Source organism: Paenibacillus sp. FSL M7-1455, assembly GCF_038004655.1.
Lineage (GTDB): Bacteria > Bacillota > Bacilli > Paenibacillales > Paenibacillaceae > Paenibacillus_AQ > Paenibacillus_AQ cookii.
Genome location: NZ_JBBORO010000001.1, coordinates 1,102,375 through 1,333,060 on the forward strand (window position 1 = coordinate 1,102,375; position 230,686 = coordinate 1,333,060).

231 protein-coding genes, 2 tRNA genes and 7 pseudogenes (2 of these 240 running past the window's edge) are annotated in these 230,686 nt (G+C 51.3%); 201 read left to right on the forward strand and 39 right to left on the reverse strand.

Going from position 1 to position 230,686, the window contains the following annotated elements; translation table 11 throughout:
* The 18 genes and pseudogenes from NYE48_RS05070 to NYE48_RS05155 form a co-directional block, all read left to right on the forward strand.
* The gene (locus tag NYE48_RS05070) for an IS3 family transposase (protein ID WP_340997247.1) occupies positions 1-56 on the forward strand (it extends 1,095 nt beyond the left edge of the window). Within the gene, positions 1-56 belong to an annotated coding region that runs on past the window's edge; the region does not span the whole gene.
* A gap of 365 nt (positions 57-421) precedes the next feature.
* The gene (locus NYE48_RS05075) at positions 422-817 is read left to right on the forward strand and encodes a hypothetical protein (protein ID WP_212953175.1); all 396 of its coding nucleotides are present in this window, start codon (positions 422-424) and stop codon (positions 815-817) included.
* Between the two features lie 232 nt (positions 818-1,049).
* A complete protein-coding gene (locus tag NYE48_RS05080; RefSeq protein WP_340997250.1) occupies positions 1,050-1,919 on the forward strand; it encodes a hypothetical protein in 870 nt (289 codons plus the stop codon).
* 184 nt (positions 1,920-2,103) lie between these two features.
* On the forward strand, positions 2,104-2,511 hold the full coding sequence (locus NYE48_RS05085; protein WP_340997252.1) for a hypothetical protein: 408 nt from the start codon (positions 2,104-2,106) through the stop codon (positions 2,509-2,511).
* 47 nt (positions 2,512-2,558) lie between these two features.
* Complete coding sequence (locus NYE48_RS05090) at positions 2,559-2,792, forward strand: hypothetical protein (RefSeq protein WP_340997254.1); 234 nt, start codon at positions 2,559-2,561, stop codon at positions 2,790-2,792.
* Positions 2,793-2,867: 75 nt separating this feature from the next.
* A pseudogene (locus NYE48_RS05095) lies at positions 2,868-3,431 on the forward strand (GNAT family N-acetyltransferase).
* 393 nt (positions 3,432-3,824) lie between these two features.
* Positions 3,825-4,459, forward strand: a pseudogene (locus NYE48_RS05100) (IS1595 family transposase); the annotation flags it as partial.
* A gap of 154 nt (positions 4,460-4,613) precedes the next feature.
* On the forward strand, positions 4,614-5,159 hold the full coding sequence (locus NYE48_RS05105; protein WP_340997256.1) for a GNAT family N-acetyltransferase: 546 nt from the start codon (positions 4,614-4,616) through the stop codon (positions 5,157-5,159).
* Positions 5,160-5,501: 342 nt separating this feature from the next.
* Entirely contained in the window at positions 5,502-7,136 is a 1,635-nt protein-coding gene (locus NYE48_RS05110) for an IS5-like element ISPaen2 family transposase (protein WP_009225464.1), read from the forward strand.
* A gap of 325 nt (positions 7,137-7,461) precedes the next feature.
* Complete coding sequence (locus NYE48_RS05115; protein WP_340997258.1) at positions 7,462-7,929, forward strand: hypothetical protein; 468 nt, start codon at positions 7,462-7,464, stop codon at positions 7,927-7,929.
* Between the two features lie 151 nt (positions 7,930-8,080).
* Entirely contained in the window at positions 8,081-8,365 is a 285-nt protein-coding gene (locus NYE48_RS05120) for a DUF3841 domain-containing protein (protein ID WP_340997260.1), read from the forward strand.
* Positions 8,366-8,472: 107 nt separating this feature from the next.
* Complete coding sequence (locus NYE48_RS05125; protein ID WP_016311143.1) at positions 8,473-9,666, forward strand: transposase; 1,194 nt, start codon at positions 8,473-8,475, stop codon at positions 9,664-9,666.
* Positions 9,667-9,755: 89 nt separating this feature from the next.
* Positions 9,756-10,103: pseudogene (locus tag NYE48_RS05130) on the forward strand (DUF3841 domain-containing protein); the annotation flags it as partial.
* A 231-nt stretch (positions 10,104-10,334) separates the two neighbouring features.
* The gene (locus NYE48_RS05135) at positions 10,335-10,781 is read left to right on the forward strand and encodes an oxidoreductase (RefSeq protein WP_340997261.1); all 447 of its coding nucleotides are present in this window, start codon (positions 10,335-10,337) and stop codon (positions 10,779-10,781) included.
* A 226-nt stretch (positions 10,782-11,007) separates the two neighbouring features.
* Positions 11,008-11,517 (forward strand): hypothetical protein, encoded by a 510-nt coding sequence (locus tag NYE48_RS05140; RefSeq protein WP_340997262.1) that lies wholly within the window; start codon positions 11,008-11,010, stop codon positions 11,515-11,517.
* Positions 11,518-11,778: 261 nt separating this feature from the next.
* Positions 11,779-12,180, forward strand: a complete 402-nt coding sequence (locus tag NYE48_RS05145) for a hypothetical protein (RefSeq protein ID WP_340997263.1) — start codon at positions 11,779-11,781, stop codon at positions 12,178-12,180.
* A 66-nt stretch (positions 12,181-12,246) separates the two neighbouring features.
* Complete coding sequence (locus NYE48_RS05150; protein ID WP_340997265.1) at positions 12,247-12,477, forward strand: hypothetical protein; 231 nt, start codon at positions 12,247-12,249, stop codon at positions 12,475-12,477.
* A 195-nt stretch (positions 12,478-12,672) separates the two neighbouring features.
* The gene (locus tag NYE48_RS05155) at positions 12,673-13,326 is read left to right on the forward strand and encodes a lysozyme inhibitor LprI family protein (RefSeq protein WP_340997267.1); all 654 of its coding nucleotides are present in this window, start codon (positions 12,673-12,675) and stop codon (positions 13,324-13,326) included.
* A gap of 404 nt (positions 13,327-13,730) precedes the next feature.
* Here the strand turns inward: NYE48_RS05155 and NYE48_RS05160 are convergent, their stop codons facing one another.
* On the reverse strand, positions 13,731-13,820 hold the full coding sequence (locus NYE48_RS05160) for a putative holin-like toxin (RefSeq protein ID WP_445323942.1): 90 nt from the start codon (positions 13,818-13,820) through the stop codon (positions 13,731-13,733).
* A 488-nt stretch (positions 13,821-14,308) separates the two neighbouring features.
* Between NYE48_RS05160 and NYE48_RS05165 the strand changes: the two genes are divergently transcribed.
* The 23 genes from NYE48_RS05165 (at position 14,309) to NYE48_RS05265 (ending at position 36,066) form a co-directional block, all read left to right on the forward strand.
* Positions 14,309-15,838 carry a PucR family transcriptional regulator gene (locus NYE48_RS05165; RefSeq protein ID WP_445323943.1) on the forward strand — a complete coding sequence of 510 codons (1,530 nt, stop codon included), beginning with the start codon at positions 14,309-14,311 and terminating at the stop codon, positions 15,836-15,838.
* A gap of 96 nt (positions 15,839-15,934) precedes the next feature.
* Positions 15,935-17,233 (forward strand): cytosine permease, encoded by a 1,299-nt coding sequence (locus tag NYE48_RS05170; protein ID WP_340997270.1) that lies wholly within the window; start codon positions 15,935-15,937, stop codon positions 17,231-17,233.
* A complete protein-coding gene (locus tag NYE48_RS05175; protein WP_340997272.1) occupies positions 17,234-18,337 on the forward strand; it encodes a DUF917 domain-containing protein in 1,104 nt (367 codons plus the stop codon).
* The gene (locus tag NYE48_RS05180; RefSeq protein WP_212953231.1) at positions 18,330-19,880 is read left to right on the forward strand and encodes a hydantoinase/oxoprolinase family protein; all 1,551 of its coding nucleotides are present in this window, start codon (positions 18,330-18,332) and stop codon (positions 19,878-19,880) included. Before NYE48_RS05175 ends, NYE48_RS05180 begins: the two co-directional genes overlap by 8 nt.
* Before the next feature lie 240 nt (positions 19,881-20,120).
* The gene (locus NYE48_RS05185) at positions 20,121-20,540 is read left to right on the forward strand and encodes a DUF6557 family protein (RefSeq protein WP_036715480.1); all 420 of its coding nucleotides are present in this window, start codon (positions 20,121-20,123) and stop codon (positions 20,538-20,540) included.
* A gap of 75 nt (positions 20,541-20,615) precedes the next feature.
* A complete protein-coding gene (locus tag NYE48_RS05190; protein ID WP_036715479.1) occupies positions 20,616-21,065 on the forward strand; it encodes a DUF1569 domain-containing protein in 450 nt (149 codons plus the stop codon).
* A 56-nt stretch (positions 21,066-21,121) separates the two neighbouring features.
* Entirely contained in the window at positions 21,122-21,733 is a 612-nt protein-coding gene (locus NYE48_RS28170; RefSeq protein ID WP_036715478.1) for a rhomboid family intramembrane serine protease, read from the forward strand.
* A 200-nt stretch (positions 21,734-21,933) separates the two neighbouring features.
* Entirely contained in the window at positions 21,934-22,518 is a 585-nt protein-coding gene (locus NYE48_RS05195; protein WP_036715477.1) for a sigma-70 family RNA polymerase sigma factor, read from the forward strand.
* Positions 22,508-23,251, forward strand: a complete 744-nt coding sequence (locus NYE48_RS05200) for a DUF3600 domain-containing protein (protein ID WP_212953219.1) — start codon at positions 22,508-22,510, stop codon at positions 23,249-23,251. Before NYE48_RS05195 ends, NYE48_RS05200 begins: the two co-directional genes overlap by 11 nt.
* A 721-nt stretch (positions 23,252-23,972) precedes the next feature.
* Positions 23,973-24,920: a copper amine oxidase N-terminal domain-containing protein gene (locus NYE48_RS05205; protein WP_212953222.1), complete on the forward strand. Its 948-nt coding sequence runs from the start codon at positions 23,973-23,975 to the stop codon at positions 24,918-24,920.
* A 598-nt stretch (positions 24,921-25,518) separates the two neighbouring features.
* Positions 25,519-26,415: a phosphotransferase enzyme family protein gene (locus NYE48_RS05210; RefSeq protein ID WP_340997279.1), complete on the forward strand. Its 897-nt coding sequence runs from the start codon at positions 25,519-25,521 to the stop codon at positions 26,413-26,415.
* Positions 26,416-26,527: 112 nt separating this feature from the next.
* Positions 26,528-27,721, forward strand: a complete 1,194-nt coding sequence (locus NYE48_RS05215; RefSeq protein WP_016311143.1) for a transposase — start codon at positions 26,528-26,530, stop codon at positions 27,719-27,721.
* A 251-nt stretch (positions 27,722-27,972) separates the two neighbouring features.
* The gene (locus NYE48_RS05220; protein ID WP_340997281.1) at positions 27,973-28,878 is read left to right on the forward strand and encodes a DUF5050 domain-containing protein; all 906 of its coding nucleotides are present in this window, start codon (positions 27,973-27,975) and stop codon (positions 28,876-28,878) included.
* 424 nt (positions 28,879-29,302) lie between these two features.
* A complete protein-coding gene (locus tag NYE48_RS05225; protein WP_212949319.1) occupies positions 29,303-30,097 on the forward strand; it encodes a phosphotransferase in 795 nt (264 codons plus the stop codon).
* A gap of 2 nt (positions 30,098-30,099) precedes the next feature.
* On the forward strand, positions 30,100-30,288 hold the full coding sequence (locus NYE48_RS05230) for a hypothetical protein (RefSeq protein WP_212949317.1): 189 nt from the start codon (positions 30,100-30,102) through the stop codon (positions 30,286-30,288).
* A gap of 52 nt (positions 30,289-30,340) precedes the next feature.
* The gene (locus NYE48_RS05235) at positions 30,341-31,828 is read left to right on the forward strand and encodes a hypothetical protein (protein WP_340997283.1); all 1,488 of its coding nucleotides are present in this window, start codon (positions 30,341-30,343) and stop codon (positions 31,826-31,828) included.
* A gap of 106 nt (positions 31,829-31,934) precedes the next feature.
* Positions 31,935-32,075, forward strand: coding sequence for a VOC family protein (locus NYE48_RS28175; protein ID WP_445324058.1), 141 nt, complete (start codon positions 31,935-31,937; stop codon positions 32,073-32,075).
* Complete coding sequence (locus NYE48_RS05240; RefSeq protein WP_212949312.1) at positions 32,075-32,347, forward strand: VOC family protein; 273 nt, start codon at positions 32,075-32,077, stop codon at positions 32,345-32,347. Before NYE48_RS28175 ends, NYE48_RS05240 begins: the two co-directional genes overlap by 1 nt.
* Before the next feature lie 41 nt (positions 32,348-32,388).
* Entirely contained in the window at positions 32,389-32,934 is a 546-nt protein-coding gene (locus tag NYE48_RS05245) for a GNAT family N-acetyltransferase (RefSeq protein ID WP_340997288.1), read from the forward strand.
* A gap of 81 nt (positions 32,935-33,015) precedes the next feature.
* The gene (locus NYE48_RS05250; RefSeq protein ID WP_212949309.1) at positions 33,016-33,531 is read left to right on the forward strand and encodes a DNA topology modulation protein; all 516 of its coding nucleotides are present in this window, start codon (positions 33,016-33,018) and stop codon (positions 33,529-33,531) included.
* Between the two features lie 104 nt (positions 33,532-33,635).
* Positions 33,636-34,016, forward strand: coding sequence for a hypothetical protein (locus NYE48_RS05255; protein WP_340997290.1), 381 nt, complete (start codon positions 33,636-33,638; stop codon positions 34,014-34,016).
* Between the two features lie 112 nt (positions 34,017-34,128).
* Positions 34,129-34,668, forward strand: coding sequence for a GNAT family N-acetyltransferase (locus tag NYE48_RS05260; protein ID WP_340997292.1), 540 nt, complete (start codon positions 34,129-34,131; stop codon positions 34,666-34,668).
* Between the two features lie 219 nt (positions 34,669-34,887).
* Entirely contained in the window at positions 34,888-36,066 is a 1,179-nt protein-coding gene (locus NYE48_RS05265; RefSeq protein ID WP_340997294.1) for an alanyl-tRNA editing protein, read from the forward strand.
* A 134-nt stretch (positions 36,067-36,200) separates the two neighbouring features.
* On the opposite strand, the gene NYE48_RS05270 is transcribed toward NYE48_RS05265, so the two are convergent.
* Both NYE48_RS05270 and NYE48_RS05275 read right to left on the reverse strand, forming a co-directional pair.
* Complete coding sequence (locus NYE48_RS05270) at positions 36,201-37,265, reverse strand: hypothetical protein (protein ID WP_340997296.1); 1,065 nt, start codon at positions 37,263-37,265, stop codon at positions 36,201-36,203.
* Positions 37,255-37,827, reverse strand: coding sequence for a sigma-70 family RNA polymerase sigma factor (locus tag NYE48_RS05275; protein WP_340997298.1), 573 nt, complete (start codon positions 37,825-37,827; stop codon positions 37,255-37,257). Before NYE48_RS05275 ends, NYE48_RS05270 begins: the two co-directional genes overlap by 11 nt.
* Positions 37,828-38,015: 188 nt before the next feature.
* Between NYE48_RS05275 and NYE48_RS05280 the strand changes: the two genes are divergently transcribed.
* The 11 genes from NYE48_RS05280 (at position 38,016) to NYE48_RS05330 (ending at position 45,577) form a co-directional block, all read left to right on the forward strand.
* Complete coding sequence (locus NYE48_RS05280; RefSeq protein ID WP_212949297.1) at positions 38,016-38,489, forward strand: DUF4830 domain-containing protein; 474 nt, start codon at positions 38,016-38,018, stop codon at positions 38,487-38,489.
* 215 nt (positions 38,490-38,704) lie between these two features.
* Positions 38,705-39,211 (forward strand): shikimate kinase, encoded by a 507-nt coding sequence (locus NYE48_RS05285; RefSeq protein WP_340997304.1) that lies wholly within the window; start codon positions 38,705-38,707, stop codon positions 39,209-39,211.
* Between the two features lie 22 nt (positions 39,212-39,233).
* Positions 39,234-39,503 carry a hypothetical protein gene (locus NYE48_RS05290; RefSeq protein WP_340997306.1) on the forward strand — a complete coding sequence of 90 codons (270 nt, stop codon included), beginning with the start codon at positions 39,234-39,236 and terminating at the stop codon, positions 39,501-39,503.
* A 35-nt stretch (positions 39,504-39,538) separates the two neighbouring features.
* Positions 39,539-39,757 (forward strand): hypothetical protein, encoded by a 219-nt coding sequence (locus tag NYE48_RS05295; protein ID WP_212949295.1) that lies wholly within the window; start codon positions 39,539-39,541, stop codon positions 39,755-39,757.
* A 180-nt stretch (positions 39,758-39,937) separates the two neighbouring features.
* Positions 39,938-41,239, forward strand: a complete 1,302-nt coding sequence (locus NYE48_RS05300) for an IS1380 family transposase (RefSeq protein ID WP_120463466.1) — start codon at positions 39,938-39,940, stop codon at positions 41,237-41,239.
* 421 nt (positions 41,240-41,660) lie between these two features.
* Complete coding sequence (locus tag NYE48_RS05305; protein ID WP_340997310.1) at positions 41,661-42,518, forward strand: MBL fold metallo-hydrolase; 858 nt, start codon at positions 41,661-41,663, stop codon at positions 42,516-42,518.
* A gap of 842 nt (positions 42,519-43,360) precedes the next feature.
* Positions 43,361-44,146 carry a hypothetical protein gene (locus tag NYE48_RS05310; RefSeq protein ID WP_340997311.1) on the forward strand — a complete coding sequence of 262 codons (786 nt, stop codon included), beginning with the start codon at positions 43,361-43,363 and terminating at the stop codon, positions 44,144-44,146.
* Positions 44,147-44,214: 68 nt separating this feature from the next.
* Positions 44,215-44,427, forward strand: coding sequence for a hypothetical protein (locus tag NYE48_RS05315; protein WP_340997313.1), 213 nt, complete (start codon positions 44,215-44,217; stop codon positions 44,425-44,427).
* Positions 44,424-44,705: a hypothetical protein gene (locus NYE48_RS05320; protein WP_340997315.1), complete on the forward strand. Its 282-nt coding sequence runs from the start codon at positions 44,424-44,426 to the stop codon at positions 44,703-44,705. The genes NYE48_RS05315 and NYE48_RS05320 overlap by 4 nt, the downstream gene beginning before the upstream one ends.
* 43 nt (positions 44,706-44,748) lie before the next feature.
* A complete protein-coding gene (locus NYE48_RS05325) occupies positions 44,749-44,925 on the forward strand; it encodes a hypothetical protein (protein ID WP_340997317.1) in 177 nt (58 codons plus the stop codon).
* A gap of 40 nt (positions 44,926-44,965) precedes the next feature.
* Positions 44,966-45,577, forward strand: a complete 612-nt coding sequence (locus NYE48_RS05330) for a hypothetical protein (protein WP_212949279.1) — start codon at positions 44,966-44,968, stop codon at positions 45,575-45,577.
* Positions 45,578-45,640: 63 nt separating this feature from the next.
* On the opposite strand, the gene NYE48_RS05335 is transcribed toward NYE48_RS05330, so the two are convergent.
* Positions 45,641-46,531, reverse strand: a complete 891-nt coding sequence (locus NYE48_RS05335) for a LysR family transcriptional regulator (protein ID WP_340997320.1) — start codon at positions 46,529-46,531, stop codon at positions 45,641-45,643.
* Between the two features lie 137 nt (positions 46,532-46,668).
* On the opposite strand from NYE48_RS05335, the gene NYE48_RS05340 reads away from it, so the two are divergent.
* The 4 genes from NYE48_RS05340 (at position 46,669) to NYE48_RS05355 (ending at position 50,904) form a co-directional block, all read left to right on the forward strand.
* Positions 46,669-47,415, forward strand: coding sequence for an acetoacetate decarboxylase (locus tag NYE48_RS05340; RefSeq protein ID WP_445324059.1), 747 nt, complete (start codon positions 46,669-46,671; stop codon positions 47,413-47,415).
* Positions 47,416-47,431: 16 nt separating this feature from the next.
* Positions 47,432-48,463, forward strand: coding sequence for a ketopantoate reductase family protein (locus NYE48_RS05345; protein WP_340997324.1), 1,032 nt, complete (start codon positions 47,432-47,434; stop codon positions 48,461-48,463).
* A gap of 190 nt (positions 48,464-48,653) precedes the next feature.
* Positions 48,654-49,127 carry an IS200/IS605 family transposase gene (gene tnpA / locus NYE48_RS05350; protein ID WP_340997326.1) on the forward strand — a complete coding sequence of 158 codons (474 nt, stop codon included), beginning with the start codon at positions 48,654-48,656 and terminating at the stop codon, positions 49,125-49,127.
* 235 nt (positions 49,128-49,362) lie between these two features.
* On the forward strand, positions 49,363-50,904 hold the full coding sequence (locus NYE48_RS05355; protein ID WP_340997327.1) for an MFS transporter: 1,542 nt from the start codon (positions 49,363-49,365) through the stop codon (positions 50,902-50,904).
* A 70-nt stretch (positions 50,905-50,974) separates the two neighbouring features.
* Here NYE48_RS05355 and NYE48_RS05360 read toward each other — a convergent pair whose 3' ends face one another.
* A complete protein-coding gene (locus tag NYE48_RS05360; RefSeq protein WP_212949272.1) occupies positions 50,975-51,775 on the reverse strand; it encodes a TetR/AcrR family transcriptional regulator in 801 nt (266 codons plus the stop codon).
* Positions 51,776-52,056: 281 nt separating this feature from the next.
* Here NYE48_RS05360 and NYE48_RS05365 point away from each other — a divergent pair, with 281 nt between their 5' ends.
* The 3 genes from NYE48_RS05365 (at position 52,057) to NYE48_RS05375 (ending at position 53,465) form a co-directional block, all read left to right on the forward strand.
* The gene (locus NYE48_RS05365) at positions 52,057-52,587 is read left to right on the forward strand and encodes a class I SAM-dependent methyltransferase (protein ID WP_340997329.1); all 531 of its coding nucleotides are present in this window, start codon (positions 52,057-52,059) and stop codon (positions 52,585-52,587) included.
* 31 nt (positions 52,588-52,618) lie between these two features.
* Positions 52,619-53,020, forward strand: coding sequence for a hypothetical protein (locus NYE48_RS05370; protein ID WP_212949269.1), 402 nt, complete (start codon positions 52,619-52,621; stop codon positions 53,018-53,020).
* A 70-nt stretch (positions 53,021-53,090) separates the two neighbouring features.
* Positions 53,091-53,465, forward strand: a complete 375-nt coding sequence (locus NYE48_RS05375; protein WP_340997331.1) for a hypothetical protein — start codon at positions 53,091-53,093, stop codon at positions 53,463-53,465.
* 93 nt (positions 53,466-53,558) lie between these two features.
* Here NYE48_RS05375 and NYE48_RS05380 read toward each other — a convergent pair whose 3' ends face one another.
* Positions 53,559-54,056, reverse strand: coding sequence for a GrpB family protein (locus NYE48_RS05380; RefSeq protein ID WP_212949265.1), 498 nt, complete (start codon positions 54,054-54,056; stop codon positions 53,559-53,561).
* 214 nt (positions 54,057-54,270) lie between these two features.
* Between NYE48_RS05380 and NYE48_RS05385 the strand changes: the two genes are divergently transcribed.
* The 18 genes and pseudogenes from NYE48_RS05385 to NYE48_RS05465 all read left to right on the forward strand — a co-directional run bounded on the left by NYE48_RS05385 (position 54,271) and on the right by NYE48_RS05465 (position 63,384).
* A complete protein-coding gene (locus NYE48_RS05385; RefSeq protein ID WP_340997335.1) occupies positions 54,271-54,819 on the forward strand; it encodes a short-chain dehydrogenase in 549 nt (182 codons plus the stop codon).
* Between the two features lie 46 nt (positions 54,820-54,865).
* Positions 54,866-55,195 carry a low molecular weight protein tyrosine phosphatase family protein gene (locus tag NYE48_RS05390; protein WP_341000606.1) on the forward strand — a complete coding sequence of 110 codons (330 nt, stop codon included), beginning with the start codon at positions 54,866-54,868 and terminating at the stop codon, positions 55,193-55,195.
* Positions 55,196-55,383: 188 nt separating this feature from the next.
* Positions 55,384-55,866 (forward strand): GNAT family N-acetyltransferase, encoded by a 483-nt coding sequence (locus NYE48_RS05395; protein WP_340997336.1) that lies wholly within the window; start codon positions 55,384-55,386, stop codon positions 55,864-55,866.
* A 137-nt stretch (positions 55,867-56,003) separates the two neighbouring features.
* A complete protein-coding gene (locus NYE48_RS05400; protein WP_340997338.1) occupies positions 56,004-56,993 on the forward strand; it encodes a serine hydrolase domain-containing protein in 990 nt (329 codons plus the stop codon).
* Positions 56,994-57,046: 53 nt separating this feature from the next.
* On the forward strand, positions 57,047-57,295 hold the full coding sequence (locus tag NYE48_RS05405) for a hypothetical protein (RefSeq protein WP_212949255.1): 249 nt from the start codon (positions 57,047-57,049) through the stop codon (positions 57,293-57,295).
* Positions 57,296-57,413: 118 nt separating this feature from the next.
* Positions 57,414-57,551 carry a hypothetical protein gene (locus tag NYE48_RS05410; RefSeq protein WP_340997341.1) on the forward strand — a complete coding sequence of 46 codons (138 nt, stop codon included), beginning with the start codon at positions 57,414-57,416 and terminating at the stop codon, positions 57,549-57,551.
* A gap of 401 nt (positions 57,552-57,952) precedes the next feature.
* Positions 57,953-58,519, forward strand: coding sequence for a GNAT family N-acetyltransferase (locus NYE48_RS05415; RefSeq protein WP_340997342.1), 567 nt, complete (start codon positions 57,953-57,955; stop codon positions 58,517-58,519).
* 42 nt (positions 58,520-58,561) lie between these two features.
* Entirely contained in the window at positions 58,562-59,188 is a 627-nt protein-coding gene (locus NYE48_RS05420; protein ID WP_340997343.1) for an alpha/beta hydrolase, read from the forward strand.
* A gap of 34 nt (positions 59,189-59,222) precedes the next feature.
* Complete coding sequence (locus NYE48_RS05425) at positions 59,223-59,360, forward strand: hypothetical protein (protein WP_340997345.1); 138 nt, start codon at positions 59,223-59,225, stop codon at positions 59,358-59,360.
* Between the two features lie 61 nt (positions 59,361-59,421).
* Positions 59,422-59,886: a hypothetical protein gene (locus tag NYE48_RS05430; RefSeq protein WP_340997347.1), complete on the forward strand. Its 465-nt coding sequence runs from the start codon at positions 59,422-59,424 to the stop codon at positions 59,884-59,886.
* A gap of 25 nt (positions 59,887-59,911) precedes the next feature.
* Positions 59,912-60,559 (forward strand): DUF3885 domain-containing protein, encoded by a 648-nt coding sequence (locus NYE48_RS05435; protein WP_340997348.1) that lies wholly within the window; start codon positions 59,912-59,914, stop codon positions 60,557-60,559.
* Between the two features lie 146 nt (positions 60,560-60,705).
* Entirely contained in the window at positions 60,706-60,915 is a 210-nt protein-coding gene (locus NYE48_RS05440; RefSeq protein WP_036714127.1) for a hypothetical protein, read from the forward strand.
* A gap of 2 nt (positions 60,916-60,917) precedes the next feature.
* Entirely contained in the window at positions 60,918-61,190 is a 273-nt protein-coding gene (locus NYE48_RS05445) for a hypothetical protein (RefSeq protein ID WP_036714129.1), read from the forward strand.
* Positions 61,191-61,309: 119 nt separating this feature from the next.
* Positions 61,310-61,888 carry a YdcF family protein gene (locus NYE48_RS05450; protein ID WP_036714131.1) on the forward strand — a complete coding sequence of 193 codons (579 nt, stop codon included), beginning with the start codon at positions 61,310-61,312 and terminating at the stop codon, positions 61,886-61,888.
* Between the two features lie 21 nt (positions 61,889-61,909).
* The gene (locus tag NYE48_RS05455; RefSeq protein ID WP_052147301.1) at positions 61,910-62,350 is read left to right on the forward strand and encodes a hypothetical protein; all 441 of its coding nucleotides are present in this window, start codon (positions 61,910-61,912) and stop codon (positions 62,348-62,350) included.
* Between the two features lie 140 nt (positions 62,351-62,490).
* Positions 62,491-62,781: pseudogene (locus NYE48_RS28180) on the forward strand (CPBP family glutamic-type intramembrane protease); the annotation flags it as partial.
* 25 nt (positions 62,782-62,806) lie between these two features.
* A complete protein-coding gene (locus NYE48_RS05460; RefSeq protein WP_340997352.1) occupies positions 62,807-62,980 on the forward strand; it encodes a hypothetical protein in 174 nt (57 codons plus the stop codon).
* Positions 62,981-63,015: 35 nt separating this feature from the next.
* On the forward strand, positions 63,016-63,384 hold the full coding sequence (locus NYE48_RS05465; RefSeq protein ID WP_340997353.1) for a hypothetical protein: 369 nt from the start codon (positions 63,016-63,018) through the stop codon (positions 63,382-63,384).
* A gap of 259 nt (positions 63,385-63,643) precedes the next feature.
* Here NYE48_RS05465 and NYE48_RS05470 read toward each other — a convergent pair whose 3' ends face one another.
* Genes NYE48_RS05470 through NYE48_RS05480 form a run of 3 tightly spaced genes read right to left on the reverse strand, consistent with a single transcriptional unit; the run spans position 63,644 to position 66,483 of the window.
* Positions 63,644-64,372, reverse strand: coding sequence for a hypothetical protein (locus NYE48_RS05470; protein WP_340997355.1), 729 nt, complete (start codon positions 64,370-64,372; stop codon positions 63,644-63,646).
* Positions 64,373-64,399: 27 nt separating this feature from the next.
* On the reverse strand, positions 64,400-65,161 hold the full coding sequence (locus NYE48_RS05475; RefSeq protein ID WP_340997357.1) for a hypothetical protein: 762 nt from the start codon (positions 65,159-65,161) through the stop codon (positions 64,400-64,402).
* Between the two features lie 17 nt (positions 65,162-65,178).
* Positions 65,179-66,483, reverse strand: a complete 1,305-nt coding sequence (locus tag NYE48_RS05480) for an SPFH domain-containing protein (RefSeq protein ID WP_340997359.1) — start codon at positions 66,481-66,483, stop codon at positions 65,179-65,181.
* Positions 66,484-66,650: 167 nt separating this feature from the next.
* Between NYE48_RS05480 and NYE48_RS05485 the strand changes: the two genes are divergently transcribed.
* Both NYE48_RS05485 and NYE48_RS28185 read left to right on the forward strand, forming a co-directional pair.
* Complete coding sequence (locus tag NYE48_RS05485) at positions 66,651-67,199, forward strand: GrpB family protein (protein WP_036714140.1); 549 nt, start codon at positions 66,651-66,653, stop codon at positions 67,197-67,199.
* Between the two features lie 49 nt (positions 67,200-67,248).
* Positions 67,249-67,470, forward strand: a pseudogene (locus tag NYE48_RS28185) (aminoglycoside 6-adenylyltransferase); the annotation flags it as partial.
* Positions 67,471-67,533: 63 nt separating this feature from the next.
* Here NYE48_RS28185 and NYE48_RS05495 read toward each other — a convergent pair.
* Positions 67,534-67,749 carry an excalibur calcium-binding domain-containing protein gene (locus NYE48_RS05495; protein ID WP_246536814.1) on the reverse strand — a complete coding sequence of 72 codons (216 nt, stop codon included), beginning with the start codon at positions 67,747-67,749 and terminating at the stop codon, positions 67,534-67,536.
* 145 nt (positions 67,750-67,894) lie between these two features.
* On the opposite strand from NYE48_RS05495, the gene NYE48_RS05500 reads away from it, so the two are divergent.
* The 6 genes from NYE48_RS05500 (at position 67,895) to NYE48_RS05525 (ending at position 73,805) form a co-directional block, all read left to right on the forward strand.
* A complete protein-coding gene (locus NYE48_RS05500; protein WP_340997363.1) occupies positions 67,895-68,539 on the forward strand; it encodes a zinc dependent phospholipase C family protein in 645 nt (214 codons plus the stop codon).
* 6 nt (positions 68,540-68,545) lie between these two features.
* On the forward strand, positions 68,546-69,052 hold the full coding sequence (locus NYE48_RS05505) for a GNAT family N-acetyltransferase (RefSeq protein ID WP_340997365.1): 507 nt from the start codon (positions 68,546-68,548) through the stop codon (positions 69,050-69,052).
* A gap of 4 nt (positions 69,053-69,056) precedes the next feature.
* A complete protein-coding gene (locus NYE48_RS05510) occupies positions 69,057-69,794 on the forward strand; it encodes a DUF4184 family protein (RefSeq protein WP_212949225.1) in 738 nt (245 codons plus the stop codon).
* Positions 69,795-70,279: 485 nt separating this feature from the next.
* Positions 70,280-71,212, forward strand: a complete 933-nt coding sequence (locus NYE48_RS05515) for an ABC transporter permease (RefSeq protein ID WP_052147303.1) — start codon at positions 70,280-70,282, stop codon at positions 71,210-71,212.
* Between the two features lie 16 nt (positions 71,213-71,228).
* Positions 71,229-72,137, forward strand: a complete 909-nt coding sequence (locus NYE48_RS05520) for a carbohydrate ABC transporter permease (RefSeq protein ID WP_036714159.1) — start codon at positions 71,229-71,231, stop codon at positions 72,135-72,137.
* A gap of 57 nt (positions 72,138-72,194) precedes the next feature.
* Positions 72,195-73,805: an ABC transporter substrate-binding protein gene (locus NYE48_RS05525; protein ID WP_340997369.1), complete on the forward strand. Its 1,611-nt coding sequence runs from the start codon at positions 72,195-72,197 to the stop codon at positions 73,803-73,805.
* Positions 73,806-73,874: 69 nt separating this feature from the next.
* Here NYE48_RS05525 and NYE48_RS05530 read toward each other — a convergent pair whose 3' ends face one another.
* The gene (locus NYE48_RS05530; RefSeq protein ID WP_340997372.1) at positions 73,875-76,172 is read right to left on the reverse strand and encodes a helix-turn-helix domain-containing protein; all 2,298 of its coding nucleotides are present in this window, start codon (positions 76,170-76,172) and stop codon (positions 73,875-73,877) included.
* Positions 76,173-76,452: 280 nt separating this feature from the next.
* Here NYE48_RS05530 and NYE48_RS05535 point away from each other — a divergent pair, with 280 nt between their 5' ends.
* From NYE48_RS05535 to NYE48_RS28190, 20 genes are all read left to right on the forward strand, one after another.
* Positions 76,453-77,841: an alpha-L-fucosidase gene (locus NYE48_RS05535; RefSeq protein ID WP_212949219.1), complete on the forward strand. Its 1,389-nt coding sequence runs from the start codon at positions 76,453-76,455 to the stop codon at positions 77,839-77,841.
* Between the two features lie 93 nt (positions 77,842-77,934).
* Positions 77,935-79,221, forward strand: a complete 1,287-nt coding sequence (locus NYE48_RS05540; RefSeq protein WP_340997373.1) for an alpha-L-fucosidase — start codon at positions 77,935-77,937, stop codon at positions 79,219-79,221.
* A gap of 106 nt (positions 79,222-79,327) precedes the next feature.
* The gene (locus NYE48_RS05545; RefSeq protein WP_340997375.1) at positions 79,328-80,647 is read left to right on the forward strand and encodes a glycoside hydrolase family 125 protein; all 1,320 of its coding nucleotides are present in this window, start codon (positions 79,328-79,330) and stop codon (positions 80,645-80,647) included.
* Positions 80,644-83,775 carry a beta-galactosidase gene (locus NYE48_RS05550; protein ID WP_340997377.1) on the forward strand — a complete coding sequence of 1,044 codons (3,132 nt, stop codon included), beginning with the start codon at positions 80,644-80,646 and terminating at the stop codon, positions 83,773-83,775. The genes NYE48_RS05545 and NYE48_RS05550 overlap by 4 nt, the downstream gene beginning before the upstream one ends.
* 19 nt (positions 83,776-83,794) lie before the next feature.
* Entirely contained in the window at positions 83,795-84,826 is a 1,032-nt protein-coding gene (locus NYE48_RS05555) for a carbohydrate-binding family 9-like protein (protein ID WP_340997378.1), read from the forward strand.
* Positions 84,823-87,435: a transglutaminase domain-containing protein gene (locus NYE48_RS05560; RefSeq protein WP_340997379.1), complete on the forward strand. Its 2,613-nt coding sequence runs from the start codon at positions 84,823-84,825 to the stop codon at positions 87,433-87,435. The genes NYE48_RS05555 and NYE48_RS05560 overlap by 4 nt, the downstream gene beginning before the upstream one ends.
* A gap of 23 nt (positions 87,436-87,458) precedes the next feature.
* Positions 87,459-88,493 carry a glycoside hydrolase family 18 protein gene (locus tag NYE48_RS05565; protein ID WP_340997380.1) on the forward strand — a complete coding sequence of 345 codons (1,035 nt, stop codon included), beginning with the start codon at positions 87,459-87,461 and terminating at the stop codon, positions 88,491-88,493.
* Between the two features lie 255 nt (positions 88,494-88,748).
* Positions 88,749-88,907: a hypothetical protein gene (locus NYE48_RS05570; protein WP_156124707.1), complete on the forward strand. Its 159-nt coding sequence runs from the start codon at positions 88,749-88,751 to the stop codon at positions 88,905-88,907.
* Between the two features lie 50 nt (positions 88,908-88,957).
* Positions 88,958-89,482 carry a GNAT family N-acetyltransferase gene (locus NYE48_RS05575; RefSeq protein ID WP_036714171.1) on the forward strand — a complete coding sequence of 175 codons (525 nt, stop codon included), beginning with the start codon at positions 88,958-88,960 and terminating at the stop codon, positions 89,480-89,482.
* A gap of 343 nt (positions 89,483-89,825) precedes the next feature.
* Positions 89,826-90,329, forward strand: a complete 504-nt coding sequence (locus tag NYE48_RS05580; protein WP_340997382.1) for a GNAT family N-acetyltransferase — start codon at positions 89,826-89,828, stop codon at positions 90,327-90,329.
* Positions 90,330-90,528: 199 nt separating this feature from the next.
* Positions 90,529-91,125 carry an AAA family ATPase gene (locus tag NYE48_RS05585; RefSeq protein WP_340997384.1) on the forward strand — a complete coding sequence of 199 codons (597 nt, stop codon included), beginning with the start codon at positions 90,529-90,531 and terminating at the stop codon, positions 91,123-91,125.
* Between the two features lie 20 nt (positions 91,126-91,145).
* Positions 91,146-92,393, forward strand: coding sequence for an aminopeptidase (locus NYE48_RS05590; RefSeq protein WP_340997385.1), 1,248 nt, complete (start codon positions 91,146-91,148; stop codon positions 92,391-92,393).
* Between the two features lie 64 nt (positions 92,394-92,457).
* Entirely contained in the window at positions 92,458-93,204 is a 747-nt protein-coding gene (locus NYE48_RS05595) for a GNAT family N-acetyltransferase (protein ID WP_340997388.1), read from the forward strand.
* A gap of 15 nt (positions 93,205-93,219) precedes the next feature.
* On the forward strand, positions 93,220-93,780 hold the full coding sequence (locus tag NYE48_RS05600) for an AAA family ATPase (protein ID WP_036714183.1): 561 nt from the start codon (positions 93,220-93,222) through the stop codon (positions 93,778-93,780).
* Positions 93,781-93,892: 112 nt separating this feature from the next.
* Positions 93,893-94,075, forward strand: a complete 183-nt coding sequence (locus NYE48_RS05605; RefSeq protein ID WP_340997390.1) for a hypothetical protein — start codon at positions 93,893-93,895, stop codon at positions 94,073-94,075.
* Positions 94,076-94,091: 16 nt separating this feature from the next.
* Positions 94,092-94,904 carry a class I SAM-dependent methyltransferase gene (locus tag NYE48_RS05610; RefSeq protein ID WP_036714188.1) on the forward strand — a complete coding sequence of 271 codons (813 nt, stop codon included), beginning with the start codon at positions 94,092-94,094 and terminating at the stop codon, positions 94,902-94,904.
* Between the two features lie 122 nt (positions 94,905-95,026).
* Complete coding sequence (locus tag NYE48_RS05615; protein ID WP_036714191.1) at positions 95,027-95,608, forward strand: DJ-1/PfpI family protein; 582 nt, start codon at positions 95,027-95,029, stop codon at positions 95,606-95,608.
* A 168-nt stretch (positions 95,609-95,776) separates the two neighbouring features.
* Positions 95,777-97,324: a methyl-accepting chemotaxis protein gene (locus NYE48_RS05620; protein ID WP_340997393.1), complete on the forward strand. Its 1,548-nt coding sequence runs from the start codon at positions 95,777-95,779 to the stop codon at positions 97,322-97,324.
* 162 nt (positions 97,325-97,486) lie between these two features.
* On the forward strand, positions 97,487-98,149 hold the full coding sequence (locus tag NYE48_RS05625) for an HAD family hydrolase (RefSeq protein WP_340997395.1): 663 nt from the start codon (positions 97,487-97,489) through the stop codon (positions 98,147-98,149).
* Between the two features lie 257 nt (positions 98,150-98,406).
* Entirely contained in the window at positions 98,407-98,577 is a 171-nt protein-coding gene (locus NYE48_RS28190; RefSeq protein WP_373316220.1) for a DUF4083 family protein, read from the forward strand.
* A gap of 81 nt (positions 98,578-98,658) precedes the next feature.
* Here the strand turns inward: NYE48_RS28190 and NYE48_RS05630 are convergent, their stop codons facing one another.
* Positions 98,659-99,072: a hypothetical protein gene (locus NYE48_RS05630; protein WP_340997396.1), complete on the reverse strand. Its 414-nt coding sequence runs from the start codon at positions 99,070-99,072 to the stop codon at positions 98,659-98,661.
* A gap of 155 nt (positions 99,073-99,227) precedes the next feature.
* The gene (locus NYE48_RS05635; RefSeq protein ID WP_340997398.1) at positions 99,228-99,551 is read right to left on the reverse strand and encodes a hypothetical protein; all 324 of its coding nucleotides are present in this window, start codon (positions 99,549-99,551) and stop codon (positions 99,228-99,230) included.
* A gap of 58 nt (positions 99,552-99,609) precedes the next feature.
* Here NYE48_RS05635 and NYE48_RS05640 point away from each other — a divergent pair, with 58 nt between their 5' ends.
* The 15 genes from NYE48_RS05640 to NYE48_RS05710 all read left to right on the forward strand — a co-directional run bounded on the left by NYE48_RS05640 (position 99,610) and on the right by NYE48_RS05710 (position 107,722).
* The gene (locus NYE48_RS05640; protein ID WP_212949192.1) at positions 99,610-99,906 is read left to right on the forward strand and encodes a hypothetical protein; all 297 of its coding nucleotides are present in this window, start codon (positions 99,610-99,612) and stop codon (positions 99,904-99,906) included.
* A 14-nt stretch (positions 99,907-99,920) separates the two neighbouring features.
* Positions 99,921-100,430, forward strand: a complete 510-nt coding sequence (locus tag NYE48_RS05645; protein ID WP_212949329.1) for a hypothetical protein — start codon at positions 99,921-99,923, stop codon at positions 100,428-100,430.
* Positions 100,427-100,729, forward strand: a complete 303-nt coding sequence (locus tag NYE48_RS05650; protein WP_036708358.1) for a hypothetical protein — start codon at positions 100,427-100,429, stop codon at positions 100,727-100,729. The genes NYE48_RS05645 and NYE48_RS05650 overlap by 4 nt, the downstream gene beginning before the upstream one ends.
* Positions 100,730-100,741: 12 nt before the next feature.
* On the forward strand, positions 100,742-101,212 hold the full coding sequence (locus tag NYE48_RS05655) for a GNAT family N-acetyltransferase (protein WP_081992205.1): 471 nt from the start codon (positions 100,742-100,744) through the stop codon (positions 101,210-101,212).
* 46 nt (positions 101,213-101,258) lie between these two features.
* Positions 101,259-101,597: an HIT family protein gene (locus NYE48_RS05660; protein WP_212949190.1), complete on the forward strand. Its 339-nt coding sequence runs from the start codon at positions 101,259-101,261 to the stop codon at positions 101,595-101,597.
* A 21-nt stretch (positions 101,598-101,618) separates the two neighbouring features.
* Positions 101,619-102,092 (forward strand): NUDIX hydrolase, encoded by a 474-nt coding sequence (locus NYE48_RS05665; protein ID WP_340997405.1) that lies wholly within the window; start codon positions 101,619-101,621, stop codon positions 102,090-102,092.
* A gap of 36 nt (positions 102,093-102,128) precedes the next feature.
* Positions 102,129-102,548 carry a GNAT family N-acetyltransferase gene (locus NYE48_RS05670; protein WP_340997407.1) on the forward strand — a complete coding sequence of 140 codons (420 nt, stop codon included), beginning with the start codon at positions 102,129-102,131 and terminating at the stop codon, positions 102,546-102,548.
* Between the two features lie 69 nt (positions 102,549-102,617).
* Positions 102,618-103,274: an HD domain-containing protein gene (locus NYE48_RS05675; protein WP_212949186.1), complete on the forward strand. Its 657-nt coding sequence runs from the start codon at positions 102,618-102,620 to the stop codon at positions 103,272-103,274.
* A 120-nt stretch (positions 103,275-103,394) separates the two neighbouring features.
* Entirely contained in the window at positions 103,395-103,829 is a 435-nt protein-coding gene (locus tag NYE48_RS05680) for a VOC family protein (RefSeq protein ID WP_036708370.1), read from the forward strand.
* Between the two features lie 49 nt (positions 103,830-103,878).
* Complete coding sequence (locus NYE48_RS05685) at positions 103,879-104,013, forward strand: hypothetical protein (RefSeq protein ID WP_331480177.1); 135 nt, start codon at positions 103,879-103,881, stop codon at positions 104,011-104,013.
* Between the two features lie 20 nt (positions 104,014-104,033).
* Positions 104,034-104,921: a TIGR01777 family oxidoreductase gene (locus NYE48_RS05690; RefSeq protein WP_340997416.1), complete on the forward strand. Its 888-nt coding sequence runs from the start codon at positions 104,034-104,036 to the stop codon at positions 104,919-104,921.
* Between the two features lie 99 nt (positions 104,922-105,020).
* Entirely contained in the window at positions 105,021-105,773 is a 753-nt protein-coding gene (locus tag NYE48_RS05695) for an enhanced serine sensitivity protein SseB C-terminal domain-containing protein (protein ID WP_036708379.1), read from the forward strand.
* A gap of 105 nt (positions 105,774-105,878) precedes the next feature.
* Positions 105,879-106,073 carry a DUF4177 domain-containing protein gene (locus NYE48_RS05700; RefSeq protein ID WP_036708384.1) on the forward strand — a complete coding sequence of 65 codons (195 nt, stop codon included), beginning with the start codon at positions 105,879-105,881 and terminating at the stop codon, positions 106,071-106,073.
* Positions 106,074-106,270: 197 nt separating this feature from the next.
* On the forward strand, positions 106,271-106,984 hold the full coding sequence (locus tag NYE48_RS05705) for a YjjG family noncanonical pyrimidine nucleotidase (protein ID WP_036708389.1): 714 nt from the start codon (positions 106,271-106,273) through the stop codon (positions 106,982-106,984).
* Between the two features lie 213 nt (positions 106,985-107,197).
* Entirely contained in the window at positions 107,198-107,722 is a 525-nt protein-coding gene (locus NYE48_RS05710) for a hypothetical protein (RefSeq protein WP_212949180.1), read from the forward strand.
* Between the two features lie 78 nt (positions 107,723-107,800).
* On the opposite strand, the pseudogene NYE48_RS05715 reads toward NYE48_RS05710, so the two are convergent.
* The 3 genes and pseudogenes from NYE48_RS05715 to NYE48_RS05725 form a co-directional block, all read right to left on the reverse strand.
* Positions 107,801-107,902 (reverse strand): annotated as a pseudogene (locus NYE48_RS05715) (short-chain dehydrogenase); the annotation flags it as partial.
* A gap of 95 nt (positions 107,903-107,997) precedes the next feature.
* Positions 107,998-108,921: a cysteine synthase A gene (gene cysK, locus NYE48_RS05720; protein ID WP_212949179.1), complete on the reverse strand. Its 924-nt coding sequence runs from the start codon at positions 108,919-108,921 to the stop codon at positions 107,998-108,000.
* A 225-nt stretch (positions 108,922-109,146) separates the two neighbouring features.
* The gene (locus NYE48_RS05725; RefSeq protein WP_340997422.1) at positions 109,147-109,875 is read right to left on the reverse strand and encodes a YwaF family protein; all 729 of its coding nucleotides are present in this window, start codon (positions 109,873-109,875) and stop codon (positions 109,147-109,149) included.
* A gap of 216 nt (positions 109,876-110,091) precedes the next feature.
* Here NYE48_RS05725 and araA point away from each other — a divergent pair, with 216 nt between their 5' ends.
* The 5 genes from araA to NYE48_RS05750 all read left to right on the forward strand — a co-directional run bounded on the left by araA (position 110,092) and on the right by NYE48_RS05750 (position 116,684).
* On the forward strand, positions 110,092-111,579 hold the full coding sequence (araA, locus tag NYE48_RS05730) for an L-arabinose isomerase (protein ID WP_212949176.1): 1,488 nt from the start codon (positions 110,092-110,094) through the stop codon (positions 111,577-111,579).
* A 131-nt stretch (positions 111,580-111,710) separates the two neighbouring features.
* On the forward strand, positions 111,711-112,799 hold the full coding sequence (locus tag NYE48_RS05735; RefSeq protein WP_212949174.1) for a GntR family transcriptional regulator: 1,089 nt from the start codon (positions 111,711-111,713) through the stop codon (positions 112,797-112,799).
* 87 nt (positions 112,800-112,886) lie between these two features.
* A complete protein-coding gene (gene araD / locus NYE48_RS05740; protein WP_212949172.1) occupies positions 112,887-113,582 on the forward strand; it encodes an L-ribulose-5-phosphate 4-epimerase in 696 nt (231 codons plus the stop codon).
* Between the two features lie 181 nt (positions 113,583-113,763).
* Positions 113,764-115,434: a ribulokinase gene (locus tag NYE48_RS05745; protein ID WP_340997425.1), complete on the forward strand. Its 1,671-nt coding sequence runs from the start codon at positions 113,764-113,766 to the stop codon at positions 115,432-115,434.
* Between the two features lie 125 nt (positions 115,435-115,559).
* Entirely contained in the window at positions 115,560-116,684 is a 1,125-nt protein-coding gene (locus tag NYE48_RS05750) for a sn-glycerol-1-phosphate dehydrogenase (RefSeq protein ID WP_340997427.1), read from the forward strand.
* Between the two features lie 108 nt (positions 116,685-116,792).
* Here NYE48_RS05750 and NYE48_RS05755 read toward each other — a convergent pair whose 3' ends face one another.
* On the reverse strand, positions 116,793-117,710 hold the full coding sequence (locus NYE48_RS05755; RefSeq protein ID WP_036708405.1) for an ArsR/SmtB family transcription factor: 918 nt from the start codon (positions 117,708-117,710) through the stop codon (positions 116,793-116,795).
* Between the two features lie 565 nt (positions 117,711-118,275).
* On the opposite strand from NYE48_RS05755, the gene NYE48_RS05760 reads away from it, so the two are divergent.
* The 3 genes from NYE48_RS05760 to NYE48_RS05770 all read left to right on the forward strand — a co-directional run bounded on the left by NYE48_RS05760 (position 118,276) and on the right by NYE48_RS05770 (position 121,414).
* Positions 118,276-119,610, forward strand: coding sequence for an ABC transporter substrate-binding protein (locus NYE48_RS05760; protein ID WP_340997429.1), 1,335 nt, complete (start codon positions 118,276-118,278; stop codon positions 119,608-119,610).
* Positions 119,611-119,683: 73 nt separating this feature from the next.
* A complete protein-coding gene (locus tag NYE48_RS05765; RefSeq protein ID WP_036708409.1) occupies positions 119,684-120,577 on the forward strand; it encodes a carbohydrate ABC transporter permease in 894 nt (297 codons plus the stop codon).
* Positions 120,578-120,580: 3 nt separating this feature from the next.
* Positions 120,581-121,414, forward strand: a complete 834-nt coding sequence (locus NYE48_RS05770; RefSeq protein WP_212949166.1) for a carbohydrate ABC transporter permease — start codon at positions 120,581-120,583, stop codon at positions 121,412-121,414.
* Positions 121,415-121,520: 106 nt separating this feature from the next.
* Here NYE48_RS05770 and NYE48_RS05775 read toward each other — a convergent pair whose 3' ends face one another.
* On the reverse strand, positions 121,521-122,438 hold the full coding sequence (locus NYE48_RS05775) for an ArsR/SmtB family transcription factor (RefSeq protein ID WP_340997432.1): 918 nt from the start codon (positions 122,436-122,438) through the stop codon (positions 121,521-121,523).
* Between the two features lie 358 nt (positions 122,439-122,796).
* Between NYE48_RS05775 and arfA the strand changes: the two genes are divergently transcribed.
* From arfA to odhB, 11 genes are all read left to right on the forward strand, one after another.
* Positions 122,797-124,311, forward strand: a complete 1,515-nt coding sequence (gene arfA, locus NYE48_RS05780; protein ID WP_036708414.1) for an arabinosylfuranosidase ArfA — start codon at positions 122,797-122,799, stop codon at positions 124,309-124,311.
* Between the two features lie 421 nt (positions 124,312-124,732).
* A complete protein-coding gene (locus NYE48_RS05785; RefSeq protein ID WP_052146892.1) occupies positions 124,733-125,947 on the forward strand; it encodes an extracellular solute-binding protein in 1,215 nt (404 codons plus the stop codon).
* A gap of 86 nt (positions 125,948-126,033) precedes the next feature.
* Positions 126,034-126,909, forward strand: coding sequence for a carbohydrate ABC transporter permease (locus NYE48_RS05790; RefSeq protein ID WP_340997435.1), 876 nt, complete (start codon positions 126,034-126,036; stop codon positions 126,907-126,909).
* A gap of 51 nt (positions 126,910-126,960) precedes the next feature.
* On the forward strand, positions 126,961-127,806 hold the full coding sequence (locus tag NYE48_RS05795) for a carbohydrate ABC transporter permease (protein WP_212949161.1): 846 nt from the start codon (positions 126,961-126,963) through the stop codon (positions 127,804-127,806).
* Between the two features lie 31 nt (positions 127,807-127,837).
* Complete coding sequence (locus NYE48_RS05800) at positions 127,838-129,322, forward strand: alpha-N-arabinofuranosidase (protein ID WP_340997438.1); 1,485 nt, start codon at positions 127,838-127,840, stop codon at positions 129,320-129,322.
* Between the two features lie 60 nt (positions 129,323-129,382).
* Positions 129,383-129,643 carry a DUF6171 family protein gene (locus NYE48_RS05805; protein WP_212949157.1) on the forward strand — a complete coding sequence of 87 codons (261 nt, stop codon included), beginning with the start codon at positions 129,383-129,385 and terminating at the stop codon, positions 129,641-129,643.
* 78 nt (positions 129,644-129,721) lie between these two features.
* Positions 129,722-130,705 carry a glycoside hydrolase family 43 protein gene (locus NYE48_RS05810; protein ID WP_340997441.1) on the forward strand — a complete coding sequence of 328 codons (984 nt, stop codon included), beginning with the start codon at positions 129,722-129,724 and terminating at the stop codon, positions 130,703-130,705.
* 241 nt (positions 130,706-130,946) lie between these two features.
* Positions 130,947-131,489: an AAA family ATPase gene (locus NYE48_RS05815; RefSeq protein WP_036708424.1), complete on the forward strand. Its 543-nt coding sequence runs from the start codon at positions 130,947-130,949 to the stop codon at positions 131,487-131,489.
* 80 nt (positions 131,490-131,569) lie between these two features.
* Complete coding sequence (locus tag NYE48_RS05820; RefSeq protein ID WP_445323944.1) at positions 131,570-132,457, forward strand: DUF72 domain-containing protein; 888 nt, start codon at positions 131,570-131,572, stop codon at positions 132,455-132,457.
* A gap of 349 nt (positions 132,458-132,806) precedes the next feature.
* Positions 132,807-135,683, forward strand: coding sequence for a 2-oxoglutarate dehydrogenase E1 component (locus tag NYE48_RS05825; RefSeq protein ID WP_340997446.1), 2,877 nt, complete (start codon positions 132,807-132,809; stop codon positions 135,681-135,683).
* Between the two features lie 6 nt (positions 135,684-135,689).
* Positions 135,690-136,937 carry a 2-oxoglutarate dehydrogenase complex dihydrolipoyllysine-residue succinyltransferase gene (gene odhB / locus NYE48_RS05830; protein ID WP_340997447.1) on the forward strand — a complete coding sequence of 416 codons (1,248 nt, stop codon included), beginning with the start codon at positions 135,690-135,692 and terminating at the stop codon, positions 136,935-136,937.
* Positions 136,938-137,080: 143 nt separating this feature from the next.
* Here the strand turns inward: odhB and NYE48_RS05835 are convergent, their stop codons facing one another.
* A complete protein-coding gene (locus NYE48_RS05835) occupies positions 137,081-138,130 on the reverse strand; it encodes an LCP family protein (protein ID WP_036708428.1) in 1,050 nt (349 codons plus the stop codon).
* A 236-nt stretch (positions 138,131-138,366) separates the two neighbouring features.
* Complete coding sequence (locus NYE48_RS05840) at positions 138,367-138,522, reverse strand: hypothetical protein (RefSeq protein ID WP_197069936.1); 156 nt, start codon at positions 138,520-138,522, stop codon at positions 138,367-138,369.
* Positions 138,523-138,651: 129 nt separating this feature from the next.
* Here NYE48_RS05840 and NYE48_RS05845 point away from each other — a divergent pair, with 129 nt between their 5' ends.
* The 5 genes from NYE48_RS05845 to NYE48_RS05865 all read left to right on the forward strand — a co-directional run bounded on the left by NYE48_RS05845 (position 138,652) and on the right by NYE48_RS05865 (position 144,172).
* Positions 138,652-139,272, forward strand: coding sequence for an NUDIX hydrolase (locus NYE48_RS05845; RefSeq protein ID WP_212949146.1), 621 nt, complete (start codon positions 138,652-138,654; stop codon positions 139,270-139,272).
* Between the two features lie 167 nt (positions 139,273-139,439).
* Positions 139,440-139,736, forward strand: a complete 297-nt coding sequence (locus NYE48_RS05850; RefSeq protein ID WP_340997450.1) for a DUF6509 family protein — start codon at positions 139,440-139,442, stop codon at positions 139,734-139,736.
* On the forward strand, positions 139,733-140,269 hold the full coding sequence (locus NYE48_RS05855; RefSeq protein ID WP_212949144.1) for a hypothetical protein: 537 nt from the start codon (positions 139,733-139,735) through the stop codon (positions 140,267-140,269). Before NYE48_RS05850 ends, NYE48_RS05855 begins: the two co-directional genes overlap by 4 nt.
* Positions 140,270-140,509: 240 nt before the next feature.
* On the forward strand, positions 140,510-142,372 hold the full coding sequence (gene recQ / locus NYE48_RS05860; RefSeq protein ID WP_212949142.1) for a DNA helicase RecQ: 1,863 nt from the start codon (positions 140,510-140,512) through the stop codon (positions 142,370-142,372).
* An 18-nt stretch (positions 142,373-142,390) separates the two neighbouring features.
* Positions 142,391-144,172 (forward strand): B12-binding domain-containing radical SAM protein, encoded by a 1,782-nt coding sequence (locus tag NYE48_RS05865; RefSeq protein WP_212949140.1) that lies wholly within the window; start codon positions 142,391-142,393, stop codon positions 144,170-144,172.
* A 76-nt stretch (positions 144,173-144,248) separates the two neighbouring features.
* Here NYE48_RS05865 and NYE48_RS05870 read toward each other — a convergent pair whose 3' ends face one another.
* From NYE48_RS05870 to NYE48_RS05885, 4 genes are all read right to left on the reverse strand, one after another.
* Entirely contained in the window at positions 144,249-145,208 is a 960-nt protein-coding gene (locus tag NYE48_RS05870; RefSeq protein ID WP_340997454.1) for an alpha/beta hydrolase, read from the reverse strand.
* An 89-nt stretch (positions 145,209-145,297) separates the two neighbouring features.
* Complete coding sequence (locus NYE48_RS05875) at positions 145,298-146,269, reverse strand: type I phosphomannose isomerase catalytic subunit (RefSeq protein ID WP_212949136.1); 972 nt, start codon at positions 146,267-146,269, stop codon at positions 145,298-145,300.
* A gap of 127 nt (positions 146,270-146,396) precedes the next feature.
* The gene (locus NYE48_RS05880; RefSeq protein WP_212949134.1) at positions 146,397-146,981 is read right to left on the reverse strand and encodes a class I SAM-dependent methyltransferase; all 585 of its coding nucleotides are present in this window, start codon (positions 146,979-146,981) and stop codon (positions 146,397-146,399) included.
* Positions 146,982-147,935, reverse strand: coding sequence for a TIGR01212 family radical SAM protein (locus tag NYE48_RS05885; RefSeq protein ID WP_340997458.1), 954 nt, complete (start codon positions 147,933-147,935; stop codon positions 146,982-146,984).
* Between the two features lie 266 nt (positions 147,936-148,201).
* On the opposite strand from NYE48_RS05885, the gene NYE48_RS05890 reads away from it, so the two are divergent.
* Together NYE48_RS05890 and trmB are read left to right on the forward strand one after the other, a co-directional pair.
* Positions 148,202-148,390, forward strand: coding sequence for a hypothetical protein (locus tag NYE48_RS05890; protein WP_036708437.1), 189 nt, complete (start codon positions 148,202-148,204; stop codon positions 148,388-148,390).
* Positions 148,391-148,597: 207 nt separating this feature from the next.
* Positions 148,598-149,347: a tRNA (guanosine(46)-N7)-methyltransferase TrmB gene (gene trmB / locus NYE48_RS05895; RefSeq protein WP_036708440.1), complete on the forward strand. Its 750-nt coding sequence runs from the start codon at positions 148,598-148,600 to the stop codon at positions 149,345-149,347.
* A gap of 137 nt (positions 149,348-149,484) precedes the next feature.
* Here trmB and NYE48_RS05900 read toward each other — a convergent pair whose 3' ends face one another.
* The 3 genes from NYE48_RS05900 to NYE48_RS05910 form a co-directional block, all read right to left on the reverse strand.
* Complete coding sequence (locus NYE48_RS05900) at positions 149,485-150,618, reverse strand: UDP-N-acetylglucosamine--LPS N-acetylglucosamine transferase (RefSeq protein ID WP_036708443.1); 1,134 nt, start codon at positions 150,616-150,618, stop codon at positions 149,485-149,487.
* Between the two features lie 51 nt (positions 150,619-150,669).
* Complete coding sequence (locus tag NYE48_RS05905) at positions 150,670-151,197, reverse strand: phosphatase PAP2 family protein (protein WP_036708445.1); 528 nt, start codon at positions 151,195-151,197, stop codon at positions 150,670-150,672.
* Positions 151,198-151,395: 198 nt separating this feature from the next.
* Positions 151,396-151,899: a LytTR family DNA-binding domain-containing protein gene (locus NYE48_RS05910; protein WP_340997463.1), complete on the reverse strand. Its 504-nt coding sequence runs from the start codon at positions 151,897-151,899 to the stop codon at positions 151,396-151,398.
* An 853-nt stretch (positions 151,900-152,752) separates the two neighbouring features.
* Between NYE48_RS05910 and NYE48_RS05915 the strand changes: the two genes are divergently transcribed.
* The 15 genes from NYE48_RS05915 (at position 152,753) to NYE48_RS05985 (ending at position 165,485) form a co-directional block, all read left to right on the forward strand.
* Positions 152,753-153,235, forward strand: coding sequence for a hypothetical protein (locus tag NYE48_RS05915; protein WP_340997464.1), 483 nt, complete (start codon positions 152,753-152,755; stop codon positions 153,233-153,235).
* Entirely contained in the window at positions 153,219-155,012 is a 1,794-nt protein-coding gene (locus tag NYE48_RS05920) for an ATP-binding cassette domain-containing protein (protein ID WP_340997466.1), read from the forward strand. Before NYE48_RS05915 ends, NYE48_RS05920 begins: the two co-directional genes overlap by 17 nt.
* The gene (locus NYE48_RS05925) at positions 155,009-155,395 is read left to right on the forward strand and encodes a hypothetical protein (RefSeq protein ID WP_212949124.1); all 387 of its coding nucleotides are present in this window, start codon (positions 155,009-155,011) and stop codon (positions 155,393-155,395) included. Before NYE48_RS05920 ends, NYE48_RS05925 begins: the two co-directional genes overlap by 4 nt.
* Positions 155,392-155,910: a MauE/DoxX family redox-associated membrane protein gene (locus NYE48_RS05930; RefSeq protein ID WP_212949123.1), complete on the forward strand. Its 519-nt coding sequence runs from the start codon at positions 155,392-155,394 to the stop codon at positions 155,908-155,910. Before NYE48_RS05925 ends, NYE48_RS05930 begins: the two co-directional genes overlap by 4 nt.
* Positions 155,903-156,319 (forward strand): hypothetical protein, encoded by a 417-nt coding sequence (locus tag NYE48_RS05935; protein WP_036708462.1) that lies wholly within the window; start codon positions 155,903-155,905, stop codon positions 156,317-156,319. The genes NYE48_RS05930 and NYE48_RS05935 overlap by 8 nt, the downstream gene beginning before the upstream one ends.
* A 12-nt stretch (positions 156,320-156,331) precedes the next feature.
* Positions 156,332-156,748 (forward strand): hypothetical protein, encoded by a 417-nt coding sequence (locus NYE48_RS05940; protein ID WP_036708465.1) that lies wholly within the window; start codon positions 156,332-156,334, stop codon positions 156,746-156,748.
* A 471-nt stretch (positions 156,749-157,219) separates the two neighbouring features.
* Positions 157,220-158,458, forward strand: coding sequence for a glycosyltransferase family 2 protein (locus NYE48_RS05945; protein ID WP_036708467.1), 1,239 nt, complete (start codon positions 157,220-157,222; stop codon positions 158,456-158,458).
* A gap of 267 nt (positions 158,459-158,725) precedes the next feature.
* Complete coding sequence (gene infC / locus NYE48_RS05950) at positions 158,726-159,223, forward strand: translation initiation factor IF-3 (RefSeq protein ID WP_036708471.1); 498 nt, start codon at positions 158,726-158,728, stop codon at positions 159,221-159,223.
* Positions 159,224-159,241: 18 nt separating this feature from the next.
* On the forward strand, positions 159,242-159,442 hold the full coding sequence (rpmI, locus tag NYE48_RS05955) for a 50S ribosomal protein L35 (RefSeq protein WP_036708474.1): 201 nt from the start codon (positions 159,242-159,244) through the stop codon (positions 159,440-159,442).
* Between the two features lie 30 nt (positions 159,443-159,472).
* Positions 159,473-159,832 carry a 50S ribosomal protein L20 gene (gene rplT, locus NYE48_RS05960; RefSeq protein ID WP_036708477.1) on the forward strand — a complete coding sequence of 120 codons (360 nt, stop codon included), beginning with the start codon at positions 159,473-159,475 and terminating at the stop codon, positions 159,830-159,832.
* A 421-nt stretch (positions 159,833-160,253) separates the two neighbouring features.
* Entirely contained in the window at positions 160,254-161,288 is a 1,035-nt protein-coding gene (locus NYE48_RS05965; protein ID WP_340997475.1) for a BMP family lipoprotein, read from the forward strand.
* A 116-nt stretch (positions 161,289-161,404) separates the two neighbouring features.
* Positions 161,405-162,940, forward strand: a complete 1,536-nt coding sequence (locus NYE48_RS05970) for an ABC transporter ATP-binding protein (RefSeq protein ID WP_036708484.1) — start codon at positions 161,405-161,407, stop codon at positions 162,938-162,940.
* Positions 162,940-164,019 (forward strand): ABC transporter permease, encoded by a 1,080-nt coding sequence (locus NYE48_RS05975; protein WP_036708616.1) that lies wholly within the window; start codon positions 162,940-162,942, stop codon positions 164,017-164,019. The genes NYE48_RS05970 and NYE48_RS05975 overlap by 1 nt, the downstream gene beginning before the upstream one ends.
* Positions 164,020-164,982: an ABC transporter permease gene (locus tag NYE48_RS05980; protein ID WP_212949119.1), complete on the forward strand. Its 963-nt coding sequence runs from the start codon at positions 164,020-164,022 to the stop codon at positions 164,980-164,982.
* 173 nt (positions 164,983-165,155) lie between these two features.
* Positions 165,156-165,485, forward strand: coding sequence for a hypothetical protein (locus NYE48_RS05985; RefSeq protein WP_212949117.1), 330 nt, complete (start codon positions 165,156-165,158; stop codon positions 165,483-165,485).
* 87 nt (positions 165,486-165,572) lie between these two features.
* Here NYE48_RS05985 and NYE48_RS05990 read toward each other — a convergent pair whose 3' ends face one another.
* Positions 165,573-166,019: a GNAT family N-acetyltransferase gene (locus NYE48_RS05990; protein WP_306433227.1), complete on the reverse strand. Its 447-nt coding sequence runs from the start codon at positions 166,017-166,019 to the stop codon at positions 165,573-165,575.
* Positions 166,020-166,811: 792 nt separating this feature from the next.
* On the opposite strand from NYE48_RS05990, the gene ilvB reads away from it, so the two are divergent.
* From ilvB to ilvC, 3 genes are all read left to right on the forward strand, one after another.
* The gene (gene ilvB / locus NYE48_RS05995) at positions 166,812-168,557 is read left to right on the forward strand and encodes a biosynthetic-type acetolactate synthase large subunit (RefSeq protein WP_036708491.1); all 1,746 of its coding nucleotides are present in this window, start codon (positions 166,812-166,814) and stop codon (positions 168,555-168,557) included.
* 2 nt (positions 168,558-168,559) lie between these two features.
* Complete coding sequence (gene ilvN / locus NYE48_RS06000) at positions 168,560-169,045, forward strand: acetolactate synthase small subunit (RefSeq protein ID WP_036708494.1); 486 nt, start codon at positions 168,560-168,562, stop codon at positions 169,043-169,045.
* A 145-nt stretch (positions 169,046-169,190) separates the two neighbouring features.
* Positions 169,191-170,183 carry a ketol-acid reductoisomerase gene (gene ilvC, locus NYE48_RS06005; RefSeq protein WP_340997483.1) on the forward strand — a complete coding sequence of 331 codons (993 nt, stop codon included), beginning with the start codon at positions 169,191-169,193 and terminating at the stop codon, positions 170,181-170,183.
* A gap of 168 nt (positions 170,184-170,351) precedes the next feature.
* On the opposite strand, the gene NYE48_RS06010 is transcribed toward ilvC, so the two are convergent.
* From NYE48_RS06010 to NYE48_RS06020, 3 genes are all read right to left on the reverse strand, one after another.
* Positions 170,352-171,206: an IS3 family transposase gene (locus NYE48_RS06010; protein WP_081872853.1), complete on the reverse strand. Its 855-nt coding sequence runs from the start codon at positions 171,204-171,206 to the stop codon at positions 170,352-170,354.
* A gap of 20 nt (positions 171,207-171,226) precedes the next feature.
* Positions 171,227-171,916, reverse strand: a complete 690-nt coding sequence (locus NYE48_RS06015) for a helix-turn-helix domain-containing protein (protein ID WP_340997487.1) — start codon at positions 171,914-171,916, stop codon at positions 171,227-171,229.
* Positions 171,917-172,044: 128 nt separating this feature from the next.
* Positions 172,045-173,025, reverse strand: a complete 981-nt coding sequence (locus NYE48_RS06020; RefSeq protein WP_340997489.1) for an aldo/keto reductase — start codon at positions 173,023-173,025, stop codon at positions 172,045-172,047.
* A 245-nt stretch (positions 173,026-173,270) separates the two neighbouring features.
* Here NYE48_RS06020 and leuB point away from each other — a divergent pair, with 245 nt between their 5' ends.
* The 4 genes from leuB to NYE48_RS06040 all read left to right on the forward strand — a co-directional run bounded on the left by leuB (position 173,271) and on the right by NYE48_RS06040 (position 177,454).
* On the forward strand, positions 173,271-174,350 hold the full coding sequence (leuB, locus tag NYE48_RS06025) for a 3-isopropylmalate dehydrogenase (protein ID WP_160042407.1): 1,080 nt from the start codon (positions 173,271-173,273) through the stop codon (positions 174,348-174,350).
* 369 nt (positions 174,351-174,719) lie between these two features.
* Positions 174,720-175,265 (forward strand): peroxiredoxin, encoded by a 546-nt coding sequence (locus NYE48_RS06030; RefSeq protein WP_036708501.1) that lies wholly within the window; start codon positions 174,720-174,722, stop codon positions 175,263-175,265.
* 281 nt (positions 175,266-175,546) lie between these two features.
* Positions 175,547-175,954 (forward strand): hypothetical protein, encoded by a 408-nt coding sequence (locus tag NYE48_RS06035; RefSeq protein WP_036708505.1) that lies wholly within the window; start codon positions 175,547-175,549, stop codon positions 175,952-175,954.
* Positions 175,955-176,341: 387 nt separating this feature from the next.
* The gene (locus NYE48_RS06040) at positions 176,342-177,454 is read left to right on the forward strand and encodes an ATP-binding protein (protein ID WP_036708508.1); all 1,113 of its coding nucleotides are present in this window, start codon (positions 176,342-176,344) and stop codon (positions 177,452-177,454) included.
* A gap of 164 nt (positions 177,455-177,618) precedes the next feature.
* On the opposite strand, the gene NYE48_RS06045 is transcribed toward NYE48_RS06040, so the two are convergent.
* Together NYE48_RS06045 and nfi are read right to left on the reverse strand one after the other, a co-directional pair.
* Entirely contained in the window at positions 177,619-178,467 is an 849-nt protein-coding gene (locus NYE48_RS06045) for an MBL fold metallo-hydrolase (RefSeq protein WP_340997493.1), read from the reverse strand.
* Positions 178,468-178,548: 81 nt separating this feature from the next.
* Entirely contained in the window at positions 178,549-179,223 is a 675-nt protein-coding gene (gene nfi, locus NYE48_RS06050) for a deoxyribonuclease V (RefSeq protein WP_212949111.1), read from the reverse strand.
* A gap of 221 nt (positions 179,224-179,444) precedes the next feature.
* On the opposite strand from nfi, the gene NYE48_RS06055 reads away from it, so the two are divergent.
* Complete coding sequence (locus NYE48_RS06055; protein WP_340997495.1) at positions 179,445-180,992, forward strand: leucyl aminopeptidase; 1,548 nt, start codon at positions 179,445-179,447, stop codon at positions 180,990-180,992.
* Between the two features lie 220 nt (positions 180,993-181,212).
* On the forward strand, positions 181,213-182,172 hold the full coding sequence (locus tag NYE48_RS06060; protein WP_036708511.1) for an aldolase catalytic domain-containing protein: 960 nt from the start codon (positions 181,213-181,215) through the stop codon (positions 182,170-182,172).
* An 85-nt stretch (positions 182,173-182,257) separates the two neighbouring features.
* On the opposite strand, the gene NYE48_RS06065 is transcribed toward NYE48_RS06060, so the two are convergent.
* Positions 182,258-182,509, reverse strand: coding sequence for a hypothetical protein (locus NYE48_RS06065; RefSeq protein WP_036708513.1), 252 nt, complete (start codon positions 182,507-182,509; stop codon positions 182,258-182,260).
* An 11-nt stretch (positions 182,510-182,520) separates the two neighbouring features.
* Complete coding sequence (locus NYE48_RS06070) at positions 182,521-182,844, reverse strand: YbjQ family protein (protein ID WP_340997496.1); 324 nt, start codon at positions 182,842-182,844, stop codon at positions 182,521-182,523.
* A 235-nt stretch (positions 182,845-183,079) separates the two neighbouring features.
* Here NYE48_RS06070 and NYE48_RS06075 point away from each other — a divergent pair, with 235 nt between their 5' ends.
* The 3 genes from NYE48_RS06075 (at position 183,080) to NYE48_RS06085 (ending at position 185,410) form a co-directional block, all read left to right on the forward strand.
* Positions 183,080-185,152 (forward strand): putative bifunctional diguanylate cyclase/phosphodiesterase, encoded by a 2,073-nt coding sequence (locus NYE48_RS06075; protein ID WP_246536801.1) that lies wholly within the window; start codon positions 183,080-183,082, stop codon positions 185,150-185,152.
* Between the two features lie 99 nt (positions 185,153-185,251).
* Positions 185,252-185,325, forward strand: a tRNA-Pro gene (locus tag NYE48_RS06080).
* Between the two features lie 11 nt (positions 185,326-185,336).
* Positions 185,337-185,410, forward strand: a tRNA-Gly gene (locus NYE48_RS06085).
* Positions 185,411-185,718: 308 nt separating this feature from the next.
* On the opposite strand, the gene NYE48_RS06090 is transcribed toward NYE48_RS06085, so the two are convergent.
* Positions 185,719-186,879 (reverse strand): ROK family transcriptional regulator, encoded by a 1,161-nt coding sequence (locus NYE48_RS06090; protein WP_340997498.1) that lies wholly within the window; start codon positions 186,877-186,879, stop codon positions 185,719-185,721.
* 304 nt (positions 186,880-187,183) lie between these two features.
* On the opposite strand from NYE48_RS06090, the gene xylA reads away from it, so the two are divergent.
* The 15 genes and pseudogenes from xylA to NYE48_RS06165 all read left to right on the forward strand — a co-directional run bounded on the left by xylA (position 187,184) and on the right by NYE48_RS06165 (position 213,432).
* Positions 187,184-188,500 (forward strand): xylose isomerase, encoded by a 1,317-nt coding sequence (xylA, locus tag NYE48_RS06095; protein WP_339321950.1) that lies wholly within the window; start codon positions 187,184-187,186, stop codon positions 188,498-188,500.
* Between the two features lie 110 nt (positions 188,501-188,610).
* The gene (xylB, locus tag NYE48_RS06100; protein WP_340997500.1) at positions 188,611-190,107 is read left to right on the forward strand and encodes a xylulokinase; all 1,497 of its coding nucleotides are present in this window, start codon (positions 188,611-188,613) and stop codon (positions 190,105-190,107) included.
* 77 nt (positions 190,108-190,184) lie between these two features.
* Positions 190,185-191,978, forward strand: a complete 1,794-nt coding sequence (locus tag NYE48_RS06105) for a sensor histidine kinase (protein WP_340997502.1) — start codon at positions 190,185-190,187, stop codon at positions 191,976-191,978.
* Positions 191,971-193,524 (forward strand): response regulator transcription factor, encoded by a 1,554-nt coding sequence (locus tag NYE48_RS06110; RefSeq protein ID WP_340997504.1) that lies wholly within the window; start codon positions 191,971-191,973, stop codon positions 193,522-193,524. Before NYE48_RS06105 ends, NYE48_RS06110 begins: the two co-directional genes overlap by 8 nt.
* A gap of 151 nt (positions 193,525-193,675) precedes the next feature.
* Complete coding sequence (locus tag NYE48_RS06115; RefSeq protein WP_445323945.1) at positions 193,676-194,659, forward strand: ABC transporter permease; 984 nt, start codon at positions 193,676-193,678, stop codon at positions 194,657-194,659.
* Between the two features lie 72 nt (positions 194,660-194,731).
* Positions 194,732-195,640: a carbohydrate ABC transporter permease gene (locus tag NYE48_RS06120; RefSeq protein ID WP_212949099.1), complete on the forward strand. Its 909-nt coding sequence runs from the start codon at positions 194,732-194,734 to the stop codon at positions 195,638-195,640.
* Between the two features lie 109 nt (positions 195,641-195,749).
* Positions 195,750-197,471 carry an ABC transporter substrate-binding protein gene (locus tag NYE48_RS06125; RefSeq protein ID WP_340997506.1) on the forward strand — a complete coding sequence of 574 codons (1,722 nt, stop codon included), beginning with the start codon at positions 195,750-195,752 and terminating at the stop codon, positions 197,469-197,471.
* A gap of 102 nt (positions 197,472-197,573) precedes the next feature.
* The gene (gene yicI / locus NYE48_RS06130; RefSeq protein WP_340997508.1) at positions 197,574-199,898 is read left to right on the forward strand and encodes an alpha-xylosidase; all 2,325 of its coding nucleotides are present in this window, start codon (positions 197,574-197,576) and stop codon (positions 199,896-199,898) included.
* Between the two features lie 169 nt (positions 199,899-200,067).
* Entirely contained in the window at positions 200,068-200,271 is a 204-nt protein-coding gene (locus NYE48_RS06135) for a hypothetical protein (protein ID WP_340997509.1), read from the forward strand.
* A 1-nt stretch (position 200,272) separates the two neighbouring features.
* Positions 200,273-201,619, forward strand: a pseudogene (locus tag NYE48_RS06140) (GH1 family beta-glucosidase).
* A gap of 30 nt (positions 201,620-201,649) precedes the next feature.
* Positions 201,650-203,680 (forward strand): beta-galactosidase, encoded by a 2,031-nt coding sequence (locus NYE48_RS06145; RefSeq protein ID WP_340997510.1) that lies wholly within the window; start codon positions 201,650-201,652, stop codon positions 203,678-203,680.
* A gap of 713 nt (positions 203,681-204,393) precedes the next feature.
* The gene (gene abc-f / locus NYE48_RS06150; protein WP_340997512.1) at positions 204,394-206,235 is read left to right on the forward strand and encodes a ribosomal protection-like ABC-F family protein; all 1,842 of its coding nucleotides are present in this window, start codon (positions 204,394-204,396) and stop codon (positions 206,233-206,235) included.
* A gap of 519 nt (positions 206,236-206,754) precedes the next feature.
* On the forward strand, positions 206,755-207,789 hold the full coding sequence (gene pheS / locus NYE48_RS06155) for a phenylalanine--tRNA ligase subunit alpha (RefSeq protein WP_212949085.1): 1,035 nt from the start codon (positions 206,755-206,757) through the stop codon (positions 207,787-207,789).
* Positions 207,790-207,838: 49 nt separating this feature from the next.
* Positions 207,839-210,286 (forward strand): phenylalanine--tRNA ligase subunit beta, encoded by a 2,448-nt coding sequence (gene pheT, locus NYE48_RS06160; RefSeq protein WP_036708539.1) that lies wholly within the window; start codon positions 207,839-207,841, stop codon positions 210,284-210,286.
* 113 nt (positions 210,287-210,399) lie between these two features.
* Positions 210,400-213,432 carry a hypothetical protein gene (locus NYE48_RS06165; protein ID WP_340997513.1) on the forward strand — a complete coding sequence of 1,011 codons (3,033 nt, stop codon included), beginning with the start codon at positions 210,400-210,402 and terminating at the stop codon, positions 213,430-213,432.
* Between the two features lie 193 nt (positions 213,433-213,625).
* On the opposite strand, the gene NYE48_RS06170 is transcribed toward NYE48_RS06165, so the two are convergent.
* Complete coding sequence (locus NYE48_RS06170) at positions 213,626-214,015, reverse strand: cupredoxin domain-containing protein (RefSeq protein WP_036708543.1); 390 nt, start codon at positions 214,013-214,015, stop codon at positions 213,626-213,628.
* 272 nt (positions 214,016-214,287) lie between these two features.
* On the opposite strand from NYE48_RS06170, the gene NYE48_RS06175 reads away from it, so the two are divergent.
* Positions 214,288-215,430 carry a GGDEF domain-containing protein gene (locus NYE48_RS06175; RefSeq protein ID WP_340997514.1) on the forward strand — a complete coding sequence of 381 codons (1,143 nt, stop codon included), beginning with the start codon at positions 214,288-214,290 and terminating at the stop codon, positions 215,428-215,430.
* Positions 215,431-215,493: 63 nt separating this feature from the next.
* Here NYE48_RS06175 and NYE48_RS06180 read toward each other — a convergent pair whose 3' ends face one another.
* On the reverse strand, positions 215,494-215,847 hold the full coding sequence (locus NYE48_RS06180; protein WP_081992225.1) for a phage holin family protein: 354 nt from the start codon (positions 215,845-215,847) through the stop codon (positions 215,494-215,496).
* Between the two features lie 299 nt (positions 215,848-216,146).
* Between NYE48_RS06180 and NYE48_RS06185 the strand changes: the two genes are divergently transcribed.
* The 10 genes from NYE48_RS06185 to NYE48_RS06230 all read left to right on the forward strand — a co-directional run bounded on the left by NYE48_RS06185 (position 216,147) and on the right by NYE48_RS06230 (position 228,909).
* Positions 216,147-218,513, forward strand: a complete 2,367-nt coding sequence (locus NYE48_RS06185; protein ID WP_340997515.1) for an endonuclease MutS2 — start codon at positions 216,147-216,149, stop codon at positions 218,511-218,513.
* Positions 218,514-218,566: 53 nt separating this feature from the next.
* On the forward strand, positions 218,567-218,986 hold the full coding sequence (locus NYE48_RS06190) for a DUF350 domain-containing protein (RefSeq protein WP_340997517.1): 420 nt from the start codon (positions 218,567-218,569) through the stop codon (positions 218,984-218,986).
* Between the two features lie 104 nt (positions 218,987-219,090).
* Positions 219,091-219,645 (forward strand): hypothetical protein, encoded by a 555-nt coding sequence (locus tag NYE48_RS06195; RefSeq protein WP_340997519.1) that lies wholly within the window; start codon positions 219,091-219,093, stop codon positions 219,643-219,645.
* A gap of 115 nt (positions 219,646-219,760) precedes the next feature.
* Positions 219,761-220,981, forward strand: coding sequence for an MFS transporter (locus tag NYE48_RS06200; protein ID WP_036708557.1), 1,221 nt, complete (start codon positions 219,761-219,763; stop codon positions 220,979-220,981).
* Between the two features lie 292 nt (positions 220,982-221,273).
* A complete protein-coding gene (locus tag NYE48_RS06205; protein WP_340997520.1) occupies positions 221,274-222,041 on the forward strand; it encodes an ABC transporter ATP-binding protein in 768 nt (255 codons plus the stop codon).
* Positions 222,028-223,959: an ABC transporter permease gene (locus NYE48_RS06210; RefSeq protein ID WP_340997522.1), complete on the forward strand. Its 1,932-nt coding sequence runs from the start codon at positions 222,028-222,030 to the stop codon at positions 223,957-223,959. The genes NYE48_RS06205 and NYE48_RS06210 overlap by 14 nt, the downstream gene beginning before the upstream one ends.
* Positions 223,960-223,972: 13 nt before the next feature.
* The gene (locus NYE48_RS06215) at positions 223,973-224,341 is read left to right on the forward strand and encodes a YxeA family protein (RefSeq protein WP_340997524.1); all 369 of its coding nucleotides are present in this window, start codon (positions 223,973-223,975) and stop codon (positions 224,339-224,341) included.
* 65 nt (positions 224,342-224,406) lie between these two features.
* Positions 224,407-226,611, forward strand: coding sequence for a M1 family metallopeptidase (locus NYE48_RS06220; protein ID WP_340997526.1), 2,205 nt, complete (start codon positions 224,407-224,409; stop codon positions 226,609-226,611).
* Positions 226,612-226,729: 118 nt separating this feature from the next.
* Entirely contained in the window at positions 226,730-227,470 is a 741-nt protein-coding gene (locus NYE48_RS06225; protein ID WP_340997527.1) for a response regulator transcription factor, read from the forward strand.
* Complete coding sequence (locus NYE48_RS06230) at positions 227,467-228,909, forward strand: sensor histidine kinase (RefSeq protein ID WP_212949066.1); 1,443 nt, start codon at positions 227,467-227,469, stop codon at positions 228,907-228,909. Before NYE48_RS06225 ends, NYE48_RS06230 begins: the two co-directional genes overlap by 4 nt.
* A gap of 20 nt (positions 228,910-228,929) precedes the next feature.
* Here NYE48_RS06230 and NYE48_RS06235 read toward each other — a convergent pair whose 3' ends face one another.
* On the reverse strand, positions 228,930-230,171 hold the full coding sequence (locus NYE48_RS06235) for an NAD(P)/FAD-dependent oxidoreductase (RefSeq protein WP_340997530.1): 1,242 nt from the start codon (positions 230,169-230,171) through the stop codon (positions 228,930-228,932).
* Positions 230,172-230,322: 151 nt separating this feature from the next.
* On the opposite strand from NYE48_RS06235, the gene NYE48_RS06240 reads away from it, so the two are divergent.
* Entirely contained in the window at positions 230,323-230,559 is a 237-nt protein-coding gene (locus NYE48_RS06240; RefSeq protein WP_212949062.1) for a hypothetical protein, read from the forward strand.
* Between the two features lie 22 nt (positions 230,560-230,581).
* Positions 230,582-230,686, forward strand: partial view of a spore coat protein gene (locus NYE48_RS06245; protein ID WP_036708583.1) — the start only. Its footprint extends 288 nt past the window's final position; 105 of the gene's 393 nt are visible here — the first part of the coding sequence; its start codon is at positions 230,582-230,584; its stop codon lies off the right edge, out of view.

A 230,686-nucleotide genomic window follows, 5' to 3' on the forward strand; every position in this document is an offset into this window, starting at 1 on the left:
CTATCGGGTATCTTACACCTTTTCAATACGAACAAATGTACGGTCAAATTGCGTAATTTTCTCGATTCTGGCTGTCCAATCTATTGACAGAGGTCCAAGCACTTACAGCTATCGTTGCTGGATTTATTGGAGGATATATAAAAGACATTTTTTTTAAGTAAATTCAATGATGAAAAGTCCTTCGTATAACATTGTATCTACGCTTCGTCGCTTTCGCTCCTTGGTCTGCCCGAGGGATTTCGGAGAAGCGGATTCAGGCAGACAACCCTGCAAGGTTAAGTGGCGGAGCCACCCAGTCGCTACGCTCCTTTAAGCCTTTCGGGTTCGTAGATACAGAAACGTTATCAGAAATACCCGCTCAGATGAATCGAACCAGAAAAGGGGCGTAGAAAAGATTAAGAACCCAACTGAAATTATTCAATTGATAAGCCAAGCTTGTGATAGATCTGATATACATAAAATTCAAGATCTTATAAATTCATTAGATATTTCAGAACAACTAGACATCCATGGCTTTTTAAGAAAGATTGACCTAGAGTTTATAACAACAAACATTGATTCTTTGGAGATTAATGATGGTGTTAAGGAACATATAGTATATACAATTCTAAGCCGCACGAACTGGTCAGATGATTTACTTGGAGAGATTATTAAGATATATCAATCTTACGGTTTTATTGCTATGGAAAGCCTAGTTATTACAGCAATAAAACAGGACATAATAACATCTCCCCAATTGAGTTTAATTCTGTTAATCTTTTCAGGTTCTAAGGCAATAAAAAAAGAACTATCAAAGAAGAACTTATTCAAAGAATAGTGAGGGCATTTCAGGAGGGCAGGTACTTCTGATAACACCGCATTCACGCTTCGGGCCGCTGTCGCGTCCCTTGGTCCGCCCGGGGGACTTCGGAGAAGATAAATCAGGCGGACAACCCTGCACCGGCTAAGTCTAACGACCCGCGCTTACGCGCTTAAGCCAGTGAGGGTTCGTAAATACAAGAACGTTAGATGAAATATCAGCAAGATCAATAAATAGTGGAGGGATAACCATGGAAGTTTGTGCCCTTTGTGGTAAACAAGCACAACTAGAGCTAAGTCATATTATTCCAAAGTTTGTCTTTGACTATATTAAGAAGACATCCGCTACTGGTCGTTTCAGAATGCCCTTGGATAATCCCAATATTCCAAAACAAGATGGAGAGAAGAAAAAATTACTTTGTGGAGATTGCGAAGATAAATTTTCCGAACAAGAACGATTATTTGCTACAAATCTTTTCCACCAATTTCAAAGAGATGATACTCAAGAGTTTGAATATGATAAGTGGCTAAGTTATTTTATTACTTCAGTCAATTGGAGAAACCTTCATGAAGATATAGAGTGGTTTCAAAGAGATAAAACCATTTCAGATGAAAAGCTGAAGATACTGATAACTTCTGAGCAGGTAATGAAAGAATATTTATTAGGAACTAGAGATAATTTAGGAGAAATTGAAAATCATATTTTCTTTTTTGACAGAATTAAAGAAACTGATCATAAAGAAATAATTCAGAATGGACCGCATGTTTTCTTTAGAAGAAGTGTATTTGGTTACACTTATATTACTCATGATCCATTTGGAATATATGTGTACTCAAACTTAGCGGGAATTCTTATATGTACAATTATCAAAGCAACTGATGCTGATAATTGGGTCAATACGAAAGTAGATATTAATCATGGAGAAATTCAAATGCCTCAGAATATCACTAGTCCATTAATGAATGAAATATTTGAATATATGCTAGAATGTAGGCAATCTAAGATGTCAGATGGTCAAAAAGAAAAGCTAATAGAAAAGATTAATAGTAATCCTGAGAAATTATTGAATAGTAAATTCATTGAGTTCTGGAAATACGATAAAGATCTTGAGGGTAAATAATGAGGGCTGATACTACATCTAACAAAATGTTCACGCTGCGGGCCATTCGGCCCTTGGTCCGGTTGGAAGTAAGATGTGGATTCGGGGATGCCATTGGCATTAGCAGGGGAGCGGATTCAGCCGGACACATCCAACTCCCTAACCGCATCTCGGCCGCCCTTCGGGCTTAAGGGAGTTGGACGTCGTGAACACGGGAACGTTAGACGAAATTACGGAAAGCATATTAAAATCGTTTGAAGGTGAGTTCGTGAGTACGAGTTTTGATGTATATCCGACAATAGATACATTGCCGTCATTTTCAGATCTATTGACAAGGACTAATAATTTATTAGAAACGAAACTAAAAGCTTTAGGACTTAACAGAACATTTATCTTACAGTTTTCTCTCGAGAATAAAGAAGGATTGCAATTGGATATGACAAAGAATATTGATTTAACTGAGGATAATTATTTATGGGTTTCATCTCCTGATGTTGACGGTGGCTTTTGTGTATATCAATACAATAATAGTCAAATTTACAGAGATATTTGGGAAGACGAACTAAATAGAGAGCAATCTAAAAGACTTGAGTCTTTAATAAGAGTAGCTTAGAGAAGAAGTACCACTGGGGAGTAGTTAGATATGCTGGAACAGATCCTTTGTATAATCTAGCTTATGGAATATTAGCTTCAGCTTTGGCGGAAATAACACAAGGAATAATATTCTCAGATGATAATGCATGGGAATATAGTAAATTTCCATGTTTACCAAATGAGTTTAATACATTTTATTTTAATCCGGAAATGACAACAGACAATCAACATAAAGAGTGGGCAATCAAGAATATTGAATGGATATTTAAAGAATATGATAGTGATTCAAGAAGCCCGTAACATCGTCTAACATTATATTCACGCGGCGGGCCGACTGGCGTCGTCCCTTGGTCCGCCCGGGGCATTTGCTATAGAATGAATCCAATACTAATAGATTTTCCAAACCAATTTACAACTGAAAGGTTATTGATTAGAGCACCTCTACCTGGTGATGGCAAGGTAGTGTATGAGAGTATATTATCCTCGATCAATGAGCTCAAGGAGTGGTTTTCGCTTTTTGCACAGAACGAACATTCTGAACAGTCAATCGAAGAAATTCTACGAGAAGAACATGTAAAGTTTATTAAGAGAGAATATCTTAGACTTTTGATATTTGATAAAGAAACTGAACAATTCATTGGTTTATCTGGATTGTATAAGCCAGATTGGGAGATACGTAAATTTGAAATCGGATACTGGATTGATACACGTATGAGCGGAAAAGGGTATATGACTGACGCAGTTCAAGGAATCACCAATTTTGCCTTTACAGAGTTGAAGGCTAGAAGAGTAGAAATTCGTTGTGATACTTTAAATTATAAGAGTAAGGCGATTCCAGAATGATTAGGCTTTCAATTAGAAGGAACCTTAAGATGTAATGATTTATCAGCAGATAAGAGTCAGATAAGAGATACACATATATATGCTCTAGTTAAATAATTAGTGCTAGTGGCTCGAGAAGGCGTTGACATCATATAACAACATATTCAAGCTTCGGGGCATTTGCCCCTCGGTCCGGCCGGAGTGAGAAGAGGATTCGGGGAGGCAATTGACAGTAGCAGGGAAGCGAATTCAGCTGGACACATCCGACTTTGTCGGAAGTCGTGAATACAACAACGTTATCCGAAAGAACTAGGAATTTAATAAATATAGTCTGTTTTCGCATAGATTGTTTATTTACCGATACTAATAGGACCTTGCTATAATTGCGATCTAGGAGGCGGTAAAAATGTGAGAAAGTATATTACAAGGTTTCTCGGAATTATCTTAAATTAGAACAATTTAAGTTATATAATGCGATTAAGTTTCTATTGTTTCGGACAGATCAAGGAGATGTCAACTGCTTTCTACTGGCGGCATAAATTCCTTAATGCTCTTAGGTCATTTGGCCACAGTACATTAAAAGGAATTGAGAGTGATGAAATTTACTTTTTAGAAAGTCAAAAAAGGCAAATAAGATATCTCCCACCGGGAAGCCCGTAAACGAAGTGGTGCAGCTACTAAAAGGGGCATTTCTAATGAACAAATATGTGTGCTTGTAGCCCAGGACAGAAATGGACAAGTAATTTCAGAAGTGGCCGGCACAGGAAGAATTAAAAGTACTGAGATAGACCGTGTAATGGGTCAATTTATAGATCATAACGCTTTGTTATGTTCCGATAACGCAACTAATTATAAAAAGTTTGCAGCAGAAAAAGGGATAAAGCATGAAATTGTAAATATTCGAAAGGGGATTTATGTAAAGGAGTCAATTTACCATATCCAACATGTCAACGCCAATCACGCTCAACTCAAGAAATTTATGCAAAGTTTTCATAGTATGGCAACCAAGTACTTGGATAACTATTGGTTCAAATATATTAATCAAACAAAAAACTATTGCCAAATCTGAACGGGTAAAACAGCTGTTTTTAGGTTCTTGCCGGAATTCAAAACATTCTACAGTGTTGATGTTAAGACCAGCGTAAAAAGTCTGTTTTTGATGTTTTCTTTGGTGTGCAAAAATTTGATTTAATCCGGCAACCTATTTAAGAGCTTATGTTAAAATTAGAATAATGAATAGGGCAGGTATTATTTAGGCTTGTGCTAGTAAAATTCTTTTTCAGTATGGAAGGTGTCAAAATGAATATTGCAGAGGAAATCATAATTTCTCCATTAAAGGATGAATTAATTGAGGACATTAATAAAACAAATGATTATTTTAAAGTGTTTGGTAAGATTGTACCCAGTTTTCAATCAGGAAAATGGTCTTTTGAAGAGAATCTATTTGATGAAACTAAAGAAATTCGTTTCCCAGATGATAAACTTGATTGGAGCCGATATATAAACCGTGAAGATAAAGCTCTATTTTTAGCTTATAAGAATAATAATTGCATTGGGCAAATTAGAATAATCAAGGATTGGAATCGCTTCTGTTATATTGAAAATATCGCTACAAAAAAAGAATTTAGAGGATATGGAATCGGGAAGTTGCTCTTAACTAAAGCGGAAGAGTGGGCAAAACAAAGAAAACTTATCGGAATGTCTCTAGAGGCTCAAGATGATAATCTTGGAGCGTGCAGGTTTTATGTGAAACAAGGATTTATACTAGGTGGAGTTGACACATTGAAACAGTCATATAATCCAAAAATAGAAACCACTTTGTATTGGTATAAGTTATTCAAGTAAGGGGCGCTTTAGTTGAAGAAGCAAATCCTTAATTAACAAAAACTCGTAATTTTTCTAATGCGAGTTTTCTTTTTTTATAGCCTTATGGTATAGCAACAATATTTACGAAAACAGCCTAAATATAAGAAGATTCAGAATGCTGAAAAGGCGGATATGTGGAATATTTTTAAGAGGCATTCCGGAGAAGCGGATGGAAAGCGGACTCTAAGTAGGGCTTGCTGAACACTTAAAAAAACAACAAAAACCGCATAACAACAAGGATTCTAAGGCCCATTTGTCGAAATCATATGCAAAGGAAATGTTTGAAAACCACCTAAAACCTTTGCAGATGGAGTGACGAAGATGTTTAAGCCGACCGCGCACCTCGATAATCAATTGATCCTGCCCGGCGATTTCTTTCTGCCCTTTGGCGGAAAGCTGGACGAGGACAATCGCTGGGTCCAGTTGGCGCGGTTGGTGCCGTGGGCGGAGGCTGAGAAAACATACGGTCAATTTTTCAAAGACACCTTTCGCGGCCAGCAAACGATCAGTCTTCGGATGGGGCTCGGTGCGCTCATCATTCAGGAGCGAATGCAACTGACCGACAGAGAAACGTTGGAGTCGATCAGCGAAAATCCTTACATGCAATACTTCATTGGTCTGCCTGGATTCGTCATGAAGCCACCGTTCCATCACTCCATGATGACGCATTTCCGCAAGCGTCTGACGGACGTGCTGGCAGAGTTGAATGAGATCGTCGCCACCGAAGGTGCGAAGGAAACGAAAGATGATGATGACAGCAACGACGCGACCGGCGGCGGTAAAGGCCAAGGGAAGCGCTCGAAGAAGCGCGCCTCTGATGAAGAAGTCGAGCAGCAAACCATGTTTGCACAATCGCAAGTCGCATCGTCAGAAGCAGCGTCTCCCGTGGAGTCGATGGCTACAGAGTCAGAGGTTCCTGAAACGAATAAACTTGTTTGCGAAGCGCATCCGAAATCGACCGCAGAATGGGAAGCCCCTGAGCAGCCGAATCAAGGGACCGTGCTGGTGGATGCCACCTGTGCGCCGGCGGATGTGGCGTATCCGACCGATCTGAATCTGTTGAATGAAGCGCGGGAGAAGCTCGAAGCGATCATCGATACGCTGCATGAGCCGGTCATCGGACAAATGGCGAAACCGCGCACGTACCGGGAAAAAGCGCGCAAACAGTTTCTGGCCGTTTCCAAGCAACGCAGACCGGGGCCGAAAGTGATTCGCAAAGCGATCAGGAGGCAACTCGGTTACGTTGGACGGAACCTCTCCATCATCGCCGAGCAAGCCAAGTCGCAACCGCTCACGCTACTTGGCCGCAAAGCCTATCGCGACCTGCTGGTGATTCACGAACTGTACCGTCAGCAGCTTCACATGTACAACGAGCGTTCCCACCAGATGGAAGACCGGGTCGTCAGCATTCATCAGCCGCATGTCAGGCCGATCGTGCGCGGGAAAGCCAAGGCGCGCGTCGAGTTCGGAGCCAAGATCGCGGTAAGCATGACGAAGGGCTACGCGTTCCTTGATCGGCTATCTTGGGATAACTTCAACGAGAGCACGACGCTCATGGACGTGATCGAGAAGTATCGCAGCCGCATGGGATTCTATCCGGCTGTCGTCCAAGCGGATCAGATCTACCGCACACGCGAAAACCGGAGATTCTGCAAACAGCATGGGATTCGGCTCAGCGGACCGGCACTGGGACGCAAGCCGAAAAACGGCCCGACAAGCGAAGATAGGCAAGTGGCCAAACAGGATACCGGAGAACGAAACGCAATCGAAGGCAAGTTCGGAGAAGGCAAGCGCAAGTACGGGCTTGGCTGTATTCGAGCACGCCTCGCAAAGACAAGTGAATCCGTGATTACGCTGCAACTTCTGGTGATGAACCTGGAGCGCAGGCTCCGCGTTCTTTTTTGCCTCATTTTTACGCTGCTATCTCGCAGTCGCCTAGCCATGAGTTTCGGTTAAAGAATCGTTCAGCAAGCCCTAAGTAGGTACTTCGGAGAAGTGAATTGAAAGCGATTGAGGTTGACTTTTCAGAGGTGAATTAAGTGAGGTTTGTAAGCAATTCGCAGAAGTCAGTTCCATCGGATAACACCATATTCACGCTGCGGGAGCTGAGGCTCCCTTGGTCCGGACCGTGGAACTTCACAGAGGCAAAATCAGCCGGACAACCGCTGCGAGCCTAAGTCTAGCGACCCGTTCGCTGCGCTCACTTAAGGCTCTCGGGTTTCGTGAATACAAGAACGTTAGCTGAAATTACCGATTTGATAATAAAAAGCGAGGAAGCCCAATGGATTCTCTCTATAAGAATTATACCGACCCTAGTAAAGATATTTATTTAAAACTCGATGATCAGACTAACGCTTTCTGGGAATGGTCAAAGAACCAAAAACAGATATTAGAATGGGAAACAGACTACAATGACTGGAATTTGATATATGCTCTAACTCAAGAGATTTTCGATACTACTAGGTATGACGATTGGGAAGTTAGAACAATAAATAATTTATTATATATTATTGCCCGTGATAATGAATGTGAGACCATTATCGAACAGTTAATAGGACAACCACAAAGTTTCATATCATTATCCATAGAAGCATTGAGATATCCTGATAGTGAAGCGAGATGTCAATTTGCTCATTACTTATCCAAAATTGCAAACCAATATATAGAGGGCATTCAAGGATTCAATGTCCCAAATGTTATCAGATTATGCAATTTGGATTCAAATGAATTATTTAGGTATCTCAAATGACTTCGCCTAACATTATATCCACACATCGGAGCCTGGCGGCTCCTCGGTCCGCGAGAAGCGATTGGCAGATAAGTTAAGTCAGCGGACCCATCCGCACCGACTAAGCGCATCGCGCCCGGCTCCTGACGGAGCCTTAAGTCGGTGGGACGTCGTGAATACAAGAACGTTATACGATATTAATGCAAAGAAAGGTAAAAGCATGAAACTTTGGACTATCCAGCACAAAGGTGCATGGAACAACGCAAAAGAGAAGGGTTATTTAGAAGGAAATCAAGACTATATAACTGAGGGATTTTTAGATAGTTATAAATGGATGATGAAACAGATGTCTAAACGTCTCGCGAATTATCAAGGTAACAATCCGATTTGGCTTTGGCTTAATAGACCAGATTTAAGACAATGTGGTCATTTGAATGAGCGTTTTGCAGTAATCTGAGGCCTTGAGCCGTAAGGATTTTCGGACATAAAAAAGGGACTTCACCCCAACTTGGAGAAGTTTTCAAGTGACCAAACCCAAAAACCTCAAGGATGGAGGAAGTCACTTTGTATATTCTCCAAGAATGTCTGTTTTCCTTCGAAGAACTTTTAAAAATTCAACCCAAGGAGAGATTGCCGATCTTCTTCAGCTCTCTCGATCTGAGACCGTATGCCAAGGAACTGAGAAGCCGTTCACCCCGAGGCGCTGAGGGATACTGCAGACAAGGTATTCTACGAGCACTCTTGGCTGCGCCGCTTGAAGGAATAAGTACCTTTTCAGGGTTGCATAAGCGTTTGGATACGGATCTCCGGTTTCGTTATCAGTGTGGTCTTCCGCTGGATCGAGAAGCTCCTTCCATATCCACATTAAGCCGAGTTTTCTCAGAACTGACGAGAAAGGACTTGGCAAAACGGCTTTTTGAGGATTTGGTCACACGCTGTCAGCAGGAAGGTATCATAGAAGGCAGTAACGTCGCCATAGACAGCGCCGCTCTCCGCGCTTACGAGAAAAAGCAGCCCAAACGCAAAAGCGAGCAAACGGGTAATGCGAACTGGGGCGCAAAAATTGATTCCTTCGGCAATAAAATCACATGGTTTGGTTACAAAATTCATCTGGCGGTCGATACGAAAAGTGAATTGCCGATCGCCTTGGAAGTAACGCCGGCGCATGTCAATGATGGAGAAATGGCGCCGGGCCTGATCGAGAAAACAGCGTCCAGGACGAGCACACGATTTTTCATACTCGATGCGGGCTACGACCAAATGAAAGTTTATGAGGCCGCCCGCAACGTCAAGGCACAAGCCATCATTCCCCTTAATCTTCGGGGGGAGAAGGAACCGCCTGCTGGCATGACCTCGAACGGAACACCGTGCTGTTCCATGGGTTATGCGATGACATACTGGGGAGTTGACGGCGATATGCATAAATTTCGCTGCCCGCATGCCACGGGTAAAGTCGACTGTCCGCTTGGCATGGCTGCCTGCTCGTCTTCAAACTATGGAATGGTCGTCAAAGTAAATGCGAAGGATGATCTCCGGCGATACAGCATCCCTCATCGGGATACAAAGCGTTGGAAGGAACTTTACAATGAACGAACCAGCGTAGAACGCTGCAACTCCCGATTGAAAACCTATTTGACGGCAGACGCCGCACATGTCCGGGGCATTCAGAAAGTCACAACTCACCAGTATTTGAATGCCATTGTTCTGCTTGCATCTGCGCTCGCCGTTTCTCATCATTCAAAACGGGCTGCCGCTTAAAAAACGAGCTGTTCTAAAATTCTGCAAGTCTGCCCTTTTCTTCATCCATATAATACCATTTTCGAAAATTACCCCTTAACGACAGTGAATATGCTATCGCTTCTTCTCTGAAACGGAATTATGCAAAACACTCGAATAAGAAAGAACGTGGAGTTTTATTAGAAGCGGAACTAAATATAGATGAGGTATTGATTTCTGATTTTATGGCATGGCATATCGTGCTAAACAATGGATTTCTTGCTTTGACAGAAGTGGAAGACAAATTGTTCGAAGCCGGCAAACTATCCATGACTAAAGAGGAAAGTTGGACAAGAGTATTTGATTATAAAGAACTTAGGAAATATGAGTACTGGGAAGGTATAGAAGATCTTCAGGCAGTAACAGGAAGAATTGAAATATCTAGAATCAAATCAATAAAAGAATTTACGGCGAGATAAAAGATTTCCACAGCAGACTCGAAGAAGGCATTAACATCGCATAACATCTCTACGCTTCGTAGCCTGGGGGCTGCTCGGTCCGCCAGTGGAATTTCGGAGAAGCGGATTCAAGCGGACATCCCTGCAAACCTAACCGCGCAGCGGCCGGCTCTTACGGAGCCTTAAGGTTCTCGGGTTCGTGAACACACAAACGTTATGTGAAAATCCCTGCTGCTCAAGAAAGGAGCAAAAATGAATAATATAAATTTCCTACAAACAAAACCTTCGAGTCGATATGATGAATATGATCCAGACCAGTACGGAAACAAAAACACTAAATTTGCAGATATTATTATAGATGGTAAATCGCTTTATCAAATGCTGCGGAAATATGATCTAGTTCCTTCTCTTGGATGGGGAAGCGATGATTATCAAAAACTGATAATTGATTATTTTTTATTGAGGCAAGAACATAATTATCTATATTACAGATATCCGATTTTAGTCTGTCCTTGGTGCGGGGATGAAGAGTGCGGATTTATTTCTGTGTATATCGAACGAGAAGGCGATGTTATCACTTGGAGAGACTTCAAGCTTGAACCGGACAATAAACCCATAGATATAGGCCCTTTTTATTTCAAGTGGGATGATTATGAAAGAGCGATTAGTGGAACATTTGGGACAGCTGGGATTCAATAAATTTATGGGAATTTTGAAGAGGTCAGGGACATCACCTGGAATAATATTCACGCATCGGAGTCTGGCGGCCCCTTGTCCGCGTGATGTAATTGCAGAGAAGTGAATTCTGAATTCAGCCGGGCACATCCGCCTCGACTAACCTAATCGCGGCTGCCCCTAGCGGGGCTTAAGTCGGTGGGACGTCGTGATACGGGAACGTTATCAGAAACCGGAGAAGAGCTGATAAATGAAAACCATAATTATTTTTATAATGTCGATCTTATTCTTAAGCAGTTGCGCTGCTAGCGAATCGAATCGTAATGATGAAAAATCCACAATAAATGATTTTACTGATGATTCACTTAAATCGGTAGAAGTTAACTTGTTTCGTTCAGATAGTACAAAAGCACAACCAGAACTAATCAATGTATATTTTGAAAGATCAGATATAGTTTATTTTTTAGATTGGTTCAAAGGAGCAGACAATAGAAAGACCAGTATCCCTTCAAGGATCAATTCAATCTTTATATATAGCTTTCATTATGCAAAGTCTGAAGAGATTGAAACTCAGAAACGACTGGCGTACGTAACTGATATAAACAATAGTGTTTACATTCACGAATTGACTGACGAAATGTTTCGATCATTAAGTGACTTTGAAACATTTAAAGAAGGTGATCAAGAATTAATTGTGAATATCATAGGGAATGAAAACTGGTATACAGTAAAACAAATAGATTTGAATATATCACCTTGAAGGTGTTTCAAGAAGTCCCTGGCATCTGATAACACAATATTCACGCTTCGGCCGACTGGGTCGTCCCTTGGTCCGGCCAAGGGCATTTCGAGGAAGTGGAATCATGCGGACAACCCTGCGAACCTAACCGCGTCGCGGCCGCCCCGTTGGGACTTAAGGTTTTCGGGTTCGTGAATACGGGAACGTTAGGTGAAATACCTGGAATTGAAAATTAAAGGCGTCTATTATAGATGAATAGTACTTCTTATTATGGGGTGTAAAATGAAAATTTCATATTTCAGAGAATTGAATAGTAATGAAGCATATTCATCGACAAGATCACAAATCAATAGAATATTTAAAGATATTGAAGATTTGGATATTAATTTTGGTTTAAAAAGAAAATTTGAATTTGATAGTAGAGCAACTAAAAAGCCTAAAATAAGTGGAATTATAATTTGTTCTGTATCCTTTAATAGGGAGAGAAAAGGTTTGCTGTTTTATTATCCAATTTTAAAAGAAGATTTAAAGAGGCTGGAAAAACATAACGATATTAATATTGAAATAAAACAATGGATTCAAATGCAACAAGGGAAACCAGATACAGCCCTATTAGGAGTCGAACAATTAATTTGTGAATTAACCAATGATAGCATCAAATACCATTTTTTAAAGTTCTTGTAGGTCGTATTTCAAGGATGTCAGGTACATCACCTAACCCCCAAAACCTATTCGAAAGGATTTAAAACGATGACATATAAGGAATTTCAAGAATTGAAAGAGAGAGTGAACTGGGGAGAAGAATTCTTGATTTATCATAATCAGTTGGGTTACTGGATCAGTCAAAATCAGAAAGGAGTTTATTTTACAAGAAATCATGATAGTTTCACTCAAGAATTTATTAATTCAGAAGAACTATTTGAAAAGGCTATGATAGAAAATCGGTATTTGAAAGACATATATAACGAAATAGAATGGTAAGTATAACATCGTATTACGCTGCGGGCTTTGCCCTTGGTTTCGCATGCAGTATTTAGAAGAGAAGCAGAATCAGCAGACGACCCTGCGAGGCTCAGTCCGCTGGACCCGGCGCATCGGCGCCTTAAGCCTCTCGGGTTCGTAGATATACGCGCCATTACCGGTAATTATTAAAGATAGTATTTAAGGAGATCATTTATGAAAGGTAAGATACTCTTACTATTTTTTATTACGATCGTGTTGTCATCTTGTCAAAATATTAGTCCATCGACTACCTTGAACAGCGAAAGTAAACCAATAATGAATGCTGAACTGCCTCCTGATGAAGTGAGTACAGGTCATGGAACAGAATCGAAAGAAATAACTGAAGGCCGATCAGATCTTTCAAACAATGAAGTGTTATCCATGAGCATTGGGAACTATGATTTGAAAGGAGAATTTTATGATGAAATGCTTCGAAATCCTATAGATCATGATTATGAAGTCGAATTAAATGAATTAATAAATTCCAAAGAGATTAATACAACATTGGGATGGGGGGCGTTGGAAGGCAAATATACAGAGATTTGGGATAAAGAGTTGAACCAAATATATAAAAAGCTTCTTTCTAAGTTGGATCGAGAACCAAGAGAAGCACTCATTGAATCGCAGAAAGAATGGTTACAGTATCACTTAAAGGAAACAAAATTTGTAGAGGAGACATTTATTTATAATGGATACCTTGGATCACGAGGATCTGTAAGTCTAGCCACGGATATAAAGGAGAGAATAAGGGAAAGAACAATGCAATTATTTGAATATCGATATTTGCTAGATCGTGAAGTTGAGTTTATATACCAAAGTAAAAAATAGAGTTGGCATCTTGATCAAGGATTTTAAGCGATGCCTCGAAGACAGTAACAGCGTATAACAATGCATTCACGCTGCGGGGCTGTTCGCCCTTGGTTATCAGATGTATAACCATGGAAGAACGCTCAGACAACAAATGACCCAGCCTAAGGTAAGAGCTATCAAAGGCTGGGTTGTTTCGTGAATACAAGAACGTTTAGTGAAATTACTGCGATCAAAAAATAACAGACCAAATATAAATAAATTTAACAAAGAAAATCTATAAAACCGTTATAAAATGAGTTATACTGAGGTAAGAATAAGTAAGGAGCCGTGCGCGAACACGACTCCTGAGCACAATAACTGCATAAAGAGCAGTCGGCCGCTAAGTGGTGGTCGAAATAGACCGTTACCTTAGGGAGGGCGGTCTATTTCTTTTTCACGTAGGTAAGAAGCGCCAAAATGAACATGCCAAACATGAGCATTAAGGTGAGTGCATCTTTAACCTCCATGGGCATCACCTCCCTTCCGGGAGACTAGCCGACCGTCCTTCAAGCCGCATATTGTACCAGAAAATTATAACATATAAGACATGATGAAATACCATTAAAATACTATAAATAGCTAGAATACATGGGAAACAATATATAAAACTGTAGAAGAACACTCAATCAACAAAAACGACCCAGCCTAAGATAAGACTATCTAAGACTGGGTTTTGTCGTGAATCCGGGTTCATAATAACCAATCCATAACAGGGAAGAACATTATGGAACTACTTGGTTGCTTATCATAACGAGGGTTATACTAATATTAATAAAGCCTATCTTAGGCTGCTGCGTTATACAGGGCATCATCGTTTGGTTTTAACAGACCATTTCTACGAGAATGTCCTTCTCCAGCTTGAAGAATAGGAACAGCAGCTTGAATCGAACAAAAAAGTGGTGGTTAAATTGGGGTAACCGTTAAAGATTTGCTGCAGCTGCCTTCATTTAGAGGGGCTCAGGTGGTCACTGGAGCAAGCAGGCTTCATCAGACCGTTTCCTCTTTATCTGTTTTAGAGGTGGCGGATGTCAATTTCTTTTCGCAAATCATTCAGACCGTTCAGGAAGAGTGGTATGCCGAAGAGCTGGTCATCAGCTCTTTTTATTCCATTAAGGACAGCGTGGAGCAGCAGTGCAAAACGGTTCAATATTTGCATGACCTGGGCGAAGTGGGATTGATTTTGTACTATGTCGGCATTGTGATGCCGGATATCGCCGATGAAGTGGTCGAGTTGGCCGAATCCCTGAATTTTATTATCATCTGCATGCCGAGAAACGACTACACTCTTCGATATAATGAAGTCATTTATGAAGTCATGGAGGCGATCGTCAGCAATCAGAATGTGAATGAGCATTTCGTGAATGAATCGCTGGAAAAGGTCTCGCTGTTGCCGGAACATTTGCGGAGCGTGGAAATTACCCTTAAACTGCTGTCGGACCGGATGAAAGCGAACATCGTGCTGACCAACAGCAACCTGGATATCATCAATCGGGTCATGTGGCCGCGGAATTCATCGCTCGATGTGGCGAGTCTCATCCGGTCCATGGCGCCTTCCATCTTGAACGGCGGAATGGGAGAAGGAGAGGTGAATTCGTCCTGCTTTGTTGAATACAAACGTGTTCATCAAAAAAACGGGGAGATCCTTTACCTGTTTCTCATTAAAGAGAATGCGAAGCTGCCTCCGAAAACGATGGATCAAATCGGCGAGGTCGTGCAGGTGGCCATCAATTTGTGGGGAGACAAGCATAACGAGGTCAGCGAATACGCGTTGGTCAAAGCGATCGTAAACGACGAAAGCGAAAAAATGCGCAGATTGGCCCATCTGCTTCATATCGACGTATCCGCCATCCAAATGATGTGGCTCGTTTACATTCAGGATTTGTCGGAGGAAAGAAGGATAAGGGAGGACTTAAAAGCGCATCTTTCGCAATATTATAAAACCGCGGTCATTCAAACGATCGATCACTGCGTTGTCGTTTTGCTGGGGAACTGTTCCTATAAATACAATGAATTTGAAATCGCAGCGGAATATATTGAAAACACGAGTCTCATCGCTGAAATATCAAGCATCGTGTATTCCCCGAGAATGCGGAACACGCAGGACGTAAGGCGGATGTATCAACTCGTCCAGGGCGTAGAAAAAGAGGTTCACCGCATCTATCATCACCGCAAACTATATACCGCGGCGGAAGTCCGTTCCATGAAACGGGCCATAGACCTCAGCAAGCAGGGGGAAGAGGTTACGGAGGAATGCTTGTCCGTTATGGAGCCGATCATGGACGACCCGGACGCTTTGAAAACGCTGATGACTTTTCTTCTGGATGCGAAGGGGAATATGGATGAATGCAGCAAGCTGTTGTTCGTCCACAAAAATACGGTGAAATACCGCATTAAAAAAATTTGCGAGCTCATCGGATATGATGTGACCATCAATTCGGAATCGTACGATGTTTATACCGCCTGCATGGTCTACCGTCTCATCCATAACTAAAAGTTCCGAGGTTTTGTCGAATCAGACAAAAATCTCGGGATTTTTTTTATTTTCTGAAAAAGACGCTGCCCTGCTTCATCTTTTACAATGAGAAAAATGATTCGAACGAACCATCGTGAGGAGGGGGCACATGAATCCGCTAAAGAATATCAATCCTGGTTCAGTCTGGGGATCATCTGGGCCGGCGCGGTCATCAGCATCCCGAGTTTGTTGGTAGGGAATGCGCTTGTTGCAGGAATGGGGTTATCAAGGGCATTGCTCGTCACATTGGCAGGCTACGCCATTATTGTGCTGCTCATGATTTTGCAGGGGATTCAAAGCACGGATTTAGGAAGGCCGACCGTTCAGGTCGCAGGTCAAGTGTTTGGCAAAAAAGGATCTCGGACGATTCTGTCGATCATCCTCGCCATTGCGTGTCTCGGGTGGTTCGGCATCCAGGCGAATGTGTGCGGCGCAGCCCTGGCCAACTTGCTGGCCGAGATCGGCGTGCACCTTCCGGTGCCGCTGGCATCTCTCATCTGCGGTCTGGTGATGGTAGTTTCAGCCATGTACGGCATTAAAGTGCTGCGGGTGATCAGTTATATTGCCGTTCCTTTATTGATCGGGATCAGCGTATTTGGCCTGATCGAAGCTTTTACCGGAGACTCCTTGCAGATCATCAAGAATTATAAACCTGCGGCCGTGATGAGCTTTACGGACGGACTCGCGGTAACCCTGGGTTCATTTGCGCTGGGCGCGGTCATCGCGGGAGATTATTCGCAATTTTCGAAAAAACGGTCCGACGTGCTGAAAGCCGCTCTTTTCGGAATTATTCCGGCGGGTTTGCTGATGATCGGTGCAGGAGCCGTCCTGACGATCGCTTACCGGGCTAGCGATATTACAGCCACATTTTTGAGCATCACGACGCCGTTTATTGGCGGTGTGATTTTGATCCTGGCTACCTGGAAGACGAACCTTGTGAATGTTATTTCAGGCGGTTTTGCCTTAATCAACGTGTTCAACGTGTCGAAGGAGAAAGAAAAGTGGGCCGTCGGCATTGCGGGAACCATCGGGACCGTATTGGCTGTCGTCGGCATCCTCAACTATTTTACTCCGATCATGTCCATCCTGTCGGCTATGATTCCGCCGGTGGCAGGCGTGATGATCGCTTCGTACTGGGTGCTTGGCAAAGGGGATAAGAACCGCTGGCAGGAGGTTGAAGGCGTGAATGCTTTGGGCGTCGTCTCCTGGCTTTTGGGCGCGGTCATTGCTTGTGCTCCCGTCGTGTTGTCCTTTTTCCCGAGCTTGCCACAGGTACCGAATCAGCCGCTGGCCGGGATTGTGATTTCTTTTGTCGTGTATTATGTCGGTTATCGTTTATCGGCTCAGAAGACTGTCATATTGGAGGAAACGTAAATGAGATATTTAGATCAAGCAGCAGTGGAACATATCGCCGTCGGCGCGGCATTTCTGGGAACCGGCGGAGGGGGAGACCCTTATATCGGCAAATTGATGGCTCTTTCGGCCATTGATAAATATGGACCTGTAAAACTATACTCGGTCGACGAGATTCAGGATGAGGACTTTTTCATTCCCGCCGCGATGATGGGGGCGCCTTCCGTACTGGTGGAGAAGTTCCCAAAAGGGGACGAGTTTGTGAAGGTATTCCAAAAATTAGCGAATTACTTAGGAAGGGAAAAGATCGCCGGCACGTTTCCGATGGAAGCGGGGGGCGTCAACTCCATGATTCCCATCGTCGTTGCGGCGCAACTGGGATTGCCATTGATCGACTGCGACGGTATGGGACGGGCGTTCCCGGAGCTGCAAATGGTGACGTTTAACCTGGACGGCATTCCGGCGACGCCGATGGCGATTACGGATGAAAAAGGGAACATCGGCATCTTTGAGACCATCGATAATCGATGGACGGAGCGGCTGGCAAGGGTGGCTACGGTGGAAATGGGAGCCAGCGCTCTAGTCAGCTTGTATCCTGCAACGGGTGCTCAAATCAAGCAAAGCGGCGTTCATCATATCGTGACCCTGTCCGAACAGATCGGCGCCATCATTACATCGAAAAACCGGGATGCCAAGGATAAGCTGCAAGAACTGCTGAAACTCGTGTCCGGCTATGAACTTTTCCAAGGTAAAATCGTGGATGTCATCCGGGAAACCAAGGGCGGATTTAATCTCGGCCGCATGCATCTCGAAGGGATCGAGGCGTTTAAAGCCGGGGAGATGAAGGTTCATTTTCAAAATGAAAACCTGGTTGCCGAGCGGAATGGTCAAGTGGCAGCGATGACTCCGGATTTGATCTGTCTGGTCGATTATGAAACCTTGTTGCCTGTAACCACGGAAAGCCTGAAATACGGGAAACGCGTACGGGTGATCGGGCTGCCCGCCCATGAAAAATGGAGAACGGAAAAAGGAATCGAGACGGCAGGTCCAAGATACTTCGGATATGATTACGATTATGTTCCAATCGAGGAACTGGTAAAAAAGGCGGTGGCTGAAAATGTATAGAATCGGGATCGATGTGGGCGGCACCAACACGGATGCCATCATTTTGGATGAGAACCATCAGTTGATCCATGCGGTGAAATCACCGACAAGCTTGGATATTAAAACGGGCATCGAAACCTCTCTCCGGAGGTTGCTGCAGGAAGCGGACATCGATAAAACCCAAATAACGCATGCCATGTTAGGTACGACGCAGTGCACGAATGCGATTGTGGAGCGTAAAAAGCTGGCCCAAGTCGGCGTCATTCGCCTGGGTTACCCGGCAACGGCTTCCGTGGCCCCGTATACGTCCTGGCCTGAGGATATGGTGGAGAAGCTGTCGGGTAAATACGCTCTCGTCCACGGCGGATATGAATACGACGGCCAAGTGCTTGGTGAAGTCGATGAGACCGAAATTACGGCTCTTCTGGAAGAGTGGCGCGGTCGTATTGAATCCATTGCGGTTATCGGCGTATTTTCATCCCTTAAAAATGACCAGGAGTTCCAAGTTCGCGATCTCATCCATCAAATGTACGGACCGGAATTTCCGGTTTCCTGTTCTTCATTGATCGGTTCGGTCGGTTTGATCGAACGGGAAAATGCGACCATCCTCAATGCGGCATTGTGCAAGGTGATTAAAACGACGACCGAGGGTTTTGTTCAGGCGTTGGAAGAAGAGGGCATCTCGGACGCAGCCGTGTTTTTATGCCAAAATGACGGTACCCTGATGTCGATCGATTACGCTAAGCAATTTCCGATCCTCACCATTGCCTGCGGGCCAACGAACAGTATTCGCGGGGCTTCCTACTTAGCCAAGATCAAGGATACGATGGTTCTCGACGTAGGCGGGACGACGTCGGACATCGGGGTTTTGCAGGACGGCTTCCCGAGAGAATCCTCGGTTGCGGTCGAGGTTGGCGATATCCGCACGAATTTCCGCATGCCGGATATTATCTCCGTCGGGCTGGGCGGCGGAAGCATTGTGCGCTCGGAGAACGGCAAAATTACGGTTGGCCCTGACAGCGTAGGGTACAAGATTGGACAAGAAGCGCTGGTTTTTGGCGGGAATACGCTGACTACGACAGACATTGCCGTTCGGCTCGGGCTTGCGGATGTCGGGGATAAGAGCCTGGTAGCGCATTTGGATGAAGACTTCGCCAAAAATGTGCAAGCTGAAATTGCAACCATCATTGAACAGGCCATTGATAAAATGAAGACATCCTCGGGAGACGTTGAGCTTGTTTTGGTAGGGGGCGGCAGTGTCGTTATACCGGACACGATTCGCGGGGTATCCCGTATGATTAAGCCTGAGAACGGGGGCGTAGCCAACGCCATTGGCGCGTGTATTGCTCAAATCAGCGGACAATATGAACAAATTTACATCTATTCTACAGAGCCACGTGAGGATTCACTTAGAGATGCGCAAGAAAAAGCCGTAAAGCAGGCGGTGCTGGCCGGCGCTGATCCGGCTACGGTGGAACTCGTGGAAGTGGAAGAAACCCCGCTGGCTTATCATCCGGGAAATGCGACGAGACTGAGAGTGAAAGTCGTAGGAAACATGAAGTAGAAGAGAAGCTTCACATGAGTTTAGACAACTTGTGTGAGGCTTTTTTTATTTTCGAGGGCGGTCTATTTCTTTTTCATGTAGGTGAGCAGCATGTATCGTCTATGCTGCGGGACTATCGTTCCATGCTTGTCAGATGTATAATCTAGGAAGACATGGAAGGGAGCATGCGACCCAGCCTGTCGAGAAGCATATATTTTAAGCGGCTCCAAACGGAGCCTTAAATAACAGGAGTTCAATTATATGATTACCTTTAAAGAGATTTTAAACAAAGTCGTTTTCGAAGAGGTTTGGGACGAGTTGATTGAATACTATCCGAATATGAACCGCAAGAACAGCACAAAGAGAAAATATCTAACCGTATTTGAATCCTTACTTTCAAAAGATCCGGCAAAAAATGTAGAGGAGATGATCATACATATAGACGAGGTTAATTCTGATGCTTCTCTTCACGAAGATGATGTGGAGTATCGGGTACATGGAAAAAATAATTCATCCGAGTGGGATGGATATTGGGACATCTCCGCAAACCATTGGGAGGAGTGGCTAGGCTTTTATATAGATCATAAAGTACTTGAGCGCTTTTCAAGCGAACAAATAGCGGCGCTTTGTTTGTATGAAATGACCTGGTTTGGTTTTTCTGAAGAACTTAATCATGAGTAAAGTTGATCAACTTGAGGATCTTGATGGAATAGGAATTCAGTGCATAAAACCCTTTTTCAGGGAGGAGCCGTTCCAATGAATAGCATTTTTGAACAATGCCACACCAATGAAATGATTGCCCGTATCCAACGATTACGCCCGGATTCACAACCGCGTTGGGGGAACATGAATGTCGCGCAAATGTTGGCTCATTGCTCATCTTTTCAAGAGATCGCGATGGGGAACTCTTCTTCCTCCAGAAGTTGGCTCGGGGTGGTCATAGGAAAGTTTGTGAAACCCATCTTTTACAACGACAAGCCGCTTCCACGGAACATGTCCACGATTCCGGATATCATGATTGTAGATGAAAGGGATTTTGACGCGGAAAAAGAAACATTAATACAAAAAATAATTACGTTTCAAAATAATGGACCCGAGAACTGCACGACCCGACCCCATCCTTTTTTCGGCAAATTCTCTCCTGAAGAATGGGGCAAGGGCATTTATAAACATTTAGACCATCATTTAAAACAGTTTGGCGTTTAGTTAATGAAACGTGATGACGCTGTGGCCCGAAACTGAGGTCGAAGAGGAATAATGAGATGAATATTGAATATGGGAATACGCTTAAGGAGTTTAGGACGCTATATCCTGTAACGTTTTATATCATTGCAATTAACACCTGCTTATTTTTCATTACGGTCATTTTCAATGGGATTTATGGGGTCGGCTATGTCCAATCCGTGTTTGGAATTACCTCTGGAAGGTATGAGCCTTGGAGGTTTGTCACCTATGCTTTTTTACATAATGGAACTCAACACTATCTAAGTAACAATTTGTTTCTATATATCATGTCTCCTCTCATTGAATACATATTGGGGCGAAGCAAGTTTATGATTTTCATATTGATGAATATCGTGCTAACCCCCATGGGTGACTTTTTATTGTTGTCAACGAACAGTCTGGTCGGCTCCTCGGGAATTTGTTTTGGGATCATGGCTGTATATTATTGCCTCATGATTTCTAAACGGGTTGTTCTCAGAAAACAAACGGTTATGATGTTAGTTGTTTGGTCGGTCCTTGGTTGGGGCAGTACGTTTCTTATGGAACGTATAAGTATTAGCGGTCATATAACCGGTTTTATATGGGGGCTTTTATTTTCACTTATGGTCTTTCGCAAGAACGACAAAAGGCATAAATCCCATACGGGCTAGAGAGTTGGCTTCGTCATTTATAGGAGCTATCCACATTCCAAATTTCATTCAAGACACCCCAAAAAAAGTCCTTCGATGGTTAAAAACGGAGGGCTTTTGCCATTTCTTTGACCATTCCGCAGATTTATTTTGAAAATAATTCGAACGATATCATTCGATTTTACCAATACATACTGTAAGGCCTAAGGGGGAGGTGGCAGATGAATCATTCTACTGATTATGCAAAGCTCGTTGCACTTACATTAGAGGGAAGCCGTGATGCATTTGGCGAGTTGTATGAAGCAACCATCAAGGACGTTTACAAAACCGTTTGTTTTCTTGTTAAAGAGCGGTCTGACGCAGAGGATGTGATTCAGGAGATCTACATTCAAGCATATCGGTCTCTGGGCAAGTATGATGCAAACAGGCCGTTTCGGCCTTGGTTCATGGGCATCGTGATGCGTCAAATTCAAGCCCATCGTAGAAAAAGTTGGACACATGTACGAATCATCAAAAGAGTGGAACAGATTGAACAACTGGTGGCCTATGATTTCTCCAATGAAGTGGTGAACAAGGTATCGAACCGTTCGCTGCTCGCGTGCGTAGATCGGCTTCCTTTTAAGCTGAAAATCGTAATTACCCTGCATTATTTAAACGATTACACGCAAGAAGAGATTGCAGCCATACTCGAGATCCCTCTCGGTACGGTAAAATCAAGGATCCATGCTGCTCTGCAAAAGATACGCAACAAACAGAATATGAACATTCCGGCGATGGGAAGGGTGGAGAAACTAAATGAGTCTTGATGAAAGATTAAAAACGGCTTTTACGGAAGAAACCAAAGATTGGAACGCACCTGCTAATCTTAAGGGGAAAATACTGCACCAAGTCGTAACGCATCAAACTGGACGGCGAATGAAAAAATGGATTGCTGCGGGCATTTTGGCCGCGGCCTTGGTAATCCCGACTGGTGCATATGCCGGGTACAATTACATTGCGGATTCCATCTACGGTTCGCAGGAGAATATCGCCAAATATGGGGTAAGTCCAAAACAGTACGAAGAGCTCGAGGCAAAGCTGCAGAGCGCCAAACAAAACCTCAGTGAAGAGGAATTTACCAAATGGCTGTCTTTACTTCAAGAGTTGGAAACAATGAATTTGAACATTGCCGATGCCCACGGGGACATTCATCCAGACCGCTTGAGCGCAGAGGAGCTTAAACGCTACAAAAGCTTAACATCAGAGCTGGAGCCTGTCTTTAATAAATTGAACGAAATTCAATCAACCCCGAAAAGGGAGGTTAAAATGGTAGATAACGCCGCTTTTTGGGGAGGAATCGTAGACCAAGCAAGGCTGACATTCAGTAAAGAGGAATTCAACGAGTTCCAGACATTGATCAATGAATTGAAGGCGTATGACGACAAGACGCTTGATCCGGATGGAATCTCAGAGGAAGATGAATCGAAAATCGATCAGTTGACAGAGCAGCTGGAGCCGTATTTTAAAAAGCTGGGAATTACGTTTAAACCAAGATCTTGATCTCCTGGTTGATCGAAGTTCCTTTGGCTTCAGTTCCATAGATCCATTTTTAAACTGTTTCGGGCAAAACAACATTTGCCCGATTTTTTTAACCAATCCATTTGAACGGAACTGAAACGATGAGGGGACTTGCTCTTGAATGGGTGAAATGGAGGTTATTGAGTCGGCTTACAAGAGTCGGTTAAGAAATGGGATGGAGCAGATAAACCTTGACGAAAAACGCAGCGGGTCTGTCCCTTAAGAACGCTATAGGAGAAGTTGGACCGGTTACACTAAGTTGGACGAAAAAATAAGGGCTTGTAGAATAAACCTATCATGATAAGGAGTGCACCTCTACAATGTCCAAACATCAACTTGCGTGTTTACAACCGAGTTCAAAAAGCAAATGGTATAGCGAAGATCGGGCGTGAGCTGGGTAGTCACGCACCTACCATTACTCGAGAACTGAAAGAATGGCCGTGATAAAATCTTAGAAATCAAACTACCTGTTAGCGAGTATGCTGAGGATAAGTTGTTTTCCCACATTAATAAAGTCTTATGTGAAGCCAAACTAATCGCTGAAACATTACAGAACGGGTGCAAAACAACGCAAAAGGTGCAGAAGACTGTATATCAATAATCTTTGAGGAGGTGTTGCCAATAAACTATAGTATTTTAGGTAAAATTTAGGTATAATGCACTAGCTGGCCTTAGGGCCAAAATATCAAAAAGGAGACTACATATGAAAAGCAAAATTATCATCATCGCTTCTCTACTCTTAACTCTCATCGCTGAATCTGCAGGCGCGGCTCCAAGAATGAACGTTACCGTTGACGGAAACGCGGTTATATTTGACCAGGATCCAATTGTTCAAAGTGGAGTTACTTTGGTTCAATTTAAACCGGTATTTAATGATCTTGGTATCGGAATCGGTTGGAATCAAAAGAAACAACAGGTGACTGGTACAAAAGATGGAACAAGTATAATTCTTAATGTCGGAAGTAAGACTGCATATGTTAATGGAACTCCTGTCGAGCTTCAAGTTGCGCCAAAAATCATTAAGGGCAGCGTATTTGTGCCTTTGCGTTTTGTAAGTGAAGCAACTGGAGCCTACGTTAATCTTTCGGGCAATGTTATTCAAATTATGAGTAAGGACTCATTTTCGCAGTCATCCATAACACCATCCCGTCCCATTACTCCAACTAACCCTTCTATCCAGCCAAAAACAAGCACTATTAATGAGCTTGATAAATATTTGAATGACAATTTCTCGGTATATTATTTCCATGGCCTTGAACTAGATTTGTCTTTCACAAGCAACATTGGCAAAGATGGCCAATACTCTCTTCTCATTGATATGAATGACTCTGATGATGTATTAGAGCTGTTGGATATGTTGTCCGATGACTACTCTCTTATTTCAGAACTCACAGGCAAGTTTGCGCCCGTTGTTCACAGCAAATATGGCGAGAACAATATTAACTTGCATGTCCGTTCTGTTATGTACAGCAGCGTATACCCATCCAAGCTTCCATCAGGCGCGTTCGTCATCCCTTCTGATTATGAAGGATATAAGGTGATCAGCTTCATGTTCGCTGCAAGATATGATTACAAGACCAAGGAGTATTACAGCTTCATTGTCAACGCCAACGACGGCAAGCTGACTATGCTTGATGGTGGAAGATTGTAATCTGAAATAAAAAATAACAGTTATTAGTATTTAAAGAACAAGGATTTGAACGTCTTGGGTTTCAGGTACCTGAGGGAGCCGTTGAGGAAAATGAAGATTGCTCAGTGCTATTCGAAGAGATATTAATGAAGAGGCGGGTATTGGCGAATACACTTACTAAACAGAGAAGCTCAGTATAACGTTAAGCGTTATTACAATCAAATTAATGTTACATATTCAGAACAATTCACTTATGTAGTCCAATATAATGATGAAGATAACGGATGGATTTATGATTACTATTGGATATTGATCTTGATGAGAATACGACACTTTTGGGTTCTTAGGTATTCATTTAGATATTGTTTGAGCTACTGGGGCTTTCTGAGGTTTGCGGTTATGTGGCATGAGGTTGCCACATAACCGGTCATGGAAAAATCGGTAAAACGTATTTCACGCTGCAGGACTACCATCCTTTGGGTTGTCAGTTGTATAATCAAGGAGACATAGCAGGCAACAATCGGCCCAGCCTAAGATAAGAGCTATCTAAGGCTGGGTCGATTCGTAGATACAGAGCGTTAGCTGTAGTCATATCCGATCACAATTGGGGGGGAGATCCATGAAGGTTGATGAATCTGTACTCAATCAAATTCTTGATGTATTGGACTATCAAGGAACCGATGTTCATTTACTCGGCGGATATTTTAATAACGTTTACGAAATCTCTTCCGAAGTACCGATCATTGTTAAGATTTTTAGTAGAGGGATTCATAGGGAGGAGGAAATTCTGTCTGAGATCGAATGGACGCAATTCCTTCATGAAAATGGAGTTCATGTAACGGTTCCTATAATCCTAAGTGGCAGTTCCTATATCCATAATTTGACGGATGATCTATTTTTCGTAGCTTACGAGAAGGTGAAGGGGGCCCATATTGATATTAACGGTAAAGACTGGAACGAAAAATTATTCAAGCAATGGGGTCATGGGATGGGGACAATGCATTCCTTATCCAAGCTATACAAAGGTAAGTACAGACGGCCAGAATGGAACGAGCATAAGATTTATCGGATGAGAATGGATTCATTTAAGGATAAGATTAAAGAGAAGTGGGAGCAATGCCTTGCAGATATTCAATCAATAAGCAAGTCTAAAGAATCTTATGGAATCATACACGGCGACCTAAATCATCATAATTTCATATATGATAAGGGCGATATCACCTATATTGATTTTGGGGATAGTGAATTTCATTGGTTTGCATACGATATCGCAATTGCTGTATATCATGCTTCGCAAACGATTAAAGATAGAGCCGGGCGGGATCGGTTTGCGTCTATATTTTTCAATTCATTTATTGAAGGCTATGTAATGGGGAATTCAGTGAATGACATATTGGAGCACGTAGATTTTTTTGTTAACTTCAGGCATCTGTATTCATTTGTTTATCATCATCAATTTTTGCAAAAAGATCAGTTGAATAAACAACAGCTTAAGTATTTGAGCGTTTTGCAGTAATCTGAGGCCTTGAGCCGTAAGGATTTTCGGACATAAAAAAGGGACTTCACCCCAACTTGGAGAAGTTTTCAAGTGACCAAACCCAAAAACCTCAAGGATGGAGGAAGTCACTTTGTATATTCTCCAAGAATGTCTGTTTTCCTTCGAAGAACTTTTAAAAATTCAACCCAAGGAGAGATTGCCGATCTTCTTCAGCTCTCTCGATCTGAGACCGTATGCCAAGGAACTGAGAAGCCGTTCACCCCGAGGCGCTGAGGGATACTGCAGACAAGGTATTCTACGAGCACTCTTGGCTGCGCCGCTTGAAGGAATAAGTACCTTTTCAGGGTTGCATAAGCGTTTGGATACGGATCTCCGGTTTCGTTATCAGTGTGGTCTTCCGCTGGATCGAGAAGCTCCTTCCATATCCACATTAAGCCGAGTTTTCTCAGAACTGACGAGAAAGGACTTGGCAAAACGGCTTTTTGAGGATTTGGTCACACGCTGTCAGCAGGAAGGTATCATAGAAGGCAGTAACGTCGCCATAGACAGCGCCGCTCTCCGCGCTTACGAGAAAAAGCAGCCCAAACGCAAAAGCGAGCAAACGGGTAATGCGAACTGGGGCGCAAAAATTGATTCCTTCGGCAATAAAATCACATGGTTTGGTTACAAAATTCATCTGGCGGTCGATACGAAAAGTGAATTGCCGATCGCCTTGGAAGTAACGCCGGCGCATGTCAATGATGGAGAAATGGCGCCGGGCCTGATCGAGAAAACAGCGTCCAGGACGAGCACACGATTTTTCATACTCGATGCGGGCTACGACCAAATGAAAGTTTATGAGGCCGCCCGCAACGTCAAGGCACAAGCCATCATTCCCCTTAATCTTCGGGGGGAGAAGGAACCGCCTGCTGGCATGACCTCGAACGGAACACCGTGCTGTTCCATGGGTTATGCGATGACATACTGGGGAGTTGACGGCGATATGCATAAATTTCGCTGCCCGCATGCCACGGGTAAAGTCGACTGTCCGCTTGGCATGGCTGCCTGCTCGTCTTCAAACTATGGAATGGTCGTCAAAGTAAATGCGAAGGATGATCTCCGGCGATACAGCATCCCTCATCGGGATACAAAGCGTTGGAAGGAACTTTACAATGAACGAACCAGCGTAGAACGCTGCAACTCCCGATTGAAAACCTATTTGACGGCAGACGCCGCACATGTCCGGGGCATTCAGAAAGTCACAACTCACCAGTATTTGAATGCCATTGTTCTGCTTGCATCTGCGCTCGCCGTTTCTCATCATTCAAAACGGGCTGCCGCTTAAAAAACGAGCTGTTCTAAAATTCTGCAAGTCTGCCCTTTTATTCATCCATATAATACCATTTTCGAAAATTACCCCTTAACGACAGTGAATATGCTATCGCTTCTTCTCTGAAACGGAATTATGCAAAACACTCGTATTTAGAAGAAATGGAGCAATCATTAATAAACCGCAAAACTTATTTGGGGATTTCGTTAGTATAGCAGGACTGTGCTTAAGTCATATCCAATTCTCAAAAAAGAAAGGAGAAAAAAATGAGGAAAACCATATGGATCATCGCCCTCTTGCTATTCGTGAACATGAACGTTACTTTCGCTGACTCCAATCAAAACGCATCCTTTGCGGGGAATAGTACGGGGAATTTGAATAATGATGGAATGTATGCGAGTAAGGGGGAATGGATCTACTATCGAAGTTTTTCTTCGGCAGGAGGGTTATATAAGGTAAAAAAAGACGGAACTGAAAAAACAAAATTAATGGACGGGTTTCCCGGCTATATCAATATTGCGGGAGATTACTTATATTACTCTGACGGCTGGAAGTTGACGAAAGCAAAAATCGATGGGACAGAAAAACAAGTATTAGCCAATTCTGCGTTTCATGTCCATGTCACAGATCAATATATTTTTTATACCAACATAGGGCCTCAGGATGGTTTCATCTACAGAATGAATTTAGACGGGACCGGCAAAATACAATTGAATAATGACCATGCAAGTCAAATTGTGGTTAGCGGTAAATCGCTGTATTATACGTCATATTACAATAAGTTAATTAAGATCGATATCCATGGGAATTCAAAAATAAAACTTTTAGAAGGGAGATTCATTAACGAATTAAATATCGAAGGGGATTGGCTGTACTTCAATTACAATCAGAAGTTATACAAAATGAAAACAGACGGCTCGAAGCTAACGATGTTGTCTAACGATAATGCGCGATATATAAATGTTTCGGATGGCTGGATTTATTACAGTGATCATTCGAAGAAAAAGAATCTGGTCCGAATCAAAACAGATGGGACGGAAAGACAAGAATTAAATCAAATAAAATCATTTTATATCCATCTCATTGATCACTATGTTTTTTTTCATGATTTATCCAAGATGGTGAAGGTTGATATCAACGATATAGTGAAAGAGGGACGAAAAATCAACTGAATGGCTTGGGTTGCAAAAGCCGAAATTGGAGATCAAATATAAAAATTCGAAATTCGGAGGAATTAGATGAGGATAAAATTGTTGGGACATGCATATTGAACGATTTTATTAAAGCCTCCATGGTTAACTTATCCTATAATTTGTCAAAAAAAGTGCGTCTGCAAAACTTTTATCAAAGTTGGGCTTCGTACAGGAAGGTTTACTTCGGACTATATATTTGGCGAGATCATCACAGATACGTTGATATTTTCAATTCTCAAGAAAGATTTTATGGAGAAAGATTGAAATTGAACCAATGATAAAAGTTATTGGGAGGAAGCTCTCCCGATCTTTTTGCTTCAATCACAAGAGAAGTTAGAACCTTCGAAAATCGAATATTTGGACGTCAGGAACCGCGAATAGACGATTCAAAGGAGGCAAAATATTGAAGGACCACGAGGAAATCCTGGCCGGAGGAAATATGAATAAAGTCGTTAAAGTTGGGGAGACGGTACGGCGTGAATCCAAACCAAACCCGTTTGTAAATGATCTTCTTAGGTATCTTGAGAACGTAGGTTGCCCATACGTCCCAAAATATTTAGGAGTTGACGAGAAGGGGAGAGAGGTCTTTTCTTACATTCAAGGCGTGGTTCCCGGGAACAACTACCCTGAAAATGAAAGTTATATGTGGTCGGATTTGGCGCTGGCTGAATTGGCGAAGATCTTAAGACGGTTCCATGATTCGTCTGTGAGATTTTCCACTTCAGAAAAATCTTTACATGATTTTCCGGAGGCATCCCGGCACGAAGTCGTCTGTCATAACGACGCTGCTTTATATAACGTTGTGTTCAAGGACGAGCTCCCCGTTGGAATGATTGACTTTGATATGGCGGGATTTGGGCCTCGTATTTGGGATATTGCTTATACTCTGTACACCTCAGTTCCTTTAGCCGGATTCGCGCCAGGCGGGGAAGACTTTTCGGTTGTTGAATATAACAAAACGGATCATGCATCCATGCGGAAAAAACGAATAAAGTTGTTTTTTGATTCCTATGGCATGAATGTACCTACGGATCTAAAATGGTGGGTCATTTCTCGTATCCAATTTATGTGCACCACACTATCTGATCGTGCCGCAGCCGGGGACCCTGCTTTTATCAAGCTGGTTCAAGAAGGTCATCTGGATCATTATAAAAAGGAATTAATCTTCCTTGATAAACATTTCGATGATTGGAGTTAATGGTGCATGACCGATTTGTAAAAGCTGAGGTCATAGTCACGAAGGTAAACAAGGTTAGCCCGGAGGAGAAGGAGAAACTTGATCGTCTAGCCGAGGAGAGGATCGAAAAAGCACGCGAAGAAGCCATCTCGAAGATCCGCGAGCGGTATAACCAAATCAAACTCCGGGATGAAGCCGGCGGCGAAGAATGAACAAACGAACATTACGCAAAAAAAAGATATGAAAACAAGGAGAACATAGAATTTGAACAAAGAAGAGGAAATGTTAGACGCTATTTTTCAAAATGCCATTAGGTTCTTAAATATATCCATCGATGAAATCATACATTCGGATTTTAGTGAAATGAATAGTGTTGTTAAGACATCCGTATTCATACAGATGACAGTGGAACTTTCATTAAAGTATGCAATTGCATACAATATGGGGAACATATCAATAAAGAAAATTCTGACCGAAAAATATAAAAATCATACTGTAGACGAGATCTATGAAGAATACCTGAAAAATGCACTAAAAGTGGACTCCTTTGAAAGGCTTAAAAATCACATTAAAAATATCCCCCTATTTAAATTCAATAAAAATGAAGAAATAGAAAAGATGGAGCAATTCCAAAAAATAAGAAACAGACTTCTGCACTTTTCTTATCATTTTACCTCCCATGAAATTTCGAATGCGAAAGAAAACTTTATTTATATCGTTTTTAAAATTGTTTTTCCCCTTTTGTATGAAGGATACTCAGTAGAATCCTTGGATTATTTGGCTCCGAGTGATTTTATTAAAGTCTATGTGGGTACGAAGAAGTTTGAAAAAATCCGTTCTATGGATGAATACAAAAAAGTGATGCTGAATATAGCCGATACGTTGAAACATAAAGGCGAGATCACGATTGGGAGATGCATCTACTGCAATGAAACGTCATGGATCAAAGAGATTGGAAAGTGTATTTTATGCGAATACGACGACCGAGATGATGTGTTATTAAGATGTCCGGCTTGCAGAGAGAATAAATCAGTCATCTACGAAAGTATAAATATGGAATATAACAACAACGCTACGACTGGGATTTGTATAAGCTGTAATAGGAAAATGTCTGTCATAAAGTGCAAAAAATGCGGAAGATATAATGTGTATGAAGACGATATTGCTTTCTTGTGTGCAATTGAAGGATTAGACGAGTCGGTGTGCGATATGGATTGTGATCCTATTTCCAAAAAGAATAAGCTTCCGTCCCCATATGCGTTCGTCATACCGGCCATTGTGATTTCTGACTGTATTCATAACAACGAGATTTCAGTACTGAATAAAAACAAAAATATTCCAAAAATTTTAGGTAAAAAGTCTGAGCATAGTTACATTCTGAATAATGACGTGGATGATGCCGTATTGGAGGGGATTTCATATTTAGTCAACCAAGAGTATGTTTCGCTGAATATCAAAAAAGAAGAGATTTTAGAAAGAGTTCATCGGTTGATTGAGGAAGAATATACTAATGGTTCATTCAGTGAAATGACAGGTCTTTATGAGCGATTATTTTTTTCTGTACATAGTGAAGAGACAGGAAAAAAATTTTACGAGGTACTTGACCATCTGGTTCAACGGCAGTTTAAAGAACTTACGCAAGAAGAGTATGAGATCTTATATGAATGCAGAGATAATTTGGATATCGACACGAAGATATTTTTTGGTATGTATAAGCATCATGAGTTAGTTAGACCAAGCGAAATCAAGTAAATATTCTTTAAGCTGCGTGGTGGCCTCCCTTTGGGGCTTAAACTATTAGGAGGTAAAGAAGTTGAGCCAAAAAACGAAGCATGCGGATGTATGCGGTTACTGCTGTTTGAGGTTTCCAGTCGCAGATTTGAAAAAGTCGGTGGATTTTTACTGCAATGTACTCGGCTATGAATTGAGTTCGGCGGAGTATTCGTTTGGAGAGGCCCATGTTTCATTAAAAACGGAAATGGTCCAAGTATATTTTTGATGGAAACCAAGCCGGAAGAAATCACGCATTTGAAGTTCGCATTTCCTCGTTCATTCTGGGTCACGAACAGCGCAAGGCAGGTGACTATGGTTGAAATGTTAACGAATGATTTGCTTGCGTTGCATGAACGAATCAAACGGGCAGGCGCCCATATTGATAAAGAACCTGTATTTACTAATGAATACGGATATTTCACCTTTTATGATCCGGACGGGCATTATTTTCGGATGGTGGAAGAAAAGTTTCCTTCAAAAAGCGATGAAACATTTTGATGCGGACAAGGCGCAAAACAAATATATATCGGACAGGAGAGGTGACTTTGAAGATCGAAAAAGTATTTGAATATGATATAAGCACTGAGTTGGAAGCATCTATACAAACATTATTAATCGACAGTTTTCCAGATATCTATCCCAAGGATCGGATTTATTTCAAGCAATTGCCGCACTTTAGATTTCTGGCTTGGAATCAGGAAAACCAACTCATAGGACACGTAGGATTAGAATATAGAGTCATGAATCTAAACGGAAAGCCCGTAAGAATACTGGGAGTCATTGATTTTTGCGTTTCGCAAAACAGCCGTTCACAGGGCGTAGGTTCTAAGCTGCTTTTAGAAGTTGATCGATTTTCTGAGGGCCGAAATATCGATTTTATATTGTTATTTACAGATAAGACGAACTTCTATTGGAGAAATGGATATAAGCCGGTAAAGAATAAATGTACATGGATGAAAATTAACTATGAAACACAGACCTCCAACGGTATAGGCCATGAAGAGGTCGATCAGTTAATGATTAAGGAAGTAGGAAAGACCGCTTGGAGCGAAGGAGATCTGGATTTTTTAGGCTATTTTTATTGAGCTGACATCCATGCTCAGTCGGCGACATCGTCGTTTTAAACCATTAGAATATCAGTAAAGAACGAAAGAAGGTGACCATTGGTGAATCGAATCATCGTTATAGGCTCGGCAGGCTCAGGAAAATCGACTTTATCTCAAAAACTCAGTAAAATCCTATCGCTGCCGGTGATTCATTTAGACCGGTATTATTGGAAACCCCATTGGACCCCGACCTCAAATGAAGAATGGGATGACTTTATTAAAGCTGCCGTAAGCCAAGATCGGTGGATCATGGACGGAAATTATACAAGAACGCTAGGGATGAGATTGAATGAAGCGGATGCGGTGATATTTTTGGACATGCCCACACTCTTATGCATTTATCGGATCATCAAAAGAAGAATCATATACCATGGAAAAACGCGACCCGATCTCAATGAGGAATGCCCCGAAAAACTGGATTGGGCGTTTTTTATTTGGGTCTGGAATTATCGGAAGAGAAGCAGGCCGCGGGTGATAAAAGAGCTTGAGCAAGCCAAAGATCGCAAACAAGTTGTCATCTTAAGGTCCAGGAAAGAGGTGCGGCATTTTTTGGATCGAATAAAGAGAAACAAGTAGAAGATGTGCTGGCTGGAACGATGATTCAGATTACGGGTCCATTAAACGCAAAAGAATTTGAAGAAACGAAGCCCGAATTCTAAACTTTAGGAGGTGTTATCGTCATGAAATCGCCGGGAGGTTCCATCTATCCTTATTACTATAAAGGCGGAGCAATCCATTGTTTGAAGTACGGAAGCAAATATAACAACGAAGAACAACTTTTTGACTTGATGAAAAAGGAAGAAGAATTTATTTTTAAAACAAACAACAGGCTTAAAATATGGGTGGATATGTATCATACAGCCGTTACGAGTCGAGTGCGACAAGAACTCATAAACCATATGTACAATCTAAAAGACCATATCGATAAAATTTCGTTTGTCGGATTATCGAGTCTCAATGCATGGAGACTAAGAAGGGGAATGAAGAAACTGGGGATGAATCCAAGGCTATCTTTTTTTTCAGACCCAGAAGATGCCAAAACATGGCTGATCCATGAATGATTTCGAACTGCATTTTTACACCCGGAAAATACTGCATTCATCCAATGCCCCAAGTCCTTTTATATACTTGAATTGTTTATGCGCAAATCCAAGGGACTAGGTGGTCGATGTGATGTTGAAAAAACGCGATTTGCACGAATGCCGTGCTCTGTACAACCTCATGACGGATCCTGCGGTGTTTACTTATGTTCGGTACTCATGCCCGTCTTATGAAGAATATTTGTTCATAACCAAGCAGCTGATCGTTGAAGAAGAGCAGGGAACATGCATCTCCAGGACGATTCTGAACGAGATGGGGCAGCCCATCGGCACCATTGATTTATATCAGATTGCGCATCAAACAGGCTTCCTGGCCACATGGATCGGAGCCCCTTATTTCGGAAAAGGGTATAACGCGCGGGCGAAGGAAGCTTTTTTGGCTGAACTGTTTCTCGAACACCCCATCGAAACGGTTTATTTGAAGATCCGCAAGCAAAACATCCGATCGAGAAAAGCGGTAGAAAAGCTGCCGTACGTCAAATTCGGAAACAACATCTATGAGCAGGTATATCAATCGGTCAATCAACCGCAGCATTGCTTCGATTTGTATTATGTGGAGCGGGAAAGCTTTTTAGAAAGCAGTGAAGGCTTGCAGCATGAGATGGCTACGTAAACCATTCAAGCCAAACGTGCAATAAAATCTTTCGCGGCGCGCTTAAGATACGAGCTAAGGCTGGAGCGCATCGTCGTCAACTTCCTAAAAATACCGTGCTGTTCGGATCGCTGGCAGGCGGTCTTTTTTCATTTTCGGGAAATTTGGCGTTGCGGGGCGTTTTTGTAGTAAGCTGAAACTAAAATAAAATTTAACTGGGGACAAGTGAGGACATTACAGATGACGAAGAAGTTATATTACGAATCGGCTTATATCCGGGAATGGGAAACACGGGTCACGCGCAAAATGGAGCGGGAAGACGGAGCCTATGTGGCCTTGGAGGAAACGGCTTTTTATCCGCACGGCGGAGGGCAGCCTTGTGACCTGGGGTGGATCGATGCCATACCGGTGCTGGATGTCGTCCAGGAGGAAGGGGAAATTTTGCACAAGGTCGAGCGTTTCCCTGAAAAAGAAGCGGTCAACTGCCGTTTGGACTGGGACAGAAGGTTCGACCATATGCAGCATCACAGCGGCCAGCATTTGCTGTCGGCCATGTGTCTGGAGGTATGCCAAGCGGAAACGCTCAGTTTCCACTTGGGCCAGGATTACGCCACCATTGATGTCGCCCGCGCCGATTTGCCGCAGCACGAGCTGATGATGCTGGAACTCGAAGTGAATGATCAGATATACCTGAACCGGAAGGTCACGAGTTATTTTGTGAGCCGGGAACGGGCAGCCGAATTGCCGCTGGTCAAGCAGCCGAAGGTTACCGAGGATATCCGGATCGTCGAAATCGAAGGGATCGAATACAACGCCTGCGGCGGAACCCATGTCTCCGCAACCGGCGAGATCGGAATGATCAAACTGCTGCGGGCGGAGAAGCAAAAGGGGCATACGCGCCTATATTTTAAATGCGGTTATCGTGCGCTGAGAGAATTTAATGCCGGCATGGACATTTTGGGCAGTCTGTCGGCCCGATTCAATACCGGCAAGGAAGACATTTTGGACCGGATTGCCAAATGGGATCAGGAGCAGAAGCAGCTCCAGGCGGAGCTAAACGCGGTAAAGGCCGAAAATGACGCATACCTGGCGGAAAAGCTGCTGGCAAACCGTCAGGGCAGCCTCATCCAGCATGTATTTGCGGACAAGCCGTTGAAGGATATGCAAAACCTGGCAGCCAAACTCGCCGAACAAGCCGATGTGATCTTGCTTTTTTCCTCCAACTCGGAGCATAAGGTGCTTCTTGTCCGGGGAGAAGGGGACGGACTTGCCTGCGGCGCGTTTTTTAAGCAGCATTTGGCCGATTATCGCGGTAAAGGCGGAGGCAGCGACAAAATGGCGCAGGCCGGTTTTGCCAATGCGGAGGACGCCATGGCGTTCTACCATTTTGCGGCGCAGTCCTTAAGCGGCCGTGTTTAAGGAGAGGGTATGTCCCTTTACGTAAAATAAAACGAAGGCGCCATTTCTGGCGCCTCTTTTCGTTTCCCGTCCAAGCTCAGGATCTCCCGGCACGGACTGCTTCTATAATATCTAAAGGACGTTTATCTTCTTTTTTACCATGGCATTTCCGTTTTGTGCTCAATCACTTGCAATATTTTAGGTTCAAGCACTTTTTTGATTTGTTCCTTTGAAAGATCGTTTTTAGGTTCTCCGTTTTGTTCGGGTTGAAGTTGCTTTTCAGCCTGCGTATTTGCCATGACATCGAGGACTTGCTGTTTGGAAATATGTTTAGCTGCCGCAATCTCGACGACGGATTGGCCTTTGGCCAGCTCTTGTTTTAATTGGGCCGGGCTCATTTTCAGCAAAGCAAGCAGGTTTCCGTCGTTCAAAAATGCATCGGCCGTATAATCAGGCTTGCCGTTTGCAGAGAAGAATCCTTCTACCGATGGAGCAGGACCTCCTCCGATCAACGATACGCTGATCGTATTCCCCTGGACGAATGCTTGGTAGAACGGTGTTGCGGATCCCTTTTCGGTGTAGTTCAACATGAACGTTTTTTGATTCGGATTCCCCATCTGCTCCATGCTGAACTCGTACTGCTCCACGTTGCCGTATATTTTGTCAATGAGATGATCTACCTTCGCCTTGATTTCCTGACCGGTTAAAGAAATGACCGGCTTCGCCTGAGGCTCCCAATTTTCTTGGTTCACATGTTCAATCTCGCCCGTAACCCCGTTGATATCCAGCCTGATTTTTTTGCCTGCGGCTCCTTTGTCCTTCAGTACGATGCTGGTCTGGATCGCTTTTGTTTTTGCCGCATTCGGGTCGCCGCCAAGCTGGCTTGCCCCGACAATTTCGAACGATCTGGTTTCGGGAAACGCGCCGTACAACTTCTCGAGCGCCGCTTTGCCTGCTTCATCGACCTTGACTTGTTCAGCGGTGATAGGCGTTCTGGTCACCATTTCAATCAGAGTAGGGGCGGCAAATGCTGCTGTAGGAATCATAATCACGGCGGCAACCATTCCGGCAATCAGACGTTTTTTCATCGGTTTTTCGCTCCTTTTTCGTTGCAAATATTGGGAATAGGATTGTTCGATTCGTTTGGAAAGCGCCGGCGGACACTCCCGGGTCTCTGCCTCTTTATGCAGGTATTCACGGATTTGGCGTTCAATAGGCATTGTTTTTTTTCATCCTTTCCAGGGGGAGATTCCCTAAGTATTTTCGAAGCGCCTGCAGACTGGCATGATATCGGGACTTGACCGTACCTGGCGGAATACCGAGCAGCGTCGCGATTTCCTCAAGCGTATAGTCGTGATAAAAGCGGAGGATAATCACTTCTCGCTGTTTGTCGGTCAGTTTTTGGATGGCCTGCGCTATCTCATGGTCAGCATCTTCCGAGACGGTGGGGCGGTCCCAATGATGCTCTTCCCGAGAGAAGGCACAGATGCGTTCAAAAATACGGAATCTCCTCCAACGCTTGACCCGAAATCTCTGCACTTGGCGGATGACCAGGCCGTGCAGCCAAAACTTGAAAGGACGGTTCGTATCGTAGTTGGCAAGGGAGCTCCACATTTGCATATAGATCTCGTTCATGACATCTTCCCGATCCTGCGGATGGTCCACCAGAAAAGAGACGGTCCGGTAGACATCCCGATAGGTGGCTTCATACAGCGTTTGAAACGCCTGCTGATCGCCTTCTATCATTTTTGCGAGTAATTGGTACATATGTTCACTTTGCATTCAGAGGGCCCTCCTGGGTAAGCAGCTTACACCCTATATTGTCTCTCTCCCGAAAAAAAGTTCGGTTCTTGATTATTTTTTTTGGAGGCCATGTAAACCTACCGTTCTTTTGTTATTAAATGTATAATTATGGAATGACCTCGGCCGAAAAGGCTTAAAAACAAATGGGGGTGCTCCATGTGCGGTCCATGATCATGACGTTGCTTGTCCTGTTGGTACTGGCTGGATGCAAAGAACATACAAAAGAATCTGTTGAGATTTACAATCCGCTGCATACGGAATATTTGCAACAATATGGATGGCATATTGGGCAATATTATTCGGAAACAAGGTTTAAGGCAAACACCTTACAGGATTATCAAGAGCATGTCGATAAGATCCGAACCGAAGGACATGTTGATTTGTCTCCGTACCTGAATAAGGATGTTATCGAAACCGGGTACGTGCTGAAGGAAAAAACGGATCACTACAACCATATTGTAGTTTACATCTTAGAATCAGGGGGAGCCATTATAGGAAGCTATCTGGAATTTAATCATGAAGTCGTGCAACCGAACGGAGAAATTCAAGTGAACGCCGGCCAAACCACGCCAATGTTCCCTTCAAACCAACAAGATGAGCAATATGGCATTGGACGGTTCGTAAACGCAAATAACGATTAGGTTGGTTGCGGGGCATAGAGGGCTTTTAGAGGATTATGTTTTGTGCCGCTTCATGCAGCACATTTGGACGAGTGGGATTCAAAACTAGAGAAATATTTGTTGGGCCTGGCGCCGGATGGAGATTTCTAATCGCGGGTGATGATGAAAATGTTTGGTTTGAAGAAAAGAACTATTAAGGATCATGACGACTTTACTGAATAAATTGGAGGTGTATCATGAACATCGTCCTTATAGGTATGTCCGGAGCCGGCAAAAGCACATTAGGCGTATTGCTCGCCAAAGCTTTAGGAATGGATTTCGTGGATACGGATATTGTTATACAACAACATGAGAGCAGAGTGTTACAGGATATCATCGAGCGTGATGGCGTCGAAAAATTTCTGGAGATTGAAGAAACCATCTTGTCTAAATTACGCCTGAACAATTGCGTTATATCTACGGGCGGAAGTGTCATCTATTCAGAAAAGGTGATGAATATCCTTAAACAGGATGGGGAGATCGTTTATTTGCACGTCCCGTTCGAAGAAATTCAAAGGAGGCTCAAAAACACAACTACCAGAGGCATTGTCATCAGGAACGGGAGTAGTCTTAAGGACGTCTACGAGGAAAGAGTCCCGTTATACAGGACGCACAGTGATATCATGATCGATTGCTCCAATAAAGATATTGAACAGTGTGTCAGGGAGATAATCGTGAGCCTACAAGAACATCATCGCCATTAAAAATCGATTGGAGAACCAATAAATGTATTTTATCATCGGCATCATCATAAGCGTTTTAGTATATTTTGTTCTGACTTTAACCATGGGCGGCATTGGCGGATTGGTTTTCTTGCTGCTTTTAACGGGCATGATCGGCTATCTGTATGGCGAGATTGAAAGATTAAAAGAAAGACTGCAAAAGATCGAAAAGCTGAATGGCATAGACGAAACCAAGGAATTCCACGCAAGCAATGAGGAGATCGAAAAGGAATTGGAGCAATACATGGATTCGGAAGAGAACAAAAGAGAATAGATCATGATCTTTGAAGCGAAAGGGAGGGGAGGCTTATGAAAAGAGGAATCATTTCTGTATTCATATCCTTAGTCATCATTGCCTTGGCTTCATACAGATTATGGTCCTTGGATCAGCCTAAAGTTGGGCCTGTGGGAGACGGGGAAATTCCCCGGTTTGCTTATACATCCATGTATATAGGGCTGGCTGCGGGCATCTTTTGCCTGGTTCTCGCGATTATAAGAATTATTTTTGAATATAAGAACAAACCGTAAGATCTAAGCTACAAAACAATTTAAACCAAACAATACATTTCCATCGTGAGTATGTTGTTATAAAGTGTAAACCTGAATTTCGAAAGTAACATCGTCTGAAAAACAAGAAAAGGGCTCCAATTCTTTGGTAGAATGGTGTTTGTCCAGAACATCACCTACAAAGAAAGGAGCACCTTTTAGATGAAGTCTACCACACCCGTCAGCAAAATCAAGACCGAATTTACCTTGCAAAACGCCTCAAATGTTGGAGGAAGCAAAATCTTTCTGGAATATCTCGAAAAAATCAAGCTCGGTAAGGCTTTGCAGAATTTAAATTGTACCAAGCAAGGCAATTCCCTGTTCCCTGTTTTCCGCATCCTGCTCTATCTCATTGTCGGCTGGATACTCGGATGCGAACGCCTCTTTCATTTCCGCAGGCTGCAACATGACGCGCTCATCCGGCGGTTTCTCGGCGGGCGCTGTCCGCATCACACCCTGCTGTATAAGGAACTGGATCGACTCAGCAAGACCCGCCCAACCTTAACGCTGGATTTGCGAAAGCTGAATCAGCAGATTATTGCACCCTGTCTGCCTTCTGAACTCATCGTGGACCTAGACTCCACGGTAGAAACGGTATACGGTCACCAAGAGGGGGCGGCAGTCGGCACGAATCCCCACAAACCCGGACGTAAAAGTTACCATCCGCTGATGGCGTTTGAGGGCCAGTCGCGCCTGTGCCTGAATGCAGTACTGCGTGCTGGGAATACGCACGCTTCCACCGATGCAGCCGCCTTCCTCCGTCAGATCTTTGAGTTGCTTGGTGACCGTCCGGTAAAGTACGCCCGGTTTGACAAGGGATTTGGCGGCGAAGACTTCTACAGCCTATGGGAAGCCAAGCGAATCGGGTATGTCGGGAAATTGAAATGGACGCAGCGACTTCAGGCCGAAGTAGGGCGATGCCGCTACTGGAAGCGGTTTGTCGATGAGGATTGGGTCATCGAGGGGATCACCCTGATCTACCAAGCCACCTCATGGAAGAAACCGCGCCGCGTTGTGGTGATTCGTAAAGCGCAGGTGTTTGACGGCGATCAAGCTCGGCTTCTCCTCGATACGGACTGGCATTACGAAGCGATCGTCACCAATCTCGAGTGGGAGCCGATCGACCTTTGGCGCTTTTACAACCAGCGTTGCTGCATGGAGAACTATATCAAAGAAGCCAAACGCGGCTTTTCCATCGATCGAATCGCTACCGGTGACTTTACCGCTAATGAAATCGACCTGCTCATCAAGCTGCTCGCCTACAATCTCTACGAGAGATTCAAGCGAGACTGTTGCGAACCGGTCCATCAAGGGTATACGATTGCCCGGTTCCGTCTAGAGTTTTTCCACTGTGCAGCTACGATGATTCAGCATAGCCGACAAGTCGTTCTGAAACTGGCTAAAGATTTCGCGAACCGCTGCGCCTGGCAACGTATCGCCGCCAAAGTCGCTGCCTTAGAATGACGTTTACCACAAATTAACATGGAAACCGTTTAGCCCTGTCTTATGGGGAGGGGGAAAGACTACCCTCTTTTCAGAATCGTCGCGTAATCCACTGGGTATTTCCCTGTTTATTACAGTTGTTGCCTACTAATCCTGCTACAAACTGGCCACCATTATGGGCTTTCGAAATTCAGGGTAAATATTATTCGGGGTCGGGGATGGTACATATGTATAAAGCCGTAATTTTTGATTTGGATAATACGCTATGAATATAAATCCGTAAGGGGCTCGGCAAGCCCATGGCTTCATCCATCACAATGTTAAATACGCAGGAGGCGATTCCATTGGTAACCAAATAAACTGTGAGAAAATCTGGAGTGCATCCGAAACGCATGCGGATTTTCTCTTTCCCCTTCAAATAAAAATATAGAGGAGATCTGACATGCTAAATCAAATAGGCGATTCCATCCATTACTTGCCGAACCAAAACGATAAAGAAAGACCAACGCTAGGGTTGGTTTGCGGAGACCAATACAGCTTGGTTATAGACAGCGGCAATTCAGTTCAGCACGCAAGGGACTTTTTGAATGAAATTGAGAAGTTGAAAGTCCCTCCGGTTAAATATTTGGCGATCACGCATGCGCATTGGGACCATATTCTAGGGATGAACGAATTTGAAGCAGCTGCCATCATTGTGAATGCCCGAACGAATGAAATCATTCAGGATTGGCGCAGCCTTTCGTTTGACGATCGTTCTCTCCAGGAATATGCAGATGCCAAGAAGATGACTTCACATTGTGTGGAGACCATTATAAGCGAAATACCGGAGCGAGACACATTCCAGTTAACTTCGCCGGATATCATTTTTGAGGGATCGCTGCGTCTGGACTTGGGGAATAAAGTTTGCGTTCTTGAAACCATTCGAAGCACCCATACGGATGATTCAACGATCGTTTATATTCCGGATGAAAAAGTCCTTTTTCTGGGGGATAGTGCATATGGCACCACGGAAAATTCTTTGTATCATTTTAAGCAATCTTTGTTATTGCCGATGATCGAGGATATCCGCAAATATGACGCTACTCACTTCCTGCTGGGGCATGAATCCATTTGTGACGCGGCCGAGATGGACCTGTATTGGAAAGAGCTCATTTCCGCGAGCAAAGCGGTAACATCCGCATCATTAGAGGGAGCCATCGCAGCTTTTGAGGCGGATCACGACCGGAAACCCAATGAAAATGAACTCTTTTTCCTCAAAGCGTTTGTGAACGACCAAATATTAAAATCGCAATCAGAATGAACATCCTTCGGCTGCGTGAGGTATAATCATAGCATAACAACTCAAAACAACATTAGTGAGGTTGCATTTGAAAAAAGAGCCAAGGGCGACGTTCGCTCCTGGCTCTTTGTGGGCAGTTGTCTAATACTAACAATGTATCCATATCACTGCGAAATTGTGCATGGGAATGCGGTTTTCGAATCGAAATCCACTGCATGAGGCTGCAGCCTGACGGTGGGTTTCGCTTAGATTTCGTTAACTACCCGTGTTTTTCAGGTCATCCAGTTGGTTCCGAAACGGACGCCAACCGTTCCAGACATCTTTTGTCCCGAGGAGATGGTGATGAAGAACGTGCTCGTAGACCATGGGGCTCCTTGGGTGTAATGACTGTGTGGTATTTTATCGGATGGGACGGTGTAAAACATCTTTTGCGGACCTGTCTGGCTACCTTGGTTAGCCGTAACTCGTAATTGGGTTAGGTCCAGTGTTCTTAATGGTCACTATTACATAACCCCATCCTTTGAAATAAAAGTGTTTTGTGGAACAATATATAAAACACTCGAGAATGGGATAAGTTACTTCATTTTATTTAAATTATGGAACCGGCCAGGTGCTGGTTCTTTTGATTTAAAGGCGATTTCCCTTGAGGTGGTTATTTTAACGTGAAATGGTGAAGCTGATCTTTTCTGATGGATTTAGAAGGGATACATGAAGGAGCATATCGAATCGAAACGAAAGAAGTTACAAACGCATACGGTGGAAATTGGCGCGAAGTGGAACGTAGGCATGCCAAGTTAAGAGTAACCTAAGGCCGTGATGTGTTGTTTTATAGTACATAGAAACTATCACTAGGAGGGCAACCTGTGACCGCTGCAAAACTGATTTTATTCGAGGGGATTCCCGGATCGGGGAAAACCACCACTTCACAGCTGCTGCACACCTATTTTGAAGAAAAGGGGACGGCATCCGCCGTTTTTGTGGAAGGCAGCGAGCATCCGGTTGATCTTCCATTTTACGCTTATCTGACTATGAACGAATTTAAGGAACTGCTTTCGAAGTATCCGCAGCAAGCCGACTGGTTAGAGCATCATTCCGTTATAGAAGATGAATATGCACTCACGCCGTACCAATCGCCTGAACCGGAGCCCCGGGATGATACGCTGCTAAAGGATTTGCGCGCCAAAGAATTTTGTTATTCTGACTGTCCCGTTGTTCCGTTTGATACATTTAAGCAGGTATTTTGCAGACGATTTGAAAAATTTGCAGCGGCAGCGATGAAACAAGAGCGCGTCACGATTTTCGAGAGCGTCTTATTTCAGCACCAAATTCATGACATCCACAGGTTGTATCCCGAAGCCAGCGGACGTGAAATCATTGATTACCTGGCCATATTAGCCGAGATCCTCAGGCCGTTAAACCCGGTGTTATTTTATATGTCTCAACGCAGCGTGCAAGAGTCTCTGGAACATACGGCCCATATCCGATCCAAACCGAAGTGGGCGGCCGAAGAAACCATTGCCTATTATATTCGCCGAAAAAAGCTGGAGCTGGACGCTATCAAGGCACTTCCGATTCATTCGATGATTATTGACAATACGGATCGGGATTGGGACAAGATGATGGCAACGATTTTACATGCGCTTTCTTGAAAAATAAGACCCGAATCCGCAAACCTTCGGGAGAAACAACCATTCAACCATTAGGGAGGGCCATCCACTTGAACGAACAAAGTGAGCAAAACAAAAAAGCGTGGGAATATCGAGCCTATGAGTTTTGGCATAAAAGAGACGGTTCGCCAACGGAGAAAGCCATTCAAATCTTAGAAAATCCGCTGGCCAGCTTGAAAAAGCACCAACATCATTTCGAAAACGTTGCAGGCAACAAGATCGCCAATCTTTGCGGTTCGAACGGGAGGAAGGAGGAAAAATGATTCTCAGCGATTTCCATCCGTTCAGAAGATGTTTGCCGGGCCAAGGAGAAATTGAATATTTTGATCCGGAATTAAAAAGCGGGGACGTAGCTTACAAGGGATTCTTTGATGAGCAGGAACAGGCGGATTTTCCCGATGTCTCCGTCCGGTTATATACGTTAAGTGATATTATCAATGCCGTTCTTGAAGCAGGTTTTACCTTGAAGAGGTTTGATGAACATCGCGGATGGAACAATGAAAATATCCCTTGGGAGTTTACGGTTCTGGCAGATAAATAAGGTCATGGGCACCATGATGTATCCTAAAAAAGGAGGTCATACCTTGGATTTTACCCAATTTATTTTGCTGCTGGTTTTGTCTTTGTTCTTCGGCGTATTCGTCGTGAAGCTGGGGATCGACAACTCTCAAACCCATAAGCTTACGAAGGAAGTGTTGGAGGAATTGAGGGAAATTAAGGAGCTTTTACGCGAACATCCTCCACATCCTCCGCATCACTAAGCTGGCGAATCGATAAAATAGAAATTAAGGAGATGAATTAATGGGCTGGGGTGAAGTAAGAGAATTTCGATATGAATATAATGAAGAGGTCAAAGCAATCGATGAGCAGATTATTAAATTGATTTCGACTCGCCGGTCGATGACGACAGGCAAAAGATTTTCTCCGCCAAACGAGCAGTTAACGGAATGGGCCAAAGCATTCGAAATGGATGAATTAGAAATCCGGTTGATTCTCCATCATTTGCAGCCGCAGATGGCTCCTCATGTTCCGAATGAGTTCGGCCCCCTGTTGAATGTGGTATCAATCATGAAGAAAACCGTCGTCGATTCATGCGAGTACATCCTTACGCATGCCATGCAGCATGAACAAGTAAGCATCGTGCATGTGGAAATCAATCTTTTGGATGAGGGAAAAAGCGGCGGGGTTCATTTAAAGCCAAATCTCATGCTCGAAGTTTTCAGCGATCGGCCGTTTGCTGTAGGAAGACACGGAAGCTATGGAGGAGGTTCACATTCGAAACTGCAATTTGTTGTTTCTCCGCCGCTCCCTGAAACCCTTGAACAGATTGAATTTTCTTTGGTACCAAGCGCCGTGTTTATGGAACATCCGATCGAAGAGATCATTTTGGATAAACAGGTTGATTTTGAATAAAATTGTTAGACAGTGCAAGCCGGCAGCCGCCGGCTTTTATTTTTTACACGGATATCATTCGCATCAATACACCTTATACATTCCATGGTTTTCTTTGAAATAGGAAATGATAAAATCCCGGAATCCTGTCACGGTCGGAGACAACAAACGATCTTTGACCCACGACAACCTGACGGTATAGGCAGGGTCGATGTCCGTGATTTTGACGTAATGCAAGCCGAGTGTTCTGCATGCCGAGATGGGAAGCAGCGCCACGCCTTGGTCCAGTTTTATGATTTCCGCCAATAGATGAGAATCCACCTCGAAATTGTTGCTGGGGGTAAACCCAGCCCTTTCGCAAAGGCTTGTCGTAAAACCGCGATACTCCTCGTTGTTGGCCAAGGATATAAACGGTTCGGCGGCAACTTCGCTTAATGAAATTTCGGATTTTCCCGCCAGCTTGTGGCTTGAAGGCAAGACCAACACGATGTCCTCATCCACCAGCACGCAGCTTTCGATTTCTTCATCCGCGGTCGGCGGACCGCCTGCGATGCCTAAATCGATCTCCCTCTTTTTTAAGCGGGTCATGATTTCGGTTCTTTCCCCGACTTCCTGGTGTATTTTCGTATCCGGATGCCGGGTAATGTATTCGCTGATCAATCCCGAGAGAAATCTCGGATTGGAGATCGATATCCTGATGGTCCGGTCCTGTTCATAACCCTGCGCCTGTATTTCCGTTTTTGCATTTTCAAGCTCGGTAAAAATTTTGTTCACATGTTTTAAAAGGATTTTTCCGGAGGGACTTAGCTCGATGTTCCTTCCTTTTCGGAGGAATAGACTCGTGCCTAACTCGTCTTCCAGCCGCTTGATGGTCAGGCTTAAAGAAGGCTGGGCAATATTCAGTTGTTCCGCGGCCTTGGAAATATGCTCGGTATAGGCGACGGTCTGAAAATATTTTAATTGGAGCAGCTCCATCGATCTTTTTGCACCTCATATATTTATTTTGATAAATGTATTTATATTTTATTATGTATTAGATTAAATGTAAAACCGCGATGTAAAATAGGGGTAGATCGAAGAGCAGGACAGCATAAATGCAAAAAGGAAGGTGCATTCAGGTGAAAAAGGATGAAGTGGTGAAGCAGTTTACGACTCCGCTTGATGCAGGGGCGTTTCCTTTAGGGCCTTATCGTTTTTATCATCGCGAGTATTTGAACATTGTATATAAAACGGATCTGGAAAAATTAAAAAAAATCGTTCCGGAGCCTTTGGAGGTGACGGAGCCGCTCGTCAAGTTCGAAATCATGAAGATGCCGGACGTAACGGGGCTCGGCTCGTATACGGAGTGCGGACAGGTCATACCGGTAAGCTTTGAAGGGGAGGAAGGCGACTATCTTCATGCCATGTATGTGGACAGCTTTCCGGCCATTGCATCCGGCAGGGAAATCGCGGCCTATCCTAAAAAGCTGGGCAAGCCGAGTCTGTACGTCGATTCCGACACCTTGGTTGGGCTTCTGGATTACGGCACTTTGAGGGTCGCTACGGCTACCATGGGGTATAAGCATTTTCCGCTGGACCATGCGGAGGCGCTTCACGAAATCGTAAAACCGAACTATATGCTGAAAAAAATGCCGGGCTACGACGGTTACCCCAGAATCTGCGAATTGGTCCGGAGCCAAATCACGGATATTCAAATCCTTGGTGCTTGGTCAGGCCCTGCTAGGCTGGAGCTATTCGCCCATGCGCTTGCGCCGATGGCCGATTTGCCTGTGCTGGAAGTCGTATCGGCTTCCCATATCGTCACCGAGCTGTCGTTGGCTTCTCCAACGGTTGTGTACGACTATTTGGCCGAAAAGTAAAAAGGGGGATTTTCAAATGCGAATTGCAGTTTTAGGAGCGGGTTCATTGGGAACCATTGCCGGAGCCTACATGGCTGCGGGTGGACAAGACGTGGAGCTGATCGATGTCTACCAAGCCCATGTGGACGCGTTAAACCAATCCGGCGCAAAAATTACCGGCACGACGGATTTTCAAGCCAAGGTGAAAGCCATCACTCCTGATGACATGTCCGGAACCTATGATTTGGTGTTGCTGTTAACCAAGCAGCTTTATAACGATTCCGTTCTGCAGAATTTGCTGCCGTTTTTAGGCGATGATAGCGTCGTGCTTTCCCTGCAAAACGGCATTCCTGAAGAAAAGGTGGCTTCCATTGTCGGCCGGGAACGGGTCATCGCCGGGTCGGTCGAATTTGGCGCTACGTTCATGGAACCGGGAATTTCAAGCCTTACGACAGAGTACAGTCATTTTAAAAACTATGCTTTTCAAATCGGGGAATTAAACGGCGAACGGACGGAAAGAATACAGCGGATCAAAACGATTTTGGATCTTGTGGGGGGCACGCACATTTCCGACAACCTGGTGGGGACCAAATGGTCCAAACTGCTGATCAACAACGCGTTTAGCGGGTTATCGGCTGCGCTGAATACGGAGTTCGGCGGGGTGTTGGATCATGAGGTCAGCGTTGTCAGCGCCGCGCATATCGCGGATGAGACGATCAAAGTCGGCCATGCGAACGGCGTCACCTTTGCCCCAATGAACGGATTTGATCTGGCGTCTTTGGAAATCCAAAGCGAAGAGGACCTTCCGGCACGCGTGCAGACGCTTCGGGGGTTCATGAAATCGTCGAGACGGCTCAAAGCAAGCATGCTGCAGGACCTGGAGAAAAAACGCAAGACGGAAATCGATGATATCAATGGGGTCGTACCGCGGCTTGCAAAGGGGAAAGGCATTTTGACGCCTTATAATGACCTGGTCGTTCAACTGGTGAAACAAGCCGAAGCAACCCAAAGCGTACCGGATTTCGACACGAACCTGCGGTTTTTCGAACAACTAAACCATCAAAAATAATGTTATAGTGCAAGAGGCGCGGCCCACAAGGCAGCGCCTTTTTTTGTTTTAGGCTTTAGCCAGTTGAGCTCGCGAAGCGTGCGAAACAAAAAACCACCCGCTATGCGGGTGGAGGGAACGAGGGTTTGACCAACAAGACCATCCCGATAAAATTGAGATGTTCAGGCTCAATTGAAAGGAATGGTCTTAGATGGCAAACAAGAACTATAGTTTAGCTCACACAAAGTGGATGTGCAAATACCACATTGTATTCACCCCGAAGTATAGACGGAAAGAGATCTATAATCAAGTGAGGAAAGATTTAATCGAAATTTTCAAACGATTATGTAAATACAAGGGAGTAGAGATCATAGAAGGTCACATGATGCCAGATCACGTACACATGCTGGTAGTGATACCACCGAAAATTTCAGTACCAGCCTTCATGGGATATCTGAAGGGGAAAAGTGCGCTAATGATCTTTGAGAAGCATGCGCAATTAAAGTATAAATATGGGAATCGAAAATTTTGGGCGGAAGGATACTACGTCAGTACAGTAGGCTTAAACGAGGCAACCGTCGCAAAATATATTCGTGAACAAGAAGCACATGACCAGGCAGTGGACAAACTGAGTGTGAAGGAGTATGAGGACCCTTTTAGCATAAATAGTAGCAAGAAAAAGTAAACCAGTTTAACTGGTAAGTGAAAGAGACAAATTACACTGAGCCTGAACAATTTATTGTCAGGCTAGCGTCTTTAGGCGCAGTTTGGCAACAGGGGGTTATACCCCAAGTGCAAACCACCCGTTGGACGGGTGGTTATGATTATATGCGCACAATTTGTGTTGACCATATACTGTTTATGTAATATACTGTTTTCAAAAGTTACTGTTTATATCATAAACAATAAGGAGAGGATTTATGATGAGCACTGCAACCCCCGCAGCGGCCGGCCGCAAGGAATGGATCGCGCTATGCATCCTGTGTCTCCCGCTGATGGTCGTATCGATGGACGTTTCCATCCTGTTTTTTGCCGCACCCGCCATTGCCGATGATTTACTGCCGACCGCCACCGAGCAATTGTGGATTTTCGACGTTTACGGCTTCATTCTCGCCGGCCTGCTCCTCACGATGGGGGCCGTCGGCGACCGGATCGGACGCCGGCGGCTGCTGATGATCGGTTCGGTCGGCTTCGCGCTTAGTTCGTTGTTTGCAGCGTATGCCCAGACGGCCGAAACCTTGATTCTCGCCCGGGCCATTCTGGGCATCGCCGGTTCGACCCTCATGCCGTCGACGCTGGCTCTTGTTCGCACGATGTTTCAAGATCCGGCGCAGCGGATGAAGGCGATGGCAATTTGGAGCGCCGTCATGGCCGGCGGCGTCACCATCGGGCCGATTATCGGCGGCCTGCTCCTGGACTCTTTCTCCTGGGGTTCCGTGTTCCTCATCAATATCCCCGCGATGGCGCTGCTGCTCATCATTGCGCCGTTCCTGCTGCCGGAGTCCCGCAGCACGGCACAAAGCCGGGTCGATATTTTCAGCTCGATTCTCGCTTTGGCGGCGATCCTGCCCGTAACCTACGGCGTGAAGACGCTTGCAGAAGAGGGCTGGGCGATCCTTCCCGCAGCTTTGCTCGCAGCAGGCTTGCTTGTCGGAGTCCTGTTCGTGCGGCGTCAATGGAACATCCCCAACCCGCTGCTGGATATCCGCGCGCTGATGGAGCGGCGGACCGGGGGTTCGATTCTCGTGAACTTTATCGCTGCATTCACCCTTATGGCCAGCTCATTGATCTGTACCCAGTTTCTTCAGTCGGTTCTTGGCTATTCCCCGTTCGTCGCGTCCCTCTGGAGCGTGGCGCCTTCGATCGTGGTCGCCGCGGCGGCGCCGATTGCCGGGAAATTGTCGCAAACCTGCGCGAGGCCGCGGGTGATGGCCGGGGGCTTCGTCCTGTCGGCGGTCGGCTTCGGCGTTTTGTCCCAGATCCGCCTGGAAGGCTTCCCGCCGCTGGTCGTCTTGCTCATTGGAGCCGGTCTGGTTGCGGCCGGAATCGTCTCCGTCATGACCCTCGTTACCGATTATGTCGTGGGCGTGGCCCCGGCTGACCGCGCCGGAGCCGTCGGCGGCCTCATCGAAACGTCCAATGAGCTCGGAGGGGCGTTCGGCATCGCAATTCTCGGCTGCGTCCTCGCCGCTGTCTACCGCCATGCGGTCACTCCGTTCCTGCCCACGGAGCTTGCGCCGGAGGCTGCCCGGGCAGCCGGGCAGACCATCGCCGGAGCATCGGCCGCCGCCCGGCTTTTGCCGACGGAAGCCGCGGCCCAAATGATGAAGGCTTCCCGGGAAGCCTTCATCACCGCCATGCATGCGACCTGCATCGTTTCCGCGGTTATCCTGCTGCTCGCCACTGCAGTCACGGTCATCCTGCTCCGTGACAAGAAAAAGGCCGTCAGCACCGCCGCGTAAACTCGGCATTTTAATGAAAAAGGCTGCTTCCAAGAATGGATTCCTGGAAGCAGCCTTTTTAGCTGCAGCTTTATGGGGCTGTGCCGCCGCCCATTTTCCGGTTCAAATACTGTTCGATCCCGTCCAGCATCCGTTCCAGTCCAAATTCCAAATCGTCGCCCACGGTGTTTTCGGCCTCTTTCTCACCCGAATAAACCCCCGACATGACGATCGGATACAAGTCCGGATATTGTTCCGGCTTGACCAGCGTCCGCAGCGCCGCCGAATAATTGATGCCGCTGAACGCTTCCTCGCTCGAACCGGCCTGAACCGCCCGATCGATGTCGCGCCGGAGCATCCCGCAATTACGGGCATAGCCGCTCAGCAGAAGAACGATCGACATTTTCTCGAAATCGTCCAGGGGCATATCCCGCAGCGGCCGGAGCGCCCAATCGACGATCCGTAGATTGTTAGGCGTGATCGGAATGCCGAGAATCGGAATATCCCCATACCATGGATGTTTCCGAAAAATAGCGACCGTTCCCAGCACATACTCGCGCATGCTCTCCCGCCATTCATGCGGGGGGCGCTCCGGAGGCAGCGGAATATCGCATGCCGCATCCTGCATGAGGATGAGCAGGTCGTCTTTGCTCGGGATGTAGCGGTAAAGAGACATCGCCGTGAAGCCGAGCGCGGACGCGATCCGGTTCATCGAGACGGCGGCGAGGCCGTCCTGGTCCGCGATCTCTATCGCCTTCGACACGATCAGGTCGATGCTCATTTCCCGCTTGGGCCCCCGCTGCGGCGGCTTGACCAATCCCCAGCCGAGCGCCGCGCCGGCGGGAAGCATCTTTGCCGCTTCTTCTTCCGGTGTCATATCGTCATTGCTCATCAGAATGTACCCCCTCATTCGACCGTAGCCGTCTTCCCCTAAAAGTGTTTATAATATAAACAGTATATCACAGTTGCGCAGCTTTTTTTCGTTTTTCAGGAGGAAATCACGGTGATGAAAGCCAATGGTTATCGTAGCCAGGCTTTGTTTAATAAGAAGCCGCTGATGAAGACGGGATAACGTTTTTAAAAGCAGCGATTACGCTCATGCCCCGGTAAGCTTCTAATACATTCGGCATGCCGGGAATATCATTCAGAGAGTAAGGGAGGGAATCACCCGCAATGACTTACAAAGGATCGCAATTTTACGACGACGAGCAACTTCTGAACAAATACCTTGAACGCAGGCGATGGAACGAAAACGCAAACGATACGATCGAAAAACCTGTTTTCATGGACTTAATAGGCGATGTCACAGAAAAAAACGTCTTGGATCTGGGGTGCGGCACCGCTGCATTCGGCAAAGAGCTTTTAGGGTTGGGGGCCCGTTCTTATACGGGAATCGAAGGTTCGGAGAAAATGGTCGAGCTCGCGCAGGAGACGCTGCCGAAGGCCAACGGGAAAGTCATTCATACCGCGATTGAGGCATGGGAATTTCCTGCATCTGCTTATGATTTGGTCGTAGGAAAGGTGATCAAATACCACCGCACCATCGAGGATTATTTTGGCGGACTGCAAAAAGCGGGGTTTGTCATCGAAAGTTTGAAGGAATCCAAACCGCGGGAAGAGAACTTTCACAATCCGGAGACGTATCATCGAAGAATGAAAATTCCGTTGTTTCTATTGATCAAAGCAAGAAAGGTTTGGGGATGATCGGTTTGCATAAAGCTTGGGAGGCGAGTTCATGGGTGAAGCATACCAATTAAACTGCGGGCGCTGCTCCTATAAGCAAGAGGTATTTTTAGGCATCGGATTTAGATACTGCAGTTTGAGCATGATTCAGGAATGGTACGAGGAAGAAGAGGGCAAAAAACGAATCGCAGAGTTTATTCAACATGAAGAGGAATCGACCTATGATTGCTTTGACGGTTTGTATGTATGCCAGTCATGCGGTTACCTTTTAAACGCAATCTATTTGCATATGGAGTCGGCCGCCGATACTTACACCAATCGGTATGCCTGCCCGCGCTGCTCGGCGCCCATGCCGCCGAAACCTATGGAATATATCCCTGAGGATGCCGCGCTGAATTGCCCGGATTGCAGAAAGGAAAAGTTAACCGTCCAGGCCTTTATGGATTGGGACTAAGAGAGCTAGGAGTGTGGAGCCAGATTCGAAGTAATGGCGCAAGGACCTTGGAAAATGGAGGCGAGGTATCGTGAAACGCATTATGCTTTCCCTTTTTATATTCGCTTTGGTTACTGCCTGCAGTCCAAATTCATCGCAGCAGCAAGCTCTTTCGATCATTGATCGACATTTGGATGCAATCATTTCCAATGGCAAGATTCAAGCCTCAAGCAACCCTGCGGACTATATCAACGCAAACCTGGAAGGATACAGCGAGGTGCTAAACACCGGTAATGAAGGATTGGATTATTTGATGAATGAATTAAAAGAAAGCCCAGACAACGGCCTGAGAGAATGGATCATCGCCAAAGCATGCGAGGACATGTTAAAGGATCAAGCTCCGGATGCCCCGTGGGCTTCCGGGAAGGAATGGCTTCGCGTCTATGAGGAAAGCAGGGAGAAATAAACCAGCAGAGAGGGGATTTATGATCCAAATCAAAGCCAAAACCGTTAGTCTTAACGGCAGATTTCGGCGAAATTACATTGGCACGAGAAGCTCTTATAACATGGTAAATTCAGGTGTTTCCATTAGCCATTCGAAGAAATCATTTTTGGCCTGACGATAAAGCTCCATGTCTTTGCCTTCGTATTTTTTCTTTAACTCATCGTATTTCTGTCTGTAACGATCATGGCTTAACAGCACATCTCTGAATTTCCAAAAAAAATCGAACTCGGAATGAACGACGGTTAATTGAATTCCTAAAGGCGGAATCGTCGTATCATCTTTAAATGCTCTAAACGATTCGGTTTGTATACTTCCCTCGTTAGGCGCATACAACTTTGACAATGCTTCAACTGCATTTTCAAATTCGGCGGGCTCAATGCGAACCTGAATGTCTAAGTCCCCTTTCGTTAAACTGTTGGGAATTGCCGTACTTCCTACGTGTTGTACATCTGCATTGGGTAACACAGCCTTTATGATTGATTTTTGCTCCATAAACAAATGGTCGGCTTCTGTTTTAAAAGTATTGTGATCCAAAAAAGTTACAATCTCCATGTTCATGCCTCGTCTTAAAAAATGATGTGGTTCACTTGTTTTTTAATCATTATAATATCATTAACATAGAGTGACTATCTTTACGAAAGTGATACACCGATTTTGATTCCGAGCAGGACATGGACGTATCTGAAAAAAATTTTAAGTGGCCGTTCATGCATACGAACGAATCGATGTGCGGGCCGTATTTTCACCGTAAAAAGGAGGAACTAGAGTGAGACATGCATTAGTCGTAGGCGGTTCGGGAATGCTTGCTGGAGCTTCCTTATGGCTGGCCGATCAAGGGTATACGGTATCTGTCATTGGCCGAAGCCGTTCCAAGATGGAGAAGCTGACCGAGGCCAGTCCAAACATCATTCCCCTTCTGATGGATTATAATGACGAGGAATCGTTAACCGGCGGGATCCGCAGCTCTATCGCTGCCCATGGCGCCTATAACATTGTCGTTGCCTGGATTCGTGGAAATTACCCGAAAATCATCCACGCCATCAGTAACGAAATCAAATCGGCTTCGGACCGGGAGTGGAGCTTGTATCACGTTACAGGCAGCCGTTCGAATCTCGATGAAATCGCGAAAGAAATCGGCGACATTCCGAAACGTACCGTTCATCAGGTCAAACTTGGTTTCGTCATTGAAGATGAGGCATCCCGCTGGCTTACGCACGAAGAAATATCAAACGGGGTCATCAACTGCATCAAAAGCGGCGCCAAAAGAACGGTTATAGGCACTTTGACGCCTTGGGAAAAGAGACCCGAAAGCTAATGATTAAAATAAAGGGCTTGCCCCTTGATGGGAACAGGTGACACACATTAAACTACTATTTATTTGCAGTCGCAACAAATGGCGGAGTTTAACCGCCGAGAAGATTTTCCATGGTTTTAACGGATATGAAGTTCGTTCAGCCGGAACGGAAGAAGGAGCAAGAATCAAGGTAACCGCGGGTCATATGGGATGGGCCGATATCATTTTTGCCATGGAGAAAAAGCATGTTCGAAGGCTAAGGGAGAGATTTTCAAGCGAATGCTCGGGCAAGCGGTTGATTTGCCTAAACATTCCGGATGATTTTGAGTTTATGGACGAAGAGTTGATCGAGATATTAAAAGAGAGGGTCTCCGGGTATATGGAAGTTCCCGAGTAGCCTTGCATTTTTTTAAAACCAAACGAAAGCGAAACAAACATGGATGCATCATGTATTTCTTGGCCCGCGGAATCCGCGGCTTTTTTATTAGGATACAAACTTCTATGAAATAAAGGTAAAATCAGGATATCCATGGAATTCATCTGACAAGGGAGGAAATGCCTCCATGGAAAGGAGAATCGCGAGCCATGTTTACTTCACGCAGAGCCCGGAGAGAAGATTTTAAAATCATCGCCTCTTTTCCTCAAAGCCAAGACGAACAGTTTTATATGTTTCCGCGGGGAACGTTTCCGCTTGATCCGGTGCATTTGGAAGAGGTCGCGAAGGAAAGGTTGCATCCGACCGTAATTTTGAGCGGGGAAGAGATTGCAGGCTATTGCAATTTGTATGATGTGGAGGCGGACAGCCGCTGCTGGCTTGGGAACGTGATCATCAACCCGGATTACCGGGGACGGGGAGCCGGGAAGTTTTTGCTGGATACGATGCTTACGACCGTCAGGGACGAACTGCATTTGCCTGAACTGCACCTGATTTGCCACAACCCGAATACGGCGGCGCTCAAATTCTACCATAAAAACGGCTTTATCCCTTATGGCCTCAAAGAAATGGTCGACTACAAGGAACAGCCGATTATCGGTATTTTGATGAAAAAATATTGCGAGCCATGCTGAAAGATAGGAATCGAAGCAAACCAAACGAAACTCATCGAGGAAATAGGAGTCATGACGGAGCTGCAAGTTTAGGATTCCAAAGAAGGGCGGCACGCAAAAAGGGAACCGCTCCTTACTATTCGAAAGAGGTGATTGCTTTGTTCGAACGCATCGAGGAAATCATCGAACATTACGGGCGGGAACATCTGTTATCCGGCAACGTGTTCATTTCCAAAGAAGGCAAGGAAATATTCAGCCAATCCTATGGTCAAGCCAGCATGCAGCTAAACGTCCCGAACGGGATCGACACCAAATTCCATATTGCTTCCGTCACGAAAATGTTTATTGCTGCCTCAGCGCTTAAACTGTACGAGCAAGGGCGGATCGATTTGGATCAGCATCCGGGAACCTACGTTGAGAAGTTTAAGGGCCTTCATCCGGACATCACGATCCATCACTTGCTGAGTCATTCCTCCGGGCTGAAGGACATTTACGCGGTGCCCGACTTGCGTTTGGAAATGAGCCGATGGAAGGCGGAGAACCGGGATTTTATCGATTATTTGCTCCAACTGGAGCAACAGTTCAGGCCGGGTGAGCGATGGGCGTACAGCAGCACGGGATTTATTATGCTCGGATATATTTTAGAGGCGTTGACGGGAATGAGATATGAGGAAGTTTTGGACGCATGGTTCTTTTCGCCGCTGCAGATGCGATCGACCGGTCTGGACCATCCGCGACACATCAATCCCGGGCGTGCATACGGACATACTTTGGAAAACGGGACCCTCAGGAATGCGGACAATGATAAGCTAAGCGATGTCGATGCGCCGGGAGAGCTTTTTTCGACCGTTCGCGATTTGGACCGATGGTGCGAGGCGTTGTTCAGCGGGGAGCTGCTCAAACAAGAGACGATGGAGCGGATGTTTACGCCGTATTATGCGACCTCGTTCGATCCGGATTTGGGTTATGGGTACGGATGGTTTCTGAGACCAGATGTACGTTTGATCGGGGGCGGCACGCCGGGATTCCGCTCGGAAATTTGGCATGATCCCGTTCATGGCTTGCGGGTCATTATGCTGTGGAATTACGAAAAAGTCGATTCGCATCAATTATTCCATCGGATCAGGCCCGTGTTATTGGAATGTTAGTCGGATCGCAAAAATCATGAAATCAAGAACCGTTGTTTTACAAGGAGACATCCATGGAACACAAATTTACATCCATCCGCAAAAAAACGAGAGGCATGCGCAGAAGGGCAAGAAAACTCCCCGATTGGGGAGCTTATCATGAAAATCTGGATGTCGACGGTTTGTTCAAACACCAAAAAGAATACGTGAAATTATGGATCAGCCCCTTTTATAACCTGCATCAAATCAGCGAAAACGAGGTCGGCAAAAAAAATCCCCCTTATAAATTCAGAAAGCAGGTTCTGGAGCAGCGCTTATTATGAGCAGCTTTTTAGGCCGAATCCGGAGCCGAAGTCGTTTCCTTACCAGATCAAGCATCCTTCTTTTGACCTTTTTACATGGGAAAGACGCGTTAATGGATATCATGTCTGGGAAAGCGATTTGGAAACGAAGGAGGAGATCGAGGAGGCGCGGAAAAAAGCGGTTGAAACCAACGAATACATGATCGGCGGCAAGATGGAACGATCGTATTTTATCAGCACGGGGGATCTGTGGGTCGGGTCGACAAAGGAGCGGTAGGAAGGATCAGGCATGCGTCTATGGGAAAATACCGATACGTATACGGTTTTTGTGGCCGCAAAGGTAAGGGCTACACCGCCGTACCGGACGGCTTTGAAACGACGGGCAGAGTGATCATGAATTTTGAGACGGCACGGCAAATGGTGAGGCGATCAGAAGGGGACGGCCACAAAATGCTGCGGGATGTCCGACAATATAAGTGAAATTGCTAGGCAGGCTGCAGAAGTGGACGATTCTTGGGCGATTAAAGCGGGGGTGTTTATGAACATTTTGCCGGTATACGATCCGGGTCGCTTTTTCGAAGAGTTATCCCAAATGCCTATGCGAGTTTCCCAGGAAGCCATTCGATCCGTCATGAGGGAATTTTATGGGATTGAATGCTTGGTACGAGGAGCTGGGGATTGAATATCGGAGCAAGGAGCTTCCTTTTTAAATACAATCATATCCCCCTAAGGAGGAAACGCATGAAAGTTGAACTTCGCCCGGTACCTTATGTGCAGAAAGGCCTTTTATCGAATTTGTATCAATTTTATCATTATGAGTTCAGCCCATTTACCGAAGAAGACATGAATGAAGTTGGCAGATTTGCTGCCAATATCGATTATTTTTGGGAAGGCGATCATAGGTGGAATCCGTTTTTTATTATGCTGTCGGGAAAAATCGCCGGGTTTGCGGTCGTTTTATTCGAAAATCTGGATACGGATCCGGATCCGACGCACGTCATTTATGATTTTATGGTGTTGCCGAAATACAGAAGGACCGGGGTTGGGTCTGCCGCCGCCAAAAAAGCGTTGGCATTGTTTAAGGCCGACTGGGCCGTGGCTCAAATGGAAAAGAATACGCCTGCCATTTCCTTTTGGCGAAAGGTCATCGGCGAATTTACGGGTGATGCTTTCAAAGAAACGTATAGGGAAGATATAAAGAAATTCATACAGCGCTTTAGCACAAAATCACAGACGTCGGCTTAAGGAGGCTCGAGTCTGCAAATACCAATCGAAAGGATGAACGGCATGAAAATCCAGGAGTTAACGTTCCCTACTTCATGGAATGCCCAGGCGAGGTTTAAAAAATTCGAAAATGAGTCATCCACCACGCTCGTCGTCGAATTTCCGGGTGCCCAATACGGCACCGAACTGCCGCTTTTTCATTACCCGAGAAAACTGGCTTTTCAATACGGATTCGATGTTTTATCGCTTGAATACGGCTACCAAAGCGCGCGCCTGAAGCCCGAATTCAGCGATGAGCTGATCGGGAGCATCGTTTCGGATTTGGCAGAAGCTTTTCAAACGATCGATCTCTCGCCATACCGACAGATTATCTTTTTGAGCAAAAGTTTGGGGACGGTTGTCGCCGGCCTGCTGGCCGAGAAACTGGGGATGGATGTAAAACATGTGTTCCTGACCCCGATCAGCCGGACCATTCCTTATACTAGCGAAAACAATAGTTTGGTTGTAACAGGAAGCGAGGATCCGGTATTTACCGAAAAAGAACGAAGTCAAATCGCTAGCGCCAGATTGCTGGTCATCGACGGGGCGAATCACGGATTAGAGACGTTGGATCCTATGAAAACATTAAAGATGCTTGAACAAGTTTTGAGGGAAATCGATACATTTTTTGTGGAGCTTCGTCTAAAATAATGCGGCCGATTCAGCCTTAAAGGAGGATAAACTTTTGACCCAACTCATGCATATTCGCGGAACTAGGATTTATATGGAGCAACTTGGGCAGGAGCATGAGGAAGCATTGCTCTATTTGCACGGAGGCCCAGGCGATAAGGTCATCTACGAAGCTCCCTACGATTTGGAGTAGTCGACTCATTTCACACGGGACAGGATGGACAATCGACCGGAAGGGGAGCGACGGAGAAAACATGAAGCTTTTGCCTGAGTATGCGAAAATATTGATCGTCGGCGTCGTTTTTCAAAACCAATGGAGCTGGTACGTTACCGAAAGGGAGTATTGGTTCCTGAATGTCGAAATGGAGGACCGGTTTGGCATTGAAGTGTTGGATGAAACGACGGCAGAGTGTTTTTTTGAAAGAATACACGACTATAAAGTAGCTACAAGCGACCTGACCCGCACGCTAATCGAGCTGGAAGATGCGTTTGGGAGTTATGACGACGTGCTCGAGTTTATGCCTACGATTTACGTGAATTTCGATGACAAAGTGCTGTATTCCCTTTTTCCGGAGCCCATGTCCTTTGAACATTACGTACCCGACGGATGGACGGGGGAATATCGGGATTTTTATGCGCTTGTGCCTGAGGGCGAGCGATATTGGGTGATTCAAGGGGAAAGTTTTTTTGAGCGGATGTGGAATAAATTCAGGGCTTAGAAGAATCGGAGATGGACCATCATAGATGAACATGACAGATTATTTAAACATAAACTTTCCAGGGTTATCGCTTGAACCGCCATTGTTCTATAGTTGGGAATCGGCCCTACGATTCGAATTGGGAGACCCGGGGTTATTTGACATCGATGGAGAGCATTATTTGGAACGGGTGTATTTTCGGGCGATCGAGCTGTTCAAGGAACTCCATCACCCCAATGACGATGTGATTCTCGTAACCGATGCATATTTTGCGAACGTTGCAAAAGGTAGGGGCCATAAACTGAATCTCTATCAACGATTTATTAAAAACAAAAAGATATTGCGGCACATTCAAATCGAAGTGATCCCGGACGAATCGGATGAATCGGATACAAGTATCGGTCCTCCATTTTATATCCATCGATATTGGCTTCCATGCAAAGCAAGAGAGATCAAATACGCACCGCTCATCCAAGCGATCTGTAACCAGGACATGGCCCTGAAGCCAAAGATAAAGCATAGAGTGTTTTTCGTTAATATAACTCAAGGAAGCATCTTTCATATCTATGATGATCGAGGATGTGACGTTATTTCCATGACCCCGGATGTATTGAGGGAGGTTTACGATAAGTATTATGGCTGGATCTTGAAATACGATAAAGAAAAAATGGATCGGGTTTTTCGTGCGGATTAGGCAGGCTCGGGTTCATATTTTTTCTTGTGCCATTATTACGAAGCTGAAAACGGGCCGTTTAGGCGACTTGATAAGAAGGAGAAGGCAAGAGCCCGCTGCCGGAGCTCTCGGAAAATTGATGAATGACAACCGAAAGAAGGGTTTGCATGAAAATCGATTTGATTTCCGATGAGGCATATGCCGTATCCGGAATTCGCGTGGAACATATAGCCGGCCGGAAGTTTTGCGTCTTCGACGTTGAAGCGACGGGACCGGACGAGAAAGAGGACTGCATCACTCAAATCGGTGCGGTGCTGCTTGATCCCTTATCGAAGACTGGCCCCTGCTCTACCATGAATGCCGAAGAAATGGGCTGAACATGCTTTCCAATCCGATTTTGGACACGAAAGCGTTATTTTCATATCTGTTTCCCGAAATAGATGAAATCATATCAACCGATTTTCTGCTTTCATTTTTCAGCATCGATGCCTCCGACCTGAAGCGCCACACAGCACTTGACGACAGCTTCCTCATCAAAAGAATTTTCGACGAACTTTTAAAAGAGCTGGAACAAAGGAATATTGACGACATCATCATCGACCAGCCGATCACGATCAAACGGGTAAAACTTCCAAAGCTTGCTTCGCCGTAAGCATAAATGGATAGATTCCTGTGATGGACCCTTTGGACGCCCCTTACATATGCTATATTGGAAGGCAGTCACAGCTAGATTGATAGAATATCCGAAGGAAACGGCAGGAGGTGATGGATATGAAATATCCTTTTGATTGTCTGACGGATCTGGTTTTTGCCGAAGAAGAAAAACAAATCCTTCCGGCGGATGTCATCCTTGTTCCCGGGGGAAGCCACACGGAACCGATGAGCATGGCTGCGAGATTGTTCCGTGCCGGGATGGCGCCTTATATTTTGCCGTCGGGCGGATACAACCGAAAGCTTGGGACAACCGAGTGGGAACATTTTAAGGAAATCGGCATGTCGCTGGGCGTTCCCGAGTCCCGAATTTTGAAAGAAGATCAGGCCAGACATACATTCGATAACGCCAGAAATTCCTGGAAAGTTCTGCAGGAGCAGCATATAGAAGTGAAACGTGCCATTCTTGTGTGCAAGTCTTATTTTTCGAGAAGAGCGCTTATGACCTATCAGACGGTTTTTCCGCCGAGCGTTGCCTTTCAAGTTCTTCAGGATGATCGCCGGATCAGCCGGCAAAACTGGTTTTTGGACGAGGAAGGCATTCGATGGGTTCTGACGGAAGCCCAGAAAATATCGACTTATTTTGCCGAGCATATCCCGAACTGGGTGAAACAAAGCCAAAATGACGCCAAGGATTAAAGAGTTCATAAAGGAGAACGTATGATTCAAATATTGGAGGAGCCGATCGGCGTAACCTATGCTTCGCTAATCTCGCTCGCGTTTGACGTTTGCGATGAATTTATTTTAGTCAAAAGGGATCAGATTGGGCTGCACCCGAACGCGGAAGCGCTGCTCGACCGGCTTCAGCCTTACGTCAAAGAAATGAAACGGCAGGATGAATGGCCGGGAACGAGGTTGTTGGGTCATTATGCCGACGTTTATTATTTTGGTTGTACCGAAGAGTTAAAAGCATTGCTGCTGCATATTTCAAATCGATTGTATCAATGGATGCAGCCTGAAATGCCGGAAGACTTGTGTTTCTTGAAAAACGGAAAAGCGTGGTTGATCAATTCGGCTCATGAACGCATGAGTATGATCGATACGACAGATCGAAGCGAAATTTTAAAAATTCGAGAGATCGAGGGAATCATGATTTATTAGGGGGCGGGCGCCCAAACCTCTCTGTATCGGGAATCGGCTCCATAAACCTCCTTTTTGATCCGAATCGTCATGCAAGCCCGTGAGCTTAACAAGGGTTCTGCCCCCTTATTCTTTCCAACGGATTCGTTCTGCTCCCAAAGATGGCTTTGTTCCGCACGCATCGATCCAGTTACGACGTGCGCGGGTTTCTCACGTCACAGCTTGTAAAACTTCAACTTAGCGACTGGCAGGTGTATCTGATTGTCGGTTGCGCGTGGGGAGCATGGCGTATTCCGTATTACCTGGTGTTTTTGCCGAATGCGGACATGGAGCCTGTCCTGCCTGTGGGCCGGGTGATGTTTGCGATCGTTTCGTTTGTAACGATGGTTTGCTGGTCCGTTATGTTTATCGAGCTTTACCGGGTAACCCAATCAATTTGGCCTTGCGTCATTTTACATATGACCAGCGGATTCGCTCGTGAATCGGCTGATCATTTCAGGATTTATCCATATTGCCGCCGGGAAGAAAATCGTTATTTCCCCGATCAGCGGGATCGTCGCGACATTGCTGTATTTGGTAGTCGGATGCGGAATCCGGGCCTACCGGAAGTTCAAGGAGACGATAATCCATCGGCCAACGTTCAAATACTAAGGTGAAGGGTTTGGTCAAGAAACCGAGGTGATCAGGTGAAAAAAGTAGGGATGGTTGCGACGATTGCAATAGCTGCATTCATTGGATTTGGCGCTGGGAGGTTGTACACGGACTATATCAAAGTGAATGCGGCGGTAAAAGAATCGTTGGAACGGCGAACGGTCGAACACTTGAAGCAAAAAGGATATACTCCGGACCAGTACACGATGACAACGATAAAAGCTGTAAAATTCGACGGAATGAACGACTACTCCGTTGATGTTCAATTTAAGGATGAAGCGTCGCGACATTACTACTACAGTGAGGATCCTGAAGGGAATATTCAGCAATACGGTTTTAACGGAACAAAACATATTGAGAACGAAAGCCGTGCCAAAGGGGAAAAGGACAACGTCGATGATTGAGGTTTTGGATAAGAGTGGAGCATGACGCTCAAAAAGAAACTCAGGATTATGCCAAAGCGATTTTGGAGCTTAGCAAACCGCTGTATTCCGTTTCGGTCGAAGAAATGTTAGGAAGAGCGGAAAAAGCAGAGATATAAAGCCAGAGGTGAAAAGAAATAACAAATCGCCGTATGTAGAGAAATATTTAGCCTGCCTTGCTCGACGCCAAACGTTAGCAGGGCAGGCCGATTTGTATCCATAGGGGCTCAGGGTCCAACCGTTACGCGCAGATGATGACGTTGCCGCAATATTCGCATTCCTTCTGCTCGTGTGGAGCGACAACGACCCTGGCGCCGCAGCCCGGGCATTCCAACGCTCGCGGGCCTTGCATATCAGGATTTTCATGGTTACCTATGCCGGGTTGCGGATGAACTTCTTCGCTAGCCTCGGCTTGCTGCTCAAACGGATAACTTCCAGGCATAAATTTAAGCATGCCATTTTCGATGACACCCAGCGGCAGCATCCGATGATTGATCATAAAATTGAGGTCCCTTTCCGCAGGGATCGGGGATTGTCTGGTTTCCAACGCTATTTGCCGAACGCTGGTGATCCCCCTTTCCATGACCAACCAGTGGTATTGCGAAAGCAGCCGATTGAAATTTCGATCCGAGGGACCGATCAATGAGAAAAATATGAAAGCAGGCAGCAGGAGGAACGCCCCATAGACGACTGCATTGGCAATCGATTCCGCGGCTTCCGCAGGCCCGAATTCATCATATGTGATAAGAAAGATAAACATCGTAACAAGATAGGTGAGAGTAAACGCCCAACCTAACAACCTGTGATTTCTTCCTTTGCAACTGCGGTGAAAGTGAGTAGAAAACACACGAATAAGAGCGATGACCAAGCCGAGGGGAAATATCACGTAGCCGGCAGGAAAGATCAGCACCGTAGTGCAAAGAATGACCCGGTCAAAAGCCGTTAGTTGGGATTTATATTTAAAGTCCATTGCTGCAGCATACCTCCCGAATATCTTCTATACCGAATTGGACTTGAATGGGGAAGCAAGATTGTTCCGCTCAAGAATAAGTTCGCGTATTTTCCGGACGAGCAAGACCGTTTCGGCCGTTAACGCTTCTTTTTTGGAACCGTCGACTGCCTGAATCAGTTGAATCTGGTCCTCCAGAAGCGAAAGATGCTGTTCGAACACGCCGGTCAGACCGGCCCGGGCGGCAATAACCCCCGGATCGCCATAAGCGATGGTTTCTTCGAATCGGGCAAGTTCCTCCATTAAATCGCTTTGGCCCGGCGTGTCCGGCATGCCCCGTACGCGGGCGCGCATGGATGTCAATCGTTTGAGCAAATCGTTTCTGATATTCCGTTGATCGCGCTGCTTTTGATCCTGAGCCCCGGCAAATTTGCCGCTAAATCTCAGAAGGGCAGCAATGACTGCATACCCGGCCAAAAGAATAAGATGAACCGTAAAATACGCGGCGGCTGAGACGTCGAACACATAACCGAGCAGCAGGACGCATGCCAACACGGCGATCAAATAGGCTCCGTCAAGAAATCCTAAAGCGATGCGAAAAGGAGCAGGCGCCGCTTCATGTCCTTGGCCTCTGCCGCCGGACCGCAGCCAACCGATAAGCAGGGCGGCCTCGGCACAGGCGACGGCGACCCCCGAAATCCAGGCATGCGCCCGAATCCATCCGCCGCTTAGTCCAAACAACAATAGGGTAATCAAAGGCAGCAGGAAGATCAGGGATCTGATCCAGCCTCTGCGAACGATTCCGGTCATCAATGTGATCCCCCGCTTTATGTTAATTTAGCGCCGCACTCCATGCAGAATTTCTGTCCGGGCAATATTTCGTGATTGCAGCTGCCGCATTTCAGGGCGCAACTCGCGCCGCAGCTCGGGCAGAACTTCGCTTTGGCATCCACCCATTCGCCGCACTCCCTGCAGACCTTCGGAAGCGATGTTCCGCATTTCGGGCAGGAGGACATGCCTATGGCGAAATCATACCCGCAAGAAGGGCAAGGATTGTAGGGATCTCCGCAATTCTCGCAAAACTTGGCGTTGGGGAGAAGCGGATTCCCGCAATCGCTGCAGGTTCGCTGCTGCTGCCGGTTCGCCGCAGGGGCCGTCAAAGCCTGGCCGCAATCGGAACAAAACCGGGCCGTTTCCGAATTGAGGCTTCCGCAGTTTAAGCAGCTTCTCTGTTTGGTGCTTGCGACGGCAGCAGCTTGCATGGTCAGATTTCCGGCCATTTGATGGGCGGCTTCGTACATCGGTGCGGCCATGCCGAATCCTAACCCAAGTCCCGAACCGATGACGGCGGCGCTGCTGCCGGGGTTTTTGGCGGCATCTTCCATCGTGTCGAAAGAACGTTCTTCCTGGTATGTATACCCGATGATGTCCATTTCGGCTTTTTTGGCCAAGGCCGCTTTGATCCGCTGGGCGGCGGGATCGTCCGTCGGCGTGTTGATCGAATCGACATAGAAGTTCAGCAAAGAAATCCCCATTTCCTCGAATGCCGGCGCGATGGCCTCCTCGATATGTTTGGAAATTTCAGCGGCATACGCGTTGATTTCGACCACGCTGATCTTTTTATGGACGATATAGGAGGATATGATTTCGTTAATGTTTGACATGAGCACGCCGCGATAATATTTAATGAGCGTATCCTGATCAAAGGTTGGAAGCGTTCCTACAAGTTTTAGCAGAAACTTGCGGGCATCGACGATTTGAATGCCGAATTGGCCGTAAGCCCTTACAGATACGATAATATTGAACTTTGGGTCCTGCAGCTCGAGAGGAGAGCTGGTGCCCCATTTGACGTCCAACGAACTGAGCTTGTTAACGAACCATACCTCGGCCGTAAAAGGGGACTCCCCTCCAAATGGCAGGTTTACGAAGTTGGACAAAATTGGTATATTAGCGGTACTTAGCGTATAACGTCCCGCAGAAAAGGAATCCAGCGCTTGACCTTCTTTGAACAAAATCGCTTCCTGCGTTTCATGAACGATCAGTTGGGACCATGTGCTTAATTCCTGGTTGGGATGGCGCCATGCATAAACATCTGGCGGACCTTCAAATTTGACGACATCAATGATTGCCATTCGTTGCACTCCTTTAACACCATTCGTTTCATTCATATGGAAAAAGGTACTTATCTACTATTGTATACGATTTAAGGCCTATGCGGATGCGAATATTTGGAAAAATTCGAAAGATTCCGCGGGAAGGGAAGTTTCTAAGGACAACACCAAAAACCAAGGAGAATATGATGACGGACCATACCTTTTACCTCGCCCCATACGACCCGGACTGGAAAAGAGAGTTCGCGGAGCTTGGAGCACGCATCAAACATGCGTTGGGAGATACGGCCCTGCGGGTCGACCATATCGGTTCGACCTCCGTGGCGGGGCTTGCAGCGAAGCCGATCATCGACATTCAGGTTTCGGTGGCCTCCCTAGAACCGGTTGAGCTGTACAAACCGCAAATGGAAGCCATCGGCTTCATCCAACGGGCGGACAACGAGGAGTTGACCAAACGGTATTTCAGGGAGTCGCCCGGCGGAAAAAGGGTGCATATCCATATCCGGGAGAAGGGGAGCTTCGGCGAACAGTTTGCGTTATTGTTCAGGGACTATTTGAGAGAACACCCGGATGAAGGCCAAATATACGCCGCCGAAAAACAAAGACTCATGCTTTTGTATCCGAACGAGCGGCAAAAGTACGTGGAGGAAAAAGAACCGGTCATCTGGGAGATCATGCGCAGGGCAAGCCGGTGGAGCCAGCGGGTCGGATGGAAGCCGGGGCCTGCGGATTATTGAGCTGGAGGATAAGATGAGAGGTTATTATGGTGGATTGGGACCGGCATGATTGCCGGGTTTCTGGCAGGCAAGACGGGGAAATATTTCAAGCGAATATCTCCCCGGGCCTTACTGGGATATGTATAAAGCAACTTTTTCGGACGGCAGCTATGAAAACATGCGGGACGCCGTTTTTGCGGCGTGCCGGTTGTTCCGGAAGTTAGCCTGCGAAGTGGCACAAGAGCTCTCCTATACATACCCGCTGCAGGACGATGCCAACATGCCCCAATACCTTAAGCATGTCCGGCTGCTGCCTGCCGATGCGAAAGCGATTTTGCAGCGGCAAGCGCCGGGTTTATTTTTCGCAGGCGATCCGGTCTTTGTCGCGATCCAGCTTTTTGTTGGCATCGTACAGGGCTTTGGATACAAACGGCGCGTATTTCGTTTTTCCGCCTTTGTTTTTGACTCCCGGAGCTTGGGCGACGCCGCCCTTGTAAACGCGGTTGAGCTCGGAGCAGTTTCTGAATTTTTTCGCCTGGGACGCGGCGCTGGCATCCGATGCGGAAAACATCACGCCTCCGAGCAGAACGATGCTCATACTCCATAGGAAAGTTTTTCGGAACATATGCATTCTCCTTTACAATGATGATGCCATTATCGTAAACGATGATTATTTTTTAGACAATACCAACGGAATCCCGAAGGAGGTTTACGCCATGCCGTGGCCGATGGTCCATTTTGCGGTTGCCCAAAAACTGTCTTTGCCCCATCCCATGCCCGCTTTTTTGCTCGGCAGCATCTCGCCGGACGCCATCCATGCCAGAGAACATGTTACCCGAAGCGAAAAGGGTGCCACCCACCTCGTTCAGGAGGGACGTTTTCCAAGCATCGCTACACTGCAGGCAGCCTGCAATTCCTATCTGGAACAAGACCGGAATTCGGAATGGCTGGCCTTCGTGTTAGGCTATTTTGCGCACATTTATACGGATATCCGGTGGACGGAGACGGTTTATGCGGATTTTGAGCGAGCATACGACGGAGACCCGGGCGGGATCAGGGAGACGTATAACAGGGAAGTCAGCCAATTGGAATTCCATTTGTTAAGACAGGAGCCGTGGGCTCAGGATGGGCTCGAACAATTGCGGCGGGCGAGGGCGTTTGCGGTCGAACCGTTCCTCACGCAAGACGAAGTCGGGCGGTACAGGGACATGAAGCTGGCCTGGCTGGAAGATGAACGTCACGAGCCGGGAGTTCAAAATAAGTATTTCCATGCGCAAAACGTGAGCGATTTTACCGAAAATACGGCACGCGAATTAACCGAGTTATTCCAAGCGTGGAAGATCCCCCAGAGAGGAGTTTAACGAATCATGCACATTCAAAACCTACGACGGGAACAAGCGGAGCAATTCTGGAAGCTGCGGCTTGAGGCGCTAAAAACGCAGCCCGAGGCTTTTGGTTCCTCCTACGAGGAACAGGTCCATACCCCAATGAATGAAGTCGAATCAAGGATTAACGATGAACCGGACAATTATATACTGGGCGCGTTTACGGAGGAAGGCGAACTCATCGGGATGGCCGGGTTCCGGAGGGAGCCGGGACGAAAGATGAGGCATAAAGGCATGGTATGGGGAGTGTACGTCACTTCGGCGCATCGCGGGAAAGGGATCGCCAAAGCCCTTATGCAGGAAATTCTGCGCCGGGGACAAGCCATCGAAGGTTTGCGGCAGATCCAGCTGGCGGTGGTTACGGCCAATACGGCTGCAGCCTCATTGTATAAGGGACTGGGGTTCGTAAGTTACGGTTTGGAAAAAGAAGCTTTGATGGTAGACGGACGCCTGTATGACGAAGAGTTTATGGCGTATTTTTTAGGATAGCGATATGCCGTTCACCTTCGCGCATCCATTATACATTGCTCCTGCCAAGTGGATCCGCCCCGGTTACATGAGCCTGGCAGGGCTTGTCCTTGGCAGCATGGCCCCGGATTTCGAGTATTTTTTGGCGATGGAGCCTTACCAGTGGATCGGGCATACACACGCAGGATTGCTGCAAGCCTTCGTGCTGTGCACCCTCCTTTTGTTTTTGCTTCAGGTCGTCCTGAAGCCGCTGGCCCTGCATTTGCCTTCTGTTTTCGATTTGGATCTGCGGGTCTCCGCGCTGATTCGACCCTTCGATTTCCGCCGCATGCGAAGCTGGGTCGTGTTTATCGTCTCGGTTGCGATCGGATTTTACAGCCATATTTTGATCGATGGGTTGACGCACGCCTCCGGCTTTTTTGTGATGAGGTATCCCGCTTTGCGCAGCGTCGTTGTTGCCGATTTGCCTGTTTATAAGCTGCTGCAGCATGCCTTGTCCATTTTCGGTTTGACGCTGGAATTGGCGATCCTGCTCTACGTATTGGCCAACGTCCCATATTCGGCCGTAAGCGCGGCCAGGGTCGCGGGAAAACGAAAGCGGAGGTATTGGATCACGGTGGCGATCATGATGATCGTTGTCGTTTGTGCCAAGCTTCTATTTACTTCCAGTTCGAACCTATTGGGAATTCTCGTCGTGTCGCCGATATCCGGATGTTTTGCAGGGCTCGTTGCGGCGGGAGCGTTGTTTGGAAAAGCGCGTTAGACCTGATGGGAAGATGACATTTTAAGCATCAAGACCATTCGGTTGTGCCGTTTATAGTTTGCCATATATCCATGTGTAGGCCCGGGGGAGAGAGTCCCTTGGGTCTGTTTTCGTATGTCCATTTTTTCGCAAACGCTATCATGCGAACTGAAAATTCTGCGGGAGAAATGCCAAAGGCATATGAAAAGGTTGTCATTTGGTGTCGATTGGTCATATTTGATGTCGTTCTGAAAGCCTTTTCCGGCAAGCAAAAACGACATATTGTCAGCATGTCAGCCGCGATTGTCAGCGTCCAAAAACCTTGATGCGGCGCGGGTTTCCGGCGCACCTAAAATGACATATTTACGACGTTTGCCAGGTTGTCTATCGTTAAACATGTAAGCGCTAGCAACCCTGCATAACTTCGAGAGAAAACAAACAGAAAGAAATCATATGAAAGGGGTGATCCTATGCAGGATACAAAAGCTGCTGTTCCGGGCAATGCAATGTTGAAACCGGGAAAGGCCGGCACCGGCAAGGGCGTCTGGAAGAGAATCGTTACGAACTGGGAATTGTACATCTTTATTGCGCCAGCGTTTCTGTACTTTCTCATTTTCTCTTACGGACCGATGTATGGCATTCAGATCGCGTTCAAAAACTTTATTCCGACAAAAGGGATTAGCGGAAGCCCGTGGGTCGGCTTCGACCACTTCGAGCGCTTCTTCCATTCCTATTACTTTTGGGATTTGTTATGGAACACGCTGAGCATCAGCTTGTACGAACTCGCCATCGGATTTCCGATTCCGATCATTCTGGCACTGGCGTTTAATGAGGTTAGAAACGGATTCTTCAAGAAGCTGGCCCAGACCGTGACGTATGCGCCTCACTTTATTTCCGTCGTCGTGATGGCCGGGATGATCATTTCCTTCCTGTCCCCGTCGACCGGGATCGTGACGCACATCATTGAAGGTCTTGGATTCCAGGCGCCGGACTTTTTGACGGATCCGAGATGGTTTAAAACGATGTATGTATTGTCTGGCGTGTGGCAAAGCGCAGGCTGGGGCACCATCATTTACTTGGCAGCGCTTTCCGGGGTGGATCCGGGACTTCACGAAGCGGCGATCATCGACGGGGCCTCGCGGTTCCAGCGCATTCGCCACATTAACATCCCGACGCTGATCCCTACGATGACCATCCTGCTCATCCTGAACATGGGTAGCTTGCTGGGAGTAGGCTTTGAAAAGATTCTCCTGCTGCAAAACCCGCTGAACATGGGATCTTCGGACGTCATTTCGACGTTCGTGTACCGCTCCGGGCTCGTGGATGCCCAGTACAGTTTCTCGACAGCGATCGGCTTGTTTAACTCCGTGATCAACTGCGTGATGCTGATCGTCGTGAACCAGATTGTGCGCCGGACGAGCGAGAATAGTTTGTGGTAGAAAAGGAGGGGCACGGATGTTAACAGGCGTAAAAGAAACCAAACGCGACAAGATCTTTGTAATTTGCAACTACATTTACGTGCTTCTGGCTTTCCTGATCGTATTTTATCCGCTCATCTATATGATCAGCGCATCGATCAGCAATCCGAAGTTCGTAGGCTCCGGGGAAATGTGGCTGTGGCCGAAAGGCATTACCTTCGACGGCTACAAGCGCGTGTTCGAAAATTCAAGCATTTGGATCGGCTACGGCAATACGATTTTGTACACGGTCGTGGGAACCGCGATCAACCTGATCGTAACGCTGCCTGCAGCGTATGCGCTGAGCCGCAAGGACTTCGTCGGACGCAACTTTTTTATGGGGATGTTCATGGTGACCATGTTCTTTGGCGGCGGTCTGGTACCGACTTACCTGCTCGTCAAGCAGCTTGGCATGATCAACTCGATGTGGGCGATCGTGATTCCGTCCGCCGCATCGATCTGGAACATTATCGTCTCCCGCACGTTTTTCCAAAGCTCGATTCCGAAGGAGCTGCAGGAAGCGGCCCAAATCGACGGTTGTACCAATATGCGGCTGTTCGTCAAAATCATTCTGCCGCTGTCGATGCCGATTATCGCGGTCATGGCCTTGTTTTACGGGGTCGGCAACTGGAACAGCTACTTCTCGGCGCTCATTTATTTGAATGATTCCGCCAAGTATCCGCTGCAGCTCGTCTTGCGCCAAATTCTCGTCTTGCAGGAGATGGCGGCCCAGGGCGGAGGGGCGATCGACGCTTCGACAGCCGCTGCGATGAACAGCAAAGCGGAAATCGCGGCGCTGGTCAAATACGCGGTCATCATCGTCGCAACGCTTCCAGTTATTGTGATTTATCCTTTCTTACAGCGTTATTTCGTGCAAGGTGTTATGATTGGTTCCGTAAAGGGCTGATCTTGCTAAATGGGGATTTTGCAAAATCCTGAACTACTACAAAGGGGAGTTATACAGATGAAAAACATTCGGAAGGCTTCATCCATTTTACTTTGCCTTACCCTTTCCGCGTCCTTGCTTGCAGCATGCGGCTCGTCGAAAGGCAGCGAAGGAGCTTCTTCTTCGGCGCAAACCGAAGCTGCAGGCGTGAAAAAAGACGGTTTTCCGATCGTGGACAAGCAGCTGACGCTGACCATGATGTCGCAGGACGCCGGCGTGGCGGACTGGAACCAAATGCCCGTGCTTAAAGAAATGGAAAAACTGACGAACATTAAATTCAACTACCAGCTTTCGCCGATCGACAGCTTCGCCACCAAGAAAAACCTGGTGTTCGCGAGCGGCGACTTGCCGGACGTATTCTACGGCGCGGACCTTAAACCTGCCGAGCAGGTCACTTACGGAACGCAAGGCGTGCTGATTCCTCTAGAGAAATACATCGACGGAGGTTACGCGCCGAACATCAAAAAAATCTTCGACAAGCATCCGGATATCCGCAAATCGTTTACGACGCCGGACGGACATATTTATGCGCTGCCGAACGTCGACCTGTCCGCCGTATGGTACCGGAGCCCGATGTGGTATAACGGCAAATTCCTGAAAGCGCTCAACGTAAAGGAACTGCCTAAAACGACGGAAGAATTGTACGCGTATTTGAAACGCGTGAAGGAAGAAGATCCGAACGGCAACGGCAAGAAGGACGAAATTCCGCTGACTTCCGTGAAGCTGGACGATTTGCGCATGTATTTCCTCGGCTTCTGGGGCATCTACGACGAAGTGATTTACGCGGATAAAGACGGCAAAGTGCATTACACGCCGCAAGAGGAAGGCTACAAAGGTTACCTGACGTTCATGAACCGTTTGTGGAAGGAAGACCTTCTCGACCACGAAACGTTCTCGCAAACGCCTGAACAGAAAAAGGCGAAGGGGCAAAACAACCAGCTTGGCGTATTTAACGACTACTTCCCTTACTTTACGCTCGGCGGCGACCCAAGCAGCGACAACCCGCTTATGACGCCGGTGAAGAGCGAAATCCCGGATTCTCCGGTATACGGCAAACACCCGGGCATCTCGGCCAACGGCACGTTCGCAATTACGAGCAAAAACCCTGCTCCGGAAGCGACGATGCGCTGGATCGACTACCAATACGGCTATGACGGCGCAACGTTGTTCGCCCAAGGCCCTGAAAACCTGCTGTGGAAATACAAAAACAAAGAAACGCATGAAAAAGAATGGCTTCCGGTTCCGGGAGGAAAAGATCGCGAGGAATTCCGCGGCACGATGACGCCGAACTACGGCATCCTGACGCCGGGCATGAACTCCGCCGAACTGACCAAAGGTCTGAAGAGCGACTTCGACAAGTGGATCGACAAGGAAAATGCAGAGAAGCTTGTACCGATCAGCAAAACGCCGTTCCCTAACGTGTACTTGACGAATGAAGAGCAAAGCGAAGCAACGGCACTGCTCTCCGACCTCAATACGTACGTTCAGCAAATGGAAGCGAAGTTCGTGACCGGACAAGAGCCGCTTTCCAATTGGGACAAATACGTGGCTCAGCTGAAAAAGATGGGCGCAGACCGTATCGTAGAGCTTTACCAAGGCGCGTACGACCGCTGGAATTCAGGGAAATAATCGATTAGCAGCACAAAAAAATGAAGCCAACATGTCCCGGTCTTGACGACCGGATGTTGGCTTTCATCATTATTCGCCGTCCAAATCGGACTCGGATGCGGCTTGGCCGTCCGGCGAAAACATTTTGCGGTATTGGCCCGGCGTATAACCGGTTTCCTTTTTGAACTTGCGGATAAAATTCGGCGTGTCCAGATAACCGACCCGAAGGATGATGTCCTTCAGCGGATCGCTTGTCGTTTTCAGCTGATGCATGACCTCTTCCATTCTTTTTTGCCAGATATACTGGATGAAGTTCAGCCCCATCTTTTCCTTGAACGAGCGGCTGACATGGGATGGAGAGATGCTGAACTCGAAAGCGACGGTCTCCAGGCTGAGCGTATTGTCCGCGTAATGCTCGTCGATGTAAGCAACGATCTGATCGATGATCGACTGTTCTTCCTGCTGCGTATTCTGCTCGACCTGCGCGCATATTTGCGCGCACAGCTTCAGCAGGCTGCGTTCCAGCTCGTCCAGGGAGTTGCCGTAAATCATGTTCGGCGCGACTTCCTGAAGCATGCCGTGATGGCCGAGCTCCGACGCGGTTTTCAAAACGCTGTTCAGCAGGTCGAAGCAAACGCAGCGGATCAGCAGCGCGGAATGTTCGGACGTATGCAGGTTCTGGATGGCCGAATGAACGATCTGGGCTGCCACATCGTAGCTTCCCTGCTTCAAACTTTGCGAAAGCTTGAGCAGCGTGTTGTTCGGGATCCAAAATTCCTGGTCATGCGTTTGGGACAGCTTTTCGAAATAGGTGACCGAGCCGTAATCGTTGGATACGCGGAGCTCAAACGCCGAGCATGCCTCGATAAACGATTGGTTCAGCTGATCCGGGCTCGGGTAGCACGTACCGACGCCGATCATCGGAATCGTATCGAAGGTTTCGAGCATGTTGCTGCGCACCGCTTCGACGATTTGCCGGATATGGGAAAATTCGTCCTGTCCGCCGAGATTGAAGCTGATGATCAGGCCAAACTGGTTCAGCTGGGACAGCTCCACGCCGTATCCATGGGCATTCAGCTCCGGAATTTCGATCTGGGCGAGCAGCTCGATCATGTCCTGGCGCTCCTGCTTTTCGGTTTCGCTCATGTTCTCTTCGTCCCAGCCGATGACCATCACGAAATGATGGGTGCGGTCGAACCGGAGATCGAATGCTTCCTGAAGTTCGGGCGTCAGGCTCTGGGCGCTGCCGTACTTGAGCAGCATGGACAGAAAATGGTTGCGGGCGAAAGGCTCCTGCAAATCGACGCGCGAGCTGTATTCCTGCAGCGCCGTCCGGATTCGGTCCAGCTCGTTGCCCGAGGCGGAAGCATCATCCGGGCGCTTGGCGCCGGCTTTGGAAGCGGCGAACTCGACAAGCATGGATATCGGCTGGTATTGCATGCGGGCCAGCACGACGGCGATGGCCGCGCCGACCAGCACCACGATGATAAACAGCATGATGATAAAGCTGCGAACATGCAAAACGCTGCTGAAAAATTGGGCGCTCGGCATGATCGTCACGTAGCTCCAGCCGTTGTTTTCCGACTTGACGGAGACGATCGAATGAGCTTGTCCGTTGATGTTCCGGTCCTGGATGCCGGGCGACAAATCATCGAAAAGCGCTTGCGCGTCTTTTTCGGTCAAGGCTTCCCCCTGGCGGTTGTCGACCATGATATGTCCCTCGTTATCGAGGATGTACGTTTGGCCTTGGTAGCTTCCGAGAATCGAGTCGATCAGGCTGCTGAGCTCGGACTCCTTGATCAAATACATGACCGTCCCGTGAGGGGAGGAGCTTCCCGGCGTGATCGGAATCAAATAGGCAAGCACCGTTTCCTGAACGCCGGAAGGGTTCGTGACGATGTCCGCCGGTCGCATGATCGGATACGTAGCTTCGTTCAAATCCCTGTAAAGCGTATCTTTGCTCCAGTTTTTGAAGCGAATGTTTTTCGCGAAGACGTCAAAATTGTTGAGGCCTTTGCTGGAGTAAATTTTATCGTCTTGATGGAAATACAGGTACATTTCGCCGATGATCGAGCTGGTGGCCTTATACTGGTCCAGCGCTTGAATCGACTCCCAGCTGGAGACCGGATCATGGACCTGGTAACGTGCCAGCCGTTTGTCGTAGGAGATGCGGGTCGCGATTTCGCTGAGCTCCTTCATCCTTCCGTCGATGATGACCTTCGCTTGCGTCAATTGGGCAAGGCGGGACTGTTCGATTTCGGAACGGAGATTCGTGACGGCGTTTTCATAAATGAAAATCGTCATGCAGACGAGAGGAATCAGCAGGATAAACAAATAGGACCAAATATATTTCAAAAACAGCCTGGATTTAAAGTAGTTTCGTTTCAACAATTCTGCCTCCTGTGTCAGCTGATAATCTTCAGGTACCTATCCATGATACCAACAAATCGGCGGTTTGGACATAGAGGGGCGGAAAGTTTCGAAATGCGTCCTCGGAAGAAAAAGCGGGCAAATCAAGATTTTCGGGTTGGCGAATGAAGGAATCGGCGCCGCTTCGAAGAAGTTATCTCTCAAAGATAGCGTTTTCATAATCCGGCGGCAAGGCCGGAAACCGCGTGACACCCGTTTTTGCAAGGAAACCAAACCAATCGTGATATGGAGGATGACCATGAGTGAAAAGGAGCATTTGATCGAGGAAGAAGAATCCGTCGTCGTGCAAGGGGTGCACAACTACAGCAGCGAGGAGCAGTGGGTCAAACCCGAAGATCCGCTTCTTCTGGAGCGGCTCGAATGGTTCAAGGACCAGAAGCTCGGGCTGATGATGCACTGGGGGCCGTATTCCCAGCTGGGCCTGGTCGAGTCCTGGGCGCTCAGCGACGTGGACGAAGAATGGTCGCGCAACGAGATCGACTGGGATATCGATGCCGAGGAGCTGAAGCGGCAGTATTTCGATCTGAACAAAACGTTTAACCCGCTTCGTTTTCAGCCGGACCTTTGGGCGGACCTTGCGGCGGACAACGGTTTTAAATATTTGAACTTTACGACCAAGCACCATGACGGATTTTGCATGTGGGATACCCGTACCACCGATTACCGCATTACCGGTCCGGATTGCCCTTTCCATACGCATAAATACGCCGACATCACGAAGCAGCTTTTTAATGCGTTCCGGGCGAGAGGCCTCGGCATTTCCGCCTATTTCTCCAAAGCCGATTGGCATTCGCCGTATTATTGGGCGCCGGGCATGCGGCCGGGAACGACGACGTCGCGCGGTCCGACCTATGATCCGAAGGAATATCCATGGCTGTGGGAGCAATTCGTGCAATTCACCCACGAGCAGATCATGGAGCTGATGACGAACTACGGCCGGATCGACGTGCTGTGGCTGGATGCCGGATGGGTCAACGATTACCGCGATCAGAACATTCGCCTCGGCGAAGTGGTCGAAAAGGCTCGCAAAATCCAGCCGTGGCTTCTGTCGGCGGACCGCACGGTCGGCGGGCCTTACGAAAACCTGATCACGCCGGAGCAAACGCTGCCCGAGCGCGCGCTTCACGTGCCATGGGAGAGCTGCATCACGATGGGATCGGCGTTCTCGTTCCGTTACGAGGATAACTATAAATCGGTTCGCCAGCTGATTCATCTGCTCGTCGAAATCGTGGCCAAAGGCGGCAACCTGGCGCTGAACGTCGGGCCGCAGCCGGACGGAAGAATTTCGAAGACGGCGATTTCCCGGATCCAGGGCATGGGAGCTTGGCTGAAGGTCCATGGCGAAGGCATCTACGGAACGAGAGTGTGCGAGCCGTATTCGGTAGGCAACGTGCAGTTTACGCAAAAAGACGGGAAAATCTATGCGTTCTACCTGTACAAGGACGAAAACGAAACCGTTCCGGAAGAGATTCATTTGCCGCTGCAGAAAGAGTTCAGCCGCATCGACCTGATCGGCGGGCCGGAAGGGCTCGAGTACCGCAAGACGGACACCGGCATCGCCGTGCGCCTTCCGGCGAAAGAGCGCGAAGCCAAAGCGCCGATCGCGCATGCGTTCCGGATCCAATAAGACAGAAATATCGCAAGTTTGACATAACCGTATGATGTATTGGGCTTAGCATGAATAGAGCCGACCATTTGATCTGAAAGGTGCTGAACATATATGCAACAATGGTTTGAAGACGCGAAGCTGGGCATTTTTATTCACTACGGGATTTATGCGGTGGACGGCGTCGCCGAATCCTGGTCTTTTTACAACGGGAGAATATCTTACGAGCAATACATGAAGCAGTTGGACGGCTTCACCGCCTCCAAATTCGACGCGGACAAATGGGCGGACCTGATCGAAAAATCCGGCGCCAAGTACGCGGTGCTGACGACCAAACACCATGACGGCGTAGCGTTGTTCGACACGCAGTACAGCGATCTGAGCGTCATGAAGAAAACCCCTGCCAAGCGGGATATCATCAAGGAGTATGCCGAAGCGGTTACGAAAAGGGGAATCCGGCTCGGCATGTACTACTCGCTTATCGACTGGTCGCATCCGGATTATCCGAGCGTCTACGAAGGCGGCAAAGTGCCGGACGATTTGAGCACGGTCAACCGGTTTTCGAGCCCGCCGGACGGGGTGCAGGACGAAGAAAGATGGCAGAAGTTTTTGCAGTTCAACAACGACCAGCTGAAAGAAGTTTTGACGAATTACGGCAAGGTCGACCTGCTGTGGTTCGACGGGGACTGGGAACGGAGCGCCGAACAGTGGAATTTGCCGGAGTTCAAACATTACCTGAAATCCTTCAACCCGGACCTGATCATCAATTCGAGGCTTCAAGGGCACGGAGACTACAAAACGCCGGAGCAGGGCTTGCCGATCACGAGACCTGAAGGGCCGTGGGAATTCTGCACGACGATCAACTCGTCGTGGGGGTACGTGCCGACGGACAACCATTATAAATCGCTGAACCAGATCATCCGCATGTTCTGCGACTGCATTTCGATGGGCGGCAACATGCTGCTTGACATCGGGCCGCGCGAAGACGGAACGATCGACGAACGCCAGGAAGAGATCCTGCTCGGACTGGGCGACTGGATTCGCACGCATGCCGAGGCAGTGTACGGCACGCAGGAAGGCATCATGACGCGTTATTACCTTGGCGGCAGCACGCTGTCCAAAGACAAAAAGACGTTGTATCTCTTCGTCTACGACGATCCGAAAGAAAGCATATGCCTGAAGGGGTTGTGCAACCCGATCAAAAAGATCACCGTGCTGCACTCCGGAAAAGAGCTGACGCACGAAATCCACGGCGGCGTGCCTTGGTTCAACATTCCGGGAACGACCTGGATTCCTTTGACGGCCGAAGACACGCATGAGCACGTAACCGTGCTGAAGCTGGAATTCGACGAGGAAGTGGAAATGTACGGCGGTTCCGGAGCAGTCGTTACGCATAACTAGGGAGCCTGGCTTGGGGCCGGCAGCCGGATGAAAGGCTTTCGAAAAGGTCCGGGTGCCGCTCCCCTGCATTTTTGATCACATCATCCATTATTTAAAGGAGATTCCAATGGAGCAATTCAGACTACCGAAAATCCAAATGACCAGCTTCGAGCTTCCGAAGGCCGTCCAGGACGTCCTGAGCGAAGCGGAGGAAAAGCTGGCGCATCGCCCGAAGCTGCTGAAGCTGTTCAAAAACTGCTTTCCGAACACGCTGGAGACGACGACCAAGCTGATGGACGACGGCACGACCTTCGTCATTACGGGAGATATTCCGGCCATGTGGCTGCGCGATTCGGTGGAGCAGGTCATGCATTACGTGCCGCTGGCGAAAGACGACGAGGATCTGCAGCGCATGTTGTCCGGCTTGATCAAGCGCCATATCCGGTATATTCTGATTGACCCTTACGCGAACGCGTTTAACGAGTCGGCGAACGATTGGCACTGGAACACGGCCGATCAGACCGAAATGTCCCCATGGGTGTGGGAACGCAAGTTTGAGATCGATTCGCTTTGCTTCTCCATGCGCCTTGCTTATGCTTACTGGAAGGAAACCGGGCTCACCGATATTTTCGACGCCGGCTTCAAATCGGCGATGCGCGTGATTTATGACTTGTTTAAGACGGAGCAGCGCCATGTCGAGCAATCTCCGTACCGCTTCATGAGAAATAACGGCATCCGCCAGGATACGCTGGCCAACGACGGGCTCGGCATGCCGGTCAATTATACGGGCATGGTTTGGTCCGGCTTCCGTTCCAGCGACGACGCCTGCGATTTCCATTACAACATTCCGGGCAATATGTTTGCCGTCGTCGCCCTTCGCCATATGCAGGAGTTTGCGGAATGGGTGTTCCGCGACACGGATTTTCTGAAGGAGCTGAAAAAGCTCGAGCAGGACATCGACCATGGCATTCAATTGTACGGCATTTACAGACACCCGGAATTCGGGCCGATCTATGCGTACGAAACGGACGGATACGGCAATTACTGCCTGATGGACGACGCGGGCACGCCTGGCCTTCTTTCCATTCCGTATCTCGGATACGTGTCGGCGGACGATCCGGTGTATCAAAACACGAGACGTTTCGCGCTGTCGAAGGCAAATCCGTTCTATTTTGAAGGCAAAGCGGCCAAGGGCATCGGCAGCCCGCACACGCCGGACGGGTTCGTATGGCATATGGCCCTGTCGATGCAGGGCATAACGGCTACGACGAAAGAAGAGAAGCTGGCGATGATCGAGATGCTGGAGGCGACCGATGCGGACACGGGCTACATGCACGAAGGTTTCCATGCGGACGATCCGGCGAACTTCACGAGAAAGTGGTTTGCATGGTCCAACAGCCTGTTCTCTAAACTCGTGCATCAAGCGATGAAAGAAGGGATTCTATGAGCCGGAACGTCATCGTATTTTACGACTCGGCATTTCCGGGCAGCCCCGGGCTTGACGATCAGGCCGTCAAAGCCTTGCGGCAGATCGGCACGGTCGTCGGCGCGGCGGATCTGGCCGGAGCTCTCGGCTCCAGCCGGGACGGCTGCTTCGTCAATCTGCACGCGCCGTATTTTCCAAAAGCGGCCTGGCCGGAGATTCACGCCTTCCTGCGGCGCGGCGGGGGGCTTATCAGCATTGGCGGAGCGCCTTTCAAAGTCCCGGTTCGCTGCGAAGAAGGAGGCTGGACGCCTGAAGCCGAACAAACCGCATACCATCGCGAGCTGTTTATCCACGAAACGCTGCCCGTGAACGCAGGGCCCGTGCAGTCTTTTGCTGCGTCCGGTCAGATTCCGCTGTTGGCCGGCCGGGAGTCGCTTTTCGAGATTCGGGATACGTGGAATCTGGTGCCGCATACGACCCGAAACAGCGATTTTCCGCATGAAATGGGTTCGGCCGGAACGATGAGCACGCAGGTCTACCCGCTTCTGAAAGGGATCAGCGGCGAAGGACGGGAAGTGGCGGCTCCCGTCGTCTTATGGGAACATTCCCGCGGCGACTTTGCGGGTTCCAGATGGCTATTCGTCAACCTGCCTCCGTCCGCTTCGTTCTGGGACCAAGGCGGGATCAAGGCGTTAGCCGAATGGAGCGCCTTCTGCGCGAAACCGGTGACGGAGCTTGCGATCAAAACCAACTATGCCGCTTACGAGCCGGGCGAACATCCGGTGCTGACGCTGCAGATGCAGCGGATCGCGAAATCGAATGAGGCGGAGATTTCGGATCAGCGCTGGACGTTCGAAATCACCGTGGAGCAGGACGAAGGCGACCAGTTTTGGGTGCAGCGTTTCGGCGCCGAAGTGACGAAATCGCTGGATTTCGTCCGCATTCCGGTGCCGCTGGACATCCAAAGCGGGCTTTACCGCGTCGTATGCCGGGCGACCTCCGAAGACGGGGAGACGCGCATGCTCCGTCACGGCTTCTGGGGGAACGACCCGGAGCTCCTTGCGAAGGGAAGCCCGGTCAGCTGCGGCCGCGACTATTTCGTGAAGGACGGACGGCCGCTGCCGATCGTCGGCATGACTTACATGGCCTCCGACGTGGCCCGCAAATTTCTGTTCCTGCCGAACGCGGATGTTTGGGACCGGGATATGGCGCAGATGGCCCAGGCCGGGATCAACTGGATCCGGACGGGGCTCTGGACCGCTTACCGCAACGTGATGCAGGCGGACGGGCATGCTTCGGAAGAAGTGCTTCGCGCGATCGACGCGTTTATTCTCACCGCCAAAAAGCATGATCTGCAGTTGACGTTCACTTTCTTCTCTTTTACGCCGGAAACTTGGGAAGGCACGAACCCTTATCTCGACCCGCAAAGCGTGGAAGCGCAAAAGCGGTTCATCCGTTCCATCGTGCATCGCCACCGGGCGACGAGCAACGTCGATTGGGATTTGATCAACGAACCTTCGATGTTCGATCCGAAACGGATCTTCGCTTCGGGACCGAGATCCTGCGGCGACCGGTTCGAGCGGGCGGCTTTCTCGGCCTGGCTCGAGGAACGCCACGGGCGGATCGAGCTTCTGCAGGAGCGCTGGAACATGACGCCGGAGCAGCTGCCGAGCTTTCAGGCGGCGGCGATTCCCGGGCCGCAGGAGATCAACTTCGACGTGCAGGACATGATCCTGGAGAAAAAAGGCACGCGGTGGCTCGACTACTGCTTGTTCTCCATGGACATGCACAATCGGTGGGCAAAGCAGTTATACGAAGAGATCAAAAATTTGAGTCCGGATCAGCTCGTCACGGTCGGGCAGGATGAAGCGTTAGGCGCGCAGCGTCCTTCGCCGTTTTTCTACCAGGAGGCGGTCGACTATACGACGGTCCATTCGTGGTGGCTCAACGACGACCTGGTCTGGGACGGCGTATTCGCGAAAACGGCGGACAAGCCGAACGTCATTCAGGAAACCGGCATCATGTACGTCGAAACGCCGGAAGGACGGGCCAAACGAACCGAGGAGGAGCTGCGCAGCATCCTGGAGCGCAAATACGCTTATGCCTTCGCGACCGGAGGAGCCGGGGCGATCCATTGGATCTGGAATACGAATTTTTACATGGACAATGCCAACGAGTCGCATATCGGCGCGCTCCGGGCGGACGGGACGGAAAAGCCGGAAACCGACGTCTCGTACGGGTTCGGCAAGTTTATGGGTGAAATCCGGGATCTGTTCCAGGAACGCGAACTGGAGGAAGTGGCCGTTATTTTTCCTTACTCGAACGATTTCTCCAACCGCAAGCTGGCGTACGAGGCGACGACGCGCCTGACGCGCGTGTTCTCCTACCAACTGAACATGCCGATTCGCGGCGTATCGGAATATGATCTCGAGCCGCTGGAGAAGGATCCGGCGAAGCTGATCGTGCTGCCTAGCGCCCATAATTTCGACGATGCCGCTTGGGATCGCCTGCTCGGCATCGTCGAGCGCACGGGAGCCACCTTGCTTGTGACGGGGCCGATCAGCATCGACGCCTACTGGCGTAAAACGGAGCGGCTGACCGATGTGCTTGGGGAAGGACGGCTTTGCAATGTCCGCCGCGAAGAGCTGCTGAACGTGGACGGGCATGAAATTCCGTTATCTTACGGCAAACGCCGGATTGCGGAAGTAAGCAAGGAGGCCCGGAGCGGCGGAACCGTTGAAGCGGCCGATGCCCCGGCCGCGGGCGACGCGGTCCGGAATATCCGGTTAGGCAACGGGCGGTTGATCTGGTGCCCGCTGCCGATCGAATTAAACGACAGAACGGATTCGATGGCGGCGCTGTACCGGTACGCCCTTGACGAAGCAGGCTGCCAAAGCGGCCTTGAATGGATCCGGGGCGATGTGCCCGGCGTATACGGCCGCAAGCTGAAATTCAGGGACGGATATTTATACGTTTTCGTATCGGAATATGCCTGGGATACGAACATTGAAGTGAAGGATGCCGACACGGGCGTGGCCTACGCATTCGGACTGGAACGGGAACGATCCGTCCTGTTCGCGGCGGACGGCGAAGGGCGGATCATTTCGGTGTATCGCCCGCACGAGGTTGAAATCCACATCAAATCATGAACTGCCGGAGGGAAGCGACATGAACTTAAGCGGAGTGCCTGAACCGAAGATCGAATACGCTCCGAAGCATTATATTTGCCGCCGGGCGGCCGGGCCGCTCGAACTGGACGGAAGGCTCGACAAGCCGTTTTGGGAAACCGCGGCCTGGACGGAGGAATTCGTCGACATCGAAGGCGACCTGCGTCCGAAGCCGGCGAAAGCGACCCGAGTCAAAATGCTCTGGGACGACGAATATTTTTATTTCGGGGCGGAGCTGATCGAGGATCAGATTTGGGCGACGCTCACGGAACGCGAATCGGTCATTTTTTATGACAACGATTTTGAAATTTTCATCGATCCCGACGGGGATACGCACCAATATTACGAGTTCGAGATCAACGCGCTGAATACGGTATGGGATCTGATGCTCGTGCAGCCTTACCGCGACGGCGGACCTCCGGTGAACGGCTGGGATATCAGGGGTTTGAAAACGGCCGTGCATATCGACGGGGAACTGAACAATCCCGAAGCGGACAACCGGAAGTGGAGCGTCGAAGTAGCGATTCCGTGGAACATCTTGAAGGAATGCGCGCCCGCAGGCCGTGCGCCGGTCAAAGGCGAATTTTGGCGCGTCAATTTCTCCCGCGTCGAGTGGCAGGCCGAGGTTCGGAACGGAAAATACGAAAAGGTGATCAACCCCGGGACGGGCAAGCCTTATCCGGAAGACAACTGGGTATGGTCGCCGATGGGCATCATCAACATGCATTACCCGGAGCTTTGGGGATATGTGGTGTTTGCCGATGCCGACGGGCCGGATACGTTCGAGCTGCCGCGGGATGAACGCATCAAGTGGGAGCTGCGCAAGCTGTATTACCGCCAGCGCAATCATTTCGAGGCACGCGGCGAATTCGCGAAAGAGATGGAGCATCTGAAGGGCGATGATGTCTGGAGCATCGAACCGGTCATCGAGACGACGCGGAGCCTGTTCCAGATCACGGCCCCTTCGGCGGACGGAACGGCGGTATATTGCATCCGGCAGGACGGAAAGTTGTGGAAGGAGGAACGGAAATGACGATGCAGACCTCTGCTTTTTCGCTGGATCAGGCGGCGATCGAGCTGATTGAACGCAAGTTCGGCGAGAAACGCCGGATGGCCAAGGCAAGGGAACAGGAATTGTTTGGCATTTTTCAGGAAGAACTGACGGAAGAAGAGACTTGGGCGCTTAAGTACTTGTACGCGTATATGCCGGTCAACGACATGGCCGACTACGACGGTGCGCTGTTTTTGAACCATGTGCGTACGACGCTTGCGATCCGCAAGGAAATGCCCTGGGGGGAGCGCGTGCCGGATCATCTGTTCCTGCATTTTGTCCTGCCGTACCGGGTCAATACCGAAAATATCGAGGATTCCCGCGGCATCCTGCACGAAGCTTTGGCGGAACGCACGAAATCCTTGTCCATGGCGGATGCCATCCTGGAAACGAACTACTGGTGCCATGAAAAGGCGACTTACATCGGCAGCGATCTCCGGACGATTTCGCCGCTGACGATGATCCGCAACGCCCGCGGCCGCTGCGGCGAGGAATCGACGATGGCGGTTGCCGCGCTGCGCAGCATCGGCATCCCGGCCCGTCAAGTATACACGCCGCGCTGGGCGCATTGCGACGACAACCATGCTTGGGTCGAGGCTTGGGCCGACGGAAAATGGTATTATTTCGGCGCCTGCGAACCGGAAGCCCGCCTGAACCAGGGCTGGTTCAGTCCGCCGGCCCGGCGCGCGATGCTGATCAACACGCGGATTTACGCGGATTATCCGGGTCCGGAAGACATCACGCTTGCCGATGAATGGTTTACGGAAATCAACCTGCTGGAAAACTATGCGCCGACGCGGACGATCACGGTCGCCGTCAAGGATCGCCAGGGGAAGGCGGTCAGCGGGGCACAGGTGCACTTCGAGCTGTACAATATGGCCGAGTTTTATCCGATCGCCACGATTCCGACGAATGAACTTGGAGAGGCTTCGTTCAAGACGGGCTACGGCGATCTGCTCATTCGCGCCGTCCGGGACGGCGTGTGGGGCGAACGCAAAGTGACCGTGGCCGAAAGCGACCGGATCGAACTGGTTTTGGATCAGGCGGAGCAGCCTTCCGGAACGTTGGATCTCGACATGGTTCCGCCGCCGGAGCGCGAAGGAGACGAAGCGGAAGCTTTATCCGAAGAGAGCATCCAAAGGCATAACCGCCGTCTGGAAGAAGGCACGAAGATCCGGACCAATTACGAAGCCACGTTCCTGACCGAAGCGGATGCGACGGAACTCGCCGCGGAATTCGGGCTGCCGGCAGACCGGGTGTGGGACGTGCTGCGCAAGGCTCGCGGCAACGACCGCGAAATCGCCGCTTTTCTCCGCGAGCGTTCGGGGGAATACGGCGAATGGCCGCTGCGGCTGCTGGAAAGCTTGAACGAAAAGGATCTGGTGGACACCTTCCGCCCTTCGCTTGACGATCATCTGATCGGCGGGCTGGCGCAGCGCGGGGAACTGGACGAAACGACGTTCGTATCGTACGTGCTTTGTCCGCGCGTGTTGTACGAAATGATCGTGCCGTATAAGCGCTTTTTCCAAGAGACGTTTGCGGCCGATGCCGCGGCGATCCAAGCCGATCCTTCGGTGCTTGTCCGCAAGCTGGAAGACGGATACGCTGTGCGGGAAGACCTTCAAAACCTGAAGGGCAAAGGCAATCCGGTCGGCACGTTCAAGCTGATGCACGGGGATGACGTATCGCTCGACATTTTGTTCGTCGCCGCATGCCGGAGCCTGGGCATCCCGGCCCGCCTGCATCCAAGCGAGCTGAAGCCGCAATATCTCGAAGGCGGCACATGGAAAGACGCCATGTTTGCCGCGCATGCGCCGCAGGAAGAGGAAACGAAGGCATGGGGGTCGCTGCGCCTGCTGCGCGATCCGGAGGCTGCGCCGGAAACGGCCGAAGCTTCGTATTACGAAAATTTCACGTTTGCCCGTCTGGAGAACGGCAGGTACAAGACGCTGGTCTATCCGTACGGCAAAAAAGACGTATACGACGAGCCGTTCGAGGTGGAGCCGGGCTTTTACCGGCTGACTTCGGGCGTACGCCTGAAGGACGGCACGGTGCAAGCGCGTTTCGCCTATTTCAAGGTCACGGCAGGGGAAACGACCGACGTTGTCCTGACGTACCGCCAAGCGAAACATGACGTTCCGGTGCTCGGAAAGATCGACCGCACCAGCGCGTTGACAACGCTGGAGGGAACCGATGCAACGCTTGGCGAGCTGATCGGCGGCTCCGGGGCCATCGTCGCCTGGATCGAGCCGGAGCGCGAGCCGACGAAACATCTGTTCCGCGAAATCGGCGAACTGGCGGAGCCGTATGCGAAGCTTGGCGCACCGATCGTGCTAATTATCGGCAATGCCGAGTGGACCGCTTCGTTTGATCCGGCGGCTTACCCGAACCTGCCGTCCGGCACCGTGTTCGTCCGGGGTGCCTCTTACGCGGCGCTGCCGGATTTCATTGCCCAGTCCCCCGCCCGGGATGCAGGCTACCCGCATCTGTTCGTGCTGGATGCACAGGATCAAATTCGCTATACGGCATCGGGTTATAAAATCGGAACCGGCAAGGAAGCGCTGCAGGTTTTGTCCGTCGTATGGCAGTAAACTACGAATCGGAGTGAAATCGAATGACCGAGAAAAAATATATCGTCGCGGGTTACGCCGTCGACGCCAAGCTTCCTGACATGACGCGGGAAGACCTCATGAAATTGACCCATCTCAACGTGGCTTTCGGCCATGTCGTGGACGGCCGGATTTCGACGGCCCATCTGAAAAACGCGGCCGTGTTGCGGAAGATCAAGGACGAGCATCCGGAGCTGAACATCGTTTTGTCCGTCGGCGGCTGGAGCGCCGGAGGTTTCTCCGAAGCGGCTTCGACCGAAGCGGGAAGACAAAGCATGGCGGAGTCGGCGGTTCAAGCCATCGTGGACCATCCGTTCGACGGCATCGACCTGGATTGGGAATATCCGTGTTACGGGGAAGCCGAAATCGCGTCCAGCCCGGACGACAAAAGGAATTTCACGCTGCTGCTCCAGACGATCCGCGAGGCGCTGGACCGCAAAGGCGCGGAAGACGGGCGCCATTACCTGCTGACCATCGCGGCGGGCGCGGACCAGTATTACGTGGACGGCACCGAAATGGACGTGGTGCAGAAATATCTCGATTTCGTCCAGTTGATGACCTATGATATGCGCGGCGGATTCCAGGTGCTGACCGGCCACCATACGAACCTGTACACGCCGACGGGAGATTTGTTCCGCATCAGCACGGACGCCTCCGTGAAGATGTTTATGCGCGCAGGCGTGCCGAAGGAAAAAATCGTCATCGGGGCCGCTTTTTACTCCCGCGTCTGGCATCAAGTGCCGGACCGCAACAACGGGCTGCACCAAATGGCCGGCACGACCGGCGGGTACGGACCGGATTTCGGGACGCTCACGAGAGAATATATCAACAAAAACGGCTACACCCGTTATTGGGACGAAGAGGCGCGCGCGCCGTACCTGTTCAACGGTTCGAGCCTCATTTCCTATGACGACGAGGAGTCGATCGGGCATAAATGCGGCTATGTCAAAGACAACGGCCTGGCAGGCATCATGTTCTGGGAATACGGCTGCGACGACACCCATCAATTGCTTGACGCGATGCATCGCGGACTGAAGTAACTGATGTTTTGAGACCTGCTGTCATTTGATCCATATCATCAAGTTAAAAAGGCTGAAGGCTTGCGGCATCGTCGGGTGCGCGGCCCTCGGCCTTTTTTATCATGGCAGTGCTTCTGAAAGAGGTTGGCCGATCCTCCATCTCCAGTTCACCGGGCCATATCTTTCATGATGCAATTTTAAAGGGATTTTTGGCGGCATATGGAAGTGATTAAGGCGGTTCACGGCATATACATGATGGCGAAGGAGGGAAACGGCATGCAAAAAGCATTTATCCTCTACTTTTGGACGGAAAAACGGAATAACCTCGACGAGCTGAACCGGCTGCTGTCCGAAGGGTGGAAGGTACACAGCCAAAAGCCGATGGGCACGGGCCAGACTACCGGAGCGTATTCGCTTGTCATTTTGGAAAAATAAACGGCCAACCATGGGACTGCCCACATGCAAAGCCGAGATGAGGTGATCGAATGAGTGACGTTATTACCATAAAGCCGTTAACCGATCCGTCGGAGGCGGCGATGCTGAATCAGGAATTCACCCGCTACGGCTGGTACCGGCAGGGGGATTATTTCGAGCGCTGCCTGCAGGAGAACCGGGAAGGGAAGCGGGTCACGCTGATGGCTTTTTGCGGAGAGGAATTGGCCGGATGCTGCCATCTCATTTATCAGTCCAAATATCCGTATTTTCAGGAACGGCGCATTCCGGAGATCAACGACCTGAACGTATTCCCGGAATTCCGGCGCAAAGGCATCGCCAGCCGTATGTTTGACGAGTTCGAGCGCATCGCGGCAAGGGAGCATTCCCGAATCGGCCTCGGCGTCGGCTTGTACGAGGATTACGGAAACGCACAGCGGATGTATACGAAACGCGGGTACGTATTGGACGGACAGGGTTTGACCTATAAAAACGTAAAGGTGAAGCCGGGCGAAAGCGTCATGGTCGATGACGACCTGGTTTTATATTTGATCAAAGAGCTTGATGGAGCGCCATAAAGAAAACGTGAGGATCATGCGGCAGGGGATCTTTGGAGAAGCCATCGAATAAATGGCCAACGCGAAAAAGCGACGGCACACCGCCCGGCAAAACGTTCGAACCCTAACGTAACAGGGAACGGGCGTTTTTTTGTTCGCCAGCCTTTATATTTTATATGTGCAAGGGCCGTTTAGGGCAGCCATGCGGCTATCAAAGAATCGCGGGACGGCTGTCGCTCAGGTTTTCACTTTATGAGGAAGGCGTTTTCTGCTTCGTTTACGGCTATTTTTATCCCAAGGCATTTGTTATGATCGTGTCAGCCTCAAAAAAAGGAAAAACAAGACAAAAAAAGGAGGGGCGGCGATGAATTACACGATCAGACCTATTGCGGAGCGGGATGTCCCTTTCATGTGGGATATGCTGTATGAATCGCTTTATGTCCCGGAAGGCGGAAAACCGTTCGGAAGGGAGATTCTGCAGGACCCGGCGATCGCCAAATATGCGGAGCATTGGGGGCGTCCGGGCGACATCGGATGGATCGCCGTCACGGATGACGGACAGCCGATGGGGACGATCACGGCGCGTTTGTTTGACGAAAGCAACCGAGGGTATGGGTATGTCGGTCCGGACGTGCCGGAGCTCGGCATGGCGATTTCGCCGTCTTATCGGGGGCAGGGCATCGGGACGGCGCTCATGAAGGCGCTTTTCGATGAACTCAAGAAGAGAGGGATTTCCCGGGTATCGTTAAGCGTTGACCCCAATAACGAGGCCGCGGTTAAGCTGTACCGGCGTTTCGGTTTTGAAGACGCTGGCGTCGTGGGCACATCAGTCACCATGGTGGCGGATGTGGAGAGTGCGGTTTATTAAATGGGTGCAGCCAAGGGAGCGAATCACATGAAAATATATCGTTTCGGCAGCGAAAAGGGCAAAGCCATCGGGCGCACGGCAGCCGGAATCTTACCATAACGCGCATGGGACGCAAACGGAGCAGGGGCTGACCGCGATCGTCATGGAAGGGCAACCGATGAAGTTATATTTGGAATAGCGAGGGATGAGGTGAACAAGATTGATCATTTGGGTAAACGGCGCGTTCGGCGCGGGAAAGACGCAAACGGCGCATGAGCTTCACCGGCGGATTCCGAATTCGTATATCTATGATCCGGAGAACGCGGGTTATTTTATACGCAAAAACGTCCCCGCATCCATGGCCAAAAGCGATTTCCAGGACCACAAGGCGTGGCGCGACACGAACTATGGCATGATCAAGTACATCCACGAGGAATACGACGGAACGCTGATCATTCCGATGACGATCGTGAATCCGGAATATTTTGACGACATTGTCGGCAGATTGAGGCGGGACGGGATCGCCGTTCATCATTTTGCGCTTTGCGCCGCCAGGGAGACGCTGCTGAAAAGGCTGCGGAGCCGCGGAGAAAACGGCCGTTCCTGGGCCGCCCGGCAGATCGACCGCTGCATCGAAGGGCTTTCCCTTCCCGCATTCGAACGGCAGCTGCAGACGGACGACATGACGATTTCCGAAGTGGCGGAGACCATTGCGGCAGCGGTCAACATTCCGTTGATGCCCGATCCGCGCGGCAGCTTGCGCAAGAAATACGACAGGATCATGACGCAAATCAAGCATATCCGCATTTTGAATTAAACCAAGGAAGAGGGATGGATTTGAAAACATTCGAACAAAAACTTGAGGACTACGCCAGGCTGCTGATTCAGGTAGGCGTGAACCTGCGGGCCGGGCAGGTCCTGTACATCGAATCGCCGATCGAAACGATCGAATTCACGTGCCTCGTCGTTAAGCAAGCCTACCGGGCAGGAGCCAGGTATGTCCAGGTTGCATGGCAGGACGAGGTATCAACGCGGCTGCGTTTTGATGAAGCGGAGGAGGCCACCTTCGACTATTATCCGACATGGGTCGCTTCTTCGATGGAACAGCTTGCCGAATCCGGCGGTGCCGTTCTTCTGCTGGATGGAGAGGATCCGAATCTGTACGACGGGGTGGATCCGGCAAAGCTTTCCGCTTCCCGCAGAGCTGCCGCCGCAGCCCGGCAAACCTATCTGGGGTATGTGCGGAGCAACTATTTGAACTGGTGCATCGTCAATGTGCCGACCCGGGCCTGGGCAGATGCGGCGTATCCGGAATTGCCGGGCGAAAGCCGGGTGCCGGCATTATGGGAAGCGATCTTTTCCATGAGCCGCATTGGAGCGGTCGATCCGGTCGAAGCCTGGCGGGAGCATATCGAGGCCCTTAAACGGAGGGCGGATCTCCTGAACGCCAAACGTTACCGCAAACTTCATTACCAAGCCCCCGGGACGGACCTGACGGTGGAACTTCATCCGGACCATATTTGGGCAGGCGGCGGACAGCTCACGCAAGCGGGTTTTCCGTTTGTGGCGAACATGCCGACGGAAGAGGTGTACACCATGCCGCTGCGGACCGGAACAAACGGCGTGGTGGCCGGCACCAAACCGTTTTTGCTGAACGGACAGATCGTGGATCGCTTCAGCTTGACCTTCAAGGAAGGCCGGGTCACGGATTTCGCCGCCGAAGTCGGCCATGAAACGCTGAAACGTTTCCTGGAATCGGATGAAGGGGCCCGGTATCTCGGCGAAGTGGCGCTGGTTCCTTACGATTCCCCGATCTCGAATACCGGCAGGCTGTTCTACAACATCGGCATCGACGAAAATGCCTCTTGCCATTTTGCCTTAGGCAACGCGTATCCGACCAATATGACCAACGGTACGGGTTACTCGAAAGAAGAACTGCTCCTCAGCGGCGCAAACGTCAGCCCGTTTCACGAGGATTTTATGATCGGGTCGCCTGAACTCCGGATCGACGCCGAACTGGAGGACGGGACGATGGAGGCGCTGTTCCGGAACGGAAACTGGGCGGCGGACGTTGACCCAAAATAATGCTTGAGCAGGTTTGCCATCCTGTTGTATGATGCTACCAATTCCTTTGAAAGGGGTGGCCCCATTGCAACTGCAGATCGAAGAATACTCGCTTAATGCCTGGCCCGCGCTGCAAACGCTGGTCTATGGCGGATGGCTGCTCCGCTTTGCCGACGGGTATACGAAACGGTCCAATTCCGTGAACGCGCTGTACAACCGGGACGAAGAACGCCTTGAACGGAAAATCGCCAAATGCGAGGAGTTGTACGCCAAGGCGGGGCTGCCGACCGTGTTTAAAGTCACGTCGTTTGGTCCTCCTTCATTGGACCGGGCGCTTGAATCCAGAGGATATACGCTTGTCGATCCGTCCTGCAACATGTTTTTGGAGGATCTGGACGGATCGGCAAAACCTCTTCTCACGGACGCCGAAGTGTTCGCAGCGCCGACTTCCGCATGGCTGGAGACCTTGGCAAGACTGAATCCCAAGCTGTCGGAGCATGATCTTGCCGTCACCGCGAAAATGCTGTCCGGTACGGTGCTGCAAACCGGATGTTTTACGCTGTATGAAGGGGCCGTTCCCGTGGCCTGCGGCATTGGCGTCATCGAGGACCACATGGTCGGTTTGTTTGATATCGTCACGTCCGAGCAGCACCGGAACCGGGGATACGGCGAGCAGCTGATCCGGAACATTCTGAGATGGGCAAAAGAAAACGGGGCGACCCAAAGTTATCTTCAGGTTCTTCAGCATAATCCGCCCGCCCACAGGCTGTACGAAAAGCTCGGTTACCGCCAAATCTATTCCTATTGGTACCGGGTAAAAAGATTGAAGTAAAAGGGGTGCGAACGCATGAAGTTGGTCATTATATTCGGGCCGCAGGCCGTCGGAAAAATGACGGTGGGGCAGGAGCTCGCCAAAATCACGGATTTAAAGCTGTTCCACAACCATATGACGATTGACCTCGTTTCCAACTTTTTCAGCTACGGATCGGCTCCCGGGAAACGGCTGGTCGGGCTGTTCCGCCAGGAGATTTTCGAGGAAGTGGCCAAAAGCGATTTGGCCGGGCTGATTTTTACGTTTGTATGGGCATTTGATGCGCCGAGCGATTGGGATTACATCAAGCACATCAGCGGTATTTTCGAAGAGCAGGGCGGTACGGTCTATTACGTCGAGCTGGAAGCGGATGTAAACGAGCGGCTTGCCCGGAACAAAAGCCCTCACCGATTGGCCCACAAACCGACCAAACGCGATCTGGAATTCTCCGAGCGGGACCTGCTGGAAACGATGGAGAATTATCGGCTGAACTCCCTGGAAGGGGAAATCACGCACCCCCATTATCTGCGGATCAACAATACCCGTCTCGGTCCGGAAACCGTCGCTCGGATGATCAAGGAGAAATTCGGTTGGTAACGGGAGCGGAAGGAAGAAGTCATCGCGATGCCGCTCTACATTCAGGCCGACTCTTCCATCGCCAGGGTTGTGGCAAGGGTTAAATAAACTTTTTCCAGGGGAGTGGCTGGAGATGAAAAAACGTTTTTTCTACGATGAGCGCAAGGCCGAAACCCATGTGGGGGGATATTTGAAATTGTGGGCGTACCGGCTGCTCGTGAAGATCAAACCGGATCGGCCGCAATACCGGCGCAAGCTGGAGGACATCCAAAAACGGATTCAAGAATCGAGGCATTTGCGGGTGAACGGGACGTAGAAAAGGAGGCAGCCGCATGAATAACGTGATCGCATATTACGATCGTTTCGACGAATGGGGACGGCTCGACCGCGAGCCGATCGAATTTATCATCAACCTTCATCATATCCAAAGCATGTTGCCGCCGCAGGGACATATTTTGGATAACGGGGCCGGGCCGGGAAAATATGCGGTCGAGCTGGCGAAGCTCGGGTACCGGATGACGCTGACGGATTTGACGCCGAGTTCGGTGGACGCCGCCAAAAGGAAAGCCGCGGAATTCGGGGTCCTGGATCAGTTTGAAGGTTTTTATGCCGCCGACGCCAGGGATTTAAGCATGCTGCCGGATGAACATGTCGACGCCGCGCTGATGCTTGGGCCGCTGTATCATCTGCAGACGGAAGAGGGCAGAGTTAGCGCCGTGAAGGAGCTGCATCGGGTAACGAAGCCGGGCGGACTCGTGTTTGTCGCAGTGATGTCCAAAACAAGGTTTTTCATGAATTCGCTCATGCAGCCCGAGCATTGGAAACCGAACCATACGGTTGAAGGCATCCGCCGGTTTTTGCAAACCGGTACGTTCGATCACGCGGACGAAGGACGGTTTACCGGGGCCTATTATTTTGACATCGCCGAGATCAATCCGTTTATGGAGTCCCAAGGGTTTGAATCCGTAAAATTGATCGGCTCGAGCAGCGTTGCGAGTGCCATGACGCCGGAACAGTGGGACTACTGGCGCCGGCAGGGAGATGAGGCCTATCGCCAAGTTTTGGACATCGTCATCCAGGAATCCGAAAATCCCTATTTGCTGGGTACTGCTTCGCATCTGCTTTATATCGGCAGGAAGGTTTGAATGGAGCGCATCATTTGAAAGGGAGCCTGAAAGGCTCTTTTTTTGCAAGGCACGGCATAGGCGTAACGATGATAACCATTGGATCTGAAGGCACGGGAATATATGGAGAGAGGGTTGGTTCGATGAAGATGGCCTTGGTTTTGTTCAACGGAGTGACATTCCTTGATTTTGTCGGATTTTATGACGTTATTTATCGTTTGAACCTTTTTGACAAGACGAAAGGAACGACTTGGGACATTTGCGGTGTCACCGGGGTGGTAACGGATGAGCTTGGCATGCAGGTAAAGGTCAATGTCATTCAGCCCGATTTATCCGAATATGATCTTGTTTTTATTCCGGGAGGAATGGGAACACGAAAACTTAAGGATGATGCCGGATTCATCGAATGGATCAAGACAGCGGAACCGGTGAAGTACAAAGTATCGGTATGCACAGGCTCGTTGTTGTGGGGAGCGGCGGGATGTTTGAAGGACAGGAAAGCAACGACCCATCCGAATGTATATGACTTGTTGGAGCCCTATTGTTCAGAGGTGGTCCCGTCGCGGATTGTAAAGGATGGCAACGTCATCACGGCCGGGGGAGTAGCAACATCCATCGATCTAGGACTGTTTATCACGGAATTGTTTGCGGGAAAAGAAGCGGCCGATGTTGTGAAGAAACAGATTGATTATCCATATACGGCCGTCGGGATCGTGGAAGTGTAGCGGCTATTAATGATTGGGAGCAATTAAATAAAGAAGAAACGTTAATGACCTGAGATGTTTCCGTTTCTGAATATTTTCTGAATCTCGGGGGGTTTTTCTGGAAGGAAAGGAAATGAACGGTGTCGAATACTTCCCAGCATAAAATAACATTAGGGGAGCTTTCAAACTATGATCACGCAAAAAAACCGTTTTATGCTCCAGTTGTCGGCAGCCGTTATTCTGTTATCCGTGTTCCCGCATTTGCTGAACGGCCATTGGGACGTATTTACAGGTATGAATGCCGCAACCATGGAAGGAATGGGCATGGGAGTGATGAATTACACGGCCCGCTTCCGGGTCATTTTGAACCTGCTGCTCGTCATCCCGTTTGCGCTATGGGCAACGGGTTTGATCGTATTCAGGCGCAAGGCCGATCAACGCTGGATTCCCGTCCTGAACACCTTAGCCCTTACCTTCGCGAGTATTTCCATCATCGCCGGCGGCGGCGGGCATGTCGAATTGCATTTCTCCATCTTTATGGTGATCGCCATCCTGGCCTATTATGAAAACATTTCCCTGGTCGTTCTTATGACGGTGATTTTTGCGCTGCAGCATGCGGCAGGCTACCTGGTCATTCCGGAAATCGTGTTCGGCACTTCTTCATACAGCTTTGGCATGGTATGCGTTCATGCCCTATTTCTGGTCCTTACGGCAGGCGCAACCATGCTGCAAATCAACTCGTCAGCCCGAATCCGGCGGGCATTGGAATCGGAAAAACAACATGAAAGAAAACGGGCCGTCCAAGATGTGATCAAGCGCCTTTCGTCCGCCTCGAGCCAAATTGTCGGATCTGCGGGGCAATTGTCCACCGCTGCTGCCGAAACTGCCCATTCCAATCATCGGATGGTTCAATCCATGCAGGACATTGTGGATGGAACCCAGTCCCAGGTCATCGGTTCCGCCGAGAGTACCCGGGCCATGCAGGAGATCGCTGCCGGGATCACGCGCATTGCTTCGTTTTCAACCGAGGTGTCCCGCTCAGCACAACAATCGGCCGCGCTCGCGGAGGAGGGGAATGAATCGGCCCGCCGCGTAAGCGAGCAAATGGAGCGGATTCAGCTGGCGGTCAACCGTTCCGATCACAGGGTACAAACGTTAAATGACCGCGCCTTGGAAATCGGCAAACTGCTTGAGACGATCCGGGCAATATCCAGCCAGACCGATTTGCTTGCGCTCAATGCCGCTATCGAAGCATCCCGGGCCGGCGAGCATGGGCGGGGTTTTGCCGTCGTCGCTTCGGAGGTTCGGAAGCTGTCCGATCAATCCGGCAAGATGGCCGGGGAGATTTCCCGCCTGGTGGAGACGGTTCGGCAAGATTCCCTGGACGCCTTGCTGTCCATGGACGAGGTGCATGAAAGTGTTCGGAGCGGTATGGATATCACCTTGAGTGCCGGAAGGTCGTTTGAGAAGCTGCAGGTGTTGTCCAAGCAGGTAGCCGACCATATCCAGGACATCTCCGCAACCGTTCAGCAAATTTCCTCCGGCTCCGGGCAGGTGTCGGCATCCATCGGGGATTTATCCTCCATTGCCAGCCGGAATGAGGACATTTCGCGCAAAGTTTCCGCCGAATTCAGATCGCATGCCTCTTTCCTGGAAGAGATGCAAGGAACCGCCCGGCTGCTGCACGAGTCGTCCCGCGAGCTCGAAGCCATTATGGATCAGATGCAGAGGGAATAGGCCCTGAGGGGCTATAAAGGTACATAAGCACATAAGATGGCTCACCTGAAAAAGGGGCCATCTTATTTTTAACTTGAGAAGGCCACAAAGCCTTTTCCAGGTTTTCACGACTCGGACCACCCGCCACAGTTCCACGTTTGCAAGAGAGGAGGAAACTGCAAGTTGAACGGGATCAAAGGCATTATTTTTGACATGGATAATACGTTATTGAAATCCAAAATAGATTTTGCGGCCATGAAACTCGAGACCTTTCGATTTTTGGTTTCCAGGGGATTGCTCTCCCGGCAGCTTGATATATCAAAGCACACTACTTCCACCCTAATTGAAGAAGCTACGAAAACCGGCGGCATGACGGAGGAACTGGTCGCCGAAATGTGGGAGATCCCCAGAAGATTTGAAATGGAAGGCATGAAGGGGGCCGAATTGGAGGACGGCGTTGCTGAAATTCTGGAAGAGCTGAAGGGGAAATACCGTATGGCCGTTGTGACGAATAACTCGAACATTGCCGCGGAGGCCGCTTTAAGGGATCATGATATATTGGATTTTTTTGATGTTGTCGTCGGTAGAGAAACCATGTCCTCCCTAAAACCATCGCCTGCCGGGTTTCATTACATTTTGGATCGGTGCAGCGATATTTCAGCCGGGGAATGGATTTCGGTAGGCGACTCTTGGATCGATGGAAAAGCCTCGATGACCGCGGGGATTCGATTCATATCCTATCAAGGAGACATCGCTAAGATGAACAGAATGGGCGTACATCCGTACGCATCGATTGTGGATATAAGAGAATTGCGGGATGTTGTAGGATCTCGGGAGCAGATCTGATATATAAAAAAATATTGTAACTAAACTAAAACCAAATGGTTATATTAAATGACAGTTTGATCGATGGTTAGGGGGAGAGCGTTTTTTATATTCATATGATATTGAAAATGGTCTGATTTCATCGGGATACTCGACATAAATGAAAGCATGACAAATCGTATATCAAGAAGTACTTATATAATACCAGTCAGCATGTATGCAGCTAGGGCGAAATAACTGTAGTCGTTGAGGGGGCGGATATTTTGAATTTTTCTTGGATGGCGGCGTTATATCAAATTGTATTTATATTGATCGTAATCCTGTTTTTTGCGGGATTATATAAATTCGTAAATAGACTCATCCAGCATACGAAAAACACGGAAGAAAGCTTGAGAAGATTGGAAGAGAAAATAGATCGGTTGAACCATGAAATGAATAAGACCGAGTGAATTTTTCGGATGAATCCGTTGGAGCAAAAAGGACGTTCTAGGCGAACGTCCTTTTGGAGCATCTATTGGACCGATAAGATATTATGGACTCAAATCGATGTTCAGCGTCCGGTCAATTCGAACGGCATCCGTTTCCCGCATCATGCGGATTTCGTAAGTCTCCTGTTGCGGGGCCATAATGGACAGATCATAGGCATCCGTTCCTTCGGCCGGAACGAGCAGATCTTTTCTTTGATCCGCCTTTTCTCCATAATACGTGTCCCTAAGCTCCCCTTCCGGCTGGAACGTAGGTATACGAAAACGTACGCTCATGCGATCTTTCTCCGGTTGCCGCACGCGAAGCTTCAGAAAACCATCTTCATATCGCGCCTGGGCAATGGCCATTTCCTTGCCTTTAAAGCGGATCGGCTTCGGCATGTTTTCGTTCAGACTAAGGGTAAACGAATCGCTTCTTGTCCAGTCCGATACTTTGATATCGCCGATATGCAGCGTCAAGCTTTTTACCGTCTCGTCAAAAAAAGGAGAGGAATTAAACGCGAGCTCGATTACGCCGGGTTGAAATTTCTCGTTCGCAGGCTGATACTTCGTCCGGTAAGTCTTGAGGGGATATGTCTTTCCATGATCGTCCGTAAGCTGAACAGCGTCCCCGGTCAAATCAAGATCGAGCCCGTAATCGGCGCTCTGGTCCAGCCGAAGCTCGGTATGGCGTATTCCTGCGCCTCGCGGCCCGAAGCATCATGGCTGGCAAACAGCTTGAAATGAAGGGTGAAGGGATTCCCTGCCAGAAAATCGCGAACCTCTTCCGCATTCAGCTCGATGATATCGGAAATGACCAAAATCGGATCCCCCGTCTCTTGATCGGCAATCACTTCCTTGCTGCCGCTTCCTTCGATCTCCTTTTGCTCAATTTCAACTCTTCTTTGAAAGTGCTTCTCTCTATTTTCCTTGAAATCGTATACAATAACAACCAACATAGATTAAAATTGGAATCATATATGCTTTCCAAAATTTATCCGCTTGGGAGGTAACGTGATGCAATGGATCTCAAAGGCGTTATGCAGATTCGGCTGTGCGTCCATGGCCAGCGTCCTGTGCCTGGTCCCCTACCTCGGATATCTTCTTTTGCGGATGGAGGTCGCCAGTGCCGTTCTTTTTTTCGTTTTCGGGCTGTACATGGCTTTTAAAGGGATGATCTCATTAACGGCGGTATCTTTCATTCTGGATGAATGGCTGTTAAACCATTCGGTCTTCATCGGAGCGGGACTGATGACTTCATTGATTTACGTTTTGATGCTGCAAAAGCTCTTGCCAATCGGCTATAACGCCTGAAGGGGGTGTCACCGATGAAAATCCGGATTATTGGTTCTTGCGGCAGCGGAAAATCCTACATCGCACGCGAATGTTCGCGAAGGCTGAACATCCCTCACTATGAAACGGACAATTTCGTATGGGAACGCGGCGAGGTGCAGCGCAGATTTCCGGCGGAAACGAGGGATGCCTTGTTAAGGCGGGCGGCCTGCAGCGAGGCTTGGGTTATTGAAGGCGTGCATCATAAATGGGGAAAAGAGAGCTTCGAGCATGCCGATGTTATTTTTATTATTACGCCCAACCGCTGGGTCCGGGATTTTAGGGTCATCCGCCGCTTTTTGCGCACCAGGCTTGGACTCGAGCGGGCGAATTACAAGCAGTCTTTGAAAAATGTGTTCGAGATGGCTTGGGTATGGAACCGGAAATTTGACAGGGTACATATGAAGGAGATTATGGAAATGACCGAACCGTTTAAGGCCAAACGGATGGTCGTACGTAGCAATAAAGAGATTTTAAAATACATACAGGCGCGTGAAGGCCAGTGAAAAAAAGAACGCTGATTTATTGCATTTTGGCCGCTATCCTGGGGGTTGCCTTGTTAATCAATGACTTCATCGAAACGCATCAATCCTATTTTGGAACCCATCAGATGTCACAGGGCTGGGGAACCCGTTACAAGGTCACGCTTCTGTTTAATATCCAAGGTTTGCAAAAGGAAAAAGACGTACGCGTTTTAGCGATCACCGGAGATCGCGTTGAGACGTTCGAAGCTTCGGGTGACGGGGAAGATCGACATTTTGAGGCTCCGGGCGCAGGGAAATATGAAATAAATACATTCAATTGAAAGGAGAAACTGATGATACTGATACCATCTACGCCAAAGCTGTTTAGCGAGGAAGTCATCATTTTGAATTCGGATCCTTTTTTTAACCGGGTGTCGAAGGAGAAGGACGTGTTCACGGAAGAAGAGATCCGGGAAGAGATTCAAGAAGGCCGAAACATGGGGGCAGAACGGTTTGTCATTCAAGACGGAGACCGGTACGTCGGCGTGCTCGAGCTGTTGATGAACAATCCCAAAGACGGTTATCCGTGGCTTGGGCTGCTGCAAATACGAAAGAGCTTTCAGGGGCAGGGGTACGGCCGCCGGGCGATGGACTTATTTTATGACATCATGAAGGAAAGAGGCGTCAAAACGTTCCGCCTGGGGGTGATCGCCGAAAATGAACCGGGACACCGGTTTTGGAAGGGTCAGGGGATGGCGCCCGTAAAATCCGTGATCAATCAAGACGGGAAAGAAATTATCGTGTATCAAAAGGATATCGTTTAGCACGGTTGAATCATGATCCGGCAGGATGCAGGAACAGGAGGGGCATATGAGCCAAGATTTTTATTGTGATGAGGTTTTGAACGGAAAAACGTCTGTCCGCAAAGTGATGGAAACGGAGCGAGTTTTGGCGTACCATCACACAAGACCGTCCTATGAACATCATGTCGTCGTCATTCCGAAAATTCACGTCGGTTCGCTCGTCTCCGATGAAGAAAGCAACGACGATCGGCTGCTGCTGGAGCTCATGGCCGTCGTCAAAAAGGTGGCTTCGGACATGACCTTAAGCACGGGCGCCGCCAGAGTGATCACCAACCTCGGAGCCTACCAGGACTCCAAGCATTTTCACTGGCATGTGGTGAGCGGCGAAAGGACCGTTTCCAAATAACGCGAAGAGAGGACGATCGGCATGGAGCATAATCCGCCCAAACACACGGTTTCGGTTTCCGCCTTGTTGATGAACGAACACGACGAGGTGCTGCTCGTCAGGACGCACTGGCGGAACGACACATGGGAGATGCCTGGAGGAAACGTGGATGAAGGGGAGCCATTGGACCAGGCCGTGTGCAGGGAATTTCTGAAGGAGACGGGGGTCGTGATTCGGCCGGTCGGAATTACGGGCGTTTATTTCAACGCGACGAAGCACGTCCTTTCGGTTGTTTTCAAAGCCGAATATGTGAGCGGGGAGATCCGCATCCAGCCGGAAGAAATTCAGGAAGCCGGATACGTTCGAATCACCGAATCCAACATCGATGAATATATTACCCGCCCGCAGCAAAAATCCCGCACGCTCGACGCGATGAGGGCCAAGGGTATGATTCCGTATGAGACATGGGAGGTCGCCCCGTCATACCGCTTGGTAACAAGAATTGAAAATGGATAACGAAACAAAAGCGATGTTTTGAAGGAGGGTTGGTTTGTGCAGACTGTCACACGTTTCGGTGAACCCGAAGATTTTGCGAAGGCACGGGAGATGGATCCGCATTTTGATCCCGAGTTTCTGAGGTGGAAGCTGGGCCGCCGCGAAGTCGTTTTGGCCGAAAACGGCGGAGAATTGCTCGGCTATATGCGCTTGGAATACATATGGTCCACGGTTCCTTACATCGGTCTTATCCTCGTGAAAGAAGGCCGCCGCGCGCAGGGGATCGGCAAAAAACTGTTGGCTTTTGCATCAGAGGATTTAAAAAAACGCGGTCACCGCTACCTGTACAGCTCGTCGCAGGTGAACGAAGCGGAGCCGCAAAGCTGGCACAGGCATGTCGGCTTCGAGGAAGCGGGAATCGTTTCGGGTATCAACGAGGGCGGGATCGGCGAGGTTTTTTTCAAAAAAACGCTGTAGCATGGAATGTGCGGAGATGCCGCAACAGGCAAAAAACAATGCCGCAATCGCAGAAGGAGAGAGGCAAACATGAAAGTGGCAGATCATTCTTGGCTTATCCAACAGGCGGAGCGATTCGTAAAACAAGTGCATGCCGGGGAGGCCAGCGGCCATGATTGGTGGCATATCGATCGGGTACGGAATACGGCGCTCGACATCGCCGCCAAGGAAAACGCCGACCGGACCGTGTGCGAGCTGGCGGCGCTTCTGCATGACGTGGCCGACGAAAAATTGAATGCAAGCAAGGAAGCGGGGTTGGAAAAAGTGAGGGCATGGCTGACGGAACAAGCCGCTGACGAAGATTTGACCGGCAAGGTGATGGACATCATCGCGAACATGTCTTATAACGGCGGCAAAAATCCGCCGATGACCACCCTGGAAGGGCAGGTCGTGCAGGATGCGGACCGTCTGGATGCGATCGGGGCGATTGGCATTGCCAGAACGTTTGCGTATTCGGGGGCCAAAGGCCGCATCATCCATGACCCGGAGCTGAGCCTGGATGACCTTGCCCAGGAGGATTACCGGTCCGCCGGCAAGACCGCTATCTACCATTTTTACGAAAAGCTGCTGAAGCTTAAAAGTTTGATGAATACGCCGTACGCCAGGGAGCTGGCCGAACAGCGGCATGCGTTTATGGAGCAGTATTTGCAGCAGTTTTACCGCGAGTGGGGAAGCCGAAATCCATAGGGAAACGGTCGCCCGGGTCGTCGCCATCGTGGCGTCGTCATGCTCGAAAAATGGCGCTGAAGCTGAACGAAACGTGAGCATCGCAAAACGACAAAATATAATCTTCAGGGAGGTTTTTTCATGACGTTTTCTTTCCTGCGGATCGGTTACGTGTACGTGCCGACGACCCGCCTCGACGATTCGATTGCGTGGTATACACAGCATCTGGACTTCAAGCTGATGGAAAAATTCGAAGACCGCGGCTCTGACTTGGCCGTGCTGCATCATCCGCACGTGAACTCGATTGCCCTGCTGCTGATCGAAACCCGGGACAAGCAGCCGCTGGAAATCCGAAGAAACGGCAAGCCTTTTCCGATCATGGCCCTGAATTGCGAAAACATCGAGCATACCTACGACAAGTTGAAAAACGCGGGCGTTCAGGTGGAAGAGCTCCGTACGCTCGGCCAAGGCGAAGCCAAATATTTTTATTTCCGGGACCCGGAAGGCCATTTGCTGGAAGCCGCCTGGTCCAAATGGGACCCGCAGGATGAGATCAAGGAGCATTTTAAGGCGTAGTCCGTTTTTTTTGAAAAATAACGTCTGTCGACGTTGACCGGAGGTTGCGATGAAAAAGCTAACCTATGCCGGACCGGCAGGCAGGCCGGGAGAGGCATGGTTAAGCATTCTCGTCATTGCGCTGCTAGCCGCAGCCGGCATTTTTTTCTACCATCGCCATAGGACGCGCCATCGTCCTACTTGACGGAAAAGGAGAGAGCAGCGGTGAAACAAAAAATCGTGATCGCCGGCGGAACCGGTTTTATCGGGACGTACCTCGAACAAGAATTCAAACGGCGCGGATGGGAGGTGTGCATCATCTCCAGACGGGCTGGCCATATCTCCTGGCAGGACCGGGAAGGAATCCGCGAGGCGCTGGAGTCTGCGGACCTGCTCGTCAATTTGGCGGGCAAATCGGTCAACTGCCGTTATCATGACAAAAACAAAGCCGGAATTTTGAACTCCCGCACCGAAACGACGACGATTCTCGGGGAGGCCGTTTTGGCCTGCGAGCAGCCGCCGGAGCTATGGATCAATTCGAGCACCGCCACCATTTACCGGCATGCCGAAGACCGTCCGATGACCGAGGAAGCAGGCGAGATCGGCTCCGGATTTTCGGTGGATGTCGCCACGGCATGGGAGAGGTCTTTTTTCTCTTTTAAGCTTCCCCGTACCCGTCAGGCGGCCTTGCGGATCGCGATCGTGTTGGGGCGCGGCGGCGGGGTGATGGTTCCCTACCGCAATCTCGTCCGTTTCGGCCTCGGCGGCATTCAGGGGCCCGGCCATCAACGTTTCAGCTGGATTCATCTTCACGATGTTTTGGGCGTCATTTTGTTCTTGAAGGAGCATCCGGAGCTTAGCGGCGTTTTTAACGTTTCCGCCCCGAATCCGGTCACGAACAAAGAGCTGATGCGGGAGCTGCGCCGGGCGATGAACATGCCTTTCGGGCTGCCCGCCCCGGCCTGGATGCTCGAAATCGGGGCAAGGATCATTCAAACCGAAACCGAATTGGTTTTAAAAAGCCGCTGGGTCGTCCCGGAGCGATTAATGCGGGCGGGGTACGACTTCAAGTACAAAACGTTGGGAGAAGCTCTCCAAGAAATCATTCCCTAAACGCCATTCGAAGGAATTAGGGCTTTAGTTCACAGCCAAAGAAAGGTACACTACTTATATTGGTCCTTATCCGATACTTTCCTGAAGGGAGCATCAACCATGTCTTTTGAGGCAACGAACACGCTGGAGGAGAAGTTGATCAAAGCGGTCAACGAGCCTTCCGCCAGACCTGATTTTTATTACGAACTCCGGAATTCCGAAATTTACGCGATCCAAGGCGGGACAAACCCTGTTCAGGAAACAACCGAGCTGACAGCAGGGCAATCCGTCCAGCTGTTAAGCGTTGAAATGAACGGGAAACGATACATCCCGATATTTTCTTCATTGACCCGCATGCAGGCCTTCATTCAAGAGCCCGTGCAATATTTGGCCATTAATGCGGTGCATTTTTTTAATTTGACGAAGGGAGCCGACCTTCTGCTTAATCCGGGCTCCGAGTTCGGCAAAGAGTTTACCGCGCAGGAAATCGAAGCGATCCTGAACGGCTCCGTATTTAACGCCCAAGAAGCTTACGTCGTGGAAAAAAACACCCAAACGATGATCGGTCCTCCTGCGGAACCGCCGACGGAGCTGTTGAACGAGTTGAGCAAAGTTTTTGAAGGATTAAAAAACGTCATCTGCGCCTACAACGCCCAGGTGTTTAACCCGCGTACGGACCGCGCGCCGCGGACGCTTATTGCGGTCAGCTACATCGGCAAAGGCGATCAAATCATTGCCGAGGCCGGGAAAGTCGCCGAATCGGTTCAAGTGCAGTATCCTCCGGTGCAGTTTATCGAGCTGAACGGCAGCTCCGGGCTTGAAAGTTATTTTGAAAGCAAATGCAAACCGTTTTATTTGAAGGAAACGTTCTAAGCTGTCAACGGATTGCTGGATTCCCGGTACCGCCGCTGCTCCGTCCATGGGCGACGCGGTCATCGGGGTTGAATATAATCAATATTCGAAGGGATGCGTTAGACGATGGAAAAATGGGAGTACAAAACGGTCAAGTACCAAACCGGCGGCTTTTTGGGAGGAAAGGTGGACGAAGAGGAATTCGAACAACTGCTGAACGAATGCGGCATGGAAGGCTGGGAGCTGACCTCCTGCTTCGACACCAGCGCGGGCCAAGGACATTCCAGGGATGTCATCGCCGTGTTCAAAAGAAAGGTGTAACGCTCGTCCAATAACCAGAAGCACATGGCTTGTCTTTCGGAGATCCGTCCGGCGGGCCGCGTGCTTTTTTTGGTTGACGGAAACCTGCGTGCCCGGAAGAAGTCCCGGCGAAGGTGGATAAAATGCGTTTTTTCCCTTAAACTAGTTAGGATAAAGGCTGCAAGAAGCCGATTTTACATAGAAGGAAGGCCTGCAATTTGTCTTACGAATGGATTTTATTCGATCTGGATGAAACGTTGTTTGATTTTAAAATGTCCGAGGCGCGCGCCTTGGCTTACGTCATTTCGAGCCTGAATCTCGATCCGGAGGATGCCGGCATCATCGATTGCTATAACCGGATCAACAAAGGGCTGTGGAAGGAACTTGAGCAGGGATTCATCAATTCGACCGATTTGAAGGTGGAGCGTTTCCGCCGGTTTTGCCAGGAGCAAAAGCTGGAGGAGGATGCGCAAATCGTCAGCGACCGCTACATCCAATCCCTTTCGGAGCATTCGTACGTGTTTGAGGGGGCGCTTGAGCTGCTGCAATATTTGAAGGACAACGGCTACCGCATCGCCGCCGTCACCAACGGCATCAAGCAGGTGCAGTTCGGGCGGCTTAACCGTTCGGCGCTTAAAGACTTTTTCGAAGCGGTGATCGTTTCCGAGGATACGGGCTTCCAAAAACCGCAGCCGGGGATCTTCGAGCATGCTTTTACCCAAATCGGCAGCAACGAAAAAGAAAAAATGCTGATGGTCGGCGATTCCTTAACCTCCGATATCCAAGGCGGAAACAACATCGGCATCGATACGTGCTGGTATAATCCGGACCGCCTGCCGAACCCGACCGGCATCGTTCCGACGTATGAAATCCACAAGCTGGACGAACTCAAGTCGGTTTTGCAGCGCGGCAAAGCCAAAGCCAGAACCTGATGAAAGCGCACTCGATCATGACAACAATTTGACGTGGTTGTAACCTTATTGTGACGATTTGGCGCGGGGGATGTTTTATAGTGAAACTATAAGAAGACCACGCCCGAACGGAGCTATTCCGGAGTTTTTACGCAAAATTCCGTTTGAAAATAACTCGGCAGGGTAATGGATAATATGGAAATCAATACATGTCCATTAAAGGAGATATTTTCAATGAAAAAAATCACGCTGTTTGCTACCCTCATGATCGCGGTTCTGCTAAGCATGACGACATCGGCCAGTGCAGTCGGAACGGACAAGGAATATACGCCGGTTCCTCCGAGCGAGGACACAGTGACAGCTTTGATTTCTTCGATAAAACAGGAGAACGGGCATATCGTCGTCCAGGCCGATCCGATCGAATGGTATGAAGGCGCCGCGGCCGACCAGAAGTTCATGGAACGGGAAAAAGAAGCGGCCGAAGAATTGGGCGGCGCGCCTGACGGTTATTACATCGTCAACGACGATCCGACGCTGAAGACGTATGACATTGCGCCGGATGCCCAGGTGCTGATGCAGTTGTACGATCACGACGGAACGTACGAAGGGATGGACATCCAGTGGAATGAACCGGTATCGCTGGATAAATATTTGGCCATCATGAACAACGACAAGCTGATCGACATGAAAAGCTTCCCGTACCACCTGACGATCCGGGACGGCAAAGTGGTTAAAATCGTTCAGCAATATATTCCATAAAAAGAAAGAATCCAGCACTTTGACGTGCTGGATTTTTTATATGCGGCGTTAAAAAGCGCGATCCATGCAGGCCGGCGCTTAGAGATGCGATCCGCCGCTGGCGTCGATGAGCTGGCCGGTGATCCAGCGGCTGTCTTCCGATGCAAGGAAAGCGGCGATGCCGGCGATGTCGCCCGGCTGGCTGGTTGGCAAGGGGAATGCCAAAATTTTGCTCTCTCATTCGGAAGGGGGCCCTGGTCCTCCAGTTCTGCCTTTTCTTGCGATCACAGGTGAGCCTAAAAAATCCCCATGCTGAGGTAACGCTCCCCGGTATCCGGGGCGATGCACAGCACCCGTTTGCCCGGACCAAGCCGCTTAGCCGCTTGCAGGGCGGTCCAGACGGCGGCGCCGGAGGACGGTCCGACCAGTATTCCTTCTTCCTTGGCGAGCCGGCGGGCCGTTCCGATCGCATCCTCGTCGCTCACCTGGAAGATTTCGTCGTATACGTCCGTATTCAGGATGGGCGGAATGAAGCCGGGGCTCGTCCCTACCAGCTTATGCGGGCCCGGCTGTCCGCCGGACAGCACGGGCGAGCCTTGGGGCTCGGCGACGTACACATGGATTCCCGGGATGCTCTCCCTTAATGCCTCGCCGGTGCCGGTAATCGTTCCGCCGGTCCCTGCCGTCGCCACAAAGGCATCCAGGCGCCCCTCCATCTGCTCGAGGATTTCCAGCGCCGTCGTCCGGCGGTGAATGTCGGGGTTGGCTTTGTTTTCGAATTGCTGGGGGATGAAGCTGTCCGGGATTTCCCGGCTCAGCTCAACCGCTTTGCGGATCGCGCCCGGCATGCGTTCGGCGGCCGGAGTCAACACGACCTCCGCGCCGTAAGCCTTCAAAATGTTGATCCGCTCCTTCGTCATGTTGTCGGGCATGACCAGAATGGCGCGATATCCTTTGGCGGCGGCGTTCATCGCCAGTCCGATGCCCGTATTGCCGCTCGTCGGCTCGATGATCGTGGAGCCGGGCTTCAGCAGCCCGTCTTTTTCGGCTTGGGCGATCAAGTTGAAGGCCGCCCGGTCTTTGACGCTTCGGCTCGGATTGAAATACTCGAGTTTGACGTACACTTCGGCTTCCTGGGCGCCCGCGAGACGGTGCAGGCGGACGGCCGGGGTTTGGCCGATAAGTTCGGTTATGTTTTGTACCACTTTAGGTCGTGTCATGGCGGCAAAGCTCCTTTTCGCGTTTTTTGCACGTTGCGGACAAGCTTTTCAGACCATTATAATTCCCGGCGGGCGATTCCACAATGAAGGCGGGAGGCGTTGCGCCGCAGGGTTCAGGCATTGATCGACCGCTTTTTTGCGTACAGCATATATGTATTCCCTCGCATCGACGCAAAAGCGGCCGAAAAGGCGGCAACACCAAGCCCTGCGTTAAGGTTGGATATTTTACATGGCCGATTGGCCGCGGGATTTTCCCATTTTGGCCCTCTTTTCCGGGAGAACAAAGCAGGCCAGATGCATCAGAACGAAAATAAGCAGGGCGATGCCTTCTTCAACCAGCAGATAGAAAGGATGGGGACCGAGATAATCGAGCAGGGACGGCGTGGAAGGCTTATGCATCAAAAACATGTAGTTGGCGCCGAGAAGGTAATCCAGCGTCCCGACGACCACGGCGGCGGCGTTCAGGAAAATCATCGCCAGCCCCACCGATCTCCAGGTCGGCCTGTAGTTTTCGATCCAGGTCATGTACAGCGAAGCCAAAATGATCAGCATATGGGCGACAAAAAACTGGAAAAAGCGGATATGCGGATATCCGAAGGCCAGATTGGGCGTGACCAGCGCCTGCAGCGCGCCCCCGATCCCGGCAAAAAAGAGGATGCCGTACAGCACCCGGCTGCGGGTCAGCAGCATGACGACGGATAGAAGCAAAGTGATGCTGCATAACTCCAGAGGCAGCGTATACGCTGCGCTCCAGGCGCCCTCGGCGATATTCCATGCATCAAGGACGGCTTGGGATACGGCCAGCAGCGCGGCTAAGGCATAACGGAGAAAACGTTTGAGCTTTGGCCGCGTGCGCAAGGGAAACCGGAAGGCGTAAAGCAGAATAGAGAGAACGACAAGCGTAAGAAGCATAAGCAGATGGGAAGCTGAAAACGGGACAAACGGTTCGCTCATGGCCTTGCCTCCTGGAAACGGTTGTTATTCCCATGATAACGGTCAGCGCTCCGACCGCAAAGCTAAAAAATGTTTTGCTTGCTTTTTTGGGGCGGCAGGCATATGATAAAGCTATAGATACATGTACGTACAAGTATGAATAATTCGCGAAATTTGATCATATTGGTATGTACAAGTGAATGAACCCATAAGCATCAATTTAGGAGGGCTAACAAAATGAATTTGAAACCGCACTCATTTTGGTTTGTGACAGGCAGCCAGCATTTATACGGACCCGAAACATTGGAAGAAGTAGCTTCGCACTCGCAAATTATCGCAAAAGAACTGGATCAGGACGCTTCGTTTACGTATCCGGTCGTCTTTAAGCCGATCGTGACCACGCCGGATGAAATCTACAACTTGATCATCCAAGCGAACAGCGATGAAAGCTGCGCGGGAATCATTACGTGGATGCATACCTTCTCCCCGGCCAAAATGTGGATCGCCGGCCTTTCGCAGCTGCAGAAGCCGCTGCTTCATCTGCATACGCAATTTAACCGCGATATTCCGTGGGAAACGATGGACATGGACTTCATGAACCTGAACCAGTCCGCCCACGGCGACAGAGAATACGGCCATATCGGAGCCCGTCTCGGCATCGCCCGCAAAATCGTCGTCGGACATTGGGAAGATCCTGAAGTACGGGATTCCATCGCCGGCTGGATGCGCACCGCAGCCGCATTTGCCGAAAGCCGCCGCCTGAAAGTGGCCCGTTTCGGAGACAACATGCGCGAAGTGGCCGTAACCGAAGGCGACAAGGTCGAAGCGCAGATCAAATTCGGCTGGTCGGTCAACGGCTACGGCGTAGGCGACCTGGTGCAGGTCCTGAACGAAGTCAGCGACAGCGAAGTGAAAGCGCTCCTGAACGAATATGCGGAGCAGTATACGATTACCCAGGCCGGACTCAGCGACGGACCGGTTCGGGATGCGATCGCGTACCAGGCGCGCATTGAAATCGCGATGAAACGTTTCCTCGAGGAGGGCGGCTTCGGCGCCTTCACGACGACGTTCGAAGACCTTCACGGATTGAAGCAGCTTCCGGGCCTTGCCGTGCAGCGTTTGATGGAAGCCGGATACGGCTTCGGCGGCGAAGGCGACTGGAAAACCGCCGCGCTGACGCGCGTTTTGAAAGTGCTCGCGAACAATAAGGACACGTCGTTCATGGAGGATTACACCTACCATTTCGAACCGGGCAACCATATGATCCTCGGCGCCCACATGCTGGAGGTATGCCCGACCATCGCGGCTACGCGTCCGTCCCTGGAAGTGCATCCGCTCGGCATCGGCGGCAAGGAAGATCCTGCCCGTCTCGTATTCGACGGCCGCGACGGCCAAGCGGTCAATGCGTCCCTTGTGGACCTCGGCCACCGTTTCCGCCTGCTCGTGAATGTCGTGGACGGCGTGAAAGTCGAGAAGGCGATGCCGAAATTGCCGGTTGCCCGCGTGCTCTGGAAGCCGCAGCCTTCCCTGCGCGAATCCGCCGAGGCGTGGATTTTGGCGGGAGGTGCGCATCATACCGTGCTCTCGTACGCGATTACGGCGGAGAACCTGACGGACTTTGCGGAAATGGCCGGCATCGAAGCCGTCGTCATCGACAAAAACACGTCGGTTCAGCGCTTCAAGAACGAGCTACTGTGGAGCGAAGCGGCATATCGCTTAAGATAAAAAGGGCAGTTTGTCTCTATTCGCCCAGCCTATGATACAATAACTATATATGGAAGAGCCTGCCCGGCTGCACCGAACCTGGCGCCGGGCACGGCAGGCTCTATACTCGAATTGTTTCGCTGAGGTGAATGATGAATAATAGACGGATTCCCAAGTATATTCAATTAAAGAAAGAGCTGTTGTCCTGGTTCGAATCGGGCAAGTTGCAGCGTGGACAGCAGGTCCCTTCGGAGAACGAGATCGCGGAGCAGTTCGGCATGAGCCGCCAGACGGTCCGCCAAACCTTCGGCGAGCTGGAGAAAGAAGGGTGGCTGGAGCGGATTCAAGGCAAAGGCACTTTTGCCCGCCATCCGCAGCGCCGCGAAGCCGAACAGGCGAAAACGATCGGCATTATTACGACGTATATATCGGATTACATCTTTCCGCATATCGTCCGGGGTGCCGAAGCGGAGCTCCGCAGCCAAGGGTACCGGCTGCTGTTGTCCAGCACGGACAACACCAAGGAAAAGGAAATGGAAAGCCTGCAGCTGATGACCAGCCAGCCGCTCAGCGGATTGATCATCGAACCGACGAAAAGCGCCGAAGGCAATCCGAACCTGGCCTATTTCCTGGAGCTTCAGGAAAAGGGAATCCCTTACCTGATGATCAACGAAAAATACCGGGAGCTGGAATGCGCCTGCTTGAAGGTGGACGACGAGGCCGGGGGCTACAAGGCGGTCCAGTATTTGCTCGAGATGGGGCATACCCAGATCGCCGGTTTCTTCAAGCGGGACGACCTGCAGGGCGTAAACCGCCTGAAGGGTTTTTTGGCGGCGCATAAAGCCGCTGGAATGAGCGCTTCCCCGAAAAGGGTCGTCACCTACACGACAGAGGAGAAAAACAGCCTGCCATACCGCCAGGCTTTGCAAATGCTTGGGGAAGGGGAAAACCGTCCGACGGCATTCGTGTGTTATAACGACGAGCTGGCGGTGCTGCTGATGGAGGCGGTTGCCGAAAGCGGGCTGCAGGTGCCGGAAGACGTGTCCATCATCGGCTTCGACGATTCCAGCTTGGCCACCGCTTCGGGAACGAAGCTGACGACGCTGACGCATCCGAAGACGGAGATGGGGCAGGCGGCGGCGAGCCAGCTGATCGCTATGATCGAACAAGGAAAAACGGCACGGGATACGATTTACGAACCCGAACTCATCGTGCGGGATTCCGTAGCGAAAAGAAATTGACGCGAAGAGGGACGGGTCTGCTTAAGTGCGGGCTCTCCCCGCCTTCGCTTGTACGTACAACCATCGATAAGAAAGGATGTGTCCGACATGCTGGAAGCATTAAAACAACAGGTGCTGGAAGCGAATTTGGCTTTGCCGAAACACGGCCTTGTCACTTTTACATGGGGGAACGTAAGCGGAATCGACCGGGAAAAAGGACTGTTCGTCATTAAGCCGAGCGGCGTTCCTTACGAGGATTTGAAAGCGGAAGACCTCGTGGTCGTCGATCTGGAGGGACGGGTCGTCGAAGGCGACTTGCGGCCTTCATCCGATACGCCGACGCACATGGTGTTATACCGTTCATTCCCTGAGATCGGCGGGGTTGTACATACCCATTCGCCGTGGGGAACCAGCTGGGCCCAGGCGGGACGGCCGCTGCCGGCGTCGGGAACGACCCATGCCGATTATTTTTACGGCGAAATTCCCGTGACGCGCCCGATGACGAAGGTGGAGATCGAAGGCGCTTACGAGCTGGAAACCGGGAACGTCATCGTAGAGCGGTTTCAGGAGCTTGGCTTGGATCCGATGCAGGTGCCCGGCATCCTGGTGCATGCGCATGCGCCGTTCGTATGGGGAAAAGATGCCCTGAATGCGGTCCATAATGCGGTGGTGCTGGAGGAAGTCGCCAAAATCACGGCGCGGCAGCTCCAGTTGAATCCGGACAGCAAGCCGATGGACCAAACGCTGCTCGACCGGCATTTTCTGCGCAAACATGGAGCCAATGCTTATTACGGCCAAAAATAATCGAAAAGCAAGCAACGTTTACTGCCATCATTTTATGATTTTGCAATAGGCATTCCAGCCGCTTCCGTGTAAGATATTGTCAAGTTGATCGGTTTCGAGCTAGGTAGCGCTGGATGGGAAGGTTATTTTCGGATATAGAAATTTCTCATGATAACTCGTTATCGAGCTGGAGGGGACTCAAATGAGCAAAAAGTATACGATCGGGGTGGACTACGGAACCCAATCCGGCCGTGCCGTATTGGTCGACCTGTCCAATGGGCGCGAAGTCGCGGACCATGTCACGCCTTACCCGCATCACGTCATCGACGAAAGGCTGCCGGGGTCGGGGAAAAAGCTGGAGCATGACTGGGCGCTGCAGCATCCCGCCGATTACATCGAAGTGCTGCGCCGTTCGGTGCCGGCCGTCGTCCGCGAATCCGGCGTCGATCCGGCGGACATCATCGGGATCGGCATCGATTTTACGGCCTGCACCATGCTGCCGGTCGATGAAAAGGGCGAGCCGCTGTGCCTGAAGCCGGAACTTCAGGACGATCCGCACAGCTGGGTGAAGCTGTGGAAGCACCATGCGGCCCAGCCGGAAGCGGATGCGATCAACCGGATCGCCGCCGAGCGCGGCGAAGCGTTCCTGGCGCGTTACGGCGGCAAAATTTCTTCGGAATGGATGATCGCCAAAGTATGGCAAATTTTGAACGAAGCTCCGAAGATTTATGATCAGACGGATCAGTTCCTGGAAGCGACGGATTGGGTCATCTCGCAAATGACCGGCAGAATCGTGCGCAACAGCTGCACCGCGGGTTACAAAGCGATTTGGCATAAACAGGACGGATATCCAAGCAAGGAATTTTTCAAAGCGCTGGATCCGCGTCTGGAGAACTTGACCGAAACGAAGCTCCGCGGCGAAGTGATTCCGCTCGGAACCAACGTCGGCGGATTGACGGAAGACATGGCGGCCATGATGGGGCTGAAGCCGGGCATCGCCGTTGCGGCCGGCAACGTGGACGCCCATGCGGCCGTGCCTGCCGTTGGCGTCGTGACGCCGGGCAAGCTGGTCATGGCGATGGGAACCTCGATCTGCCATATGCTGCTCGGCACGGAAGAAAAGCAGGTCGAAGGCATGTGCGGCGTCGTGGAAGACGGCATCATTCCGGGATTGTACGGGTATGAAGCCGGCCAATCGGCCGTCGGCGACATTTTTGAATGGTACGTGGAAGAAGCGCTGCCGGCTTACGTGAAGGAAGCGGCGGACAAAGAGGGCATCGGCGTTCATGCTTGGCTTGAAAGGGAAGCCGCGCAGTATAAGCCGGGCCAAACCGGACTCCTTGCGCTGGATTGGTGGAACGGCAACCGCTCGGTGCTCGTCGATACGGATTTGACGGGCATGATTCTCGGCATGACGCTGCTGACCAAGCCGCAGGAAATTTACCGCACGCTGCTTGAAGCGACGGCTTTCGGCACGCGCAAAATCGTCGATGCCTTCCATTCGAGCGGCGTCAACGTGGATGTGCTGTATGCATGCGGCGGTCTGCCGCAGAAAAACAAGCTGCTGATGCAGATTTACGCGGACGTGACGAACCGGGAAATTTTCGTTGCGGATTCCAAACAGACGCCGGCGCTCGGAGCGGCGATCTTCGCGGCGGTTGCGGCCGGCAAAGAAGGTGGAGGTTACGACACGGTCATCGCCGCAGCCGAAAAAATGGCGAGGGTCAAAGAAGAAACCTTCAAGCCGATTCCGGAAAACGTTGAAGTGTACGAGCGCCTCTATCAGGAATACAACCTTCTCCATGATTACTTTGGCCGCGGCGCGAACGACGTGATGAAGCGGCTCAAGAACATCAAAAAGTCGGTCGAGTAGCCGGGAGGAACCCCGCAAGGAAAACTTGCAAAAGACCGTCTGCCTTCCACGCCATGGGGGCAGACGGTTTTCCTCAAACCGGCGGTCGTTTCGTTTTGAGCAGATTTAACAAGGAGGGGATCAGCATGAACATTCCGGGAGAATACGGTCTGGATCGGATGGTGCTCGAGAAGGGGGCCTTACAGCAAGCGGCCTTCTATCTTAAGGACAAAGGATGCCGGGACGTCATATTGGCGGCCGACGCGAACACTTACGAAGCCGCAGGCAGGAAGCTGGAGGAGGAGCTTGGGGCAGCCGGGGTTACCGTGCGGTTGTGCCTCATCGAACCCGGAGCTTCCGGCGACGTCGTGGCCGACGAAACTTCGCTTTTGCAGCTGCTGATCGAGGTGAACCCGGAAACGACGGATGCCGTGATTGCCGTCGGTTCGGGGATGATCCACGATATCGTTCGTTATGTTTGTTACAAAACCGGCAAACTGTTCGTTTCGGTGCCGACGGCTCCGTCGGTGGACGGCTTTACGTCGAAGGGGGCTCCCTTGATCGTCCGCGGCGTCAAAAAGACGTTTCCGGCCATCGGGCCCGTGGCGATCTTCGCGGATGTGGACGTTCTGACGAAGGCGCCTCAGCAGCTTGTTGCCGCGGGTTTCGGAGACATGCTCGGCAAGTACACTTCGTTGTTCGATTGGAAGTTCTCGCATCTTGCCGCGCAGGAGCCATACGACGAGGAAGTCGCCGACATGACGGAAAAAGCGCTTCGCGCCTGCGTGGAGCACGTCGACGAGATCGGGAAGCGGACCGAGGAAGGCATCCGGATCTTGATGACTTCCCTGATCGAATCGGGAATTGCGATGCTGAAGTTCGGGCAATCCCATCCGGCCTCCGGCGCGGAACATCATCTGTCCCATTTCTGGGAGATGGAATATTTGCGCCGCGGCAGCCGCGCGCTGTTGCATGGCGCGAAGGTCGGCGTCGCCTGCGCGGAAATTTCGCGCCTATACCACGATGCAGCCTTCCGCGGCGTCTATCCGGGACAGGAGCCGGAGATGCTGAAAAAGCACGGATCCCAGGTGCGGGAATGGCTGGACGAGGTGCCCGGGGAAGCCGATATCCGCTCGCTGCTGCAGCGTGCAGGCGGCCCTTCAAGCTTGCAGGAGCTTGGCATAGACGGCGGCCTGTTTGCGGATAGCGTGCGCGAAGCCCATCGCCTGCGCGACCGCCATACGCTGCTGCGGGCGCTCAATGAAGCATAGTCCCGTCCGCCCGTTGACAGGGCGCATATCCAAAAGCAAAAGGGACCCGGAACAGGTGCATGTTCGAGGTCCCTTATGGATAGGCGCGATCGCCCGAAACGGCGCGGTTTAATCCGGCTTTACGTCATACAGCACGCGGGCCAGCAGGTCCTGGCTGTAGTTGCCGAAATTTTTGCCGAAAATGGTCAAGCCGCGTTTGTTTTCGGCCTGTTCCGTGACGGCGATCCGGAAGGTCAGCTCGCTTTTGTAGTCGAGGTTGATTTGGTTCAGCGTCACGTCCGAAATCCGGCAGCCGTCGATAAAGCTGCCGTCCTGGTTGATGCGGATCAGCTTCAGCATGCCGTATTGGTTCAGATGCGGCGGCCACCAGTCGGGATTGAAGGTGCCGCGGGCATCGCCGAAATCGCCGGGACTGGTCCAACAGCCGATCTCGATGCCGTTGACGTAAAAATAAATGTCAGAAGGATAGTTGTCGCAAAACCCCGGGGCTTCGGAACCGAGCTCCATCGAAAACTGGATTTCCCGGAAGGTTTGGTTCGGCTTCAGGTAGTTCGGAATGCGGTACTCCAGGAAACCCTCGGCCAGCCAAATGATTTCCGCGTCGATCCGCTGCGGGTCGGCAAAATACCGGGGATCGTCGAAATCTCCGACGATGCTGTCTTTGGTTGCGAGTCCGCATGTCGGGGCCGCCTGATAGTTGCTGTAATGCCCGACCTGGATTTCGACCTCGTACAGATTATCCACGTCTTTGCTGCGCAAATCGACCATCAGCTTGTCCTTGTTCAGATAGCAGATTTTCTGGATGCCGTGTTTGCCGACGCTTGTATTGATTTCGATCAGTCCGCTTTCCTCCAGCTTTTTGACGTGCATCGTAATAGCCCCGTTGCTTAAGTTTAACTTCCCCGCCAGATCATTCAGGTTCAGGGCCTGGTTTTTGGCCAGCAGCTCGAGGATCTGGATCCTGATTTCCGAGCTTAACGCTTTGAAAATATCAATGCCGCTCATTAAATCCTTGATATAAATCATTTCATCGAACCCTTCTTCAGTAGGTAATGGATTAATCTCTAATTCTTTTATTTTAAATAATTATAAACTAATATAACGACTAAAGATAGTGCGCCGTTTATTTTTTTAATAAATCACAATCTTTCTAGGAAAAATGATAGATTTTAAGACGTTTCGTTTCATAAAAAGATAAAGTTATAAAGGTGAAGTAAAAAGTGTAACAGGAATATGTAACGTTTTTGTTAATTGGGTCGACATTTTGTTTTAATAAACAATAAAAAGTTTTACAGTTATTTATTTACAACCGAAATTCGATATGATATTTTATACATGTAAGCGAATTCATTATGTTATACATAAAATGATTCACTATAAAGTAAAATAAAGGATTGCGAAACGCCGATCTGCCAGCGCCTTAAAACAGGGTTCATTTGCAAGCGGTTCATGATGAAATGAAATGATGAAGTCAAACCTCGTTCCGAATGAGGCTGAAAGCGCGGGACCTTGCACCTGCTTGGGCCTGATTCCGGAATGTTATAAGTTTGAACAAGGCTTAAAGCCTATCAATCATTCAGGAGGGTCAAGTATGAAGAGAACATGGCTGATTACGCTTCTGGTGCTTACGATGACGACGATTTTATGGGGCTGCGGCGGCGGCAAGCCGTCGGCTTCGGGAGGGAAAACCTCCGTGCTGGATGGCGGCGCCGGTCAAAGCGCGACGGAATTTTCCTATTGGACGTTCGTGGAGCTTCATGGACAGCATTTCGAAAAAATGCTTGAAAAATGGAACAAGGAAAACCCGGAACGCCAGATCAAGCTGAACGTGACGGTCATGCCTTACGACGACATGCACAACAAGCTGTCCATCGCGGTGCAAACCGGCGTCGGGGCTCCCGATATCGCGGATATCGAGCTGGGCAAATTCCCGGACTTCCTGAAAGGCACCCCGCAGCTGGAGCCGCTGAACGACGTGATCGACCCTTACCGGGACACGGTCGTGAAGTCGAGAATCGACCTGTACAGCAAAGACGGCAAAAATTACGGCGTTCCGACCCACGTCGGCGCATCGGTTGCATTTTACAATACGGAAATTTTGAAGGAAGCCGGAGTCGACTACACGAAGATCGTCACCTGGGAAGATTTCAAACAGGCGGGCATCAAGGTGCATGAGAAGACGGGAAAATATATGGGAACGGCGGACACCAGCGCGCTCTGGCAGGTTTCCCAGCTGCTCGCCCAGCAGGGAACCGACCTGACGGACGACCAAGGCAATCCGGTGGTGAATTCGGAGGCGATGGTGAAAGCGCTGAAGCTGCTGAAAGATTTGCAGGACAACGACGTCATTGCGACCATTGCCGGCGGCCAGCCGGACACCGAGGAAGCTTACGGGGAATTCAATTCCGGGAATTACGCAACGGCCTTCATGCCGCTTTGGCAAATGTCGCGATACACGAACTACATGACCGATCTGGCTGGGAAAATCGCGATCGCGCCGATTCCGGTCATGGAAAAAGGAATGCCTCGTTCCGTCGGCGGCGGAGGCACGGGCACGGTCGTTACGAAAACGGCGAAGGACGTGAAGCTGGCCAAAGATTTTCTCGCATTCGCCAAATTGAGCCTGGACGCGAACAAGGAAATTTGGAACACGCTCGGGTTTGACCCGGTCAACATGGACGTTTGGAACATGAAAGACGTCACGCACAATCCGGAGAACAAGTTCGTCAAATATTTCGTCAACAACCCGTTTGACGTGCTGAACGAAATCAAGGACGAAATCCGGCTGATCAAATCGACGCCGGCAAGCCCGACGATCAATAACGTGCTTTGCACGGTGACGCTGAACGAAATCTTCGAGGACGGCAAGGACATCAAGCAGGCGCTTGACGATGCCCAGGCGCAAATCGAACAGGAATTGAAATAAAGCCGTCGTGATGGCAAATCAGGAAAGCTGCCCGGGGACCTGGGCAGCTTTCCTCCAAAAGGGGTCGGAGGCTATGGTAAAAAGATTTTTGTATTCGCAGAAAGTCGCTCCGTATGTCTTTGTTCTGCCGTTCGTTTTGGTTTTTCTCGTATTTTGGATTTACCCGCTTGCGAGTTCGGTAGGCATGAGCTTTCAGAAGGTGACGCTTGGGCAGGAGGCGCAGTGGATCGGTTTCGACAATTATGCGAAGCTGATGGGCGACAAGACGTTTTTTAAAGCGGTAACCAACAGCGCGGTCTACATGGTGCTGACGCTTGTCATTCTCATTCCTTTCCCGATGCTTTTTGCGGTGCTGATCAACAGCAGGCTGATGTGGGGGAGGGAATTTTTCAAATCGTCCTTTTTCTTCCCGGCGCTGACCTCGGTGGTCGTGGCCGGCACGATTTTCCGCCTGATGTTCGGCGAAATGGAAGGCTCCCTGATCAACAGCATCCTCGGCTGGTTCGGCCTGGACCCGGTCAAGTTTCTGAAAGGGCAGGCGACGGGGTATATCGCGTTGGTCGCGCTGGCCACGTGGCGATGGACCGGGGTTAATATCCTCTATTTTTTGTCGGGGCTGAAAAGCATTCCGGACGATTATTATGAGGCGGCTTCGATCGACGGCGCTTCCAGCTGGCAGAAATTCACCAGAATCACGATGCCCTTGCTGAAGCCGACGACGATCTACGTCGTTACGATCAGCATCTACGCGGGACTCGCCATGTTTATCGAAAGCATGATGCTGTGGAACGGCAACAATTCGCCCAAAAACATCGGCCTTACCATCGTCGGATACCTGTACCGCCAGGGCATCGAGAAAAACAACCTTGGTTATGCGGCGGCCGTCGGGGTCGTGCTGCTGGCCATCACCATGATCATCAACCTCGCCCAGCTGGCATTCTCCGGCATGTTCAAGAAGGAGGAGTAGTCCATGAAAAAAGAGCTGGCAGCCAAAATCGCCATTTTCGCGCTGTTTGCGGTCATCTGTCTCCTGATCCTCATTCCGTTTTACGCGGTGACGATCGCTTCCTTTAAACCCGGGGAGGACCTGATCCGGTACGGCCTGAACCTGCGGTTCGACGTATCCGCGATGAGCCTGGACAATTTCGCCTACCTGTTCACCGGCGATCATGCTTATTTCAAGTGGTTTTTCAATTCGCTCCTGCTGACCGTCGTCCAGGTGGCCCTGACGCTGATCGTCAGCGCGACGGTGGCTTACGGGTTCGCGGCGTACGATTTTAAAGGGAAAAACATGTTGTTCGTCTGCGTGCTGCTCATCATGATGGTGCCGTTTGAAATTTTGCTGCTTCCGCTGTACAGGCTGATTTACGACATGGGACTGATGAATTCCTATTCGGCCATCGTTTTGCCGGGCGTTGCGAGCGCGGCCACGATTTTCTTTTTCAGGCAGTACCTCAGCGGCGTTCCCAAGGAAATCATCGCGGCGGGACGGGTCGACGGCGCCACCGAATACGGCATTTACGCCCGCCTGATATTGCCCGTGATGAAGCCGTCCTTTGCGGCGATGGCCATTTTGAACGGAATGAACAGCTGGAACAATTTCCTGTGGCCGTTCATGGTTCTGAGCGATGACAACAAATATACGCTGCCGATCGGATTGAAAACGCTGCTGACGCCTTACGGCAACAACTACGACCTGCTGATCGTCGGCTCGTTTTTTTCGATCATTCCGATCTTTATCCTGTTTGTCGCTTTCCAAAAGTATTTCATCGACGGCATGACGGCCGGGGCGGTAAAGGGGTGATGCATCCGCTGCGGGAACGGCCGCACGCCATTCAAGCCCAAAAGGGGACACGGAGCAAAAATATTGCCCGGTCCCCTTTAGCGTTGTCTTCCGCGAATGCTTGAGCTTAATCCTGTTTTACGTCATACAGCACGCGGGCCAGCAAGTCCTGGCTGTAGTTGCCGAAATGTTTGCCGTAGATGGTCAGGCCCCGCTTGTTTTCGGCATGCTCCGTGACGGCGATCCGGAAGGTCAGCTCGCTTTTGTAGTCGAGGTTGATCTGATCCAGCGTCACGTCCGAAATCCGGCAGCCGTCGATATAACTGCCTTCATGGTTGATGCGGATCAGCTTCAGCATGCCGTATTGGTTCAAATGGGGCGGCCACCAGTCCGGGTTGAACGTGCCCCTTGCATTGCCGAAGTCGCCGGGACTGGTCCAGAAACCGATTTCAACGCCGTTCACGTAAAAATAAATGTCCGACGGGTAGTTGTCGCAAAAACCCGGGGCTTCGGAGCCGAGTTCCATCGAAAACTGAATTTCGCGGAAGGTCTGGTTCGGCTTTAGGTAGTTGGGAATGCGGTATTCGAGAAAGCCTTCGGTCAGCCAGATGATCTCCGCGTCGATCCGCTGCGGATCCGCAAAATACCGGGGATCGTCGAAGTCGCCGATAATGCTGTCTTTGGTGGCGAGGCCGCAGGTCGGCTCCGCCCGGTAGTTGCTGTAGTGCCCGACCTGGATCTCGACTTCGTACAGATTGTCGAAATCCTTGCTGCGCAGGTCGACCATCAGTTTGTCTTTATTAAGGTAACAAATTTTTTGGATGCCGTGTTTGCCTACGCTGGTGTTGAATTCGATGAGCCCGCTTTCTTCCAGCTTTTTGACGTGCATGGTGATGGCCCCGTTGCTCAAATTGAGCTTGCCGGCCAAATCATTGAGGTTAAGCGCCTGGTTTTGGGCGAGCAATTGCAGAATCTGAATTCTGATTTCCGAGCTTAATGCTTTGAAAATATCAATGCCGCTCATTAAATCCTTGATATAAATCATATCATCGAACCCTTCTTCCGGTAGATAAGGAAAAAATAAATGATTCATTTCACATCATTATAAACGAACGGAACGGCTAATGATAGTCCGGCGGCCGAACGGCAGATGCGGGTTCCTAACGTTTGTTTTTCCCATTTGTTTTATATAAATATAAAAAATAAGCAAAAACCGGGTGGGATTTCCCTATGAAATCTACGTAATCAGCGCCATATCGACAATTAATTTTAGTAAAACATAAAATGTTTTAGATTTTTATGTTTACATTTTGCTGATCATATGTTATTTTATATCTGTAAGCGGATTCAATCAAGTTTTCTAAATTAATTCATATATCGTTAAAACGGAAGGTGGTCGAAAGATGTCATCGACAGCACAAAAAGCCCGCATCGTCATAGATAAAGCTTTTAAAATCGCGGAAGTGGATAAACGGATATACGGCTCGTTCATCGAACATTTGGGACGCGCGGTATACGGCGGAATCTATGAGCCTTCGCATGAGACGGCCGACGCCTTCGGCTTCCGCGGCGACGTCAAAGAGCTCGTTCGGGAGCTGGGCGTTCCGATCATCCGGTACCCCGGAGGCAACTTCGTATCGGGATACAATTGGGAGGACGGCGTAGGGCCGGTCGAGTCCCGGCCGAAGCGTTTGGAACTCGCATGGAGAACGGTCGAACCGAATGAAGTGGGGACCAACGAATTCATGCGCTGGGCGAAGGAAGTCGGCTCGGAAGTGATGATGGCCGTCAACCTGGGAACCCGGGGCGTGGACGCGGCCCGCAACCTGTTGGAGTATTGCAACCATCCTTCCGGCAGCTATTACAGCGATCTGCGCCGCAGCCACGGCTTCGAACAGCCGCACAAGGTAAAAACGTGGTGCCTCGGCAACGAAATGGACGGCCCTTGGCAGATCGGGCAGAAGACGCCGGTCGAATACGGGCGGCTGGCCTATGAAACGGCCAAAGCGATGCGCCTCGTCGACCCGGACATCGAACTCGTGTCCTGCGGAAGTTCGAGCACCGCAATGCCGACCTTCCCCGAATGGGAAGCGGTCACGCTGGACCATACGTATGACGTCGTCGATTTCGTATCGCTGCACCAATATTACGGCAACCGGGATAACGACACCGCCAACTTCCTTGCCCGAACGATGGATCTGGAGCACTTCATCCACACCGTCATTTCGACATGCGACTACATAAAAGCGAAGAAGCGCAGCAAAAAGACGATGTATCTCAGCTTCGACGAATGGAACGTTTGGTATCATTCCAACCAGGCGGATACGAAAATCGAGCCTTGGTCGGTCGGACCTCCGCAGCTGGAAGATATCTATAACTTCGAAGACGCGCTTTTGGTCGGAGGTTTCCTGATCTCCTTCCTGCGACATGCCGACCGCGTGAAAATGGCTTGCTTGGCCCAACTGGTCAACGTCATCGCGCCGATCATGACCGAAAACGGCGGCCGTTCCTGGAAGCAGACGATCTTTTACCCGTACCTTCATGCTTCAATGTATGGACGCGGCACCTCGCTGCTGCCGATCATCGATTCGCCGAAATACGACGCGCAGGACTACACGGACGTGCCGTACCTGGAAAGCGCGGTCGTACACAACGAAGAAGACGAAGAGCTGACCGTTTTTGCGCTGAACCGCCATCTGCAGGAAGCGCTCGACGTTGAAATCGACGTCAGAGGTTTCGAGGGGTACCGGGTCGCGGAACATATCGTTCTGGAGCATGACGACGTGAAAGCCGTCAATACGGCCGACGCCGAAAACGTCAAACCTCATTCGCGCGGCAACGCGGAATGCAAGGACGGATTCGTGAACGCCCGTCTTGGCAAGGCTTCCTGGAACGTGATCCGTTTGAAAAAGGCATAATTCAAAGAGATATTTTGGATGGATCCGGGCGGCCTGGGGCCGAGGCGTTTATATGAAGTTTGGAGATTACCTCATATTTTCATAGATTGCAGGTGTGGATCTGCCGTTTCCTTTTTGTCCGTCGGCCAAAGAAACGAACGGGCCGAAAGGAACGGCGGATCTCCAGGATTTTGCCTTGGGGGGTGGGACGAACCGGGCGCCGGCAAGGGACCAGGAACATGAAATTCATGGGTTCGATGCACATCAACATGTACGTACAAGTTGAAGGCGGGTCTTATAAAAAAACGCAATGCTTTACAAGTTTTCGAAATGCAGTGAAAGCAAGCTAAACAAAAAAAGAAAAAATCTCGAAGGAAACGAGAGAATCCATCTTTAGGGGGCGGAAGTTTTGAAGAAAAAAGGCTTTGTGGCTACATTGTTGATGGTATTCGCGGCAAGCATGCTGCTGTCGGCATGCGGCGGGGGCAACGACAGCAAGACGATTACGTTCTGGACGCCGCTGACGGGCGACGACGGGGCTTATATGGATGAAATCGTGAAGCAATATAATGCGACAAATCCTGAAATCAAAGTGAAGCACGTCATCACATCCGATATGTACACGAAAATTTCGACCGTGCTCAACTCCGGCAAAGGCATTCCGGATCTGGCGATCATCCACGCGGACCGTGTTCCGGGTTATGCGAAGCAGGGCGTGCTTGAGCCGATCGAAAGCGCCATTAAGGGGCAGCCTGAGATTAAAAAGGACAACTATTTGCCGCAAGCATGGTCCACGGGCAACATTGACGGCACGCAGTATACGGTACCGCTCGATATTCACAGCAACGTGATGTACTACAACAAGGATTTGCTTAAAAAATACAATGCCGAGTCCATCCTCGACGACAACGTCGTCACGATCGACGAAATGCTTTCCCTGAAAGGGAAGCTGGCTCCGGACGAATACGTCGTCAACGACGCGCTGCTCGGTTGGGTCATTTTGGCGCAGGTTCAAGACCTGGGCGGAGATATCCAAGAAAACGGCAAACCTGCCGTCAATACGCCGGTGATGAAGCAAGCGTTCGAAAACGTGAAAAAGATTGCCGACGCCGGCCTGATGACGCCGTTCGGCGAAGACGGCTACCTGATGTTCCAATCCGGCAAAGTGCTCTTCTCGACGGACGGAACCTGGAGCTCTACGGCCCATGCCAAAGTCGAAGGCTTGAACTTCGGCGTGACGAACGTCTACTCGCCGACGGCCGACAAGTTTACGAACCGCGCATCCTCCCACTTGTTCGCGATGTTCAAAAACGACAAGCGTACGGATGAAAAAGAAGCAGGAATCGGCGCCTTCCTGGAGTTCGTTCGCGAACACTCCCTGGAATGGGCGAAAGCAGGACAAATCGTAGCAAGTAAGCAAGTCAATGAAAGCCCTGAATACAAGCAATTCATGCAGTCCTTCTTCACTTCGAATGATCAGGAAACGAAATCGCTCTACATCTACACTTACGAATATTACCCATACGTAGCCGAAGCGGTTGACACGTATTGCGCCGATATCGTTCGCGGCAACGTGGATCTGGATGAAACGCTTCAGAAAATGCAGAAATTCGTAGAGGATAAGATTGCGGAAAGCAGCAAACAAAGCACCAAGTAAGCCTTAGCAAAATAGAAAGATAGAAACAATGTGCCGGACAAGTCTGCCTGGTGCATTGTTTCTCCAAAAGGAGAAATTACAAGGCTATGAAAAAGAAATCATTTGCACCGTTTTTCTTTGTCGGCCCTCATCTGATTTTATTTCTGATTTTCATCCTGATCCCGACGATTTACGGGATTTATGCTTCGTTTACGCAGTGGAATCTCATGAACGATCCGGTTTGGATCGGCCTTGAAAACTATAAAACGATTTTGTTCGACACGAGTTCGACGTTTCACACCCAATTTTTCAACGGTTTGAAAAACACGTTGATTTTTGTCGTCATCAGCGTCCCGCTCCTGATCGTCATTCCGCTTTTGGTCGCGGTCGCTTTGGAGCATAAGCAGGTGAAGCTGAAGGGCGTCATTCAATCGATTATTTACATTCCGGGTCTGATTTCGATATCCGCGGCCGCCTTGATTTGGCTGCTGATTTTCAATAAACAGCTGGGGATTACCGGCAACGTGCTGAATTCGACGGTTTCCTGGGCGGCAAACCAGCCTTACGCCTGGATCATCATTTTCGTCATTACGGTATGGGGCGGCGTCGGCGGCAACATGATCATTTACCGGGCTTCCATCGCCGGTGTTTCCAAAGAATTGTACGAAGCGGCAGAGATGGATGGAGCCGGATCGATACGGAGATTTTTCAGCATTACCTTGCCTTCCATCAATTTCCCGTTAATCTACACCTTTGTCATGACGACGGCGGGCGCCTTCAACGTGTTCGGACAACCGCTCATGATGACCAAAGGCGGACCTCAGCAAAGCACGCACGTGCTCATGATGTATATCCGCCAGCTTGCTTTCGGCAACGGGGAATCGATTGCCGGAATGGCCTCCGCCATGGCCGTTTTGCTCGGCGTGGTCATTTTGGTCATCTCAGCGCTGCAATATTACGTCATGAACCGGAACACGAAGTAGGTCGTTTAAGCAGATGCTGGATTTAGGAAACGAGAGGTAGGGTTAATCAAAATGTCGAAAAAAGTGAGCATCTCCAAGTATATCGCGTACCTATTCTTAATCGTTCTTTGTGTCATTTGGGTGGTCCCGGTATTGTTCGGGATATCGACATCTTTCCGTTCGCAAACCGAAGTGGTATCTTCGGGTTTCCGTCTTTTCCCGAAAGAATGGACGTTCGAAAACTACGTAGCCATTTTGGACAACACGTCCACGGCGCCGATCGTGCGCTGGCTGTTCAACTCCGTGTTTATCGCGGTGTCGCATACGCTACTTGTCGTCGTCATCATTTCCCTGACGGGTTACGGGTATGCCCGCATGAAATTTAAAGGCAGGGACACGCTGTTTTTCACGCTGCTGGGCATCTCGTTTTTCCCCGGCGTCGTCAACATCATCCCTTCTTATAAAATCATCGATGCCTTCGGCTGGGTAAACACGTCGCTTGCGATGATTATTCCCGGCCTGGCTGGAATGGGGAACATCTTCCTTGTCAGGCAGTTCCTGAAGGGAATCCCGGGCGAACTGGACGAATCCGCGCGCGTCGACGGCGCAGGCGATTTCAGGATTTATTTCTCCATCATTCTGCCGCTCATCAAGCCGGTGCTGATCGTTTGCGGCCTGTTTTCCTTCGTCGGATCGTGGAACGACTTCCTGTGGCCGGTCATCGTTTATACGGATGTCGACAAAATGCCGATTACAGCCGGTTTGCTGCTGCTTCAAGATATCTACGGCAACTACCGCATGATCGGGCAATTGATGGGTTCGGCGATGCTGGCCATCATTCCGACGCTGTTGCTGTTTGCGTTTGCCCAAAAGTACTTCATTCAATCGATCAATTTGAATTCGGGCATCAAAGGATAAAAATACAACATCTCATTGGAGGATTCAGAATATGCATAACGTTATCGTGAGCACGGACATTGCAAAAGGAAAAATCAGCAGACATATTTACGGCCATTTTGCCGAGCATCTCGGCCGATGCATCTACGAAGGCATTTGGGTCGGAGAGGATTCCCCGATTCCGAACACGAAAGGGATCCGCAATGACGTGCTGGAAGCGCTGAAACGCATCAAGGTGCCGGTTCTGCGCTGGCCGGGGGGCTGCTTTGCCGACGAATACCACTGGAAGGACGGCGTCGGCCCGAGAGAAAACCGCAAGCGCATGGTAAACACGCACTGGGGCGGCGTGGTCGAAAACAACCATTTCGGCACGCATGAATTCATGCTGCTGTGCGACCTGCTGGAATGCGAACCGTACATTTGCGGCAACGTCGGCAGCGGGACCGTTCAGGAGATGTCCGAGTGGGTCGAATACATGACGTCGGGCGGCGAATCCCCGATGGCCAACTGGCGCAAGGAAAACGGAAGAGAAGAGCCTTGGAAGCTGAAATATTTCGGCGTCGGCAACGAAAACTGGGGCTGCGGCGGCAACATGCGTCCGGAATATTACGCCGATCTGTACCGCCGTTACCAGACGTACGTCCGCAATTACGGCGACAACAAAATTTACAAAATCGCCGGCGGCGCCAACGTGGACGATTACAACTGGACCGAAGTGCTCATGAAAAACGCGGGCTGGCTCATGGACGGCTTGAGCTTGCATTATTACACGATTCCGGGCGACTTCTGGCTCGGCAAAGGATCGGCGCTTGATTTCGAAGAAGGCGAATGGTTCATCACGATGAAAAAGGCCCTTCACATCGACGAACTCATTACGAAGCACAGCACGATCATGGACAAATACGATCCGGAGAAACGCGTGGGCATGATCATCGACGAATGGGGCACCTGGTTCGACGTTGAGCCTGGAACGAATCCGGGATTCCTGTATCAGCAAAACACGATCCGCGACGCGTTGGTGGCGGGCGTGCATTTCAACATTTTCCACAAACACGCCGACCGCGTGCATATGACGAATATTGCCCAGACGGTAAACGTGCTTCAGTCGATGATTTTGACCGAAGGCGAAAAAATGATCCTGACCCCGACGTATCATGTGTTCGATATGTTCAAGGTGCATCAGGACGCCGAGCTGCTGGCCGTGGACGGTTCGATCGGCACGTATGAAATGGGCGGGGAAACCTTGCCGCAGGTGACCGTGTCGGCTTCCAAGGATGCCGAGGGCAAAGTCCATGTCAGCCTGGTCAACATCGACCATCAAAACGAAGCCGTCATCAGCCTGGAGCTCCGCGGGCTTCAATCCGGAAATCCGCAGGTGTCGGGTACGATCCTGACGGCGGACCGCTTGAACGCGCACAACACGTTCGAGCAGCCGAACGTCGTTGCGCCGGCAGCATTCAACGGCGCCGCCGTGGAAGGCGGCAAGCTGAACGTGAAGCTTCCGGCGATGTCGGTGGTCACGCTGGCTATTCAATAATTATTGTTAGCGCCATAACCCTCAATGCCGACAGGCGGGGAAAAAGGAGGCTGAGCCGTCATGGAGCGTCAGGAAGGCTGCAAGGGATGCAGCGCGAGCGTCCAGGTTTCGCCGGAAAAGCTGGAGCGGCTCGTCGAGATTGCGACGCGCGGCAGAGAAACGGCTTCCGAGGAGGTGTACCGGCAGCGGATCGCCCAGTGCGAACGCTGCCCGGGGCTTCAATATGGCACGACATGCCAATATTGCGGGTGCCTCGTTGCCGTAAAAGCCCGGCTGCTGGATTCCTCTTGTCCGTACCCTTTTGCTCCGAAATGGAGCTAGAGGGGGTAAAGCAAGCGGAGAAAAAGGACCGGTCCCCGGTCCGGAAAATCGGTAATACGTTATAAAGGAGAACCTGATATGGAGAGAAACCGAACATACAACAACCCGATCGTTTTGCAGCGTGCCGATCCTTGGGTGTATAAGCATAGCGACGATTACTACTATTTTACGGCCTCCGTCCCGGAGTACGACCGCATCGAAGTCCGCAGATCCAAAACGCTGCAGGGGCTGGCGGAAGCCGAGCCGGTCGTGGCTTGGCGCAAATACGAAACCGGCCCGCTCAGCGCGAACATCTGGGCGCCGGAGATTCATTATATCGACGGAAAATGGTACATCTATTTTGCCGCCGCCCGGACCACCGAAACGAAGGAGGGGCTGTTCGACCACCGGATGTACGTTTTGGAGAACGGGTCGGAGAACCCGCTTGAAGGCGAGTGGGTCGAAAAAGGGCAAGTCCGTACCCAGTGGGAATCCTTCGCGCTGGATGCCACCACGTTCGAACACCGCGGGGTGCGCTATTACGTCTGGGCCCAAAAGGATCCGGAAATCGAAGGCAATTCGAATCTGTACATTTCGGAAATGAGCAACCCATGGACGCTGAAGGGCAAGCAGGTCATGATCTCGACGCCGGAGTATCCGTGGGAAGTGATCGGCTTTAAGGTGAACGAGGGAGCCGCCGTGCTGAAACGCAACGGACGCATCTACATCAGCTACTCTGCCAGCGCCACCGACCATAACTACTGCATGGGGCTTCTGTACGCCGACGAATCGGTGGATCTGCTGGATCCGGCCTCCTGGGTGAAGTCTCCGGAGCCCGTGTTCCAAACGTCGGAAGCGACCGGGCAATACGGGCCGGGGCACAACAGCTTCACCGTCTCCGAGGACGGGGAGGACGTCATCGTCTACCACGCCCGCAATTACAAAGAAATTACGGGAGATCCGCTGTACGATCCGAACCGGCATACGAGAGCCCAGGTATTTACCTGGAACGAGGACGGGACGCCGAATTTCGGCATTCCGGTGCCGGACGGCGCCGAACGCGAAAACGAGGTCAAAGCTTAATAGCAACGAAGTTGCTAGGGGTCCGCTGCAATGGCAGCGGGCTCTTTTTGTTCATATCGGAAAGCATGGACGACAGAGCCGCTGCAACCTGATAATCGGAAGAAAACTACCTTAATAAAGCCCCGAATTGCGGGGTAATTTTTCGTTAGCTTTCGAATAAACGCTCCTAAACCCGGCGGGCCTTTTGTATACTAGCAGTAGAAAGACTAAATTACGTTTTTTCAAGAGAGGAGCCGAAGCGATGGAAACCAGCCGGAAGGCCATCATTTTGATCACGGGGATCATGGCCAGCGGAAAATCGACCGTCGCCCAGCTGTTGGCCGAACGATTGGACAGATCGGTGCACCTGCGCGGGGACGTGTTCCGAAAAATGATCGTAAACGATCGCAGGGAGGTGCGGCCGGATGCCGGCCAAACGGAGCTTGAGCAGCTTTCGCTGCGCTACCGGCTGACCGCGCAGGCCGCCGATGCCTATTTTGCCGCGGGATTCAACGTGGTCGTGCAGGACGTGGTGATCGGCAGGATGCTTCAGGATTTTGTCTCTTATGTACATAGCCGCCCTTTTTACGTCGTCGTGTTAAACCCCGATCCTTCCGTCGTGGCGCAAAGGGAAGCCGGACGGGCCAAAAAAGGCTACGGGGACTGGACGGTGGAGGGGCTGCATGAAGTGCTGCTCGGCGAAACCCCGCGGATCGGCATGTGGCTTGATTCTTCGTCGATGACGGCCGAACAGACGGCCGATGAAATCTTGAAATCCGTGTGGGAGCAAGGAGTTATTTCGTAGACAAAAGCGGAAAGCCCGTTTTTTGGGTATAACGTTATTGGAAGGAAATAGTTGGTCATACTAAGTCATGATGGAGTCGATTGCCATTGAAACATGCAGACATAAGCGACAAACAGGTCCAAATCGGCCTTGCGGGCTGGGGAGACCATGACGGCATTTACCCGCCCGGGACGAAAACGGGAGACAAGCTCAAGGAATACGGCCGCCGTTTTCCGATCGTGGAGCTCGACAGCTCTTTTTACGCGATTCCAACGCCGGAAAGAATGCAAAAATGGAGCGAACAGACGCCGGATTCCTTTGGATTTATCGTCAAAGCCTATCAGGGGATGACGGGACATACCCGCGGCAAAATCCCGTTCCCGGACGCCAGATCGATGTTTGAGGCGTTCCGGGAATCCGCGGAAGCGCTTCAAGCCGAGGGCAAGCTGAGGGCCGTGCTGTTCCAGTATCCGCCCTGGTTCGATTGCGACCGCAAAAACGTGGAAGTGCTGCGCAGAACCCGGCAGTGGATGGACGGGCTGCCGCTTGCGCTGGAGTTCCGCCATCAGAGCTGGTTTGCCGGGGAGATGCGGGAGAAGACGCTCGCCTTTATGCGCGAGGAAGGATGGATTCATTCAGTATGCGACGAACCTCAGGCGGGGGAGGGCTCCATCCCGCCGGTCCTTGCGCCGACGCGGGAGGACTTCACGCTCGTCCGCCTGCACGGGAGGAACGCCGAAGGATGGCAATCCGGCGGCCAGCCGAACTGGAGAGAGGTTCGATACTTGTACCGCTATGACGAGCGGGAACTTTCGGAATGGAAAGCGAATATTATGGCGCTGCTCGAATCGACGCGAACGTGCTGGATCGTGTTCAACAACAACTCCGGCGGAGACGCGGCGGACAACGCGATGCAGCTGATGCGTTTATTCGGCTTGGACGTGCCCGCGCTGCCGCCGGATCAGCTTTCGCTTTTTGACGAGGCGTAGAGAACCGATCGTCCCGTACCCGGGCCCGTCAACGGCGCCCATTTTTCCATGGGCGTCATGCATCGATGCCGGATTTGCATGGGTGCTGTCAATGTTGCCATATCGTTTGACGGGCAAACGGGCGTTTTTGTCCCGATTGATCTGTTTTTTAGATCATAACTATATTAAATGGTTATTTCAGGTATGGAGAGGATTTGTTTATAATAGAAATTGAGCCGCTTACATTTTGCTGAAACGGCTTACAAGAATTATTTTTTCAGATTTCCGTCCAACGTATAGATTGAATGATTCAAACGATTCTCATTCTATATGACTATTAAAAAATCAAGGCGGAGGTATTACTTTAGCGATGATAACCAATAAGAGCGACACACAAACGCAGGGTGCCTGGGAATCTTACTACGGCCCCAATCTGGGTTATGTTCAGGAGCAGTACGAACGTTACGTCAACGATCCCGAATCGGTAGACGAAACGTACCGCAAAGTGTTTGAAACATGGGGCGCGCCTCCGATGGCATCGGCACAGACGGCGCCTGTAAGCGCAGTATCTGCCAGCGCGCCGTTTGACCCGAGCATGCTGAAAAAGGGCGTGGATGCCGGCAAGCTGGTGTGGAACATCCGGGCATACGGCCACTTGGCGGCCGACATCGATCCGCTCGGCATCATTCCGAAGCCGGATACGCGCGTGCTTGAACCTGAACAATACGGTCTCAGCCAGGCCGATCTCGCGGCTTTTCCCGCATCCCTGATCTGGGACGGGGCGCCGGAGAACGTCAAAACGGGCTGGGAAGCGATCCAGAAACTGCGTCAAACATATACGGGAACGATTGCGTTCGAGTTCAGCCACGTGCATGAAACCGAAGAACGCATATGGCTGAACCGCCACGTCGAAAGCGGCATCTTCCCGGCGCCGCTGAGCGAAACGGAGAAAGTGAACCTGCTGGAACGACTGATCGAAGTCGAGCAATTCGAAGAATTTTTGCACCGCACTTTCGTCGGGCAGAAACGTTTCTCGATCGAAGGGAACGACGTGCTGGTTCCGATGCTCGACGAGCTGGTGAAGAGCATGGCCGACGACGGAGCGGAGCATATCCTGATGGGGATGGCCCACCGCGGCCGCTTGAACGTGTTGGCGCACGTGCTCGGCAAGCCTTACGAAAAGATATTTTCCGAATTTCATCACTCGCCGAACAAAAAACTGTTCCCTTCCGAAGGTTCGATGGGCATTAACTTCGGATGGACCGGCGACGTCAAGTACCATCTGGGAGCCAAACGCGTCCTGAAGGACGGCAGCGTCGTGCAAACCCGCATCACGCTTGCGAACAACCCGAGCCACCTGGAGTTCGTCAATCCGGTCGTCGAAGGTTTCGCGCGCGCGGCTCAAGAAGACCGTTCGAAGCCGGGTTACCCGCAGCAGGACGTCAACAAGGCGGCAACGGTGCTCATTCACGGGGATTCGGCTTTCCCTGGCGAAGGCATCGTGGCGGAAACGCTCAACTTCAACAAGCTTCCGGGCTTCCAGAACGGCGGCACCATCCATATCATTGCGAACAACAACATCGGATTTACGACCGAAAGCCGTGATTCGCGCTCGACCCATTATGCCAGCGACCTGGCCAAAGGGTACGAAATTCCGATCGTCCACGTCAACGCGGATGATCCGGAAGCATGCATCGCAGCGATCCGCCTGGCATGCGAATACCGCAACAAATTCAAGAAGGATTTCCTGATCGACCTGGTGGGCTACCGCCGTTACGGCCACAACGAAACGGACGATCCGGATACGACGCAGCCGCTCATTTACGATAAAGTGAAAAGCCATCCGCGCGTCGCCTCCATCTATGCGGGCTTGCTCGAGAAACAGGGCCTGATCAGCAAGGAGCAAAACAGCCGCTTGATCCAGGGCGTGCAGAACCGCATGAAGGAAGCGTACGACAAAATCAAGGACCAGGAGCAGGAGCCGGCGACTTCGCATCAGCAGACGCCTGCGGAGGATCGCATCAAAGCGATCAAAACCGGGGTGCCGCTGAAAAAGCTGCGCGAGATAAACTCCGACCTGCTGAAGCGGCCTGAAGGCTTCAACGTATATCCGAAGCTGCAGCGCATTTTGGAACGCCGCGAAACGGCGCTGAACGACGGGGAAAAGGTGGACTGGAGCCTGGCCGAAACGCTGGCGTTCGCCAGCATCATCGCCGACGGCAAACCGATCCGCATTACGGGACAGGACGCCGAACGCGCAACGTTTGCGCACCGGAATCTCGTGCTTCACGACGTGAAAAACGGATCGACCTACTGCCCGCTGCATGAGCTGCCGCAGGCGAAAGCATCCTTTGCGATTCATAACAGCCCGCTGTCCGAAGCCTCCGTGCTCGGATTCGAATACGGCTATAACGTATATTCCCCGGAAACGCTGGTGATCTGGGAAGCGCAATTCGGCGATTTCGCCAACTGCGCGCAGGTCATTACGGACCAGTTCATTTCGGCCGGACGTTCGAAGTGGGGGCAAAAATCGAGCCTGGTAATGCTTCTGCCTCACGGCTACGAAGGACAGGGGCCTGAGCACTCCAGCGCCCGCCTGGAACGTTTCCTTCAGCTTGGCGGAGAAGAGAATTTTACCGTCGTCAATCTGACGAGCGCGGCTCAATATTTCCACCTGCTCCGCCGTCAGGCGGCCTTGACCGAAAGCGAAGACGCGCGTCCGCTGATCGTGATGTCGCCGAAGAGCCTCATCCGCAACAACCGCGTCGCATCCAGCGGCAAGGAGCTGAGCGAAGGGCATTTCAAACGCGTGCTTGAGCAGGAGGGACTGGGCCAACATCCGGAACGCGTCGAGCGCCTCATTCTTTGCAGCGGCAAAATCGCCGTCGAACTCGAGGAAGCGCTCAGCAAGGAAGAGGGACCGCATGATTGGCTGCATATCGTGCGCGTGGAGCAGCTGTATCCGTTCCCTGAACAAGAAATCCGCGATATTTTCGCAAGATATACGAATGCCAAAGAAATTTTGTGGGTACAGGAAGAACCGGAAAACATGGGAGCATGGCGTTACATCGAACCTCATCTCCGCAAGCTGGCGCCTCAAGGCACGCCTGTGAACTACAACGGCCGTCCTGAACGTTCGAGCACGGCCAGCGGCTTCCAGCAGGTACACAGCTTTGAGCAGCAGCAGATCGTATCTACAGCTTTGAACCAAAAATCTATCAAGCATAACATCGCATTGGGGAGGTAGCAGGCCGTGAGCGAAATTACAGTACCGGCAATGGGTGAATCGATTACCGAGGGAACAATTTACAAGTGGCATGTTCAGGAAGGGGACGCCGTCAACCAGGGGGATGTGCTCCTTGAGCTGGAAACCGACAAGGTCAACCTGGAAATCAGCGCGGAGGAGTCCGGCGTCGTCGAAAAGATTTTGAGAAAAGACGGCGAAACCGTCCAAATCGGCGAAGTGATCGGAAGATTGGCGGCAGGCGGCGAAGCTGCCGCCGCAGCTTCCGCCGCGCCGGCCAAGGAAGAGCCGAAAGCGGAAGAAAAAGCCGCTCCGGCGGCGCCAAGCGTACCGGCCGAGCCTGCGAAGGAAGGGGAAACGTACCTTGCGGCTTCTCCGGCGGCGCGCAAACTGGCCCGTGAGCAAGGCATCGATCTGGAACAGGTGAACCGCGATCCGAAAGGGCGCATCTACCAGGAGAACGTGAGAAACCACGCGGAAGCTCCGGCTCCTCGTCCGGCAGCCGCAGCGCCTGCAGCGCAAACGGCAGCGCCGGCCGTAACCGGCCAGCCCGGAAAACCTGCCGAACGTCAGCGCATGTCCCGCCGCCGGGCAACGATCGCCAAACGTCTGGTGGAAGCACAGCACACGGCCGCTATGCTGACTACCTTCAACGAAGTCGATATGACCGCGATTATGGACATCCGCAAACGCCGCAAAGATGCGTTTAAGGATAAACACGACATCGGACTCGGATTTATGTCCTTCTTCACGAAGGCGGTCGTCGGCGCGCTGAAGCAGTTCCCGCTTCTCAATGCCGAAATCGACGGCGAAGACATCATCGTGAAGAAATACTACGATATCGGCATCGCCGTCGCGGCGAAGGAAGGTCTCGTCGTACCGGTCGTCCGTGATGCGGACCGTCTCAGCTTCGCCGATATCGAGAAGGAAATCGCTTCGCTCGCTTCCAAAGCGCGCAGCAACACGCTGGCATTGTCCGAACTTCAGGGCGGAACGTTCACGATTACGAACGGCGGCACATTCGGCTCGCTGATGTCCACGCCAATCCTGAACGCGCCGCAGGTAGGCATCCTCGGCATGCACAAAATCCAACTCCGTCCGGTTGCGATCGACGCGGAACGTTCGGAAAACCGTCCGATGATGTACATCGCGCTTTCTTACGACCATCGCATCGTTGACGGCAGCGACGCTGTCCGCTTCCTGGTAACGGTGAAAGAACTGTTGGAGGATCCGGAATCCCTGCTGCTCGAAGGTTAATGATATTCATCACGATTACTAGGAACTTAAAGCCGCCCGAAGGTTGCGACCGGGGCGGCTTTTTTGCGCCTATACCCTAAACCAAAAGCCCGCCGTTCTTCCGGAGACCGGAAGGACAGGCGGGCTTTTGCTGACGTATGATGTTATGAGTTCCCGCTCGCTTTGGCTTTGTCATCATCCGAAGCAGGCTCGATCAGTTGATCGGCGGGCGTATTCGGATCATGCCAATTGGCGATCAGCTTGCGAATATATTCGATGTCTTTTTCGTCCGGATCGTAATACCAAAGGGAGTCGCGCATGGCTCCTTTGCCTTTAAGCATGTAATTGCTGATGGCCGGCATGCTGCCCCCTTCATAGAAGGTTTTGGCCAGATCGATCATAAAGGTGGAGGTCATGTTCGTTTTGAAATTGCTTCCCGCGACTTTCATCAAATCCGGCAGTTTCGTAATATTTTTGATTTCAAGCGCTCTTGCCAGAATCGCGTCGATCAGCACGCGGTGCCTCATCGTCCGGTTAAAGTCGGAGTCTTCGCGGTAGCGGGCGTAGCTGAGCGCGTCCTTGCCGTCGTAAATCGGTTTGTTCGGCTCGATCCGGAGCTTTTCGTGGTATTTCTGTTTGTTTTCGATCACTTTGGTGATCGGGAGACGCACGCCCCCAAGCTTGTCGACGACGTCTTTCAGGCCTTGAAAATTAATGGTGGCGTAAAAATCGACGTTGCTTCCCAGCAGGTTTTCCACCGTGTCGACGCTGCGTTTGATCCCGCCGCGGGCATACGCCGCGTTGATTTTGCTTTTTTTGTTTTCCTCGGCGATTTCGGTGTAGGTGTCCCGCGGGATGGAGATGAGCAGGACTTTGCCGTCCTTCGGACGCACGACGGAAAAGATGATCGTATCGGAACGTCCCGGTTCGTTTTTTCGTTCATCGGTGCCAAGGAGCAAAATCGAAAACGGGTTTTGAACCTTTTCCGGTTTTACCTCTTCGTCGATTTTTTCATAGGATTGGTCAAGCGTCTCGGCAACGGTATCTTTCATCAGCGTATCAAAAGCGAGCAGCGCGACTTGTTTCCGGAAGATATATCCGGCTCCTGCCGCGAGCAGCAGGCAGATCAGCGTAACGAGCAGCCACGTTTTTCCTTTTCGCTTTTTTTTCCTTTTCCTGGGGCGGGTAAGCCGCGTCGGCTCTTGATTTTCCATCGGTCACTCCTGTTTCGATTTACAAAATTTTCTTCCGCTTTCCATCATTTTATAGTATTCTCTTAACCAAAATCAACCGAGGGTTCGCGATCGTTCGTCACCAGCGGCGTTTTTTCGTTTTTTGGCAGCAAAAAAGACGGCCGTTGAAGGAGCCGCCGATCGGAAAGCGAATGTTATTTTCAACAAAAAAATAATATCCGCTAGAATTGGAATTGAGTTATAGCGATGCTGCTATTCTATGAATTTAGGGCAAAATGTTTGTGTTGAAGACGCTCCAGCTTGCGGATGATCTCTTTTTGCCATCTGGCGTCGTCCAGCTGTTTGGCAAGATTCAGCAAATCCAAATAATCGTCAATACGCAGCTCGGCGCATTGGGCCGATGGGTTTACCATGCTCGTCGACTCCTTACCATTGGTGTTGATTGCGATTCTTACATCATTGTATCACACTTCATTCGGGTAGTGATAATTTTTCTCAATGAAAAATATAAATTTTTTAATGCGAAGGAGCGTGTGCGCAGTATGGAGAAACCACTCAAATGGCTTGATTGGGCCAAGCAAATTCAGGGCATTGCCCAGACGGGACTCGCCTACGCCAAGGACGTATACGACAGGGAACGGTACGAGCAGCTGCGGGCGCTCAGCCTGGAGATCATGGCGGAATATACGGAAGTGGAAACCGGCAAGCTGGCCGAATTGTTTGCGGGCGAACACGGCTATGCCACCCCGAAGGTGGATATCCGGGGCGTCGTCATTCGAAATGGCGAAATTTTGCTGGTTCGCGAAAAGGAAGACGGGGAGTGGTCGCTGCCGGGCGGATGGGCCGACCTGCTGCTGTCCCCGACCGAAATTGCGGTCAAAGAGGTGCGTGAAGAATCGGGTTACGAGGTGAAGGCGCTGCGTCTGCTGGCCGTGATGGACAACCAGAAACATAATCCGCCCGCTCCCTATCATGTCTATAAAATGTTTATTCAATGCGAGATTACGGGGGGCCGGGCGCAGGAAGGCGTGGAGACGAGCGGCGTAAGGTTTTTTGGCAGGGAGGAGCTTCCCGAGCTATCGCGCAGCCGCAATACGGAAGCGCAGATCCGCCTGATGTTTGAACTGCTGGAACATCCGGAACGCATCCCGGTGATCGATTAGAAGGGAAAGCAGCGCCTTCACCGTCAAGGGGGTCCTGACTTCCCTAAGCGGTACGAAAACGCGGCTGCGGGAAAAGGTGTATGTTCCATGAGCATGTCTGTTAGAATAAGAAGGAACGCAACAAACGGCGGCAACGAGCTGAATTTAAGCTGAGAAAGGATGACATCATGCTGACGATTACCGAATATGAGGTGGAGCATATTAATGACCCGTTCCGCATTTTGGCGGGCAAACGTTACGAATACAAGCTGGATCTCGAGGTTCCGGAGGACGACGAGCTTTACTCCGAAAACGGGCTGTACGTCCGGGCCATCTATAACGAGCTGGAAGAGGGCGGAAATCTCGTCAAATACGATTTGTACGAAAAATCGACGGACCGTTATCTCGACTTCGATCTGGAAGAGGACGAGGTTCGGATGATCGAGGCGTTTTGCCGCGAGCATCTGGGGGATGCGGAAGCATGAGACGTACGCCCGTGACGGTCCCTTACGGCTATGAACCTCCCGCAGAGCAAAACAAGGGGACGCTGATTTTTTACGATGCCTTTGAGGACATCACCGTCCAAGGACTGCTTAAAGCGGAGAAAACGGCGGAAGAACGTGCGTTTTCGCGGTTGGTGCTGTATCCGCTGCATGAAGAAACGGCCAAACGCATGCTGAAGGCTGCCGTCAGTGCTTATTACAAACGCGAGCGGCAGCTGGAGAGCTGGAAGGAAGAACATCGTTCCTCCGCCGTGATCGAGGGATTTGAAGCCAAGCGGAAAAAATATACCCCGATGGACACGGCTTTGCGCCATTTGACGGAGAAATACCCGGCTCCGCATTTTTTGTACCTGACGCCGGACATGGCAAACCTGTTTGCGTCCTACGCTTCTTTTAAAGACTGGATCGTCCGGCTGCGGCTCATTTTGTCGGAGCGCCCGGAGCGGGTACACCCGCTGCTTGAAGAATACCAGAACCGCTGGGACGTATCGGGAGAACCCAGGGCAGGGGAATAAGCTATTCATGCAATGTAAACACAGCCGGCATTCGTGCCGGTTTTTTAAATGCAAAGGATGTTTATTGCACCGGGCTCCGAAAAAATACGAGAACGGGCTGAAATCGAGGCCCTGATACCGGGCTATCTTACTTTTTTTGTTGGGGCCGTGCCTCCTTCGGATGGTTGCTCATTCCCGGAAAGCCCGGTAAACTTAATAGTAACGGTTTTGAACTAGATTTCGTTAGGAGTTTTTAAATATATGAGTGTGGAAACGATGACGATGGAGAGGGCGCAGCAGCTGCTGCAAACCTATTACGGGTACCCGGATTTCCGGGAGGGCCAGAAAAAGATCGTCCTCAGTCTGCTGGAAGGAAACGATACGCTGGGCATCATGCCGACGGGCGGGGGCAAATCGATCTGTTACCAGATTCCGGCGCTGATGCTGCCGGGTCTGACGCTGGTCGTTTCGCCGCTGATTTCGCTGATGAAGGACCAGGTGGATGCGTTAACGGCGATGGGCATTCCGGCTGCGTACATCAACAGCACGCTGAGCGGCAAGGAAGTCAACGAGCGGATCCGCGCCGCCAAACGCGGCGATTTGAAGCTGCTGTACGTGGCGCCGGAGCGGCTGGAGGTCGAATGGTTCCGCGACGAGATGAACCAGCTTTCCATCTCCTGCGTCGCGGTGGACGAGGCGCATTGCGTGTCCCAGTGGGGGCATGATTTCCGGACGAGCTACCTGGCGGTGGCGCCGTTCGTCGAAAGCCTTCGCGACCGGCCGATCGTCGCCGCCTTTACGGCCACGGCCACGCCGGAGGTCACGGACGATATGGTTCGGCTGCTCCGTTTGGAAAAGCCCGAAGTGTTCGTCACGGGGCTGAGCCGCGACAATTTGGCGATGTCGGTGCTGCGCGGGGAAAACAAGCGCGATTTTGTCATGAAATATGCCGAGGTTCATTCGCATCAGCCGGGAATCATCTATGCCGCCACCCGCAAAGACGTGGACGATTTGTACGAACGTTTGCGCAGCAACGGGCTGGCCGCGGGGAGATACCATGCCGGCATGAGCGACGAGGAGCGGGCGGCAAGTCAGGAGGCTTTCCTGTACGATGATATCCGGGTCATGGTGGCGACCAACGCATTCGGGATGGGGATCGACAAATCGAACGTACGGTACGTCATCCATTACAACATGCCGAAAAACATGGAGGCTTACATCCAGGAAGCGGGCCGCGCGGGCCGCGACGGCGAACCGAGCCAGTGCATTTTGCTGTTCGGCGCCCAGGACATCATCACGCAAAAGTTTCTGATCGAGCAAAATCCGCAGGACCCGGAGCGTAAAGCCAACGATTACCGCAAACTGCAGCAGATGGTCGATTACTGCTATACGACACGCTGCCTTCGGAGCGCCATGCTCGATTATTTCGGGGAAAAGCATGAGGACAAGCCCTGCGGGATCTGCAGTTCCTGCACGGACGAACGCGAGCTGGTCGACATGACGATCGATGCGCAAAAAATATTTTCCTGCATCCACCGCATGCGCGAACGGTTTGGCGTATCCATGGTGGCGGCCGTTTTGAAGGGCTCCCGCAACAAGAAGGTGCTTCAATACCGGTTCGATGAGCTGTCGACCTATGGCGCGATGTCGGACCGGACGGAAAAGGAAATTTCGGAGATCATTAACGTCATGGCCTCGGAAGGGTACTTATCCCTCTCGGAGGGACAATATCCGGTCTTGAAGCTTCAGCCGCTGGCTGCGGAGGTGCTGAAAGGGCAGCGGAAGGTGATGCAGCGCCTGCCGGCCAAGGCGGCTTCCGGAGACGGTACGGGCGGGCGCTCCGGCAGTTCGCGGAGAGACTATTCGCCGTCGGCCGTCAACGAGACGGTGTTCGAACAGCTGCGCCTGATCCGGCGCGAGCTTGCGGAGCGGGAGCGCGTGCCTTCCTATATCATCTTCAACGATGCGACGCTTCGCGAGATGAGCGTGGTATGCCCGCAGACCGAACAAGCCATGCTGAAAGTAAAAGGCGTGGGCGAAGTGAAATACCGCAAATACGGCAAGCCGTTCCTGGATTTTTTCCGGGAGATGGGCGACGACCGTTACGACGGCGATTATGAATAATAGAAGGAATGTGAACCCATGAAAGTCATTTTATCGACCTTAAACGCCAAGTTCATCCACACCTCGCTGGCGATCCGCCTCCTGAAGGCCTACAGCGAGCATGCGTTTGACATTGAGCTGGCGGAATATACGATCAAGGATCCGGTGATGAACATCGTCTCCGACTTGTTCCAGCGGCGCCCCGACGTGATCGGTTTTTCCTGTTACATCTGGAACATCGAAGAGACGCTCCGGGTGATCGACATCGTCAAAAAGGTCATGCCCGCAGTCAAAATCGTCCTCGGCGGTCCTGAAGTGTCTTATGACACGGGGTTTTGGATGGAGCGCGCGAAAGGCGTCGATTTTATCGTCATGGGCGAAGGCGAGGAGACGTTCCATCATCTGCTGCAGGTGATCGAAGGCGACCGGAAATACCATTTTGTGTACGGCATCGCCTACCGGAAAGGGGAAGAGGTGATCATCAATCCGCCCCGCCCGAAAAGCGATTTGAATTCGCTGCCGTCCCCGCACCGTTTTCAGGAGGACATTCCGAACCTCGGCAAACGGATCGTTTATTTCGAAACAAGCCGGGGCTGCCCGTTCCAATGCCAGTTTTGCCTGTCAAGCATCGAAAACGGGGTGCGTTATTACGACATTGAGCGGGTCAAAGCGGATATTACGTATTTGATCGACAAGGGCGCCAAAGTGATCAAGTTTTTGGACCGGACCTTCAACATCAACCACAGCTATGCGATGGAAATGTTCAAGTTCCTGATCGAAAATAACCGCGGCTGCATTTTCCAGTTCGAAATTACGGCCGACATCATGCGTCCCGAGGTGCTGCAATTTTTGGCGGACAACGCGCCGCCCGGCATCTTCCGCTTCGAGATCGGGGTGCAGTCCACCAACGACCCGACCAACGTGCTGGTCAAACGCCGGCAAAACTTCGAGAAGCTGTCCCGGACCGTCAATATCATCAAAAACAGCGGCCGGATCGCGCAGCATCTCGATTTGATCGCAGGCCTGCCGGAGGAAGATTACGACACGTTCCGAAAAACGTTCAACGACGTGTTTGCGCTCAGGCCGGAAGAGCTGCAGCTCGGCTTTCTGAAAATGCTGCGCGGGACCGGCCTCCGGCGCGACGCCGAAAAATACGAATATACTTACATGGATCAGGCGCCTTACGAAATTCTCGGCAGCCATAAGCTTCCGTTCGAAGACATCGTGCGGCTGAAAAGGCTCGAGGACGTGCTCGAGAAATATTGGAACGCGCACCGGATGGATCATACGCTGAACTATTTAATGAAGCATGAATTCGACTCGCCGTTCGATTTCTTTCAGGAATTCGGCGATTATTGGGAAGGGCAGGGATGGCAAAAAATCGGCCACCAGCTGGAGGATCTGTTCACGCGCCTGTCCGCTTTTCTCGCGCATCGGGGCATCCGGCGGATGGACGTGGCGCTGGGCCTGATGAAGCTGGATTATTTCCTGAACCACAAATACAAGCCGCGCAAAATTTGGTGGAGCGAGCCGATCGATAAACAGGAGTGGAGCACATTGATGCGGCGGGTGCTGGATCATCCCGAAAACGTATCCGGCAGCTTCGCGGGGCTTGGAATCGGCGAAAGGGAGCTGCAAAAGCATGCCGTTCTGGAGGTGCTTCCTTTCAGGCTGGAAGACGTGCTGGCGGGAGGTACGGGCGAAACGCCGGAAGGAACGCCGCTGCGGCAGCTTCTGATGGTGCTGTACCAGCAGGATGACAGCGAGCAGCCGGTCTATTACACGATGGAGCTGGAACCGGCCGGCTCGGCGCAAAGCTGATTCCTTAACGAAAAAAAACGCTCTCGGCCATAAAGTCGAACTTTATGGAACCGAGAGCGTTTTTGCGTGGAAAGGGTTATGCTTCCTCTCCGGAACTCGTTTGCAAAGAAGACGGGGTATGGCGGTCGAGCCAGTCGATGACGTCCGCCGTAACCTCGTCCCGGTTGACTTCGTTCAGCATTTCATGCCGTCCTTCCGGATAGAGCCGGCATTCCACGTCGGCCAGACCCAGGTTGCGGTAAACCGCTTCGAGGCGGCGGACCCCCCGGCCGTTCAGGCCGACCGGATCTCTTTCCCCGCTGAACAGGTAGACGGGCTTATGCTTCGGAATGCCTTGATACCCTTCCGGTTGCTGGATTTCCTGGAGCAAGCCGAAAAAATCCCGGAAAAATCTTGTCGTGCAAATCGCCCCGCAGTAAGGGTCTTCGATGTAACGGTCGACTTCGGCCGGGTCGCGCGACAACCAATCGAACCGGGTGCGGTTAGGGGCAAAGGCCTTATTGAATCCGCCGAACACGATGGCGTTCATCATCAGGCTGCGATGCGAATCGCCCTGCAGCGCCCGCTGCAGGGAGGCCAGCGTTTTGCCTGCGCGAAGCATGCCGCGCGGACCGTTGGTGCCGGATAAAATGAAACCGTCGTACCCGTCCGATCGCGTCATGATGACCTTTTGCACGAGAAAGGATCCCATGCTGTGCCCCATCAGGAACAAGGGGGCGCGGGGATGCTGAGCTCGCGCCAGCCGGCCCAGCTGGACGATATCCTGAACCATGAGCTGAAATCCGTTTTCTCCGACGTCTCCCAGCCGCTCGAGCGAACCGGCGGTCAAGCCGTGTCCGCGCTGGTCATGGGCGTATACCGCATATCCTTTGCCGGTCAGCGCCGAAGCGAAGCGGCCGTAACGTTCGGCGGTTTCGCACATGCCGTGGGCGATCTGGACGATGCCGGCGATTTCGGCCTCCGGATCGGGAAGCCACTGATAGACATGAAGCTTCGTTCCATGAGGATCTGTCATCGCAAAGGTCTGCTCAAGCATGCGCCATCCCTCCTCGTTATCCATTAGGAACCCTCAGGCCGGCCGCAGGATCGGCTGCCGAGGTTCGAAAATATATAAAAGCGAATAGATTATTCCGGCAAATAAGAACGAAGCACGGTTGCGTTGCCTTCCAAAGTGTATGCGCCGAGGTTGGCCGGAAGAAGGAAACATTGGCCCGCCTTGATGTCCAGGGAACCGCCGTTCCAGCCCAGCTTCCCGCTGCCGTCGCATACGACCAGGATCGTAAAGCTTTCCGGCGTCGTGTTCAAATTCCAGGAGCCGTCCACGATGCCTTTTTCCACGATAAAATAAGGCGATTTGGCGATTTGCAGCCATTCTCCGGCACCCAGGCCGCCCGTTTTCATCGTCGTTGCGCCGGAGCCTTCGAACGCGGTAACGTTCAGGGAATCCTCGATATGAAGCTCGCGCGGTTTGCCGTCCAGGCCCGGACGGTCATAATCGTAAATGCGGTAGGTCGTATCGGAGTTTTGCTGAATCTCCGCCACGACGACGCCCGCGCAAAGGGCGTGAACCGTACCCGCAGGGATGTAGAACGTGTCGCCGGCTTCGACGGATACTTCGCGCAGCGTATCCATGACGGTTCCGTTTTCCAGCGCCGCTTTCATGCTTTCGCGGGTGACGCCTTCCTTCAGGCCGTAAATGATTTTGGCCCCGGGTTTGGCGTCGAGGACGTACCACATTTCCGTTTTGCCGAGCTCGCCTTTCGGCAGGCCTTCATAGTCGTCCGTCGGGTGAACCTGCACGGACAGGTTGTCGTTGCAGTCGAGGAGCTTGATCAGGAGCGGAAAGCGCCCGTTTTTCTCGGAAAAGCCTTTGCTGCCGAACCATTCCTTGCCGAGCTCTTCGCGGATTTGATCGAGTCCTTTTCCGGCCAGTTCGCCGTTGACGACGGTCGTGGTGCCGTTCGGATGATCGGCGATCATCCAGCCTTCGCCGATATGCCCTTCCGGAGGGGTGAGGCCGAAACGTTCAAGGGCGCGGCCGCCCCATACGCGTTCTTTGAATTCGGGTTGGAACAATAATGGATAAGGTTGTGTCATAGCTGCATCTTCCTTTCAAGTCATTAATCTGAACATGATTCGTTGAATCAAACCGCTTGCATTCGGATTCGTCAGATCCGAGATCTATATGTTTCAGGCGCACATGCTTGGATGTGCCACCCGCGGTTTACCGCTTTTTTTCGATCGCGACGACGTACGGCGCGTCGTTTCGCTGAAGCTGCCTGTACATCACCGTCTGGCACGTATCCTGGGGCAGGCTTGAGGCCCAGGCCGTCACCGCTTCCGCTTCGGCAGCCCCGCCGGCATGGCCGGGATACAGCACGGCCGTAATGATCCCTTTGGGGCGGAGCAGCGAAAGCGAGGCTTCCAGCGCTTCAAGCGTGCTTTCCGTTTTCGTTATGATATGTTTGTCGGCATCCGTCGCAGGCAGATAGCCCAGATTAAACATGACGGCGCCGACGCGGCCCCGGCACTCCGGGGGGATGTATGCCGTCATCCGCGCGTGGCTTGCAAGAAACAGGGAAACGGAAGCCATGCCGCCGGCAGGCTCCCGGGACAGCCGTTCCTCGGCAAGGCGAAGCGCCTGCTCTTGAATATCGAAGCCGTACACCCGGCCTTTAGGCCCTGCGGCCTTGGCGAGGAACGCCGTGTCGGCTCCCGTGCCGACCGTGGCGTCGACGGCGATGTCGCCGGGCGCCAGGCGTCCTTCGATTTGCTTATGCGCGAAGCTGAGTACGGATAAAAAACCCATTTACGCGTTCCTCCAATATTTCCCTTGCCATGTATCCCGCGCTTTCAGTTCGGCGTCGATGCCGTTGAGCACTTTCCATTTATTGAGGCTCCACATCGGTCCGATCAGCAGCTTGCGCGGCGCGTCGCCCGTCAGGCGATGGACGATCATGTCCGGCGGCAGCATCTCGAGCGTGTCGACGACAAGCTTGATGTATTCGTCCTCCTCCAGAAAGCGGAGCAAGCCGGCTTCATGCTGGCGTACCATCGGCGTGCCTTTCATGAGATGGAGCAGGTGGATCTTGATCCCCTGCACGCCCATTTTGGATACTTCGTATCCGGTTTCGAGCATCATTTCATGCGTTTCCTGCGGAAGTCCGTAAATGATGTGGGCACAGACCCGGATGCCATGCTTGCGGAGCTTGGCGACGGCATCCACGAAACATTTCGTATCATGGGCGCGGTTGATCAGCTCGGAAGTGGAATCGTGGACCGTTTGCAGCCCCATTTCGACCCAGAGGTAGGTCCGCCGGTTCAGCTCGGCCAAATATTCGACGACATCGTCCGGCAAGCAATCGGGCCTAGTCGCGATCGACAAGCCGACGACGCCGGGCTGCCGCAGGATCGTTTCGTAATATTCCCTCAGCACCTCTAACGGCGCATAGGTATTCGTGTAAGCCTGAAAATATCCGATGTACTTCGCGTTCGGCCATTTCAGGTGCTGTTTGTCCCGGATTTCATTGAATTGGGTGACGAGGTCGTCACGGCGTTTGCCGGCGAAGTCTCCCGATCCGCGCGCGCTGCAGAACGTGCAGCCGCCCCTGGCGATCGTGCCGTCGCGGTTCGGGCAGGTGAAGCCGGCATCGAGCATGACCTTGAACACCTTTTCGTCGAACTCGCGGCGCATTTCGTAATTCCAGGTATGGAACCTTTTATCTTCCCATAGAAGCGGAGGGCTTGCTGCTTTCGAATGCATGTAAAGTTGCTCCTTTTTGGCGTATCAGCAAAGGTTAAACCGTTATGGCTTACTGCTTGCTCTATTGTAGCAAAAAAAATCGGGGAAGGGTATGAGAGGGCGAAACCGAGTCATTTTTATCGGCGGCCGGGCATATGATTTATTGAAAAAACTTACATGAAATGTTATATTAAAAGTGAGAGTCGGAGCGCTCCTGTTTTCGCAAAACCGGCACCGATTCATAAAAGAAACGAATCTCGGCAACCATAATCCGTGAGGTGATCATGATGAGTTATTTAACCGCAGAAGCTTCAGGAAAAGGTAAAATTGCTGTGGAATTGACTCCGGAGGAGGCGCTTGCGTTGACGGGCGTCAAATTTAACGGAAATCCGGAGGTGAAAGCGGAGGCGCATCGAAAAATTCGCAAAGCCTTCGAAAAGACATTTGATTTTCAGTATCAAGATAGGTTAGACTAACAACAAAGAATTCGTTGGACCCCAATTCCAAATAGATTTGGAAAAGGAATTCTGCGCCCCTTGGCATCGCTGCCGGGTGGCCGGAATTCTTTTTCTTTTTTTCCGGGGATGCTCTTTACATTTGAGTGTATCTTCGGCACAATATTGCAAGTAAGCTGTCCGCGAATACCTGCGCGGATATTAAAGCGATGAAAGTGGAGGTATGAAATGCGTTTACGCGGCAGAAAAGGAATCCGGGAGAATTTGGAGGCCCAGGCCGGCTTCGTTATTCTTGATCCCCGGTCCCATAAAGGAAAATGGCATACGTTATTCGGCAACGACCGTCCCATTTACGTGGAGCTCGGCATGGGCAAAGGCCAGTTTATCAGCCAGATGAGCTTCCGTTATCCGGACATTAATTTTATAGGCATCGATATGTATGACGAACTGATCCGCCGGGCGAGCGAAAAGGCCCGTTTGGCCTGGTCCGAGCGGAATGTCGAAACGCCCCCGAATTTGCGGCTCGCGCTTGCGAACGTGGAATTTTTGGAGGACGTGTTCGAAGAAGGGGAAATCGAGCGGATTTTTTTGAATTTCAGCGATCCTTGGCCTAAAGCGAGACATGCCCGCCGCCGTTTGACACATCCCCGTTTTTTGGAGAAATATCGCCGCTTGCTGAACGAAAACGGAGAAATTCATCTCAAGACCGACTCGCAGACGCTGTTCGAGTTTTCGTTGAACGCTTTTGCCGATTTCGGCCTGCAAATGACGAACATTTCGCTAAACCTTCACCGCGAAGGTCCCAACGAACAGCATGTCATGACCGAATACGAAACGAAATTCCACGGGCAAGGCGTGAACATCCACCGCTGCGAGGCCATCGTCGGGGAAAAAGCGCTGCAGCGTTACCAGGAACACCGGCTCGACAATTACCGCCTGCAGGACAAGCCTCAAGCGAACAAAAGCGGGCAGGAATAACGAGGGAACCTAGAGCTGCGATGCAGCCCGGTCTTTTATAACAAAAAACAATCCCTGCGAACGTGCGCCGGCCGGTTTGGCCGCGGGGCCCGTTTGCGGGGATTTTTTGTAAGCGCAAAAAAACGGCGCCTTCCTTCTCAGGAGGACACCGTTTTCGAATCCAGCATTTCGATGATGCTATGCGCGCTTTCCATCGGGCGGTACCGGGCAATGCTCTGCAGCTGCTCTTCCCGCCGCCGCCGGATGCCGTCCAAATCGCCGACGAGCTTGTCCATCCATTTTACGATGACGTCCAGCGACGAAATCGGCTCGCCCAGCCCTTGCGCGGTGAAATAATGGCAGTTTTCTTCCTCCTGCCCGGGAAGGGGATGGTGGAACAGCATCGGGATGCCTTTCGCCAAACCTTCCGTGCAGGTCATCCCGCCCGGTTTCGTGACGAGGAGGTCCGACACTTCCATCAGCTTGTCCACTTCGAGCGTAAACCCGATCAAATGGATGTTGGGATGATTGTATTTGGGGTCCTGCTCCAGCTTTTTCAGCTCTTTTTCGTTATTGCCGAGACAGAACAGAATCTGGACCTTGTCCTTCCAGCGGGTCAAAAAATCGTTGATGACCTCGTCGTTCATGATGCCCCAGCCCCCGCCCATCACCATGACCGTAGGCATGTCCTTCAGCCCGAAGCGTTCGCGGATTTCTTCCTTCCCGGGATGCTCCCAGAAGCTGGGATGGACGGGGATGCCGGTGACCTTGATTCTGGAAGGGGGAACCCCTTGGTGGATCATTTTGGCCCGCACCTCCTGGGTGGAAACCAAATAACGGTCGACCTGCGGGGTGATCCATGTGCCGTGCGCGTCATAGTCCGTGATGACGGTACACAGCAATATTTGCTCTCCGAGCCGCTTCAGGCGCGAGATGACGGCGCTCGGGATGGGATGCGTGCAGACGACGATATCCGGCCGCAGCTGGTGGACGACGTTTTTCGTATGCGTGTAAAAAATGCGGTGCAGCGCAAGCGTCGTAAAACGGTTCAATGATTTGTTGTATTGATGGCGGTACATCATGCCGACCAGCTTGGGCTGCGAAAGCACGGTTTTTTTATATGCGGTGATGATCAAAGGCGCAACCTTCGGGTTCAAAAAACTTCCAAGTTCAAGGACTCTCGTCTGAACGTTCGGTGAGAGTTTGCGTAGACTGCTTGAGAGTGCGTACGCAGCTCGAGTATGTCCAGCACCGAAGCCTTCAGATAATAACAATACCCTTTTTTTGCTCACTCTCAATTCACCTGTTCCTGCTTGTTTTGGTCTAATTACACCTTATCCGCTTTAGGGCCATAATGCAACCGTTCCCGCGGCAACGGCCGTCCCGATGGTCGCGCCTGCGAGGCAATCGGAGGGATAGTGCAGGCCTAAATACATGCGGGATACGGCGACGGACAAAGCGACCGGTACCAGGACCCAAGCCAAAACGGGGCATGCGGCCACAAAAGGCGTAACCAGCGAGAAAACGGCGGTCGTATGGCCCGACGGAAATGAGTGGTCCGTCAGCGGATTGCGAAACGTGTTCGTCCCCGGCAGCGTCAAATACGGCCGTTGCCTGGGCCATGTTTTTTTCGACACGGCTACGGGAATATGGCTTAATGCGAGCGCCACGCCGGCCTGCAGTCCGTATGTGCTCCACGGTTTGGGCGCCAAAAGCCACATGGACAGGGAAAACAAGATCGTAAACCAAGCGCCGCCAATATGGGTAATATAATAAAGCCAGCGATTTACCATGCTCCGGTGCAAGCTGCTGTTCACCTTTGTAAATAACTGTTGGTCCAAACGTTTTAATTTCTGAATAAGACGGATCATGGGATACCTCCGGGCGTAGTTTAGCCATAGCGGGCGCTGGTTTGATATTTTTTTCATGAATTTATCATATTTTGAATCCGTCGGCTTTTCAAGAACGATCGCGAAAAGGGGTCATTTTCGGAACAATTAGTCCTGAAAATGACCCCTGAAACGTATACGGGGAGTATGCGGTTGGATCCGAGGGGAGGCCCCGCCCGTTTAACGAAAAGTTTGGATTGCCGAAGACTTAAGGAGGTTTTTGGCAACGGTAAAGTGCGGGAAGAAGCCTTTCGACAGCGGAATTGTCAGCTCGCCATCCAGGGTGATGTCGTAATGGTTCCATTCGTTCGGGGAAATCGCTTGGATATATTTAATGTTGACCAGGAAGCTTTTATGGCACTGAAAGAGACATGGCGTCGATTGGCTGGCGATGTCTTTTAAATTGGACGTGCTGTCGATCTTCTCGTTGTCGGACAAGGTCACCTGAATAACGTTTTTGCCCGTTTTCTCCAAGCATTTGATGAGATTTTCGACCAGGATCAGCTTTTTGTTGTCATGCTTGAGCGTAATGTAGTTCAGACGGTCTTCGTTTTCGGCAATTGCGGCCAATTTGCTTTCCAGAAGGCGGCTGGACGCCAACTTGATCGATGACAACAACGTATTATAGCCGGAAAAATGAAGCCGAAGCGGCTTTTCGTTGGCATAAGAAATCATTTTTTTCATGAATTCCCCGCAATCCTCATCGCCGCACAGGCACAGAATTTCGATGTTGTTTTCCTGTTCGCACAGTTTCGCTAACAAAATCCGCAGATGGCATAGCGTGGACTTGGATAATTCCCATATGAAGATAAAACCGTCGTTTTTACGGGCGAATCCAGAAACTCCTTGGGATTCTTCAGGTTGTATACCCTATTGTTTTTGAGGTGAGCTGACAATTTGATTTTCAATGAATAGTTCGATGAATAGACGGCTACATCCGGAAAATAGGGCAGCAAATGATTAACCTCCTAATCGTAGTCGTGATCGCAAGGGAACAAAAAGAATATGTTTACCTAAATTACCTATATATGGAATCTGTTGATTATTATACTAATTAATGATGAATAAATCAAAAATAGGAATATAAAAGGAAAATGCGACATTGAACTACATGAATTGAGGAGTTTCGTCAGACGATGTACCACATATCCTCAGATATTAGTGTTTTACCCAAAAACTGTTAACTAGAGTCGGAAAATTATATATCATGAATCATGTAGCTACGTTCCTATTGCCTGGCCGGCAAAAAACAAAGGAGGTTTCATAATATGGTATGTAAATACAGTTGCCCAAGCGGAATGTCCGGCGGCACCCCGGTGCCTGGTGACGACAGCGGCTGCGTATCCAGCACGGATTGCGTCAGAACACGTTATATTTACCAGTACTATACCCCTTGCTACCAAAACGGTTCGATCCAGGTTTGGAAATACTGCAACTCCGAATGGGGAAATTGTTGCTAGTCATGCAGGCCATATCGACAGGTGCCCAAGGTTTTGGGCGCCTGTTTGATCCATGCTCCGGAAAGGGTGACGCGAACATGCAGGAACAAGAATATATGAAATTCCTTAAGAAGCGGACGATGGCGCCGATTCCGATCGGGGAGAACATGCCGACCCCGTTTGCGTTTGACCGAGCCGGGCACGAAGCCGCGATCGATTTCGGGCCGACCGGAACGGTGATCTTTTTTATGAGCAAAACTTGCGAAAAATGCGATTTTTCGCTGTTAAGCCAATATTCCGAAACCTTTCGTTTTAAAACGTACTTATTTGTGGATGCCGACGACGATTTTGCAAGTGAGATTGAAAGAATGTATCCCGGGTTTGAAGTTTTCAAATCGGATCTGACCGTGTTGTTCAAGGAAATCAGAGTCGAAGCGGTTCCGCTGGTATATGCCGTGAATAAGGTTGGCCAAATCGTCGGAGGCGGGCTGTTCAATACTTACGAGAGTCTGACGCGCAAGATTTCGCCGCTGATCGAGGTGTTCGGTTCCGGGAGCATTTTGAATGAAAACATTTCGTGAAGGGCTCGGATTGTTCGCTTTATCTTTTAAGGAAGTGTGGATCGCGGACAAAACCTATTTCTTCTTCAGCCTCTTGATGCTGACCGCGATTCCTTTCCAGATGAATGCTTCGATTTATCTCGGCTCCGCGCTGATCAACGACCTCTCTTCCCCGAACTTCGAGTTCGGCGGGGTTCTCCGGCTGATCGTTCTTATCGTCGGCATGGAACTGGCGGTAACGGTACTGGGTCAGCTTCAGCAAAAGTTCAACTTGGCGTTTACGGAAAAGTTCACGCTTCGGCAAAAAACGAGATTGCTGGATTATTATTATTCGATCGATCTCGTGGAAAAGGAAAATCCGTCGTTTCACGGCAAGGCGCAATTCAATGAATTCGCGTTGTCCAAAATCGAAAGCAATTACCAATCGTTCCTGTCCTTGGCTTCGCTGCTGGTCAGCATCTCTCTTTCTCTTTATTTGCTGCGCAATCTAAGTCCGGCTGCGATGATCTGTCTATTGGCGGTGTGCGTCGCTAGGGGCATGTTGGAGCTGAAGACGATCCGAAACCGAGTCGAAGTCACGAACGTCCTTCAAACTTCGCACCGTACGTACGGTTATCTGTACCAGTTGTTGAGCAATTTTGCGGCGCATAAGGAAATGATGGTAAACCAGGCATACCCGTTCTTTAAAAAGCTTTGGCTTGAAAGGAAACGGGAGGCCTTTGAACTGCAATACGGATTGGAAAAAAAGACAATCGTTTTCGTTACGATAAGCAAGATCCTGTCGGGTTTGTTCAAACTCGGGCTTGCCGTCCTGATCATCTATTACATTTATAATAGAAAATTGACGATCGGCGATTACATGGCCATCACCATGGCCGCGCCGCTGATCGAATCCAATATATTGAACCTGTTTAATCTTGGCGGAAAATTTTACGAGAACACCAGTTATCTCCGGCTGGCCGGGGACATGCTGTCTGCCGGAGGCGGAGACGCCGGTTCCCGGGGCAGCGTCATCGGCGAGATCCAGTCGATCGCGGTCCGGAATCTCTCTTTTCGATATCCGAACCGAACCGAAAATGCCTTAAACGGCATTCGCCTGTCGATCCGCAAAGGCGAAATAATCGCCATCGTAGGCGACAACGCATCCGGCAAAACCACCCTTGTCAAGCTAATATTGGGGTTATATCCGCCGGAGCCCGGCAGCGTATTTTACAATCAAACGGATTTGAACGACATCCATCTGCCATCGGTATGGAACCAGGTCAGCGCGGTGTTTCAGGATTTCTCGAAGTATGAACTCGACATTCGCCACAATATCGCGTTATCCGATCTGAAGGAGATCCATAACGACCAAAGGCTGTACGAACTCGCCGATGCGTTCGGGATCGCGAATATCATGCTTCCGGAGCGGGGCCTCGAAACGCAGCTTGGCTACTTGACGGAGGATTCCATCAATCTCTCGGGAGGCCAGTGGCAAAGAATCGCGCTGGCAAGAGCGCTGTTCAAACAAGCTTCGCTCGTCGTCTTGGACGAGCCTACTTCAGCCATCGATCCCAATAGCGAGCTGGAGCTGCTTAACCGTTTGCTGGACGCGTCCGGCGAAAAGACGCTAATCGTCATTACGCATCGCATCGGCATTGCGGCCAACGTGGACAAGATCGTCGTGATGCAAAACGGCGAAATCAAGGAAGTCGGAAGCCATTCGGATCTCGTCCATGCCCAAGGCTATTATTTCGATATGTGGATGAAACAAAAAGAGCTGTACAACAAGCAGGAAAAGGAGGTCGCTTACCCATGACCGATTTTGCTTCGGTCGTCGACTTTGAAGGCAATGAGATCCGCTTCAACGACGGCCGCCCCCAATTGTTTCTGTTCGTGTCTTTATTCTGCAACCATTGCGTCGAGTTTTTGCCGCAAATCAGCGTTCTCCGCAGCAAAATCCCTGAAATGGGACTCGTGCTGTTCTGCAACGGGGATGAAGAGGAGCATCGGGACCTGAAGGCCTATTTTCATTGGGACTTTCCGATCGTCTATTTGGAGCCGGAAGATGCGACGCTGACGTATGACGTTGAATCTTTCCCCTACATGATTTTGGTCAAAAACCGCCAAAAAGTGCTGGGAGCCTCTTTGACGGAGTGGGAGAAATACGAGGACCGGCTCGTTTCGGAGTGTTTGGTATGATCCTGTCTTCGATCGGCCAGTGCCTTTTGGTATTCGTATTTTGCATATCCGCCATTTCCAAAAGCCTGGATGTCGGCGAATTCAAGATCAGCATCCGGCAATTCGGCATCCTAACCAACGACCGGGCGATCGCCGCGGCCGCTTACTTGTTTATTTTGGGCGAGTTTGCGGCATCCGTATTGATCGTGTTTGCTTTCGGCCGGGTCATTACGCTTGTCCTGACCATGGCGCTCATGACGACGTTTGTCGCCGCGCTGCTCAAAGTATCGTTCGAAAAAAAGACGGTGCACTGCAACTGTTTCGGACAGAGCCGCAAACCGACGAACAAGCTTTACGCCATCGGGCGCAATGTCGTCATCATCGCGCTCATCCTGTTTTGCTGGACGTTTCAGGCGAGCCCGCGCTTTTCTCTATCGGAAAACGTCATGATGTATGCCGTTTTGGCGAATGGCTCGCTGTTCGCGGTCCTGATCAAGCAGTATTGGTACAAAAGGGGGAAGGGGATTCATGCTTGAAACGCTCCCATATGCGCTGAGCCTTGTCTCCTTGGGGCTGGCCGTTCTTTTGATAGGGTACGTCAGGCGGGCCGCCGCCCTTGAAAAGCTGCTGAAAACCGGGGAGATGCTTTACAGGAACCAGGTGCCGGCAGCGGATTTGGAAACGGCATTCGACATTATTTTTATCGACGCCGAATCCGAACCCGAATTTTTGCGCAACCGGGCCGCTTACGATTCCGGCAGAACGGCCGTCGTGTGCTATCATGCCCCCGAATACCGCATGAATCTGTTTCGAAAAAAATTACCGGGCCATATGATCGTTTGCGGGGATGCAGGCAAAGAACTGGCGCAGGCGCTGGACGTCAAAAAGTATCCTAGCCTGCTCAGGCTGAATTATTCCAAGGCATCGGTCAAAAAAATCATGTAAGGAGTGCGTTTCGTGAAACTTTCCTGTTTTATCGTCGATTATTGCGAAATGGTGCAGTCGGAACAAGGCATGAAGCTTAACCATTCTGCACCCGTCCCGTCCGTTCTCGTTGAAACCCTTCCTTACGTTTCGAATCTGCGGGTCGTCGTGCATCTTCAGGATTTGACCGTTAACGAACCGCTTGAAATCGAGCTGCAGCTGTACGACGATCAAGGGCAACTCGTCGCCTTTACGGAGAAGAACCGGATCGTGGCCGGCAAGACGGAATTAAAGACCCATTGCACGCTTCAAACGGTCCACTGCAAAGAGGGAGAATTTTCAATCGTTTTGTTTAATCATGGACAACCTGTCTATAAATATACATATGCATTGGAATGCGAAGACAAAAATTTGCATTTTTCGAAACTTCCGTCACTGCATCGATCGTGAGCGTTGTGGGACCATGAAGGGGAGCTCGGGTTTTGAAATCTCACCGCCCCTTATTCAAGGGTCCCTTTTGTTTGCGTTTTTTCCGCTGTCATGCGCTCGTTTTCGAATTTTTGACTTCGTCTGAAGAAGCGATTAAAATGATTCAAGTACCCAAAAGTGGGTTAAAGAGGTAGTGGGTGCCTTTTTTTAATCATAAACTTTTGTTAAAAGTTCAAAAATAAGCAAAAACTAAGATAATTCATGATAAAGGGAGGTAAGTTGGGCAAATACATCTTGATTGACAATGTTTTTTGGCTTAAGCTCTTAAATGGCAATTTGACAATGAGCTGTCATATGGCCGACAATCAGTATACGTTTTTTGTTTTCGGATTTTGAAAATAACGGATGCCAGTACAAAAATAAAAATGGCCGTTTAAAGCATCGAGAATAAAAAAGGGGTACAACTCAACAAGGATATGGGGGGTCAAGAGAGTGTTTGAAAAGATTATGATCGTTCTCCAAGTGTTTTTCGGGCTTGTGGGACTGTATCAGCTGGTCCTTTCCTTTTTCGGATGGTATCGCAAAAAAGAATCCAAATCGCATTCTCCGCAAAAAACTTTCGCTGTCATCGTCGCAGCGCACAATGAAGAAGAAGTGATCGGCGCATTGTTAGAAAATTTACAGAAGATGCGCTATCCAAGAGAAATGTACGATATTTTCGTGATTTGCGATAACTGTACCGACAATACGGTAGCAATCACCAACAGCTTCGAGGGCGTAACCGCCTGCGTCAGAAATAACCCGGACAAACGGGGCAAGGGCTATGCTCTCGAGTGGATGCTCGACAAGCTGTGGAAAATGCCGAAGTCGTATGACGCGGTCGTCGTTTTTGATGCCGACAATCTCGTCGACGTCGATTTCCTGCAATACATGAACGATGACTTGTGCAACGGCAAGCAGGTCATTCAAGGATACTTGGATACGAAAAACCCTAACGATTCCTGGATCAGTGCGTCGAACGCGATCAACTACTGGTTCTGTAACCGTTTGTGGCAGCTTCCGAGATACAATCTTGGCCTCTCCAACTTCCTTGGCGGCACCGGGATGTGCTTCGAAAGCAAGCTTCTGAAGGAAATGGGCTGGGGCGCGACCAGCCTGGTCGAGGACTTGGAATTTACGGTACGCTGCATTCAGCGCAACGTCTATCCGAAAATCAATTTCGACGCACGGGTGTACGACGAAAAGCCGTTGACGTTCAAAGCGTCGGCCAGACAGCGCCTGCGCTGGATGCAAGGCCACTTCGAGGTTACGCGGAAGTATATGTTCCCGCTGCTCAAACAGGGCATCAAGGAGCGCAGCTTGACGAAAATCGATGCGGCTCTGTACGTGTTCAACTCATACAACTTCCTGATCGGGTTCCTGCTGACGATCATTTATTACATCAATTACATGCTTCCGACGGATCTGAACCTGATCTCGATTTACGGATACCTGCCTCTTTGGGTGTCGATTCCGTTCTCGATCTACGGGATCATGCAATGTCCGCTGGCCATGTATCTGGAAAAGGTGCCGTGGAAAACGTACCTCAGACTCGTGTTTTATCCGATTTTCCTGATCTCCTGGTGGCCGATCACGTTCTGGGCGTTCTTCACGCAAAACAACAAACAGTGGAGCCATACGAAGCATACTCGCGTGGTTCGTCTGGAAGAAGTGCAAAGCAAGCAGGGATAAGGATGATTTATTGTTGACAAAGGCTTGTCCTCTGTGGTACATTACTCAAGTACGTTAAAACAAAATGGATTTGCAAGCAGAGGCACCAGCTTCTCACCTGGCCGACGAAGGTTGGCGGGTCATGATCCGATGATTTATGAATGCAAAATTTCATGAAGAATTGATCATAGGGATGCTGGTCGTAGACACCGGTATCCCTTTTATTTTTGCTTTTGCAAAAGCATCACCATTCGAATTTGGAGGTGGACGGTTATTAGTAAGGATCATATGATTAATGAGGAAATTCGGGCGAAAGAGGTTCGTCTGGTCGGAGCTGACGGGGAACAGATCGGCATCAAGCCGATTCGGGAAGCTCTCCAGATGGCGGCGGATTTGAATCTGGATCTGGTGAACGTGGCGCCGCAGGCCAAGCCTCCGGTGTGCCGCATCATGGATTACGGCAAGTTCCGTTATGAGCAGCAAAAGAAAGAAAAAGAAGCCCGTAAGAATCAGAAAATCGTGGATATCAAAGAAGTATGGTTCCGAGCTAACATTGAGGAGCATGATTTCCAAACCAAGCTTCGCAATGTCGTCAAGTTTTTGAAAGAAGGCGACAAAGTGAAATGCTCCGTCCGTTTCCGCGGACGCGAGATCACTCACGCCAACATCGGCCAAAAGATTCTGGAACGCGTCAAAACGGAGGTTGCCGAACTTTCCGTCGTCGAACGCCAACCGAAATTGGAAGGCCGCAGTATGATTATGATTCTGGCTCCAAAAGCCCAATAGTCCTGAGGAGGAAGTACTATGCCTAAAATGAAAACACACAGCAGCTTGAAAGGCCGCTTCAAAGTAACCGGTTCCGGTAAAGTAACTCGTTACAAAGCTTACAAAAACCACTTGCTGTCCCACAAGTCCAAACGCGCTAAACGCGTGCTCGCCGGCAACCCGGTGATGGCTCCTGGAGACGTAAGACGTTTGAAGCAAGGCTTGGCTAACTTGAAATAGTTATAACACAATTTTGGGAGGTTTATTATTATGGCAAGAGTAAAAGGCGGATTCGTTGTTCGTCGTAGACATAAAAAAGTATTGAAACTTGCAAAAGGTTATTTCGGTTCCAAACACCGCATCTTTAAAACAGCTAACGAACAAGTGATGAAGTCTTTGGTATATGCATACCGTGACCGTCGCGCAACCAAGCGCAACATGCGCAGATTGTGGATCGTCCGGATCAATGCGGCTGCGCGCATGAACGGCTTGTCCTACAACAAACTGATGCATGGTTTGAAATTGGCAGGCGTGGACATCAACCGCAAAATGCTGGCTGATCTCGCCGTGAACGACATCAACGCGTTCAACTCGATCGCAACCGTTGCGAAAGAAAAAATCAACGCGTAATTGTTTAACATTAAATGGAAAAACCGCCGTAAGGCGGTTTTTTTATGCTTCGAAACGGGCCGTTATGGGGCATAACTTCTATTTGTGTCAGAAAACATGACGTTGATTTAGAGATCAAATGAATTAAAGCCAAGGAATTACCGCTTATCGCTTATATATAACATGTATTTCGGGATAAATATGACATGTGTTGTTATATTCAAAACTCCTAAAGCGCTTTCTTTTACTTTTATTCAAAAAAAGTTTTGGATTCCGACGCAAATTTGCTGGATTTTGAGGATACGAGATTGTATAATCTGAATGTAAAATGTCCACGTTTGAAACAAGCTCTCTATTTCTAATTGATAGGTGGTAAATTAATTGGTAGAAGGGATCTTGCGCAAATGATAGGACAAAAAAATTTTTAGGGGGACATACAGCAATGAAGAAAATGTTCAAGTTGTCGCTGATCATGCTGCTCGCATTTTCAGTGGTACTCGCTGGCTGCGGCAAAAAGAAAGAAGAGACAGGCGCAACCGGCAGCGAGCCTGCAGGCGACGCGAAGTCGAGCATCAAAGTCGGCCTGGTTACCGACGTGGGCGGCGTAAACGACAAATCGTTTAACGAATCCGCTTGGGAAGCTCTCGATGCTTTGAAAAAAGACAAAGGCATCGAAGCTCAGTACTTGCAAAGTAAATCCAAAGAAGATTACGTGACGAATCTGAATAAATACGTTAAAGGCAAATACGATCTGACTTGGGGCATCGGTTTCGACCTCGGCCAAGACATGAAAACCGTGGCGGACCAAAACCCTGACGCGCATTTGGCAATCATTGACGCTACTGTCGATTCCCCTAACGTTCGTTCCATCACGTTTGCCGAAAACGAAGGCGCATTCCTCGTGGGCGTCGTTGCAGGCAAAATGACGAAAACAGGCAAAGTCGGCTTCGTAGGCGGCTCCGAAATTCCTGTCATCAAACGTTTTGAAGCTGGTTTCAAAGCCGGCGTCAAAGCTGCGAACCCTAGTGTCGAAGTCAAAATCAACTATACGGGCGCTTTCGACAAACCTGACCAAGGTAAAGCAGCGGCAGCAACGATGTACAACGACGGCGTAGACATTATTTTCCACGCATCCGGCGCTACGGGTACCGGCGTGTTCAACGAAGCGATCGCCCGCAACAAAGCCGGCGGCAGCAAAGTTTGGGTCATCGGCGTCGACAAAGACCAATCCCTTGAATTCGGAGATGACGTAACGTTGACTTCGATGGTTAAAGGCGTAACGACGGCTGTCGACAAAGTCACAAGAGAAGTGATCGACGGTCAATTTAAAGGCGGCTCCGAGGTTCTCGGCTTGAAAGAAAACGGCGTAGGTCTTGCGGACACTTCCAGCAAAAACGTTCCTGCAGACGTACTGAAAGCCGTTGACGAGTTCAAAGAGAAAATCATCAGCGGGGAAATCAAAGTCCCTGAAGAATAATACTGCCTGAGCTTATCATCTAACGGATCCAAAGTTGCGAAACGACAAGGCTGGTTGTATAACTGGCCTTTTCTTTGCTTTTTGCCTGAAACCAAATCATGATAAAGGGTGATCTCATGGGTGCAGCGACCCCTGTCGTTGAGTTGAAGCAAATAACCAAACGCTTTCCCGGCATAGTTGCCAACGACTCTATCAGCTTAAAGCTGCATAAGGGAGAAATTCATGCATTGCTCGGCGAAAATGGCGCGGGCAAGTCCACGCTCATGAATATCGTTTTCGGATTGTACCAGCCGGACGAAGGAAGCATCGAAGTAAACGGCAAACCAGTCATTATCGATAGCCCGAACAAAGCGATCGAACTCGGGATCGGGATGGTGCATCAGCACTTTAAGCTCGTCCAGCCGTTTACCGTAACCGAAAATATCGTGCTGGGCATGGAACCGAAAAAAATGGGGATCCAGCTGGACTACAAAACTTCGGTCGCCAAGATCCAGAAGCTGTCGGATCAATACGGGCTGAAGGTAAATCCGCATGCCAAAATCCAAGATATTTCCGTCGGGATGCAGCAGCGCGTCGAAATTTTGAAGACGCTTTACCGCGGTGCGGATATCCTTATTTTTGACGAGCCTACCGCCGTTTTAACCCCGCAAGAGATCAACGATCTGATGGGGATCATGAAACGTCTCGTCGAAGAGGGAAAATCGATTATTCTCATTACGCATAAATTGAAAGAAATCATGCAGATTTCCGATAATGTGACCATTATTCGACGCGGCAAGGTCATTGATACCGTCAAAACCTCGGAGACGAATCCGAATGAGCTGGCGGAGAAAATGGTCGGACGGAGCGTTTCTTTTAAAGTGGACAAAAAGCCGGCTTCGCCGAAACAAAACGTTCTCGAAGTGCAAAATTTGACGATGAAAAACAAAGAGGGCGTTTCCGTGCTGAACGGCCTGAATTTGAACGTTCGTGCGGGTGAAATCCTCGGGATTGCCGGCGTCGACGGCAACGGACAAAGCGAGCTGATCGAAGCGATCACCGGGCTGTGCCAGGTCGACAGCGGCATCATTATGCTCAACGGCAAGGACATCACGAACAAAAGTCCGCGCTTCATTACGGAAAGCGGCGTGTCCCATATTCCGGAGGACCGCCATAAACACGGGCTTGTCCTTGATTTTTCGATGAGCGAAAACATGGTGTTGGAGACGTATTACAAGCCGCCGTATAACAAAGCCGGCTTTTTGAGCAAAAAGGAAATCGACAAGCAGGCGAAACGGCTGATCGAGGCGTTTGACGTCAGAACGCCGAGCATCGAGACAAAAGCCCGTTCCTTGTCGGGCGGTAACCAGCAAAAAGCGATTATAGCCCGGGAAATAGACAAAAATCCGGACCTGCTGATTGCTGCCCAGCCGACCCGCGGTCTGGACGTGGGCGCGATCGAATTCGTGCAAAAGCAGCTGGTTGCCCAACGCGACCAAGGCAAAGCCGTATTGTTGATCTCTTTCGAGCTGGATGAAATCATGAACGTTTCCGACCGGATTGCCGTCATCTACGAAGGGCAAATCGTGGGCGAGGTATTGCCTGAGGAAACCAACGATCAGGAGCTGGGTCTCATGATGGCGGGCAGCAAGAAATCGGGGGGTAAAGCATGATGAGCAAATTGTTTAAGATTTTTTCCGTGAACAGCCTCCTGGTGCCGCTTGTAGCCGTCGTTATGGGCCTTATCGTCGGGGCGATCATTATGCTGATCGGCGGTTATGATCCGCTGCTCGCATACGGTTCCCTGTTTAAGACCGTTTTTGGCAACGTTTATGATTTCGGGGAAACGATCCGCGAAATCACGCCGTTGATCATGACGGGGCTTGCCGTCGCGTTTGCATTCCGGGCAGGCCTGTTTAATATCGGCGCCGAAGGGCAATACATCGTCGGCATGACGGCTGCCACGGCGGTAGGCATCAAGCTGTCGGGTTTGCCGATCGTCGTGCATGCGCTTGTAGCCATCATTGCAGGCGGCCTTGCCGGCGGCATTTGGGCCGGCATTACCGGCTACTTGAAAGCGAAACGCGGCGTCAACGAGGTTATTATTTCCATCATGCTGAACTGGACGGCGCTGTACTTCAGCAACTACATCGTGCGTAACTTCCTTCTCGAAAAAGGCCAGCAACGATCCGAGGAAATTAAGGATACCGCATCCATTTCCATCGGCTGGTTGTCTACGGCTTTCGACAATGCGCGCATGCATTGGGGCACGATCATCGCCATTTTGGCAGCCGTATTCTTTTTTATCTATATGTGGAAAAGCAAGCAAGGATACGAGCTCCGGGCCGTCGGCCATAACGGGCATGCTGCCCAATATGCGGGCATGAGCGTAAAAAAGAATATCGTCAAAGCGATGTTTATCAGCGGCGTGTTTGCCGGTTTGGGCGGAGCGTTCCAGGTATTGGGCGTATTCCACTATCAAGCGATTTTCACCGGATCCCCGGGAATCGGTTTTGACGGCATTGCCGTCGCATTGATCGGATTAAACCATCCATTCGGCATTTTGTTGTCCGCATCGTTGTTCGGCATATTGACATATGGTTCGGCAGGCATGAGCTTCGGGGCGGAAGTGCCGCCCGAAATCATCCGGATCGTCATCGGTTCGATCATATTCTTTATTGCCGCACAGGGCATCGTGCGCTGGGTTCTTAAGCCCTTCTATCTTAAGCGCAAGAAAGAGAAGGTGTTGTAAATGGATTGGATGACAACAATTGGCCAGCTGATTAATACGACGCTTGTTTTTTCTACCGCGCTCATTTTTGCCGCATTGGGAGGCATCTTCTCTGAACGTTCCGGCGTCATCAACATCGGGATTGAAGGCTTTATGACCTTTGGCGCGTTTGCCGCCGGCGTGGCGTCGTTTTATGCGGAGGATGCCGGCATGGGCGCAGCTTCGCCGTATATCGGCATTTTGGCCGCGCTGGTCATGGGTGGCATCGCTTCTTTGATTCATGCCGTCGCTTCGATCACGTTTAAGGCGGATCAGGTCATCAGCGGCGTCGTCATTAACTTTTTGGCTGCAGGAAGCACGCTGTACATGGTGAAGCTCTTGTTTGAAGGGGCAGGCGAAACGACGCTGCTCAAGGAAGGGCTTGCGAAGGTGCCGATTCCGCTGCTGTCGGATATTCCGATTATCGGGGAAGGGCTGTTCAACAACTATATCACGACCTATTTGGCGATCATTTTGGTGCTGGTCGTATTTTACGTGCTGTACAAAACATCGTTCGGCCTGCGTCTCCGCGCCGTCGGCGAACATCCGAGCGCCGCGGACACCGTTGGCGTCAAAGTGCTGCGGATGCGCTACATCGGCGTGATCGTCAGCGGCGTTTTGGCGGCGCTCGGCGGGGCGACCGTTACGTTGACGACGACCAATACGTTTTCGCATAATACGATTTCCGGCCAAGGTTTTATCGCGATCGCCGCGATGATCTTCGGGAAGTGGAATCCGCTGGGCGCTTTTGGGGCCGCCGTGTTTTTTGGCTTTTCGCAAGCGATCGGGAACTACTTCCAGCTGTTTGCTTGGTCGAAGGAAATTCCTCAGGAATTTATCTACATGCTTCCTTACGTGTTGACGGTTATCGTGCTTGTCGCCGCGGTCGGAAGATCTTCCGCTCCGGCTTCGCTCGGGGAACCGTACGATCCGGGGAAACGGTAAAACGTTATATGCAAGTGAAACCAAAAGGCTGCATTCCAATGGAATGCGGCCTTTTTGCGCCGGAATTTCCGGCGGAATAGGCACCAAACTTGACGGTATACCGGGCTATGGAACAAGCGGAGGGGGGGCAGGCGGAATAGACTGCCATTGAACACATTTGGAGGAGGGATCTTATGCAGCAGACTGTTACCCGTAAACAAGCGCAAAAGCTGATCGGTCAACATATAGTGGCTGTCAAAAAAGACGGCAACTTGGTTACAGGCAAGCTTCTTCGGATATCAGGAAACCGTCTGATTCTCGGGCGGAGCAAAGGTAAAAAAGTGCAAACAAAGGCGATCATTCCGCTTGTATTGTTCGATCTTTTGGCCATCGGTACGGCTCCTTATGCAGGATATTACGGCGGAGGGTATGGATACGGACCTTACGGGGTTCCGGGATACGGATACGGACCTTATCCGGGAGGTTACCCGGCAGGATATCCTGGAGCGTTCGGATTTTTCTAAAAGAGAAATAAGAAAATAGTGCACTAAAAAAAGTGCAAACATGATTTGAACGACCGCAGGGTTCTGTTTGATAGGATCTTAGATCGGTCAAAGCTTCTTTTCAAGTTCATGGCATTGGTTCAGTGTGTGATAACGCACCGTAACATAACCTAGCTTTCGGTAAAAAGATAAGCCGCTGGCGTTACCAGCATCGACCATCACTTTCGACCGGGTGCACCCGCGTGACGCCGCAAATTTTTCGGCATGCACCATCAGCATATTGCCCCATCTTTTGCGCTGCGATTCGGGTGTGACGGCCAGCATATCGATGTAAAGCAGATTGCCGTGCAATATGAAATGGACGAATCCAAGCGGATCATCCTCATAGCGTTGGCAGGCGATTAGGGTAATGCCGCGGCTGAGTCTTTTTGGGATTTCTTTGCGGACGGTTTCGATCTGGGACGGCGACAAATGCGAGATGGGGACAAGCTGGGAATCGATTAACCGCATAATGAACGCATCGTCTTGTTTCGGTCTCCGATAGCGGATCATCATGTCTGACCTCCCTTCAAACTGGGCTTCTTCGAAGATGAATTTATGTCATCATATGAGTGAAGCCGACATCCGGTGTACGCTCCTTCCCGGGGGCGATTTTTCATTTTTTTAGAAATATGGGTATTGACTTTTAAGTTCGTGGGATCATATAATGTGTCTAAACATTTTAACGAACATAAAGCAACGGCAATGAAGAGGACGAAGTTTAAAGGGCTCTTTTGCTCAGAGAGTGTGAGGAATTGCTGCAACCTCCACCAAAATCCCTTTTATACGAGCTCACCTCGGAGCTGTTCTCCTGAAACGCGTTAAAGCCTATTAGGGAGAATCGTAGGGTCCACGTTACGGACTTAAGGTATGGGAACGGCTGGTGATGCTTAAGTTATGGCCCTGATCCCGTTACCTGGTGAGGCTGACATCGCGAGATGTTTGGCAAATATGGGTGGTACCACGGAAGCGCAACCTTTCGTCCCTCACGCAGATGGAATTCTGTGTGGAGGGCGGAAGGTTTTTTTGTTTTTCGGATATCGGAATGAAATGAGCACCCAAGCAATGGCAGCCCGAAGATCCTAAGGCAAACCTCCCGGCACGAATAACCTTTCTTTCGTGAAAGTACGTCGAACAGACGTTTTTCTTAGATGCGAATCAATTTCATAAGGTTCAAAAGGCAGCAATGAAACGATGTGTAGTCCAGTCAACGTTTTGAATCTATAGATCGTCGCCATTGAACTGCCGAGGATGTTTTGAAATTGACTCATGTCACATGTATGTAAATTTTGAGGAGGAGGATGACTGATGAGCGCGCAAATTCCTGAAGTGCGGTCTACAGAACAATTACGTGAGAAATGGATGAAGTCGGAAGTCATTACCGGCTCGGAAATATTGCTTCGCAGCCTTTTGCTTGAAGGCGTCGAGTGTGTTTTCGGATATCCAGGCGGGGCAGTGCTTTACATTTACGATGCGATGTATGGATACGAGGATTTCAAACATGTGCTGACTCGTCATGAGCAGGGAGCGATCCACGCGGCTGACGGTTATGCAAGGGCCAGCGGCAAGGTCGGCGTATGTATCGCAACGTCCGGACCGGGGGCGACGAATCTGGTCACAGGAATTGCCACCGCTTATATGGATTCCGTTCCTCTGGTTGTCATTACCGGCAACGTGGCAACGTCCTTGATCGGAACCGATGCCTTCCAGGAAGCGGACATTACCGGCATCACGATGCCGATCACGAAGCACAGTTACCTGGTCAGGGACGTCAAGGATCTGCCGCGGATTATCCACGAAGCCTTCCACATCGCTTCGACGGGACGCAAAGGTCCGGTCCTGATCGACATTCCGAAGGATGTTTCAGCAGCGCTGACTTTGTTTGAGCCCAGCAGTAACGCGGTAAATCTTCGCGGTTACAACCCGCGGATGGTGCCGAACAAACTTCAGCTGGACAAATTGGTGCAGGCGATTGCCGAAGCGGAGCGTCCGCTGATCCTTGCAGGAGGCGGCGTCATTTACTCCGGAGGCCATGAAGCGCTGTACGAATTCGTCAAACGGACCGAAATTCCGATCACGACGACCCTTCTGGGACTCGGCGCTTTCCCGAGCGGCCATGAGCTTTGGACCGGGATGCCGGGCATGCACGGAACGTACACGTCGAACATGGCGATCCAAAAGTCGGATTTGCTGATCAACATCGGGGCGCGTTTCGATGACCGGGTAACGGGCAACCTGAACGGGTTCGCTCCGAACGCCAAAATCGTGCACATCGACATCGACCCGGCGGAAATCGGGAAAAACGTTCCAACGGACATTCCGATCGTCGGCGACGTCAAAACCGTTCTGGAAATGCTCAATTCGGAAGTAAAACGCGCGGACAAAGCGGACGAATGGAGAGCGTGGATCCGGGAGTCCAAAGCGGAGAAGCCTTTCAGCTATCAGGATTCCGACACGGTGCTGAAACCGCAGTGGGTCATCGAAATGCTGAACGAAACGACAAAAGGCGAAGCGATCGTGACGACCGACGTCGGCCAGCACCAAATGTGGGCGGCCCAATATTACAAATTCAGCCAGCCGCGTTCGATGATCACCTCCGGCGGCCTCGGAACGATGGGCTTCGGATTGCCTTCGGCGATCGGCGCCCAAATGGCCCAGCCGGACCGCCTGGTCATCTCGATCAACGGAGACGGCGGCATGCAGATGTGCTCCCAGGAGCTGGCAATCTGCGCGATCAACAACATTCCGGTCAAAATCGTGATCATCAACAACCAGGTGCTCGGCATGGTTCGCCAGTGGCAGGAATTGATATACGACAACCGCTACAGCCATATCGATCTGGAAGGAAGCCCGGATTTCGTCAAACTGGCTGAAGCATACGGCGTGAAGGGACTCCGGGCGACGAACAAGGAAGAAGCCCGCCAAGCTTGGGCGGAAGCGCTTGAAACGCCGGGACCCGTCGTTGTCGAGTTTGTGGTCAGCAAGGGTGAAAACGTGTATCCGATGGTAACTCAAGGCTCGACCATTGATCAAATGCTGATGGGAGATGCATAAATATGAGTACGAGACATACCATTGCCGTTCTAGTAAATGACCAGCCGGGCGTATTGCAAAGAGTTTCCGGACTTTTCGGCAGACGCGGATTCAATATCGAAAGCATCACGGTGGGGCAATCGGAAGAACCGGGGCTCTCCCGCATGGTCATCGTAACGATTGGCGACGAACATACCTTGGAGCAGATCGAAAAGCAGCTTTACAAGCTGATCGACGTCATCAAAGTGATCAACCTGAGCTCCAATCCGATGGTTGCGAGGGAGCTGGCCCTCATCAAGGTGAACGCCGAACCTTCGGAACGTCCGGAAATCATGGGCGTGGTCGAAACCTTCCGGGCTTCGGTCGTCGATATCGGAAGTCATAACCTGATGGTGCAGGTGGTCGGGGATACCACCAAGATCGACGCGATGATCGAACTTTTGAAGCCTTACGGCATCCGCGAGCTTTCCCGTACAGGCGTCACCGCGATGATTCGCGGAAACGTATAATTATTCAAAATCATCATATTCATAAACGCCCGCCGAAGAGCGGGGGTTTGAAGGGATCGGCGCGTGGCATGAAAGCTAGCGGCAGGATCTCTTGAAACACCCGCTCTTCATAAGGGTTCTTTAAATACAAAGGAGGATTTATACAATGGCAGTTACGACTTATTATGAACAGGATGCAGAACTTAGCGTATTGAAAGGGAAAACGGTTGCCGTCATCGGTTACGGAAGCCAAGGCCATGCCCAAGCGCAAAACCTCCGCGACAGCGGCGTGAAGGTCATTATCGGACTTCGCGAAGGCAAATCCTTCGATAAAGCGAAAAACGACGGTTTTGAAGTCTATTCCGTTGCCGAAGCGACAAGCAAAGCGGACATCGTGCAAATCCTGATGCCGGACGAAACGCAAGCCTCGGTTTATAAAAACGATATCGAACCAAACCTGAAAAAGGGCGCTGCTTTGATGTTCTCCCACGGCTTTAACGTCCACTTCGGACAAATCGTGGCTCCTAAAGACGCTGACGTGCTTCTGGTAGCTCCTAAATCTCCAGGTCACATGGTTCGCCGCACGTACGTTGAAGGATTCGGCGTGCCTGGCCTGATCGCCATCGAACAAGACGCTACCGGACAAGCCAAGCAAATCGGCCTTGCTTATGCCAAAGGCATCGGCTGTACCCGTGCAGGGGTTATCGAAACTTCGTTCCGCGAAGAAACCGAAACCGATCTGTTCGGCGAACAAGCCGTACTTTGCGGCGGCGTAACCGCCCTGATCAAAGCCGGCTTCGAAACGCTGGTGGAAGCGGGTTATGCTCCTGAAATGGCATACTTCGAATGCTTGCATGAGATGAAGTTGATCGTCGACATGATCTATGAAGGCGGCATGGCCAACATGCGCGATTCCATCTCCAACACCGCTGAATACGGCGATTACGTGACCGGACCTCGCATCGTGACCGACGAAACGAAAAAAGCGATGAAAGAAGTGCTTTCGGACATCCAGCAAGGCAAATTCGCGCGCGACTTCATTCTTGAGAACCAATCCAACCGCGCATTCCTGAATGCGACTCGCCGCAACGAAGCGAACCATCCGATCGAAATCGTCGGTTCCCAGCTCCGCGAAATGATGCATTGGATCAAGAAATAATTAAATTTATACCCATATCAGCTTATTCCCGGAAGGGGAAAACGCATCTTACGATTATAAAAAAAGCAGACCGCCAATGAAGTGCTCCCTGTCAAGTGGACAGTGTAAAAAAACAAAAATAGTTTATCTAGATCCCTCAGTTTGTTTAACGGAACTGAGGGATCTTCCTTATGCAACTCGCCTGTATTCGTTGGGTGACAGACCCTCTAAACGTTCTGTATAGCGATGGTTATTGTAATAGCGAATATAATTGCTAACATCTTTCAGGACGTCTTCATAGGTATCATGCTTTGTAAGATAATAACTTTCCGATTTATAAGTACCCCAAAAGCGCTCAATAGGTTGGTTGTCCAAGCATCGGCTCACACGAGACATGCTTTTCATAAATCCATACTTTAGTTGGAGCCGATTATACTCGTGGGACGTGTACTGGAAACCTCTGTCGCTGTGTAGGAGTGGGGTTACACCGGGATTCTTCTCATAAGCCTGCTTCAGCGTATCCACCACGAGTTTAGTGTTGTTGGAATGGCTTAATACCCATGAAACAATGGAGTTATCATATACATCGATAATGGCGCTTAAATAGGCTTTGCGGCCATTTCCATACTTCAGTTCTGTCACATCTGTACACCACTTTGTATTTGGAGACTGGGCCTCAAAGTTACGGTTCATTACATTTTCAACGACATGGGTCTCTGGGGCTTTCATATAGCTTGGTCGTTTCTTACGAATGACTGCTTTGAGGCCAAGCGCACGCATAATTCGGTAATAGCGCTTTTTGTTGTACTGCTTTTTGAGCTTTCGGTTTAATTGAGTACGCATTTGGCGGTAGCCAAGTATTCCGTTTCGCTTGTCATAACGAAGCTTTACTTCTTTGGCTAGCACTTGAATTTCAAGTTCCTTGGTAGATGGCGTCCAACCTAACCACTTGTAATAGGCAGATCGAGCAACCCCTGCTAACGCACACAACTTCTTAATTGCGTAACCTTTTTCTTTGTTCAGTTCTTGAATCGCTTGATACAAGTTTACTTGTCGAACAAGGGTTAGCGTGTATTTCGTCGCTTGATCTCCGCCAACTTTTTTGCGAAGGCATTCTCCATCTCCAGGTATTCGTTTCGAGCTTCTAATTCCTTGATCCGCAGCTTGAGACGTTCATGCTCATCCAGTTCCTCTACAGGCTTCTTTCGACCGCGATTGTCCTTAAGAGCATCTTCACTGCCTGCTTGATACTTCCGAACCCAGGCATACACTTGCTGATAAGATACACCGTACTTTTCGATGGCTTTCTGATAATCCAAACCATTAGCGATTGTATATTGCGCAATTTCAATACGTTCCTCGTAAGTTGTTTTACGTCCTTTGTTCATTTGAGATAGTCCTCTTCCTTTAAGAGTAGGTTTTAATTCTATCTCCTTAGTATACTTGTTAATCCATTTCCGCAACACACTGTTGCTGGAAATACGATGCTTCCTTGTCGCCTCTTCAAGGGAGCAATGTCCAAATAACACATCCTGAACAGCAGCAATTTTCAATTCCCTTGAATACGTTTTCCATGTTCTCGATTCCCCCAATCCATCCAAACCATCTGCTCTGTATTTTCTTATCCACTCTCTAACTGTGTGGGAACTAACCCCTAGTTGTCTCGCTTCATAGTTTGGATTTGACCTGTGCTCCAGGCATCGCTGTATGGCATGCAGTTTCGTTTCAGTTGAAGTTGAACTTCTTTTAGACATAGAAATACTCCCATCATTGCAGTAGTAGAAGTTTTTATTTTTTCTACTGTCTACTATGATGGGAGCATATCACAAAGGGCGGACTGCTTTTTTTTTTTTTGCTGATTGCGAGATTCATCACAGCCGGCTTACCACGCATACGCTTCCGGTGCTTCGCCCCCGGGGCCGGGAAAAATTTCATCGAGGCGTTTCATGACGTCTCCGTCCAGCTTCAGCTCTATGACGCGCAGCGAACTTTCGAGCTGCTCCAGCGTGCGCGGCCCGATGATCGGCGCGGTTACGGCCGGATGGGCCAACAGCCAAGCCAAAGCAACGTTGTCCTGCGGCTCGCCGATTTCGCTGCACAACATCGCAAACGCTTCGAGCTGCGCGCGATGCTTTTCGATTTTTTGCGGGTTTTTGCCGCTGCGGGTGCCCTCCAGCTTTTTCAGCGCGTTGCGTCCCAGCATGCCGCCATCGAGCGGGCTCCAAGGGATGACGCCGAGTCCCATCGCTTGCGCTGCAGGCAGCACCTCGAGTTCAGGCAGGCGGCAGTTCAAATTATACTTATGCTGCTCGGCGACAAGACCGAGGAAGTGACGGTTTTGCGCTTTGCCCTGGGCCTCGGCAATTTGCCAGCCCGCGAAGTTGCTGGAACCGACATACCCGATTTTCCCCTGGGACACGGCCAGCTCGAATGCGCCCCAAAGCTCGTCCCAAGATACGTTGCGGTCAATGTGGTGCATTTGGTACAGCTCGATATGATCCGTTTGCAGACGTTTCAGCGAGCCTTCGAGGTGACGGCGGATTTTATATGCGGACAGTCCTTCCGTGCCGTTGGGTCCATCGGCGGGATCATGCATGTTGCCGTGAACTTTGGTCGCGAGGACGACCTTTTCGCGGCGTCCGCCTCCTTGCGCAAACCAGCGGCCGATGATCGTTTCCGTAAGTCCGGCGTTTTGCCCCCAGCCGTAAATATTTGCCGTATCAAAAAACTGGATTCCTGCGTCCAGAGCGGCATCCATGATGCGGAACGCTTCTTTCTCATCCGTTGCCGGGCCGAAATTCATCGTCCCCAGGCATAAGCGGCTGACCTTTAGGCCTGATTTGCCGAGATAGGTATATTGCAAAATCGTTCAACTCCTTCAGCGTAATTTGGTGTCCATACGATACCATTGTAACTGGATAAAGCAGGAATAGGAATGTGGGAATTTACGATGCGGGGCGGGTAGGTTATTTCCGAAAGGTTGCTTATAGGAAAATACTATTAAGGTGATAGATTCTATATCTTGGTCAATGGTCTGCGGAATGTGATACAACAGTAGATAGAAGATGTGATCAGTGAGTGAAGGAACCAGAAGGAGTGACGGAAACCATGCCAGAAGTGAAGAAAATTGCCGTAATCAGCGGCGACGGAATTGGACCGGAGGTCGTAGCCGAAGCCGAAAAGGTGCTAAAACGTACGGAAGAGCTGTTTGGTTATTCGTTTGAAACGGAGCACGCTCTTTTCGGCGGGATCGCGATTGATGAAAAAGGAACGCCTCTTCCGGAGGAAACGCTGGCGGTGTGCAAAAATGCCGATGCGGTGCTGCTCGGTGCCGTGGGCGGACCGAAATGGGACAGCAATCCGAAGGAACTGCGTCCGGAAACAGGATTGCTGGGCATCCGCAAAGCGCTCGGGCTATTCTCCAATCTTCGTCCGGCGGTTGTATTCGACTGCCTGAAGGATGCTTCGACACTGAAACCGGAAGTGCTTGAAGGTACGGATTTGATGGTCGTTCGCGAATTGACCGGCGGAATTTATTTCGGAGATAAATTCAGACGTCAAGGCGAAAACGGGGAAGAAGCGGTCGACACTTGCGTGTACAACGTCGCCGAGGTGGAGCGCATCGTGCGCCAAGCGTTCGAAATCGCCCAAAAGCGCCGCAAAAAGCTCGCTTCCGTCGACAAGGCCAACGTGCTTGAAACCTCCCGTTTGTGGAGGGAAGTCGTGATTCGCGTTGCAGCGGATTATCCGGATGTCGAGCTGGAACATGTTCTCGTCGACAACTGCGCGATGCAGCTGCTCCGCCGCCCGGCAAGTTTCGACGTCATCGTGACGGAAAACATGTTTGGCGATATTTTGAGCGATGAGGCTGCCATGCTTACAGGATCCATCGGCATGCTGGCTTCCGCCTCGATGGGCGAGGGCGCGTTCGGTTTGTACGAGCCGGTACACGGCTCCGCGCCGGACATCGCCGGACAGAATCTGGCCAACCCGATCGCGACGATTTTGTCCCTGGCGATGATGCTTCGCTTGACCTTCGGTTACGCCGATGCGGCGGACGCCATCGAAGCGGCGGTAGCCAAGGTTCTGAACGACGGGCATCGTACGAGTGACATTGCCGTAGACAAGAGCAAAGCGATCGGCACCCGCGAAATGGGCGATCTGATCGTGGCAGCGATGCAAAAATAATTGCAATCTTAACCCGGTTCCAAACAGACCAAACGGGCGTCGCCTTCAAAGAGGCGATGCCCGTTTGCCGTATGTCCCAAAGCCCCCAATCACATACTTAAAACAAGCGTCAAAATAGGATGCAAATACAGACATATATAATAGGAAGCTTTTTGTTCAAAGAATTGTTCTGATTATAATTATTATAAATAAATAACCGATATAATCTTGACTTTGAAATGGGCGGATGATAACATTTTAAATGTAGGTTCCGCCGGGATCGCACATACTTTGAAACAAGAAAAACATATGTTTTTCTTTCATATAGAACAGGGGAGAGCTTTCGCCATCCGGCTGTTCTATAGATATCATAAAGGAGGATTTTTAAACATGGCAGAACGTTTAGTAGGTAAACCAGCTCCAGATTTCACGATGGAAACCGTACTTGGTGACGGCTCCGATTTCAGTAAAGTAAGCCTGTCCGACTACCGCGGCAAATGGCTCGTATTTTTCTTCTATCCTTTGGACTTCACTTTCGTGTGCCCAACGGAAATCACGGCTCTGAGCGAAGCCGCTTCCCAATTCAGAGCGCTTGACGCTGAAATCCTCGGCGTAAGCACGGACTCGATCCACAGCCACAAAGCTTGGATCAACACGCCAACGGACGCTAACGGTCTCGGCAAAATCAACTTCCCGCTGGCTTCGGACATCACAAGATCCGTTTCGAAAGACTACGGCGTATACATCGAAGAAGAAGGCGTAGCGCTGCGCGGCCTCTTCATCATCAACCCTGAAGGCGAACTGAAATATCAAGTGGTGAACCACAACGATATCGGCCGCAGCGTTGAAGAAACATTGCGCGTATTGCAAGCTCTGCAATCCGGCGGACTGTGCGCAATGAACTGGAAACCAGGCGACAAAAACCTTGTTGTCTAATTCAGTTTTAACATAAGACAAGCCCCCTTTGCCAAGCCTAAGGATGAACCTTATGCCGGCAACGGGGGCTTTTTATACCTGTCGGCGAAAAACGGCGCCTGTGCGTCAAAAGCACGAGATCCGGCGCGGCCTAGGCCTTTATTCCGATTTTTGCCTTAAATCCGGCCTGGGGTTGCAGGATTTTTATCCGGCCGCATCGAACTGAAAAAAAGGAATCGACATAAATAAAAGCGAATACATTAATGAGGAATGCGGTGGAATCAAGAGGAGGGTGAACTGGCATGAGTTATTGCTGCGGAGCGAGTATGGTTGGAACGAAGGGAACGTTGAAGCATTACCGCACCCAAGTCCATAATGTTCCCCTGCTGTTCTGTCCCGTGTGCCACCGGGTTGAAGTTCATTATAAAGTCGAAAACGAATATGAAATTTTAGCTGAATATGCGCATGGAGACGGGACGGCGGAGATCGATTTTCAGGATTACGTCGTGGAGGACGATGAGGCCATCTTCGAAAACGTCGTCAACTGCGAAAAGGAGGATCCGAAAGACATCGTACAAAGCCAGATCGATATGGCACTGGACCTGCTGACCATCGCCAAACAGATGAAGGACGAGAAATGGGAGGGCGAATTAAAGAGACGATTGGCCGTGATGAGCCAGCGAAGATTGCGGCTGCAGCATAAGGCATAAAAACACGATACTCCAGAAAGTCTATTACAGAAGCAGAAATGCCTGATTCGATAGATAAAGAAAAGCATCGGTACATGCGCTTCATGTATTTGATGCTTTTATTTTGTACCGAAATGGGTAAATTTAACTGTATCTTCGATTTTTCGACAGTTTTTCCGATTGAGTTTTCGGCTTACCTTGTCTATGATAAAACTATCATTTTAGATTGTAGAATTTACCAAGTTTATTGAGAAGCTGAAGGATTTCTGTAATCGCGAGGAGAAACATTGATAATGTGGACCGTCATCTAAGAAAGTCACGTCGATCGACGTTTTCTTTTTGTTTGTCGTGTAGGTGAAGAATAGGAAATGGGGGAGGCCATCCTTCATTTCTGAAAGGGGGAGTATCGTGTTGGGCGATATCCAAGAGACGCTGTTACAGTCCCTTGAGGCTTTTCAATCTACGCAGCTGGTAAAAAACAAGTATGAAAACATTCTGGAGCATCTCGACAGCGGCGTCATGCTGTTTGACAGCGAGGGTGTACTGACGTTTATCAATGTCCAAATGGCAAGACTGCTCGAAGTTTCCCGCAAATCATTAACGGGGTGCACGATCGTACAGATTTTGCGCCATCCGCAGCTGAGCCGCTACAAGAAAAAGAAAATTTTGCGGATTTATCGCGAAACCCTGATTCATCGCAAAAAATACCACGAGCTGACGGACGAGTCCGGGCGGCAGTGGCTGCTTACGGTAACCGACGGCGACCAAATGGACGGCGACTACTTGTTCAGCGTCAAGGACGTATCGGATTTCAAACAGATCGAGCAGACCGCCTACCGCAACGACAAATTGGCCATGCTGGGCAAAATTTCGGCCTCCATTGCCCATGAAATCCGGAATCCGCTGACTGCCATTCGCGGCTTCATTCAGCTTTTGCGTCCCCATCTCATTAAACTGGGTAAAGACGAATACGCCCGCATTATTTTGACCGAAATCGATCGGGCCAATGATATCATATACGAGTTCCTGAATTCATCCAAGCCGTCCGCTCCGCAAACCACCGTTATTCCGGTCTCCTCGCTGCTGAAGGAGGTCGTGCTGCTGACCGAAAGCGAAGCGCTGATGAAAGGCTGCCAGGTCATCCTGCACGAGGACAAGCAGCCGCTGCACATCTCGGTAGACGTCAAGCAGATTAAACAGGTGATTTTGAACATCGTCAAAAATGCGATGGACGCCATCGAACATTTAAGCGGCGAAAACGGAGGGCTTATTGAAATCCAAACGAACCGGGACAATAAAAACGTACATATTTGCATATCCGATAACGGCAAGGGGATGGACCATAACACGCTTTCCCATCTTTTCGATCCATTTTTTACGACCAAGGAAAGCGGGACGGGCCTCGGCTTGTCCGTCAGTTACCGGATCATCAAAAACCATAAAGGTTATATCGCCGTCAACAGCACCGTCGGCCAAGGCACGGAATTCGTCATTTCGCTGCCGATCGTGGAAGTGGTATAACCGGTATGCCCAAATAAGCCTGGTCCTTCACGCAAGACGGTTGAGGGAACGGGCTTTTTTTCGGGCGAACATGTAATTCTGCCGGCCGGCTGCTGCACGGAAAATAAGAATAAGGCCCGCCTTCCTAAGAAGACGGGAGCAGCTTGACTTAAAGCGGTTCGATGCTATTTCAAGGCTTGGAGGGCCGCCTCCGTAACATGGATAAACCTCTCGCCCCGGGCGATCACGTGGATGCGCATCTCGGGAAAATGGTCGTATACATAATCCACGAAATATCCCGGACGCTCCGCATTCCCTGCAAAAATGTCGTAATGCATGGGGATCGTCATCCCGATGCCGGCCGTTTTCGCCAGCTCGGCCGCTTCCCGGTAGTCCATGTTGCCGACAATGCCGCGGCTGTTCCGGAAAGCGTCCCGGCCATTGATCGGCAGCAGCCCGAGGTCGATGGATTCCTTGCGCAGCCGGTCCGCCAGGCCTTCGTAGACCACCGTATCCCCGGCATGGTAGACCGTAACGCCATTCAGCTTGATGAGGTAACCGACGTAACGGTGATAACCTTGCTCGTCCGTTTCCAGTTCTTCGTGCGCAGCCGGGATCGGCTGGATGATCGTTTCATCGCCGAATTCTTTTTCGGTATCCGCGATGAGGAAGCGCTCGCGAGGCACGCCTTGCTTTTTCATGTCCTCCCAGCAGCATGCCGGAGCCATAAAAACGGTGTCCCTGCCGGTTCGCACCATGGCGGCAATCGCGTCCAGATCCAAATGATCCATGTGCTCATGCGTAATCAGGCAGTAGTCGGCATTCGTAATATGTTCCGGGTCGATCGGAGCCGGATAAATGCGGTCCGGGTTATGGGTGACATACGGATCGATATAAATGACGGTTGTTCCGCCTTTGAGGATAAAACTGGCTTGTCCAAGCGGCCAAACCGCGACCATGCCGTAAGGCACGACGGTTTTTTCGATTTCCTGGATCAGCAGCTGGCCTTTTGGTGATTGCAGCGACGGGCTCATGTCCATCTCTCCTTTCCACACATCAAACTTATCATCCTTTGGGGAACCGATGCAATTCCCTTTATATGAAGAATTCAGATTTTAATCTCTCCCCAAAACCGTCTTAACCAGGTGATCCGCCCGGCGGGTCGTTTCCGGCAGACGGTAGCGGGGAGAAAGCTTTAAAATCCACTCGCGGGCGGATGCGAGCGATATGCGATGCCCGACGGACACGAAAATAGGTTTAACCCCTTCCTGGGTCCTCAGCACGCTTCCGATTTCCTCGCCATGATCCACTAAGGAAGAATAGGATCCCCGTTTCAAATCCGGTTCCGCATACTCGCCAATAAGTCTCGTTTTGCCGCATCCGATCGTAGGGAGTTCCAAAAGGACGCCCAAATGGCTGGCTAATCCAAACCGTCTCGGATGGGCGACGCCTTGGCCATCGCAGACGACCAGCTGGGGCGTCATCTTTATTTTCTCAAACGCTTTGATGACCGGGGGAAGCTCCCGAAATGAAAACAAGCCCGGGATATAAGGAAAAGCGGCGGTGTCCTCGACGGTGGCCGATTCGACGAGCTCGAGCGAGCCTGCATCCAAAATCACCACGGCCGCGACAAGATTGCCGCTATGCTTGCTGTAGGCGACGTCCACCCCGGCGACATATTCAACCGATGAAAAAGAGTCTTCCTGAATCACTTTTTGCGCCAGATCCCGCTGCAGCGCAGCGGCTTCGGATTCGTCCAATTGCCATGAGTGCCGCATCCGTAGTTCCATAAACTTGCCTCCATTTGTTTGCATGAAAAATAATAAAACCAACTTGGAAATCATTTGTATACAGGTGTGGAATCATTGTATCCGCATGGGACCGTTTTTGTAAACCGCGATGGATTCCCGCCATGATTGGAAAACGGCCCGTCTTCCGAGTTTCTTTGGACAAACGTGGAATAATATATATGATTATCGTCCGAAAACTTCATGACAAAGGAAGATGACAGATGGATGGATATTCCTGTTCCGAAACCATGCAGGTTTCGATTGAGTGGATCGGGGAGACGGATGCGGCAAGGGCGGATGTGGACGCGTTTATCGTATTGGTTTCGCCGCAAGGCGCCCAGGACGGCAGCATGCGTCAGGCATGGAACTCGCTGCTGCTGCCGCTGATGGAACGGCATTTGTTCCAGGGAGCGCCCTTTCAGACCTATGCCGTGCCGCTGCAGGGCCGGGGAGAATCCCGGACGGTCATTTTCGTCGGAGCCGGCGAGCGGCCGCTGACGTCGGAGGAGTTAAGGGTGGCGGCGGCCCAAGCGGCAAAGGCGGCATTAAAAATGAGGGTCAAAACGCTGGCCTGGGAGTTGAGCGCGCCTCTGGTCGCTTTTACGGCGGAGCAAAACGCCGCGGCCGCGGCTCAGGCGCTGACCGAGGGGATGATTCTCGGCGCGTATCGCCAGCGGCAATATAAGCAAAACGCCTCTGCTTATACCGGAATCGAGCAGCTTTTATTTTTGCGCAAAGGATCGGTTTCGGCGGCTGAAAAGGCGGAATGGGAGCAGGGCATCCGGCGGGGGGTGGCTTATGCCGAATCGACTTGCCTCGCCAGGGATTTGACCAATCTGCCCGGGAATATGCTCGTGCCGGAGGGGTTGGCTGAAGCCGCGTTAAACGTTGCCGCCAAACACGGCTTCGAGTCTGCCGTCCTGGACGAACGGCAGCTGGCGGAGCTGGGGATGGGCGGACTGCTTGCCGTCGGGCAGGGCAGCGTGCATCCGCCGCGGCTCATTATGATCAGGTACCAGGGCAGGGACAAATGGGACGACGTGATCGGGCTGGTGGGCAAAGGCATCACGTTTGATACCGGCGGCATTTCGCTGAAAAGGCGGGCCGGGATGGAGGAAATGATCAGCGATATGGGCGGGGCGGCCGCGGTTCTGGGCGTCATGAACGCGCTCGGGACGTTAAGGCCCGCGGTCAACGTCGTGATGGTGATTCCCGCAGCCGAAAATATGCCGGGCGGAGGCGCCTTTAAACCGGGGGACGTCATCCGGAGCTACAGCGGCCGGACGATCGAAGTTTTAAACACCGATGCGGAAGGCCGCGTCGTGCTGGCGGACGGGATGGCTTACGCACGGGAGTTGGGGGCTTCGAAACTCATCGATGTCGCCACGCTCACGGGGGCCGTGTTGACCGCTTTGGGGGACGTGGCGACCGGAGCCGTCGCCAATGACGACACGATGCTCGAGGAGTTCATCCTCGCTTCCAAACGTGCCGGAGAAAAGGTATGGCCGCTGCCTGCGTACAAGGAATTTTGGGATATGCTGAAAAGCGACGTGGCCGACATCAAAAACAGCACGGGCTCCAGGGGCGCGGCGATTACGGCCGGACTGTTCGTCGGGACTTTTGCCGAGGGGCTGCCTTGGATCCATTTGGACATCGCCGGAACGGCTTTTCTCGCCAAAGAGCGGGGCGTGAACCCGAAAGGGGCGACGGGGGCGATGGTTCGTAGCATGACCGAATGGATATTGGCGCAGGAGGCCAAAGAAAAATAACCATGAAGGCAAAAGCAGCTTTCGGAGTCGTCCGCACGGCTTCCGCGGCTGCTTTTTTATTGCGATTCGCAACGGATTGCAGGTGAGTAGCCCGTATTTTTGGTATTTTGCGTAAAAGCGTCCACGCTTTAATGAGAAAATGTCATATTCATCTTTACTTTTCGGCTGCCGTTCAAGTATGATGAAATAATAAATTTTACGCCGGAAGGAGAAGTTTTGGTTGAAGACGAACCCTTGCAAAATTGTGGATTGTACGATTCGTGACGGTGGACTGGTGAATAATTGGGATTTTAGCGTTGAATTTGTGCAAAATCTGTACGCCGGGCTGAATGAGGCGGGCGTTGATTATATGGAAATCGGCTATAAAAACTCCCCCAAACTGCTGAAGGGCGCCGATCAGGCGGGCCCATGGCGTTTTTTGAACGATGATTTCCTGCGCGAGGTCATTCCCCAAAAAGGAAAAACGAAATTATCCGCGCTGGTGGATATCGGGCGGGTGGACGTGGACGACATTCTTCCGCGCTCCGAAAGCATGCTCGACCTGATCCGCGTCGCCTGCTACATCAAGGACGTGGATAAAGCGCTCGATCTCATCCAAACTTTCCATGACCGCGGATACGAAACGACGTTAAATATCATGGCATTGTCCAACGTCATGGAAAACGAGCTGGCTGAAGCTTTTGAGATGATCAAGGACAGCGCGGTGGACGTGGTGTACATCGTCGATTCCTACGGCAGCCTGGATCATAAGGACGTCAAATATTTGGTGGAAAAGTTTAAAACGAACCTGCCGAACAAACGTCTCGGCGTGCACACGCACAACAACATGCAGCTGGCGTTCTCCAATACGCTGATTGCCGCCGAGCTGGGCGTTGAACTGCTTGATGCATCCGTGTACGGCATGGGACGCGCGGCGGGCAACTGCCCGACGGAGCTGCTCGTGACGCATTTGAAAAACACGCATTATAATCTTCGTCCGGTCCTGGATATTATCGAACGCTACATGATCCCTCTGCGCGAAAAAGAGGAGTGGGGCTATCTGATCCCGTACATGATCACGGGCACGCTCGACGAGCATCCGCGATCCGCCATGGCGCAGCGCGCTTCGAAAGACAAGGACAAATACGTGGAGTTCTACGATAAGTTGACGACGCCCGAAGTCAATTTTGATAGCAAATAAAGCCGGAATACGATAAAAAGCTTGACCGCATCCGCTGCGGCCAAGCTTTTTTGATTGAGGAACGAGAGTTTTCGCGTAGGGCGGGCTATCTGATCGGAACGTATTCCCGTTCGCCCGTTTCGTGATTGTAATACACCTGATATTTGATTCCGTCCCGCGGGTCCACGAATATTTCGGAGGTCGGCGTAAATTTGCCGCTGAGAAGGTCGCTCCGGCTGGACTGTTCGTTTTTTCTGCGGTAACGGCGGTCGAAGAAGCGCCAACTGAGCCAAAGCAGGACAAGAAAGACGACGATTTGCAATCCGTAAATCATGACGACGGCCACGATCGCACCCATATGGATCCCGGCTAACCGATCGGCCTTGTTTTTACGACGGTGCCGTAGGCGACGATTTCGCTCATGTTGTTGCCGATGTCACCGCTGTCGAAACGCATCATGATAATGGCGTTGCCGCCCATGGCATGGGCATTTTGCACCAGCCGGTCGATCGCCTGAAGGCGCGCGTCTTCAATCATTTGCGTATATTGCTTGACTTCGCCGCCGACTAGCCCTTTCAGGGAAGCCATAATATCGCCGCCGATTCCCCGCGCCCGCACCACCACGCCAAACGTCGTTCCAAGCACTTCGATGACTTCATGGTTATGTATATTTTCCGTAGTCGTAATGATCATTTCGCATTCACTCCTTCATCGTTATAATTCATATTACGGATAAAACGCAAAAAAGATTCAGACCGAAGACCGCATTTTCTGTCGAAGATTGCCAAAGCGCGTAAAATATTATCTGGTATCAGCAGGAATAAGGTCAGATACGTGGAATTATTTAACACGAATCCATCTTCATATCTTTATTACCCGGGGGTCAGATGGCTTTATGCGTCCAAGAAGAGTTGAGGAAATAAGAACGGTGAAAACGGCCCTGTGGGGAATATTGATGTTTGCCGCCGTCCTGCTTGCGGAATCGTTGTATCCGCTGCCGGGATTGGATCCCCGCGTATTTCAAACGGCATATATTTTGCTGGGCAGCTGCTGCACAGCCGCAAGCTTTGCCATCTTTTCGCAGGGATGGCTTTTGTTCTCCCATAAATTGTCGCGGTACCGGCTGTATACGGCGGCTTTATTCTTATGCGTGGCCGTGCTGGACCTGCTGCAAATGCTGAGCCTGATGGGCATGCCGCTGATCGGCTCCGCCATGAACGACAACGACGCCCTTTGGTTGTCTTTGATTTCCAGGCTGCTGCTCACGGCAGGCATATTTTGCATTTATTCGTTAAAAGATTTTATGGTCAACGTCGCTCATAAAAGCTTCGTGCTTACCGTCACCATGGTCGCTACGGCCGCCGCGGCGGCGGCGTTCATCGCGTGGGGCCGCATGCTGCCGCCGCTGCTCGTCGACGGGGGAATGGGCCCGGCGGTCAAGTACGCCGTGTTTTTTACCGCGCTGACGGCGCTGGGCGGCATCGCTTCAATCGTTTACCGAGGCAGAAAAGAGCGGGCCCCTTCGCTGCTGATCATCATCCGGGCGCTGATTTACACCGCGATCGGCCAAGGGATGATTTTGTCCGCAGGCAGCATGTACGAAATCAACTATTTGCTGGGAAGCTTGGGGGGCGCGGTGTCTTATTACCTGATGCTAAAAGGCGTATACCGGCTGACGATCGAAGACCCTTTCCGCGAACAGCAGCGAATGGAAGCCAAAATGAATTATTTGGCTTTTCATGACGATCTGACGGGGCTCCCGAACAAGCGGAGGTTAACCGAACGTCTGGACAAGGTGATGAAGGCCAGGGACAACGGTACGACCGGAGTCGTCGTGTTTAACATTAACCGTTTCAAAAACATCAACGATTCGCTGGGGCACCAGGCGGGTGACCGGCTGCTGCAGCAGGTGGGCGACCGTTTGAAGCGGAATACCCTTCCGAAGGAGGAGGTATTCAGCATGGGCGGAGACGAGTTTGCGTTGATCATGCCGGAGCTTGGCGACGTGGAATCCGCAATCAAGCGAATCCGAGGTTTGATGCAGCTGTTTGAGGAGCCGCTGACGATCGATGACGGCGATTATCATATTACGTTATGCGCGGGATTGGCCTTATATCCGGAGGACGGGGATACGGCGGAGCAGCTGATTCAGAACGCGGACACGGCGGTGCACCACGCGAAGGATTACGGGATCGATGTACGGCATTTCGTGCCGTCCATGCAGCGGAAGGCGAAGGAAAGATTGAAGCTTGAAAACGATTTGCGCAAGGCGCTGGAACGCCGCGAGTTTTACCTCGAGTACCAGCCGCTCGTCTCCTTGGAAAACTGCGAGATCGTCGGCATGGAGGCTTTGCTGCGGTGGAGGCATCCGAAACGCGGCAACGTTTCGCCGCAGGAATTCATTCCGCTGGCCGAAGAAAGCGGCCTGATCGTTCAACTTGGCGAGTGGGTTCTCCGGACCGCCTGCAAACAAAACAAAACGTGGCAGGATGCGGGCTACAAGCCGATTTGCGTGTCGATCAACCTGTCCATGCGCCAATTCCTTCAGCCGCATCTGGCGGATCGGATCGGACAGATTTTGCAGGAAATCGGCCTGGAACCCAAATACGTCGAGCTGGAAATTACGGAAAGCATGACCTTTGATAAAGAGACGGCTTTTGAACAGCTGCGGAGGCTGAAGGAGCTCGGCGTGTTCATCAGCATCGACGATTTCGGGACGGGCTACAGCTCCTTGCATTATTTAAAAAGCATGCCGATCGACCGGCTGAAAATCGACCGTTCTTTTGTCAACGAGGTGATGAGCGATCATAACGACGCGGCGATCGTGTCCACCATTACCTCCATGGCCCATCATTTGCAGCTGAAAGTGACGGCCGAAGGCGTGGAGAACGAGGAACAGCTTCATTTCCTAAGAGAGCAGCGCTGCCACGAAGGGCAGGGGTACTACTTCAGCAAGCCGGTGCCGCCGGCGGATTTCGAGAAGACGTTTTTGCTTCATTAGCACATACATAACATGTTTTGAACAAAAAAAGAGTTGCATATCCCGCGGACTCATGGTATATTATTTCTTGTCTTCAATATCTGAAGACGTGAGTAACCGCGGGACGTAGCTCAGCTTGGTAGAGCACCTGGTTTGGGACCAGGGGGTCGCATGTTCGAATCGTGTCGTCCCGATATTCATTTTCGCGGGTGTAGTTCAATGGTAGAACTCCAGCCTTCCAAGCTGGTAGCGTGGGTTCGATTCCCATCACCCGCTCCAAATTCAGAAAAAACCAAAACACCAATAGGTGTTTTTTTATTTGGAACGGTTGTGGGGAAGAGAACCCACGCGCGTGGGTGCGACCGTCCGTGCAGGCTTCTTGGGAATGACCCGATCAGGACGGGCGTCAACATCTACCTCTGGGTGCGAGCCGAAGGCTCGCTATTCAATCGGGATGTTGAGTATTCCCATCACCTGCTCCATAAAACATAAGACGACGCCGAAGGCGTTTTTTTTGTTATATGGAGGTTTGTGGGGAAGGGAACCCACGCCAAAAAGCCGACGGATCTTAAATCCGCCGGCTTTTTTTATACCATCACCCTCGTATGGCCGAGAAAATGCATCGCCGCCGAAAAGCCCGCCCCGATCATCGTCGCCCGGCTGCCCAGCGCGGAAAAAGCGATTTCGAGCTGCTGCTTGTGGTAGGGCAGCGTCCGTTTGGCCACGACCTGCTGCATCGGCTCCTCCAGCCATTCCCGGGCTTCGGACAACGCCCCGCCGAGCACGATCAGCTCCGGGTTGAAGCCGTTGATCAGGTTCGTCAGGCCGATGCCCAAATAGTTGCCCATGACGCGGAACTGGCTGCGCGCAGCTTCATCGCCTTCGGCGGCATGGCGGACAAGCTCCCGGGTCTGATAGGCGGGGAGCTCGCTCGCCGCCAGGTCGTACGCCTTCTCCGAAGCGTACAGCTCCCAGCATCCGCGGCTGCCGCAGCTGCAGGGCATGCCTTCCGCTTCGATGCTCATATGCCCGGTTTCGCCGGCATATCCTCTTGAACCTTTGTACAGCTCCCCGCTGATGATGATCCCGGAACCGATCCCCGAACCGGCGCTGATATACAGCAAATGCCGCACATCCTGGCCCCGGCCGAAATGAAGCTCGCCGAGCGCTCCGCTGTTGGCTTCGTTGTCGATGATGACGGGAATGGCAAAATGCTCTTCAAGCATGCTGCGCAGATGGACCATCTCCCATCCCAGGTTGGGCGCAAACAGGACGACGCCGTCCTCGTCGACCATGCCGGGAACGCCGACGCCGATGCCGACCATGCCGTAGTGGGTCGGAGGAGCCTCGTCAATCAGCCCGGCGATCATCGTTTTCATTAGTTCGAACGTATAGGCCAAATCATGCCGGCGAAGGGGGACCTCCGTCTCCGACAGCACGCTCCCGTTCAAATCGCATAAAACCGCGGTCATCTGCTTCACGCGCAGCTCCATGCCGATCACGCACCCGGCCATCGCGTTAAAATGCAAAATGAGGGGTTTGCGTCCGCCGCTGGATTCGCCCGGCCCGGCTTCAAGCACCAGCTGCTCCTGCTGCAGCTCGGCCACCAAGTTCGATACGGTCGCTTTGTTCAGTCCCGTAATTTCCGAAATCCGCGCGCGCGACAGCTCGGGATGCTTCCGGATCGTATGCAGGATCAGCGACTTGTTTATTTTTTTGACGAGCGCCTGGTCGCCGGTCACGTTCATGTCAAAAACACATCCTTCAAGGAACCTTTCGATGTTTCGAAATACAACAATGTATGCGATTCATACCTAGAATCAGGCTTGCATTTCATCCGCGAAACGGAATCTCCGCCTGTCAAGACGGGGAGTCGTTTACGCCTGTATCCCCCTAGTCTAGTGTCTTCCTGGGCAAATTGCAATAGGATAAAAAAACTTAGTTTAACCAATATACAAAGTCGAAACTTTGTGTTAGGATGGTGTTGTAAAGGCTTTCGTCGATAAAAAATAGCAGAATAAATCATACGGTATCCAAGGAGGAACATGCGCAATGGCATATTTTGAAAACGTCGGAAAAATCAATTACGAGGGCAGCCGCTCGACCAACCCGTTTGCGTTCAAGTATTACAATCCGGAGGAAAAGGTTGCCGGCAAAACGATGGAAGAGCATCTGCGCTTCGCCATGGCTTATTGGCATACGTTGACCGCGGGCGGAACCGACCCGTTCGGCAGCGAAACCGCCGTCCGCGGCTGGGATCACCTCAGCGGCATGGACAAAGCGAAAGCCCGCGTGGAAGCCGCCTTTGAATTCATGGATAAAATGAACCTGCAGTACTTCTGCTTCCATGACGTCGACATCGCGCCGGAAGGCAGCAGCTTGAAGGAGTTTTTCAGCAACATCGACACCATCGTGGATTTGATCGAACAAGGCATGAAATCGTCCGGCAAAAAGCTGCTGTGGAACACGGCAAACATGTTCACGAATCCGCGTTACATGCACGGCGCAGGTTCGACCTGCAATGCCGACGTATATGCGTATGCTGCGGCCCAAATCAAAAAAGGCCTTGAGGTCGGCAAACGCCTAGGCGCCGAAAACTACGTGTTCTGGGGCGGCCGCGAAGGTTACGAAACGCTGCTGAACACCGACATGCAGCTGGAAATGGACAACATGGCCCGCCTGTTCTCCATGGCGGTGGATTACGCGAAGGAAATCGGCTTCGACGCCCAGTTCCTGATCGAACCGAAACCGAAAGAACCTACGAAACACCAATATGATTTCGATGCGGCGACCACGATTGCGTTCCTGCAAAAATACGGTCTCGACAAACATTTCAAACTGAACCTGGAAGCGAACCATGCGACGCTGGCCGGCCATACGTTCGAGCATGAGCTGCGCGTGGCGCGGATCAACGGCATGCTCGGCTCGCTGGACGCCAACCAAGGCGACATGCTGCTCGGTTGGGACACCGACGAATTCCCGGTCAACATCTACGACGCGACGCTGACCTTGTACGAAGTGCTCAAGAACGACGGCCTCGGCAAAGGCGGCATCAACTTCGACGCGAAAGTGCGCCGTCCGTCCTTTGAGCCGGAAGATCTGTTCCTGGCCCACATCGCGGGCATGGATACGTATGCCAAAGGGCTGAAAGTAGCCGCCAAACTGATCGAAGACCGCGTGTTCGACGACTTCATCGAAAAACGCTACAGCAGCTTCAAAGAAGGCGTCGGCGCCGAGATCGTTTCCGGCAAAGCGACGCTGGCATCCCTGTCCGAATATGCGCTGAACAACGAGCAGCCACGCAAAAACGAGTCCGGACGCCAGGAAATGCTGAAGTCCCTGCTGAATCAATACATTTTGGCGGAATAAACGGTACGCGAGCAATCATGCATGCGGCGGAGGTTGCCTGAAGAAGCATTCTTCGGCAGCCTCTTTTTTTATTTTTCATACAAGACTTTAGCCTTAAGGAGGCGCTATTGATGAAGTATGTAATCGGTATCGATATCGGAACCAGCGCGGTCAAATCCGTGCTTGTGTCGGAGGAAGGCCGGGTCGTTTGCGAACATGCGGAAAGTTATCCGCTGCATCGCCCGAATCCGGGCTGGAGCGAGCAAAATCCCGAGGACTGGGCGGAGCGCACCATCGCGAGCCTGCGCAAATTGATGGAGAAATCGCAGGTTGCGCCGTCCGACGTGGAGGGCATCAGTTTTTCGGGACAGATGCACGGACTGGTGCTGGTGGATGCGGAAGGCAAGCCGCTTCGTCCGGCCATCTTGTGGAATGACACGCGGACGACGCCGCAATGCCGCCGGATCGAGCAGACCCTTGGAACCCGGCTGCTGGACATCGCCCGCAACCGGGCTTTGGAAGGTTTTACGCTTCCGAAATTATTGTGGGTGCAGGAACATGAACCGGAAATTCTGTCCCGAGCGTCGCTTTTCCTGCTGCCGAAGGATTACGTCAGATATTGCCTGACGGGCGGCTTTGCGATGGATTATTCGGACGCGGCCGGCACGCTGCTGCTGGACGTGGCAGGCAAAACATGGAGCGCGGACATCGCACAAGCGTTTGATCTGCCCCTGTCGCTTTGTCCGAAGCTGGCGGAATCCTCCGGGCTGACGGGCACGCTGCTGCCGGACGTGGCGGAAGCTGCGGGGCTGCTGCCGGCGACCAAAGTGTTTGCGGGCGGGGCGGACAATGCGTGCGGAGCGATCGGCGCCGGCATTTTGGGCGAAGGCAAAACGATGTGCAGCATCGGCACGTCGGGCGTGGTTCTTTCCTATGAAAGCCGCAAGGACGTGAATCCGCAAGGCAAAATGCATTTTTTCAACCACGGGGAAGAGGACGCTTTTTACGTCATGGGCGTTACTTTGGCGGCGGGGCATAGCCTCTCCTGGTTCAAACAAACGTTTGCGAAAGAGTCCTCCTTCGACGAGCTGCTGGAGGGGATCGAAGACGTTCCGGCGGGAAGCGGCGGACTGCTGTTTACGCCATATATTTCCGGGGAACGCACGCCCCATCCGGATGCGGACATCCGCGGCAGCTTCATCGGGATGGATTCGGGCCATACGCTGAAGCATTTTGCGCGTGCCGTCCTGGAAGGCATCACGTTTTCGCTGCGCGAGTCGATCGACCTCATCCGCGAGTCCGGCAGAGAGATTGCCGAGGTGACCGCGATCGGCGGCGGGGCCCAAAACGAAACATGGCTGCAGATGCAGGCCGATATTTTTAATGCCGACATCGTGAAGCTGGAAAGCGAGCAGGGACCTGCCATGGGCGCCGCGATGCTGGCCGCGTACGGCTGCGGATGGTTTCCGTCCCTTGAAGCGTGCGCGAAACAGTTCATCCGTCCGGCTGAAGTCTTTTCCCCGAATCCCGAGCAGGTGAAGCGGTATGACGGTTTGTTTTCGGTATACCGGGACGTCTACGGCCAAACCCGGGAATTGAACGAAAGGCTTGCGGCCTACCGCCAATAGGATATAAAGTTTAAAAGAGAGAGGGACTGTCATCCGCCGGGATGGGGTCCGGCAAAGACAGCCGTGGGGGAATAGACATGTGGCACCGGTTCGTAACGTTATTAAACGACATCAAAATTCGGAATAAACTGCTGCTGTCTTTCCTGCTTGCGGCGCTGCTGCCCGTTTTGCTGGTCGGGGGATACCTCACGGCCGAAATGAGGCAAATGGCGTTCAATAACGCGATGGAGCAGGCTTCGACGAACGTCGACCGGATCAAAAAAAGAACGGAGGAGGTCATCCGCGTCTCGCTGGACATCTCTTACCGGCTATCCAATGACGCCAGGCTCAAAAAGCTGGCCAACCGGCATTATGAAAGCGTATACGACGTGGTCGAGGCCTACAGGGACTATCCCGACATGCGGGAATATTTAAGGCTCTACAAAGAAATTTCGAACATCAGGCTGTATACCGACAACGCCACGCTGCTGAACAACTGGGAGCTCATCAACGCCTCGGACGATATTAAGGCCAGCGACTGGTACCGGCATGCGCTTGATCATGAAAGCCTGGTCAGCTGGCGGTATATCGAGGATGAACGCGACCATAAAAAATATTTAAGCCTGGTGCGGACGATCGAGCTCGAAAGCCTGAAAAAATACGGCGTGCTGGTGCTGAACGTCAATGCCAACATGCTGAATTCGATTTTGAGCCAGGAAACGTTCGACACGATGATCGTGGACGATCAGGACAACATCGTTGCGGCGAACCGCGGCGACTGGAAAAACAAGAAGCTGACCGACCTGTCGCTGGACCGGAACATGATGACGCAGCGCAGCGGCAAGTTCGAGGCGACGCTTAACGGCATTCCTTCGAAAGTGCTGATCGATGAGGTCAAACCGGCTTCCAGCGAAAACGGGATCCGGATCATTTCCGTGTTTTCGATCGGCAGCATCGTGAAGGAACCGAACAAAATCATCAGGCTCGCGCTGACGGTCATCGTCATCAGCATCGTTCTGGCCTTCCTGCTGATCTACAGCGTGTCCTCCCTGTTCTCCCGGCGGATGCTGCGGCTCAGCAGGCATATTACCCGGGTCGGGCTCGGGGATTTCGATACGACGCTGCAAATCGACGGCAAGGATGAAATCGGACTGTTGTCCAGGCAGTTCAATTCCATGGTGCGCAACATTCACGACCTGATGGAGGAAGTGACGCAGTCCAATGAACGGAACCGGCTGCTGGAGCAAAAACAGAGCGAAATCCGCTTTAAAATGCTGGCAAGCCAAATTAATCCCCATTTTCTGTTCAATGCGCTGGAATCGATCCGGATGGAGGCCCATATGAAAGGCCAGACGGAAATTGCCAGAATCGTGCGGCTGCTCGGCAAAATGATGCGCAACAACCTCGAGGCCGGCAACAGCAAAATCCCGCTGAAGCAGGAGCTGGAGATGGTCAGCTGTTATCTGGAAATCCAGCGGTTCCGGTATGAGGACCGGCTGCGTTACGAATTTCACGTCGATCCGGCATTGGAAGCGCTGTACGTGCCTCCGCTCATTATCCAGCCTCTCGTCGAAAACGCCGTCGTGCATGGCCTCGACAACAACGCGGAAGGGGCATCCGTCAAAGTCGCGATTTTGCGCGAAGGAAATGCGGCCATGTTCACGATTACGGATAATGGCATCGGCATCCCGGAAGAGAGGATGGATAAAATCATGCAGACGCTGGAAGACGCGGAGGAAAGGGAAGGCGAGCGGATCGGGCTGCGAAACGTGCATGTCAGGTTGAAGCTGACGTACGGGGAGTCCTGCGGATTGTCCATTCGAAGCAAGCCCGGCTGCGGTACGGCCATTTCCTTTGCCATTCCGCTCGAGGGGGGAATGATAGATGCTTAAAGTGATGATCGTCGACGACGAACCGAAGCTCCGCGAAGGCCTGCGAATGCTGATTCCTTGGGAAGAACATGGATATCAGGTGGCGGATACGGCGGCGAACGGGCAGGAGGCGCTCGAAAAATACGAGGTCCATCAGCCGGAGCTGATTCTGGCGGACATCCGGATGCCCGGCATGGACGGATTGGAGCTCATTTCGGAGCTGCGGGGCCGGGGGGCGGAAAGCCATGTGCTGATTTTGAGCGGTTATGCCGATTTCGAATACGCGAAGCGGGCGATTTCGTACCGCGTCGACGGATATCTGCTTAAACCGGTGGATGAGGAAGAATTGGTTTCTTATCTCGGGCAGATCCGGGAGGCGATCGAAAAAGAGCGGCAGTACAGCCTGCGGACCCGGGAGGAACCGGCCCGCGGCAGGGAGGCGGTGCTGAAGGAGCTGCTGCTGCCGGATCCATCCGAACTCGGCGGCGAACGGCTGAAACGGCTGGCCGCTTCGCTTCAACTCCCGGAAGGGCCGTGCGAAGTCGTCTTGCTGCGGCTCGGACCGGCGCCGTCCGTGACGGAGGAGGTTTACTCCCGTGTCCGCCAGGCATTGGAGGAGGCCGTCCGGCAAAGCGGAGCGGGCCTATGTTTTCATCTTCCCCCGCATTTGGGAATCCTTCTTACGAAACCGCCGGCAAGCCGGGAGGATGACCGGGAGCTGCATCGGATGATTGCGGAGCGGGTATCCGCGGAGGGCCTGACGTTCAGCGCGGCGGCCGGAGGAAAGGCCGCGGGGCCGGAAGAAGCGTATATATCCTTGTCGGCGGCAATCGAGGCGTTGAAGTTCAGTTTTTTCTTCGAAGGGGACACGCTGATTCGGGAGGAAGCGGCGGCAGGCTGGAGCGGCTTTCAGGCCGAAGAGCTGCCGGACTTCGATCCGGACGAGGCCGAACACCGGCTGCTGCTTGTTTTGGAAACCGGAAATACCGCCAAGCTGGAGCCGCTTGTCGAAGCGATCTGCCGCCGCATGGCAGCGGACGGGATGGATGAGCTGAAGCTGAAGGAGAACCTGATCCGGCTAGCGGGGAGCGTGCTGGCGCGGCTGGAGTCGTCCCACCCGGACATGCGCGCCTTTTGGACGGAGCACGGGGTCCCGGTCGGCGCGTTTTATGCATGCGGCCGGATCGGCGAGCTGATGGCTTCGGCGCACGCGTATTTGCGGGAAATTTCCGAACGGATGCGCAGCGAAAGCCGCGGGAACGAAATCCAAAGAATGATCGAACTGATCGAACGGCGCTACAACGAGAACTTGAAGCTCGAAACGCTGGCGGAGCTGTTTAATTACAACAGCGCTTACCTCGGAAAAATGTTCAAAAATACGACGGGCGAATATTTTAACACGTTTTTGGATAAGGTCCGCGTCGAAAAAGCCAAGGCTTTCCTGGACCAGGGCATGAAGGTGTACGAGGTCGCCGAAAAAGTGGGTTACATGAATCCGGATTATTTTAATATGAAATTCCGCAAATATGTCGGGGTGTCTCCAACCTCTTACCGCAAGGGAAAATGACGGTAAGGGGTTTTTTCTTGCCGCAAAATGGGCGAGGAGGCAGGGATATGGCGGAATGTCTAATTTTCACAGGATTTTATCTCTAATTTTTCGGGTACTGCAATCGCTTACAGGGAATTAAAATGGGGGTATAGAGAGGAGGGCATTTTCATTGAGAGCGGCAGCCAACATACCAGACGGCACTCCGAATCGCGGGAAAAGGACCGAAAGGAAGGCGGCATCCCGAAAACGTTTTTGGAAAACGTTCCGAAACCAGAAGTATTTATATCTGATGTCGATCCCGTTCGTCATTTGGGTGTTCGTGTTCAGCTATCTCCCGTTATGGGGATGGACGATGGCCTTTCAGAAATATAAGCCGGCCCGAAGCTTTTTCGAGCAGGAATGGGTGGGCTTCGAGCATTTCAAGGCGCTTTTCCACGACGAACAGTTTCTGCTGTCCTTGCGCAATACGCTGGCGATGAGCACCATGGGCCTGATTGCCGGCTTCGTGTTTCCGATCCTGTTCGCCATTCTGCTGAACGAGGTTCGCCTCAGCTTCTTCAAACGTTTTGCCCAAACGATTTCGTACCTGCCCCATTTCGTGTCTTGGGTCGTGGCCGCCGGGATCGTCACCAAAATGCTGTCGACCGATAACGGTCTGGTCAACGACGTGCTGCTGGGCCTCGGCCTCATACATGAACCGATCCAGTTTATGGCCAAAGGCCATCTGTTCTGGGGCATCGTGACGTTGTCGGACGTGTGGAAGGAAACCGGCTGGAATGCCATTATTTATCTGGCGGCCATCGCGGGCATCGGGCCTGAGCTGTATGAAGCCGCCCGTGTGGATGGGGCAAGCCGTTTTCGCCAGATATGGCATATCACGCTGCCGGGCATCCGGCCGACGATCATCGTTTTGCTCATTATGTCCGTCGGCAATTTGCTGAACATCGGCTTCGAGAAGCAGTTCCTGCTCGGCAACAACCTGGTGACGGATTATTCGCAGGTGCTTGATCTGTACTCGCTGAAATACGGGCTCGGCATGGGCCGTTATTCCTTCGGCACGGCGATCAACATTTTCAACTCGGTCATCAGCGTCGCGCTTTTGTTTACCATTAACGGCATCTTTAAGCGCACGACCAAAGAAAGCTTGTTATAGGGCACCAGGCGATTTGTCCATACATACGGCTGCCTGGCGTGCCGACATTTTTGGAAAGGGGGAACGAGGGTCGTGGGGAATGCAGCTTTTGCGCGCGGCAAATCGTGGTCCGACCGGATTTTTGACACGGTGGTTTACGTGATCGTGCTGTTTGTCGTCGTGGTCACCGTCTATCCGTTCCTGAACGTGCTCGCCATCTCGCTGAACGATTCCATCGACAGCGTGCGCGGCGGAATTACCGTTTTTCCCCGGAAGTTTACTTGGGACAATTACATTAAAATATTTACGTTCAGCGGGTTGGTTACGGGCTTCAAAATTTCGGCGCTGCGTACCGTGCTCGGGACCGTGCTCGGGCTGCTCAGCGCATCGATGCTTGCTTTTACGATCAGCCGCGCGGATTTTCAGGGACGCAAATTCGTGTCCACGTTTCTAGCGTTGACGATGTACGTGTCCGGGGGATTGATCCCGACGTACATGCTGATGAAGGATCTGGGGCTGATGAACACGTTTGCCGTCTATATTTTGCCGGGTGTCGTAAGCGCTTTTAACGTGTTTGTCATCCGTTCCTTCATCGACGGCATCCCGTATGCGCTGCAGGAATCGGCCAAACTTGACGGAGCGAACGACTTTACGATTTACTGGCGGGTCATTTTGCCGCTCACCAAACCGGCCTTGGCGACGATCTCGTTATTTCTGGCGGTGGGGCAGTGGAACGCCTGGTTCGATACGTACCTGTATAATGGATCCAACGAATCGCTGACGACGCTCCAATACGAGCTGATGAAGGTGCTGCAGAGCACGACGGCGGGCAGCGGCGGGGATTACCGGACGAACGTGGTGGCGACCGCGGTCAACCAAGTGTCTCCGGAGTCGATCAAAATGGCCATCACCATCATCGTCACCGTACCGATTTTATTGGTGTATCCGTTCCTGCAAAAGTATTTCGTCAAAGGCATGACGCTCGGCGCGGTCAAAAGCTGACCGGTGCTATCCGAAGCGGTATGATCAGGGGCGCTTGCCGGTTCCCTTGTTATACGCATAGATTCTCGCTTGAAAATCCATTCGAATTCATCAGGAGGGGTGTTTCAGTATGGAAAGCAAAAGAAAGAGCAAGACAAAAGCTTCCGCCCTGCTGCTCGTATCCGCCTTGTTCGTCGGCCTGCTGGCCGGCTGCGGGGGAAGCGGCGGCAACGGCGCAGCGTCCAAGGAGAACGGCTCCGGCAACGAAGCCGCGGCGGGCAATGATAATGCGCCGATCACGTTTTCCTTTTTCAGCGCCGACCCGAGTCCGAACTGGACGGGGATGAAGGACGAAATCGGGAAAGTGATCACCGAAAAAACAGGCGTGACGCTGGACGCGGAATTCGCGGTCGGCGATCCGCAGCAAAAGGTGGCCCTGATCGCTTCCAGCGGCGAATATCCCGATCTCATCAGCGCGAAAAACGATATCAGCAAACTTGTCGACGCCGGCGCGATGCTGGATCTGACCGATCTGATCGACAAGTACGCGCCGAACATTAAAAAGGTGCTCGGGGACTCGATAAAACGCGCGCGCTACAGCGACGAAGACCACGCGATTTACGCCATGCCGACTTATGCGGGGGTAGGCCAGGAGTACTTCCAGGCCGGAGGCGGCTTCGAACTCCAGCACCGCGCGGTCGCTGAAGCGGGATATCCGGAGATCCGGACGGTCAAGGATTATGAGAACGTTATCAAAAATTATATTGAAAAACACCCGACGGACGAAAACGGCAACAAAAATATCGGCCTGACGTTAAACGCCGACGATTGGTACATGTACATCACGGTCACGAATCCGGCCTTTTACACGACGGGCTCGCCGGACGACGGGGAATACGCGATCGACGTGGATACGCAGAAGGTCACGTACCATTTCCGCCGTCCCGCCGAAAAAGAATACTTCCGTTGGCTCAATCATATGAACGATATCGGGCTGCTTGATCCGGAGAGTTTCGTTCAAAAATACGACCAATACAAAGCAAAAATCGCGACCGGGCGCGTCATCGGCCTGATCGATCAGGACTGGGCTTACGGCGACGCCGAAAAGGCGCTGAAAGCGGCGGGCAAATTCGACCAAGGTTACGGGCACTACCCGGTTACGTTAACCGAAGAATACAAGGAAACGTCGTTCTGGCCGACAGGCTTCATGGCGGGTTACGGCATCGGCATCAGCAAAGACTGCAAAGATCCGGTCCGGGCGATCAAATTCCTCGATTACCTCGCTTTCGACGAAGGGCAAGTTCTGCTGAACTGGGGGATCGAAGGAAAACACTACAAAGTCGAAAACGGCAAACGCGTCATTCCGAAGGAAATCAGCGACCGCAAGGTCAACGATGCGACCAACTTCACGAAGAAAACCGGCATCGGCCTGTATAACACGCTTGGCGTTCATTACGGCGACGGCGTGAAGGATCCGTCCGGAAACTATTACACGACCAATTTCCCAGAGCAAATTCAGAACTCATACAACGAAGTCGAAAAGAAAACGCTGGCCGCCTACAATGTCAAGTCGTGGAGAGAGCTGTTCCCGAAAGAAGAAGAGTTTAAAGTCAGACCTTGGGGCGCGGCATGGAATATTGCCATTCCGGGCGACAGCGAAATCGTCGTGTTGGACAACAAGCTGAAGGATATTACGTGGAAACGGATTCCGGAAGCGATTTTGGCCAAACCCGCCGATTTCGACAAGGTATGGGACGCGTACATGAAGGACCTCGAAAAGACGGGCGTCGAAAAAGCCGAAACGCTGCGCGAGGAGCTCGTGAAACAACGCGTGAAGCTGTGGAACGAATAAGGCGGCTTGCGAAGCCGTGAATGGCTGCAAAAAAAGAATGGCGGGAAGTTTTGGCCGGTCAAGGCCGGGGCTTCCCGCCGTTAACTGAGGTGAGCTGAACAGATGAAATTTAGCGACGGCAATTGGTTGACTCTGCCCGGCTTCGAGATCATGAGCCCGGTTCAGGCCTACAATCCGAAAACCAACGAGAAAACGATAAGCGTATACGCTTCGCCCCGGGATTTGACGCCCCGATGGGCGATGCTCGACGTTCCCATGCTGACGGTGAACCTTTCTTCCCCGATGGAGGACGTCATTCGCGTGTCCGTTCATCATCATAAAGGCGGCGCTCCGCTGAAGCTCGAATTCCCGATTCATGAAACGGAGGAGCATGCCGTACGAACGGGATTAAGCGACGAAGAGCTTTGGCTGCAAAGCGGGCGGCTCAAAGCGAGCATCCGCCGCAGCGGCGGCTGGGAGATGTCCTTTTACCAGGACGGCAAGCGGATCACCGGCAGCGGGCTGAAGGCGCTCGCCTACATTACGCGCTCGTACGGCCAGGCCTTTATGCGCGAACAACTCGATTTGGGCGTAGGCGAACATATTTATGGACTCGGGGAACGTTTCACCCCGTTCGTCAAAAACGGGCAATCGCTCGACATTTGGAACCGCGACGGCGGCACGGGCACGGAGCAGGCCTACAAAAACATTCCCTTTTATCTGTCGAGCAAAGGATACGGCGTATTCGTCAACAATCCGGGCCTGGTCTCCTTTGAGGTGGGCTCGGAGAAGGTTTCGAAGGTGCAGTTCAGCGTCGAAGGGGAAAAGCTGGGGTATTTGATCGTCGGCGGTAAAACGCTGCGTCATGTGCTGCAAAATTACACGGCTTTGACCGGCAAGCCGGCGCTGCCTCCGGCATGGACCTTCGGCTTGTGGCTGACCACTTCTTTTACGACCGATTACGACGAACAGACGGTCATGAGTTTTGTCGACGGCATGAAGGAACGGGACCTTCCGCTGCATGTGTTCCACTTCGACTGCTTCTGGATGAAGCCGCTTCATTGGACGGATTTCGAGTGGGACGAGGCCGTGTTCCCGGATCCGAAGGGATTGCTGGAACGATTGAAAGCCAAAGGGCTGAAAATTTGCGTCTGGATCAACCCGTATATCAGCGAGCAGTCGCGATTGTTCGACGAAGGGGCGAGTCGCGGTTACTTCCTGAAAAAACGGGACGGCGGCGTATGGCAGTGGGACCGCTGGCAGCCGGGCATGGCGATCGTCGATTTCACCAATCCGGAAGCCTGCCGCTGGTACGGCGATTATCTGCGCGAGCTTATCGATATGGGCGTGGATTCGTTCAAGACGGACTTCGGCGAGCGGATTCCGACCGACGCGGTTTATTTCGACGGCTCCGACCCGCACCGGATGCACAACTATTACACCCAGCTCTATAACCGGACGGTGTTTGAGGTGCTGGAGGAAAAGCTCGGCAAAGGGGAAGCCGCTTTGTTCGCCCGGTCGGCGACGGCCGGCGGCCAGCAGTTCCCGGTCCACTGGGGCGGGGATTGCACGGCCAACTACGATTCGATGGCGGAAAGCCTGCGCGGAGGCCTGTCCCTGGGCCTGTCCGGCTTCGGTTTCTGGAGCCACGACATCGGCGGCTTTGAAAGCACGGCGCCGGCGGACGTCTATATGCGCTGGGCGGCGTTCGGACTGCTGTCGAGCCACAGCCGCCTTCACGGCAACCAATCGTACCGCGTGCCGTGGTTGTTCGGGGAAGAAGCCGTCGAGGTGATGCGCTTCTTCACGAAGCTCAAATGCCGCCTGATGCCGTACCTGTTCGGCGCCGCCGTGGACGCTTCGGTCCTGGGGCTGCCGTTGATGCGGGCGATGGTGCTCGAGTTCCCGGAAGACCCGGGATGCCGTACGCTCGACCGGCAGTACATGCTGGGCGATTCGCTGTTGGTCGCGCCGGTCTTCAGCGAAGACGGGCAGGTTGAATTGTATTTGCCGCCGGGGCCGTGGACGTCCTTCCTGACGGGAGAGAAGGTGCAGGGCGGCCGGTGGGTCACCGAGCAGCACGGTTTTATGAGCCTGCCGCTATACGTGCGTCCGGGCAGCATCATTCCGGTCGGGGCCGTGGACGACAAACCGGATTATGATTTTGCGGACGGCGTGGAGCTTCATATTTTTGCGCCGGAAGAAGGCAAGGAGATGCGGGTAACCGTTCCGAACCTGAAAGGGAAGCCTGCGCTGCAGGCCCAGGCGGTTTTTGCCGGGGGCGAACTTTCCGTTTGCGTCGAGGCATCCGGAGCCGCGAATTGGAAGGCCGTTTTGCCGGGCGTGAGCCGGGTGGCGAGCGTCAAAGGCGGCACGGCGGCGAACACGGAACGAGGAATCGTCGTGACGCCGGACGCCGGCGCCTTGGAGCTGACGATCGGTTTTTGAACCGGGAAGCTGAAAGCCCGCAAAGATTTTAGCGTCCGGATTTTTGCATCATCCTTGCGTGCAATATTTTGCTGAAAATGCATTCGGAGGAAGGAACCTCCCGCACGCCCATGGAAAGCTCATGGCAAGAAAGATGAGTTGACATGGGTCTGGGAAGGGGAAAAGTCGCATGAGCCAAAACGAAAAGGAATTATGGTACGGGAGGCTGACCCGGGCGCGAATCACGTCCGCGCATGGACGCGCCTGCCGGATTTTGAACGGGGATGCATTTGTCGTCCGGCGCCAAGACGGGACTTCCGTGTCAGCCGCGGAAGGATTTGCGACACAGCCGGGAGAGACGTATACGATAACACCGATGATGGAGGAGAAATGACATGAGCATATTTCAATTTCCGTCCGATTTCCGCTAGGGGGCCGCGACGGCCGCTTACCAGATCGAAGGGGCCTACGCCGAGGACGGGCGCGGGCTTTCGATCTGGGATACGTTTTCGCATACGCCGGGAAAGGTGAAAAACGGGGACAACGGGGACGTTGCCTGCGACAGCTACCACCGTTATAAGGAAGACATCGCCTACATGAAGGAGCTTGGCATTACGACGTACCGCTTCTCCGTGTCCTGGCCGCGCATTTACCCGCAAGGACGGGGCGAGGTCAACCTGGCCGGGCTCGATTTCTATCACCGCTTCGTCGACGAGCTGCTGAAGAACGGCATCGAACCGTTTTGCACGCTTTACCACTGGGATCTCCCGCAAGCGCTTCAGGACGAAGGCGGATGGAACAACCGCGATACGGCGATCGCTTTTAAACAGTATGCCGAAACGATGTTCAAGGAATTTTCCGGGAAAATCAAAAAATGGATCACGCTGAACGAGCCGTGGTGCAGCTCCTTCCTCTCGAACTATCTGGGCGTGCATGCGCCGGGCTACCGGGATTTGCAGCTGGCCGTCAACGTGGCCCACAATTTGCTCCGGGCGCACGGCGAGGCCGTCCGCAGCTACCGCGAACATGGCTATGACGGGGAAATCGGCATCGCCCCGAACATTACGTGGGCTTATCCGTATACGAGCAGCGAGCAGGACAAGGAAGTCTGCCAGCGCGCGATCGAATGGACGTGGGACTGGTTCCTCGATCCGATCTATTTCGGCCGTTATCCGGAACGGCTGCTGAAGGTTTTCGAAAAAGGGGGAGCAAAACCGGACGTGCAGCCGGGCGACATGGAAACGATCCGCCAGCCGGTCGATTTCATCGGCGGGAACTATTACACCGCAAGCGTGCGTCGTTACGCGCCGGGCAATAACCTGTTCGACGACGAGGAGCTGAACATGGGCTACGACCGGACGGATATCGGCTGGCCGCTGGATTCGGTCGGCTTGTACGATTCGCTGCGGTACACCCATCAAAAATACGGCAACGTTCCGATCTATATCACGGAAAACGGCGCCTGCATCAACGACGAGCCGGTGGACGGAAAAGTAAACGATATCCGCCGCATCCAGTACCTGCGCCGGCATATCATTTCCATGCACCGCGCCATCAGCGACGGCGTGCCCGTGAAAGGGTACATGGAATGGTCGCTGCTCGATAACTTCGAATGGGCGGAAGGTTACGGCATGCGCTTCGGATTGATCCATGTCGATTACCGAACGTTGAAACGCACGCCGAAGGAAAGTTTCTACTGGTACCAGAAGCTGGCGAAAAACAATTTTTTGGTCACGGAATAAGCAGCGATGCGATAAGGGGAGGCGGCCGATGTGATCCATCCAAAACTGCCGAAAATTTGGTACGGCGGAGATTATAATCCGGAGCAGTGGGGGCCGGAAGAGTGGAAAGAAGACCACCGGATGTTCAAGCTCGCCGGGATCGACGTCGCGACGATCAACGTGTTTTCCTGGGCGCTGAATCAGCCGGATGAACATACGTACGATTTTGCCTGGCTGGACGAAACGATGGACCGCCTCCATGCGGACGGCATCGGCGTCGTGCTTGCGACAAGCACGGCGGCGCATCCGGCCTGGATGGCGAAACGTTACCCCGACGTCAGGCGGGTCGATTTTTACGGAAGGAAGCGAAAGTTCGGCGGGCGCCACAATCCCTGCCCGAACAGTCCGACGTACCGCGAATATTCCGGGCGGATCGCCGGCAAGCTGGCGGAGCGCTACAAAGATCATCCCGCGCTTTTGCTCTGGCACGTATCGAACGAATACGGGGGTTACTGCTACTGCGAACGATGCGAGGCGGCATTCCGCGAATGGCTGCAAAACCGCTACGGAACGCTCGATGCCGTCAATCGCGCATGGAATACGCGCTTTTGGGGACATACCTTTTACGATTGGGACGAAATCGTGCTGCCCAGCGGCCTCAGCGAAGAAGGGGAGGGCAACGTCAGCGCTTTTCAAGGCATTTCGCTTGATTTTCGCCGGTTTATGTCGGACAGCCTGCTGGCCTGCTACAAAATCGAAGCGGACGCGATCCGCGAGCACAGCAAGGACGTGCCGATTACGACCAACCTGATGGGCACGTACCCGGAGCTGAACTATTTCGATTGGGCCAAAGAGATGAACGTCATCTCCTGGGACAACTACCCGTCGCTTACGACGCCCGTCAGCGAGACGGCGATGGTCCACGATTTGATGCGCGGGCTGAAAGACGGGATGCCGTTCCTGTTGATGGAGCAGACGCCGAGCCAGCAAAACTGGCAGGCTTACAACTCGCTGAAGAGACCCGGCGTCATGCGGCTGTGGAGCTATCAGGCGGTCGCCCGCGGCGCGGATACGGTCATGTTTTTCCAAATGCGGCGTTCGATCGGGGCCTGCGAAAAGTTTCACGGCGCGGTCATCGAACATGCGGGGCATGAGCATACGCGCGTGTTCCGCGAGGTGGCCGCGCTTGGCGAAGAGCTGAAACGGCTTGGGGACACGCTGCTGGACGCCCGCAGCGACGCGAAAGTGGCGATTTTGTACGACTGGGAAAACCGCTGGGCGATCGAGCTTTCGAGCGGCCCGACGGTGGAACTGCATTACGTCGCCGAGGTGCATAAATATTACGACGCTCTTTTCAAGCTGGGCATTCAGGCGGACATGATCGGCGTGGAGGCCGATTACGGCCGGTACGACATCGTCATCGCGCCGGTCATGTACATGGTCAGACCGGGGGTCGCCAAAAAGCTGGAGGCCTTTACGGCGGCAGGCGGCACGTTCGTGACGACGTTTTTCAGCGGCATCGCCAATGAGAACGACCGCGTCACCACCGGGGGATATCCGGGCGAGCTTCGTCCGCTGCTCGGCATCTGGGCGGAGGAGATCGACGCGCTCCCGCGGGGGACGTACAATCAGATCGTCATGAAGAAGACCTTCGGCGAACTGGAGGGCTCCTACGACTGCGAAATGCTGTTCGATCTGATCCACGCGGAAGGGGCCGACGTGCTGGCGGAATACGGCTCGGATTTTTATCAGGGCATGCCGGCATTGACCGTCAACGCCTTCGGCAAAGGCAAGGCGTATTATGTAGCCACGAGCGCGTCTCCGGCGTTTTTGCGTCCGTTCCTTGCCAAGCTGTGCGCGGATCAAGGCGTCAAACCTCTGGTCGAGCGGCTCCCCGAAGGGGTGGAAGCCGCAAGGCGCGTGAAGGAAGGCCGGTCATTTCTCTTCCTGCTGAACCATAACGCGGAGCGGGCGGCCGTCGACGTCGGCAGCGGCAAGCGGCGGGATCTGCTTTCCGGGCAAACGCTGACGGGAACCGTGGAGCTGCCGGGGCGCGGGGTCATGATCTTGGAAGAGGTTTAAGCTGCATCATCGATAGAACAGCCTATTCCTGGCGGTCAGGGGCGGGCTGTTCTTTATTCGTTAGGAAACCGATCACGGCGCAAGAGGCAAATAGTCCGGCCGAAGCGGACCCGAGCGTCTGTCATGGAAGCGAGGGCAGCAACGATAAGGATTCGCAGAGCCGGGATGGTCCACACGCTTTCGGGGTGTGCGTTCTTTCTTTGGCCGAAAGCCAAACATCAATAGGATGATAACGTAAGTGCTCAAGGAAATCCTATGGCAAATCGATTATGTATCCGCGGAGTATATCCGTAGATGTACGCGCCAGTTTTTCCGGGCTTTCCTTCCTCGGCTAAATTTGATACAATGGCATGGAGCATTTCATCCTAACGAAACGAGGTAACCACAATACCAATGGATACACATGGCTATTCTCTTTAATCTGCATGACGACATGAATATGTTGCACAGGCAGTTTTCTCGCGCCAAGCGCAGGGAAGAGAGTGGTTATGTCTATTTTTGTGGACTCGTGGGCCTTGTTACGGATGCAGAGTGCTTTTTTTCTGCGTTTTTGAAGGCATATATGGAGAATCGTTCCGGATGGCAGTCCATTCCGGGTCATTTGGCTCCGTATGCCCGCGCATGAGCGAATAGGCATCATCATATTTTCGAATCCCTGCCGTAGGCGTGCTGCCTGCGGTTTTTTCATTTGATTTTAAAAGGGTGATGCATAGATGATGAATTTGATCAAAGCGAAACAGTTGGCCAAGGAGTTTAAAGGAAAGACGATTTTTGAAAACGTGGATTTCGAAATTTTCGAAGGGGAGCGGCTGGCGTTGTTCGGCGCCAACGGAGCCGGCAAAACGACGCTGCTCAACATCCTGACGGGACGGCTGGCCCCGGACCGGGGCAGCGTGGAGCGCGGGCTGCCTCTCGAGCAGTGGGGAATGATGGAGCAGAGCTCGGAATCGCTGATGTCCTTGAAAACGCTGGATGCGGCGGGATGCGACAGCGGCGAGGTCTGGCACGCGAAACAAAGCTTGAAGCAGCTTGAGCAGCGGCTCGCGGACCCATCCGCTTCGGAAGACGGCACCGTGCTTGAAGCTTACGGGCAAACGCTGGAGCGTTATGAGCAGCTCGGCGGGTTCCAGTGGGAAATCGAGCTCGAGAGAGTGCTTACCATGCTGAACATCGGACCGGAGCTATGGGAGCTGCCTTTCGCGGACCTGAGCGGCGGCCAGAAAACGCGGGTCCGGCTGGCGGCGCTGCTGGCCAAACGCCCGGCGTTCCTCCTGCTTGACGAACCGACCAACCACCTTGACGGGGAAAGCATGGCCTGGCTCGAACATTGGCTTAACCAATTTGAAGGCACCGTGCTGATCGTCTCCCATGACCGGACGTTTCTGGACCATGTGGCGACGGGAATCTGCGAACTGACCGCGACCGGCACGAAAAAATACAAGGGCGGCTATTCCGACTACAAACGGGAAAAGGAGCGGGAGCTGAGGGAGCAGGAGGCGCTGTACAAAAAGCAAAAGCAGGCGAAGGAAGCGCTGGAAGAGTCGATCCGCCGTTACCAGGAATGGTTTCACCATGCCGAAAAATCGGCCGACAAAAATACCGAAACCAAGGCCGCTACTCCTTATTACAAAGCGAAAGCGAAGAAAAATATTTCCAGGTACCATGCGAAGCAAAAAGAACTGGAGCGCCTGGAAAAGGACAGCGTGCAAAAGCCGAGGGACACGCCGAAGGTCCACATGCAGCTTGGGGACGGAGGGTTTGCCGCCCGCTACCTGCTGCGGCTGGAAGGCGTAACCTTCGGTTATGACCGTGAACCGCTCTTCCGGGGGCTGGACCTGGATCTGTCCCGCGGCGACCGGATGGCGGTAAGAGGCCCGAACGGCAGCGGCAAATCGACGCTGCTGAAGCTGGTGCTCGGCGAGCTTGAACCGGATCAGGGCAAAATATGGATGCACCCGGCGGTCCGCATCGGTTATTTTTCGCAGGAGCTGGAAGGCTTGAATGAAGAGGAAACGCTGCTGGACAGCTTGCTGCGACTGCCGGACATGACGGAAACGCATGCGCGCACGATTCTGGGCTGCTTTCTGTTTTCGCGGGAAGACGTGTTCAAAAAAATCGGCAATCTGAGCATGGGCGAAAAATGCCGGGCGGCGTTCGTGCAGCTGTATTTCAGCGGCGCCAACCTGCTTGTGCTGGATGAGCCGACGAACTACCTGGACATCCAGACGCGCGAGGTGGTGGAAGAGGCGCTGGCTTCGTATCCCGGAGCCTTGCTCGCCGTGTCCCATGACCGGATGCTGGTCCGCAAGCTGGCGAACCGCCTGCTGACGTTATCCCCGGATCGCGAACCGGAACTTTTCGAAGGCACGGTGGAGGAAGAAGAGGAGCGTATGGCAAGGCATGGGGGAGCTTTAAAGGAAGATCCGGAGCGGGAAAACCGGAGGCTCGCGCTTGAATGGGAAATCGCCAAGCTGCTCGAGATCGAAGAGGCGGAGGGCGCCGAGGAGCGCATCCGGCAAATTCGTTCGCTGCGGAAGGAACTGGAGAGCCTTTAATTCCGGTGCGAAGGGGGCGGTGACTTGCCACCGCCGCCCTTTTTGCTTATAATAGTGGACTATAGTGTGCAAGATGTAATCAACGTCATATATTGATGTTCAACAAAAAATCAAATGCCATGATGGAGACAAGTACGCAGTGCCGCTTTACAGGGAGGAGACGCCGTAGATTGAGAGCGTTTCTACAGGACAGGGCTGCCGAAATTCCCTCCGGAGCAGTTCCCTGAACTTCTTGTCCGGCCCGGCCGGCACGGGGCAGTAGGGGGTACCGGCTTTCGTGCCGTTAAAGACGAATCAGAGTGAGAACAGGCATGTCCGTGCGCGGGCAATAGGCGGTTCTAACAAGGGTGGTACCACGGTCTTTTCGTCCCTTTTCGGGAGAAAAGGCCTTTTTTTGTTTTCTGCAAACAAAGCTGCAAAGGGGAAGGTCCGGTGTTCCTCTCATTTGCGGGGAGGCTTGCCGAATCGCCCCTTAAGGCGAAAGCGGTACGTTTATTTTGAGAAGGAGGCAGGAAAAAGATGAAGGAGAAACTCGAAGCGCTGCGGCAGGAAGCCCTGGACCAGCTGCAGGGAGTAGAGGACGTGCAGCAGCTGAATGACCTGCGCGTCAAATATTTGGGCAAAAAAGGCGCCCTGACGGAAATTTTGCGGGGCATGGGCGCGCTGAGCGCGGAAGAACGTCCGGTCATCGGCCAGGTGGCCAACGACGTGCGCGGCGCGATCGAAGCGGTCATCGAATCGAAGCAGGAAGCATTCCAGAAAGCCGAAACCGAAAAGCGCCTGCAGGCGGAAAAAGTCGACGTGACGCTGCCTGGACGCAAAATGAAGCAGGGCGGCGTTCATCCGCTGAACCGGGTCATCCAGGAAATCGAAGAAATTTTCATCGGCATGGGATATGAAATCGCCGAAGGTCCGGAAGTGGAGACGGACTATTACAACTTCGAGGCGCTGAATCTGCCGAAAAACCACCCGGCGCGCGATATGCAGGATACGTTCTACATCACGGAAGACATTTTGATGCGGACGCAAACGTCGCCGGTCCAAGTGCGGACGATGGAAAAAAAGCAGGGGCACGTGCCGGTCAAAGTCATCTGCCCGGGCAAAGTGTACCGCCGCGACGACGATGACGCGACGCACTCCTTCCAGTTCAACCAGATCGAAGGGCTGGTCATCGGCGAAAACATCCGGATGAGCGACCTGAAAGGCACGCTGCTCCAGTTCGTGCAAAAAATGTTCGGGCCTGAAACCCAAATCCGTTTGCGTCCAAGCTTCTTCCCGTTCACCGAGCCAAGCGCCGAAGTGGACGTGACCTGCGCAAGATGCGGAGGCAGCGGCTGCCGCGTATGCAAGCAGACCGGCTGGCTGGAAATCTTGGGCTGCGGCATGGTGCACCCGGAGGTGCTCCGCAAAGGCGGCTACGACCCTGAAGTATACAGCGGATTCGCTTTCGGCATGGGGCCGGACCGGATCGCGATGCTCAAGTACGGCATTGACGACATTCGTCATTTCTATAACGGGGATATGGCATTTTTGAAACAGTTCGCCCGCCGGTAAGGGCGAATGCGAACGGACATGAAATCAGGAAAGAAGGAAGGGACCCGGGATGAAGGTATCAACAGAATGGTTGGCGGACTATGTTTCGCTTGAAAACGTGGCGGCCGAAGAGCTTGCCGAACAAATCACGCGCGCGGGGATCGAAATCGACGAAATCGAACACCGCAACAAAGGCGTTTCCAAGGTCGTTGTCGGCTACGTAAAAAGCAAGGAAAAACATCCGGATGCGGATAAGCTGAACGTCTGCATCGTCGATGCCGGACAAGAAGAAGACCTGCAGATCGTATGCGGCGCGAAAAACGTCGCGGCAGGGCAAAAGGTGCCGGTGGCGCTCGTCGGAGCAAAGCTTCCCGGCGGGCTGGAAATCAAAAAGGCCAAGCTGCGCGGCGTCGCGTCGCAAGGGATGATCTGCTCGGCAAAAGAGCTCGGCATGAACGATAAGCTTCTGCCGAAGGAGCAGCAGGAAGGCATCCTTGTGCTGCAGGAGAACGTGCAGGTCGGCACGCCGATCGGACCGGTATTGGGGCTGGACGACCAGGTGCTGGAATTCGATCTGACGCCGAACCGTTCCGACTGCCTCAGCATGATCGGCGCGGCTTACGAAGTCGGAGCCATTCTCGGCCGGGACGTGAAGCTGCCGAAGCCGGAAAAGGAATTGATGGAAGTCAGCGATGCGGCAGCCGACCATATTTCCGTCAACATCAGCGCTCCGGAGCAATGCAGCCATTATGCGGCCAGATACATCACGGGCGTCAAAATCGGGCCTTCCCCGCAGTGGATGCAAAACCGGCTGATGGCAGCGGGCGTGCGCCCGATCAACAACATCGTCGATATCACGAACTATGTCATGCTCGAATACGGCCAGCCGCTGCATGCGTTTGACGCCGATCAGCTGGAGAACGGCGCGATCGACGTCCGCCTTGCCAAGGAAGGCGAAACGCTGGTCACGCTGGACGGGCAGGAACGCAAGCTGGAGCCGCATATGCTGCTCATTACCGACGGCGTAAAACCGGTCGCGCTTGCCGGCGTCATGGGCGGGCTGAATTCCGAAGTGACCGACGGTACGGTGAACATCCTGCTGGAATCCGCCAAGTTCGACGGCGGTGCCGTGCGGAAAACGTCCAGACAGCTGGGGCTCCGCTCCGAAGCGAGCCTGCGGTTCGAGAAGGAAGTGGATCCGGGAGCGGTCATTCCCGCGCTGAACCGGGCTGCGGAGCTGATTTGCCGTTATGCGTCCGGAGCCGTTCATAAAGGCATCGTGGAAGCCGGATCGGCGCAAACCGAAGAGAAGGTGATCGTGCTTTCGTTCGACAAGCTGAACCGTTTCCTCGGGACGGACCTGTCGATGCTGGAGGTCAAAACGATTTTCAATCGCCTCCATTTCAGCTGCGCGGACACCGCGCAGGGCGTGCTTGAAGTTAAAGTGCCGACGCGGCGCGGAGACATTACGCTGGACGTGGATTTGATCGAAGAGATCGCCCGCCTGTACGGCTACGACAACATCCCGACGACGGCGATCGAAGGCCAAACGACGCCGGGCGCTTACACGAAGGCGCAGGCGATTCGCCGCGATATCCGCAAGCTGTTTACGCATGGCGGATGGCAGGAGGTCATTACGTATTCCTTCACGCATCCGGAGACGACCCGCTTGTTCCCGGCCTTGACCGAGGGCAGCCATGCCGTCAAGCTGCTGATGCCGATGAGCGAGGAGCGCAGCGTCCTCCGCACCAGCGTCATTCCGAACCTGCTCGACGTTGCCGCGTATAACGCCAACCGCAAGCAAAACGACCTTGCCGTATTCGAAATCGGGAACGTGTTCTATACGCACGAGGAACAGGTGACGGTCCAGCCGAAGGAGCTGCCGGTGCTGTCGCTGATGTTGTGCGGAAACCGCGTGGATAAGCAGTGGAATCAGGCGCCGGAGAGCGTGGACTTTTTCGACCTGAAAGGCGCGCTGGAAACGCTGTTCGAATTCCTCGGCTTGGAGGACGTCATCCGTTACGTGGCGAACCAGCCGGAGGGATACCATCCGGGCCGTTCCGCTTCCGTCTATTTGCAGCACGGCGGAGAGCAGGTGCTGATCGGCACGCTCGGCCAAGTGCATCCGCAGCTTCAGCAGGAGCGCGGCCTCGGCGACGTATACGCCGCGGAGATTTTGCTTCAGCCGCTGTATGATCACACCAGCGAAGAGATCCGGTACCGCGAGCTCCCTCGCTTCCCGGCGTCGGAACGCGATATCGCCGTCGTGGTCGACCAAGGCGTGGAAGCGGGCGCCATGATCAGCGCGATCCGCGAAGCCGCGGGAGAATTGCTGCAGTCCGTGCAGGTATTCGATGTGTATACGGGCAGCAAGCTCGGCGAAGGCAAAAAAAGCGTCGCGATTTCGACGGTATACCGCCACAACGAACGTACGCTTACGGATGAAGAGGTATCCGCAGCGCATGCAGCCGTAGTCACCCGGCTTGAGCAAACTTTTCATGCAGAATTGAGAAAATAGCAGGAATTGAACAAAGCCGCATCGAATCCATGTACATAACGATTCGATGTGGCTTTTTTTGCGAAAAGAACAGACATCTCAGACCAACACACATATGAAGGAGGGCGCAAGCAGTGACTACACCAGATCGTACACGCGTCACCGTAGAGATCTACGGGACTTCTTATAAATTGGTGGGCAGCAGTGCCGACTATATGAAAAAGATCGCCGCTTACGTCGATGAGCGGATGAACGCCATTTCCAAAAACCACGCCCGGCTCGATACGATGAAGCTTGCCGTGCTGACAGCCGTACATATGGCCGAGGAAGCCCTTCAGGTGAACGAGCTTCAAAACGAGGTCAAAATGCTGACCGGCGAAAGAAGCGAGCTGCGGAGCGAGCTGGCGAAGCTCCATACGCTCCGCGCGGAGCAGCAGGAGCTTTACGAAAAGCTTAGGGAAGAACATCATGCAAGCGTCAAGGAAAAGGAGGAGCTTCGCAAGCAGTGGGAAACCGAGCAGGCGGAGCTGAAGAAGCAGCTGGAAGACACGAAAACCTCGCTTGGCGCGGAACTGCAGAAAACCCGGGCTTCGCTCGGCAAAGAGCTGGAGGAAGCGCGCGCTTTGCTCAAGAAGGAAACGGAAATGAAGGAAACCCTGCAGCGGAAGGAGAAGCAGGCGGCCGAGCAGTACCAAAGAGACCGGCAATCGCTCGAAGCGCGGCATAAAACGGCGGTCCAGGAGCTTGAGAAGAGGCATGCCGCGGCGCTTCAAGCGGCGCAGCAGAAACAGCAGGAGCTGCTCAAAACCGCCGAAGACAAACATCTGGCCGCATTAAAGGAAGCCCGCGACAAGCATGAGGCTTCCCTGCGCGAGGCGGAGCAAAAACATCAGGCGGCCATCGATGGCTTAAACAAGCAATTGAGCGAGCTTCGGGAAGGAAACGCCCAGCTGCAAGGGAAGCTCCGCAGTCTGCAAGAGGAGCTGCAGCAATCGAAAAACGCGTATGCCAAGCTGCAGGAGCAGCACCAGGCTGCGCTGAAGAAGGAAGAGGTCTCCCAGACCGAGCTGAAGACGCTCAGGGAGCAGCAGGTTCGGCTGAACGGTCAGATCAACCGTCTCAAAGAAGAAGCGGCGCTTTCGGAAGAGGAGCATCGCCGGATGCAAAAACTTCTTGAAGAATACGGCGCATCCGCCCAGAAGCAGAAAGCGGAGCTTGAGAAGCTGGCTGCCGAGGCAGCCTCTTGGCGCAGCCAAGCCGACAAGCAAAAAGAAGAAATCGGTGATTTGGAACTCCGTCTGCTGGAGGCGGGAGAGCAGAACGATACGCTGGAAGCGGGCATGAAATCGCTCCATGACGAACTGAGCGTTCTGAAGGAGCAGCTCGCGGAGGAAATCCGGAAGGCGGAATCGGCAGAGCGGAACTACGAGGAGCAGCAGGCCCGGCTGGAACAGCAGCAGCGGCAGATCGAATACCAGAACCAAAAGCTCGAGGACCTGGACGAAACGCTGCAGCTGCAGGAACTGTCGATCGAGGAGCAGCAGGAGCTTCTTGCGGCCAAGGAGCTGCAGCTCCGGGAACGGCAGGAGCAGCTGGATTCGAGCCATGGGCTGATCGAGAAGCTTCAGCAGTCGCTGAGCGAGCAAAACGGCGTTCGGCAGCAGCTTGAGCGGGATCTTCAAGAAAGCGAAGCCCGGTACGGGGAGCTTCAGCAGTCGCTGAAGGAGAAGGAAGATCAATACATCGAACTTCAACGGACGCTGGAAGAAAGCGAAGGTCGATATAAGCAGCTTCAGGAGACGCTGGCGGAGAACGAAGCCCGGTACGAACAGCTTCGCCAGACGTTGAAGGAGAAGGAAGAACAACATCGTGATCTTCAACGGAAGCTCGAGGAGGGTCAAACCGAAAGCGATCAGCTTCTGCAGATGCTGGAAGACAACGAAGCCCAATATAAACAGCTTCAGGAGACGCTGGCGGAGAACGAAGCCCGGTATGGTCAGCTTCGGCAGACTTTGAAGGAGAAGGAAGAACAATATCAGAATCTCCAACGGAAGCTCGAAGAGAACCAGTCCGAAAAGGATCGGCTTCTGCAGACGCTGGAGGAGAAGGAAGTCCGGCATGATCAGATTCAGCGGGCTTTAGACGAGAGCCAAGCCCAATCCGGGCGGCTCCAGCAGTCGCTTGAGGCAAGCCAAGCCGAGCGGGCTAACCTGCAGGCGGCATTGGAAGAACATGAAACGCGGCATGCCGCATTGGAGCAGACCGCGGCGCAGCAAGAAGCGTTGCTTGAACAGCTCCGGCAGTCGATCGAAGATAAAGAAGAGCAGTACCGGAAGCTGCAGCGCCAGCATGGCGAAACGCTGCAGCAGCACGAGGTGCTCAGGGACCAATACGACCAGCGCCTTCGCGAACTGGATGAGCTGCTGAACCAACTGGCCGACCTGGGCGAGCAGTGCGAGCGGCTGCAGAGCGAGCTTGAGGATCGCGAGGCGGCCTACCGGGATGCGAAACGCCAGGCCAACGATTTCAGGCAGAAACAGGGCGACATGGAACGGCTCTATCAGGAGCACTTGAAGCAGTACGAAAACCTGAAGCAGCAATATCAGGGCCTGCAAAAACAACATGAGGAACTGCAGCAAAAGGTTGCCGAAACGAAGCGGCAGCAGGAAGACACCGAAATCGAATACCTGCTGGTGCTGGAGGAAAAGGATGAGGCCGTCCGCAAGGTGGAAGAGCTGACGCGGATGCTGGACGACGCGGCCGACAGGGAAAACGAGCAGCGCGAACTGCTTCGCAGCAGCGAGCTGGCGATTCAGTCCTACCAGGAGAAGCTGGAAGAGATGATGAGTCGCGAGGAGCATTGGAACAGCAAAGAGCAGGAACTGAAAGCCGAACTTGCGGAATGGCAGCGCCAGATCGCCGCAGGGGAAGAACGGCTGGACCGCTTGCAGGACGAAAAGGAGCGCGCCGCCGCCGAGCTGCGCGAAGTCGGCGAAAGCTTTGAGCTCGTAGCCCATCAATATCGGCTCCTTCAAGCGGAGCTTGAACTCCAGAAGGAAAAAACGGAGGAACTGCAAAAAGAACACAGCTTGCTTCAGGATGAATATGCCAAGCTGCAAACGGAATATAACGAATGGATCGAATTGATCGAACAGGACCAAAGCTGATTGTTGCGATTTAAAAAGACGCAAATCCCCCTACAAACCGGGCAAGCAGGAACATCATCGTTGAAGTTCCTCCTTGCAGTTTTCGTAGGGGGATTTGCTTGAAGCCGTCGAACCGCCCAAGTCCCGCGAAACCAAACCTTTAAAGGCAGCGTTGGTTTTACGGGACCGTTTTGCGGCGTCTCCCGGCGCCTGGTTATTCGTCGACGACCACCTTGGCGATCATCGCGGTATGGCCGGCACCGCAAAATACCGAGCAGGTCATTTCGAACGTGCCGGTTTTTTGGGGCGTCACGACCTGGGATTTATGTTTATTGTCGAGCTGGAGTTCGAGACCCGGGATCAATACGCCGTGGGTGCCTTCCTCATTCTCGAACGTGATTTTGACGGGAACCCCTTTTTTGAGATGATATTCCTGTTTATCGAACGCATAATTGGTCGCTTTGATGACCAGTTCTTCGCTCGGGGCGACGCCCGTTTCGGCGACACCGCTGTCTTGCGACGAAGCATTTTTGTTCTTCTCCCCGCAAGCGGCAAGGACCAGGAGAAGCGTGCAGGAAAGAACCAAAGCAATGGCCTTTTTCAAGATGGACCCTCCTCAAAGCATTAAATTTGAAGTAACGATTCTAGTAGTCATCATACCCCAAAAATGGAAGCGCGGAGCCATCGGCATTTGAATAATTGGTGAACTCGGCGCCGGTTGCCGCCCGTATCGAACGAATATCAGCCTGATTTTCAATATTTTTACAATTAAAGATGTATTTTGGCCTGACGGTAAGCTATAATGATAATCACGATTTCATTTGTTATTCCTTGCAAGATTTATTCTTTCCTAAAGAGTAGGGGATTGACTTTTTCATGGATGGGAACAATGTTCTTTTGGAGGATCGGTGGCACCGAAAAATATTAAATGCTTACTGGATTGTCATGGGGATGTTTCTCTTGGCGCAGGCCGTTTTTTTGCTGTTCGGCGGAATCCCGCCGGGCGTGGCTGAGAAAGGCGGCATGTTCTGGCCCCGGCTTTTGTGCTCCAACGGGCTAACCTTATTGCTGCTGGCGATGACGGAAACGTGGCTGCGGCGCTGGACGAAACATCATAAAAAAGCCATCGTGGCATGCGGGTTTTTGATCTCGTACCTGTTTTATTTCATTATGGAGCCGGCCGCGGACGGTTCTCAGGTGGCGCTTTTGCTTCCGGTGTTGATTTCGATCGTGTATTTCGACCGGAGAATGATGTACGGCTTCGGCATGTTTACGATACTGATGTACATTCCGATCTATTTTTTGCTGGAACGCCCGCTGTACGAGAAACCGATCCCGGAATTCATCCAGGTCGAAAGCGTGTTTGTGGTCTGCCTGATTTTCGGGAGAACCATTTTGATCCGGGTCAAGGAATTTTTCGCCTATTTGAAAACGGTAATGAAATCGGAACAGCAGCTGCTGGTCGAAAAAACCATTTCGGACAAGCTGCTCAAAATGGATGCGTTGACGGGACTTTACAATCATAAAACGTTTCATGAATACCTTGACGCTTTGCTGGAGCATTCGGAGAAATATCATTTGCCGCTGCAGCTGGCGATTATCGATATCGACGGTTTCAAAAAGGTCAACGATTCGTACGGGCAATGGGTCGGCGATCTGGTGCTGAAGCAAGTGGCGTCGACGATCACTTCCATCATGACGCCGAATGACTTCGCGGCCCGTTACGGCGGGGAAGAGTTTGCGGTCATTTTTGCGGATAAAACGCTGGCGGAGGGGAAGCGCATTACGGAAGAGCTGCGAAAAGAGATCGCCGTCGTCGAGCATTCCAACATGAAAGGCACTCCGGTCACCGTCAGCATCGGACTTTGCAATTACCAGCCGGGGGACGACAAGGAAACGTTGTTCCGCAAGGCCGACAGCGCTCTTTATCAAGCCAAGCGGACAGGTAAAAACAAAGTGGTGACGGTTTCCGATGCGATTCCGGCCGACTCGCCCCAAGGCAAGGTCGCTTCCATCTGAGCTTAGGGCCGGGCGAGACGAAAACACCCCTGTTCCATGGAACGGGGTGTTTTCGCTTGAGCGTTATTTACGGTCTTTGGCTGCGTTGAAGGCAGAAACCGGAATAAACAGGTCGATAATCCCGATCACGAGAGCGGCAAGGATCGCACCAAGGATGGTGACGCTGACGCCGCCAACGATGAATTGGGCGATGTAAATGACCAGCGCGCTGACGATAAATCCGACAATGCCCCGACCGAACGGCGTGACTCGTTTACCGAAGATTCCTTCAATGACCCAGCCAAGCAATGCGATGACCAGGGCCAACAGCAGGGCGCTCCAGAATCCACCCACGGAAAATTGCGGAACGATCCAGCCGACAATCATAAGCACAATCGCAGAAACGATAAATCGCACGACATGACCCAGAAAATGCATGCAATTGGCCTCCTTTGCGTAAAAGATACGTAATATGAATCCATTTCATAATGCGTCCTGTTTACGTTCATTAGGAAATGGGTTCTGTATGCATCGTTTATTGTATTCAATTTATAAAATGTTATGTACCGGGCTTGGCCGGATTTATTGGAAATCCGGAATCACCGTTTGACTTGCAAATAGCGAAGGCGCAGCCGTTTCGTATATAATAAGAGCGATATGGGGATTGCAGAATCGAGGCGGATGGAGAAGCTGTCGTTTCTGCCCATCCCGATGCATGAGAGGAGCAGTGAAATTTCTTGGACGATAAAATTTTGCATACATTGGAATACCGCAAGATTTTAAATACATGCGCCGGCTATACCCAGACCTCCATGGGCAAACAAATCACGGAAAACGTAAGGCCGGATACCGACCTTGAATCCGTCAAAAGGCTGCTGCAGGCCACGGATGAGGCGTATACCGTGGAACGGCTGAAAGGAACGCCGACCTTTGGCGGAATCAGCGACGTATCGGCGGCCCTGAAACGGGCCAAAATCGGCGGCACGCTGAATCCCCACGAGCTTCTGGCGATCAGCAACACGACATACGGGGCAAGACGCATCAAACGTTTTATTTCCCAAATGAATGAAGACGAGCCGCTTCCGCTGCTTGCGGGCATCAGCGAAAACATTTCGGAGCAAAAAGCGCTGGAAGACGCCATCAAAGCGTGCATATCGGATGAGGCGGAGGTGCTGGATACGGCGAGTCCCGAGCTGGCCCAGATCCGGCGCGAGCTGCGTTCCGGCGAAGTGCGCATCCGCGAGAAGCTGGATGACATGATCCGCTCCTCGTCCGTCGCGAAAATGCTGCAGGATCAGCTGGTTACGATCCGCGGCGACCGGTTCGTCATCCCAGTAAAAGCGGAATACCGCTCGTATTTCGGCGGGATCGTGCATGACCAATCCGGTTCGGGCGCGACCTTATTCATCGAACCGGAATCGATCGTGGCGATGAACAACAAACTTCGCGAGACCCGGATGAAGGAAGAACGGGAAATCGAAATTATTTTGCAGAAGCTGACGGCCAAAGTCGGGGAGGAAGCGGATTTGCTGCTGTTCGACCTGGATTTGGTCGGCCAGCTTGACTTTATTTTTGCGAAGGGCCGTCTGGCCCATGCCATGAAAGCTTCCAAGCCGATCATGAACGACCGGGGGTTCCTGAAGCTTCGCAAAGGGCGCCATCCGCTGATCGATATGGAAAAGGTCGTCCCGATCGACGTCGAGCTGGGGAACTCTTACACCTCGATCATCGTGACGGGACCGAATACCGGGGGCAAAACGGTCACGCTGAAAACGATCGGCTTGCTCAGCCTGATGGCGATGTCGGGGATGTTCGTGCCTGCCGAGGAAGGCAGCCAGCTTTGCGTCTTCGACGCCATTTACGCCGATATCGGGGATGAACAGAGCATCGAACAGAGCCTGAGTACCTTCTCAAGCCATATGACGAACATCATCCGCATTCTGAAAAACATGACGCCAAAAAGCCTGGTGCTGCTGGATGAGGTCGGCGCGGGCACCGACCCGGCGGAAGGTTCCGCGCTGGCGATCGCGATATTGGAGCACATTCACCGGACCGGCTGCCGCATGGTGGCAACGACGCATTACAGCGAGCTGAAGGCCTACGCCTATGAACGGAAATCCGTCATTAATGCCAGCATGGAATTCGACGTCAATACGCTCAGCCCGACCTACCGTTTGCTCGTAGGCGTGCCGGGACGAAGCAACGCGTTTGCGATCGCGGAACGGCTCGGGCTGCCGAACCCGATCCTCGATTTTGCGCGCGGCCAAGTCAATGAAGAGGATCAGCGCGTGGAGCATATGATCGCTTCCCTCGAGGAAAACCGCCTTGGCGCGGAAGTGGAGCGGGAGCAAGCCGAAAAGCTGCGACAGGAGATGGAGCAGCTGCGCACCCGGCATCAGCAGGAGCTGGAGAAGCTCGAGCAGCAGCGCGACCGCTACATCGAAAAAGCGCAGGCCGAGGCGAAAGAGGTCATTGCCAAAGCGAAACGCGAAGCCGAGGAGATCATCGGAGAGCTTCGGCAGCTCGCGAAAGAAGAAGGCGCTTCGGTCAAAGAGCATAAGCTGATCGCCGCGCGGAAAAGGCTTGAGGATGCCGAACCGCAGCAGCGCAAAAAATCGGGAGCGCGAAACCAGCCGAAAGCTCCGCGGAAAATCGAAGCGGGCGACGAGGTGATGGTGTACAGCCTGAATCAGAAAGGCCATGTCGTCGAGCTGGCCGGATCGAAGGAAGCCGTCGTGCAGCTCGGCATCATGAAGATGAAAGTCAGTCTGGACGACCTGGAGCTGGTTCAGACGCATGAAGCGGCAGCCAAGCAGGTTCAGCGCCAGGCAACGACCGTCAAACGGACCCGGGACGAGAATGTCCGGAGCGAGCTGGATTTGCGCGGCGCCAATCTCGAAGAGGCGTTGATCGAAGTCGACCGCTTCATCGACGAAGCTTTCCTGGGCAATTTGGGGCAGGTTTACCTGATCCATGGAAAAGGCACCGGCATCTTGCGGAAAGGGATTACGGATTATCTGCGCAGGCATAAACACGTCAAAAGCTTCCGTCTGGGCAACTATGGCGAAGGCGGAACCGGCGTGACGGTAGCGGAGCTGAAGTAAACGGCCGGCTGCTGCCGGCTGCGGCTGCGGGCAGATATGAAGGAGGCAGGACGATGAAAAACTGGGTAGATCAGATGCTTTCCCATCCGCTTGGGATTCTGATCGGTTATTTTTCGGTAGCCATATTGGGTTTGATCGTATTTTTGTACCTGTTCGAGCTGGTGGCCAAATATAATTGCTGGAACGAGATCAGCCGCGGCAATGTCGCGGCATCTCTGGCGACCGGCGGAAAAATTTTCGCCATCGGCAACGTGTTGAGGTACAGCATCGAGGCGAAAACCTCCATATACGATACGATGAAGTGGGCGTTTTTTGGTTTTGTTTTGCTGTTTGCGGCATATTTGCTGTTCGAGTTTTTGACTCCGGTGTTTTCGGTCGACGAGGAAATCCGGAAGGATAACCGCGCGGTAGGGATCATTTCCCTGCTGATCTCGGTATCCTTGTCTTACGTGATCGGCGCTTGCATTTATTAGGGGGATAACATGAAGAACCTGATAAGAATTTTATTCGTGGCCGCTTTAATCTTTTTTATCGTTGGCATCTATTATTTAATGAATCATTGAGGAGATGAATGGCAATGGAAACGACCGTTTGCCCTTGGTGCCAGACGGAGATCGTCTGGGACGAAGAAATTGGACCGGAAGATACCTGTCCGCACTGCCAGAACGAATTGAAAGGGTACCGTACGCTGAACATCCAGCTCGGCGACAAGGAAGAAGAACCCGAAGAGCAGGTGGATTGGGAAGACGAAGCCGATGAGGAGGACGCTGCGGCGTTTTGGGGGCAAGAGGATATGCGTCACAGTCTCCCTCCTTCCATCCGTACGCTGGATAAATTCGAAGAAAGCCACGACTTGATGAATTACGAGGAGACCGTGGAAAAGATGTTGGATGAACAGGAAGAAGTGCCCGAATGTCCGAAATGCCGCGATTACATGATTTTGGCCGGCACGCAGGAGGTGACGGGAGACGGCTTTAAGCCCGCGCAATATAGCGCCCTGAAATCCCCGGTCATTCAACCTCCTTTCCGGGTCAATATGTATATCTGCACCGGCTGCTTCCATGTCGAAACCAATTTGACCGAGGAAGACCGGCTGCGCATGGTGGATCATTTAAGCCGGGAAAAGGCCTGATCTGCAGCATCCGAATGGTCTGCAGCATCCGAATGGTTTGAAATTTTCAAAATGATATCCCTCCCTTTGGGGCATGTTAAGACCGAGCATGTCCGGCGATCCAAAGGGGGGACTTATGAAAACGACGGCACATTTGAACCGCCAATCGCTGCTTTTGCTGGCCGTGAACGGGTTGATCGTGTTGGCCGGAGCCCTTTCCGGCACGTTTTTGAATGTATACTTATGGAAAAGCAAGCAGGATTACGCGATGATCGGCTGGTTTACCGTCGCCCAGCAGGTGGCTGTCGGGCTTACCTTCTGGCTGGGCGGCAAATGGGTGAAAGAATACAACAAGATGAATGCCCTGCGTGCAGGCATCGTTCTTTCGGGTTTGTTTTATCTTTTCGTTTTATGGGCAGGCCCTCACGCCGTCCGGTGGATTTGGCCGCTGGGGCTGCTGCTCGGCATTGCGATGGGACTTTTCTGGCTTTCGTTTAACGTGGTGTATTTCGAAGTGACCGACCGGGCCAACCGCGATTTGTTCAACGGCTGGGTCGGGCTGCTCGGATCGGTGACCGGCATCGTCGGCCCTTGGTTCTCGGGGCTGCTGATTACATGGCTCAAAGGCGACCGCGGATACCGGGTCGTATTTACCATTTCGCTGGCGATTTACGGTCTCTGCGTCGTCTTAAGCTTTTTTCTGAAAAAGCGGAAAAACGGCAGCGGCTATCATTGGATGGAACCGATCGCGCAGCTGCGGAGCAAAGGAAATCCGTGGCGTCTGATGGCCCCCGGACTGATCGCGCAAGGGGTGCGCGAAGGCGTGTTCGCCTTTTTGATCGGCCTGCTCGTTTTCGTGGCGACGAAACAGGAGTCCAAGCTGGGACAGTTTACCCTCATCACGTCGGCCATCTCGCTCCTGACATACTGGCTTGCCGGAAAATGGTTCAAGCCCAAGTTCCGGAGCGCCGGGATGCTTGTCGGAGCGCTGCTGCTGTGGATCGTCATCGTCCCGCTGCTCTGGAAAACCGGCTACGGCACGCTGCTCGTGTTCGGGATCGGAACGTCCGTGTTTATGCCGCTGTACATTTTGCCGATGATATCGTCGGGGTTTGACCTGATGGGCACAAGCGACGAAACGGTGGAGAAACGGGTCGAGCTGGTCGTCCTGCGCGAGCTGAGCCTGATGGCCGGCCGGCTGCTGGGGACGTTTATTTTTATCGCCGTATTGATGGTGAGCAAGACGCCGCTGACCATTACGGTGCTGATGCTGGTCCTCGGCGCGTCGCCGATCGCCAGCTGGATATTCGTCCGCAAGCTGCTGAAGGCGGAGAAGTCGGCCGTAACCAACAAATAGCACATCCATTTGCCAACCCCCCGGGTAACGCTTAACCAGCGTCCCGGGGTTTTTTGTGCCTGTTCGGGATGATCCCCGCACAGTTGCCCGAATCGGCTGCGAATTCTGGCCCCATTTGTTGGGGCTATTTTTATTTTTTAAATTTAAGGTTGCTGTAAGGTTGGGATTAAAACGCTGTAAGGTTCGGGCTTTAAGATTAGGTTTGTGATCAACTCCTACATCCTGTAACGCATCTCGCATAGGGAACCCAAAATAAGTAGGCCAAAAAATGATTCATATAAGGAGAACACCAATGAAAACGATACTCCAAGCTAAACACGTCAACAAAACCTTTGGTACAAAAGGAAACCAATATACGGCGCTGCAAAACATCGACCTGAGCATCGAAGAAGGCGAATTCGTCGGCATCATGGGCCCTTCGGGCGCCGGCAAATCGACCTTGCTGAACATTTTCTCCACGATCGATACCCCGACGTCCGGGGAAATCACGATCGACGGGCAAAACATCGTCGCCATGAACGAAGAGAAGCTTTCCGATTTCCGCCGGAATAAACTCGGGTTTATTTTTCAGGATTACAACCTGCTCGATACGCTGACGGTCAAGGAAAACATTTTGCTTCCGCTGGCCCTGTCCAAGGTACCTGCGGCAGAGATCGAAAAGCGTGTGGAGGCCATCGCCGATACGTTCGGCATCCGTCAGATCCTCGATAAGTACCCGTACCATATTTCGGGCGGGCAAAAGCAGCGGGCGGCTGCATCGCGGGCGATCGTGGCGAATCCGAGCCTCATTTTGGCGGACGAACCGACCGGGGCGCTTGATTCGAAATCGGCGACCAGTCTGCTCGAAAGTTTAAGCAAGCTTAACCAGGGGAACCAAGCAACCATCCTGATGGTAACGCATGACGCTTATGCCGCGAGTTTCTGCAAGCGGGTCATTTTCATCAACGACGGACGGCTGTTCCGGGAGCTTCATAAGGACGGATTAACGCGGAAGGAGTTTTTCGGACGGATTCTCGAGGTGCTGGCTTCGCTCGGAGGTGAACATCATGACGCTGTTTAGGATCGCCGGGAAAAACATCCGGAAAAATTTCACCAACTATTTTCTTTATTTCGCATCGATGATTTTCAGCATCGTCATTTATTTTACTTTCGTGTCTTTGAAATACGACAATACCATTCAGTCGGCATCGGACGGATCGCAGAAAATCAGCTCGGCTTTCAGCGGGGCGGCGGTCGTGCTGATCGTGTTCGTGGCCATTTTCATCTGGTATTCGAATTCGTTTTTTACCCGCAAGCGCAAAAAAGAAGTCGGGCTGTATTCCTTGCTTGGCGTTCGCAAAAAACAGATCGGGCGGATGCTTTTTTACGAGAATTTCCTGATGGGCATTCTGGCCCTGATCGTCGGAATCTCGCTTGGATCGGTGCTCAGCCGGTTTTTCGTCATGATATTGATGAAGGTGATGGGTTATTCCGTTGTGGCGAATTTCTCCATTTCCCCGGCTGCAATCTTGAATACGTTCCTGGTGTTCATGATTATCACGCTGATCACGTCGGTCCAAGGCTATCGCCTGATCTATCGTTTCAAGCTGATCGAGCTGTTCCATGCGGATCAAGAGCACGAAAAGGAACCGAAGTCTTCCGTCCTGATCGCTTTGCTGTCCGTGATCCTGATCGGTTTCGGCTACTGGCTCGCGCTGCAAAACCTGGTCACGTCAAAAGCTTGGGCAACGCTTGGTTTTATGCTGACGCCGCTGGTCATTTTGATCACCGTCATTTTGGGCACGTATCTGCTGTTTAACACGTTGACCGTCACGCTGCTGAAGCTGTCGCGCAAAAACAAAAAAAGCTACTGGAAGGGCCTGAATTTGATCGGCACGTCCCAGCTTTTGTACCGGATGAAAGGGAATGCCCGCACGCTGACCGTCATTGCGGTGCTGAGCGCGACGACGCTGACGGCGGTGGGAACGGCGTACAGCTTGTACTACAACAACCGAATGAACGCGGAGATGGCGAATCCGAACAGCTTTACGTTTATCGGCGTGGATGGAAAAACAACCGCCAAGGCCGATCAGGCGATCGGGCAGGCTCCGGGCCATAAGGTACTCTACCACGAGTCCGTTCCTTTTCTTGAAGTGGATGCCGACACCTCCGGCCTGAAGCAAAACGCAGGTTCGAAGGAGCAAACGTACAGCGTGATTGCCAGCCGCGATTTTAACCGTTTGGCCAAACTGCAAGGCCGGGACGACTTCGTCAGCCTTGAAGGAAGCGAGGCCGCGGTGCTGGATCCGGCGTACATGGAGGGGATTTCCCCGGACTACGTGGGTTCGACGGTCAAGCTGCAGGGAAAAGGCATCAACGAAGCCATCCGGTTCAAAGCGCTCAAAGAGTACACCGTGTTGAACCTTGGAACGGTCTACTCGACCATCGTCGTCGGCGACGAGATGTTTGCGGCCCTTCAGCCGAAGGCCCAAACGACTACGATTGAAGCTTACGGCATTTCGCGCCAGGACAAGGCGAAGGAACTGACGAAGCAGCTTCAAAGCATCTTGCCGGAGAAAGCGGAGCTTTCGAGCTTTTACGACCAATATGCGCGAGGGATGGAATCCAGCGGCTTGCTGATGTTTATGGGCGGGTTTCTCGGTTTGGTTTTCCTGGCCGCGACAGGCAGCATCATTTATTTCAAACAGCTGACGGAAGCCAGCAGCGATAAAGCCCGTTATTTGATTTTGCATAAAATCGGCGTCAAAAAGAGGGAAATCCGCAAAACGGTAGCCAAGCAGGTCTTGTTTATTTTCGCGCTTCCGCTTGCTTTCGGCATCGCCCATTGCGCCGTCGCCCTGTCGGCTTTATCGAACCTGATGATGACCAGCCTGGTCGTTCCGGTCGTCAGCTGCATGGGAATCTATGTCTGCATCTACCTGATCTATTATTTCTTAACAGTGCATGCTTACTGCAAAATCGTTACCAATACAAAATAAGGAGTGAACGGGAATGAAAAAAGGGATTATCGCTTTGGCCGTCGTTTTGATCGTTCTGGTCGGGTTCATCGTATTCATCCAAAACGTGAATTTGAACCGGATCGGTGCGGAGCAATATTACGTGCAGATTAACCAAGACGGAAAGAAAATAGAAGAGAAGTCAAACAGTGGGGAGAAGTATGTTTCTTACGAATACACCCTGGAGGGGTTTGATGCTAACGGAAAGGAAAAAAGACTGACCTTTAGAGCATTCAAAGAACTGCGCAAAGACGCGTACCTGCGACTCTATGTAAAGGGGGATGGGGTCAGCTCCTACCAGGAGGTGCAGGCCGCAGAACTGCCCGAGGGGGCAAAACGGAAGCTGGAGACTGCCGGAAAATAGCGACCTGCGCCGCTTGAGAGCTTTCATATATATCAATCTTATTTTGGATCAAGGGAGAGAAAACGATGAAAAAAACCGCCTTTAAAACCGTATCCCAAAAAACGCTGGCTTATTCGCTCGCATTTACGCTTGCAGCTTGCCCGCTGGCCAGCGCCGGTCATGTTCTGGCCGCGCCGGCAGCGGCATCCGCGGATTCCGTAGAGGCTGCGCAGGCGCATGCCCAAGCCCAAGTCGCGTACCGGATTGACGCTGGGCTCGACGAAAAGAATATGCACATCCAAGGGAGAGAAACGGTCACGTACCGGAACACGTCCAAAGATACGCTGCGGAAGATCGTCTTCCATACGTTTGCCGATGCCAACCGGTCCAAAGCGACCCAAACTTCGATGTTTGAGCAAAACAACGAGGAGATCCGAAAGGAAAATCCACAGAAGAAGCCGGAAGATTTTCTTGGAGGCATCGACATCTTGAGTGCGTCGGCGGGCGGGGAAGCATTGGCCTACCAAAACAGCAATCAGGCTCTGACCGTTGAATTGAAGCAGGAGCTAAAGCCAGGGGAAGCGGTAACGGTAGAGATCGGCTTTGAGGTGAAAATTCCTTTCGGCATGCAGCGCCTGTCCTACTACAAAGACATCGTCAATGGCGCGCATTGGTTCCCGGTCATGTCGGTCTACGACAAGGAGAAGCATGAGTGGGATCAAACGCCGTACAGCAAAATCTTCGAAACCGATTATTACGACTCCTCGGATTTCGAAGTTCATTTAAACGTGCCGGAAGCCTATCAAGTGCTGATGCCGGGGACGATCGCAACGCAGGCGGATCCGAAAGAGCCCGGCCGGAAAATCGTGTCTGCCGTGGCGGACAACACCCGGGAATTCGTCTTTTTTGCCAGCCCGAATTATAAGGTGGAGAGCATAACGCGTGACGGCTTGACCATTGAATATTATTATTTCGACAATATGCCGGACAAGAAACAAATCGTCGATGAATACATCGACACCGCTTTTAAGGCGATTCAATTTTTTAGTGAAAAATACGGGAAATATCCTTATCCTGAGTTCCGGATCGCGGAGTCGTACGTAGAGGGAGTGGCGGTCGAGTTTGCCCGGGTCATCCAAATGGGGCAAATCCGGCCGAACAGCGATCCTGCGCATGACACCACATTCGTGCACGAGATCGCCCATCAATGGTTCCATGCCCTGATCGGCAACAACTCGGAGAAAGAATCGTTTTTGGACGAAGGGTTTGCCGATTTTTCGATGGTGTATTTTGCGGAAAAACAAGGCGATAAGCTGAACGGGTTCAAATCGATCCAAATCGATGATTTGTCTTCCATAGATAAGCCGATCGCCGGAACCAATACGGAAGTAGGAGACTTGCAGAGTCCAACCTTTTACAATAAAGGACGCCAGGCCATTTACCAGCTGTACCGGAACGTGGGCGAAGAGAAATTCGACATGTTCATGAAAGAATATTTCAAACGGTACGAGTTCAAAAACGCGACGATCGAAGGGCTTTTGCAGACGATCCAGGATACGCTCGGCGATGAGTCGCGAAAGGAAATGGACAAGATCCTGCATGATCCGCATTTTGCCCTAAAGCCCGAATACCGATTGTCTGAGGCGGAAGAAGCCGCTTATTGGCGTGAACAGTTTAAAACCTCGTACCGTTCTTCCCTGTCCCAAATTCCGAATCTGCCGGCGGAAACGATGAGCCGCATCATGGACAAGGCGCTGCAGGGCGAACCGTTGACGATCGTGGTGAGCGATCAGGCCGGCAGCCAAGCGAAAAAGCAACAGCAGACGATCTTGACACAGCTTGAAGGGACGCTTGGGATCATGGGCATTCCATACGAGGTCGTTTCCGACCGGCAAACACTCAAGAAAAAGCTGGAAAAGGAGCTCGGAGCCAGCAATATCATTGCCATCGGCAGCGCGAAAACGAACGGACTCATCCAGGCGCTTAAACCCGGCATCATGCAGAAATCGAAGGCCATCGGCTTCGACTGGAAAGGCAAGATGAACCAAAAGGCATCTTCGGGAGCATACGTCATTAAGCATCCATACAATCAAAACCGCCTGCTGCTGCATTTTTTCTGGAACGGTGAAGCCCTGAGCGGCAACGCGGTCGAGCCGTTTGCGGAGCAAATGCTGAGAGCACTCAACTTTAGCACCGACTTTTATCAGTATTACGTTTTGAACAAAACAGGCCAAATCGCAACAGATAAAAAGATCGCTAACCCGATCGCGAAATTTTTCGGAGAAGAATAAGATCAAGCAAGCCGCTAGCCAAAACGCCGGTTTCAAGTTATGGTTATAGTAATTGGCAGGGCGGGGAAGATGATACTGCAAGGCCGCGGGGAGCGGCCTCGCGGTTTTTTTGTTCCGCATGGTTAGAATAGGAGGTCGAACGGAATTGTCGCTAAGCCAAAAAATACTGATCGTGGACGATGAAGAAGATATTTTGAAGCTCCTGAAAACGGTTTTGATCAAGGAAGGATTCGAGCACGTACATACCGCCGCTACGGCGAACGAAGGCTGGCGCAAGTTTCAGGACAAGCAGCCCGATCTCGTTATTTTGGATATCATGCTCCCGGACGGCGAAGGGTATGACGTCTGCAAACAAATCCGGAGCGTTTCGAACGTGCCGATTTTCTTTTTGTCGGCCAAAGCCGAGGAAATCGATAAAATACTCGGATTTGCCATCGGCGGCGACGACTACATCACCAAGCCGTTCAGCCCGAAGGAAGTGGCTTACCGGATCAAAGCCCGTTTTAGAAGAGCGGAGGCCGTGCCGGAAGAGGAGAAAAAGGACCGCATCCTGAAAGCAGGCCCGTTCGAGCTCAACGAACAAACATTCGAACTGAAAAAAAACGGCGAAATCATCGAGCTCAAACCGAAGGAGCTTGGGCTGTTTACCCATCTGCTCAAGCACCCGAACCGGATCATCAGCAAAGAAAGCCTGTACGACCAAGTATGGGGAGAGGAATCCTTCGGATACGACAATACGGTCATGGTCCATGTCCGGCGGCTGAGGGAAAAAATCGAGGATGATCCTTCGAATCCGCAGTTTTTGGTGACGGTGAAGGGGCTCGGGTACAAGCTCGCCCTGGAGGAAACGAAACGATGAAATGGAGGCTGACCGGCAGGTACTTGGCATCCGTCGTCCTGATCGTCGTCATCGTCATTATCATCAACTTCCTGATTTTGGCCGGGTTGTATATATACCATAACGTATCCCCCAAATCCCCGCTCAAATACGGAGAAGATTCGGCCGAGGGCATCACGCGCTCATTCGCCCAAGAGATCGTCGTTTCCGGATCGGGGATGGCCATCACCGAGCAGGGAAAGAAAACGCTGGAGGGCCATGGCGCCTGGATTCAAATTTTAGATGATAACGGCAGGCAGGTTTATGGCTATCTCGTACCGTCCGGGGCCAAAACCAAATATACGCCGCTGGATATCGTCCAGACTTACAAGTATATGGAAAAAGAGCTGATGTCGACGGTTTTTATCGGGGAAAAGGCGATCGACGGCAAACGCTACAGCTATTTGATCGGCTTTCAAAATCCTTATCTGGAACGAAACATATTTACCTACGATATCCGGTCCGTGGGGCGCTTCCTGCAGATCGGAATCCTGACCGTGCTATGCGTCGACGGCTTCATCGCGCTTTGCATCGCTTACCTGTTCGGCAAAAGGTTAACCCGGCCGCTTCACGCCCTGATTGACGGGATTAAGCAGCTGGCCCATAAAAACTACCGGATCCGGTATGAAGCCAAAGGCATCTACAAGGACGTGTTTTATAACGTAAACGTGTTAAGCGAGGAACTGCGCGCAAGCGAAGCGGAACGAAAAAAGCTGGACCGGATGAAAGAGGAATGGATCGCGAACATTACGCATGACATCAAAACGCCGCTCGCATCGATTCAGGGATACGCGGAGATGATGAGGGACAAGGATTACGAGTTTACGGTCGAAGAGATGCGCGAGTATGCGGAAGTGATCGAGCGGAAATCGCTGTACCTCAAAGACGTCATCGAGGATTTGAACCTGTCGACCCGCCTGAAAAACAAAAACATATCCCTCAACCTAAAACAGGCGAATCTCGTAAGCCTTGTCCGGAATACCGTCATCGACATGCTGAACGATGCGCGCTACGGGAGCCGAAACATCGATTTTCGGTACAGCGACGAGATGGTCATCATGGATGTGGACGAAATTTTGATCCGACGGGCCGTGAGCAATTTGATTTATAATGCGGTCGTTCATAATGCGGAGGATACGGCCGTTCAAGTCAGCGTAGAGAAACACGGCGGAACGGTCTCCATCGTCGTGGAGGATCAGGGCAAAGGAATCCGGGAAGAAGAGCTGGAGCGCGTGTTCGACCGGTATTATCGCGGGACCAATACGGGCGAGCTGCACAAGGGTTCGGGCCTGGGCCTGGCCATCGCGCACGATATCGTCCAGGCGCACGGAGGCAAAATCGATGTGGACAGCGAGCTTGGCCGGGGAACCCGCATCGAAATTAGGTTGGGAATGGCAAAAGCAGGCGATGTCAACAGATGACGTTGGCCTGCTTTTCCATGTCAACGAATCGTCAACGAGTCGGACGGCGAAGGTTTGCTGCTCCGCTGGAGGGAAAACATGTTCAGTTCCGGGCGCGGCCGGCCCGTGAGCTCGTCCCCCAGCAAATCGGCGGCGATCATGCAGTAGACCGTGCCGTTGCCGCCGTACGCTTCGATAAAATAACAATTCGGGTAATCCGGGTGCGGGCCGACCATCGGCATTCCGTCATGGGTCGTCCCGAAAATCGAAGCCCACGCGCAATCCGCTTCAAGGCGGGCGTAAGCGGGAAATAACTTGCGGATTTCTTCGATCAGAACCTTCGTCTGGTGCAGGAGGCGGGCTTCGCGTTTCTCCGGGGCCGGTGGGGACTCGTCCAGTCCGCCCGCCACGATGCGGTTGTCCGGGGTCGTCCGCATATAGAGATAAGGCCTTGCCGTTTCCCAAATCAAACAGCGTTCATGCCAATCGGACAAATCGCCGACGGGTTTGGTCAATACGGCGTAAGAAACGTTGATGACGGCGTTTTTATCCTTTTTCAATTCCTGTGTTTCGTACCCCATCGAAAAAATGACTTTGTTGGCGCGGATTTTCTTGCCGTTCGCATAACAAGTGACCCCGTTCTCGGCGAATTCGAAGTGTACCGCTTCGGTCTGTTCGTAGATGTCGGCTCCTTGCTCCGCCGCCGCTTTAACCAAAGCGTGAACCAGGCGGTAAGGATTGACTTCCGCGTCGCCGTCCTTGTAAAGCGCGGCCGGTTTCGTGAAAGGCATGCGTTTTCCGATCTCTTGTTTATCCCAGTACTGCACTTGGAAACCGTGTTTTCTAAGCGTTTGATACTCCTCCCGAAGCATTTCCACGTCGTCTTCGCTGCTGGCAAAATACAGGCTGCTGCGGGGGACGAACTCCAGTCCCGGCGAAAGTTTGGCGCAAATCTCCCGGATTTGTCGGATGCTTTGTTCGCACTTTTTATAGAAAGCGACGCCGATCTCCTCGCCGAAGGTGTGGATCATGGACGTCAGGGATTTGTCGTTCGAACTTTGAAGCAAACCGGTGTTGGCCGCCGTGCTGCCGCCCCCGATGTTTCTTTTGTCGATGAGTACGATGTTCCGATGGCGCGCCGCGAGTTGATAGGCCATCATCGCGCCGCTCATCCCGCCGCCGACGATGAGGAAATCGCAATCCACGTCTTGATCCAGCACGGGATATTCGGGTGCGGGCTTCAGCGTATGGGGCCATGCCGGATTTCCGCTGTTCAAGATCATCGTTTTTCGCTCCTTTCCCTTTAGATACCAGCCTCGTTTGCTCCCCATTCAGTATTTCTCGATCTCATGCCGTTTATCGGCTGCACATAGAAAAAAATGACCGGGATATAATAAGCACGAGTTAAATATCCCCAGAGGAGGCAAAAACGTTATGCAATCCGGTCAAATGCAGCCGATCACCGGCAAAGAACTGGAGTATATCGTCGATTCGATATCCAATGAAGATTTGCTGATCAAGCAGTGCGCCGCGACGTGCGCCACGACCCAAAACCCGACGATTCAGCAGGCTCTGCAGCAGTATATCCGCTCGATGGACCATCATCTGGACCTGCTCGTCCAAGCGCTGCAGCAGCATCAGCCGCTTGCGCCGACGCAGCCGCAGCAATAAATTCCAAAGGAGGCACGCATAGATGTACTATCAACAATCCGGCAATTCCGCCTTTATGCAGGACGAGGACCTGCTCTACACCATCCTCGCAGACCTGAAACGGACGGTAAGGGAATATACGACGGCG

Coding starts and splice junctions, on each gene's coding strand:
- NYE48_RS05080 (WP_340997250.1), top strand. CDS start 1,050: ATGGAAGTTTGTGCCCTTTGTGGTAAACAAGCACAACTAGAGCTAAGT.
- NYE48_RS05105 (WP_340997256.1), top strand. CDS start 4,614: ATGAATATTGCAGAGGAAATCATAATTTCTCCATTAAAGGATGAATTA.
- NYE48_RS05110 (WP_009225464.1), top strand. CDS start 5,502: ATGTTTAAGCCGACCGCGCACCTCGATAATCAATTGATCCTGCCCGGC.
- NYE48_RS05115 (WP_340997258.1), top strand. CDS start 7,462: ATGGATTCTCTCTATAAGAATTATACCGACCCTAGTAAAGATATTTAT.
- NYE48_RS05135 (WP_340997261.1), top strand. CDS start 10,335: ATGAATAATATAAATTTCCTACAAACAAAACCTTCGAGTCGATATGAT.
- NYE48_RS05140 (WP_340997262.1), top strand. CDS start 11,008: ATGAAAACCATAATTATTTTTATAATGTCGATCTTATTCTTAAGCAGT.
- NYE48_RS05145 (WP_340997263.1), top strand. CDS start 11,779: ATGAAAATTTCATATTTCAGAGAATTGAATAGTAATGAAGCATATTCA.
- NYE48_RS05150 (WP_340997265.1), top strand. CDS start 12,247: ATGACATATAAGGAATTTCAAGAATTGAAAGAGAGAGTGAACTGGGGA.
- NYE48_RS05155 (WP_340997267.1), top strand. CDS start 12,673: ATGAAAGGTAAGATACTCTTACTATTTTTTATTACGATCGTGTTGTCA.
- NYE48_RS05160 (WP_445323942.1), bottom strand. CDS start 13,820: ATGCCCATGGAGGTTAAAGATGCACTCACCTTAATGCTCATGTTTGGC.
- NYE48_RS05170 (WP_340997270.1), top strand. CDS start 15,935: ATGATTCGAACGAACCATCGTGAGGAGGGGGCACATGAATCCGCTAAA.
- NYE48_RS05175 (WP_340997272.1), top strand. CDS start 17,234: ATGAGATATTTAGATCAAGCAGCAGTGGAACATATCGCCGTCGGCGCG.
- NYE48_RS05180 (WP_212953231.1), top strand. CDS start 18,330: ATGTATAGAATCGGGATCGATGTGGGCGGCACCAACACGGATGCCATC.
- NYE48_RS05185 (WP_036715480.1), top strand. CDS start 20,121: ATGATTACCTTTAAAGAGATTTTAAACAAAGTCGTTTTCGAAGAGGTT.
- NYE48_RS05190 (WP_036715479.1), top strand. CDS start 20,616: ATGAATAGCATTTTTGAACAATGCCACACCAATGAAATGATTGCCCGT.
- NYE48_RS28170 (WP_036715478.1), top strand. CDS start 21,122: ATGAATATTGAATATGGGAATACGCTTAAGGAGTTTAGGACGCTATAT.
- NYE48_RS05195 (WP_036715477.1), top strand. CDS start 21,934: ATGAATCATTCTACTGATTATGCAAAGCTCGTTGCACTTACATTAGAG.
- NYE48_RS05200 (WP_212953219.1), top strand. CDS start 22,508: ATGAGTCTTGATGAAAGATTAAAAACGGCTTTTACGGAAGAAACCAAA.
- NYE48_RS05205 (WP_212953222.1), top strand. CDS start 23,973: ATGAAAAGCAAAATTATCATCATCGCTTCTCTACTCTTAACTCTCATC.
- NYE48_RS05210 (WP_340997279.1), top strand. CDS start 25,519: ATGAAGGTTGATGAATCTGTACTCAATCAAATTCTTGATGTATTGGAC.
- NYE48_RS05220 (WP_340997281.1), top strand. CDS start 27,973: ATGAGGAAAACCATATGGATCATCGCCCTCTTGCTATTCGTGAACATG.
- NYE48_RS05240 (WP_212949312.1), top strand. CDS start 32,075: ATGGAAACCAAGCCGGAAGAAATCACGCATTTGAAGTTCGCATTTCCT.
- NYE48_RS05255 (WP_340997290.1), top strand. CDS start 33,636: ATGAAATCGCCGGGAGGTTCCATCTATCCTTATTACTATAAAGGCGGA.
- NYE48_RS05260 (WP_340997292.1), top strand. CDS start 34,129: ATGTTGAAAAAACGCGATTTGCACGAATGCCGTGCTCTGTACAACCTC.
- NYE48_RS05265 (WP_340997294.1), top strand. CDS start 34,888: ATGACGAAGAAGTTATATTACGAATCGGCTTATATCCGGGAATGGGAA.
- NYE48_RS05270 (WP_340997296.1), bottom strand. CDS start 37,265: ATGCCTATTGAACGCCAAATCCGTGAATACCTGCATAAAGAGGCAGAG.
- NYE48_RS05275 (WP_340997298.1), bottom strand. CDS start 37,827: ATGCAAAGTGAACATATGTACCAATTACTCGCAAAAATGATAGAAGGC.
- NYE48_RS05280 (WP_212949297.1), top strand. CDS start 38,016: ATGATCATGACGTTGCTTGTCCTGTTGGTACTGGCTGGATGCAAAGAA.
- NYE48_RS05285 (WP_340997304.1), top strand. CDS start 38,705: ATGAACATCGTCCTTATAGGTATGTCCGGAGCCGGCAAAAGCACATTA.
- NYE48_RS05290 (WP_340997306.1), top strand. CDS start 39,234: ATGTATTTTATCATCGGCATCATCATAAGCGTTTTAGTATATTTTGTT.
- NYE48_RS05295 (WP_212949295.1), top strand. CDS start 39,539: ATGAAAAGAGGAATCATTTCTGTATTCATATCCTTAGTCATCATTGCC.
- NYE48_RS05300 (WP_120463466.1), top strand. CDS start 39,938: ATGAAGTCTACCACACCCGTCAGCAAAATCAAGACCGAATTTACCTTG.
- NYE48_RS05305 (WP_340997310.1), top strand. CDS start 41,661: ATGCTAAATCAAATAGGCGATTCCATCCATTACTTGCCGAACCAAAAC.
- NYE48_RS05320 (WP_340997315.1), top strand. CDS start 44,424: ATGATTCTCAGCGATTTCCATCCGTTCAGAAGATGTTTGCCGGGCCAA.
- NYE48_RS05330 (WP_212949279.1), top strand. CDS start 44,966: ATGGGCTGGGGTGAAGTAAGAGAATTTCGATATGAATATAATGAAGAG.
- NYE48_RS05335 (WP_340997320.1), bottom strand. CDS start 46,531: ATGGAGCTGCTCCAATTAAAATATTTTCAGACCGTCGCCTATACCGAG.
- NYE48_RS05345 (WP_340997324.1), top strand. CDS start 47,432: ATGCGAATTGCAGTTTTAGGAGCGGGTTCATTGGGAACCATTGCCGGA.
- tnpA (WP_340997326.1), top strand. CDS start 48,654: ATGGCAAACAAGAACTATAGTTTAGCTCACACAAAGTGGATGTGCAAA.
- NYE48_RS05355 (WP_340997327.1), top strand. CDS start 49,363: ATGATGAGCACTGCAACCCCCGCAGCGGCCGGCCGCAAGGAATGGATC.
- NYE48_RS05360 (WP_212949272.1), bottom strand. CDS start 51,775: ATGAGCAATGACGATATGACACCGGAAGAAGAAGCGGCAAAGATGCTT.
- NYE48_RS05365 (WP_340997329.1), top strand. CDS start 52,057: ATGACTTACAAAGGATCGCAATTTTACGACGACGAGCAACTTCTGAAC.
- NYE48_RS05370 (WP_212949269.1), top strand. CDS start 52,619: ATGGGTGAAGCATACCAATTAAACTGCGGGCGCTGCTCCTATAAGCAA.
- NYE48_RS05380 (WP_212949265.1), bottom strand. CDS start 54,056: ATGGAGATTGTAACTTTTTTGGATCACAATACTTTTAAAACAGAAGCC.
- NYE48_RS05395 (WP_340997336.1), top strand. CDS start 55,384: ATGTTTACTTCACGCAGAGCCCGGAGAGAAGATTTTAAAATCATCGCC.
- NYE48_RS05405 (WP_212949255.1), top strand. CDS start 57,047: ATGGAACACAAATTTACATCCATCCGCAAAAAAACGAGAGGCATGCGC.
- NYE48_RS05420 (WP_340997343.1), top strand. CDS start 58,562: ATGAAAATCCAGGAGTTAACGTTCCCTACTTCATGGAATGCCCAGGCG.
- NYE48_RS05430 (WP_340997347.1), top strand. CDS start 59,422: ATGAAGCTTTTGCCTGAGTATGCGAAAATATTGATCGTCGGCGTCGTT.
- NYE48_RS05435 (WP_340997348.1), top strand. CDS start 59,912: ATGAACATGACAGATTATTTAAACATAAACTTTCCAGGGTTATCGCTT.
- NYE48_RS05440 (WP_036714127.1), top strand. CDS start 60,706: ATGAAAATCGATTTGATTTCCGATGAGGCATATGCCGTATCCGGAATT.
- NYE48_RS05445 (WP_036714129.1), top strand. CDS start 60,918: ATGCTTTCCAATCCGATTTTGGACACGAAAGCGTTATTTTCATATCTG.
- NYE48_RS05450 (WP_036714131.1), top strand. CDS start 61,310: ATGAAATATCCTTTTGATTGTCTGACGGATCTGGTTTTTGCCGAAGAA.
- NYE48_RS05455 (WP_052147301.1), top strand. CDS start 61,910: ATGATTCAAATATTGGAGGAGCCGATCGGCGTAACCTATGCTTCGCTA.
- NYE48_RS05470 (WP_340997355.1), bottom strand. CDS start 64,372: ATGGACTTTAAATATAAATCCCAACTAACGGCTTTTGACCGGGTCATT.
- NYE48_RS05475 (WP_340997357.1), bottom strand. CDS start 65,161: ATGACCGGAATCGTTCGCAGAGGCTGGATCAGATCCCTGATCTTCCTG.
- NYE48_RS05480 (WP_340997359.1), bottom strand. CDS start 66,483: ATGGCAATCATTGATGTCGTCAAATTTGAAGGTCCGCCAGATGTTTAT.
- NYE48_RS05485 (WP_036714140.1), top strand. CDS start 66,651: ATGACGGACCATACCTTTTACCTCGCCCCATACGACCCGGACTGGAAA.
- NYE48_RS05495 (WP_246536814.1), bottom strand. CDS start 67,749: ATGTTTTCCGCATCGGATGCCAGCGCCGCGTCCCAGGCGAAAAAATTC.
- NYE48_RS05500 (WP_340997363.1), top strand. CDS start 67,895: ATGCCGTGGCCGATGGTCCATTTTGCGGTTGCCCAAAAACTGTCTTTG.
- NYE48_RS05505 (WP_340997365.1), top strand. CDS start 68,546: ATGCACATTCAAAACCTACGACGGGAACAAGCGGAGCAATTCTGGAAG.
- NYE48_RS05510 (WP_212949225.1), top strand. CDS start 69,057: ATGCCGTTCACCTTCGCGCATCCATTATACATTGCTCCTGCCAAGTGG.
- NYE48_RS05515 (WP_052147303.1), top strand. CDS start 70,280: ATGTTGAAACCGGGAAAGGCCGGCACCGGCAAGGGCGTCTGGAAGAGA.
- NYE48_RS05520 (WP_036714159.1), top strand. CDS start 71,229: ATGTTAACAGGCGTAAAAGAAACCAAACGCGACAAGATCTTTGTAATT.
- NYE48_RS05525 (WP_340997369.1), top strand. CDS start 72,195: ATGAAAAACATTCGGAAGGCTTCATCCATTTTACTTTGCCTTACCCTT.
- NYE48_RS05535 (WP_212949219.1), top strand. CDS start 76,453: ATGAGTGAAAAGGAGCATTTGATCGAGGAAGAAGAATCCGTCGTCGTG.
- NYE48_RS05540 (WP_340997373.1), top strand. CDS start 77,935: ATGCAACAATGGTTTGAAGACGCGAAGCTGGGCATTTTTATTCACTAC.
- NYE48_RS05545 (WP_340997375.1), top strand. CDS start 79,328: ATGGAGCAATTCAGACTACCGAAAATCCAAATGACCAGCTTCGAGCTT.
- NYE48_RS05550 (WP_340997377.1), top strand. CDS start 80,644: ATGAGCCGGAACGTCATCGTATTTTACGACTCGGCATTTCCGGGCAGC.
- NYE48_RS05555 (WP_340997378.1), top strand. CDS start 83,795: ATGAACTTAAGCGGAGTGCCTGAACCGAAGATCGAATACGCTCCGAAG.
- NYE48_RS05560 (WP_340997379.1), top strand. CDS start 84,823: ATGACGATGCAGACCTCTGCTTTTTCGCTGGATCAGGCGGCGATCGAG.
- NYE48_RS05565 (WP_340997380.1), top strand. CDS start 87,459: ATGACCGAGAAAAAATATATCGTCGCGGGTTACGCCGTCGACGCCAAG.
- NYE48_RS05570 (WP_156124707.1), top strand. CDS start 88,749: ATGCAAAAAGCATTTATCCTCTACTTTTGGACGGAAAAACGGAATAAC.
- NYE48_RS05575 (WP_036714171.1), top strand. CDS start 88,958: ATGAGTGACGTTATTACCATAAAGCCGTTAACCGATCCGTCGGAGGCG.
- NYE48_RS05580 (WP_340997382.1), top strand. CDS start 89,826: ATGAATTACACGATCAGACCTATTGCGGAGCGGGATGTCCCTTTCATG.
- NYE48_RS05600 (WP_036714183.1), top strand. CDS start 93,220: ATGAAGTTGGTCATTATATTCGGGCCGCAGGCCGTCGGAAAAATGACG.
- NYE48_RS05605 (WP_340997390.1), top strand. CDS start 93,893: ATGAAAAAACGTTTTTTCTACGATGAGCGCAAGGCCGAAACCCATGTG.
- NYE48_RS05610 (WP_036714188.1), top strand. CDS start 94,092: ATGAATAACGTGATCGCATATTACGATCGTTTCGACGAATGGGGACGG.
- NYE48_RS05615 (WP_036714191.1), top strand. CDS start 95,027: ATGAAGATGGCCTTGGTTTTGTTCAACGGAGTGACATTCCTTGATTTT.
- NYE48_RS05620 (WP_340997393.1), top strand. CDS start 95,777: ATGATCACGCAAAAAAACCGTTTTATGCTCCAGTTGTCGGCAGCCGTT.
- NYE48_RS28190 (WP_373316220.1), top strand. CDS start 98,407: ATGGCGGCGTTATATCAAATTGTATTTATATTGATCGTAATCCTGTTT.
- NYE48_RS05635 (WP_340997398.1), bottom strand. CDS start 99,551: ATGTTGGTTGTTATTGTATACGATTTCAAGGAAAATAGAGAGAAGCAC.
- NYE48_RS05640 (WP_212949192.1), top strand. CDS start 99,610: ATGCAATGGATCTCAAAGGCGTTATGCAGATTCGGCTGTGCGTCCATG.
- NYE48_RS05645 (WP_212949329.1), top strand. CDS start 99,921: ATGAAAATCCGGATTATTGGTTCTTGCGGCAGCGGAAAATCCTACATC.
- NYE48_RS05655 (WP_081992205.1), top strand. CDS start 100,742: ATGATACTGATACCATCTACGCCAAAGCTGTTTAGCGAGGAAGTCATC.
- NYE48_RS05660 (WP_212949190.1), top strand. CDS start 101,259: ATGAGCCAAGATTTTTATTGTGATGAGGTTTTGAACGGAAAAACGTCT.
- NYE48_RS05665 (WP_340997405.1), top strand. CDS start 101,619: ATGGAGCATAATCCGCCCAAACACACGGTTTCGGTTTCCGCCTTGTTG.
- NYE48_RS05675 (WP_212949186.1), top strand. CDS start 102,618: ATGAAAGTGGCAGATCATTCTTGGCTTATCCAACAGGCGGAGCGATTC.
- NYE48_RS05680 (WP_036708370.1), top strand. CDS start 103,395: ATGACGTTTTCTTTCCTGCGGATCGGTTACGTGTACGTGCCGACGACC.
- NYE48_RS05685 (WP_331480177.1), top strand. CDS start 103,879: ATGAAAAAGCTAACCTATGCCGGACCGGCAGGCAGGCCGGGAGAGGCA.
- NYE48_RS05695 (WP_036708379.1), top strand. CDS start 105,021: ATGTCTTTTGAGGCAACGAACACGCTGGAGGAGAAGTTGATCAAAGCG.
- NYE48_RS05700 (WP_036708384.1), top strand. CDS start 105,879: ATGGAAAAATGGGAGTACAAAACGGTCAAGTACCAAACCGGCGGCTTT.
- NYE48_RS05710 (WP_212949180.1), top strand. CDS start 107,198: ATGAAAAAAATCACGCTGTTTGCTACCCTCATGATCGCGGTTCTGCTA.
- cysK (WP_212949179.1), bottom strand. CDS start 108,921: ATGACACGACCTAAAGTGGTACAAAACATAACCGAACTTATCGGCCAA.
- NYE48_RS05725 (WP_340997422.1), bottom strand. CDS start 109,875: ATGAGCGAACCGTTTGTCCCGTTTTCAGCTTCCCATCTGCTTATGCTT.
- araA (WP_212949176.1), top strand. CDS start 110,092: ATGAATTTGAAACCGCACTCATTTTGGTTTGTGACAGGCAGCCAGCAT.
- NYE48_RS05735 (WP_212949174.1), top strand. CDS start 111,711: ATGAATAATAGACGGATTCCCAAGTATATTCAATTAAAGAAAGAGCTG.
- araD (WP_212949172.1), top strand. CDS start 112,887: ATGCTGGAAGCATTAAAACAACAGGTGCTGGAAGCGAATTTGGCTTTG.
- NYE48_RS05745 (WP_340997425.1), top strand. CDS start 113,764: ATGAGCAAAAAGTATACGATCGGGGTGGACTACGGAACCCAATCCGGC.
- NYE48_RS05750 (WP_340997427.1), top strand. CDS start 115,560: ATGAACATTCCGGGAGAATACGGTCTGGATCGGATGGTGCTCGAGAAG.
- NYE48_RS05755 (WP_036708405.1), bottom strand. CDS start 117,710: ATGATTTATATCAAGGATTTAATGAGCGGCATTGATATTTTCAAAGCG.
- NYE48_RS05760 (WP_340997429.1), top strand. CDS start 118,276: ATGAAGAGAACATGGCTGATTACGCTTCTGGTGCTTACGATGACGACG.
- NYE48_RS05765 (WP_036708409.1), top strand. CDS start 119,684: ATGGTAAAAAGATTTTTGTATTCGCAGAAAGTCGCTCCGTATGTCTTT.
- NYE48_RS05770 (WP_212949166.1), top strand. CDS start 120,581: ATGAAAAAAGAGCTGGCAGCCAAAATCGCCATTTTCGCGCTGTTTGCG.
- NYE48_RS05775 (WP_340997432.1), bottom strand. CDS start 122,438: ATGATTTATATCAAGGATTTAATGAGCGGCATTGATATTTTCAAAGCA.
- arfA (WP_036708414.1), top strand. CDS start 122,797: ATGTCATCGACAGCACAAAAAGCCCGCATCGTCATAGATAAAGCTTTT.
- NYE48_RS05785 (WP_052146892.1), top strand. CDS start 124,733: ATGGTATTCGCGGCAAGCATGCTGCTGTCGGCATGCGGCGGGGGCAAC.
- NYE48_RS05790 (WP_340997435.1), top strand. CDS start 126,034: ATGAAAAAGAAATCATTTGCACCGTTTTTCTTTGTCGGCCCTCATCTG.
- NYE48_RS05795 (WP_212949161.1), top strand. CDS start 126,961: ATGTCGAAAAAAGTGAGCATCTCCAAGTATATCGCGTACCTATTCTTA.
- NYE48_RS05800 (WP_340997438.1), top strand. CDS start 127,838: ATGCATAACGTTATCGTGAGCACGGACATTGCAAAAGGAAAAATCAGC.
- NYE48_RS05805 (WP_212949157.1), top strand. CDS start 129,383: ATGGAGCGTCAGGAAGGCTGCAAGGGATGCAGCGCGAGCGTCCAGGTT.
- NYE48_RS05810 (WP_340997441.1), top strand. CDS start 129,722: ATGGAGAGAAACCGAACATACAACAACCCGATCGTTTTGCAGCGTGCC.
- NYE48_RS05815 (WP_036708424.1), top strand. CDS start 130,947: ATGGAAACCAGCCGGAAGGCCATCATTTTGATCACGGGGATCATGGCC.
- NYE48_RS05825 (WP_340997446.1), top strand. CDS start 132,807: ATGATAACCAATAAGAGCGACACACAAACGCAGGGTGCCTGGGAATCT.
- NYE48_RS05835 (WP_036708428.1), bottom strand. CDS start 138,130: ATGGAAAATCAAGAGCCGACGCGGCTTACCCGCCCCAGGAAAAGGAAA.
- NYE48_RS05840 (WP_197069936.1), bottom strand. CDS start 138,522: ATGGTAAACCCATCGGCCCAATGCGCCGAGCTGCGTATTGACGATTAT.
- NYE48_RS05845 (WP_212949146.1), top strand. CDS start 138,652: ATGGAGAAACCACTCAAATGGCTTGATTGGGCCAAGCAAATTCAGGGC.
- NYE48_RS05850 (WP_340997450.1), top strand. CDS start 139,440: ATGCTGACGATTACCGAATATGAGGTGGAGCATATTAATGACCCGTTC.
- NYE48_RS05855 (WP_212949144.1), top strand. CDS start 139,733: ATGAGACGTACGCCCGTGACGGTCCCTTACGGCTATGAACCTCCCGCA.
- recQ (WP_212949142.1), top strand. CDS start 140,510: ATGAGTGTGGAAACGATGACGATGGAGAGGGCGCAGCAGCTGCTGCAA.
- NYE48_RS05865 (WP_212949140.1), top strand. CDS start 142,391: ATGAAAGTCATTTTATCGACCTTAAACGCCAAGTTCATCCACACCTCG.
- NYE48_RS05870 (WP_340997454.1), bottom strand. CDS start 145,208: ATGCTTGAGCAGACCTTTGCGATGACAGATCCTCATGGAACGAAGCTT.
- NYE48_RS05875 (WP_212949136.1), bottom strand. CDS start 146,269: ATGACACAACCTTATCCATTATTGTTCCAACCCGAATTCAAAGAACGC.
- NYE48_RS05880 (WP_212949134.1), bottom strand. CDS start 146,981: ATGGGTTTTTTATCCGTACTCAGCTTCGCGCATAAGCAAATCGAAGGA.
- NYE48_RS05885 (WP_340997458.1), bottom strand. CDS start 147,935: ATGCATTCGAAAGCAGCAAGCCCTCCGCTTCTATGGGAAGATAAAAGG.
- NYE48_RS05890 (WP_036708437.1), top strand. CDS start 148,202: ATGAGTTATTTAACCGCAGAAGCTTCAGGAAAAGGTAAAATTGCTGTG.
- trmB (WP_036708440.1), top strand. CDS start 148,598: ATGCGTTTACGCGGCAGAAAAGGAATCCGGGAGAATTTGGAGGCCCAG.
- NYE48_RS05905 (WP_036708445.1), bottom strand. CDS start 151,197: ATGATCCGTCTTATTCAGAAATTAAAACGTTTGGACCAACAGTTATTT.
- NYE48_RS05910 (WP_340997463.1), bottom strand. CDS start 151,899: ATGAAAAAAATGATTTCTTATGCCAACGAAAAGCCGCTTCGGCTTCAT.
- NYE48_RS05915 (WP_340997464.1), top strand. CDS start 152,753: ATGCAGGAACAAGAATATATGAAATTCCTTAAGAAGCGGACGATGGCG.
- NYE48_RS05920 (WP_340997466.1), top strand. CDS start 153,219: ATGAAAACATTTCGTGAAGGGCTCGGATTGTTCGCTTTATCTTTTAAG.
- NYE48_RS05925 (WP_212949124.1), top strand. CDS start 155,009: ATGACCGATTTTGCTTCGGTCGTCGACTTTGAAGGCAATGAGATCCGC.
- NYE48_RS05930 (WP_212949123.1), top strand. CDS start 155,392: ATGATCCTGTCTTCGATCGGCCAGTGCCTTTTGGTATTCGTATTTTGC.
- NYE48_RS05935 (WP_036708462.1), top strand. CDS start 155,903: ATGCTTGAAACGCTCCCATATGCGCTGAGCCTTGTCTCCTTGGGGCTG.
- infC (WP_036708471.1), top strand. CDS start 158,726: ATGATTAATGAGGAAATTCGGGCGAAAGAGGTTCGTCTGGTCGGAGCT.
- rpmI (WP_036708474.1), top strand. CDS start 159,242: ATGCCTAAAATGAAAACACACAGCAGCTTGAAAGGCCGCTTCAAAGTA.
- rplT (WP_036708477.1), top strand. CDS start 159,473: ATGGCAAGAGTAAAAGGCGGATTCGTTGTTCGTCGTAGACATAAAAAA.
- NYE48_RS05965 (WP_340997475.1), top strand. CDS start 160,254: ATGAAGAAAATGTTCAAGTTGTCGCTGATCATGCTGCTCGCATTTTCA.
- NYE48_RS05970 (WP_036708484.1), top strand. CDS start 161,405: ATGGGTGCAGCGACCCCTGTCGTTGAGTTGAAGCAAATAACCAAACGC.
- NYE48_RS05975 (WP_036708616.1), top strand. CDS start 162,940: ATGAGCAAATTGTTTAAGATTTTTTCCGTGAACAGCCTCCTGGTGCCG.
- NYE48_RS05980 (WP_212949119.1), top strand. CDS start 164,020: ATGGATTGGATGACAACAATTGGCCAGCTGATTAATACGACGCTTGTT.
- NYE48_RS05985 (WP_212949117.1), top strand. CDS start 165,156: ATGCAGCAGACTGTTACCCGTAAACAAGCGCAAAAGCTGATCGGTCAA.
- NYE48_RS05990 (WP_306433227.1), bottom strand. CDS start 166,019: ATGATGATCCGCTATCGGAGACCGAAACAAGACGATGCGTTCATTATG.
- ilvB (WP_036708491.1), top strand. CDS start 166,812: ATGAGCGCGCAAATTCCTGAAGTGCGGTCTACAGAACAATTACGTGAG.
- ilvN (WP_036708494.1), top strand. CDS start 168,560: ATGAGTACGAGACATACCATTGCCGTTCTAGTAAATGACCAGCCGGGC.
- ilvC (WP_340997483.1), top strand. CDS start 169,191: ATGGCAGTTACGACTTATTATGAACAGGATGCAGAACTTAGCGTATTG.
- NYE48_RS06015 (WP_340997487.1), bottom strand. CDS start 171,916: ATGTCTAAAAGAAGTTCAACTTCAACTGAAACGAAACTGCATGCCATA.
- leuB (WP_160042407.1), top strand. CDS start 173,271: ATGCCAGAAGTGAAGAAAATTGCCGTAATCAGCGGCGACGGAATTGGA.
- NYE48_RS06030 (WP_036708501.1), top strand. CDS start 174,720: ATGGCAGAACGTTTAGTAGGTAAACCAGCTCCAGATTTCACGATGGAA.
- NYE48_RS06035 (WP_036708505.1), top strand. CDS start 175,547: ATGAGTTATTGCTGCGGAGCGAGTATGGTTGGAACGAAGGGAACGTTG.
- NYE48_RS06045 (WP_340997493.1), bottom strand. CDS start 178,467: ATGAGCCCGTCGCTGCAATCACCAAAAGGCCAGCTGCTGATCCAGGAA.
- nfi (WP_212949111.1), bottom strand. CDS start 179,223: ATGGAACTACGGATGCGGCACTCATGGCAATTGGACGAATCCGAAGCC.
- NYE48_RS06055 (WP_340997495.1), top strand. CDS start 179,445: ATGGATGGATATTCCTGTTCCGAAACCATGCAGGTTTCGATTGAGTGG.
- NYE48_RS06065 (WP_036708513.1), bottom strand. CDS start 182,509: ATGGGTGCGATCGTGGCCGTCGTCATGATTTACGGATTGCAAATCGTC.
- NYE48_RS06070 (WP_340997496.1), bottom strand. CDS start 182,844: ATGATCATTACGACTACGGAAAATATACATAACCATGAAGTCATCGAA.
- NYE48_RS06090 (WP_340997498.1), bottom strand. CDS start 186,879: ATGAACGTGACCGGCGACCAGGCGCTCGTCAAAAAAATAAACAAGTCG.
- xylA (WP_339321950.1), top strand. CDS start 187,184: ATGGCATATTTTGAAAACGTCGGAAAAATCAATTACGAGGGCAGCCGC.
- xylB (WP_340997500.1), top strand. CDS start 188,611: ATGAAGTATGTAATCGGTATCGATATCGGAACCAGCGCGGTCAAATCC.
- NYE48_RS06105 (WP_340997502.1), top strand. CDS start 190,185: ATGTGGCACCGGTTCGTAACGTTATTAAACGACATCAAAATTCGGAAT.
- NYE48_RS06110 (WP_340997504.1), top strand. CDS start 191,971: ATGCTTAAAGTGATGATCGTCGACGACGAACCGAAGCTCCGCGAAGGC.
- NYE48_RS06125 (WP_340997506.1), top strand. CDS start 195,750: ATGGAAAGCAAAAGAAAGAGCAAGACAAAAGCTTCCGCCCTGCTGCTC.
- yicI (WP_340997508.1), top strand. CDS start 197,574: ATGAAATTTAGCGACGGCAATTGGTTGACTCTGCCCGGCTTCGAGATC.
- NYE48_RS06135 (WP_340997509.1), top strand. CDS start 200,068: ATGAGCCAAAACGAAAAGGAATTATGGTACGGGAGGCTGACCCGGGCG.
- abc-f (WP_340997512.1), top strand. CDS start 204,394: ATGATGAATTTGATCAAAGCGAAACAGTTGGCCAAGGAGTTTAAAGGA.
- pheS (WP_212949085.1), top strand. CDS start 206,755: ATGAAGGAGAAACTCGAAGCGCTGCGGCAGGAAGCCCTGGACCAGCTG.
- pheT (WP_036708539.1), top strand. CDS start 207,839: ATGAAGGTATCAACAGAATGGTTGGCGGACTATGTTTCGCTTGAAAAC.
- NYE48_RS06175 (WP_340997514.1), top strand. CDS start 214,288: ATGGATGGGAACAATGTTCTTTTGGAGGATCGGTGGCACCGAAAAATA.
- NYE48_RS06180 (WP_081992225.1), bottom strand. CDS start 215,847: ATGCATTTTCTGGGTCATGTCGTGCGATTTATCGTTTCTGCGATTGTG.
- NYE48_RS06190 (WP_340997517.1), top strand. CDS start 218,567: ATGAAAAACTGGGTAGATCAGATGCTTTCCCATCCGCTTGGGATTCTG.
- NYE48_RS06195 (WP_340997519.1), top strand. CDS start 219,091: ATGGAAACGACCGTTTGCCCTTGGTGCCAGACGGAGATCGTCTGGGAC.
- NYE48_RS06200 (WP_036708557.1), top strand. CDS start 219,761: ATGAAAACGACGGCACATTTGAACCGCCAATCGCTGCTTTTGCTGGCC.
- NYE48_RS06205 (WP_340997520.1), top strand. CDS start 221,274: ATGAAAACGATACTCCAAGCTAAACACGTCAACAAAACCTTTGGTACA.
- NYE48_RS06210 (WP_340997522.1), top strand. CDS start 222,028: ATGACGCTGTTTAGGATCGCCGGGAAAAACATCCGGAAAAATTTCACC.
- NYE48_RS06215 (WP_340997524.1), top strand. CDS start 223,973: ATGAAAAAAGGGATTATCGCTTTGGCCGTCGTTTTGATCGTTCTGGTC.
- NYE48_RS06220 (WP_340997526.1), top strand. CDS start 224,407: ATGAAAAAAACCGCCTTTAAAACCGTATCCCAAAAAACGCTGGCTTAT.
- NYE48_RS06225 (WP_340997527.1), top strand. CDS start 226,730: ATGGTTAGAATAGGAGGTCGAACGGAATTGTCGCTAAGCCAAAAAATA.
- NYE48_RS06230 (WP_212949066.1), top strand. CDS start 227,467: ATGAAATGGAGGCTGACCGGCAGGTACTTGGCATCCGTCGTCCTGATC.
- NYE48_RS06235 (WP_340997530.1), bottom strand. CDS start 230,171: ATGATCTTGAACAGCGGAAATCCGGCATGGCCCCATACGCTGAAGCCC.
- NYE48_RS06240 (WP_212949062.1), top strand. CDS start 230,323: ATGCAATCCGGTCAAATGCAGCCGATCACCGGCAAAGAACTGGAGTAT.